The 230,686-nt window shown below is 51.4% G+C and carries 191 protein-coding genes, 1 tRNA gene and 57 pseudogenes (2 of these 249 running past the window's edge); 88 read left to right on the top strand and 161 right to left on the bottom strand.

The annotated features are described in order from the left end of the window. The 8 genes and pseudogenes from infB to cptA all read left to right on the top strand — a co-directional run. On the top strand, window positions 1-74 hold the final stretch of the coding sequence (gene infB / locus JZM30_RS02315; RefSeq protein WP_252317431.1) for a translation initiation factor IF-2. Its footprint begins 2,572 nt before the window's first position; only the last 74 of its 2,646 coding nucleotides appear in the window; its start codon lies off the left edge, out of view; its stop codon occupies window positions 72-74. A 93-nt stretch (window positions 75-167) separates the two neighbouring features. Then, entirely contained in the window at window positions 168-569 is a 402-nt protein-coding gene (gene rbfA, locus JZM30_RS02310) for a 30S ribosome-binding factor RbfA (protein WP_252317430.1), read from the top strand. Continuing rightward, window positions 569-1,513 (top strand): tRNA pseudouridine(55) synthase TruB, encoded by a 945-nt coding sequence (gene truB, locus JZM30_RS02305; RefSeq protein WP_252317429.1) that lies wholly within the window; start codon window positions 569-571, stop codon window positions 1,511-1,513. The genes rbfA and truB overlap by 1 nt, the downstream gene beginning before the upstream one ends. A gap of 135 nt (window positions 1,514-1,648) precedes the next feature. After that, a complete protein-coding gene (gene rpsO / locus JZM30_RS02300) occupies window positions 1,649-1,918 on the top strand; it encodes a 30S ribosomal protein S15 (protein WP_252317428.1) in 270 nt (89 codons plus the stop codon). Window positions 1,919-2,218: 300 nt separating this feature from the next. Then, window positions 2,219-4,342 (top strand): polyribonucleotide nucleotidyltransferase, encoded by a 2,124-nt coding sequence (gene pnp, locus JZM30_RS02295; protein ID WP_252317427.1) that lies wholly within the window; start codon window positions 2,219-2,221, stop codon window positions 4,340-4,342. Between the two features lie 131 nt (window positions 4,343-4,473). Beyond that, window positions 4,474-5,358, top strand: coding sequence for a lipoprotein NlpI (gene nlpI / locus JZM30_RS02290; protein ID WP_252317426.1), 885 nt, complete (start codon window positions 4,474-4,476; stop codon window positions 5,356-5,358). A 176-nt stretch (window positions 5,359-5,534) separates the two neighbouring features. Beyond that, a pseudogene (locus JZM30_RS02285) lies at window positions 5,535-7,382 on the top strand (DEAD/DEAH family ATP-dependent RNA helicase). 274 nt (window positions 7,383-7,656) lie between these two features. Then, window positions 7,657-9,374 (top strand): annotated as a pseudogene (cptA, locus tag JZM30_RS02280) (phosphoethanolamine transferase CptA). A 117-nt stretch (window positions 9,375-9,491) separates the two neighbouring features. Here cptA and JZM30_RS02275 read toward each other — a convergent pair. From JZM30_RS02275 to ubiU, 3 pseudogenes are all read right to left on the bottom strand, one after another. Then, window positions 9,492-10,523 (bottom strand): annotated as a pseudogene (locus JZM30_RS02275) (luciferase-like monooxygenase). A gap of 97 nt (window positions 10,524-10,620) precedes the next feature. Next, window positions 10,621-11,494, bottom strand: a pseudogene (locus JZM30_RS02270) (U32 family peptidase). A 25-nt stretch (window positions 11,495-11,519) separates the two neighbouring features. Beyond that, a pseudogene (gene ubiU, locus JZM30_RS02265) lies at window positions 11,520-12,515 on the bottom strand (ubiquinone anaerobic biosynthesis protein UbiU). A 369-nt stretch (window positions 12,516-12,884) separates the two neighbouring features. On the opposite strand from ubiU, the gene ubiT reads away from it, so the two are divergent. Together ubiT and JZM30_RS02255 are read left to right on the top strand one after the other, a co-directional pair. Then, window positions 12,885-13,409, top strand: a complete 525-nt coding sequence (gene ubiT / locus JZM30_RS02260) for a ubiquinone anaerobic biosynthesis accessory factor UbiT (protein ID WP_252317424.1) — start codon at window positions 12,885-12,887, stop codon at window positions 13,407-13,409. After that, window positions 13,403-13,912, top strand: a complete 510-nt coding sequence (locus tag JZM30_RS02255; RefSeq protein ID WP_252317423.1) for a GNAT family N-acetyltransferase — start codon at window positions 13,403-13,405, stop codon at window positions 13,910-13,912. The genes ubiT and JZM30_RS02255 overlap by 7 nt, the downstream gene beginning before the upstream one ends. 5 nt (window positions 13,913-13,917) lie before the next feature. Here JZM30_RS02255 and JZM30_RS02250 read toward each other — a convergent pair whose 3' ends face one another. Beyond that, window positions 13,918-14,220 (bottom strand): GIY-YIG nuclease family protein, encoded by a 303-nt coding sequence (locus tag JZM30_RS02250; protein ID WP_252317970.1) that lies wholly within the window; start codon window positions 14,218-14,220, stop codon window positions 13,918-13,920. A 288-nt stretch (window positions 14,221-14,508) separates the two neighbouring features. Between JZM30_RS02250 and JZM30_RS02245 the strand changes: the two genes are divergently transcribed. Further along, complete coding sequence (locus JZM30_RS02245) at window positions 14,509-14,775, top strand: MCP four helix bundle domain-containing protein (protein WP_252317422.1); 267 nt, start codon at window positions 14,509-14,511, stop codon at window positions 14,773-14,775. 41 nt (window positions 14,776-14,816) lie between these two features. Continuing rightward, window positions 14,817-16,037, top strand: coding sequence for an ISL3 family transposase (locus JZM30_RS02240; protein WP_252317421.1), 1,221 nt, complete (start codon window positions 14,817-14,819; stop codon window positions 16,035-16,037). On the opposite strand, the gene JZM30_RS02235 is transcribed toward JZM30_RS02240, so the two are convergent. Next, entirely contained in the window at window positions 16,010-16,627 is a 618-nt protein-coding gene (locus JZM30_RS02235; protein ID WP_252317420.1) for a hypothetical protein, read from the bottom strand. The two genes, JZM30_RS02240 and JZM30_RS02235, sit on opposite strands and share 28 nt — an antisense overlap. Window positions 16,628-17,236: 609 nt before the next feature. On the opposite strand from JZM30_RS02235, the gene cspE reads away from it, so the two are divergent. The 3 genes and pseudogenes from cspE (at window position 17,237) to JZM30_RS23770 (ending at window position 18,567) form a co-directional block, all read left to right on the top strand. Continuing rightward, complete coding sequence (gene cspE / locus JZM30_RS02230; RefSeq protein ID WP_252317419.1) at window positions 17,237-17,449, top strand: transcription antiterminator/RNA stability regulator CspE; 213 nt, start codon at window positions 17,237-17,239, stop codon at window positions 17,447-17,449. Between the two features lie 25 nt (window positions 17,450-17,474). Beyond that, window positions 17,475-17,540: pseudogene (gene ymcF / locus JZM30_RS02225) on the top strand (cold shock small protein YmcF); the annotation flags it as partial. A gap of 877 nt (window positions 17,541-18,417) precedes the next feature. Further along, window positions 18,418-18,567: an ash family protein gene (locus tag JZM30_RS23770; protein ID WP_308167134.1), complete on the top strand. Its 150-nt coding sequence runs from the start codon at window positions 18,418-18,420 to the stop codon at window positions 18,565-18,567. Window positions 18,568-18,608: 41 nt separating this feature from the next. On the opposite strand, the gene JZM30_RS24550 is transcribed toward JZM30_RS23770, so the two are convergent. Together JZM30_RS24550 and JZM30_RS02210 are read right to left on the bottom strand one after the other, a co-directional pair. Continuing rightward, window positions 18,609-18,818, bottom strand: coding sequence for an excalibur calcium-binding domain-containing protein (locus JZM30_RS24550; protein ID WP_438801460.1), 210 nt, complete (start codon window positions 18,816-18,818; stop codon window positions 18,609-18,611). 1,022 nt (window positions 18,819-19,840) lie between these two features. Then, a tRNA-Arg gene (locus JZM30_RS02210) sits at window positions 19,841-19,915 on the bottom strand. A gap of 358 nt (window positions 19,916-20,273) precedes the next feature. Between JZM30_RS02210 and mlaA the strand changes: the two are divergent. Together mlaA and JZM30_RS02200 are read left to right on the top strand one after the other, a co-directional pair. Further along, window positions 20,274-21,058: pseudogene (mlaA, locus tag JZM30_RS02205) on the top strand (phospholipid-binding lipoprotein MlaA). Window positions 21,059-21,185: 127 nt separating this feature from the next. Beyond that, window positions 21,186-21,863, top strand: a pseudogene (locus JZM30_RS02200) (LysR substrate-binding domain-containing protein); the annotation flags it as partial. Window positions 21,864-21,871: 8 nt separating this feature from the next. Here the strand turns inward: JZM30_RS02200 and JZM30_RS02195 are convergent. Continuing rightward, window positions 21,872-24,232: pseudogene (locus tag JZM30_RS02195) on the bottom strand (Tn3 family transposase); the annotation flags it as partial. Window positions 24,233-24,317: 85 nt separating this feature from the next. Here JZM30_RS02195 and JZM30_RS02190 point away from each other — a divergent pair. Further along, window positions 24,318-24,886, top strand: a pseudogene (locus JZM30_RS02190) (recombinase family protein). Between the two features lie 9 nt (window positions 24,887-24,895). On the opposite strand, the gene JZM30_RS02185 reads toward JZM30_RS02190, so the two are convergent. From JZM30_RS02185 to JZM30_RS24245, 6 genes and pseudogenes are all read right to left on the bottom strand, one after another. Next, window positions 24,896-25,537: a site-specific integrase gene (locus JZM30_RS02185; RefSeq protein WP_252317418.1), complete on the bottom strand. Its 642-nt coding sequence runs from the start codon at window positions 25,535-25,537 to the stop codon at window positions 24,896-24,898. A gap of 533 nt (window positions 25,538-26,070) precedes the next feature. Next, window positions 26,071-27,054: a hypothetical protein gene (locus JZM30_RS02180; protein WP_252317417.1), complete on the bottom strand. Its 984-nt coding sequence runs from the start codon at window positions 27,052-27,054 to the stop codon at window positions 26,071-26,073. A gap of 285 nt (window positions 27,055-27,339) precedes the next feature. Further along, complete coding sequence (locus JZM30_RS02175; RefSeq protein ID WP_252317416.1) at window positions 27,340-27,708, bottom strand: hypothetical protein; 369 nt, start codon at window positions 27,706-27,708, stop codon at window positions 27,340-27,342. Between the two features lie 520 nt (window positions 27,709-28,228). Next, window positions 28,229-29,429 (bottom strand): annotated as a pseudogene (locus JZM30_RS02170) (IS3 family transposase). 75 nt (window positions 29,430-29,504) lie between these two features. Next, on the bottom strand, window positions 29,505-29,675 hold the full coding sequence (locus tag JZM30_RS24250) for a response regulator transcription factor (protein WP_368858834.1): 171 nt from the start codon (window positions 29,673-29,675) through the stop codon (window positions 29,505-29,507). Between the two features lie 216 nt (window positions 29,676-29,891). After that, window positions 29,892-30,122: an autoinducer binding domain-containing protein gene (locus tag JZM30_RS24245; protein WP_368858833.1), complete on the bottom strand. Its 231-nt coding sequence runs from the start codon at window positions 30,120-30,122 to the stop codon at window positions 29,892-29,894. A 425-nt stretch (window positions 30,123-30,547) separates the two neighbouring features. On the opposite strand from JZM30_RS24245, the pseudogene JZM30_RS02165 reads away from it, so the two are divergent. Continuing rightward, a pseudogene (locus tag JZM30_RS02165) lies at window positions 30,548-31,183 on the top strand (Tn3 family transposase); the annotation flags it as partial. Between the two features lie 414 nt (window positions 31,184-31,597). On the opposite strand, the gene JZM30_RS02160 reads toward JZM30_RS02165, so the two are convergent. The 5 genes and pseudogenes from JZM30_RS02160 to JZM30_RS02140 all read right to left on the bottom strand — a co-directional run. Next, window positions 31,598-32,254: a glutamine amidotransferase gene (locus JZM30_RS02160; RefSeq protein ID WP_252317415.1), complete on the bottom strand. Its 657-nt coding sequence runs from the start codon at window positions 32,252-32,254 to the stop codon at window positions 31,598-31,600. A gap of 96 nt (window positions 32,255-32,350) precedes the next feature. Next, the gene (locus tag JZM30_RS02155) at window positions 32,351-32,833 is read right to left on the bottom strand and encodes a YlaC family protein (protein WP_252317414.1); all 483 of its coding nucleotides are present in this window, start codon (window positions 32,831-32,833) and stop codon (window positions 32,351-32,353) included. A 246-nt stretch (window positions 32,834-33,079) separates the two neighbouring features. Beyond that, a pseudogene (locus JZM30_RS02150) lies at window positions 33,080-33,704 on the bottom strand (NAD(P)H-binding protein). Then, window positions 33,701-34,195 (bottom strand): heme utilization cystosolic carrier protein HutX, encoded by a 495-nt coding sequence (hutX, locus tag JZM30_RS02145; RefSeq protein WP_252317413.1) that lies wholly within the window; start codon window positions 34,193-34,195, stop codon window positions 33,701-33,703. Before hutX ends, JZM30_RS02150 begins: the two are co-directional and overlap by 4 nt. Window positions 34,196-34,207: 12 nt before the next feature. Then, a pseudogene (locus tag JZM30_RS02140) lies at window positions 34,208-35,436 on the bottom strand (heme anaerobic degradation radical SAM methyltransferase ChuW/HutW); the annotation flags it as partial. Window positions 35,437-35,862: 426 nt separating this feature from the next. Between JZM30_RS02140 and JZM30_RS02135 the strand changes: the two are divergent. From JZM30_RS02135 to JZM30_RS02125, 3 genes and pseudogenes are all read left to right on the top strand, one after another. Further along, window positions 35,863-36,363: pseudogene (locus JZM30_RS02135) on the top strand (TonB-dependent receptor plug domain-containing protein). Continuing rightward, window positions 36,360-36,899 carry a TonB-dependent receptor gene (locus JZM30_RS02130; RefSeq protein ID WP_252317412.1) on the top strand — a complete coding sequence of 180 codons (540 nt, stop codon included), beginning with the start codon at window positions 36,360-36,362 and terminating at the stop codon, window positions 36,897-36,899. The pseudogene JZM30_RS02135 and the gene JZM30_RS02130 overlap by 4 nt, the downstream one beginning before the upstream one ends. Next, on the top strand, window positions 36,841-38,019 hold the full coding sequence (locus JZM30_RS02125; protein WP_252317411.1) for a TonB-dependent receptor: 1,179 nt from the start codon (window positions 36,841-36,843) through the stop codon (window positions 38,017-38,019). Before JZM30_RS02130 ends, JZM30_RS02125 begins: the two co-directional genes overlap by 59 nt. Window positions 38,020-38,095: 76 nt before the next feature. Here the strand turns inward: JZM30_RS02125 and JZM30_RS02120 are convergent, their stop codons facing one another. The 17 genes and pseudogenes from JZM30_RS02120 to JZM30_RS02040 all read right to left on the bottom strand — a co-directional run bounded on the left by JZM30_RS02120 (window position 38,096) and on the right by JZM30_RS02040 (window position 54,851). Continuing rightward, window positions 38,096-38,236, bottom strand: a complete 141-nt coding sequence (locus JZM30_RS02120) for a hypothetical protein (RefSeq protein ID WP_252317410.1) — start codon at window positions 38,234-38,236, stop codon at window positions 38,096-38,098. After that, on the bottom strand, window positions 38,229-38,648 hold the full coding sequence (locus JZM30_RS02115) for an Ig-like domain-containing protein (RefSeq protein ID WP_252317409.1): 420 nt from the start codon (window positions 38,646-38,648) through the stop codon (window positions 38,229-38,231). Before JZM30_RS02115 ends, JZM30_RS02120 begins: the two co-directional genes overlap by 8 nt. Next, the gene (gene yrIlm / locus JZM30_RS02110) at window positions 38,641-40,662 is read right to left on the bottom strand and encodes a YrIlm family inverse autotransporter adhesin (protein ID WP_286673471.1); all 2,022 of its coding nucleotides are present in this window, start codon (window positions 40,660-40,662) and stop codon (window positions 38,641-38,643) included. Before yrIlm ends, JZM30_RS02115 begins: the two co-directional genes overlap by 8 nt. Window positions 40,663-41,027: 365 nt before the next feature. Then, window positions 41,028-43,066: pseudogene (locus JZM30_RS02105) on the bottom strand (carbamoyltransferase HypF). Window positions 43,067-43,218: 152 nt separating this feature from the next. Beyond that, window positions 43,219-44,247: a hydrogenase expression/formation protein HypE gene (gene hypE, locus JZM30_RS02100; RefSeq protein WP_291829900.1), complete on the bottom strand. Its 1,029-nt coding sequence runs from the start codon at window positions 44,245-44,247 to the stop codon at window positions 43,219-43,221. Next, a pseudogene (hypD, locus tag JZM30_RS02095) lies at window positions 44,248-45,370 on the bottom strand (hydrogenase formation protein HypD). Further along, entirely contained in the window at window positions 45,357-45,644 is a 288-nt protein-coding gene (gene hybG / locus JZM30_RS02090) for a hydrogenase maturation factor HybG (protein ID WP_252317407.1), read from the bottom strand. The pseudogene hypD and the gene hybG overlap by 14 nt, the downstream one beginning before the upstream one ends. Beyond that, entirely contained in the window at window positions 45,635-46,492 is an 858-nt protein-coding gene (hypB, locus tag JZM30_RS02085) for a hydrogenase nickel incorporation protein HypB (RefSeq protein WP_252317406.1), read from the bottom strand. Before hypB ends, hybG begins: the two co-directional genes overlap by 10 nt. Window positions 46,493-46,523: 31 nt before the next feature. Next, a complete protein-coding gene (gene hypA, locus JZM30_RS02080; protein ID WP_252317405.1) occupies window positions 46,524-46,865 on the bottom strand; it encodes a hydrogenase maturation nickel metallochaperone HypA in 342 nt (113 codons plus the stop codon). A gap of 1 nt (window position 46,866) precedes the next feature. Continuing rightward, on the bottom strand, window positions 46,867-47,343 hold the full coding sequence (hybE, locus tag JZM30_RS02075; protein ID WP_252317404.1) for a hydrogenase-2 assembly chaperone: 477 nt from the start codon (window positions 47,341-47,343) through the stop codon (window positions 46,867-46,869). A gap of 56 nt (window positions 47,344-47,399) precedes the next feature. Then, window positions 47,400-47,933, bottom strand: a pseudogene (locus tag JZM30_RS02070) (HyaD/HybD family hydrogenase maturation endopeptidase). 77 nt (window positions 47,934-48,010) lie between these two features. After that, on the bottom strand, window positions 48,011-49,717 hold the full coding sequence (hybC, locus tag JZM30_RS02065) for a hydrogenase 2 large subunit (RefSeq protein ID WP_252317403.1): 1,707 nt from the start codon (window positions 49,715-49,717) through the stop codon (window positions 48,011-48,013). Further along, window positions 49,695-50,771 (bottom strand): annotated as a pseudogene (locus JZM30_RS02060) (Ni/Fe-hydrogenase cytochrome b subunit). The gene hybC and the pseudogene JZM30_RS02060 overlap by 23 nt, the downstream one beginning before the upstream one ends. Then, window positions 50,758-50,904, bottom strand: a pseudogene (locus JZM30_RS02055) (hydrogenase 2 operon protein HybA); the annotation flags it as partial. The pseudogenes JZM30_RS02060 and JZM30_RS02055, both read right to left, overlap by 14 nt. Further along, window positions 50,876-51,364 (bottom strand): annotated as a pseudogene (locus JZM30_RS02050) (hydrogenase small subunit); the annotation flags it as partial. The pseudogenes JZM30_RS02050 and JZM30_RS02055, both read right to left, overlap by 29 nt. An 856-nt stretch (window positions 51,365-52,220) precedes the next feature. Then, the gene (locus tag JZM30_RS02045) at window positions 52,221-53,813 is read right to left on the bottom strand and encodes an ABC-F family ATPase (RefSeq protein WP_252317402.1); all 1,593 of its coding nucleotides are present in this window, start codon (window positions 53,811-53,813) and stop codon (window positions 52,221-52,223) included. Between the two features lie 120 nt (window positions 53,814-53,933). Further along, window positions 53,934-54,851: a ParB/Srx family N-terminal domain-containing protein gene (locus tag JZM30_RS02040; protein WP_252317401.1), complete on the bottom strand. Its 918-nt coding sequence runs from the start codon at window positions 54,849-54,851 to the stop codon at window positions 53,934-53,936. A 140-nt stretch (window positions 54,852-54,991) separates the two neighbouring features. On the opposite strand from JZM30_RS02040, the gene JZM30_RS02035 reads away from it, so the two are divergent. The 4 genes and pseudogenes from JZM30_RS02035 to JZM30_RS02020 all read left to right on the top strand — a co-directional run bounded on the left by JZM30_RS02035 (window position 54,992) and on the right by JZM30_RS02020 (window position 60,673). Next, window positions 54,992-55,483, top strand: coding sequence for a GNAT family N-acetyltransferase (locus JZM30_RS02035; protein WP_252317400.1), 492 nt, complete (start codon window positions 54,992-54,994; stop codon window positions 55,481-55,483). Window positions 55,484-55,955: 472 nt separating this feature from the next. Next, window positions 55,956-57,378 (top strand): annotated as a pseudogene (gene treB, locus JZM30_RS02030) (PTS trehalose transporter subunit IIBC). A gap of 157 nt (window positions 57,379-57,535) precedes the next feature. Further along, window positions 57,536-58,954 (top strand): annotated as a pseudogene (gene treB / locus JZM30_RS02025) (PTS trehalose transporter subunit IIBC). Between the two features lie 47 nt (window positions 58,955-59,001). Then, window positions 59,002-60,673: pseudogene (locus tag JZM30_RS02020) on the top strand (alpha,alpha-phosphotrehalase). 16 nt (window positions 60,674-60,689) lie between these two features. Here the strand turns inward: JZM30_RS02020 and tssK (JZM30_RS02015) are convergent. The 18 genes and pseudogenes from tssK (JZM30_RS02015) to JZM30_RS01935 form a co-directional block, all read right to left on the bottom strand. Continuing rightward, the gene (tssK, locus tag JZM30_RS02015; protein ID WP_286673422.1) at window positions 60,690-61,163 is read right to left on the bottom strand and encodes a type VI secretion system baseplate subunit TssK; all 474 of its coding nucleotides are present in this window, start codon (window positions 61,161-61,163) and stop codon (window positions 60,690-60,692) included. Then, window positions 61,054-61,281: a type VI secretion system baseplate subunit TssK gene (gene tssK / locus JZM30_RS24235; RefSeq protein WP_367115809.1), complete on the bottom strand. Its 228-nt coding sequence runs from the start codon at window positions 61,279-61,281 to the stop codon at window positions 61,054-61,056. The genes tssK (JZM30_RS02015) and tssK (JZM30_RS24235) overlap by 110 nt, the downstream gene beginning before the upstream one ends. Beyond that, window positions 61,223-61,909 (bottom strand): annotated as a pseudogene (gene tssK, locus JZM30_RS02010) (type VI secretion system baseplate subunit TssK). Before tssK (JZM30_RS02010) ends, tssK (JZM30_RS24235) begins: the two are co-directional and overlap by 59 nt. A 530-nt stretch (window positions 61,910-62,439) precedes the next feature. After that, window positions 62,440-62,748: a stress response protein ElaB gene (gene elaB, locus JZM30_RS02005; RefSeq protein ID WP_252317398.1), complete on the bottom strand. Its 309-nt coding sequence runs from the start codon at window positions 62,746-62,748 to the stop codon at window positions 62,440-62,442. A 202-nt stretch (window positions 62,749-62,950) separates the two neighbouring features. Continuing rightward, window positions 62,951-64,408 (bottom strand): NADH-quinone oxidoreductase subunit NuoN, encoded by a 1,458-nt coding sequence (nuoN, locus tag JZM30_RS02000; protein ID WP_252317397.1) that lies wholly within the window; start codon window positions 64,406-64,408, stop codon window positions 62,951-62,953. A 6-nt stretch (window positions 64,409-64,414) separates the two neighbouring features. Further along, entirely contained in the window at window positions 64,415-65,950 is a 1,536-nt protein-coding gene (gene nuoM / locus JZM30_RS01995) for an NADH-quinone oxidoreductase subunit M (RefSeq protein ID WP_252317396.1), read from the bottom strand. 144 nt (window positions 65,951-66,094) lie between these two features. Continuing rightward, window positions 66,095-67,945 (bottom strand): NADH-quinone oxidoreductase subunit L, encoded by a 1,851-nt coding sequence (gene nuoL / locus JZM30_RS01990; RefSeq protein WP_252317395.1) that lies wholly within the window; start codon window positions 67,943-67,945, stop codon window positions 66,095-66,097. After that, window positions 67,942-68,244 (bottom strand): NADH-quinone oxidoreductase subunit NuoK, encoded by a 303-nt coding sequence (nuoK, locus tag JZM30_RS01985; protein WP_252317394.1) that lies wholly within the window; start codon window positions 68,242-68,244, stop codon window positions 67,942-67,944. Before nuoK ends, nuoL begins: the two co-directional genes overlap by 4 nt. Beyond that, entirely contained in the window at window positions 68,241-68,789 is a 549-nt protein-coding gene (gene nuoJ / locus JZM30_RS01980) for an NADH-quinone oxidoreductase subunit J (protein WP_252317393.1), read from the bottom strand. The genes nuoK and nuoJ overlap by 4 nt, the downstream gene beginning before the upstream one ends. A 10-nt stretch (window positions 68,790-68,799) precedes the next feature. Further along, complete coding sequence (gene nuoI / locus JZM30_RS01975) at window positions 68,800-69,342, bottom strand: NADH-quinone oxidoreductase subunit NuoI (protein ID WP_252317392.1); 543 nt, start codon at window positions 69,340-69,342, stop codon at window positions 68,800-68,802. A gap of 13 nt (window positions 69,343-69,355) precedes the next feature. Next, window positions 69,356-70,333 carry an NADH-quinone oxidoreductase subunit NuoH gene (gene nuoH / locus JZM30_RS01970; protein WP_252317391.1) on the bottom strand — a complete coding sequence of 326 codons (978 nt, stop codon included), beginning with the start codon at window positions 70,331-70,333 and terminating at the stop codon, window positions 69,356-69,358. Next, window positions 70,330-73,065 (bottom strand): NADH-quinone oxidoreductase subunit NuoG, encoded by a 2,736-nt coding sequence (gene nuoG / locus JZM30_RS01965; protein WP_252317390.1) that lies wholly within the window; start codon window positions 73,063-73,065, stop codon window positions 70,330-70,332. The genes nuoH and nuoG overlap by 4 nt, the downstream gene beginning before the upstream one ends. Before the next feature lie 108 nt (window positions 73,066-73,173). Next, window positions 73,174-74,523, bottom strand: coding sequence for an NADH-quinone oxidoreductase subunit NuoF (gene nuoF / locus JZM30_RS01960; RefSeq protein ID WP_252317389.1), 1,350 nt, complete (start codon window positions 74,521-74,523; stop codon window positions 73,174-73,176). Next, a complete protein-coding gene (nuoE, locus tag JZM30_RS01955) occupies window positions 74,520-75,053 on the bottom strand; it encodes an NADH-quinone oxidoreductase subunit NuoE (protein ID WP_252317388.1) in 534 nt (177 codons plus the stop codon). The genes nuoF and nuoE overlap by 4 nt, the downstream gene beginning before the upstream one ends. A gap of 2 nt (window positions 75,054-75,055) precedes the next feature. Then, the gene (nuoC, locus tag JZM30_RS01950; protein WP_252317387.1) at window positions 75,056-76,855 is read right to left on the bottom strand and encodes an NADH-quinone oxidoreductase subunit C/D; all 1,800 of its coding nucleotides are present in this window, start codon (window positions 76,853-76,855) and stop codon (window positions 75,056-75,058) included. 112 nt (window positions 76,856-76,967) lie between these two features. Next, the gene (locus JZM30_RS01945) at window positions 76,968-77,642 is read right to left on the bottom strand and encodes a NuoB/complex I 20 kDa subunit family protein (RefSeq protein WP_222157560.1); all 675 of its coding nucleotides are present in this window, start codon (window positions 77,640-77,642) and stop codon (window positions 76,968-76,970) included. Between the two features lie 17 nt (window positions 77,643-77,659). Then, complete coding sequence (locus tag JZM30_RS01940; RefSeq protein ID WP_252317386.1) at window positions 77,660-78,106, bottom strand: NADH-quinone oxidoreductase subunit A; 447 nt, start codon at window positions 78,104-78,106, stop codon at window positions 77,660-77,662. A 683-nt stretch (window positions 78,107-78,789) separates the two neighbouring features. Then, window positions 78,790-79,484 (bottom strand): annotated as a pseudogene (locus JZM30_RS01935) (LysR family transcriptional regulator); the annotation flags it as partial. Between the two features lie 490 nt (window positions 79,485-79,974). Between JZM30_RS01935 and JZM30_RS01930 the strand changes: the two are divergent. Both JZM30_RS01930 and yfbR read left to right on the top strand, forming a co-directional pair. Continuing rightward, window positions 79,975-80,714, top strand: a pseudogene (locus JZM30_RS01930) (aminotransferase class I/II-fold pyridoxal phosphate-dependent enzyme); the annotation flags it as partial. A 155-nt stretch (window positions 80,715-80,869) separates the two neighbouring features. Then, on the top strand, window positions 80,870-81,469 hold the full coding sequence (yfbR, locus tag JZM30_RS01925) for a 5'-deoxynucleotidase (protein ID WP_252317966.1): 600 nt from the start codon (window positions 80,870-80,872) through the stop codon (window positions 81,467-81,469). A gap of 225 nt (window positions 81,470-81,694) precedes the next feature. Here the strand turns inward: yfbR and JZM30_RS01920 are convergent. From JZM30_RS01920 to queA, 6 genes and pseudogenes are all read right to left on the bottom strand, one after another. Next, window positions 81,695-83,204, bottom strand: a pseudogene (locus JZM30_RS01920) (SLC13 family permease). A 209-nt stretch (window positions 83,205-83,413) separates the two neighbouring features. Then, entirely contained in the window at window positions 83,414-84,337 is a 924-nt protein-coding gene (gene secF / locus JZM30_RS01915) for a protein translocase subunit SecF (protein ID WP_252317385.1), read from the bottom strand. Between the two features lie 10 nt (window positions 84,338-84,347). Then, entirely contained in the window at window positions 84,348-86,198 is a 1,851-nt protein-coding gene (secD, locus tag JZM30_RS01910) for a protein translocase subunit SecD (protein WP_252317384.1), read from the bottom strand. A gap of 27 nt (window positions 86,199-86,225) precedes the next feature. Next, window positions 86,226-86,555: a preprotein translocase subunit YajC gene (yajC, locus tag JZM30_RS01905; RefSeq protein WP_252317383.1), complete on the bottom strand. Its 330-nt coding sequence runs from the start codon at window positions 86,553-86,555 to the stop codon at window positions 86,226-86,228. Between the two features lie 114 nt (window positions 86,556-86,669). Continuing rightward, window positions 86,670-87,815, bottom strand: coding sequence for a tRNA guanosine(34) transglycosylase Tgt (tgt, locus tag JZM30_RS01900; RefSeq protein ID WP_252317382.1), 1,146 nt, complete (start codon window positions 87,813-87,815; stop codon window positions 86,670-86,672). A gap of 107 nt (window positions 87,816-87,922) precedes the next feature. After that, window positions 87,923-89,015: pseudogene (gene queA, locus JZM30_RS01895) on the bottom strand (tRNA preQ1(34) S-adenosylmethionine ribosyltransferase-isomerase QueA). Window positions 89,016-89,154: 139 nt separating this feature from the next. Here queA and JZM30_RS01890 point away from each other — a divergent pair. Together JZM30_RS01890 and JZM30_RS01885 are read left to right on the top strand one after the other, a co-directional pair. Continuing rightward, a pseudogene (locus tag JZM30_RS01890) lies at window positions 89,155-89,735 on the top strand (acyl carrier protein phosphodiesterase). Window positions 89,736-89,889: 154 nt separating this feature from the next. Further along, window positions 89,890-90,492 (top strand): peroxiredoxin C, encoded by a 603-nt coding sequence (locus JZM30_RS01885; protein WP_252317381.1) that lies wholly within the window; start codon window positions 89,890-89,892, stop codon window positions 90,490-90,492. 119 nt (window positions 90,493-90,611) lie between these two features. Here JZM30_RS01885 and proY read toward each other — a convergent pair whose 3' ends face one another. From proY to phoB, 6 genes and pseudogenes are all read right to left on the bottom strand, one after another. Further along, window positions 90,612-91,988 carry a proline-specific permease ProY gene (gene proY, locus JZM30_RS01880; protein WP_252317380.1) on the bottom strand — a complete coding sequence of 459 codons (1,377 nt, stop codon included), beginning with the start codon at window positions 91,986-91,988 and terminating at the stop codon, window positions 90,612-90,614. A gap of 74 nt (window positions 91,989-92,062) precedes the next feature. Beyond that, complete coding sequence (gene brnQ / locus JZM30_RS01875) at window positions 92,063-93,382, bottom strand: branched-chain amino acid transport system II carrier protein (protein WP_252317379.1); 1,320 nt, start codon at window positions 93,380-93,382, stop codon at window positions 92,063-92,065. 458 nt (window positions 93,383-93,840) lie between these two features. Then, window positions 93,841-94,951: pseudogene (locus tag JZM30_RS01870) on the bottom strand (cobalamin-independent methionine synthase II family protein). 31 nt (window positions 94,952-94,982) lie between these two features. Further along, window positions 94,983-95,900, bottom strand: coding sequence for a PstS family phosphate ABC transporter substrate-binding protein (locus tag JZM30_RS01865; RefSeq protein ID WP_252317378.1), 918 nt, complete (start codon window positions 95,898-95,900; stop codon window positions 94,983-94,985). Window positions 95,901-95,914: 14 nt separating this feature from the next. Continuing rightward, a pseudogene (gene phoR, locus JZM30_RS01860) lies at window positions 95,915-97,233 on the bottom strand (phosphate regulon sensor histidine kinase PhoR). A gap of 66 nt (window positions 97,234-97,299) precedes the next feature. Continuing rightward, a complete protein-coding gene (gene phoB, locus JZM30_RS01855; protein WP_252317377.1) occupies window positions 97,300-97,989 on the bottom strand; it encodes a phosphate response regulator transcription factor PhoB in 690 nt (229 codons plus the stop codon). Between the two features lie 270 nt (window positions 97,990-98,259). Here phoB and sbcD point away from each other — a divergent pair, with 270 nt between their 5' ends. Together sbcD and JZM30_RS01845 are read left to right on the top strand one after the other, a co-directional pair. Next, complete coding sequence (sbcD, locus tag JZM30_RS01850) at window positions 98,260-99,483, top strand: exonuclease subunit SbcD (protein ID WP_252317376.1); 1,224 nt, start codon at window positions 98,260-98,262, stop codon at window positions 99,481-99,483. Beyond that, window positions 99,480-103,169 carry an AAA family ATPase gene (locus tag JZM30_RS01845; RefSeq protein WP_252317375.1) on the top strand — a complete coding sequence of 1,230 codons (3,690 nt, stop codon included), beginning with the start codon at window positions 99,480-99,482 and terminating at the stop codon, window positions 103,167-103,169. The genes sbcD and JZM30_RS01845 overlap by 4 nt, the downstream gene beginning before the upstream one ends. A 27-nt stretch (window positions 103,170-103,196) precedes the next feature. Here JZM30_RS01845 and mak read toward each other — a convergent pair. Beyond that, window positions 103,197-104,087 (bottom strand): annotated as a pseudogene (gene mak / locus JZM30_RS01840) (fructokinase). Between the two features lie 189 nt (window positions 104,088-104,276). Between mak and rdgC the strand changes: the two are divergent. The 4 genes from rdgC (at window position 104,277) to mdtI (ending at window position 106,856) form a co-directional block, all read left to right on the top strand. After that, entirely contained in the window at window positions 104,277-105,188 is a 912-nt protein-coding gene (rdgC, locus tag JZM30_RS01835) for a recombination-associated protein RdgC (RefSeq protein WP_252317374.1), read from the top strand. Window positions 105,189-105,212: 24 nt separating this feature from the next. After that, window positions 105,213-105,686: an NUDIX hydrolase gene (locus JZM30_RS01830; protein WP_252317373.1), complete on the top strand. Its 474-nt coding sequence runs from the start codon at window positions 105,213-105,215 to the stop codon at window positions 105,684-105,686. A gap of 485 nt (window positions 105,687-106,171) precedes the next feature. Then, entirely contained in the window at window positions 106,172-106,540 is a 369-nt protein-coding gene (gene mdtJ, locus JZM30_RS01825) for a multidrug/spermidine efflux SMR transporter subunit MdtJ (protein WP_252317372.1), read from the top strand. Then, window positions 106,527-106,856 carry a multidrug/spermidine efflux SMR transporter subunit MdtI gene (gene mdtI / locus JZM30_RS01820; RefSeq protein ID WP_252317371.1) on the top strand — a complete coding sequence of 110 codons (330 nt, stop codon included), beginning with the start codon at window positions 106,527-106,529 and terminating at the stop codon, window positions 106,854-106,856. The genes mdtJ and mdtI overlap by 14 nt, the downstream gene beginning before the upstream one ends. 202 nt (window positions 106,857-107,058) lie before the next feature. Here the strand turns inward: mdtI and JZM30_RS01815 are convergent. The 6 genes and pseudogenes from JZM30_RS01815 to JZM30_RS01790 form a co-directional block, all read right to left on the bottom strand. Next, a pseudogene (locus tag JZM30_RS01815) lies at window positions 107,059-108,849 on the bottom strand (methyl-accepting chemotaxis protein). 460 nt (window positions 108,850-109,309) lie between these two features. Beyond that, a pseudogene (gene ppnP / locus JZM30_RS01810) lies at window positions 109,310-109,594 on the bottom strand (pyrimidine/purine nucleoside phosphorylase). 55 nt (window positions 109,595-109,649) lie between these two features. Next, window positions 109,650-110,174 (bottom strand): shikimate kinase AroL, encoded by a 525-nt coding sequence (gene aroL / locus JZM30_RS01805; protein ID WP_252317370.1) that lies wholly within the window; start codon window positions 110,172-110,174, stop codon window positions 109,650-109,652. 297 nt (window positions 110,175-110,471) lie between these two features. Further along, window positions 110,472-111,486: pseudogene (locus tag JZM30_RS01800) on the bottom strand (type II asparaginase). Window positions 111,487-111,838: 352 nt separating this feature from the next. Further along, entirely contained in the window at window positions 111,839-112,249 is a 411-nt protein-coding gene (locus tag JZM30_RS01795; protein ID WP_252317369.1) for a uroporphyrinogen decarboxylase/cobalamine-independent methonine synthase family protein, read from the bottom strand. Window positions 112,250-112,399: 150 nt separating this feature from the next. Beyond that, window positions 112,400-112,597, bottom strand: coding sequence for a hypothetical protein (locus JZM30_RS01790; RefSeq protein ID WP_252317368.1), 198 nt, complete (start codon window positions 112,595-112,597; stop codon window positions 112,400-112,402). Between the two features lie 110 nt (window positions 112,598-112,707). Here JZM30_RS01790 and JZM30_RS01785 point away from each other — a divergent pair, with 110 nt between their 5' ends. From JZM30_RS01785 to JZM30_RS01710, 15 genes and pseudogenes are all read left to right on the top strand, one after another. Continuing rightward, on the top strand, window positions 112,708-112,959 hold the full coding sequence (locus JZM30_RS01785; RefSeq protein WP_252317367.1) for a hypothetical protein: 252 nt from the start codon (window positions 112,708-112,710) through the stop codon (window positions 112,957-112,959). An 847-nt stretch (window positions 112,960-113,806) separates the two neighbouring features. Then, window positions 113,807-116,206 (top strand): Ig-like domain-containing protein, encoded by a 2,400-nt coding sequence (locus tag JZM30_RS01780; RefSeq protein ID WP_291829917.1) that lies wholly within the window; start codon window positions 113,807-113,809, stop codon window positions 116,204-116,206. Between the two features lie 39 nt (window positions 116,207-116,245). Continuing rightward, window positions 116,246-116,934, top strand: a pseudogene (locus JZM30_RS01775) (Ig-like domain-containing protein); the annotation flags it as partial. After that, the gene (locus JZM30_RS01770; RefSeq protein ID WP_252317364.1) at window positions 116,935-117,366 is read left to right on the top strand and encodes an Ig-like domain-containing protein; all 432 of its coding nucleotides are present in this window, start codon (window positions 116,935-116,937) and stop codon (window positions 117,364-117,366) included. A gap of 93 nt (window positions 117,367-117,459) precedes the next feature. Next, the gene (locus tag JZM30_RS01765; protein WP_252317363.1) at window positions 117,460-118,620 is read left to right on the top strand and encodes an Ig-like domain-containing protein; all 1,161 of its coding nucleotides are present in this window, start codon (window positions 117,460-117,462) and stop codon (window positions 118,618-118,620) included. A 282-nt stretch (window positions 118,621-118,902) separates the two neighbouring features. Beyond that, on the top strand, window positions 118,903-119,943 hold the full coding sequence (locus JZM30_RS01755) for an Ig-like domain-containing protein (protein ID WP_252317361.1): 1,041 nt from the start codon (window positions 118,903-118,905) through the stop codon (window positions 119,941-119,943). After that, a complete protein-coding gene (locus tag JZM30_RS01750) occupies window positions 119,915-121,855 on the top strand; it encodes an Ig-like domain-containing protein (protein ID WP_252317360.1) in 1,941 nt (646 codons plus the stop codon). Before JZM30_RS01755 ends, JZM30_RS01750 begins: the two co-directional genes overlap by 29 nt. Further along, entirely contained in the window at window positions 121,845-123,269 is a 1,425-nt protein-coding gene (locus tag JZM30_RS01745) for an Ig-like domain-containing protein (protein WP_252317359.1), read from the top strand. Before JZM30_RS01750 ends, JZM30_RS01745 begins: the two co-directional genes overlap by 11 nt. Window positions 123,270-123,314: 45 nt before the next feature. Then, complete coding sequence (locus JZM30_RS01740; protein ID WP_252317358.1) at window positions 123,315-123,494, top strand: hypothetical protein; 180 nt, start codon at window positions 123,315-123,317, stop codon at window positions 123,492-123,494. A gap of 147 nt (window positions 123,495-123,641) precedes the next feature. Next, window positions 123,642-124,091: a hypothetical protein gene (locus JZM30_RS23765; RefSeq protein ID WP_252317357.1), complete on the top strand. Its 450-nt coding sequence runs from the start codon at window positions 123,642-123,644 to the stop codon at window positions 124,089-124,091. Window positions 124,092-124,130: 39 nt separating this feature from the next. Then, complete coding sequence (locus JZM30_RS01730; RefSeq protein WP_252317356.1) at window positions 124,131-125,132, top strand: hypothetical protein; 1,002 nt, start codon at window positions 124,131-124,133, stop codon at window positions 125,130-125,132. A gap of 13 nt (window positions 125,133-125,145) precedes the next feature. Continuing rightward, a complete protein-coding gene (locus tag JZM30_RS01725) occupies window positions 125,146-125,334 on the top strand; it encodes a hypothetical protein (protein ID WP_252317355.1) in 189 nt (62 codons plus the stop codon). 70 nt (window positions 125,335-125,404) lie between these two features. Continuing rightward, window positions 125,405-126,786, top strand: a pseudogene (locus tag JZM30_RS01720) (TolC family outer membrane protein). Between the two features lie 63 nt (window positions 126,787-126,849). Then, window positions 126,850-128,990: pseudogene (locus JZM30_RS01715) on the top strand (type I secretion system permease/ATPase). Window positions 128,991-129,001: 11 nt separating this feature from the next. Continuing rightward, a complete protein-coding gene (locus JZM30_RS01710) occupies window positions 129,002-129,937 on the top strand; it encodes a beta-barrel domain-containing protein (RefSeq protein ID WP_252317354.1) in 936 nt (311 codons plus the stop codon). Between the two features lie 37 nt (window positions 129,938-129,974). Here JZM30_RS01710 and uxuA read toward each other — a convergent pair whose 3' ends face one another. Beyond that, window positions 129,975-131,168, bottom strand: a complete 1,194-nt coding sequence (uxuA, locus tag JZM30_RS01705) for a mannonate dehydratase (protein ID WP_252317353.1) — start codon at window positions 131,166-131,168, stop codon at window positions 129,975-129,977. A 402-nt stretch (window positions 131,169-131,570) separates the two neighbouring features. Here uxuA and JZM30_RS01700 point away from each other — a divergent pair. Next, a pseudogene (locus JZM30_RS01700) lies at window positions 131,571-133,036 on the top strand (mannitol dehydrogenase family protein). Between the two features lie 106 nt (window positions 133,037-133,142). Here JZM30_RS01700 and JZM30_RS01695 read toward each other — a convergent pair. Beyond that, window positions 133,143-133,853, bottom strand: coding sequence for a GntR family transcriptional regulator (locus JZM30_RS01695; RefSeq protein WP_252317352.1), 711 nt, complete (start codon window positions 133,851-133,853; stop codon window positions 133,143-133,145). Window positions 133,854-134,169: 316 nt separating this feature from the next. Here JZM30_RS01695 and JZM30_RS01690 point away from each other — a divergent pair, with 316 nt between their 5' ends. The 8 genes and pseudogenes from JZM30_RS01690 (at window position 134,170) to JZM30_RS01655 (ending at window position 140,375) form a co-directional block, all read left to right on the top strand. Next, complete coding sequence (locus tag JZM30_RS01690) at window positions 134,170-135,375, top strand: alpha/beta hydrolase (RefSeq protein ID WP_438801459.1); 1,206 nt, start codon at window positions 134,170-134,172, stop codon at window positions 135,373-135,375. Between the two features lie 96 nt (window positions 135,376-135,471). Next, window positions 135,472-136,689 (top strand): annotated as a pseudogene (locus JZM30_RS01685) (SpoIIE family protein phosphatase). 22 nt (window positions 136,690-136,711) lie between these two features. Then, window positions 136,712-137,011, top strand: a complete 300-nt coding sequence (locus JZM30_RS24545; RefSeq protein ID WP_252317351.1) for a hypothetical protein — start codon at window positions 136,712-136,714, stop codon at window positions 137,009-137,011. Between the two features lie 21 nt (window positions 137,012-137,032). Beyond that, a pseudogene (locus tag JZM30_RS24540) lies at window positions 137,033-137,320 on the top strand (SiaB family protein kinase); the annotation flags it as partial. Window position 137,321: 1 nt separating this feature from the next. Continuing rightward, window positions 137,322-137,741, top strand: coding sequence for a DUF1987 domain-containing protein (locus tag JZM30_RS01670; RefSeq protein WP_252317350.1), 420 nt, complete (start codon window positions 137,322-137,324; stop codon window positions 137,739-137,741). 2 nt (window positions 137,742-137,743) lie between these two features. Further along, window positions 137,744-138,451 carry a GGDEF domain-containing protein gene (locus JZM30_RS01665; RefSeq protein WP_252317349.1) on the top strand — a complete coding sequence of 236 codons (708 nt, stop codon included), beginning with the start codon at window positions 137,744-137,746 and terminating at the stop codon, window positions 138,449-138,451. Window positions 138,452-138,589: 138 nt separating this feature from the next. Next, window positions 138,590-139,475: pseudogene (gene yghX, locus JZM30_RS01660) on the top strand (YghX family hydrolase). 18 nt (window positions 139,476-139,493) lie between these two features. Beyond that, window positions 139,494-140,375 carry a LysR family transcriptional regulator gene (locus JZM30_RS01655; RefSeq protein WP_252317348.1) on the top strand — a complete coding sequence of 294 codons (882 nt, stop codon included), beginning with the start codon at window positions 139,494-139,496 and terminating at the stop codon, window positions 140,373-140,375. 3 nt (window positions 140,376-140,378) lie between these two features. Here the strand turns inward: JZM30_RS01655 and JZM30_RS01650 are convergent. Together JZM30_RS01650 and JZM30_RS01645 are read right to left on the bottom strand one after the other, a co-directional pair. Continuing rightward, window positions 140,379-141,104: pseudogene (locus JZM30_RS01650) on the bottom strand (sulfite exporter TauE/SafE family protein). Window positions 141,105-141,258: 154 nt separating this feature from the next. After that, the gene (locus JZM30_RS01645; RefSeq protein WP_252317347.1) at window positions 141,259-141,597 is read right to left on the bottom strand and encodes a zinc ribbon domain-containing protein YjdM; all 339 of its coding nucleotides are present in this window, start codon (window positions 141,595-141,597) and stop codon (window positions 141,259-141,261) included. A gap of 350 nt (window positions 141,598-141,947) precedes the next feature. On the opposite strand from JZM30_RS01645, the pseudogene JZM30_RS01640 reads away from it, so the two are divergent. The 4 genes and pseudogenes from JZM30_RS01640 to JZM30_RS01625 all read left to right on the top strand — a co-directional run bounded on the left by JZM30_RS01640 (window position 141,948) and on the right by JZM30_RS01625 (window position 145,751). Further along, window positions 141,948-143,387: pseudogene (locus JZM30_RS01640) on the top strand (circularly permuted type 2 ATP-grasp protein). Next, window positions 143,381-144,311, top strand: a pseudogene (locus JZM30_RS01635) (alpha-E domain-containing protein). Before JZM30_RS01640 ends, JZM30_RS01635 begins: the two co-directional pseudogenes overlap by 7 nt. After that, window positions 144,308-145,099 carry a transglutaminase family protein gene (locus JZM30_RS01630; protein WP_252317346.1) on the top strand — a complete coding sequence of 264 codons (792 nt, stop codon included), beginning with the start codon at window positions 144,308-144,310 and terminating at the stop codon, window positions 145,097-145,099. The pseudogene JZM30_RS01635 and the gene JZM30_RS01630 overlap by 4 nt, the downstream one beginning before the upstream one ends. A 36-nt stretch (window positions 145,100-145,135) precedes the next feature. Further along, window positions 145,136-145,751 (top strand): annotated as a pseudogene (locus JZM30_RS01625) (proteasome-type protease). On the opposite strand, the gene JZM30_RS01620 reads toward JZM30_RS01625, so the two are convergent. From JZM30_RS01620 to JZM30_RS01600, 7 genes are all read right to left on the bottom strand, one after another. After that, window positions 145,748-145,954 (bottom strand): hypothetical protein, encoded by a 207-nt coding sequence (locus tag JZM30_RS01620; RefSeq protein ID WP_252317345.1) that lies wholly within the window; start codon window positions 145,952-145,954, stop codon window positions 145,748-145,750. The pseudogene JZM30_RS01625 and the gene JZM30_RS01620 overlap by 4 nt on opposite strands. Before the next feature lie 15 nt (window positions 145,955-145,969). Further along, window positions 145,970-146,440, bottom strand: coding sequence for an HAD-IC family P-type ATPase (locus tag JZM30_RS24230; RefSeq protein WP_367115807.1), 471 nt, complete (start codon window positions 146,438-146,440; stop codon window positions 145,970-145,972). Window positions 146,441-146,488: 48 nt separating this feature from the next. Continuing rightward, window positions 146,489-147,037, bottom strand: a complete 549-nt coding sequence (locus JZM30_RS24225) for a hypothetical protein (protein WP_498037990.1) — start codon at window positions 147,035-147,037, stop codon at window positions 146,489-146,491. Beyond that, a complete protein-coding gene (locus JZM30_RS24960) occupies window positions 146,947-147,210 on the bottom strand; it encodes a P-type ATPase actuator domain-containing protein (RefSeq protein WP_498037989.1) in 264 nt (87 codons plus the stop codon). The genes JZM30_RS24225 and JZM30_RS24960 overlap by 91 nt, the downstream gene beginning before the upstream one ends. 124 nt (window positions 147,211-147,334) lie before the next feature. After that, a complete protein-coding gene (locus JZM30_RS01610) occupies window positions 147,335-147,544 on the bottom strand; it encodes a hypothetical protein (protein WP_252317344.1) in 210 nt (69 codons plus the stop codon). 34 nt (window positions 147,545-147,578) lie between these two features. After that, window positions 147,579-148,076 (bottom strand): hypothetical protein, encoded by a 498-nt coding sequence (locus JZM30_RS01605; protein ID WP_252318016.1) that lies wholly within the window; start codon window positions 148,074-148,076, stop codon window positions 147,579-147,581. A gap of 159 nt (window positions 148,077-148,235) precedes the next feature. Beyond that, complete coding sequence (locus JZM30_RS01600) at window positions 148,236-148,421, bottom strand: hypothetical protein (RefSeq protein ID WP_252317343.1); 186 nt, start codon at window positions 148,419-148,421, stop codon at window positions 148,236-148,238. A 419-nt stretch (window positions 148,422-148,840) separates the two neighbouring features. Here JZM30_RS01600 and JZM30_RS01595 point away from each other — a divergent pair, with 419 nt between their 5' ends. Further along, on the top strand, window positions 148,841-149,092 hold the full coding sequence (locus JZM30_RS01595; RefSeq protein ID WP_252317342.1) for a hypothetical protein: 252 nt from the start codon (window positions 148,841-148,843) through the stop codon (window positions 149,090-149,092). Between the two features lie 101 nt (window positions 149,093-149,193). Continuing rightward, window positions 149,194-149,820: a LysE family translocator gene (locus tag JZM30_RS01590; protein ID WP_252317341.1), complete on the top strand. Its 627-nt coding sequence runs from the start codon at window positions 149,194-149,196 to the stop codon at window positions 149,818-149,820. Between the two features lie 66 nt (window positions 149,821-149,886). Here the strand turns inward: JZM30_RS01590 and JZM30_RS01585 are convergent, their stop codons facing one another. The 5 genes and pseudogenes from JZM30_RS01585 to JZM30_RS24220 form a co-directional block, all read right to left on the bottom strand. Next, complete coding sequence (locus JZM30_RS01585) at window positions 149,887-150,996, bottom strand: HPr family phosphocarrier protein (protein WP_252317340.1); 1,110 nt, start codon at window positions 150,994-150,996, stop codon at window positions 149,887-149,889. Window positions 150,997-151,028: 32 nt separating this feature from the next. Next, entirely contained in the window at window positions 151,029-151,454 is a 426-nt protein-coding gene (gene dhaL, locus JZM30_RS01580) for a dihydroxyacetone kinase subunit DhaL (protein WP_252317339.1), read from the bottom strand. A gap of 94 nt (window positions 151,455-151,548) precedes the next feature. Then, window positions 151,549-152,613: pseudogene (gene dhaK, locus JZM30_RS01575) on the bottom strand (dihydroxyacetone kinase subunit DhaK). 72 nt (window positions 152,614-152,685) lie between these two features. After that, window positions 152,686-153,165 (bottom strand): MIP/aquaporin family protein, encoded by a 480-nt coding sequence (locus JZM30_RS01570; protein ID WP_252317338.1) that lies wholly within the window; start codon window positions 153,163-153,165, stop codon window positions 152,686-152,688. After that, window positions 153,075-153,374: an aquaporin gene (locus JZM30_RS24220; protein ID WP_252317963.1), complete on the bottom strand. Its 300-nt coding sequence runs from the start codon at window positions 153,372-153,374 to the stop codon at window positions 153,075-153,077. The genes JZM30_RS01570 and JZM30_RS24220 overlap by 91 nt, the downstream gene beginning before the upstream one ends. A 425-nt stretch (window positions 153,375-153,799) precedes the next feature. Here JZM30_RS24220 and dhaR point away from each other — a divergent pair, with 425 nt between their 5' ends. Beyond that, window positions 153,800-155,782, top strand: a complete 1,983-nt coding sequence (gene dhaR, locus JZM30_RS01560; protein ID WP_252317337.1) for a dihydroxyacetone kinase operon transcriptional regulator DhaR — start codon at window positions 153,800-153,802, stop codon at window positions 155,780-155,782. Here the strand turns inward: dhaR and JZM30_RS01555 are convergent. The 4 genes and pseudogenes from JZM30_RS01555 to JZM30_RS01540 form a co-directional block, all read right to left on the bottom strand. Beyond that, window positions 155,767-156,033, bottom strand: coding sequence for an acyl carrier protein (locus tag JZM30_RS01555; protein WP_252317336.1), 267 nt, complete (start codon window positions 156,031-156,033; stop codon window positions 155,767-155,769). The two genes, dhaR and JZM30_RS01555, sit on opposite strands and share 16 nt — an antisense overlap. A gap of 4 nt (window positions 156,034-156,037) precedes the next feature. Continuing rightward, window positions 156,038-156,337: a hypothetical protein gene (locus JZM30_RS01550; protein ID WP_252317335.1), complete on the bottom strand. Its 300-nt coding sequence runs from the start codon at window positions 156,335-156,337 to the stop codon at window positions 156,038-156,040. Window positions 156,338-156,759: 422 nt separating this feature from the next. After that, complete coding sequence (locus JZM30_RS01545) at window positions 156,760-156,936, bottom strand: hypothetical protein (protein ID WP_252317334.1); 177 nt, start codon at window positions 156,934-156,936, stop codon at window positions 156,760-156,762. 171 nt (window positions 156,937-157,107) lie between these two features. Continuing rightward, window positions 157,108-157,676: pseudogene (locus JZM30_RS01540) on the bottom strand (recombinase family protein). 85 nt (window positions 157,677-157,761) lie between these two features. Here JZM30_RS01540 and JZM30_RS01535 point away from each other — a divergent pair. Further along, a pseudogene (locus tag JZM30_RS01535) lies at window positions 157,762-160,071 on the top strand (Tn3 family transposase); the annotation flags it as partial. On the opposite strand, the gene JZM30_RS01530 reads toward JZM30_RS01535, so the two are convergent. From JZM30_RS01530 to JZM30_RS01395, 30 genes and pseudogenes are all read right to left on the bottom strand, one after another. Further along, entirely contained in the window at window positions 160,042-160,467 is a 426-nt protein-coding gene (locus tag JZM30_RS01530; protein ID WP_252317333.1) for a hypothetical protein, read from the bottom strand. The pseudogene JZM30_RS01535 and the gene JZM30_RS01530 sit on opposite strands and share 30 nt — an antisense overlap. A gap of 55 nt (window positions 160,468-160,522) precedes the next feature. Beyond that, window positions 160,523-160,981 carry a hypothetical protein gene (locus tag JZM30_RS01525; protein WP_252317332.1) on the bottom strand — a complete coding sequence of 153 codons (459 nt, stop codon included), beginning with the start codon at window positions 160,979-160,981 and terminating at the stop codon, window positions 160,523-160,525. Between the two features lie 457 nt (window positions 160,982-161,438). Next, window positions 161,439-161,666 carry an IpaD/SipD/SspD family type III secretion system needle tip protein gene (locus tag JZM30_RS24215; protein ID WP_367115803.1) on the bottom strand — a complete coding sequence of 76 codons (228 nt, stop codon included), beginning with the start codon at window positions 161,664-161,666 and terminating at the stop codon, window positions 161,439-161,441. Beyond that, on the bottom strand, window positions 161,585-162,631 hold the full coding sequence (locus JZM30_RS01520) for an IpaD/SipD/SspD family type III secretion system needle tip protein (protein WP_252317331.1): 1,047 nt from the start codon (window positions 162,629-162,631) through the stop codon (window positions 161,585-161,587). Before JZM30_RS01520 ends, JZM30_RS24215 begins: the two co-directional genes overlap by 82 nt. 70 nt (window positions 162,632-162,701) lie before the next feature. Continuing rightward, window positions 162,702-163,244 carry a hypothetical protein gene (locus JZM30_RS01515; protein ID WP_252317330.1) on the bottom strand — a complete coding sequence of 181 codons (543 nt, stop codon included), beginning with the start codon at window positions 163,242-163,244 and terminating at the stop codon, window positions 162,702-162,704. A gap of 17 nt (window positions 163,245-163,261) precedes the next feature. Further along, a complete protein-coding gene (locus JZM30_RS01510; RefSeq protein ID WP_252317329.1) occupies window positions 163,262-163,939 on the bottom strand; it encodes a hypothetical protein in 678 nt (225 codons plus the stop codon). Window positions 163,940-164,003: 64 nt separating this feature from the next. Continuing rightward, window positions 164,004-164,237, bottom strand: a complete 234-nt coding sequence (locus tag JZM30_RS01505) for a hypothetical protein (RefSeq protein ID WP_252317328.1) — start codon at window positions 164,235-164,237, stop codon at window positions 164,004-164,006. A 39-nt stretch (window positions 164,238-164,276) separates the two neighbouring features. Continuing rightward, window positions 164,277-164,741 carry a type III secretion system translocon subunit SseC family protein gene (sctE, locus tag JZM30_RS01500; protein ID WP_252317327.1) on the bottom strand — a complete coding sequence of 155 codons (465 nt, stop codon included), beginning with the start codon at window positions 164,739-164,741 and terminating at the stop codon, window positions 164,277-164,279. Next, window positions 164,701-164,835: a type III secretion system translocon subunit SseC family protein gene (locus JZM30_RS01495; protein ID WP_252317326.1), complete on the bottom strand. Its 135-nt coding sequence runs from the start codon at window positions 164,833-164,835 to the stop codon at window positions 164,701-164,703. The genes sctE and JZM30_RS01495 overlap by 41 nt, the downstream gene beginning before the upstream one ends. Continuing rightward, on the bottom strand, window positions 164,811-165,179 hold the full coding sequence (locus JZM30_RS01490; RefSeq protein WP_252317325.1) for a hypothetical protein: 369 nt from the start codon (window positions 165,177-165,179) through the stop codon (window positions 164,811-164,813). The genes JZM30_RS01495 and JZM30_RS01490 overlap by 25 nt, the downstream gene beginning before the upstream one ends. A gap of 16 nt (window positions 165,180-165,195) precedes the next feature. After that, on the bottom strand, window positions 165,196-165,942 hold the full coding sequence (locus JZM30_RS01485) for a hypothetical protein (protein ID WP_252317324.1): 747 nt from the start codon (window positions 165,940-165,942) through the stop codon (window positions 165,196-165,198). Then, window positions 165,942-166,496: a type III secretion system translocator chaperone SicA gene (gene sicA / locus JZM30_RS01480; RefSeq protein ID WP_438801458.1), complete on the bottom strand. Its 555-nt coding sequence runs from the start codon at window positions 166,494-166,496 to the stop codon at window positions 165,942-165,944. The genes JZM30_RS01485 and sicA overlap by 1 nt, the downstream gene beginning before the upstream one ends. A gap of 131 nt (window positions 166,497-166,627) precedes the next feature. Continuing rightward, on the bottom strand, window positions 166,628-167,725 hold the full coding sequence (locus JZM30_RS01475) for an EscU/YscU/HrcU family type III secretion system export apparatus switch protein (RefSeq protein ID WP_252317323.1): 1,098 nt from the start codon (window positions 167,723-167,725) through the stop codon (window positions 166,628-166,630). A 58-nt stretch (window positions 167,726-167,783) separates the two neighbouring features. Beyond that, complete coding sequence (sctT, locus tag JZM30_RS01470; RefSeq protein WP_438801457.1) at window positions 167,784-168,299, bottom strand: type III secretion system export apparatus subunit SctT; 516 nt, start codon at window positions 168,297-168,299, stop codon at window positions 167,784-167,786. A 262-nt stretch (window positions 168,300-168,561) separates the two neighbouring features. Beyond that, entirely contained in the window at window positions 168,562-168,816 is a 255-nt protein-coding gene (gene sctS, locus JZM30_RS01465; RefSeq protein ID WP_252317322.1) for a type III secretion system export apparatus subunit SctS, read from the bottom strand. Continuing rightward, window positions 168,813-169,478, bottom strand: a complete 666-nt coding sequence (locus JZM30_RS01460; RefSeq protein ID WP_252317321.1) for an EscR/YscR/HrcR family type III secretion system export apparatus protein — start codon at window positions 169,476-169,478, stop codon at window positions 168,813-168,815. Before JZM30_RS01460 ends, sctS begins: the two co-directional genes overlap by 4 nt. A gap of 119 nt (window positions 169,479-169,597) precedes the next feature. Further along, window positions 169,598-169,717: a FliM/FliN family flagellar motor switch protein gene (locus JZM30_RS24210; protein WP_367115802.1), complete on the bottom strand. Its 120-nt coding sequence runs from the start codon at window positions 169,715-169,717 to the stop codon at window positions 169,598-169,600. Window positions 169,718-169,741: 24 nt separating this feature from the next. Next, the gene (locus JZM30_RS01455; RefSeq protein ID WP_252317320.1) at window positions 169,742-170,395 is read right to left on the bottom strand and encodes a hypothetical protein; all 654 of its coding nucleotides are present in this window, start codon (window positions 170,393-170,395) and stop codon (window positions 169,742-169,744) included. Then, window positions 170,395-170,718 carry a SpaN/EivJ family type III secretion system needle length determinant gene (locus JZM30_RS01450; RefSeq protein ID WP_252317319.1) on the bottom strand — a complete coding sequence of 108 codons (324 nt, stop codon included), beginning with the start codon at window positions 170,716-170,718 and terminating at the stop codon, window positions 170,395-170,397. Before JZM30_RS01450 ends, JZM30_RS01455 begins: the two co-directional genes overlap by 1 nt. A gap of 15 nt (window positions 170,719-170,733) precedes the next feature. After that, window positions 170,734-170,913, bottom strand: coding sequence for a hypothetical protein (locus JZM30_RS01445; protein WP_252317318.1), 180 nt, complete (start codon window positions 170,911-170,913; stop codon window positions 170,734-170,736). 118 nt (window positions 170,914-171,031) lie between these two features. Further along, window positions 171,032-171,310 (bottom strand): hypothetical protein, encoded by a 279-nt coding sequence (locus tag JZM30_RS01440; protein ID WP_252317317.1) that lies wholly within the window; start codon window positions 171,308-171,310, stop codon window positions 171,032-171,034. Then, the gene (locus JZM30_RS01435; protein ID WP_438801456.1) at window positions 171,291-171,659 is read right to left on the bottom strand and encodes a SpaM family type III secretion system protein; all 369 of its coding nucleotides are present in this window, start codon (window positions 171,657-171,659) and stop codon (window positions 171,291-171,293) included. The genes JZM30_RS01440 and JZM30_RS01435 overlap by 20 nt, the downstream gene beginning before the upstream one ends. A gap of 74 nt (window positions 171,660-171,733) precedes the next feature. Further along, a pseudogene (sctN, locus tag JZM30_RS01430) lies at window positions 171,734-173,030 on the bottom strand (type III secretion system ATPase SctN). A 178-nt stretch (window positions 173,031-173,208) separates the two neighbouring features. Further along, the gene (locus tag JZM30_RS01425; RefSeq protein ID WP_252317315.1) at window positions 173,209-173,454 is read right to left on the bottom strand and encodes an InvB/SpaK family type III secretion system chaperone; all 246 of its coding nucleotides are present in this window, start codon (window positions 173,452-173,454) and stop codon (window positions 173,209-173,211) included. A gap of 10 nt (window positions 173,455-173,464) precedes the next feature. Then, entirely contained in the window at window positions 173,465-175,516 is a 2,052-nt protein-coding gene (locus JZM30_RS01420) for an EscV/YscV/HrcV family type III secretion system export apparatus protein (protein ID WP_252317961.1), read from the bottom strand. A 298-nt stretch (window positions 175,517-175,814) separates the two neighbouring features. Then, a complete protein-coding gene (locus tag JZM30_RS01415; RefSeq protein ID WP_252317314.1) occupies window positions 175,815-176,387 on the bottom strand; it encodes an HrpJ domain-containing protein in 573 nt (190 codons plus the stop codon). A gap of 27 nt (window positions 176,388-176,414) precedes the next feature. Further along, window positions 176,415-176,657 (bottom strand): hypothetical protein, encoded by a 243-nt coding sequence (locus JZM30_RS01410; protein ID WP_252317313.1) that lies wholly within the window; start codon window positions 176,655-176,657, stop codon window positions 176,415-176,417. After that, a pseudogene (gene sctC, locus JZM30_RS01405) lies at window positions 176,658-178,440 on the bottom strand (type III secretion system outer membrane ring subunit SctC). Then, window positions 178,433-178,930 (bottom strand): helix-turn-helix domain-containing protein, encoded by a 498-nt coding sequence (locus JZM30_RS23755; protein WP_252317312.1) that lies wholly within the window; start codon window positions 178,928-178,930, stop codon window positions 178,433-178,435. The pseudogene sctC and the gene JZM30_RS23755 overlap by 8 nt, the downstream one beginning before the upstream one ends. Beyond that, window positions 178,914-179,360: a hypothetical protein gene (locus tag JZM30_RS01395; RefSeq protein ID WP_252317311.1), complete on the bottom strand. Its 447-nt coding sequence runs from the start codon at window positions 179,358-179,360 to the stop codon at window positions 178,914-178,916. Before JZM30_RS01395 ends, JZM30_RS23755 begins: the two co-directional genes overlap by 17 nt. Window positions 179,361-179,991: 631 nt before the next feature. On the opposite strand from JZM30_RS01395, the gene JZM30_RS01390 reads away from it, so the two are divergent. The 10 genes from JZM30_RS01390 (at window position 179,992) to JZM30_RS01360 (ending at window position 184,468) form a co-directional block, all read left to right on the top strand. Continuing rightward, window positions 179,992-180,807, top strand: coding sequence for a PrgH/EprH family type III secretion apparatus protein (locus JZM30_RS01390; protein ID WP_252317310.1), 816 nt, complete (start codon window positions 179,992-179,994; stop codon window positions 180,805-180,807). 171 nt (window positions 180,808-180,978) lie between these two features. Continuing rightward, window positions 180,979-181,242 (top strand): PrgH/EprH family type III secretion apparatus protein, encoded by a 264-nt coding sequence (locus JZM30_RS24205; protein ID WP_367115805.1) that lies wholly within the window; start codon window positions 180,979-180,981, stop codon window positions 181,240-181,242. Beyond that, the gene (sctF, locus tag JZM30_RS01385) at window positions 181,235-181,492 is read left to right on the top strand and encodes a type III secretion system needle filament subunit SctF (RefSeq protein WP_252317309.1); all 258 of its coding nucleotides are present in this window, start codon (window positions 181,235-181,237) and stop codon (window positions 181,490-181,492) included. Before JZM30_RS24205 ends, sctF begins: the two co-directional genes overlap by 8 nt. A 177-nt stretch (window positions 181,493-181,669) precedes the next feature. Further along, on the top strand, window positions 181,670-181,861 hold the full coding sequence (sctI, locus tag JZM30_RS01380) for a type III secretion system inner rod subunit SctI (RefSeq protein WP_286673420.1): 192 nt from the start codon (window positions 181,670-181,672) through the stop codon (window positions 181,859-181,861). Next, complete coding sequence (locus JZM30_RS24535) at window positions 181,858-182,244, top strand: hypothetical protein (RefSeq protein WP_438801455.1); 387 nt, start codon at window positions 181,858-181,860, stop codon at window positions 182,242-182,244. The genes sctI and JZM30_RS24535 overlap by 4 nt, the downstream gene beginning before the upstream one ends. Further along, the gene (locus tag JZM30_RS24955; protein WP_498037988.1) at window positions 182,133-182,615 is read left to right on the top strand and encodes a hypothetical protein; all 483 of its coding nucleotides are present in this window, start codon (window positions 182,133-182,135) and stop codon (window positions 182,613-182,615) included. Before JZM30_RS24535 ends, JZM30_RS24955 begins: the two co-directional genes overlap by 112 nt. A 19-nt stretch (window positions 182,616-182,634) precedes the next feature. Further along, entirely contained in the window at window positions 182,635-182,826 is a 192-nt protein-coding gene (locus JZM30_RS24200) for an OrgA/MxiK family T3SS sorting platform protein (protein WP_367115804.1), read from the top strand. Then, window positions 182,739-183,197 carry an OrgA/MxiK family T3SS sorting platform protein gene (locus JZM30_RS01370; protein WP_308167133.1) on the top strand — a complete coding sequence of 153 codons (459 nt, stop codon included), beginning with the start codon at window positions 182,739-182,741 and terminating at the stop codon, window positions 183,195-183,197. The genes JZM30_RS24200 and JZM30_RS01370 overlap by 88 nt, the downstream gene beginning before the upstream one ends. A 23-nt stretch (window positions 183,198-183,220) precedes the next feature. Beyond that, window positions 183,221-183,799 (top strand): hypothetical protein, encoded by a 579-nt coding sequence (locus tag JZM30_RS01365; protein ID WP_252317307.1) that lies wholly within the window; start codon window positions 183,221-183,223, stop codon window positions 183,797-183,799. 294 nt (window positions 183,800-184,093) lie between these two features. Continuing rightward, window positions 184,094-184,468 (top strand): hypothetical protein, encoded by a 375-nt coding sequence (locus JZM30_RS01360; RefSeq protein ID WP_252317306.1) that lies wholly within the window; start codon window positions 184,094-184,096, stop codon window positions 184,466-184,468. Window positions 184,469-184,544: 76 nt separating this feature from the next. Here the strand turns inward: JZM30_RS01360 and JZM30_RS01355 are convergent, their stop codons facing one another. The 10 genes and pseudogenes from JZM30_RS01355 to JZM30_RS01310 all read right to left on the bottom strand — a co-directional run bounded on the left by JZM30_RS01355 (window position 184,545) and on the right by JZM30_RS01310 (window position 192,512). Then, window positions 184,545-184,868, bottom strand: coding sequence for a hypothetical protein (locus JZM30_RS01355; protein WP_252317305.1), 324 nt, complete (start codon window positions 184,866-184,868; stop codon window positions 184,545-184,547). A 16-nt stretch (window positions 184,869-184,884) separates the two neighbouring features. Then, window positions 184,885-185,091: a winged helix-turn-helix domain-containing protein gene (locus JZM30_RS01350; protein ID WP_252317304.1), complete on the bottom strand. Its 207-nt coding sequence runs from the start codon at window positions 185,089-185,091 to the stop codon at window positions 184,885-184,887. Window positions 185,092-186,274: 1,183 nt separating this feature from the next. Then, the gene (locus tag JZM30_RS01345; RefSeq protein ID WP_252317303.1) at window positions 186,275-186,988 is read right to left on the bottom strand and encodes a hypothetical protein; all 714 of its coding nucleotides are present in this window, start codon (window positions 186,986-186,988) and stop codon (window positions 186,275-186,277) included. Then, window positions 186,946-189,102 (bottom strand): Ig-like domain-containing protein, encoded by a 2,157-nt coding sequence (locus JZM30_RS01340; RefSeq protein ID WP_252317302.1) that lies wholly within the window; start codon window positions 189,100-189,102, stop codon window positions 186,946-186,948. The genes JZM30_RS01345 and JZM30_RS01340 overlap by 43 nt, the downstream gene beginning before the upstream one ends. Further along, on the bottom strand, window positions 189,095-189,427 hold the full coding sequence (locus tag JZM30_RS01335) for an Ig-like domain-containing protein (protein WP_252317301.1): 333 nt from the start codon (window positions 189,425-189,427) through the stop codon (window positions 189,095-189,097). Before JZM30_RS01335 ends, JZM30_RS01340 begins: the two co-directional genes overlap by 8 nt. Window positions 189,428-189,499: 72 nt before the next feature. Next, window positions 189,500-190,090 (bottom strand): inverse autotransporter beta domain-containing protein, encoded by a 591-nt coding sequence (locus JZM30_RS01330; protein ID WP_252317960.1) that lies wholly within the window; start codon window positions 190,088-190,090, stop codon window positions 189,500-189,502. Then, window positions 190,087-190,386: a hypothetical protein gene (locus tag JZM30_RS01325; protein WP_438801454.1), complete on the bottom strand. Its 300-nt coding sequence runs from the start codon at window positions 190,384-190,386 to the stop codon at window positions 190,087-190,089. The genes JZM30_RS01330 and JZM30_RS01325 overlap by 4 nt, the downstream gene beginning before the upstream one ends. A 26-nt stretch (window positions 190,387-190,412) precedes the next feature. Further along, window positions 190,413-190,951 (bottom strand): annotated as a pseudogene (locus JZM30_RS01320) (EcpB family pilus assembly chaperone). Between the two features lie 63 nt (window positions 190,952-191,014). Beyond that, on the bottom strand, window positions 191,015-191,602 hold the full coding sequence (ecpA, locus tag JZM30_RS01315; protein ID WP_252317300.1) for a common pilus major fimbrillin subunit EcpA: 588 nt from the start codon (window positions 191,600-191,602) through the stop codon (window positions 191,015-191,017). Between the two features lie 409 nt (window positions 191,603-192,011). Then, window positions 192,012-192,512 carry a helix-turn-helix domain-containing protein gene (locus JZM30_RS01310; RefSeq protein ID WP_252317299.1) on the bottom strand — a complete coding sequence of 167 codons (501 nt, stop codon included), beginning with the start codon at window positions 192,510-192,512 and terminating at the stop codon, window positions 192,012-192,014. 717 nt (window positions 192,513-193,229) lie between these two features. Between JZM30_RS01310 and mutS the strand changes: the two genes are divergently transcribed. Next, the gene (gene mutS / locus JZM30_RS01305; RefSeq protein WP_252317298.1) at window positions 193,230-195,803 is read left to right on the top strand and encodes a DNA mismatch repair protein MutS; all 2,574 of its coding nucleotides are present in this window, start codon (window positions 193,230-193,232) and stop codon (window positions 195,801-195,803) included. 68 nt (window positions 195,804-195,871) lie between these two features. Here mutS and JZM30_RS01300 read toward each other — a convergent pair whose 3' ends face one another. The 3 genes and pseudogenes from JZM30_RS01300 to JZM30_RS01290 all read right to left on the bottom strand — a co-directional run bounded on the left by JZM30_RS01300 (window position 195,872) and on the right by JZM30_RS01290 (window position 197,029). Then, a complete protein-coding gene (locus JZM30_RS01300) occupies window positions 195,872-196,147 on the bottom strand; it encodes a hypothetical protein (RefSeq protein ID WP_252317297.1) in 276 nt (91 codons plus the stop codon). Window positions 196,148-196,164: 17 nt separating this feature from the next. Beyond that, window positions 196,165-196,341: a copper resistance protein NlpE N-terminal domain-containing protein gene (locus JZM30_RS01295; protein WP_252317296.1), complete on the bottom strand. Its 177-nt coding sequence runs from the start codon at window positions 196,339-196,341 to the stop codon at window positions 196,165-196,167. Window positions 196,342-196,550: 209 nt separating this feature from the next. Then, window positions 196,551-197,029: pseudogene (locus JZM30_RS01290) on the bottom strand (YaeQ family protein). Between the two features lie 311 nt (window positions 197,030-197,340). On the opposite strand from JZM30_RS01290, the gene JZM30_RS01285 reads away from it, so the two are divergent. The 3 genes from JZM30_RS01285 to JZM30_RS01275 all read left to right on the top strand — a co-directional run bounded on the left by JZM30_RS01285 (window position 197,341) and on the right by JZM30_RS01275 (window position 198,898). Further along, entirely contained in the window at window positions 197,341-197,541 is a 201-nt protein-coding gene (locus JZM30_RS01285; RefSeq protein ID WP_222158376.1) for a YaeP family protein, read from the top strand. Then, a complete protein-coding gene (rof, locus tag JZM30_RS01280) occupies window positions 197,528-197,788 on the top strand; it encodes a Rho-binding antiterminator (protein ID WP_222158377.1) in 261 nt (86 codons plus the stop codon). Before JZM30_RS01285 ends, rof begins: the two co-directional genes overlap by 14 nt. Window positions 197,789-198,001: 213 nt before the next feature. Then, window positions 198,002-198,898: a hypothetical protein gene (locus JZM30_RS01275; protein ID WP_252317295.1), complete on the top strand. Its 897-nt coding sequence runs from the start codon at window positions 198,002-198,004 to the stop codon at window positions 198,896-198,898. A gap of 132 nt (window positions 198,899-199,030) precedes the next feature. On the opposite strand, the gene tilS is transcribed toward JZM30_RS01275, so the two are convergent. The 19 genes from tilS to rpsB all read right to left on the bottom strand — a co-directional run bounded on the left by tilS (window position 199,031) and on the right by rpsB (window position 220,682). Beyond that, window positions 199,031-200,422, bottom strand: coding sequence for a tRNA lysidine(34) synthetase TilS (gene tilS, locus JZM30_RS01270; protein ID WP_308167109.1), 1,392 nt, complete (start codon window positions 200,420-200,422; stop codon window positions 199,031-199,033). Next, window positions 200,349-200,738 carry a VOC family protein gene (locus tag JZM30_RS01265; RefSeq protein ID WP_252317294.1) on the bottom strand — a complete coding sequence of 130 codons (390 nt, stop codon included), beginning with the start codon at window positions 200,736-200,738 and terminating at the stop codon, window positions 200,349-200,351. Before JZM30_RS01265 ends, tilS begins: the two co-directional genes overlap by 74 nt. 105 nt (window positions 200,739-200,843) lie before the next feature. Then, window positions 200,844-201,803, bottom strand: a complete 960-nt coding sequence (accA, locus tag JZM30_RS01260; RefSeq protein ID WP_252317293.1) for an acetyl-CoA carboxylase carboxyl transferase subunit alpha — start codon at window positions 201,801-201,803, stop codon at window positions 200,844-200,846. 12 nt (window positions 201,804-201,815) lie between these two features. Next, a complete protein-coding gene (gene dnaE / locus JZM30_RS01255) occupies window positions 201,816-205,298 on the bottom strand; it encodes a DNA polymerase III subunit alpha (protein ID WP_252317292.1) in 3,483 nt (1,160 codons plus the stop codon). Between the two features lie 82 nt (window positions 205,299-205,380). Further along, window positions 205,381-205,977 (bottom strand): ribonuclease HII, encoded by a 597-nt coding sequence (gene rnhB, locus JZM30_RS01250; RefSeq protein WP_252317291.1) that lies wholly within the window; start codon window positions 205,975-205,977, stop codon window positions 205,381-205,383. After that, complete coding sequence (gene lpxB / locus JZM30_RS01245) at window positions 205,970-207,133, bottom strand: lipid-A-disaccharide synthase (RefSeq protein ID WP_252317290.1); 1,164 nt, start codon at window positions 207,131-207,133, stop codon at window positions 205,970-205,972. The genes rnhB and lpxB overlap by 8 nt, the downstream gene beginning before the upstream one ends. A gap of 3 nt (window positions 207,134-207,136) precedes the next feature. Beyond that, window positions 207,137-207,925 (bottom strand): acyl-ACP--UDP-N-acetylglucosamine O-acyltransferase, encoded by a 789-nt coding sequence (lpxA, locus tag JZM30_RS01240; protein ID WP_252317289.1) that lies wholly within the window; start codon window positions 207,923-207,925, stop codon window positions 207,137-207,139. 4 nt (window positions 207,926-207,929) lie between these two features. Further along, window positions 207,930-208,385, bottom strand: a complete 456-nt coding sequence (gene fabZ, locus JZM30_RS01235; RefSeq protein ID WP_252317288.1) for a 3-hydroxyacyl-ACP dehydratase FabZ — start codon at window positions 208,383-208,385, stop codon at window positions 207,930-207,932. Between the two features lie 189 nt (window positions 208,386-208,574). After that, window positions 208,575-209,597 (bottom strand): UDP-3-O-(3-hydroxymyristoyl)glucosamine N-acyltransferase, encoded by a 1,023-nt coding sequence (lpxD, locus tag JZM30_RS01230; RefSeq protein WP_252317287.1) that lies wholly within the window; start codon window positions 209,595-209,597, stop codon window positions 208,575-208,577. A 3-nt stretch (window positions 209,598-209,600) separates the two neighbouring features. Further along, entirely contained in the window at window positions 209,601-210,098 is a 498-nt protein-coding gene (skp, locus tag JZM30_RS01225) for a molecular chaperone Skp (protein WP_252317286.1), read from the bottom strand. A 153-nt stretch (window positions 210,099-210,251) separates the two neighbouring features. Beyond that, window positions 210,252-212,678, bottom strand: coding sequence for an outer membrane protein assembly factor BamA (gene bamA / locus JZM30_RS01220; protein WP_252317285.1), 2,427 nt, complete (start codon window positions 212,676-212,678; stop codon window positions 210,252-210,254). 35 nt (window positions 212,679-212,713) lie between these two features. After that, window positions 212,714-214,066 (bottom strand): sigma E protease regulator RseP, encoded by a 1,353-nt coding sequence (gene rseP / locus JZM30_RS01215; protein WP_252317284.1) that lies wholly within the window; start codon window positions 214,064-214,066, stop codon window positions 212,714-212,716. Between the two features lie 13 nt (window positions 214,067-214,079). Beyond that, window positions 214,080-214,937: a phosphatidate cytidylyltransferase gene (gene cdsA / locus JZM30_RS01210; protein ID WP_252317283.1), complete on the bottom strand. Its 858-nt coding sequence runs from the start codon at window positions 214,935-214,937 to the stop codon at window positions 214,080-214,082. A gap of 9 nt (window positions 214,938-214,946) precedes the next feature. Next, complete coding sequence (ispU, locus tag JZM30_RS01205) at window positions 214,947-215,708, bottom strand: (2E,6E)-farnesyl-diphosphate-specific ditrans,polycis-undecaprenyl-diphosphate synthase (RefSeq protein ID WP_252317282.1); 762 nt, start codon at window positions 215,706-215,708, stop codon at window positions 214,947-214,949. Window positions 215,709-215,912: 204 nt separating this feature from the next. Beyond that, complete coding sequence (ispC, locus tag JZM30_RS01200; RefSeq protein ID WP_252317281.1) at window positions 215,913-217,106, bottom strand: 1-deoxy-D-xylulose-5-phosphate reductoisomerase; 1,194 nt, start codon at window positions 217,104-217,106, stop codon at window positions 215,913-215,915. Window positions 217,107-217,173: 67 nt separating this feature from the next. Further along, complete coding sequence (frr, locus tag JZM30_RS01195) at window positions 217,174-217,731, bottom strand: ribosome recycling factor (RefSeq protein ID WP_252317280.1); 558 nt, start codon at window positions 217,729-217,731, stop codon at window positions 217,174-217,176. A 223-nt stretch (window positions 217,732-217,954) separates the two neighbouring features. Beyond that, window positions 217,955-218,680 carry a UMP kinase gene (pyrH, locus tag JZM30_RS01190; protein WP_252317279.1) on the bottom strand — a complete coding sequence of 242 codons (726 nt, stop codon included), beginning with the start codon at window positions 218,678-218,680 and terminating at the stop codon, window positions 217,955-217,957. 309 nt (window positions 218,681-218,989) lie between these two features. Beyond that, a complete protein-coding gene (tsf, locus tag JZM30_RS01185; protein ID WP_252317278.1) occupies window positions 218,990-219,847 on the bottom strand; it encodes a translation elongation factor Ts in 858 nt (285 codons plus the stop codon). Between the two features lie 109 nt (window positions 219,848-219,956). Beyond that, window positions 219,957-220,682 (bottom strand): 30S ribosomal protein S2, encoded by a 726-nt coding sequence (gene rpsB, locus JZM30_RS01180; RefSeq protein ID WP_252317277.1) that lies wholly within the window; start codon window positions 220,680-220,682, stop codon window positions 219,957-219,959. 373 nt (window positions 220,683-221,055) lie between these two features. Here rpsB and map point away from each other — a divergent pair, with 373 nt between their 5' ends. The 4 genes and pseudogenes from map to JZM30_RS01160 all read left to right on the top strand — a co-directional run bounded on the left by map (window position 221,056) and on the right by JZM30_RS01160 (window position 225,943). Next, entirely contained in the window at window positions 221,056-221,850 is a 795-nt protein-coding gene (map, locus tag JZM30_RS01175; RefSeq protein WP_252317276.1) for a type I methionyl aminopeptidase, read from the top strand. A gap of 198 nt (window positions 221,851-222,048) precedes the next feature. Beyond that, window positions 222,049-224,641 (top strand): annotated as a pseudogene (gene glnD / locus JZM30_RS01170) (bifunctional uridylyltransferase/uridylyl-removing protein GlnD). Between the two features lie 32 nt (window positions 224,642-224,673). Then, window positions 224,674-225,498, top strand: a complete 825-nt coding sequence (gene dapD, locus JZM30_RS01165; protein WP_252317275.1) for a 2,3,4,5-tetrahydropyridine-2,6-dicarboxylate N-succinyltransferase — start codon at window positions 224,674-224,676, stop codon at window positions 225,496-225,498. 55 nt (window positions 225,499-225,553) lie between these two features. Further along, on the top strand, window positions 225,554-225,943 hold the full coding sequence (locus JZM30_RS01160; protein WP_252317274.1) for a DUF3461 family protein: 390 nt from the start codon (window positions 225,554-225,556) through the stop codon (window positions 225,941-225,943). 119 nt (window positions 225,944-226,062) lie between these two features. Here the strand turns inward: JZM30_RS01160 and JZM30_RS01155 are convergent. From JZM30_RS01155 to syd, 6 genes and pseudogenes are all read right to left on the bottom strand, one after another. Then, window positions 226,063-226,315, bottom strand: a pseudogene (locus JZM30_RS01155) (type II toxin-antitoxin system VapC family toxin); the annotation flags it as partial. Further along, window positions 226,312-226,542 carry a type II toxin-antitoxin system VapB family antitoxin gene (vapB, locus tag JZM30_RS01150; RefSeq protein WP_252317273.1) on the bottom strand — a complete coding sequence of 77 codons (231 nt, stop codon included), beginning with the start codon at window positions 226,540-226,542 and terminating at the stop codon, window positions 226,312-226,314. The pseudogene JZM30_RS01155 and the gene vapB, both read right to left, overlap by 4 nt. 95 nt (window positions 226,543-226,637) lie before the next feature. Continuing rightward, window positions 226,638-227,093 (bottom strand): flavodoxin, encoded by a 456-nt coding sequence (locus JZM30_RS01145; protein WP_252317272.1) that lies wholly within the window; start codon window positions 227,091-227,093, stop codon window positions 226,638-226,640. A gap of 55 nt (window positions 227,094-227,148) precedes the next feature. Next, window positions 227,149-227,935 (bottom strand): annotated as a pseudogene (truC, locus tag JZM30_RS01140) (tRNA pseudouridine(65) synthase TruC). 100 nt (window positions 227,936-228,035) lie between these two features. Further along, a complete protein-coding gene (locus JZM30_RS01135) occupies window positions 228,036-228,275 on the bottom strand; it encodes a YqcC family protein (protein ID WP_252317271.1) in 240 nt (79 codons plus the stop codon). Between the two features lie 659 nt (window positions 228,276-228,934). Next, window positions 228,935-229,480 carry a SecY-interacting protein gene (syd, locus tag JZM30_RS01130; RefSeq protein WP_252317270.1) on the bottom strand — a complete coding sequence of 182 codons (546 nt, stop codon included), beginning with the start codon at window positions 229,478-229,480 and terminating at the stop codon, window positions 228,935-228,937. A gap of 69 nt (window positions 229,481-229,549) precedes the next feature. Here syd and queF point away from each other — a divergent pair, with 69 nt between their 5' ends. Beyond that, on the top strand, window positions 229,550-230,401 hold the full coding sequence (queF, locus tag JZM30_RS01125; RefSeq protein ID WP_252317269.1) for an NADPH-dependent 7-cyano-7-deazaguanine reductase QueF: 852 nt from the start codon (window positions 229,550-229,552) through the stop codon (window positions 230,399-230,401). A gap of 174 nt (window positions 230,402-230,575) precedes the next feature. Continuing rightward, window positions 230,576-230,686, top strand: partial view of a nucleotide 5'-monophosphate nucleosidase PpnN gene (gene ppnN / locus JZM30_RS01120; protein ID WP_252317268.1) — the 5' end (the start) only. It continues 1,254 nt past the right edge of the window; 111 of the gene's 1,365 nt are visible here — the first part of the coding sequence; the start codon lies at window positions 230,576-230,578; its stop codon lies off the right edge, out of view.

Here is a 230,686-nt window from a genome sequence, read left to right as displayed (position 1 = left end):
ACTACAACGACGTGCGTGTTGGCGATAACATCGAAGTGTTCGAAGTTATCGAGATTAAACGTACTATCGCCTAACCTGTCAGGGTAGGACGAGACGCGCAACGTTTGCACGTCGTATTGACTTATAGGGGGCCTAGTGCCCCCTGATTTTTCCTTGAGGACTCGATTATGGCTAGAGAATTCAGTCGCACTCAGCGCGTGTCGCAAGAGATGCAGAAAGAAATCGCCATTATTCTTCAGAGTGAAGTGAAGGATCCGCGCATTGGCATGGCGACAGTTTCTGGTGTCGCTCTGTCACGCGATTTGGCGTATGCCAAGGTATTTGTGACGTTTCTGAACGATAACAAACCCGAGCAAGTAAAAGCAGGCATCAAGGCATTGCAGGATGCCTCCGGTTTTATTCGTGTACTGCTCGGTAAGGCAATGCGTTTGCGCGTGGTGCCGGAACTGACTTTCGCCTACGACAACTCGTTGGTGGAAGGGATGCGGATGTCCAACCTGGTGACCAACGTCTTGCGCAATGATGCCGAGAAGCGTTCTGCCAACGGTGACGACGATCGGGAGGATTGATGAGTCGTCCTCGTCGTCGCGGCCGTGATATCCACGGCGTATTATTGCTGGATAAACCGCAAGGCGCGTCATCCAATGATGTGCTGCAAAAGGTAAAACGCATTTTTAATGCCAACCGTGCCGGACACACCGGTGCGCTGGATCCGCTGGCTACCGGGATGCTGCCGATCTGCCTGGGAGAAGCCACCAAGTTCTCTCAGTATTTGCTGGATTCGGATAAGCGTTACCGGGTGATTGCCCGTTTGGGGCAGCGTACCGACACCTCTGATGCCGATGGCAATGTGGTGGAAACGCGCGCGGTGACGTTTACCGCGCAGGCGTTGGCAGAGGCACTGGAACGTTTTCGTGGCACCACGCAGCAGGTGCCATCGATGTATTCCGCGTTGAAGCATCAGGGTCGCCCGCTGTATGAGTATGCGCGTCAGGGGATCACTGTCCCGCGTGAAGCGCGCGATATTACCGTGTATGAACTGCTGTTTATTCGTCACGATGTGGATGATCTGGAGCTGGAAATTCACTGTTCCAAAGGCACCTACATTCGTACCATCATTGACGATCTCGGTGAAATGCTCGGCTGTGGTGCCCATGTGACTTATCTGCGTCGCGTGCAGGTTGCCACTTATCCGGCAGAGCGCATGGTCACATTGGATCAACTGCAAGCCCTGTTGGCGCAAGCGCAAGCGGAAGAGCAATCCCTTGAAGCGGTGCTGGATCCGCTGCTGATGCCGATGGACAGCCCGGTCAGCAATTATCCTGAGGTGAATCTGCCGCCAGTTGTGGCGGGTTATCTTAAACTCGGGCAGACTGTTGCGGCGGCTAACGCCCCCGCTGAAGGGATGGTGCGCATCACCGAAGGTGATGCCCATGCGTTCATTGGTATGGGGATTATCGATGATGCTGGACGCGTGGCACCCAAGCGTCTGGTGGTCGAATTCTCGGAATAAGGCTTACCGTGTCTGCCTTGCGATCGGCCATGGCTGAGAGTAAAATGGTGCGGCCTATTTTTAATAGGTTACATAGGTCGCTGAATTAGAGATCGGAACCTGTTTTTTTTATCTATACTGTTTTGGAGTATTGCAATGTCTCTAAGCGTTGAAGCTAAAGCAAAAATCGTCGCAGAATTCGGTCGTGGCACTAACGACAGTGGTTCTACCGAAGTGCAGGTTGCTCTGTTGACCGCGCAGATTAACCATCTGCAAGGCCACTTTTCCGAGCACAAAAAGGATCACCACAGCCGTCGTGGTCTGCTGCGTATGGTTTCTCAGCGCCGTAAGCTGCTGGACTACCTGAAGCGTAAAGATTTAGCGCGTTATGCTACCCTGATCGAGCGTCTGGGTCTGCGTCGCTAATCTGGCGAGTTTCAGTGGAAAGGGGCCTCATAGGGCCACTTTCTTCTAGGAAGTGCTTGCAAAACAGAGTAATGTATTACCTACTTTGTCGTCGCCGTTCGCTACAGAGGTTCGCGCGGCTAATGAGAAACTTTATGTTTCTTTCTGGACTGGTTCCAGCCTGACGTGAAGGTTGTCATTAGTCGCGGGGATGTAGTGAGATGGTTTGTAATCAACGGGGAGACGCTGTGCCGAACACAACGACATCGGCTGGCATCTGGTAAACCCGAGAATGATAAACCCTGAGTAAAGGATATTATTTTGCTAAATCCTATCGTACGTAAGTTTCAATACGGTCAGAATACCGTTACGCTCGAAACGGGCATGATGGCACGTCAGGCCACTGCTGCCGTTATGGTCAGCATGGATGACACCGCAGTTTTCGTGACCGTTGTCGGGGCGAAAAATGCCAAACCAGGTCAGGACTTTTTCCCGCTGACCGTTAACTATCAAGAGCGTACCTATGCTGCTGGTCGCTTCCCTGGTGGGTTCTTCCGTCGTGAAGGCCGTCCGAGCGAAGGCGAAACCCTGATTTCTCGTCTGATCGACCGCCCAATACGTCCGCTGTTCGCTGATGGCTTTGTCAATGAAGTGCAGGTTATCGCAACGGTGGTTTCTGTAAATCCGCAGATCAACCCAGATATCGTAGCAATTATTGGTGCGTCTGCGGCGCTGAGCCTGTCTGGTCTGCCTTTTAATGGACCGATTGGTGCTGCCCGTGTTGGTTACATCAATGACCAGTTTGTGCTGAACCCGACCATTGACGAACTGAAACAGAGCCGTCTGGATCTGGTTGTTGCCGGTACGCAGGGTGCGGTTCTGATGGTGGAATCCGAAGCGGATCTGCTGAGTGAAGATCAAATGTTGGGTGCCGTGGTGTTTGGTCATGAGCAGCAACAGGTGGTTATCGACAACATCAATGAACTGGTGAAAGAAGCCGGTAAACCGCGTTGGGATTGGCAGGCACCTGCCGTTAACGTTGCGCTGCTGGATCGCGTGAAGGCGCTGTCTGAGACGCGTCTGGGCGATGCGTATCGTATCACCGAGAAGCAAGATCGTTACGCGCAGATCGACGTTATCAAATCTGAGGTTAGCGCTGAATTGCTGGCTGCTGATGATTCTCTGGACGCCAATGAAATTCAGGACATCCTGGGCAGCATCGAGAAAAATGTAGTGCGCAGCCGCGTACTGCGTGGCGAACCGCGTATCGATGGCCGCGAAAAAGACATGGTCCGTGCGCTGGATGTGCGTACTGGCGTGCTGCCGAGAACCCACGGTTCTGTGCTGTTCACCCGCGGTGAAACTCAGGCGCTGGTAACGGCAACGCTGGGTACTGAGCGTGATGCACAGAACATTGATGGATTGACCGGTGAAACCACCGATCGCTTCCTGCTGCACTACAACTTCCCTCCGTACTCTGTGGGTGAAACCGGTATGGTTGGCTCGCCGAAGCGTCGTGAAATTGGTCACGGTCGTCTGGCGAAACGTGGTGTGCTGGCTGTGATGCCTACTGCCGCTCAGTTCCCGTACACGGTGCGTGTGGTTTCTGAAATCACAGAATCCAACGGTTCTTCTTCCATGGCTTCCGTCTGTGGTGCTTCTCTGGCTCTGATGGATGCAGGCGTGCCGATCAAAGCCGCCGTTGCGGGTGTCGCGATGGGTCTGGTGAAAGAAGGCAATAACTTTGTAGTGCTGTCCGATATCCTGGGTGACGAAGATCATTTGGGCGATATGGACTTCAAAGTGGCCGGTAGCCGCGAAGGCGTTACTGCACTGCAAATGGATATCAAAATTGAAGGTATTACCCGCGAAATCATGCAGGTTGCACTGAATCAGGCCAAAGGTGCGCGTCTGCACATTCTGGGCGTGATGGAACAGGCCATCGGCGCGCCGCGTGGCGATATTTCTCAGTTTGCACCGCGTATCCACGCCATCAAGATCAACGTCGACAAGATCAAGGACGTGATCGGTAAAGGTGGTTCGGTGATCCGTGCGTTGACTGAAGAGACGGGCACCACCATTGAGATCGAAGATGACGGTACGGTGAAAATTACCGCAACCGACGGCGAGAAAGCGCGTCATGCCATGCGTCGTATCGAAGAGATTACCGCAGAAATCGAAGTAGGTCGTGTCTACCAAGGTAAGGTAACGCGCATCGTTGATTTCGGCGCGTTCGTTGCTATTGGCGGCGGCAAAGAAGGTCTGGTACACATCTCTCAAATCGCTGACAAGCGTGTTGAGAAAGTCACTGACTACCTGCAAATGGGTCAGGAAGTTCCGGTTAAAGTACTGGAAGTTGACCGTCAGGGCCGTGTACGTTTGAGTGTCAAGGAAGCAACTGCTCAGTCTCAGGATGCTGCTACAGCGCCTTCTGAGGAAGAATAACAGCCGTTTTGCTGTTGTTTTGCAACTCCCCGCCTGAGCGGGGAGTTGGGCATTTTGTGAGGCACAGATAGCCTTACATTGAGCGTGCGGGGACAGGATGTTCATCCAATGTTTGTCTTCGGGAGTGGGAAATGAAGCCTTTCTTACGCTGGTGTTATGTTGCGACAGCACTTATGCTGGCAGGATGCAGCAACACGGATTGGCGTAAAAACGCGGTATTGGCAATTCCAGTGCAGCCTGCTTTACAGCAGGAAGTCATTTTGGCGCGCATGGAACAAATTCTTGCCAGTCGGGCGTTAACCGATGACGAACGCGCACAGCTATTATATGAGCGCGGAGTGCTGTATGATAGTCTCGGACTGAGAGCGTTAGCGCGTAATGATTTTTCACAGGCGCTATCAATCCGTCCGGATATGCCGGAAGTGTTTAACTATCTAGGCATTTATTTAACGCAGGCAGGCAATTTTGATGCTGCCTATGGAGCGTTTGATTCTGTACTAGAGCTTGATCCAACTTACAATTATGCGCGTTTGAACCGTGGCATCGCCTTGTATTATGGCGGTCGTTACCTGTTAGCGCAGGATGATCTGCTGGCGTTTTATAGAGACGATCCGAACGATCCTTTCCGTACATTATGGCTGTATTTGGCTGAACGGGAGATAGATCCCAATGCTGCCAAAGCCGCGCTGAAGAAGCGTTATGACAGTGCAGAAAGAGGTCCTTGGGGATGGAATATTGTCGAATTCTACCTGGGAAACATCAGTGAAGCTGTGCTGATGGAGCGCCTGAAGGCAGAAGCAACGGATAACACTTCGCTCGCTGAGCATCTCAGTGAAACTGACTTCTATTTAGGTAAGCACTACCTAAGTCTGGGGGACAAGAACAACGCCATGGCGCTGTTCAAGCTGACGGTTGCCAACAACGTACATAACTTTGTTGAGCACCGCTATGCATTGTTGGAATTGGCATTGTTAGGCCAAGAGCAAGACGACCTAATCAGGATGGACCAGCAATAGCTGACGAACGTAATCAGGCGGGAACCATCGTTTCCATCGCCTTAACGGGCGAGGGCTTTCTTGTTCGTTTTTTAATCTAATTTGAGCCGGTTCACACTTTTCAATGAAAATGACTGAGTATTTTCTCGACAAGTTACGTGTAAACTGGCCGCCATTTCACTATGAGGCACGTTCACATGGCAGAGTTTGAAACCTCTTTTGCTGACCTGGGGCTGTCCGCTCCTATTTTGAATGCACTGTCGGATCTGGGGTATGAGAAACCCTCTCCCATCCAGGCAGAATGTATTCCTCATTTGCTTAATGGCCGCGACGTGCTGGGTATGGCCCAGACCGGTAGCGGCAAGACAGCAGCGTTTTCATTACCGCTGCTGCATAATATCAAGCCTGAACTGAAAGCGCCGCAAATGCTGGTGCTGGCACCGACCCGTGAGTTGGCGGTGCAGGTGGCTGAAGCTTGTAATGATTTCTCTAAACACATGCACGGTGTGAGTGTGGTAGCGCTCTACGGCGGCCAGCGCTACGATGTTCAATTGCGTGCGCTGCGCCAGGGTGCGCAAATTGTGGTCGGTACGCCGGGACGTCTGCTGGATCACCTGAAACGCGGTACGCTGGATCTCTCCAACCTGAGCGGTCTGGTACTGGATGAAGCTGACGAAATGTTGCGTATGGGCTTCATTGACGATGTCGAAAGCATCATGGCCCAGATCCCGGCTCAGCACCAAACGGCACTGTTCTCGGCAACCATGCCGAAAGCGATTCGCCGTATTACGCGCCGCTTTATGAAAGATCCGCAGGAAGTGCGCATTCAATCAAGCGTGACGACGCGCCCGGATATCAGCCAGAGCTACTGGACTGTGCACGGTATGCGTAAGAACGAAGCGCTGGTGCGTTTCCTGGAAGCGGAAGACTTTGACGCCGCTATTATTTTCGTGCGTACCAAGAACGCTACGCTGGAAGTAGCTGAAGCCCTGGAGCGTAGCGGGTACAACAGCGCGGCGCTGAACGGTGACATGAATCAGGCTCTGCGTGAGCAGACGCTGGAGCGCTTGAAAGATGGTCGTCTGGATATTCTGATCGCCACCGACGTTGCGGCACGCGGTCTGGATGTGGAACGTATCAGTCTGGTGGTGAACTACGATATTCCGATGGATGCCGAATCCTACGTGCACCGTATTGGCCGTACTGGCCGCGCCGGTCGTGCAGGTCGTGCATTACTGTTCGTGGAAAACCGTGAACGTCGCCTGCTGCGCAACGTTGAACGTACCATGAAGCTGACGATCCCTGAAGTCTATTTGCCGAACGTTGAACTGTTAGGCGAACGACGTCTGGCGAAGTTTGCCGCTAAAGTGCAGTCACAACTGGAAAGCAGCGATCTGGATATGTACCGTGCGTTGCTGGCTAAGCTGCAACCGGCTGAAGAGCTGGATATTGAAACGCTGGCGGCTGCATTGTTGAAAATGGCGCAAGGTGAGCGTCCGCTGATCCTGCCGCCAGAACCGGTGATTGAGCGTCGTCCGCGCCGCGAATTCCGCGATCGTTATAATCGTAATGACCGCGGCGATCGTCCGCAGCGTCGTGATGTGGGTGAGATGCAACTGTATCGCATCGAAGTAGGCCATGATGATGGTGTTGAAGTTCGCCACATCGTTGGTGCCATTGCCAACGAAGGGGATATCAGCAGTCGTTACATCGGCAACATCAAGCTGTTCGCATCGCATTCTACCATCGAATTGCCGAAGGGAATGCCGGGCGATCTGCTGACGCATTTTACCCGCACGCGCATCTTGAACAAGCCGATGAACATGCAACTGATCGGTGATGCACAGCCGTTCGAACGCCGTGAGTGTAGTGACAGCCGTGGCGCACCGCGTTCTGGCGCTGGCGATCGTCGTGACGGTGGCCGTCGTTCATTCGGTGGGTAGGGTGATGCTCGTCGTGAAGGTCAGGGTGAACGTCGTGACCGTAATTTCAACAGTGATGGTCAACGCGCTCCGCGCCGCCGTCCTGCTGATATTGGTCAATAAAAATCACATTAGGTAATCGGTGTATTGGCTTATCTTTGAGGCGAAGTTCAACACTTCGCTTCTAAGAATAAAATAGTCCTTTACATAACTTTTACCATTGTATTTTTTTGACTCACCGGCTGAACTTAATTTTGTTTTAAGGTTTTAAAGGGATAGTCCAACTCTTCAGCGTGGTTATTGCGGTGCCGGAAGAGAGGTACTAAAAAAATAGACCTCATTAAAGTAGTGCTATTTGGCGCTGCATAAAAAATAACAACGTTGTGTTGAATTAAATATGTCTGAACTCTTTGTTAAGGAACGCTTTAGTTGGCGTTCGCTCGGATGGCTTTTGCTCTATTTTTGGTTTTTCTCCTGTGCACTCCAGCTTGTCATTGTTCTCACCGGTCATAGCAGTACCACGGGATTACGCGATTCGTTACTTTACAGCTTGCTATGGCTGATCACTGTTTTTGTTTTCCCTGCCAGAACCAAAATCATTAGCAGCGTGCTGGGTATCCTGTTATGGGCTACCTCTTTGATCGCCCTGGGTTATTACTCGATATATAAACAAGAGTTTTCACGAAGCGTTATGTTTGTGATGTTCGAGTCTAATAGCAAAGAAGCTGGTGAATATGTAAGTCAATATTTCAGTCTGAAAGTTTTGGCTATATTAATTTTTTATACGGTGATAGTTGGGTTTCTGTGGCGTAAAGTGCGACCAGTTTACCTGCCGTTTAAATATAAAGTGACGGTATGCACCTTAATTGCCGTAGTGCTGTTTGGTGTTCCCCTTTATAAAAAAATGCATAACGAGGGTGAGACACTGGAAGAGGCCAGCGGTTATCTGGCGAGCCGTATGTCCACTACCGCACCGTGCAGTATATTGCAGGTTATGTTGAGTACCGCCAGCAGTTGGCAAGCATGACAGAAATGCTCAAACAGAAGGCGGCGTTGCCCCCGCTGGCAAACCTGAAAGACGCGAATGGTAATACGCCGCGCACGCTGGTGCTGGTGATCGGTGAGTCAACCACCAGTAGCCGCATGAGCCTATATGGCTATGGTCGTGAGACCACGCCACGGCTAGACGCGTTGCGTAAAAGCGATACCAATCTGGTGGTGTTCAACGATGTCGTGACCTCACGTCCGTACACCATTGAAATCTTGCAGCAGGCGCTGACGTTTGCCGATGAGTTGCATCCGGATCTCTATCTGACCAAACCATCGCTGATGAACATGATGAAACAGGCCGGATACAAAACGTTCTGGATCACCAATCAGCAGACCATGACCAAACGAAATACGTTGCTGACAGTGTTCTCTCAGCAGACAGACGAACAGTTCTATATGAACAATCAGCGCACTCAAAGCGCGCGTCAGTATGATGACGTGGTGTTCGCGCCGTTTGAAAAGGTATTGGCCGATCCCGCTGAGAAGAAGTTCATTGTGGTGCACCTGTTAGGTACTCACATGAAATACAAATTTCGTTATCCGGAAGAGACAACGAAATTTGTCGGGCGAGAAGGCATTCCTGACGGCGTGAGTGACAGCGATGTTGAAGTCTACAATGATTACGACAATGCTGAGCTGTACAACGATTATGTGGTCTAAACGCTGATCCGCACCTTTGAAAAAACGCAGCCGAATGGTTTCCTGCTCTACTTCTCGGATCACGGTGAAGATGTTTACGAGACGCCGCAGCACAACGTGCTCGGACGCGATGAATCTGCGCCGACGCGTACCATGTACACGGTGCCATTCATTCTCTGGAATTCGCCACAGTGGCAGAAAGATCACCCGATCGACTATGCCCCTTACGTAAACCGGAAATACAGCAATGCGCATCTGCTGCATACCTGGTCAACGTTGGCAGGACTCAGCTACGATCTTCAGGAACCGGAAAAAAGCCTGGTCAGCCCTGCGTTTCGAGAATCAAAACGTTTGATCGGCGATCCCTACGGTAAGAAGGCACTGCGCGCCTTTGACAGCTTGCCGATGACGGATGATAGCAGGTGATGGCACTTGCATTCCCGCGTAGGCGGGAATCTCTGATAGGCTAAACGCTTTCCTTCTGTTAGAGATCCCCGGCCTACGCCGGGGATGACACGCTCGTTGTCGCTTGCTCTTCCGTGACTAGTCAAAAAGTGACTGACGTATCTGCATGATCCGCTCGAAAGAGTCTTTTCGTGCTTGATGATCAAAGATCTGCCCATTGATCATGATTTAGTCTGCTTTCGTCTCTCGCAGCAAGCTACGCAAGCCATGCTGCACTTTACTGTTGTCACCCACGATCGCTAAACGCAGTGCTTGATCCACACCAAACTGTTCGGCTGGAGACCAGAGTGAACCCATATCTTGCACTTGCTCAGGCAGCGGTCCAGGTTGCCCACGACGCAAATTCAGAAACTGCTGTTGTACCGAGGTGAACAAGAAACGCGCATCGCGCTCACTTTCAGCTGCAATCACGTTCACGCACACCATGGCATAGGGCTTGTTCAGCGTGCTGGAGGGTTTGAATTTCTCCCGGTATAGCGCCATTGCCTGAAGCAACATATCCAGAGCGAAATGCGCGGCGAAGGCAAACGGTAATCCCAATGCTGCCGCTAACTGCGCGCTGTAGAGGCTGGAACCCAACAGCCAGAGGGGCACCTGTAAGCCTTGACCCGGTACGGCACGCACCGCTTGATCTGGTTGAGCATCAGCAAAATAGCGTTGTAATTCCTGTACATCGCGGGGGAAATCGTCGATTTCCGCATTCTGGTGGCGACGCAGGGCCATCATGGTACGCTGATCGGTGCCCTGCGCGCGTCACAAGCCTAAATCGATACGCCCGGGATAGAGTGATTCCAGCGTACCGAACTGCTCGGCAATCACCAGCGGGGAGTGGTTTGGCAGCATGACGCCACCGGAGCCTAGCCGGATGCGTTCGGTGCCGGAAGCAATATAGCCGATCAGCACCGAGGTTGCGGCGCTGGCGATACCGGTCATGTTGTGGTGCTCGGCTAACCAATAACGGTGGTAACCCCATTTTTCCGCGTGCTGCGCCAGATCGAGCGAATGATGAAAGGCATCTCTGGGCGTCGCCCCCTGTGGGATCGGCGCTAAATCCAGAAGGGAAAACGGGATATCGTGAGAAAATAGTGTTGTTTGGGTATCGGTTGACATTGCGGCAGGCTCACTGTGTTTTTTTCACAGTATTGCGCACGCCCGCACTTTTTTATATTCAAAACGGGCGATCGGGCGGATCACCGCCCGACGCCAGTCAGGACACCAATTCCAGACCGGCGACACGTCGCCAGTAGCCGTTACAATCGGCATCTTGCGTCAGGGGCAGTGGTGCCTGGCCTTGCTAGTTAGCGCGGAAGCTATCGACCAGGGTCAGCGTATCCAACGACTGTGGCGACAAGCGAACGATATCCACCAGACCTTGCATGGACGCCAGTTCGTTGCCGAGGTTATATCAATAGCCGCTCTGCGTCTGGATACCGTTGAGCACAAACACCTGCTGGTTTTCCTGCGACAGCAGGGCGCGCCCCTGCGGGTACTTGATGCAGCAGGTTTCACACTCATCCTTGGCGCGGTTTTCTGAGCGAGCGGTGAAACAGCGCGCTTAATAAGCCAGCGGCAAGTGCCCGTAACTCAGCACTTCCACCTCGAACTGATGGCGAAAACCGAGCTCATCGCATTGGTCAAGCAGCTCGCTCAGCCAGTCGCGGGAAAGTTCTACCGTCATGCACCAGCGCATCATCCCTTGCTTATGCAATAGACGCAGCGTGTAGGCGTTGTAGCAGTTGAGCGCATGGCCCGCGACAAACGGTAAATGCCGGTCTGCAGCCATGTTCACCGCGCCGAAATCGTTGGCTTCCAGCAGGAATTCCCCGTTCTCCACATAGCGTTTCAATTCGCTGAGTTCTCAGGGCGCTTGAATTAACGCCAACGTAGACAATACAATTTGCTTGCCGCTGGCGGCGAGTTGTTTCGCCAGATCGAGCCAGTCGCCCACTTTGATGGCGCGCCGCTTACTGCACACCGTTTCACCCAAATAGATAATATCGGCGCTGCTCTGGCTGCCTGATAAAAGGCTTCCACATCCGTTTTTTGCCAATAGTAGAGGATGGAACTAACGCATATTTCATACTGTTTTCTTCTCTCACCTGCTGCTTATTGCCATTTTCGATGGTACGCACCCAGCGTGGTTTGCGTGCCTTCCGCCACTGCCCCGAGTGCTTACATCCACTCCGCACTCGGGGTGAAGGTGCCGGGAGACGCGATGCAACGGTCAATGGCTTGTCGCCAGACGCGGGTGATTTGGCTGACATAGGCCGGGCTGCGCTGGCGTCCTTCAATTTTTACTGAGGCAATGTTGGCTGCCATCAGTTCCGGCAGTAACTCCAGCGTGTTCAGGCTGGTTGGTTCTTCCAGTGCGTGGTAACGCTCGCCGCCCACCAGATAGCGACCTTTGCACAGCGTGGGATAACCGGCATTTTCATCGTCCTGATATCTGTCGATCAGAACATTATTCAAGCGCGATTCCATCCCTTTTTCGGTTTGCTGCCAGCGCACAAAACGAGCGGGCGAGCAGGCACCGACGGTATTGGGGGATTCCCACGTCAGGTAGGAGGAGAGGTAACAGCGGCCTTCAGCCATGATGCACAGGCTGCCGAACGCGAACACTTCCAGAGGCACCGGGCTGGTACGCGCCAATTGCTTAACCTGATGGATCGACAATACGCGAGGCAGTAAGATGCGGTGAACTGCAAAATGGCGCTGATAAAAACGAATTGCCTCTTCGTTAGTGGCAGATGCTTGTACAGAGACGTGCCGTTCAATATGCGGATAGCGCTCTGCGGCATACTCAAGCATGGCAAGATCAGCCAGGATCAGCGCATCGGCCCCCATATTGGCCGCCATATAGACAGCGCGCTCCCAGCGTTGATAGCCGTTTGGGTGGGCAAACGTATTGATGGCGATATGCAATTTGCGCTGATGGCGATGCACATAGTCGCTCGCCTACTGCAACTTCTTGTCCGTGAAGTTCAATCCAGCGAAGTGGCGTGCGTTGGTATCGTCTTTTAGCCTGATGTAAACAGCGTCGGCATCGTTATCAATTGCCGCTTTCAGTGTGGGCAGGTTCCCTGCGGGGCACAGTAATTCCATACGGGTTTCCTCATTCATCAGGCAGCCTGATGTCATGTCAGGGCTGATGCAGGGCGGGGACATGCGGAAAATGGGAATATCAACGCACGACCCTTCTTTAACGTTAGGGAATCTTAATTAACCCGCTGGTGCAGGACTTTGATTTAGGCCAGCTTATCGTGTAATGAATAGGGATTGCTTGCATGCATTACCGAGATTTCCGTGCATAATAATGAAATTATTGACTCGGCATCGCGTCTGCTTTACTGGGCTGTGGCAAAATAGTGTGATGAGAAAAGCAGCACATGCGGTGCGCATGGCCTGAGCGGACCCTGCGTTCAGCGGGTGAGTGGATTGGATTGAACGGTTTGCTTTATAAGGGGTACATCAGTGTTGGAAAAACTACGGGCACAGATTGTGCGTCAAGGTCCGGGCTTGTTAGGTAAGCCTCTGAAGTTCACCCCATTTGCCTTACAGCGGCAGGTGTTGGAGCGGGTACTGAGCTGGCAGTTTCAGCAGGCGCTGGATGAAGGCGAGCTGTCATTTCTGACAGAACGCTGGCTGAAAGTGGAAGTCCGTGATGTCGGGCTGACCTGGTTTGTGACATTGCGAGACGATCGCCTGGTGGTGAGCCAGCATGAAGTGGAAGACGTCAGATTCAGTGCTGAAGCCAACGATCTGTTACTGATCGCCGCACGCCGTGAAGATCCCGATACGCTGTTTTTCCAGCGTCGTTTGCGCATTGGAGGCGATACTGAACTGGGGCTGTATGTTAAAAACCTGATGGATTCTATCGATCTGGATTCCATGCCAGCGCCGTTGCGCATTGGCCTGCTGCGTCTGGCCGATTTCGTTGAGGCGGGATTACATGAGGGCGCGATGCACGCTGACGATCGCGCGGCCACCACATGTTAGTACGGGTGGAAATTCCGGTAGATGCAGCGGGTATTGATGCGCTGCTGCGTCGTGCGTTTCCCACCTCGGCAGAGGCTGAACTGGTTCATCAACTGCGGGGAGACGGGCTGTTAACGCTTGGCGTAGTCGCTACGGATGACGAAGGTATGGTGATGGGATACGTCGCTTTTAGCCCGGTGACCATTGCAGAGGAAGATCGTCAGTGGGTCGCTTTGGGGCCGCTAGCGGTAGATGAAACGCTGCGCCGTCAAGGATGGGGTGAAAAGCTGGTTTACGAAGGGCTGGATGCGCTAAACGAGTTTGGTTACACCGCCGTGGTGGTGCTCGGTTCTCCCGCTTATTATGCTCGCTTTGGTTTTGTGCCTGCCCGGGAGCAGCAGTTACGCTGCCGCTGGCCTGATAGTGATGATGCTTTCCAGATGTACCCGCTTTCCGATAACCATTTTGAAGGCGTGAGTGGCATCGTGGATTATGCTGTACCCTTCCAACGTTTTCTCCCCTGAGCGCTTTAGGGAACATCAGCACGTATATAGTCAGAGAGCGTCGTAGGCTGGTCGCGCACCAGCCTCTCTTTTTGCTGCTTGCTCAGTTGCTTCAGGCGGTATTCCAGCCGTAACGCCGTGGTGTGATCCCCTACTTCACAGTGATAGACCAGTGTCAGTTCGCCTTTCCCTCGCAGTGCCTTTGCGCCTTTTCCATCCTGGTGCTGTGCCACTCTGCGCGCCACATCGCGCGTGATGCCAGTATAGAGCGCGCCGTTAGCGGTGCGCAGCATATGGAGTTGCCATTGGGGGCGTGAGGCATCTGTCATGGTTAATGGGGCGTCTTTATCAGTCACGATAATGGCAGTGTAGCTTGAAGCGCTGAATTCAAAAAACCTTATTTTTTATATGGCCTTGATGTAACGATAACTTTACTTGCATTGATAATATAACGCTATGCACTTCCTTTTTAGTATGAATAGCCCCTTTTTAAATGGCATAAGAAGTAAATATATCTCATAGGGTTGTTCATTGTTTTTTAAATTTTTTTGAGACGCTATGAATACTTTAATACTGGGATCGATATGCTGGTGAATCTTCTATCCAGGGATTTTTCTATGAGCATTAAATTAAAATTGATTTCAGTCATGACGTTGATGGCATTACTATTGGGTGTCGTCACGGTAATAGGACTTTCGGGTATTAATAACGTTAATCAGTCGATGAAAACCCTGTATAACGACAGGTTGGTTGCATTGGGGTATCTGGCTAACGTCACTCGCCAGACGGACAGCGTGATGTTTGAAATCGCCAGCGTTGATCTGGCTCAGCCAGATAACGTTACCAATGCACTCAACCGGGTCTTCCCTTGTTGTGGTGGCTGAAGGCATGATAATGGCGTATTAAATCGCCAGAGGTCACCACCATGGACGAAAAGTCTCTCTACGCTCATATCCTCAACCTGTCTATTCCGTGGCAGGTAAAGTCTCTTTCTCTCGATGAAAATGCCGGTTCTGTTACCGTTACAGTTGAGATTGCGAAAAACACTCAGTTAACCTGTCCAACCTGCGGGAAATCTTGTCCTATTCACGATCACCGACATCGTAAATGGCGCCATCTCGATACCTGTCAGTTCGCGACAATAGTCGAAGCTGATGTACCCCGTATTATGTGCCCGGAGCATGGCTACCAGACGCTGTCTGTTCCATGGGCCGGCCCCGGTAGCCGGTATACGCTGTTGTTCGAGTCGTTCGTTATCTCATGGCTGAAAATCAGCACCGTGGATGCCGTCAGGAAACAGCTGAGGCTGAGCTGGAATGCTGTCGATAATATTATGCAACGGGCGGTTAAGCGTGGACTGGCCCGTCGAAAAACACCTCAGGCCGCACGTCATCTCTGTGTTGATGAGGTCGCTTTCAAAAAGGGGCATCAGTACGTCACCGTTATCTCTGATACCCAAGGACAGGCATTGGAACTCAAAGATGATCGCGGAGTTGAAAGTCTTGCTGGCTATCTCCGGAGTCTGGGTGACCGCCAGATTGAATCCATTAAAACCCTGTCGATGGACATGAATCTATCCTATATAAGCGCAGCGCGGCTCCATCTGCCTAACGCGGTGGAGAAGATCGCGTTCGACCACTTCCATGTAGCGAAAATGCTCTGTGCCGTCGTAGATAAAACACGACAGTTGGAGATGAAAACCATCCCGTTACCGGCACGAAAAAGTGCACATCGTTCCCGTTATCTGTGGTTGTACGGTCGCCATAAACGTCATGGTCGAATAGCAGAAAGACTGGAAGCAGCGCAGATGGTTCTGCCTGATACCAGCCGTTGCTGGGCAATGAAGGCGCTGGCCCGGGAACTCTGGAACCGCCGGTATGACGAACACAGCAGGCGTCTGTGGCTGGAATGGATAGGGATGGCAAAAGACGTTGGTGTCCCGCTACTAAGCAGCGCCGCCCGGACGTTACGTAAACGACTGTACGGGATCCTGAATGCCATGAAACACAGGGTATCAAACGGTAATGCAGAGTCACTAAACAGCAAGATAAGGCTGCTGCGGATCAAGTCCAGAGGATACCGGAACAAAGAACGCTTTAAGGTGGCAGTGATGTTCCATTACGGCAGGTTAAACATGGGGTTATGAGTCTCCCACCATGATAGGGGAAGACCCGCTTCACCGTAGGCTGATTTGGCCTCCGGTCGGTTTTCTTCCGGCAATGACTGAAGTAATTTGCCAATAAATTCGATCAACTCGCTGCGTTTTTCGATGTCATAGCTCAGCACCAGATAGTCAAATGCGGAATTATCAATGATGCCTTTTTTGTTGGGCGCTTTATTGACGTCGTAGGCTTCGCGGCTGTTAAGATAGGATCTGGCATGATCGGCACGGTCGTTCCTGGTATCACAGATATCCATCAACCCGGATAACTTCACCACCAGCGCATCGGTATCATCTCTGAGAGGATAGCGAATATTGGCGGCTATCCCGTTAGAAAATTGCGGGATGCCATCCTTAAAGCCATAGTTGGTTACAATATTCAGCAACAGCCTAAGGATCACCCACGCTAATGATGCACCCATTACCCACGGGAAATAGGTATGTATACTGTCCAGACGCGTGCCCAGCATATTTTCAAGGTAGGGGAGAGAATAGTGCACGACCAGGAAAAAGACGGCGATTTTGCTAAGGCCGATAACCAGTTTTTTTATTATAGGTTTGTAAATCTCAAACATAAAATTTCCTTATAAATGTGTATTGCACAACGCCATGGTATTGAACGTGTCAACAGGTCTTTTTCCATCATGACCTGAATGAGTAAAACGGGAGGGTGACGCACAAATATCCGGCGATCGCGTGATGCCAGATGACCTTATTGGTGAAATGTTTGGCGTGAATCTAACAATTCCATAGGGATAATTCAATGCCAACCTAAAAGCTTCTTCTTTTCCAATTTATTGAGTAGCGTAATTATTTTACCTGTTTCTATATTATTGTCTTAATATTCTATTTGTGATAGATATTCATGCTGAGTTGTCTAGGCGTATCTGGTTGAACAAACATTTTCTATGCAACCTTCGCGCTCGCGTTGCATGTGCCATCGCCAGAGCGCAAAACAGGATTTCTTGATACCACTTGCAATGCCAGGCATTTTGTGTGTTAATAAACGCGGCGGTTTGATAAACAGACATGATCAACGCAGTTTACTAAAGCAGTTCTCACATCTAAGTGCTATCTAAGAGTTATCCTCGATATTCCTTCTTTTTGAGTTTCATCTTTACGCTCTGGTTCCATCCTGTTCTCAAGCCCTATTTGCCGAAAGGCTCATTAAGAAGGTAATAGATATGTCTAACAAAATGACTGGCTTAGTAAAATGGTTCAACGCAGAGAAGGGTTTTGGCTTCATTTCCCCGACTGACGGTAGCAAAGATGTTTTTGTTCATTTTTCTGCAATTCAGAGCAACGCATTCCGCACTCTGGATGAAGGTCAGAAAGTTGAATTCTCGATCGAAAATGACCCCAAAGGTCCAGCAGCCGCGAACGTGGTTGCGCTGTAAGTAAGGATAGGTTCGTTATTTCTACATTATTTTAAAATGTCCGTGTTGTCACGGTTCCCAATACAAAACGTCGCATTTTGACGTTTCACCGTAGAACCCACATGGCGCGAAATGCATTTTCAAATCCGTCATGCAAGTGGAAAGCAACAGCGTCATGCACACAGGACAGCTAATAAAAACGCCAACATCATTGGCACATTATTCCTGATAATTTCAGAATAAAAACCTCTGTATAAATGAAACCACACCTAGTGCGTCAATATTAATTGGCTAGGGTGTGATTTTTTGCATCAAGAGGAAATTGTTGTAGTTTTCCTGATACCCTTCAGTATAGAAATCACGGGAAGTGTAAAAATCAAAAACAATATCGCGTTAAGAGAAAAAATAATAGTAGTGGTTTCAATAACGGTAAAATGTTCGATTATCAATCGAGTTTTGTATAGTACTTGAAGGAAAAACACGCCGGTGATGGATGCGAGCCAAAAGTGTGCATAAGACAAAAAGATACAACAGAACAAAAAAGTGTAGTGATAATTTTTTTCCTTTTGTAAGGATTTCAGATCAAAGTTTTTTGTAATACTCATTCAATATCGCAACGATCTCTTTTTGTTTTGTGCCGAATAAAATAAAAATGAAAAAAGGCACATAAGAATAGTAAAAATATTTTGTATTTTATTCAACGTGGGCAGGTCGTTGAAGACAGTATACAAACTGTATAAAAAATTGCATGTTGCCGCAAGAGACAGTAGAAGCAACCATTTCCTTATCATAAGCCCTCAATCCTGAACGTGATTTCACCTTTAAACGATACGACAGTATACATAATCACCCAATGAGCCGCAGAATTTCGGATAAAAAAATTTGCTGGTACAATAGCTAATAGCTCACCTGTATAGTCTGCCGGTTGCCGCAAAATTGGCAACCGGGATTAGCAGCCTGTGTGTACTATCGGCGATACCAGACGCACCATGCGTCTTTATTGTACCGTAGACTTGGCACATCCATACTTTACGAATCTTATTCGTAACACAATGGTGGCTCAGGCGTGGCAGCCTTCGGGCTGGCCTGTTTCCGATAGAGCCGGTACTGCTAGCCCTATCGGACTACCTCCAATTTAGATATTAGCAGCTCTGGTAGTGGCCTTTTTCTGCATAGGTGTTTAATCTCGTCTTACTCCTTCAGGATAGCGGTATTTTTCGCAAGGTTCTCCGTCGTTATCACCGTCCATTTTTGTATTAGGACAGTTTTGAAGAAAAAAGTAAGCCTCTTTTTTGGATCTCATTTGTGAGCAGTGTTGCCGACCATCGCAAGTGAATTCTTCGGTCGTACGTTTACCGTTATTGTTTTTTATTGCTGTTCCAATCTTCAATATTGTTTCTTTGCTTATTGTAACCCGAATATTCGGCCTGAGCTGTCAATGAAAAAGCAGTGAGTAGCAATAAAACTAATGGCCTTCGTAACATTGTTTACCCATTTTATAAAAACATTTTGAATGTTATTTACGCAATAATAACTAGGGAAATGCATTCCTCATAAGAAACATAAAGCGCGAAATTGGCTGAGGATATATTAAAAAACAATCAAATAATAATGAATATCATTACCAAAAACAACAAGGATAAGCTAAAAACTGCACCATCTAGAAAGGAGGGCTAAGTCAAAATCATGCTGTGTGAAGCAGATTTACCCTCGGGATATCAGTAGACTGGCAAAGTACTCTGGTTTCAGAACGGTCAGCGTTTCAGCCACGGTTGGTCGGTATTGGGAAGACAGGGACAAAAAATGAGTACGTGAGGAACAAGTGCAAAGTACAAAAAGGGCTAGACTCATTTATATTAGTTAATGGTGATAATCATGATCAGGATAATTATTGCATTTTGTTTTATTGCTCTCACTACAAGTGCCTTTGCAAAAGGAGGCGGATATCATTCAGCCTATAAGGGAACCTATAAAGCGCCGAAGAGCTATAGCTATAGTACTGGCAGTAGTTCAAGCCATGAAAGAGTCAATGGGTACGTTAAAAACAATGGAAAATATGTCTCTCCGTATAAGAGGACAACAAAAGATTCCACACAATATAATAATTTCAGTACTAAAGGAAATTACAACCCATACACGCATAAATATGGAACTAAAAAAGCAACCCCACTAAAAATGGCTTACTGATAAGATGATATCTAAAGAGTATCTCTTATGTGGTACCAACGAGTATCACATAAGAAAAACAAACGCATACCAAGCCTGCCGGTTTTATCGGTTGTCCTATTGGATACCTTGAAGATCATCCTGTTACATCAGGAGCATCTTGATTATGTAGCACTGTGTCAGGGCAACTGTATCGTCTTGGTTATACCAACAAAGTTGGAGGGCTGGTCTTGCAGAAAATGTGACTGGTGTCCCCAGCAGGAATCGAACCTGCAATTAGCCCTTAGGAGAGGCTCGTTATATCCATTTAACTATGGAGACTTCAGTGAGGACATTATACGCATTTTAGCCGTAAGCATAAGCACATGAATGTGCGATTGATTAATATCCCGTCAATCGGTGGCAAAAAAGTGTGAAGAATGTGCGTGTGCAAGGCATTAGATCTGAGTCTTTGCACCATAAAAACCCGTTTTTTGGCTTGCTAATTCAGTAACACACGCATTAATAGGCACTATTACGTTAGCTTTCCTCGATGAAGCGCAATAAAATGTTACACTACCAACGACCATTTCTTGTCAGAATGCGTTCTTCGCAGTCAATGTGTTGAAACGGGTCGGGGGGGGGGGATGCTATACGGTTGTAACGTGGGCGAAACGCAATTTTATCAGGGAGAATCACTATGAATAACCGTTTGAGTGAGGTGGTGCTGGCCAGTGTCATGCTGGTTGGGTGCGCCAGCTCTTCAGATAAAACAACCCAAGGGCGTTCCGACCCACTTGAGGGATTCAACCGCACCATGTTCAACTTTAACTACAATGTGCTGGACCCGTATGTCGTCCGGCCGGTAGCTGTTGCCTGGCGTGACTATGTGCCGAAACCAGCGCGCAATGGGTTGAGCAATTTCCTCAGTAACCTGGAAGAACACGCCGCGATGGCAAACTATTTTGTGTCGGGCGATCCTTATAAGGCCATGATCCACTTTAACCGCTTCTTCCTGAACACCCTTTGGGGATGGGGGGATTATTCGATCTTGCCTCTGTGGCGAATCCGAAGCTGGCAAAAGAAGAACCGCGCAGATTCGGTACTACCTTGGGAAGCTACGGCGTGGGCTATGGTCCGTATGTGGTATTGCCGGGTTATGGCAGCGCGACGCTGCGTGAAGACGGTGGCGGCATGGTTGATACGCTCTATCCGGTTCTGAGTTACCTGACGTTCTGGGCTTCCGCTGGTAAATGGGTCGTGGAGGGGGTAGAGACGCGAGCACAACTGCTAGATTCAGATGGTCTGCTGAGAAACTCGTCCGATCCATATCTGATGGTGCGCGAGGCCTATTTCCAACGGCATGATTTCCTGGCGCGCGGTGGCCGTCTGGCCCCACAAGAGAATCCGAACGCCGCTGCCATCGAAGATTCTCTTCAGGAGATCGATGCGCCTGATCCGGTTCCCGCTGCACCTGCCAAATAGCCCTTTCTCTGGCATCACACGTAAAAATGCACCCGGTGGTGCCTTTGATGACTTTTCATCATTATACATGCTGAATTCATAACGATAAATCGATACTATTTCATTAATTAATGATATTAAGTCACTGATTGAACGGCTTGAAAGGGACACCCAGTACATCATGGGAATGCCTGAGGGCAGCAAAAGCCTGGATATTGCCGTCTTGCCGACGTTTTCCAGCCGGTGGCTGATTCCCCGCTTGAGCGGCCTTAGCGCAATGTACCCAGACATAACCGTAAATCTTGCGGCCAGAACCGATCCTTTTATTCTCACGGGAAGTGGTTTTGACGCGGTAGTTCATTTTGAACATCCCGCATGGGCCGGTATGCGAGTGCAATTTCTCTTTCAGGAAAAACTGCTGCCTGTGTGCCATCCCGCGCTGTTAACGGATAAGCATGTCAACGATCAGTTAAACGAGCTATCGCGTATTCATCGGCGACAGAATCCTGAAGCATGGCAGAACTATGCCCAGGGAAGCGGGATCGCCCTTGATAATTCAGCGCAGAGTGTCCGCTATGATCTTCATGAAATGGCAATAGCTGCTGCATTGGCGGGACAGGGTGTGGCAATAGTGCCACGCATGTATGTTGAAAAAGAACTGAATAGCGGAGCGCTTGTTGCACCCTGGCCAGCGTCAGGCTCGCTAAGCAAAAATTTCTGTTTATTAAAACCTAGTGAAACTGGAATAAATGAACCTGCACTGCATGATTTTGAACGCTGGCTATTGGCTGAAATCATTGACGGTGGCAAAACAGCGTTGGAATGAGAAAGCGGTCAAGTAGATTTAGGGGTCCGCTTGGAAAACGGAAAATATCCTACGCTAAGCCTATTTTTGTACAGACCACTATCTACTGAGCGTAACGAACGGTATTTACCCTGTCCCAGCTTAAGGTTTGTCCGCCAAACGTAATCCCCACTCAGATTGATGTGCTCCCATCCCAGCGGGGACAAATGAGAAATAAGTTGTTCATTAATAGGGAGCCCTTTTCGTCTCAGGGAATCTATGGCTCTTTCTATATATACCGTATTCCACAGGGAGATCACCGCAGTCAGCAACGTCAAACCACTAGCCCAGTAGTTCTGATTCTCCGGCCCCAGATCTCTGACCTCCCCCAACCGGTGCATAAAGACCGCTCGTGCAAGCGCATTCCGGGCCTCACCTTTATTCAGCCCCGCCTGTACGCGTCGGCGCAGTGATGGATCTCGGAACTAGTCCAGCATAAACAGTGTCCGCTCGATGCGTCCGATTTCCCTCAATGCCTTTACAAGGCCATTCTGTTTAGGATAACTTGCAAGTTTTTTCATCATCAGCGATGCGGTAACTGTCCCCTGTTTTATCGAGCTTGCGAGGCGAAGTACCTCATTCCAGTGCGTCTCAATATCTTTAAGATTCAGTTGGGTTGTGGATATCACAGATTGAAGTCCCGGATATCGCTCAGCCTTTCCATGAATAAAAATCCGCTTGTCATGAAGATCCCGGATCCTTGGCGCAAAAGCGAATCCAAGCAGATGCATCAGCGCGAAAACATGCTCCGTAAAACCAGCGGTATCAGTGTAATGCTCTGTAATTTCCAGATCACTTTCGTGATACAGCAGACCATCAAGTACATGCGTGGGGTCACGCACACGGCTGATCACTTTGGTGTAAAACGGGCTGTATTGATCCGATATATGCGTGTAAATCTGCACGCCTGGCTCCTGCCCGTATTTCAGATTGACCTGACCCGCATAACGCCCGTGACTACCCACCAGAAAGTTCTGTCCGTCAGACGACGACGTTGTACCATCGCCCCAGAATGCCGACAGATGCCGCTTTTTCTGAGCATTAACCAGCTCAGCCAGCGCGGCTGAATAGGTTTCATCCCTGATGTACCAGGCCTGAATGCCCTCCAGTGACAACTTTGTTGTTCCCGGACAGGATTCGGCCATTTTTGTCAGCCCCAGATTGATGCCATCGGCCAGGATGGTGGTCAGTAACAACTTTCTGTCTTTTGGTCTGACGTGATTATTTTTAAGATGCGTGAAATGGCGGGTAAAACCGGTCCAGCCGTCCACTTCATCCAGCATTTCAGTAATTTTAGGGTGAGGCAACATGCCATAAACCAGATCGGCAAAAGGGGATGCTGCTGAAGGGACACTATTATCCAGCGGGGTAATTTTCACGCCTTTATCCGATATATCAACATCAGGCAAATCACCGGCCAGCGCCATCGTATTCACTTCTTCCAGGCGCGATGCCAGAAGCGTCATACGGTTGTACTCATGGCAATCGGTCAGAATGGCAAGGGATAGCTGATTATCCCGGAGTGATTTTTCAAAATCGTCAGACGGGATCAGATAGTCATCGAAATTCCTGTAGCGGCGCGATCCCTTTACCCAGATATCGCCAGAACGTAATGCCCCCTTCAACTCATTAAGTACGCAAAATTCGTAATATTTGCGGTCAATACCGGAGGGAGTGATCACTACCTTTCGCCAGCTTTCTGGGATGAACCCGATTGGCGCGGATGACGGGACTTTTCGGAGTTGTTTCCGATACATCTCTCTGACGGTATCCAGCGCGTCACTAAGCTGTATCGCGGCTGGCGCAGCCCTGAACTGCAACGCGGAAAGCATCCGGGGGGCATACTTACGCAGCGTGCTGTATTTTTCAGTGATCAGATGAAGCGGGTCAAAGTTGTCCTTACGTGACAGAAACCGCGTTTCCTCCACGCTGTTGATGAATTCCTGCCAGGGAATGACGTCTTCTATTGCGGCCCAGGGATCTTCGCCGGATTCTCTGGCGTTAAGTAACGCCTGCCCGACGGTAATGAACTGCTTCAGCTTGCTCTGAATAAGCTTTCCCGTTTGCTGGAGCCGTTCGGCCTGCGTGCGTTTTGCCCTGTTGAACAGGCTACCCAGAATACGCTCGTGCAGATCAATAACTTCGTCAGTCAGGGTGGCCCTGGCCTCTGATATTATACAAACCAGCGAGGCATAACGGCGGATATCCGTGAATTTAGCCAGATCCCGGCTACTCATTTTCCCGCCTTCGCGTGCCAGTTTCAGTAAACGGTTCTGGTGAACGGAAAGCGCAATGCCGTCAGGCAATACCAGCGACTCAATGGCATTTAACCGGTCGGTTTCGTACACTACCTGACAAATATGTACGAAAGTCAGTGAAATTAATTTCGGATACGCATTATAATATTTACACCCATTTCGTACAGAAAATTTCATTATGTCACGAATTTTTGCCTATTGTCGGGTCTCTACTCTGGAACAGACTACCGAAAATCAACGTCGGGAAATCGAAACCGCTGGTTTTAGCGTCAAACCCCAGCGAATAATCGAAGAACAAATCAGTGGTTCGGTAGCGGCCGGTGAACGTCCTGGTTTTAACCGGTTGCTTGACCGACTGGAAAATGGCGATGTATTGATTGTCACAAAATTGGATCGTCTTGGTCGTAATGCGATGGATATCAGGAAAACAGTGGAGCAACTGGCCGGATCAGGTATTCGGGTGCATTGGGTGGCGTTGATTTGACCAGTCCGACGATGCAGGTGATTTCAGCGGTTGCTGAATTTGAACGAGACCTTTTACTCGAGCGCACCTATTCGGGGATAGCAAGAGCACGGGATGCAGGAAAACGCTTTGGGCGCCCACCGGTGTTAAATGAAGAACAAAAACAAAGGGTACTCGAACGAATTCAGTCTGGTGTAAGTATAAGTGCTATTGCCCGGGAATTCAGAACCACACGGCAAACGATTCTGAGAGTTAAAGTAAAACAGCAAATACCTACTGTTTAAAAAATAGTCTTAGCGTAGGATATTTTCCGTTTTCCAAGCGGACCCCTGATTTAACAGCATGTGCATAGCGAACGAGTGCCTGAATGTTTTTGGCGTCACCGCAATACTAAATGTCACACCGTCACGTTCGGCGCGTGCGATAGCTCGTTGTAACCAGCGTGAAATGGTGTCGTCGGATTCAGGCCATAACGGTTTACCTTTCGTTACCGCAAAACTTGTCAGGAACTGGCGCAGTCGCACCACAAAATTTCTATCCATTAAGGGCAGCGATCGATTTACGGTATCTCCATTTTTGGGACGTCCACGTCCACGTTGTCGCTGTTTTAGAGTACGCAACACAATAAAAGGGCGTTCTAATGGTTTGCCGTGTTCGTCATCGAGGTGAACATGCTCCGGACAGAGCGCCAACGCCTCATTGGGCCTTGCGCCCGTATTCCACAGTAATTCGAAGAAGGTTAACTGGCGCAGATCCAGCAGGTGAGCTAGTAGCACCGATACTTCCGGGGCAAGCAGATAGGCTGGGTAAACGCCAAGTAGTTGTGCTTGCCTGCGCATGGCAACAGCTACCTTAAAATTTACCGGGATCGTAGGGTAGTGGCCGCCAGTGACAAGCGCCGGTAATGGCAAACTGGTTTTCGGCAATTCTGACACACACCCCCTGTTTTTTCTCAGATTTCACGTAGCGCAAGATTCTTGCGATTTTTTAATTGGTGGTCACACAGTTATTACAACGTGCACACACGTAATATTCTACCCGCCGCGCACCGGGCGATCACCGCAATAAATAAATGACCGATCACCATAGGTGCGGAAGTTTCAACAGTATAGCGACTTTATCCGCAGCGGGTAATGTGGCTACCGTGCTGTAAAGTAAGGGTCTGAGAGCATGAAACACAACATATAGTAGTTCGGTCAGGTGCAATCGACACAAGATATAGGGTTAGGTGGCAGGGCGGGGATGCGGGGTTTTCACGGTTTTTCCGCAAAACGTATAAAGCGAGAAAACCAAGCGCCGGGAAGCGGTGCGTCAGTCGTCGTTACCCGCCGTTTACCACAATCGCTTACCCACTGTCTTACTGGCCCCCTCTTGGTGGGGGAGCCAGCACAGCCAGTGTCGCTCATGCTGGAAAACGGGGATAACGATTAACAAGCGTTAAAGTATATTAGCGGTAGAATAAAACTGCTTAAATACTCTTTTTAATAAAGCGACCATTAAATTTACTTTCATATTTTTCTTTTATGGATAACAGTCTTTTATCTATATAAGTACGATGCTCCGCCTTAAATCCTGTTATTTTCATCAAAGCCTGTGTGGTTAGATACTGCTCCGCTGTACTGTCACACGTATAAATAAGTAATTCTAAGTTTTCGACTTTCTCAAAATTAATAATGTCGTATTGGTAAATATCAAGAAGCTGTCTAAATTCTTCTTTTCGGTCAATGCGTTTTATGTATGATTTTAATTTTGGCGTTTTTATTTCTACAATGTCAGAAGGTGATAATGAAATAAAACCATTGGGGAATTTTTTAAGAAGAATAATATTTTGTAATAGTTTTTCCATATCCATCTGAAATGGCAGTGATTTTAGCTTACCAAGAGGGGATTTGATCCACTGTTCTGTATCATCTTCTTCTGAATCAGAATTACTATTTTTGATGTATTGAACGTCAACATAGATTTCCCAATTGTTGGTTCTTTGAGATATATTCAAAAAAGATAAAACATCATTGGGCATGGTCTTGTAAATACGGTCTATGGATTCTTTAATTCTTTTGGCATTCTCTTCTAAGTCTATAAACTCTTTGGCTGTTTCTATTTTGTTGGAAAGAAACCCTGACATTTTTTCAATAGCGTGGCGTCGGGCTAATTCTTCGATAACTCTGTTACGCTCAGATATAAATGTGCTGCTGGCATTGAAATAGTTCGCGGCGCAATCGCACCCTATTAAAGCTTCTACGCCATCATTGTTCACGCCTAACCAGCCGTTATTGTGTTTTTGATGGCATAAACCCTTATCGGTTCTGATCTGACAAATATATTTCTCTGGAAATGAATATCTGCCAACTAATCGTTTGAAATTTTTGGGGCTGATTTCACAATCGGGGTTGAAAGTAGGGCGGGTACGGATATCTCCATAACGAAAAAAATGTTCCGACTTTTCAGTCATATCAGTTCCTTTACAAGATGAGTTGCTGTTTTTATAACCAGCACTGAGAGAATATACACCTTGTTTAAGAGTTGTTCAAGCAAGGGTGGTGGTTTCTTCATCGCAAAACACAATATGTAGGGTGTTTGGTTTCATCATAGCTATATGTTGTAGCTTGAGGATGTTGAAGGTGGGGCTGTACTGTCTGTGTTCTGCCACTATCTTAAAGTGCGGGACTTTGACAGTTTTACCGCACAACCGTAAAGAGTGAGAAAACAATGCACCGGAAAGCGGTGCCGTAGCATCTTAATGGATGTTGGGATTACGCCAGATGGGGTAGAGAGCAGGAAAGCCTTCAATGTGTAAAGGAGAGCCTTTATCAATATAACCCCAGCGTCTGATTAACGTTCGCGTGCTAAATTTCGTACATTCTGCATAGCAAGGTGTATTGTTTTTGTCCAGTATCGCATTCATTGTAGTGAATAACTGACTCACTTCATGACCTCCACGGTGCGAGCGTATTACCGCAAGAAGAGAAATATAATAGTGAGGTGGGCTTTTGGGATGGTAGTAGTCGAGTCCGTCTATCAGTTTCATCGCCATTTCATAGCGGTTGCCACATGCAACCCGCAATTGTGTATTGATTGCACTATGTTTCTGACTGGTCATTTCCATCGCGTCGGGCCGGAAATAAAGCAGAGCACCTGTGCCATTTTCTGTAAGAAGCGTACCTCCATAATCGAAAGCAAGATCAACGTAAATACGAAAAACTCATGTAGCTTTTCAATACGACTTTCTGTATCGGGAAAGATAATTTGGTGTACAGGTTCTGTTGAGAATTCTGTAGCTAGCAGGTTACAAACCCTGTCCAAGTCGCTTTTCTTTGCATGTCTACATGTCATACAGGTCAATTCTTTTAAATAAAGTTAAAATGTAAAATGGATAATATTAAAATTTTATTGAAATGACAATCTAATGGCAGCTATGCATTCATGATGTTAGTTGGTTATGTGTTTATATGTACTTGTGATGGGCATATAATGCACAATCAATCGAAAGTATGTTTCGGAGATAAAGACACTAAATTAAGCTCAGAAGATAAACTAATATCCTGTTTTGCGTTCTTGACGCCCATTTTTTTACCACGTTCCCTATGTGTGGATTTGCCCCTATATTTCCAGACGCAAGATCACTCTTAAGTTAGCGATTCTCGCTGGCGACGATACTCTCGTGGTGAGCGATACCCCAGCGCGTTGTGTGGATGCTTCTCGTTATAGTGCTCGAACGCGATAGCCAGGTTTTTCAATGCCACTTGCTGATTCGGTTTGGGCATTATACTGATATAGTCGCGCTTCATCGTCTTCACGAAGCTCTCAGCCATTCCATTGCTTTGTGGACTCCTCACTGCCGTTGTCCTCGTTTCAAGATTCAATAGATGACCGAACGCCCTCGTTTCCTTCGCTGTGTAACAGGGGCCGTTATCGCTCAGGAACTCGATGGGGACCTCTGGAAGCCCATTTCCGAACCGCTTACTGACGCTGTTTACCATCACATCCATCACGATTTCACTGGTGTACCCGCCATTTGTCGCTATACAGTCCAGCGCCTCACGGTCACAACAGTCAAGCGCGAACGTGACACGCAGCTTATCGCCATTATCGCAGTTGAACTCGAAGCCATCCGAGCACCACCTGAGGTTACTTTCAGCAACCGCAACCCTGCCGTTGTGACTTCGCTGCTCTTTAGTAACGCCCTTTCTATCCAGTAACAGATGATTGTCGCGCATTACTCTGTAGACCCTTTTGGCATTAACTATCGCAAGCCTATCCTGCTGGCTTTCATCACGCAGTAATGCCCAGACTCGTCTGTAGCCATAGGTCGGCAATTCAGCAGTATGATGCCGTATTCTGCTGATAAGCTCAGCATCGTTGTGGTTAGGCTTCTGTCGGCGATCCTGCCACTCGGCAGAGCTTAGAAGATAAACCGATAACTGCGCACGCGACACATTAAGAGCGCGGCTGACCTGTGTCAGTCCGAATCCCCGGGCAGCAAGGGCGCGTGCGCTATCCATTTTTTTGCCCGGCCGTACTCCACGGCTTCTTTGAGGAGCTCAACCTCCATCGTTTTTTCCCCAGCAGCCGTTGCAGCTCTTTAATCTGCTTCATGGCAGCAGTGAGTGCAGAGGCCGGAACCACTTCTTCTGAGGCACTGACAGCAGTGAAGCTGCCATTCTGATACTGCCGGCGCCAAGTAACTACCTGATTAGGATTGATGCCGTGCAGGCGAGCCACGTGAGATACTGTCATCTTGGGCTCCATAGTCTGCTGAACAATAGCGATTTTTTCCTGAGCGGTACGCCGATGGCGGCGTTCAGGCCCTGACAGAACTGAGATCATTTTTTCGTTGTGACCGGTATTAAACATAGTTTTTAGACTACCTCTTATTTTAAGAGTGTCTATCTGTCTGGGGATCTAAGGGGCCAATCTAATGTGATATTTAACTGTACTGACCGATATATGGAGGTGGTGAGATATTTCAGGGTAGCTTTTCCCTCGAGTGCATAAGTAAAGTATTTCAGACTCTCGTATAGAAAGCGGTTTAATGCTATTTGTGTCTTTGTCACAATATGCTTTGAGCAACATATCATGGGTGTTAATCAATAACGATTGAAGTTCGCATTGATTTTTTTAATTATTATCCCTGTGTTTTCCATTAAACATTTATCTATGTGCAGTGATAACACAGCAAGATTATTTTTATGATCATGAAGTACAAAAGCATAGTCACTAACTATGTTATAAGGTTTAACCGGATCAAAGACACTTTTAATAGTCCATTGTGAATTTATTTTTATGTTTTCATCCCATGAAAATAGATGTTATACGGTTTAGTGCGTTGATAATGATTGGATCAATGTTTTGCGTGTTTTTATTGAGATAACTGGCAATAAGTTTTCCAGGTAAGTTGCTGATTAATGTAATTTTATTGTTTTTTACTTTATTCATTATTGCATAAACGTATTTGATAATTCCATATTTTGCGATTTTTTGATCTAAATAATCCTTTATGTATCTGTTTTTTAGTATCACTGTAAAAATTAGCACTCATGAAATAATCTCTTTCCGTGACATTTAAATCGAGGGAATATGAAAAATAGGCTACTATTTTGTTAAGTGTCAGAGTCTAGTGTTTATCACGGCATCGTTTTAAGCGATATGTAAAACTACCGATTGTTTAACAAGTGTTTAGTAGGTTTTATGTTGGCGGCGTTATGGCATATGTGTTATTGGAACAAGTTGGGTCACTGTGCTTGGTGTCTTGTACTGCATAGGTGTGTATGTGCAGGACTTTACCTGTTTCTCCGCAAAAACAGATAGACATAAAATCAGAAGTACAGTAGAGTACATAAAAATACATATTAATCATGATGGACAAATGAGTAATACCGGATTCGCTACAAGGCTCGTTAACACTCATACCAAGATTGGTATGAGTCAGGCGTCATTAGCACAAGCGGATTTTTATTCATGGAAAGGCTGAGCGATATCCGGGACTTCAATCTGTGATATCCACAACCCAACTGAATCTTAAAGATATTGAGACGTACTGGAATGAGGTACTTCGCCTCGCAAGCTCGATAAAACAGGGGACAGTTACCGCATCGCTGATGATGAAAAAACTTGCAAGTTATCCTAAACAGAATGGCCTTGTAAAGGCATTGAGGGAAATCGGACGCATCGAGCGGACACTGTTTATGCTGGACTAGTTCCGAGATCCATCACTGCGCCGACGCGTACAGGCGGGGCTGAATAAAGGTGAAGCCCGGAATGCGCTTGCACGAGCGGTCTTTATGCACCGGTTGGGGGAGGTCAGAGATCTGGGGCCGGAGAATCAGAACTACTGGGCTAGTGGTTTGACGTTGCTGACTGCGGTGATCTCCCTGTGGAATACGGTATATATAGAAAGAGCCATAGATTCCCTGAGACGAAAAGGGCTCCCTATTAATGAACAACTTATTTCTCATTTGTCCCCGCTGGGATGGGAGCACATCAATCTGAGTGGGGATTACGTTTGGCGGACAAACCTTAAGCTGGGACAGGGTAAATACCGTTCGTTACGCTCAGTAGATAGTGGTCTGTACAAAAAATAGGCTTAGCGTAGGATATTTTCCGTTTTCCAAGCGGACCCCAAATAGTGCGTCGTATCACAATTAATGATAATAATTATCAATAGCATCAAGGGCGCGCCCTCTTTTCGTTATATAATTTTTTACATATCGTTTTTTGCGAAAAAATAGCGAAATTCAAAATCAAACAAATCAAAAAGTAATAACGAATTCTCGGATTTTATTAATGCCGTATTGATGTTGAAGGGAGGAGAACGCAATTATGCTGCACAAGGAAGGGGATTTATTAAATAAACGGATTGGATTATTGCAACCCGTTATTATCTTTCAATACGGCTGGTTGTTGCCTGTTAAGCCGCAGGTATGAAGCTCGCATCGCGATCATCAATTTGTGCCACAAAATCGAGCAATAGTCGACGCGGCCAGAGTGGTTCCCGCTCAAGCTGGAGCAACCATCAACATCATGCCCAGCGGCCCGTAATGCATTGGCACTGTTACGCACACATTGCACATGATCGCGGCGGTAAATTCCGGGTGGAACTGCACCGAAAGCGCATGGGGGCCATAGCGTAAAATCTGGCAACCATCCTGTTCTGAATAGGCCAACACCTGAGCTCCCGGAGGTGGGATCAGTACCGATTGCTGATGTGTCAAATAAGCGTCAAAGTGTGCGGGGTGATCGCGCAGCAACGGGTCGTTCACTCCCTGCGCTGTCAGCGTCACCGTTTGCAGCCCAATTTCTTTTCCCTTGGGATTATCAGCAACCGTTCTACCAAGCACATCCGCCAACAGTTGGTGTCCATAGCATACGCCCAACAAGGGCAGTTGAGCCTGATACGCCTCACGTAGCCAGGCCGCCGTTGGCTCGCTCCAGTCTAACCGGTCAGTAACCATCGACCAGGAACCACTGATCACCGCTCCGGCAACCGCGTCAGGCTGAGGTAAGCGTTCCCCACACTCAGGGCGAACTACCAGCAGCTCACGCGGCTCTGCGGCCAGTGCAGCACTAAACCAGAGGCCTTGTTCACCAACCGCTTGGACAATCGGCTGCGGCGGCACGCCCATTTGAATAATCAATAACGGCTTTTTATCCATGTTATGCTTACCTGCTTTTCAATACGTTGATCGTTACCGCTATTCCTTTTGAACCCTACCATGCCGCCGAAACACTGTCACGAGACGAGCATCTGGTCACACCGCCGAACCCTGTGACTTCAGATACACCAGCGCATACACATCAAAAAAAGTCACTTTCCCCTTGGCCTGCTGAATCTGCGCCACGTCCTGCTTCACCTCGGGGGTAACCTCTGCGCTAGATTGAATTTGTGCGTACGCTTGTTGCGAAATACTGTGCTTATTAAACCACTCGCCGTTATAGCAGACGCGCAAATCCATCTGGTCAATATCGTCAAAGTGGTAGCGAGGACTCACATGACAGGAAAGCCACAGTGACACGCCCAGCACAAACAGCGTGAACCCCACCACATACCCGCTACCGAAATAGTCGGCAAACCCCAAAATCAGCATCACCGGGAGGTAGCACAGCAACATGCCGCCAAAAAGATAAGGGTGTTTACGGATAAAACCGGGATTAAAGCGGATCTTGTTATCGCGCTTCTCTTTACGATTGAGCCGTTCTATATCATCACTCAGAATACGTTTAATCTCATCCATCGGGATACTTCCTCTCCTCGCCGCCGGATTCGTCATATCGACGCGCACCATGCTACGCCGTTATCTATCAGTATAGTCGCACCGGCGTTAACGAAAAAATAACATTTCGGCCAAACCAGAGAACACGACGACAAGACGAAAGGGAAATCGCTGGTTTGTCAAAGAGAACGTTGTTTACCAAAGAGATGTCATTGCGTGTACCGTCACAGCGGCGCACGCAATAAAAACGACGGTAGGGCTGCGAAACTAGCGTACCGCAGGCATTTCAAGATCGGGATCGATCAGGTTGTAGATTTGATTGCCAAATACCGGTTGCAGCAGCAGTTTCTCCAACGCGAATGCCACATCCTGACGTGAGATAAGCCCCCAATGTTGCAGGTCCTTGCGTCAGTTGGCCGTTATGTGTCGCAACCACATCCAGCAGCCCACCAGGACGAACAATGGCGTAATCGAGCAAACTGCTTTGCAACCGGCATTCCGCCAGCGATTTCTCTCTCACCGCCAGACCAAAGGCGACTTTCGCCCGCGCGGAGAGCAACGGCCAACCCTCACCACAGCCCAGTGAAGTCACCAGCAGCATACGCTTCAGGCCAGCCTGTTCTGCGCCATCGATGAGCGTTCGGTGTCCCAGATAGTTCACCGAGCCGCCGCCCAGCGTGGAGACAATTACCGCATCCGACCCTGCCATCCGGCAGGCTTCTGCAACCACCGCGGGCTCACAGGCATCGCCCTCTACCACGGTTACGCCCTGCTCACGCCAGTGTCTGGCCTGTTCACTGTCGCGCAAAACCAGAATAACCGACGCCAGTGCACGCTGCAGCAGGCACGCGCCAACGCCGCTGCCCGCACCGAACAGCAACCAGGGCGTCACGCTGCCACCGCCCGCAGTTCATCGGCCAGCAAACGGAATGCGATAACCTGATGCGCCAGCAGTTGACGGTGATCGTCGCGGCCCAGGAAAATTTTGAACATGGCATCACCCGACGCATTGAAAAACACAACGGAAGCGGTATCCATCCCCATAAACTTACGCTCAATAAGTGCGATGTGCTCGCAGCGAGTGGCACGTATATGGCCACTTAGTCCATTTTTACCACGCAGGTTAAAATAACCGTGGCGATGCGTTCCGGTCGGCAACACGCTCTTGAATTCCAGAATGGCATCAGCCGTGTGACTGATAAGCGTCACTTCCCCCCACTGGGTAATAGTATCCCACACGCGATCGAACTGTTCCCCCGCAACCAGTGTACGCTGTACTTCCGGCAATGCTTCGGTAACCGCAAACAGACTGGCCTGGTATTGTTCCGCGATCGCCTCTAAGGCGCCATCCGGATTTGTCGCCAACAATTCTTGTAGAGTCATTATCTTCTTCCCTTAATGAGGCAATGATTCCCCAGCATTGAGCTGAGGGATAAGCTGTTGTAGCGTCTGCATCAGATTATTTGCCCAGAAACGTCCATCGTTGGTTAACCGTAGGAAGGTTGACGCATCGCGGGTTAACCCGGCTTCATGCCATTGGCGCAGTAGCGGTGTCAGCACATCTGCCTGCGGTGTAAGCAGCGGCAGGGCAACACGGCCAATTTCAATACCGGCTTGCAAGCGGTGCTGCCAGGCTCCGGCTTTACTGGCTGGCGTCATCATCGCGATCGGTTTCTCACCATTATCCAGCTTCGCGTAGTAGCGTTCCAAATCGCGCTCCATCATATACGCCTGGCCGTTGACGTTGCCGCCAGCGCCGCTGCCCATTGCTAGACAGTCAGCACCTTGTTTAATAAGCAGGTTATAGAGATTGCGTTCCCGGGTGGTTTTTGCCCAGTGGCTGTTGCTCAACTGATGCCAGCCTGCATTAGCCAGGAAGTCGGCCCCGGTGTGATAAAAATCGCGCCGTTCCATTACTTCCGGCAGCGTCACACGCTGGTTCTCTGCCGCTTTTGCCAGCGGAGTGGTCGGTAACAGGTTCAAAGCATAAAGATCGACACCGTCCAGCGGCAGATCGCTGACAATCGCTAAATCTTCGCGCCAGCTTTCTGCGGTTTGTCCCGGTAAACCGAACATCAAATCACACACCACGGCAGCCTTGTCACGGCTACACAGGTTTTCCAAAAAGTGGATGAGTTGCTGGCGGTCAAACAGGCGTCGATTCGCTCGTCATCAAACCCGGCGCTGCGGCCCTCAATGGTTATTTCGCAGTCGGGCGCCAGCGGCAAAGAGGTCCGGATGGCACGAATAATCTGCGACAGTTCGTCAGCGGACAGCTCCGTCGGCGTGCCACCGCCAAAATAGACCGCATGAATGGGCGCGGACTGATGCAGCGTACTTTCCGCTTCCAGCGCCAGCTCCTGTAGCAGATAGCGGGTATAGGCAGCGGTGCTGTCATCGCGCAACTTGTTCTGATATAAGCCGCAAAAAGTGCAGTGCGTGGCACAGAAAGGAATGTGTAAATAGAGCAGACGCTTGCGCGCCGGCACCGTTTGCTGACGCAAGGTTTGCCAGATTGCGGCAATCTGCTCTGGAGAAAGCGGTACATGATTACGCCAAGGCATCGCCATACGCCGTGCGGAGAACGGTTGCTCGCCGGGCTGGGCGTAATACGGCGTTAAATCAAATGTTCATCTCTTCTTTCATCCTTTCCACTTCTACAACGGTAAAAAGATTAGATGATAACTATTTGTATTTAGCAACACGCCCCGACGTGAATTGCGGACCAAACAGAAACCCGGCTCAAAACTTACGGTTGCATTAACGCATTTTTCGCTTTTTTGTAAAAAACAGAATCCAGCCAAAACGTTAAAAAACAATTAAAATCAATATATTAAAAATAAAAGTTAATAATGTTGTTACATCAATGATAAATATTGTCACTTCATTAAGTTTATTTAATTTAAGTAAATACACAAAAATCAAGTGATTATTAAAAATAATTCATGACATTCATCACATAAATATAAAAATATTCTGATCAAAAGTTTCATTTGAAATACAATAATTCGCAATGCAAATGAGAATTGTTTTCTTTTCAGGGATAACAAATGAAAAAAATAATGACGCACACAGCGGTATGTTTACTGTCGCTAATTTATAGCCATACCTCACTGGCTGCCGGACAGGAAGACGAAATCACGGTTATCAGCGCCGGGCGCACTGAACAAAATCTGTGGGAAAGCCCAGTCAGTATGCAGGTTATCGACCGTGAAAAACTGAGCCGATTTACCGGCGATCAGATGGCGGAAGCGCTGCGGGATATTCCCGGGGTGGATATTGTCGACAGTTCGTTGGCCGGGCGTAAGCAGATTCGTATTCGTGGCTAAGAAGCCTCGCGCGTGTTGGTGCTTATTGATGGGCAGGAAGTGACCTATCAGCGCGCCGGACCAAATTACAGTCTGGGCCTGCTGATCGATCCGTCTTATGTCGAGCGCGTGGAAGTGGTGAAAGGGCCACACTCAGTGCTTTACGGCTCCCAGACCATTGGCGGGATTATCAATTTACCCGCAAAGGCGGAGACTCGCCCATCGGTAGCAAAATTAAGGTGATGTATGACAGCGCGACCGCAGGCTGGCAACAATTAGCGATTGCTTACGGTTCACTTGGGGATTTCGAATATCGCCTGAGCGGCAGCTACAGCGATCAGGGTAATCGCAGCACGCCGGATGGCCGCCTGCCCGGTACCGATTTTCGTAACAACAGCCAATCCGCCTGGCTGGGCTATCGCCTCGGAGACCATAAGTTCTGGCTGTCGTTGGACCGATATAAAGTCAGCACTCAGACCTACAACAGCTCCACCGAATATGACAGCTTCAGCGTGCGTATTCCCAATTTGGAACGCGATAAAATCGGTCTGTTCTACGACTGGAACGTGGGCAACAGCCTGCTGAAAAAAGTGCATCTGGATGCCTACCGACAGAACATCAAGCGGGAATTCCGCAAAGATTTGGTACAGAGCGGCGTTGACTACAGCTACCAAGGTTGGGCAATGACAGATTCTGTGATGGCATTGAAAACCGGCACCAATGATAAACAAGTTAGCGACGGTATCACGGTGCAAACCGATCTCACCCCCCTGGGATAATCACCTGCTGATTGTCAGCGGGCAGTGGTCACGCGATGATGTTAAGCAAATCGCATCAACCAACGTCAATATTGGAAAGACGATCAGCTTCTTAGGCAGCCCGTACAACATCAATATCAATCCAAATATCAACTCTTATGCCCACTGGCAGCAAACGCACTGGTCATTATTTGCTCAAGATGAATGGAAAGTCACCCCGGATTGGACCTGGACCTTGGGCGCTCGCCAATACTGGGTAGAATCACTCTCTTATGGTAGCACCAGTAATGGCATTATTACTCGCTACGGCTTCCCTGCCATGATTGGCGTAAACGGTTCTGTTAACACCAACAGCGCTAAAGCTGGCCAGCGCGAACACGACAGCACTACCGTGACCACGCTGCGCTATTCGGGCTTTACCAATACACAATTACGCGCTTCTTATGCGCAGGGTTACGTTTACCCAACCTTAACCCATAAGTTCTACGATACCAGCGCAGGTGGTAGCACCACGTACGGTAACCCGAATCTGAAAGCGGAGCGTTCGGACAACTATGAACTCGGCGCTCGCTATAAAAATGCAGACTGGTTGCTGGACGGTGCCGTGTATCACTCACGCGCTAAAGATTATATCACCACGCTCAACTGTGCAGGCAACGCTGCCTGCGCCGGCAGCACCGATGCCAGCAGTCGCTATTATGCGAACGCCAATCGAGCGAAAACCTACGGACTGGAACTGCATGCGGAATATCTGGGCTGGGCAGTATCCCCTTATGTCACTGGGAATGTGATTCGCCGCGAACTGGAATTGGAAAACCGCAGCACCTTTGACACTGGCGAACCTACACTGACCGGGCACTTTGGTGTGAAGCATGTCGCCCTGTTCAACCAGTTCTCACTGGGGTCAGATGCCTTCCTGCGTGCAGCAACGCGTGCCACAGACAGCACCGCCGATCAGGAAACCCAGCATGTTGGTTGGGCAACGGCCAATCTGGCGTTTATCGCCACCTTCGGCAAGGATGACCAATATCAGGTGAACTGGGCGCTGAACAACCTGCTGTACAAACGCTACACCACCGCGCATGAAAGCATTCCGGCCTCAGGGTTAAGCACGGTGATTGGCGCTTCCATGGCATTCTGAGGGAAATAACATGTTAAGGGTGATATCTGCGCTGTTTATCAGTTGCCTGGCATGTAGCCTATCCGCACAGGAAACATCAACTCCAGCACGCATCGTAGTCGCTGGCGGTGCTTTGGCGGAAATCGTCTATGCCGTAGGGAGCGGCAGCACAGTTGTAGGGGTGGATCAAACCACCACCTACCTGCCCGAAACACAAACGCTCGCCAAGGTCAGCCACTGGCAGCAGCTAAACGTGGACGGCATGCTGTCTTTGCAGCCCTCGCTGCCGAGCTATTATCGGCGATAAAGACAGGATTTAAATAGTTGTAAGGGCCATAAGTACCATTGATATACGTTCTTAAACTCATTGAGTTAGCGCCCGCAACCTTGCTTTTGAAGCGATGGGTAGAGATGCCGTCAGCATCAGTCCGCGTTGAACCTAAATGTTGGGCAGCGCCGCCCCAGCTTGCTGATACCGTAACGCCTTCAACCGCATTGCCATTTGCATCGATAACGCGAGAACGCAGCTCAACATAGTCGTCATCATCAGCAATAGCGTTGTCTTTTTCTACCCAGGCGCGTTCAATCACAGCAGTGTTAATATCACCGTTAAACCTTGAGTTTTTCTCTTGTGTGCTGGAGCTATTCACCGAGGTTATCACCTGGCACCAGACTTGTCAGTGTGGTCTGCGCCACGCCGCTCTCATCCGTCTGGACCGCAGGAATCGTTAACGTCGCGCTACCACTCGTTACCGCAAAGGTCACGGTGATATCCGAAACCAAATTGCCGTTTCCGTCTTTCACCACTGCTTTCAGTGCATTGCTCTGCTCGGTGTTTGCTGCCGCACCGCTACCCACTGTAAAGTCCGCATCGGCTATCGTTGCCGTGCTGTGATCGGCGATGAACAGCGTGTTTACCGTTTGATCCTTGCCGTTTACCGTCGCCGTCACCACGCTGGTACCTGCCCTGGTACTGGTTAGTGTCGCCGTGGCGATACCGTCCGCGCCGGTGGTGCCAATCACCGTGGTCACGCTCGCGCCATTGTCGACCGCAAAGGCCACCGTCTGATCCGCCACCGCGTTACCGCTCGCATCCGTCACCCGCGCCTGCACCGCGTTGCTCGCCGTGCCGTTCGCCAGCGCGTTATTTGTCGTTATTGTCAAATTGGCTTCAGTAATGCCAGCTGTACTTGGCTCTACGGAAATTTGCAGCGTTGAGCGAGAGGAAGCATTTCCCCGACTGTCATAGGCTACCGCCGTTACCGTATAGACATTACTTTTGCTATTGCGTGCTGATTGATATGGGGGCAATGTCATTACCACAGACTGCGGTGAAACCTGCGTAAACTCACCGCCAGCCGCAACGAGTGCGCTACTGTCCCACTCGATACGATCAAGGCCATGCTGGCTGTCAACCTGCGCATTCACTGTTACCATTGCCCCTGCTTCACCGTTAATCTGAGCAGGAAGGGCCTGGCGAATAACATCCTGTTTCTGGTATTCCAGCACGATATTATTATTACGCTCGACCAGATCGTGACGGCTGCCCGCCAAGGTACGAATCGATGCTACCGCAGAAGGATCGATATGCGACTGCCAGGACGACCCAAGGCGATAATTGAACTGTAGGTTAAGGCTACTGTCAGATTGTCCGCCTTTACCAGCGCGATGTTCAGCCCCCACGGTAAATAACGGGATCGGAGTATAATTAAGTCCTGTCGTCATGGCATACGGATCTTTCTGGCGATTATTTTTACCGAACAACGCGACATCATTGCCACGATAGTGCTCATACATGAGTTTACCCCCCAACTGCGGGTAGGCCGGTAAATAGGCTTCTGCACGCACATCATAACCGTTTGCGGGACGCTCATAATAATCAACAAAGTCACGCGACTGATGCCAATCGGTTAGGCCAAAATAGCTGTTTGCGGACAATTTTACGTAGTCAGCCCAAGCTTCTGCGCCTACACCAACCCGGCGATTTTTTCCGGTAATATCATTATCAAAAAAGGTATTAACACCGTACATCCAATTATCTTGAAAAGTACGGTAGCCAATACCCGCATTTAAGGTATTACGGCTATCTTTATTGCGCGCGCCTAACTGAGTAAACAACATGTTTTTATTGTTATCTTTTAAAGGCACCAGAACGTCTACCGCACTGCCATCGAATTTGAAATCATCATTGACGTTTAGCTGTACACGGGCAGTGCCGTACTGACTCAGCCACTGCTGGGCAGAATTGTTGATTTCGCTATTGGCTGCGGAGAGCGCCATCTGCTCTGCTGATTTGGCGGTATTTTTACTGGATAGCATCGTAGCCCCTGCCACCGCCTGGCTTTCGAGCCGATTTTCTGTCTCAACAGGCTGTTGGTTGTCTATAGAGAAAGGGGAGCGCTTACGCGGAATTTCAACTTCATCGCCCGCTGTCAGGGCTGAAAAGGGTTTAGAAAACGTTCTGTACTGGTTGATTTTTTGTAGTTCTTCAACAGAAACTCCATATCTTTTTGCAATGGCATCAACTGTTTCCCCCGGACCTAACACATACGATTCAGTATCTGAAAAAGTATGCGTGGAAGCGGCAATAGCCGCAGCCATCGCCGGAGAAAAAGAAATACTCAGTGGAAATAGCAATTGGAAAAAGATATTTACCCACACCATCACGGTGACTTTGCGAGGAACGCTTTGCTTAAACTTTCTTTTCTTGTAAATAAAATAGTTGTATGACATATGTTAACACTCAGACTAAATAAAAAAACCAAACAAATAAGAAGCGGTAAAGGTTAGCCTTTGAGTTTTAACAAAACAAGAAATAAGTTCAATCGAATAATATTTTTAGGAATTTGACTTCATTGCGGCTGAAATATATTTATAATTAATCTCAATTCATTAAAAAACTTACTTTAAGCGTTATTTAAAAGCAATTTAAATACATACAAACTGATTTATTTAAAATTAAATCTATCAGCACGAATTTCAAAATAACATATATATCATGTAACAATATATTGACATTAATTTCACGCTTATCCACGCGCCGCAGCAATCAATGCCTGTCCCAGCGAAAGACCACCATCGCCTGCGGGCAAACGCCTAGGTTGCAATACTGTAAAATCAGACAGTTCACGATGCAGCAATGTGCTGAGCAATAGGTTATGTAGAACACCGCCAGAAAGCACGATGGTATGGGTATTTTCCTCACGCGCAACCTGTCGGGCTAACTCAGCCAAACCTTGCGCCAGCGCCACGTGAAAGGCGTGAGCGCGCCGCGCAGGCGCTGCCTGATAGGCCAGCCATTCGTGCCAGAATGTCTCCAGATCTAACCGGTTGCCGACAAGCGGCATTGATACCGGATGGAACTGAACATCGCTTTGCCATGCCAGCGCTTCCAACTGGCAAGCGGCTTCACCTTCCCAACTCTGTTCACGTACGCCAAATTCCGTTGCCGCCGCTACCGCATCGAACAGCCGCCCGGCCGACGAGCTGTGCGGCGATTGCGCACCGCGCTCAATCGCTTTGATCAACACAGGCAGCACATGTTCATGTTGAGGAAAATGCGCCGCCTGCGGCTGAGCTCGCCAGTCAGGCACAAAACGTAGCCACTGCGCCAGCAAGTTACGCCACGGCTGGCGGGCCGCCAGATCCGCACCTGGCAACGCGACCGCAGGCAGCCCGCCCCGATAAAAGCAGGAATGGTAATCGGCCAGCAAGCACTCACCTCCCCACCATTGGCCATTTTCACCGTAACCGATACCATCCAGCGTCAAGCCAACAACGGATCCGGCATTGCGCGGCCAGCCGTGCTCCGCCAGACAGGCGGCAATATGGGCATGGTGTGTAACACTTCATGGCAGGCAATACCGGTATTTTCGGCGCGCTGATGCCCAAGGCGGTGGCTGATATAGCCAGGATGGGCATCCACGGCAATCGTTGTGGGCGTGAAACGATAGATGTCCTCAAAGAGTGCTATCGCGCAGCAGGCAAAAGGTGTTCTTGAGATCGGCGCCCATCGCCAACAGTGCGGGCTGGTGTTCAAAACCGGGCGGTAGCGAAAACGCATCAGGCACATAGCCGCGAGCACGGCGCAGCATTTCCGCTGCGCCATCATTACAGCGCACCAGCGAATCGTCGGCACGTAGCACGATATCACGGTTATTCAGTAACCAGAGATCGGCCAAACTAGTAAGATCGTCTAACGCTTGTGTATTGGTCAACGCTGGCGGTTTGCCGCTGGCATTACCGGAGGTCATCACCAGAGGGCGATCCGCCAATGCCAGCAGTAGATGCTGGAGCGGGTTGGCAGGCAGCATCACCGCCAGCGGTTTACCTGGGCGACGTTTACGCTGGCGCAATTGCTCTACTGCCTGTTGTTGCGTGGCATCGCACGCCAGATGAAAACCACCCAGCCCTTTGACTGCAACGATCTGCCCCACTTGCAGTGCCCTCGCAGCCTGTTCTAACGCCGCATCGCCTTGAGCCAGTTCATTACCGCTGGCATCGCACAACCACAGGTGTGGCCCACAATCTGGGCATGCCGTCGGTTGGGCATGAAAGCGTCGGTCGGCAGGGTTTTGGTATTCACTGGCACACGGCGAACACAGAGGAAACGTCGCCATCGCTGTATTAGGCCTGTCGTAAGGCATATGGCGAATAATGGTAAAACGCGGCCGCAGTGAGTGCAGTTGATAAGGGGATAGTGATAGCGCCGATTGCCGGGCGTCATCAGCTCTTGCAGACAGGCAGGACAGGTTGCCGCATCTGGCACCACCTGCGTATCCATCGCCCCCGCACCGCTGTGGGCAATTCTAAAATCGGTGGATTCCTGCTCCCATTCATAAGGGTGTGATTCGATGCTGTCGATATGGGCCAACGGTGGGCATTTGCGGGCAAGGTCGTCAAGGAACAAGGCAACAAGTGGAGACATCACCAGATGAATCAACACCCCTGCACTGTCATTGCTGACATTGCCGCACAATTGATATCGATGCGCCAGCTGCCACACGTAAGGGCGAAACCCCACCCCCTGCACTTTGCCTTTAACGCGGATGCGAATACCGTTGCTCATAGTAAGAGCTAGACTCCAAAGGAATGTTGTATTGTTTTTCATTTGCGTAAAAAATCCCGCTGAGGTGGGTGAGGCCGCCGGGTAAGCGGCCCCGTACACTTCAGCGGGATTCTTTGCGCTAAGCAAAACCCAAAAGGGTCTGTGTTGTTGCGTTAGCAGATACGCGGCATAGGTTCGTTATGCGGCAAATCCAGCAGTCGTGACGTGCCGAATATTCCGCGCAAGCGCACCTGAGTCGATGCCGTCGCTTCGCCAATAGTAGCCACCTCTTTGCCCAACGGATGTGCATGCAGCGCGTCAAGCACCGCCTGTTCCGCCTGCGGGGCCACCGCTAGCACCAACTTACCTTCATTGGCAAAGTTCAGCGCTTCCAACCCCAGAATTTCGCAGATACCACGCACCGCCGATTTCAGAGGCAGTGCCGCCTCGTCAATCACCATACCGCAGCCGCTGGCTTGCGCGTATTCGTGCAGGATGGCCGTCACACCACCGCGCGTAGCATCACGCAGCGCACGCACCCCTTCAATCGCGCGCAAAGGTGCAATCATCGGCGTCAGAGCAGCACAGTCGCTGCTGAGTTCGGCTTCCAAGCCCAATTTTTCGCGCAAATTAAGGATGGTCGCACCGTGATCGCCTAAAGTCCCGGTGACGATGATTTTATCACCGGCACGGATCTGCGATGCCCCCCAGTTGATCTCAGTAGGAATAACACCGATCCCCGCCGTGTTAATAAACAGTTTGTCGGCGGCACCGCGCGGCACCACCTTGGTATCCCCGGTCACAATCTGTACGCCCGCCTGCTGCGCGGTGTGCGCCATAGACGTCACAATACGCACCAGATCCTCGCCGGAAAACCCTTCTTCAATGATAAAGCCGCAAGAAAGATAAAGCGGTTGTGCACCGCTGACCGCCAGATCGTTGACCGTGCCGCACACGGCCAGCTTGCCGATATCGCCTCCGGGGAAAAAAATCGGATCGATGACATAGCTATCGGTAGTAAACGCCAGACGATCGCCCTGCTGCGTTAGCGAGGCCAACGGCATACGCGCTTGATCTTCCCGTTGTCCGAGCAGCTGGTTATCAAATGCGGTTAAAAACAATGAGGCAATCAGTTGTTGCATAGCCTGACCGCCGCTGCCGTGCGCCAGCGTTATCTCTTTGGGCGGTTTGCAAATATTCACTTAAACGTCACTCCCGACGGGACTTTCTTCCCGGCGATATTGATAATAGGCAGCACAGGCCCCTTCTGACGATACCATCAGTGCACCAATGGCGTTCTCTGGTGAGCAATGCGAGGCAAACAGCGGACAATCCGCCGGTTTGCAGCGACCGGTCAGCACGTCACCATAGCGTGACAGCGGTTCATCGGCCACCCGTTGCTGACGAGGCTGAAAGCGACGTTCGGCATCATAGTCATGATAGGCAACGCGCAATTGCATGCCAGAATCGGCAATCTCACCCAGTCCACGCCATTCACTGCTGGCCTTGATTTCAAACACCTCATCCATCGCTTTTTGCGCCAGTCCGTTACCACTATCCGGCACAATACGGCGATACTGATTCTCTACCTGGTAGCGCGCTTCACGCAGTTGCGTCACCAGCATCAGCAACGCTTGCAGTATATCCAACTGCTCAAACCCGGTGATGACAAACGGCTTATGAAACTCATCGCACAACGGTTGATACGGCGAGGCGCCGATCATCATGCTGACGTGGCCCGGTGCCAGAAAGCCGTCGATACGGATATCCGGCTGCTCCAGCAAGGTGGGGATAATGGTAATGTGTTGACAGAAAAGCGAGAAATTGTGAATGCCGCGCCGTTTGGCCTGCTGTAGTGTCAGCGCCGTGCTGGGCATGGTGGTTTCAAACTCCAGCCCGAAAAACACCACCTGGCGCTCTGGGTGTTTCTCCGCCAGCGCCAGCGCATCCAGCGGCGAGTAAACAATACGCACATCCGCGCCGTGACGGCGAGCATCCAGCAAGGAGCCATTGCGTCCCGGCACGCGCATCGCATCACCGAAGGTGCAGAAGATCACTTCCGAGTGCGAGGCGATTTCGATACAGGCATCAATGCGTCCCATCGGCAACACACACCGGGCAACTGGGGCCATGCACAAATTCGATCTCCGGCGGCAAAAGCCGATCCAACCCAAACTTGAAGATGGCGTGAGTGTGCCCGCCGCACACTTCCATCAGTTGCAGAGGATGTTCACGCCAGTGCGGCATCGCCACCACCTGCTTTTCAATTTCCCTCAGCAGCGTTTTGGCTAATTCAGGATCTCGAAATTCATCAACGTACTGCATAACCATCCCCGTGCTGGCGCATTTCGTCCAGCTCCAGTCCAACCGCTTGCATGGATTGCAATGCGTCCAGCGTATCCTGAGCCTCCTGCTCATCCAGCAGGCTCATGGCAAACCCGACGTGCACCAATACCCACTGGCCGATCAATTCTGCCGGTTCACCTTCGCACACCAGCGCGATATTCACCGCACGCTGCACACCGCACACATCCACCAGCGCCGGTTGGTGAATATCTTCACCGACCGATACCACTTTACCCGGAATGCCTAAGCACATTGTTGTGCCTCCAGCCAGGCGAACCATTCATCCATCCCCTCGCCACTGCGGGCGGAGAGGGCAATCACTTGAATATCCGGGTTCACACGGCGTGCATACGCGATGCAAGCGTCCAGATCGAAATCCAGATACGGCAGCAGATCGATCTTGTTGACGATCATTAAAGCGGCAGCAGAAAACATATGCGGATATTTCATCGGCTTATCTTCACCTTCCGTCACCGAGAGCACCGCCACTTTATGGCGTTCGCCGAGATCGAACCCGGCTGGGCACACCAGATTGCCGACATTTTCGATAAACAGAATGCTGTTATCCGCCAGTTGCAGACGATGCGCGGCATCATGCACCATTTGCGCATCCAGATGGCAGCCTTTCCCAGTATTCATCTGAATAGCACTCACCCCTGTTGCACGAATACGTTCAGCATCGTTAGTCGTCTGTTGGTCACCTTCAATGACCGCACAAGGCACATGGCTGCTGATACGATCAAGCGTGTGCGTCAACAGGGTGGTTTTGCCGGAACCGGGGCTGGAAACCAAATTGAGCGCCAGGATGTTTTGTGCAGAAAAATGTTCGCGGTTATGTTTAGCCAGCGCATTGTTTTTGCTCAGCACATCCATTTCAATCTGCAACAGCCGCTGTTGTGCCATGCCCGGTGCATGCGTTCCCGCTTCCCCCTGCCCATAGTGCAGAGCTGAACCGTTCACTTGTGGCTGAAAAGCGACCTGTTGATGCGAATAATGGTGATGATCGTGATGGTGAGCATGGGCATGTTGATGAGCATGATGGTCGTGCTCATCACCTTCAATTCTGCGTTCCCCTTCGCCGCAGCCACATGTGGTACACATAGGAACTGACTCCTTACGGTGTTGAACCGCGTTACTCTACTGCTAACTGTTTCAATTGCAGGCTATCGCCTTCATCAATTCGCAGATTATAGCTGCCATACTGCGGGCAACCCGCACCGTGGCGCGAAATATCAACCACCGCGCTGCACTCCCAGCACCAGGCCCGGGCCGCGCGCACGGCAACGTGTAACTCGCATCCTTCCGCCAGCGTTTGTCGGCAAACGGATTCAAAGCAAAAGCGTAATGCGCTCTCCTCAATACAGGACAGCGCCCCAATTTCCAGCCATACGCCAGTGACTTTATGCGCACCATGTTGACGCGCCTGCTGCTCAATCAACTCTAGCGTGCTGTAGCATAGGGATATTTCGTGCATGCTACGCGTTCCCTCTCAGGAACAGCGCACGACGGCTGAGATTACGCGGCGCATTGGCATCTACCACCGGGAGCGACAGCGCCATGCGCGCGCTTTGTTCCGCCAGCGTTAACGCCTGCTGCGCCGACATATGGGGATCGATGGGCGACATCAGTGAACAGGAAAGATACTGGTGGTTTTGGCCGCTCGCATCGGCAATTTCGCTCACCATAAACGTGACATTGCCACACGGTAATTGCAGCGCCAGACGCTCGCCGGCCGTGCGCCGTGACCACACCTGTTCCGGCCCCGGCAACACCAACAGACTCAGCGTCCAGGGTGTTAACAAGCAACCAACCCACTGCTGTTCAAACAGTGTGAAACCGCATGTTTTTACCGGAATGGCGGCACGATAAAACGGTAAAGTTTGCATATCACTGTGAGCGACGCGGGTAAACGCCGCTTCCAGCCAGACGGCGGGAGAATCCGCGAAACCCAACGTCTCTTAACTCACACCGCTATCGGTCACCATTGAGGGATCGTCGACACGCGCACTCATACGCAGTGCTCCACCGACAGGCAGGTGGTCGGAGACGCCGCCTGTTCTTGTTGCGTTTTCCTGCGGACCGTGATACCGCTGGCGCTCAACGCCGCCAGGATCTGCGCCAGAGCAGGCTCGATAGCACGCTGCACGCAGTCGCTAAGCCCAATCGTCGATTACAACGACTGAGGCTCCACACCAACCAGCATTAACCGGCGAGGAAACTCGTCCGTCAGTTGTAGCGCCATCAGCACATCCGCCAACCCTAACTGGTGTGGGGAAATTTTACGGGTAAACAGCGCAGGCACTCCGTTGTCGCGCAGCACGGTCACGGTGCCCGGTGCGCAATCGGTCAACACTGCATCGGCTACGATCATATGCTCGCGCTTGGCCATGGTTTCAAGCAACTCCATGCCCGCCGTGCCGCCATCGACGATATCAATCTCCGGCGAGAATGCGTATTGCCGTTCAAGCGTTTCGATAATGCGCACGCCAACTGCTTCATCGCTCAGCAGCAGGTTGCCAATCCCTAACACCAATGTTTTCATGATGAACCCTTTTACGATTTACGACATCCTTCTCGTCATTCCCGCCAATGCGGGAATGACGAACAACAGCGTGACCGTTACAGCACTTTCACACGAGTGACTTCATTACCGTTAACCGCGTCAACCACGTGCACGGCACAAGACATGCAGGGGTCAAAGGAGTGAATGGTACGCACCACTTCCAGCGGTTTGTGCGGATCGGCCACCGGCGTACCCACCAACGATTGCTCGTAGGGCCCAGGAACCCCTTCAAAGTTACGCGGCCCGGAGGTCCAGGTTGAAGGCACCACCGCCTGATAGTTGGTGATCTTGCCGTTCTTGAACACAATCCAGTGCGACAACATACCGCGCGGCATTTCGCCAAACCCGACGCCGCGGTACTCTTTGTCCGGGGTAAAATCCGGCTTGATAAAGGTCTGATGGCCACCCTTACCAATATTGGTCACCAATGCCTGCCACTGCTGCGCCAAGGTATCTTTCAATACACAGCAATGCACGGTACGACCAATCAAACGGCCTAACGTAGAGTGCAGGTGCTTCTCTTCCAGCGTTTTACCGGTCAGCGCTTTATACAGGCCAGCAACCTGCGCGAAATGGGTTTCAGTATCTTTATGTTTGGCCGCCAAACCGCACAGCAACCAAGCCAGCGGTCCGACTTCGACGGTTTTACCGTAGAACATTGGCGCTTTCACCCAGGTGTATTTGCCATCATCCTGCCAGTCAGTGTGGTTGGGGCGCGTCAGCCCTTCCCACGGTGCCAGTGGTTCATCATCTTTATACCAAGCATGCTTACCACTTTCTTTGATGCCGTCGATCAAAAACGCATCGTTGTGGCTGGTGATCGGACGATACTTGCTGAAATCACCGTTTTCCAGATAACCGCCGGCCAGCAGGAAACTGCCGCCTTTGTTATCGGTGGGTAATTCAGGCACGCTCAGGTAGTGATCAGCCCCTTTGCCCAGCGTCAGCCACTCAGGGTAGTGCGCTGCGATAACCGCGCAATCAACTTTGTAAACCTGCTCGATAAAATCACCCAGACGATCGATGAACGATTTCACGTACATCAGGCGTTCCATGGTCAGCACCGCTAGGGCATCCAGGTTGATCGCGTTTGCCACACCGCCGACCGCCAGGTTCTGGATATGTGGCGTTTTGCCGCCCAGAATGGCAACGATGCGGTTCGCATCACGCTGGCATTCCTGCGCTTGCAGGTAGTGAGCAACGACAATCAGGTTCACTTCCGGCGGCAGCGCCATGGCCGGGTGTCCCCAATAACCGTTGGCAAAGATCCCCAGTTGACCGCTGGCCACCAGATCTTTGATCTTCTGTTGCACTTTGGTGAACTCTGCCGCGCTGTTCAACGACCAGGTAGATGCACCTTTCAGCAGAGCTTCCGCCTTGTTCGGATCCGCATTCAACGCCGCCGTCACATCGACCCAATCAAGCGCCGACAGTTGGTAGAAGTGGACAATATGGTCATGAATGCTGTGTGCAGCCAGAATCAGGTTGCGGATGTACTGTGCATTGACCGGCACGTTCAACGCGAGCGCGTTTTCCACCGCGCGCACTGAAGCGATAGTGTGCACGGTCGTGCACACTCCACAGATTCGCTGCACAATCATCCACGCATCGCGCGGATCCTGACCTTTAACGATTTCTTCCATTCCCCGCCACATGGTCCCGGAAGACCAAGCTTTAGTGACTTTCCCTTGCTCAATTTCGCAATCAATGCGCAGGTGCCCTTCGATACGGGTAATAGGATCAATGGTGATGCGTTGGCTCATGCTTTACCTCGGCCTGATAATTCTTATGAACGCTTCCCAGTGCGGGAAGAACCGGCAACAACCGGATTAACAAGATGTATGCGCACACTTCAATGGCGACAAATCCCATGGAGATCAGCACTTCTTGTGCCGCAGGGAAGTAGTGGTAGCCACCGCCAGGATTGAACGCCAGCAGTGAATAGCTCAAACGCCACAGTGCCGCCCCGAACAGCATGCTGAGACCGCCGACGAACAGCCAGCGCTAATCTTCACGCGCCCCCGGCAACCGGAACAGCACCAGCAATACCTGTGTGATAGCGCTCAACTTGGTAAACAGCGGGCGTTCATTGGGTCCGCGACCTTTTAGCCCGTCCTGCACCAGCGATCCTTCAAACGTGACGATGGAGAACCCCATAATGAAGGCCGTCAGCAATGACAGCAGCGGCAGCAACTCATAGCTTTGCCACAGCGGATGCACCTTGTACCCAGCCGAAATCATCAGCGATCCCATGGAGGATTGGTGCATGGTGGGCAGCAATGCCCCGAGCGAGATGATAAAGAACATCACCTTGTTGAGGTGCTTCAGCGCTTTCTTCCATCCGAACCGTTCGAACACCACGGGCGCAAACTCCAACGCCATTACCCCGATGTAGATGGTCATACAGACGGCGGTTTCAAACAGCACCGAGTTGGTGTTGAAGAAACCGGGAATGTAGAAGTACGGCAGGTTCCAGTAACGACCTACGTCGATGGTGATGGACAGCCCACCCAGCGAGTAGCCGAACAGGCTCGCCAACAGCGCCGGACGCACCAGGGGGTGATATTCCCCACGGTTAAACACATAAACCGCCCAGGCCAGCGCCCAGCCGCCACAGGCAAACCCGGTACCGACCAGCAGGTCAAACGCAATCCACAACCCCCACGGATAGCCCCCGTTCAGGGCCGCCACCGCACCGATACCAAAGATAAGCCGCCGCAGAATCAATACGCCGCAAATCACCGCAAGCGGTGCCAGCAGCATTACCGGCCAACTGACCAGACGCCCGCCCAGCGGGCTGGCTTTATGCGCCGTCATGATCGTTCTCCTGATCTTTCTTTGGATGATGCGGATCGGCGTGATCTTCATCATCCGCCTTGCGTTCATCCCGAGTGTTACGGTGCACCAACACGGAAAGCCCGGCTAGCACCGCCAGCGGCAACACCACCCCAGGCAGAACAGGAACCTATGGCAATAATCGCCGCCGCATGTTCTGCTGCTTCACGGATATGATCGACGATGGGCTTACCAGCCACCATGCAGTAGATGCCACCATCCTTAATCGGAATAGAACCATCCACCACCAGCACATACTTACCTTTGTACTGCTCAATAGCGCGGTGTTTGTTCTCTTCTGCCTGCTCACCAAAAGCGGCCGAAAGTACCTCGTGGTACTCCAGCGAAATGGTATTCAAGAGCAAGTTTTCAATCGTCGGGTGAGTCGCACGCAGCAGGGATTCGGTACAAACTGCACACTCCTGAGCGCCAATCCATAGCACCGGCGGACGTTGCACGGAGCCAAGGGATTGCGCAATCTCTGCGGCAGCGAAATCCGCTAACCCCATCGATGCGGCAAGTGCTGCACATAACTTCATAAAATCACGGCGATTAACGCCATGATGGGAAAGCATTACATTTTCCTCAGTAATTTTTTATTATTCTCCTGTAACCAGAACGGAGCTTACCCAATGGATTTCGAAAGCAGGTACACGACTGCCTCGCGTACTCCCGAAAACTGATGTGGATAAGTCTGGCGGAGTAAGCAAGATAGCCGACGCACCTGCAACTTCAACGGTGTGGGGTATAACACACAACATGTGTACGGGTATGGTAATGAGGAAATTCATTTAACAGACTTGATCTTCATCAAGCAGCGGAACATTAGCCTGCTTATTTCTGTTATAAGTGTGATTGTTTACGCATCATCCTTTTATTTTATTTATTCACACCGAATTTAAATGAGAAATAATCTCAATAACTAATTATCGCTATTTTTTGCACGCTACAAAACCGATACTTAATCGATTAACCTTTAAAAGACAAAACACAATTCATTGATTTTAAATAACAAAATATATTAATCATATCTTTTTCTAATTTATCTTATTTCTCTGATTTAAGCCGGTCAACATAAAATCTTTCAATATTCTCTTTAAATAATTTAGTTAAATAAAAATCTTTAGCGCAAATTTTTTGAATTACATCACAACGCGGAATATATCGCTCATGTAAAGGAAAAGACAAAATGGCACCAATAGCCAACGGCTGGCTGGCGAAAATAATAAATAGCCGAAACTATAACTCTAAGGGAGTAGCAGAGTAACGGTGCTCTTCTCAGCAAATCGTGGTGGATGCAGCGATTGCAAGATCCTATGTATTAGGTAGCCGTGTATTCTGGGGCTATCAACGGGAAGTGAGCGAGGACGTGCTACGGAACGCCCGCTGCGCGCCAGTCGTTGCACACAGCGGGGTAACAGAGGCTATGGATTACTCAATACCCTGGCTGCGCAGGTACTCTTCATAACTGCCGGTAAAATCGACCACTTTGTTGGGCATAATTTCCAGTACGCGCGTGGCCAATGAGCTGACGAACTCGCGGTCATGGGAAACGAACAGCAAAGTGCCCTGATAGAGTTCCAACGCCATGTTAAGCGCTTCGATCGATTCCATATCCAGGTGGTTGGTGGGTTCGTCCATCACCAGAATATTGGGACGCTGCATCATCAGCTTGCCAAACAGCATACGGCCTTTTTCGCCCCCAGAGAGCACTTTCACTTTCTTCTTTATATCGTCCTGACCAAACAGCAAGCGACCCAGTACGCTGCGTACTGCCTGCTCATCATCCTTTTCCTGCTTCCACTGGCTCATCCAGTCAAACACGGTCAGATCGCCATCAAACTCGTATTCATGATCCTGCGCGTAGTAGGCGATGTTGACATTTTCAGACCATTTTACGGTGCCTTTATCCGCCGCCAACTCGCCCACCAGGGTTTTCAGCAGCGTGGTTTTACCAATACCGTTGGTACCCAGGATGGCAACCTTCTCACCCACTTCGATCAGTAGGTTCAGACCAGAGAACAGCGGGCCGTTATCAAAGCCTTTCGCCAGTGCCTCTACTTCCAGCGCGTTGCGGAACAATTTCTTGTCCTGATCGAAGCGAATAAAGGGGTTCTGGCGGCTGGAGGCTTTCACTTCATCAAGCTGAATTTTTTCGATTTGACGTGCACGAGACGTTGCCTGACGTGATTTCGAGGCGTTGGCGCTAAAGCGACTAACAAAAGATTGCAGTTCAGCAATTTGCGCTTTTTTCTTGGCATTGTCTGACAACAGACGTTCGCGCGCCTGCGTGGCTGCCGTCATGTATTCGTCGTAATTTCCGGGATAAACGCGCAGTTCACCGTAATCAAGATCCGCCATGTGGGTACACACCATATTCAGGAAGTGGCGATCGTGGGAAATGATGATCATGGTGCTATTGCGTTCATTCAGCACATTTTCCAGCCAACGGATTGTGTCGATATCCAGGTTGTTGGTCGGTTCATCGAGCAGCAAAATATCAGGATTGGAAAACAACGCCTGCGCCAACAGTACGCGCAGTTTCCAGCCGGGAGCGACTTCACTCATCAGACCGTAATGCTGTTCCAGCGGGATACCCACGCCTAACAACAGTTCTCCTGCGCGGGATTCTGCACTATAACCGTCCATTTCGCCGTATTTGACTTCCAGATCGGCGACTTTATAGCCATCTTCCTCGCTCATTTCCGGCAACGCGTAAATGCGGTCACGCTCTTCTTTTACTGTCCAGAGTTCAGCATGCCCCATTATAACGGTATCCAGCACGCTGAAATTTTCAAACGCAAACTGATCCTGACGCAGCTTACCCATACGCTCGTTGGGATCGAGGGCAACGTTGCCGCCACTCGGCACCAGATCGCCACCAAGAATCTTCATAAACGTGGATTTACCGCAACCGTTAGCACCAATCAACCCGTAGCGGTTGCCGTTGCCAAACTTGACGGAGATATTTTCAAAAAGCGGCTTGCTGCCAAACTGCATCGTAATGTTATTGGTACTTAACACGGCGTTGACTCAAATAAAAAGTGTGATTTAACACTCATTATGCCACAGTTAGCGCCTCTGGTCGCCTGCCGTTTGCAAGCAGAAGAGCCCCACCCTCACCGCACCGCGCTATACGTAGTTTCAGGAGCGAAATAGCAGCGCCAGCTTACCGTCGGGGTTATTCAGCTTGTCCAATTTTTTATGATTAACCTCGCTCAGTTGCCCCAGTTGACTCAAGGTCGGCGAAGCAGAATCGGGTAAGGTATGGGTTTGCGGTGATGCCTGTATCAGAAGCTGCGCCGCCTTTTGCAACAGAGCAAAATATGCCTGCTGTGTTGCCGTATCCGCAGGCGTAATGACCATCTGATTTTTCAGCCATGCACCCAGATAAAACTCTAAAAACGGGGGAGACGGTTCCGGCCGTTCATAGGCAATATCGCGCAAAAAATAAAGCACTGAGCGATAAGGATCGTCCTGCATGGCGTCGATACCTACCTGAGAGGGCAATTCCTGCGGTGCAATCTTGCCCGCAGGTCCCCCCAGCCACACCAGATGATGCTGTTGCATGTAATCCCAGAACACCGCCATTGAGGGTAAATGGCACAAATCATCGGTAATACGCAATGACAGCGTGATATCGCTGTCCGGCGTGCTGGCGCGCAGCGCACTCACCGAGTGATGCCCGTCCGTCAGGTAAACCTGTCCATCCGGGGCAATCACCGCCGATTTTACCGCATCAGGATGTGTTCCAGCCGGTTTCGCGCAGCGAAAACTCGTGGCTGTGGCAAGAGTCGACGAGTCCGAGAAATCAGTCACTTTCCCAGCCCCTTCTCCCTTACAGAAATCATCAAACAGCGCACGAGATTTTTGCCGATAATGGGCGAGATCGTAGGCAACTTCCGCCTTGCCTATCGCGGGTTGGGTGGGGTGAATGGCTGACGCTTTCACGGTAATCAGCGTCGCGTTGGCAAATGCTGCTCCGCTCCAAGTTGCCATCAACATCACAATACCGGTGACGATCCAAGTAGCACGCCCCTGCGCTGGGCGCGTGCATTGCAAATGCCTTTGCTTCATAAAACCTCGAGATGGAAGACGTTGACCCAACAGATCAGCACAGTATAATCATATACTATCGGATGGCAAGACTTCCACAGCATCCTCCCGATGCACAACACATAAAACAACAGCAGGGAGCTTTCATGTTACACACGCTACATTGCCCGCCGCATCTCACGTTGGCATTGCAAGAAGAGCACGATGCCCCCGCGTTATTTTCTCTGATACAACAGGAAAAAGCGCGTCTGCGTCACACCCTGGCCTGGCCAGACAGCGTGCGACACATCGAGGATACCCTGACAACCATCAGAGAGAATCGCGCGGATTTTTTTGCCGGACGCTCAGCGGTCTATCTCATCCGCTGGCAGGGAGAAATGGCCGGTGTGGCATCCTTTAACAGCCTGAAAGCCACCCAGGGAGAGATTGGTTATTGGATGGCTGAACGCTTTCAAGGGCAAGGCATCGCTTCACAGGCGATTCAGTTATTAATCGATTCATTCACCTATGCCGCCATACTGGACACCTTCATCATCATCAAGGCTGCTACCGTGAAATCAGCGCAGCAATGCGCTGGCTCAACGCTTGGGTTTTGTGTTTGTCGAGCGCCTACTCGCCGCAGAAAAAATTGGGGATAACGTTTACTATCAAAACCGTTATTGCTTACAGCGCACGGTGGCGAATGTCGTTTTGATTAAAAAAAGTGACACTCATCACAAAAATGTTGAAACATCATTCTCTTTATGTTACTATTTAAAATGGGATGAACATCACATTTATTAACGAACCCAAGGAGACTTATTATGAAAATGTTCCGCGATATCAGTAAGTTCTTCAAAAAAATGGGGGATATCTATGTCAGCTACTGCGAACGTATCGGCTCAATCATCAGCCCGTTCTGATAACAGCCACTTTCTTCGCTAAGGTCACTTTTTTTCATCAAGCGGCCTTCGTTTTTTCTCTGCTCGCACCTCACCCTCTTCTAAGAACCGATTATAACAGCTGCGATTATTTGATTGCGATCTCACTGCAGTTATCTTGTTTCCCCTGCCGCACGTTCATTACCTATCCTTAACCTGTTCACTCTGGGTATTCACACAAGGACGCACAATGAGCAAGGTACAACAAAAAGATATTGAGCGATTAATCAAGCTGCTGGGCGGAGCTGATAACTTCGTCACACTCACTCACTGTATTACCCGCCTGCGTTTCGTGTTGCAAGACCCTGCCCTAGCCGATGCCAAAGGTATTGAAACGCTACCGATGGTCAAAGGCTGTTTCATCACCGCAGGGCAGTTTCAGGTGGTGATCGGCACTGAGTGGATTTGCCCCCTATATTTTCAGGCAATTAGCGCGCACGGGCAAAATCAAAGCCGACAAAGAGAGTGTGCGTCAGTCAGCACGCAATAACATGACGGTTCTGGAGCGCGGGATTTCTCACTTTGCTGAGATTTTCTTCCCGCTACTGCCTGCACTCATCAGCGGCGGGCTGATTCTGGGTTTGCGTAACGTGATTGGCGATATTCCGTTCTCTGACGGGCAAACCCTGATCCAACGCCACCCAACCTGGCAATCACTGTATGATTTTCTCTGGCTGTTGGGTGAAGCAATCTTCTTCTACCTTCCGGTCGCTGTGTGCTGGTCGGCCGTGAGGAAAATGGGCGGGACGCCAGTATTGGGTATCATCCTTTGCATTACCCTCGTGTCACCACAACTGATGAACGCCTATCAGATAGGCCAGCAAATCCCAGACGTCTGGGACTTTGGTTGGTTTGCCATCGAAAAGGTTGGCTATCAAGAACAAGTTATTCCGTCGCTGCTGGCTGGCATTGCTATGGCGCTGATCGAGACGCGGTTAAAGCAATGGGTGCCTGACTCACTCTATCTGGTCGTCGTTCCTGTCACCATCCTGCTGGCCTCCGTTGCACTGGCGCATGCGGTGATTGGTCCGTTTGGCCGTTTGATTTGTGACGGCGTCGCCTGGGTGGTGAAAGGACTGATGACCGGCAGTTTCGCACCGATAGGGGCCGCACTGTTTGGGTTTCTCTATGCGCCTCTTGTGATTACCGGGGTACACCAAACAACACTCGCTATTGATATGCAAATGATTCATAGCATGGGAGGGACTCCGGTATGGCCACTGATTGCATTATCGAATATTGCCCAGGGTTCCGCGGTGATTGGCATCATTCTAATTAGCCGCCGACACAACGAACGCGAAGTTTCCGTGCCAGCGGTACTGTCTGCCATGTTGGGCGTGACTGAACCGGCCATGTATGGCATCAATCTGAAATATGGATTCCCGATGCTGTGCGCCATGACGGGTTCAGCTCTGGCCGGATTGCTATGCGGGCTTTTCGGCGTCACCGCCAACGGCATTGGCGTTGGCGGTTTACCGGGTATTTTATCCATCAAGCCCACTTTTTGGGGCATCTATTTGGCGGCAATGGTGATTGCCATCGTGATACCGGCGCTGTTAACCATGGTGGTCTATCGCCGTAAGCTGCGCAACGCGACCTTACCTTTCCAGTAAATGAGGCGTTCAACACGCCGCAGGCATCAGGCTTATCACTTGGTGCCTGACAAATCTAATAATTCGCTCGTAATCCCCGTTCACTGGCGATTACCGACGCATCGTTGCCTATCCTTGATCCACCACTTCGCCACATCCAAAGAAAAGGGTTAAAGAAATGAGCAAGGTACAGCCACAAACGATCGAAGACTTGATTAAGCAACTCGGGGGGAGGCAGAACATTGCCACGCTGACGCACTGTATCACTCGGTTACGCCTGGTATTAAAACACCCCGGACAGGCCAACATCGACCACATCAAAACGCTTTCCATGGTCAAAGGGTGTTTTACCCATGGCGACCAATGCCAAATCGTCATCGGTACTGACGTTGAAGCCTATTACCAGGCATTACAGGCCGCCATCGGTAAAGCCCCTGAAAATCAGGAAACTGCCCTGCACACCATGCGTCATAAGATGTCACTGTGGGACCGGGCTATTTCACATTTCGCAGAGATCTTCTACCCGCTTTTGCCGGCCTTGATTAGCGGTGGTCTGATCCTCGGCGTCCGCAACGTTATCGGAGACATTCCACTGGTTGATGGTCAGTCGCTGATCGAACGCAGCCCAATGTGCCGCGCGATCTATGATTTTCTCTGGCTGCTGGGTGAGGCCATCTTCTACTACCTGCCCGTTGCAATTTGCTGGTCAGTGGTGAAAAAATGGGTGGCGCACCGGTGCTGGGCATCATTCTCGGCATCACGCTCGTTTCCCCCCAGTTTATGAATGCCTATTCTATCGGTCAGCAAATACCTGCGGTGTGGGACTTTGGAATATTCACGATACAGTGTATCGGCTATCAGGCACAGGTTATCCCTTCTCTACTGGCCGGTATTGCGCTGGCGATGATTGAGCTACGTCTTAAAAAATGGATACCGGATTCACTGCATCTGGTGAGCGTCCCAGTGCTGTCGCTTCTACTGGCGGTATTTCTTGCGCACACGGTTATCGGCCCGGTTGGACGCATGATTGGGGGATGGCATTGCCTGGGCTATCGCGAGCGTGATGACGGGCAGTTTTGCCCCAGTCGGTGCCGCACTGTTTGGTTTTTTCTATTCGCTACTGGTGATTACCGGCGTACACCAGACCACATTGGCTATCGATTTGCAAATGATCCAAAGTATGGGACACACCCCGGTTTGGCCACTGATTGCACTGTCCAACATCGCTCAAGGCTCGGCGGTGATTGGTATTATGCTGATCAGTCGCAAGGTGAATGAACGTGAGACCTCTGTGCCAGCGGCGATTTCCGCAATGTTGGGCGTGGCAGAGCCCGCTATGTACGGTATCGGCCTCAAATACGGTTTTCCCATGCTGTGTGGCATGATTGGCTCCGCGCTGGCGGCACTCTTGTGCGGCATCGGCGGCGTGATGGCCAACGGCATTGGCGTCGGTGGCTTACCTGGCATTCTGTCCATCAAACCCTCATTTTGGAGCGTCTATCTGGTCGCCATGGCGAGCGCCGTCGTGATACCAGTGATACTGACCACCACGGTGTACCGGCGGAAACAACGACTGGGCGCATTGCCCAATGGGTAATTGCGTCCTATAATTAGCTTACAGGTAAAGCGTAAACAGGTAATGGTATGGTAGCACCGCTTCCCTGGTGGCGTACTGGCGTCATTTATCAAATCTATCCTAAGAGTTTTCAGGACAGCACCGGTTCTGGTACCGGAGACCTGCAAGGCATTATTTCGCGCCTAGAGTATCTGCAACAGTTAGGTGTCGATGCGCTGTGGCTTACGCCAGTGTATCCCTCACCGCAGGTGGATAATGGTTACGACGTTGCGGACTACCGCGACATCGATCCTGCCTATGGCACAATGCACGATATGGAAACGCTGATCGCGCAAGCACACGCGCGCGCGGCATGCGTATCATTATGGATATGGTGTTTAACATACGTCTACGCAGCATCCCTGGTTTGTGTAGGCCCAAAAGCCTGGCAGCGACTACCGCACCTTTTTACTGCTGGCGCGCGGGAACAGAAACCACACCGCCTAACAACTGGCGTTCAAAATTCGGCGGTAGCGCCTGGCAGTGGCATGCCACTGCCAGCAACATTACCTGCATCTGTTCGCGCCACAACAAGCCGATTTGAACTGGGAGCACGCACCGGTGCGCGGGTCGTTGCAAGCGGTCTGTCACTTTTGGGCAGACAAAGGGGTGGATGGCCTGCGTTTGGATGTGATCAATCTGGTGTCGAAACAACAGGATTTCCCTTCGGATAACGCAGGAGACAGTCGACGCTATTACACCGATGGGCCGCGCATGGTGGGGTTTCTTCACGAATTCAACCGCACCGTATTTTCACCGCGCGGAATCATGACCGTCGGTGAAATGTCTTCGACCACGTTAGAGAACTGCCAGCATTATGCCCCACTGACGGGTAATGCATTGTCAATGACGTTTAACTTCCATCATCTGAAAGTGGATTATCCTGGCGGAGAGAAGTGGACGCTGGCAGCCCCGGATTTCGTTGCGTTTAAAGCGTTGTTCAATACCTGGCAACGCGGTATGCGTAATAAAGCCTGGAGTGCGCTGTTCTGGTGTAATCACGATCAGCCACGCATCGTTTCTCGCTTTGGCGATGAGGGCGACTACCGCACACCGTCAGCCAAAATGTTGGCAATGGTGCTGCACGGCATGCAGGGCACCCACTATATTTATCAAGGGGAAGGGATCGGAATGACCAACCCCGGCTATGACACCCTTGAGCACTATCGCGATATAGAAAGCCTGAATGTCTACGCGGAACATCTCGCCAAAGGTGAAACACCAGCGCAGGTGTTGCGTATTCTTGCCCACAAATCACGCGATAATGGTCGCAGCCCGATGCAGTGGTCAGCTGCGCCGTCGGCGGGCTTTACGTCAGGTGCGCCCTGGGTATCCCCCGGAACAGGTTACGCGGAGATCAACGTTTCGCAGGCACTTGCCGATCCGCACTCGGTATTTTACACCTACCAACGATTGATCGCCCTGCGTAAAGCGCTTCCACTGCTGACCTATGGCGACTATCACGACCTGGGCCCTGAGCATCCAACCCTCTGGTTCTATCGCCGCCTCTGGCAGGGACAGCAGTTGCTGGTGCTCGCCAACCTGAGCCGGGAAATACAGTATTACGCGCTGCCTAACCAGCAGTTCCCCCAGCGCTGGCGTCCGCTGCTGAGCAACTATGATGATCCTCCCGTGCACCCGGTGTCACTAACGCTGCGCCCTTATGAGGCGATTTATTGGCTGTCTGATACTGAACTCTGAGGGGGAAGGTCGCAATTTACTCCTTCAGCACGGCGAAAAGCCTCAGCGATAAATCACCACAGTGGTCGGGCACAGAGATAGCACAGTGCCCGGAAGACAGCGCATCCTGCACGCAGGAATGCTCAAGGTCGACGCTAAAGCAGAGGTTTTCCCAATTCAGAGGAATGACAGCAGGAATGTGGTTAACCGGTTGTAACGGTTTGTCCTGACTCTCTGCAGCTTGGCGCACACGGACGGTATGCCGTGTGCCAACCTCACACCGCGTCATGATATGCTCACGCAGCCGATGTGAAGGCCAGGGGGAGCGTGCCAGAAGATAAATTTCAGAGACGGAGTCCAGATTATGCGGCTGCAACTGCCCGACCCACAGATGATCTTTTTCACGACTCAGCTCGATCCCCCACAGCTCTGTCAGGCATACAGGTTTCAAGCAACGCATTGAGCAGTGAAAAAAGAGGCGGAAACACCTCTCCGGGACGAGAATGATCATAGCGAGGAATGTCAGCCGTGCTCCACGCCTGCGTATAGGGCAACAACGGCCCGGCTAATTTAACCAGCTCGCGATAAGACCAATTCCGGATGCAACGCAGTTGCCAGGCTGACTTCACTCAGCACGGACTCGTAGCGATTTAACACATTCAACAACCAAAACAGCGGGATATCAGGCTGCCCATGCTTTCTGGGATGTTCATGACGCAGCGCCAGCATGCGGCTACGTTTGATGCGAGAACGCAACAACAGTTGCTTCTACTGCACCATCAGCATCGGCGACGAGGAAAACGTTAGCAACGATGGAATGAACGAGGGATCGATTTCCCACTGTCCTTGCCCATTCCGATTAAGTCGCGCAATAGGATACGTTTGATAACCACGGTTTTCATCAACGCTAAAGCGTACACATATTGCAGAGCTCACGGCCACACCGTTTTCTCGGAATCCGCTATCCGGCGTTTTCACGCTATAGGCTACTGCAGGCGATTCCTGCACACGAGAATGGTGAGGTAACGATTCGCACTGGCGCTCGTTGGAAGGGAGCGCCAACAGCACATCTACCTGTTGCAGCTGTTGTGCCAAACGTTGATCCAACGGTACTGTACAAGAAAGCGCAGGAAAGCCGGCAGAGTCAATCCACGTGCCGTCAGGCAAACACAGACGCAGTTGCTTTAGCGTTAAAGACTGATGCTGTATCGCCTCTTCATCAAGTTGTAACGCTTCGACACCCCATGTATTTGACAATGACTGGGATAAAGCGTGTTTGCGGCTCAGTCTGTTCTGCTCCGAAGTAAGCAGAGATGGCCGGTAAGAAAGCAAGGCGCCTCTGTTCCATCGAGGCCTTGGCGTCTTCATGCTTGATGGTTCTCCTCAATATCTTCATGCATTCTGGCAATGCCGGTTTATACAGCGGAGTATCTCAACCGACGTGTATGATGATAATACCTGCACCAGCCCCGAACCCAGGGCATTAATGCACTTATCCGTTAGTGATATTATTTACAGGTAAGAGTAACGTTAATGACGGCAACACATTAGCAGATATGGTAGCCAGGAAGAAACAAAATCACCCGTAGAAAAAACAAATGAGAATCTTCGCTTATCAAAAAGATATTTAGCTTCGATAAAAAAGTGACGAATTTATTCCGTTGCACACGTGTAATATAATAACAACAAGATAATATTTTCCTGAATATAGTCAGTGTATCAAGAAAGGTCAAAAAAACAGCACGGCAATAATCACATTATCACCGTACCCATTAAAAATAACGTTATCAGCGCGCCAACAGCAGACCAATCACTAACCCTAACGATGCACCAACGCCAACACCGTGCCACGGTTTTTTATGCACATAGCCGTCCGCACGATTCGCCACTTGTTTTGCTTTTGCATAATAACTGTCGGAAATACCCAATCTCGCTTTAACTTCCAATAGGGCATTCTCCGCATTTTTCTTTAACGTTATATAGGCTTCATCTGCGTTGTCACCAGAATAACGTAATATATCGTCCAACGTATCTACTAATAATTTAGCGTCGTCTTCAATCCGAATATCTTCAGCGGGTTGTTTTTTCTCAGCCATTATCTACTCCATGTTATTTCACACAACGGTAGATTAACTATAGTCAAGTTCTCCGCACCTTAGGGGCCTTGATGACCCACAGACCATTTCGAAAATACAAATAAGGGTAAAAATCAGACCAACATGGTACCCTGACGCGCAAAAAAAAAAGCCGCCGCAACCAGTAATGGCTGCGGCGGCTTTTTAGCGCAACGCTAGTGCATTACATCAGCGGCTGCGCCATCTGCACCAGTGAAATCAGCGGCTGTGGATACAGGCCCAGCAGCAGTACCGCGATGGCGGAAATCAGCACCACGCCGGCGGCGGCGGTCAGCGCCCAGTTATTGGGCGTATCACGCTGACGTTCTTGCGGTGCGGTCAGATACAGGCTAACCATGACACGCAGATAGTAGTAGAGACCTATAGCACTCCCCACCACCACCGCACCCGTCAGCCACCACAGCTTGGCATCAACGCCCACGGCCAGCACATAGAATTTGCCGAAGAAGCCCAGCGTCATCGGGATACCGGCCAGAGAGAGCATCATCACCGTCATGACCGCAGACAGAATCGGTTTATGCCAGAACAGCCCGCGATAAGAGAACAGGGAATCCGCGTCCGGTCCACGGTACGGGCTGGACATCAGACTGACAACCCCGAAGGCGCCCAGGCTGCTGAACAGATAACCCGCCAGATAGACGCCGACCGTTTCCAATGCCAACTGGTGAGTTTGCACGGCAATCAGCGCCACCAGCAGGTAACCGAGGTGAGCGATGGAAGAGTAACCGAGCAGACGTTTAATATTGCTTTGCGCAACCGCCATCAGGTTACCAAACAGGATGGAGGCAAACGCGATCACACCCAGTGCGGTTCTCACCGAGTCACTGTCAACCATCGGTGCATAAAGGAAAAGACGCATGACTGCACCAAAAATGGCGATCTTGCTGGCGGTCGCCAGGAAGATCGACACTGGCGCCGGGGCACCTTGATACACGTCCGGCGTCCAGAGGTGGAACGGCACCAACGAGAGCTTGAACCCCAAACCGACAATCATCATACCGAGGCCGGCCAGCAGCAGCGGCTCATGCAGCGTGCGATCCGCCATACGCGCACCCAGGCTGGCAAAGCTCAGGCTACCCGAATCGGCATACACCAGCGCCATCCCAAACAGCAGGAAGGACGAGGCGGCAGCAGAAAGCAGCATGTATTTGATGCCCGCTTCCAGCGAGCGACGCTGACGAAACGCATAGCTCACCAGACCGAATAGCGGCAGTGAAATAAGTTCAATGCCGATGAACAGCGACGCCAAATGGTTAGCACTTGCCAGCAGAACCCCGCCCAATGCAGCAATCGCCACCAGCAGATAAAACTCGTCGCGGTTATCTGGATAGCCTTCTAGCCACGGGTAAGCGAACGTGCAGGTTGCCAGGCTGGCAAGCAGTACTAACGCGGTGTAAAACATCGAGAAACCGTCTACCCGCAACAGCGGCGTCACGTCCATCGGACCGGCGTTACCCACCAGAATCAGCGAGAACAACGCGATGTTAAGACCGATCACAGTGACAGTGGCATTGAAGAAATGGTTGCGTCGCCACGCAATGCACAGCATCACAACCACGGCGGTCAAACCGACGATTAACAGCGGCATAAGCGCGACCAGGTGTTGAAGAGTTATTGTCATGGCAAATTACGGCCTTGTCGTTGAAAGTGTTGAATCAGTCACTGATGACATAAACCAATGCTGGATATTAGCCATTGCCGCATCAGACGTATTCAGGATGGTCTGCGGGAACAACCCGAGCAGCACCAGCAATACCACCAGCAACATCACCATCGACAATTCACGGGTGGACAGCCACGGCAGTTTTTCCTCGGATTTTGGCGTGCCGTAGTATGCGCGTTGCATCATCACCAGCAAGTAGACGGGGGCGAACACCAAACCAAATGTCGAAATCACGGTGATCACCGGCACCACAGGGTAGCTACCGAACAGAATCATAAACTCGCCGACGAAGTTGCCGGTGCCAGGCATACCCAAGGTCGCCACCGCAAAAAACAGCGACAACGCGGGCAAGAAACGAATGCGCGCCCACAGGCCGCCCATCTGGCGCAGATCGCGCGTATGCAGGCGTTCGTAAAGCTGGCCGCAAAGAATAAACAGACCGGCCGCAGAAAGCCCGTGCGCAATCATTTGAATGACCGCCCCCTGATACGCCAGGTGGCTACCGGAGTAGATGGCGATCATTACAAAGCCCATATGTGAGACCGAAGTGTAGGCAATCAGGCGCTTGATATCGGTCTGCATAAACGCCATCCAGGCGCCGTAGAAGATACCGATAACGCCCAGCCACATCGCTATGGGAGCAAATTCATGGGATGCATTGGGGAACAGCGGCAGGCTGAAACGCAGAAGGCCGTAGGCCGCGGTTTTCAGCAAGATACCCGCCAGGTCAACAGAACCCGCCGTAGGAGCCTGACTGTGCGCATCCGGCAACCAGCCGTGCAGCGGCACCACAGGCATTTTCACGGCAAAGGCGATAAAGAAGCCCAGCATCAGCATGTATTCCACGCCGCGCGACATCGGGGTTTTCAACAAATCGGTGTAGTTAAAGGTCCACACCCCGGTGGCATCGTGATGCACAAACACCAGCGCTAGAGTGGCAATCAGCATAATCAGACCGCTGGCCTGGGTGTAGATGAAGAACTTGGTGGCCGCGGTAATACGCGTTTTCCCGTCGGAACCTTTGTGTCCCCACAGTGCGATGAGGAAATACATCGGCACCAGCATCATCTCCCAGAAGAAGAAGAACAGGAACATATCAATTGCCAGAAACACGCCAATCACACCGCCCAGGATCCACAGCAGGTTCAGGTGGAAGAACCCCTGATAACGCTGAATTTCATTCCACGAACAGAGGATTGCCAACACCCCCAGCAGGCCGGTCAGCACCACCATCAGCAGCGACAACCCATCCAGCGCCAGGTGGATACCGATACCGAAGCGCGGGATCCACGACACGTTGTATTCAGACTGCCAGAGCGGCACATCAGCCTGCGCCGTTAAAGAGTACCCGCCCTGCGACCAAAGCAGCAGCGACAGCACCAGCGTTAACCCCATCGATATCAGTGCGATCCAGCGCGGCACGCGGGTGCCAAAGAGCTCAAGCTGCCAGCACAGCAGGCCGCCGATAAAGGGGAGAAGTATTAGCCAAGGTAATAGCATGGCGTTTTGCGTCCCTAATTTTAAGAAATCTGAAAACTTGCTGTGGCGGAAGCCATTACTCTTGGCCTCCCGCCCCTGCGCATCATTACTGCGTGTCTTTCATCGCGTTTATCTCACGACACTGTTTCATCAGATAACAGGCCATCAGATAAACTGTAACAATGCCAGCACCACAACCGCCCCTACGCCCATTGACGCAACATACCAGCGCAGTTGACCATTCTGACTGACGGCCAACCATTTGTTGCCCCAACGCACCACCACGGCAGGCAAGCCCATCATCGCGTTCAACGGATCGCGCTGTAGCAGTTTGGCAATCGCCAGATACGGTTGTACGAAGACTTTGCCATACAGCCAGTCAAATCCCCAGGCGTGGAACCACCAAGTGGAGAAGAAGCGACCCGGTGCACTCTGCGCTACGCTGGTCACGAACTGACGTTTACCCAGCCACAGCACGGCAGCCAGCAGAATACCGGCAATCGCTACCACGCCAGACGCGATTTCCAGCGTCAAAGTACGGTCATTGTCGAGTTCCGTGGTCTGCGGCAGCACGCCGTGCAACGGCGGCACAATCAGTGCACCAACGAAAGTGGAGAGCACCATCAGCACCAGCAAAGGAATGTGGTGAGACAGTCCTTTGCCTGCGTGCGCTTTGGTCTTCGCTTCACTATGGAACACGATGAAAATCATGCGGAAGGTATAAAGCGACGTCATAAACGCCCCGGCCAGCCCCGCCATCATCAGATCCATATGACCGTTAGCCCAGGCGCCCGCCAGAATTTCATCTTTACTGAAGAAGCCTGCGGTAACCAACGGCAGCGCTGCCAACGCCGAGCCGCCAATCAGGAAGCTGACATACGCCAGCGGAATCGTTTTACGCAGCCCGCCCATCTTGAAGATGTTCTGTTCGTGATGGCAGGCAAGAATCACCGAGCCAGAGGCCAGGAACAGCAATGCTTTAAAGAAGGCATGCGTCATCAGGTGGAAAATCGCCGCGTCCCACGCCTGCACGCCCAACGCCAGGAACATGTAACCGATCTGGCTCATGGTGGAGTAGGCCAACACGCGTTTGATGTCGCTCTGTACCAGTGCGGCAAACCCCGCCAGCACCAGTGTTACGGCACCGACAACGCCCACCAGATGCAGTACATCTGGCGCCATCAGGAACAAGCCGTGCGTACGGGCAATCAGGTAAACCCCTGCCGTCACCATGGTCGCAGCGTGAATCAACGCAGAGACGGGAGTCGGGCCTGCCATCGCATCCGCCAGCCAAGTTTGCAGCGGCAACTGGGCAGATTTACCCACAGCGCCGCCCAGCAACATCAGCGTTGCCCAGGTAATCGCCGGAGACCATTCTGCCAGTTTCTGCGGTGCCAACACCATCAGTTCGCGGAAATTGAGCGTGCCCAGCTCTTTGAACAGGATGAACAGCGCGAACGCCAGGAACACGTCACCGACGCGCGTCACGACGAAGGCTTTCATCGCCGCTGCACCGTTCTTCGGATTGGTGTAGTAGAAACCGATCAGCAGATAACTGCACAGCCCTACCCCTTCCAAGCCGAGATACATCAGCAGCAGGTTGTCCGCCAACACCAGAATCACCATGCTGGCAATAAACAGGTTGGTGTAGGCGAAGAAGCGAGAGTACCCCTCTTCACCGCGCATATACCAGGAGGCGAACAGATGGATAAAGAAGCCTACCCCCGTCACCACCGACAGCATGGTAAGAGACAGGCCATCCAGCGCCAGACGGAAGGCAATATCAAAGTTGCCTACAGCCATCCAGGTCCACAGATGTTGATTGAAAAAGGTTACGCCGCCTTCATGGTGCTGCGCAAAGAAATCAATCGCGACCCAGCAGGTGGTCAATGCGGCCAACCCGATAGAACCCACGCCCACGGTAGCGGCGGTGTTTTCCGACCAACGACCGCGTGAAAATGCCAACAGCAAAAAGCCGAGCAGCGGGAATAATATTGTTAAGTAGAGTAAGTTCATCCGCGCATCTCACTGACAGTATCGATATTCAGGGTATGACGACGGCGATACATCTGGAACAAGAGCGCCAGACCGATACTGGCTTCCGCTGCCGCCAGCGTGATCGCCAGAACATACATAACCTGTCCATCCGCGTGCCCCCAATAGCTGCCGGCAACCACAAACGCCAGCGCGGCGGCATTGATCATCACTTCCAGACTGATCAGTATAAACAATAGGTTACGCCGAATAATCAGACCAGTCAGCCCGAGCAGAAATAAAATGGCAGCCAGGGCCAGCCCATGTTGTAACGGGATCATGCGCGCTCCTCCGCCAGTTTTTTCTCTGCATCTTCTTTCGGCTGCTTATCGAGCATTTTGTCTTCACGGCCTACGTGGAACGCAACCACCAGCCCGGCCAGCAGCAGCATGGAGGTCAGTTCAACCGCCAGCACACACGGCCCAAACAGCGTGATCCCCACGGCTTTGGCGTCGATTACCGCACCGGAAATTTCCGCGCCGCTCAGGCTGAAAATCGCCCTGACCACCACAATCAGCAGCAGCAGCGAAAGCAGACCAGGACCAATCCACACGCCCGGCTTCAGCCAGGCGCTTTCCTGCTCGGTTACGCTGTTGCCAAGGTTGAGCATCATCACCACAAACACGAACAGTACCATGATGGCACCGGCATAAACGATGATTTCCACCGCACCGGCGAAATAGGCCCCCAGCGAGAAAAATACGCCGGAGATAGACAGCAGCGAGACGATTAAATACAACAATGCATGTACGGGGTTAGTGTGGGTAATCACACGTATGGTCGCCAGAATGGCGATTAACCCCGATGCATAAAACGCGAATTCCATGCTCGGCTCCTTAGGGCAAAATGCCTTTTACATCAATGGGTTTTGCTTCGTTTTCGGCGTCGCCCTTCTCTTTCCCATCGATAGCCATACCCGCCATCCGGTAGAAGTTGTATTCCGGGTATTTACCGGGCCCAGAGATCAACAGATCTTGTTTTTCGTACACCAGATCCTGGCGCTTGTACTCGCCCATTTCAAAATCCGGCGTCAGCTGAATCGCGGTGGTCGGGCACGCTTCTTCGCAAAACCCGCAAAAAATGCAACGCGAGAAGTTGATGCGGAAAAATTCGGGATACCAACGGCCATCCTTCATTTCCGCTTTCTGCAACGAGATACAGCCGACCGGACAGGCCACGGCGCACAGGTTACAAGCAACACAGCGCTCCTCACCATCCGGATCGCGCGTCAGCACAATACGGCCACGGTAGCGTGGGGGTGGGTTAACCGGCTCTTCCGGATACATTTTGGTTTCACGCTTTTTGAAGGCGTTGGACCCGACAATACAGATACTGCGTACCTGGGTACCGAAACCAACCACAATGTCTTTTATCTTCATGGTTCAGTTCCCTTTAGTGTGCGTTGTACAAAATCACGGCCGCCGTCGCCAGCAGATTGAGCAGCGTTAACGGCAAACAGACGGTCCACCCGAAGGTCATCACCTGGTCATAGCACGGACGCGGCAACGAGGCACGGATCAGGATGAACATCATCATGAAGAAGCCGGTTTTCAGCGCAAACCAAACGAAAGGCGGTAAGAATGGCCCATGCCAGCCACCGAAGAACAGCGTTACCATCAGAGCCGATACGGTCACGATGCCAATGTATTCCCCCACGAAGAACAGACCGAATTTCATACCGGAATATTCAATGTGGTAACCATCCGCCAGTTCCTGCTCCGCTTCCGGTTGGTCGAAAGGATGGCGGTGACACACCGCCACACTGGCGATAGCAAACGTCACAAAACCGAAGAACTGCGGAATCACGTTCCATAAGTGCGCTTGGGATTCGACGATATCGCGCATGTTGAACGAGCCCGCCTGTGCGACCACACCCATCAGCGATAGGCCGAGAAACACTTCGTAGCTCAGCGTTTGTGCTGATGCACGCACCGCCCCCAACAGAGAGTATTTGTTACCGCTCGCCCAACCGGCGAACAGCACGGCATACACCGCCAGCCCCGCCATCATCAGGAAGAACAGCAGGCCGATGTTTAAATCGGCAACGCCCCAGGTCGGAGTGACCGGCACAATGGCAAACGAAAGCAATAGCGAAGTAAAGGCAATCACCGGTGCCAGCGTGAAAATCACGCGGTCGGTAAAGCGCGGCACCCAGTCCTCTTTGAAGAACATCTTGATTATGTCAGCGACCAGCTGCAACGACCCGCCCCAGCCTACACGGTTTGGCCCGTAACGCCCCTGGAACAGCCCGAGAAGACGACGTTCGCCCATACTCATGAATGCGCCGCAGGTGACTACCACCAGCAGGATCACCACGGCTTTGCCGACGGCGATCAAGGTATCCATAACCTCCGGTGTTAACCAGCTCATTGTGCAGCCTCCCGCAGACTTTCAATGGTTGCCCCTGCCAACGACGGCACAATACCCGGGAACCCTAACGGCAATCCAACCTGTCCCTGACGCAAAGCGTCGCTCAGGCGCAGCGGCAGACGCAGGGTCTGCCCCTGACAGCGCAGCTCAAGCAGCGCGCCTGCGTTAACGCCCAGCAGCGCCGCATCGGCGAGACTGACCATCACGTAAGCCTCATCCATACGTTGTTGGATAACTGTAGAGCGCTGTGTCATCTCTTCACTGCCGAACAGATGGTAGTAAGGTGCTACACGCCACTGTCCAGGCTGTGCGTTAAACGCTGCCGGAATGGCGTCGAAGTAACCCAGTTGGCCTTCGCCCGCTTCGATCAAGCGCACACCCGGATCGCCGTGGCGAAGGTGACCGCCCACTTCGTCCTGGAATTTGTTCCATGCCTGAGGTGAGTTCCAACCGGGAGACCAGGCAAACGGAATCTGCTGGCGCGCGGCTGTCGGGCTGTTGTTTCCTTCCATCGAGAAGGCGAACATCGTGTCTTTGTCTTGTGGCTGACGCAGTTCATGCACGCTGATATTGGCGCGCATTGAGGTACGGCCACTGGAGCGATTGGGTGAACGCGCCAGTTTCTGCCCGTTGATACGGAAATTGGCGTCTGGCGCAGCGTCTTTGATACCTGCTAACTGCGGCAACGCCGTCACACAGGCATCAATCACGTGATCCAGTTGTGTCCAATCGACCTTACGACTCTGATAGGTGGTCGCCAGCGAATGCAACCAACGCCAGCTTTCCAGCATTACCACGCTGTTGTCATAGTAGGCCGGATCGTACACCTGGAAGAAACGCTGAGCGCGGCCTTCCTGATTGATCAGCGTACCGTCGCTTTCAGCAAAGCTGGCGGCAGAGAGGATCAACGACGCTTTATCCATGATCGCGGTGCGCTGATGATCCATCACGATCAGATTGGTGGCTTTAGCCAGCCCCGCATCCACACGCGCCTGCGGGGCATGACGATAGAGATCGTTTTCCAGCACCACCACGCTATCGGCAGCACCGCTCTCCAACTGTGCCAGCGCATCGTCCAGCGAACCGCCGCCAATCATTGACAGGCCAATACTGTTTGCAGCGGAGGCAACAAAGGTCACTCCGACATCAGAACCGCGTTGTTTAAGCGCTTTCGCCACGTTGGCAGCCGCTTCGATAATCGCTTCGCTACCAGAATGGGTACCAGAGATAATCAGCGGTTTTTTCGCACCAGCCAGTGCCTGCACGATAACGTCAACTTTCGGTGCCAGAGAAGCATCCAAATCGGTGACTGCCGGGGCATTTTCATCCAACGCATGAGCGATGGCGAAGCCAAGGCGCGCCTGATCCTCTACCGGTGCACGGTAGTTCCAGGCAGCGATATCATCCAGACGCGTTTTATCTACCGATGTCATAAACAGCGGATGCTTGGCGTGTTGGCCAATGTTGAGAATTGCCGCAATCTGCCAGTCTGCTACTTTTTGCGCAGCCGCCATTTCACGCGCTTTCCCCTTCACCGCCTGACGTACCGCCAGCGCGATACGCGCGCCGGTTTGGGTCAAATCTTCCCCCAGCACCAGTACGGCGTCATAGCTTTCGATATCACGCAGCATCGGGGTGCGTACACCGCTGTCGCGCAACACGTTGAGGATCAGTTGTAGACGCGCCAGCTCAGCGTGGGCAATACCGGTGTAGAAGCTTTCCGCTCCCACCAGTTCACGCAGCGCAAAGTTGCTTTCTACGCTGGCACGCGGAGAGCCAATGCCGATGACACGTTTTGACTGGCGCAGCACATCAGCCGCCCCTTGCAGCGCTTGATCGGCGTTCATGGCAATCCAGTCATCGCCACGACGCTGCAATGGCTGACACGGACGATCTTTCGCGTTGACGTAGCCATAACCAAAACGGCCACGGTCACACAGGAAATAGTGGTTCACGCTACCGTTGTAGCGGTTTTCGATACGACGCAGCTCACCGTAACGTTCGCCCGGGCTGGTGTTACACCCGACGCTGCACTGCTGGCAGACGCTGGGCGCAAACTGCATATCCCATTTGCGGTTATAGCGCGCAGAGTGGGTTTTATCGGTGAACACCCCGGTAGGACACATTTCGACCAGGTTGCCGGAAAATTCGCTTTCCAGTACGCCATCTTCAGGCCGGCCAAAGTAGACGTTGTCATGGGCACCATACACGCCCAGATCGGTGCCACCGGCGTAATCCTTGTAGTAACGCACACAGCGATAGCAGGCGATGCAGCGGTTCATCTCATGAGAGATAAACGGCCCCAGATCCTGATTGCGGTGAGTACGTTTGGTAAAGCGATAACGGCGGAAGTTGTGTCCCGTCATCACCGTCATATCCTGCAAATGACAGTTGCCACCCTCTTCGCAGACCGGGCAGTCGTGCGGGTGGTTGGTCATCAGGAATTCGACGATGGTTTTACGGAACAGTTTGGCTTCCTCATCGTCGATGGCGATAAACGCGCCATCGGTTGCGGGGGTCATGCAGGACATGACCAGACGGCCACGCGTGTCCTCCGCATTCTGGTACTGCTTCACCGCGCAGAGGCGGCAGGAACCGACGCTACCCAGCGCGGGATGCCAGCAAAAGTAAGGAATATCAAGCCCCAGCGTCAGACAAGCCTCTAGCAGGTTGTCCGAGCCGTTCACCTCATACTCTTTGCCGTCTACATGAATCGTAGCCATAGTCAGCATGCTTCCATAATGGCCCGTGTTGCCACAGGCGCTAATCAAAAATTCTGTAATAAGAGCAGGCTATCCGCCAGCGGAGACGTGCTTCGTCTCCTGTTATTGTCGGCTTGATTACCAACGCTCTTTCAGCAGGTTCGGCTGAATACCGCCAATCGCTTTGGTATTTCCCAGATATTGCGGCGCAATACCCGCTTCAAATTCGTCACGGAAATACTTGATAGCACTTTGCAGCGGCTCAACGGCACCTGGCGCATGGGCGCAGAAGGTGTTGCCCGGCCCGAGGAAGCGGCACAGTTGCTCCAGCGTTTCAATATCGCCGGGTTGCCCTTCGCCTCGCTCCAGCGCACGCAGGATCTTCACACTCCACGGTAAACCATCGCGGCACGGCGTACACCAGCCACAGGATTCACGGGCAAAAAACTCTTCCAGATTGCGAGTCAGCCCCACCATGTTGATCTCGTGATCGACCGCCATGGCCAACGCGGTGCCGAGACGGCTGCCTGCCTTGGCGATATGTTCGAAATCCATCGGCAGGTCAAGGTGCGCTTCGGTGAGGAAGTCGGTACCCGCGCCGCCCGGCTGCCAGGCTTTGAATTTAAGCCCGTCGCGCATGCCGCCCGCGTAGTCTTCCAAAATCTCACGCGCTGAGGTGCCAAACGGCAGTTCCCACAAACCGGGGTTTTTCACACGGCCAGAGAATCCCATCAGCTTGGTGCCTGCATCCTTACTCTTGCCAGCAGACAGCCCCTGATACCATTCGGCACCGTGCGCGATAATCGCAGGCACGTTACACAGGGTTTCCACGTTGTTTACACAGGTCGGCTTGCCCCATGCACCGGCAGAGGCAGGGAACGGTGGCTTGGAGCGCGGATTCGCGCGGCGGCCTTCCAATGAGTTGATCAGCGCGGTTTCTTCACCACATATATAGCGCCCGGCACCGGTGTGCACGAACAGCTCGAAATCGAATCCGCTGCCGAGAATATTTTTACCAAGCAGGCCCGCCTGTTTAGCTTCTTCGATGGCGCGACGCAGGTTAACGGCAGCCTCTACGTATTCGCCACGCAGAAAGATATAGCCGCGATAGGCTTTGAGGGCGAATGCGCTGATCAACATGCCTTCCACCAGCAGGTGCGGCAGTTGTTCCATCAGCAAACGGTCTTTGTAAGTGCCCGGCTCCATCTCATCCGCGTTACACAGCAGATAGCGAATGTTCATGCTTTCGTCTTTCGGCATCAGGCTCCATTTCAGACCGGTGGAGAAGCCTGCACCGCCGCGCCCTTTCAGGCCCGCGTCTTTTACCAGGCTAACCACTTCATCCTGTGCCATGCCGCTGAGCGCTTTCTGCGCCGTCGCATACCCATTCTTTGCGCGGTATTCGTCAATCCATACCGGCTGCTTGTCATCACGCAGACGCCAGGTCAGCGGATGCTGTTCGGGCGTCAAAATCCTATTCATACTCATTGATACGGCTCCAATAGCGAATCGATATCGTCAGGCTTGACATGGCTGTGCGTATCCTCGTCGATCATCATCGACGGGCCTTTGTCACAGTTGCCCAGGCAGCAGGTCGGCAACAGGGTAAAACGACCGTCAAAGGTGGTTTGACCGGGCTTGATCTTCAGTTTTCGTTCCAGCGCCGCTTGCACGCCCTGAAAACCGTTGATGTAGCACACCACGCTGTCGCAATAGCGAATCACGTGACGCCCAACCGGTTGACGGAAAATCTGGCTGTAAAACGTCGCCACGCCTTCTACATCGCTGGCCGGAATCCACAGAATGTCGGCAATGGCATGGATAGCGCCATCCGGCACCCAGCCACGATGTTTCTGAACAATTTTCAGCGCTTCGATGGACGCCGCGCGCGCATCTTCGTAGTGATGTTTTTCATGCTCGATGGCATCGCGCTCAGCGTCGCTCAATACAAAAACAGACTCGTTCGGCGCGGCATCGGCTGCGGCGTTAATAGGTTGTTGAGTGTCTTGATCATGCATAATTAGCGATCCACATCTGACATAACGAAATCAATACTCCCGAGGTACACGATCAGGTCAGATACCAGACAACCGCGAATCACGGAAGGGATCTGCTGCAAATGCGCGTAGCTTGGGGTGCGAATACGGGTGCGGTAGCTCATGGTGCCGCCGTCGCTGGTCAGGTAATAACTGTTGATGCCTTTTGTCGCTTCGATCATCTGGAACGATTCGTTTTCCGGCATCACCGGCCCCCAGGACACCTGGAGGAAGTGGTTGATCAGCGTTTCAATGTGCTGCAACGTGCGCTCTTTCGGCGGCGGCGTAGTCAGCGGGTGATCGGCTTTGAACGGGCCTTCCGGCATATTGTTCAGGCACTGTTCCAGAATCCGCAGACTCTGGCGTAGCTCTTCCACTTTCAGCATCACGCGGGCATAGCAGTCACTGATGCCGTCGCCGACCGGTACTTCAAAGTCAAAGTTTTCATAGCCGGAATACGGACGCCATTTACGCACGTCAAACGCGATACCGGTAGCACGCAACCCCGCCCCAGTGACGCCCCACTCCAGCGCTTCTTTAGCGTTGTACGCCGCCACGCCTTGAGTACGTCCTTTGAGGATGGTGTTTTTCAGCGCAGCCGTAACGTAGGTATCCAGACGCTTGGGCATCCAGTCCAAAAACTCACGCAGCAGACGTTCCCAGCCGCGCGGCAGATCGTGTGCCACTCCACCGATGCGGAACCAGGCCGGGTGCATACGGAAACCGGTGATGGCTTCCACCAAATCATAAATTTTCTGGCGATCGGTAAAGGCAAAAAAGACCGGCGTCATGGCACCGACGTCTTGAATAAAGGTACTGATGTAGAGCAGGTGGCTGTTTATTCTGAACAGCTCTGAGAGCATGACGCGGATAACGTTCACACGTTCCGGCACCACGATCCCTGCCAGTTTCTCTACGGCTAACACATAGGGCATTTCATTGACGCAGCCGCCCAGGTACTCGATACGGTCGGTATACGGGATATAGCTGTGCCATGACTGGCGCTCGCCCATTTTCTCCGCACCACGGTGGTGATAGCCCACATCAGGAATACAATCGACAACCTCTTCACCATCCAGTTGCAGTATGATGCGGAACGCCCCGTGTGATGAGGGGTGGTTCGGACCGAGGTTAAGGAACATGAAATCTTCGTTTTCCGTCCCGCGCTTCATGCCCCAGTCTTCAGGCTTGAAAGTCAGAGATTCCATTTCCAGATTTTCTTTCTGCTTGGTCAGCACAAAGGGATCGAATTCGGTGGCACGCGCCGGGTAGTCTTTACGCAGCGGGTGACCTTCCCACGTCTGCGGCATCATGATGCGCGTCAGGTGCGGGTGTCCGTCAAACGTAATACCGAACATGTCCCATACTTCACGCTCATACCAGTTGGCGTTAGGGAACAGTTTCACCATGGTCGGCAGGCGCAGGTCATTTTCAGACAATGGCACCTTGATCATGATGTCGCGATTACGTTCAATGGAGATGAAGTGATAGAAGACAGAGTAGTCTGCGGCAGGCAAGCCTTCACGGTGTGTGCGCAGGCGCTCGTCCACCCCATGCAGATCGAACAGCATCACATAGGGTTTTGGGAGTTTTTTCAGGAACGTGACAACGTCCAGTAATTGCTCACGCTTTACCCATACAACCGGCATCCCGGTACGGGTTGCCTGCACGGTAAAGGCTTCGGGTCCAAAACGGTTACACAGCTCGCCAACGACGGGATCATCCCGGTGATCGCGGGTAGCCCAGGCCGGCTGCGCGAGGTCGTGCGTCGTTAAATCTGTCATAAATATATCACCACGGTAATTTTGCCATTCTGTTAATGGTGCGACTGCCGTTTATTATCTTGCTACCCTGTGAGAGTAATATTACGCAGCCAATCTGCTTGCCATTAACAGATTAAATCTCGTCGGGCGAACGCAGGTTCGTCACCGCAATACGTTCTTCACGTTTGCGTTCGCGCTCGGATTGCATGTTGGCGCGATACACGCCCTGCTCTCCCACCACCCATGACAGAGGGCGGCGCTCTTGACCAATAGACTCTTTGAGCAGCAACAGCGCTTGCATATACGCTTCAGGACGCGGCGGGCAACCCGGGATATAGACGTCCACCGGCAGGAACTTATCGACGCCCTGCACCACAGAGTAGATGTCGTACATACCGCCGGAGTTAGCGCACGCGCCCATGGAAATGACCCATTTCGGCTCCAGCATCTGTTCGTACAGGCGTTGGATCACCGGAGCCATTTTAGTGAAACAGGTTCCAGCCACCACCATGAAGTCAGCCTGACGCGGTGAAGCACGTAATACTTCAGAGCCAAAGCGCGCCACGTCATGCACGGCAGTGAACGAGGTCACCATTTCCACATAGCAGCAGGAAAGACCGAAGTTATAAGGCCACAGTGAATTCTTGCGGCCCCAGTTGACCGTGTCGTGTAAGGCATGCTCCAGGTTTCCCATGAAGACACTGCGGTGAACATGCTGTTCCAGAGGATCGGTAACGATCTCCTGGCGTTGCAGGGGATAACGGTCATTCTCACCGTCCGGCTCTATGCGGGTGAGCGTATAGTCCATCTTAAAGTGCCTCGCTGTTACTGCGGATGAGTGTTGGTAGTGTTATTAACCGGAAAGTCAGACTTGATAACCTGCCGTTTTGAACGCGTCGGCGTCCAGTCGAGCGCGCCTATACGGACCAGGTAGACCAACCCCGCCAACAACACCAAAATGAAAATGGCAGCTTCAATGAAGCCCAGCCAGCCGCTTTCCCGAATGGAAACGGCCCAGGCATAGAGATACAGGGCTTCAACGTCGAAAATAACGAAAAACATGGCAACCAGATAGAACTTGGCGGACAGGCGCATGCGCGCAGAGCCAACCGAGTCAATCCCGGATTCATAGGGAACGTTCTTTGCCCTTGCCCTGGCTCTCCCACCTAGCAGGAACCCGCCCAGCAGCATGAAGCCGCACAAGCCGACGGCGATGATAACGAATAACGCAAATGCCCAGTGATGGACGAGGATTTCAGTCGTTGTTGACATACTCTTGCTTACTCATCAAAAGTGACGTTGAAGACCTGCTCTATTGGCAGTTAAGGCGTCACATCGATTAAAAGGAAGGATAATCACCCTGCAAACAGTGCGGAAAACATCTACGTTAAGCGCTTTTTGCAGCGGTTGCGTCCTTTATTTTGTAACCTTTCTTCAACCTTACTAAAAATAACAGCACATAACTTAACATGCACGCTGTTTTGTTAATATCTCACTTCTCACACTTCAGCTAAATCGAGTCAGTCTGGCTCTGGCGGGTGTAATTGTTAACAACCTGCTAGCTAAAAGGATAGGTGATAATGCACAAGCACTATACCATTTTCGTGCGGAAAACCTGGTCCCCCTTAGCGTTAATAGGGTTATTTTTTGATCTAACACACATTTTTGTCAATTTAGTTAATAAAAAAACCCAATTGTCAGCGCCAATGTTAACAGCTGAAAGTTTGCAGTATTCATTTGAAAAATAAGAAACAGCTTTTCATAAAATACAAAACCTTAGAAGGCGCGAGGAATAACGATAAAAGGAACACAAGCGAATGGGAATAATCACGAAGTAGGATAATCAGAAGGGAGTAAAAAAACGGGCATAGCCGTGACGGCGTCCTGCTACTACGCCATACCCGTATGAACGTGTGCAACGTTCTGAATAACATAAACAGGGCATTTTTCAGCGCCGCATCCCCCTCGCTAGTGCTGTTATCGTCGCTGGCTGAGGCACCTGAAAGCAACGCACCACGATAGTAGTGACCAGACGCTACCACATTGAAAATGGCATCGGCCAGAGTGTTGCCTTCTTGCAGGCGTTTGCACAAAAAATATTGCGTATCGGGAAGCACCGGTAAACCGTCTGCCGTTCCCAAGACCATCAGTTCCTGGTTCATCATCTCAACGGTGCGCACCGTTACGCCCAAGCCAGCCTTCACCGCAGCACGCACGGCTGGGAGCGTAGACGCGACATAGGCAATACGCTAGGAATCCCTGCTTCATTGAGCAAGGTGATCGCCAATGCACGAAAATTGCTGGGCTCATCCAGCAGCACCAGCGATACGGGTTCGTCCTGACGAAAGCGATAATCCGCCGCGCAATACCACATGGTCGGCGAGGTGCAGGCTTCATCGTTAAATTGCAGGATCTTGCGGGCATAACTCAGAAACTGCACGCCGTGTTCTGTTAGCAATTTGTTACGACCGTGGTGGGCAAACAGCTCTTTCCCCACCAGTTGCTCCAGTCGTTGCATTTGTTGGCTCACCGCAGATTGCGTGCGGCAAACCGCCACGGCGGCGGCGAAAGTGTTCAAATCCGCTACCACTACAAACGTTCTGAGTAGATCGAGATCAAGATTGAGTACCGATCGATTTGCATTGGCCATACGATTTTCACTTATCTATTTTAGTATTTAACAAACATTCCTGGTGTTTTATTACATGTATCGTTAATTACAATACATGTTGAAACAGTATCGCAGTCGTTCGATTAGGGCAAAAAATACTCACGTTTCGTTACCATTATCGCCTTTTCACCCAGCCGCTAACGCCCACCACCAAATAGTGTCGGGATCGTTATCCGCTCGGTAAAAAAACAACCGCTCCGCCTTTATACTGGAAATTATATTTTCACGCTCCGAATAAATAGCCTGACTAAAAGAAATACGCACAGGATGCTTTATCTCCCTTTTTTAAAAAGGGATTAGTGAATATTCTGCGGGGATATCAATGCACAATAACAGAGCAGCCGCCCGCAGCATTGCACTAAAATCGACGATCATTCTTCAAAAGGGGTAAACACAGGAGTACATTAGGCAGGTTATGCTATTTCATCGCGAAATACGCTTTTCCTGAAAAAGGTTCGCTCTATCTATGATGTCTCCCATTGAGAAGTCTAAAAAGCTGGATAATGTTTGCTATGACATTCGCGGCCCGGTGCTAAAAGAAGCCAAGCGCCTGGAAGAGGAAGGAAATAAAGTACTCAAACTGAACATCGGCGACCCTGTGCCGTTTGGTTTCGATGCACCGGATGAAATTCTGGTCGATGTCATCCGCAATTTACCTACCGCGCAGGGTTACTGCGATTCCAAAGGACTTTATTCCGCGCGTAAGGCCATTGTGCAGCATTATCAAGCGCGCGGAATGCGTGAAATGACGCTGGAAGATGTGTATATCGGCAACGGCGTCTCCGAACTGATCGTGCAATCCATGCATTGCTTAACACAGGCGACGAGATGCTGGTTCCTGCACCGGATTATCCGCTGTGGACCGCCGCCGTCTCGTTATCCAGCGGGCATGCGGTACACTATCTGTGTGATGAAGAAGCCGGATGGTTCCCCGACCTGGACGACACTCGCAGCAAGATCACGCCACGCACGCGCGGCATCGTGATCATCAACCCCAACAACCCTACTGGTGCCGTCTACAGCAAAGAGCTGTTGATGGAAATCGTGGAAATTGCACGCCAGCATAACCTGATTATTTTTGCTGACGAGATCTACGACAAAATTCTGTACGATGAGGCGTAACACCACTCCATCGCCGCGCTGGCACCGGATCTGCTGACGGTGATCTTTAACGGTTTATCTAAAACCTACCGGGTAGCCGGTTTCCGCCATCCACAAACTGGGCCGTTTCCTGTCGCATTACCATAAGTAAGTCTCTGTTTGCATCATGCCAGCGCGTCATTTTTCACGACGCGCTGGCGTTTACATCCTTCCCGAGAGCGGCCACAATATCTGATTATGGTGCTGCCGTCTGAGAGAACATGATGAATCAGAGTCACTTTTTCGCCCATTTATCCCGTTTAAAACTGATTAGCCGCTGGCCGCTGATGCGCAACGTGCGCACCGAAAACGTATCTGAGCATAGCCTTCAGGTGGCCTTTGTTGCTCACGCACTGGCGTTGATCAAAAACCGCAAATTCAATGGCAACCTGAACGCAGAACGCATCGGGATGCTGGCGATGTACCACGATGCCAGCGAGGTGCTGACCGGGGATATGCCAACCCCTATAAAATATTTCAATGCGCAGATCGCCCATGAGTACAAAAAGATAGAAAAGCTGGCGCAGCGCAGCCTGATTGCCATGTTGCCGCCCGAATTACAGCAGGATTATCGCCAACTGATTGATGACAGTTGCTGTAGTGAAGAAGAGCACGCCATCGTCAAACAGGCGGATGCTCTGTGCGCTTACCTGAAATGCCTTGAAGAGCTTTCAGCCGGTAACAGCGAATTCGCCCTTGCCAAAACTCGGCTGGAAAAGACGCTGCAACAACGCCAAAGCCCGGAGATGGACTACTTCATGGAGGTATTTATTCCGAGTTTTAGCCTGTCACTGGATGAGATTAGTCAGGGTTCCACCCTGTAACCCGGAATAGGGTAGTTTTGTTTTTTATCTGCGTAAAAATCACGCTTAGGGTACCGTGCAGCGGCGTGATTCCCCGCGAAAAGCCAGTAGCCATGGGGCGACGGTGACGTAGCCGCCCCATGGCTGGCGCGGCTACGCGAGTAGTAGAAAGTCGCTTAGCCCGTTGTGCACGAAACCCTCACTGCACGCGCAGAAAAGTGGTTTTATAAGGCGCATAACGCACAGTTAAAAACCATACAGCCACGGCACCATGATGACATTTACAATCATCACCAGCACAGTGAACGGCACACCCACTTTCACGAAATCACCAAAGCGGTAGCCACCCGGGCCGAGCACCAGCGTATTCACCGGTGAAGAAACCGGTGTCATGAATGCCGCGGAGGCAGCGATAGCTACGATCATGGCGAAGGGATACGGCGAAACCCCCATCTGTTTTGCCGCAGCAATGGCTATTGGCGCCATCAACACGGTGGTGGCGGTGTTGGAAATAAAGAGTCCGATCGTCGCACACAGCACAAACAGGCACACCAGCATCACATGCTTTTGCGATTGCAGTTGGCGGATCATACGCCAGTCGCCAATCACCAGCAGGATATCGCCCAGTTGCAGCGGTTCGTCGGTCAGCAATCCGTCCATCGCCTCACCATTGCGGCGGATACCCACCACAGAAAGCCCGTAGCGGCTGCGGAAGCCTACGTCATAAAGCGTCTTACCAATGAGCTCAGAATCGGGGATCAGCGACACTTCCGCCATCCCCACATCGCGAGCCTGTTCAGAAAAGTATTCACCGCGCAGCACCATCGGTTCCAAGCGCTGAGAGGTGCAAAACTCACGCAAATCGACTTCAGAGGCTGACATATCAATCAGCAACACATCGTTTAACCGCAGTTCGGTGTTACCCGCCACGCTGACCATCACGCGACGGAACTTACGCCAGCGCTCAATCCCCACCACGTTGGCACCGTAGCGCTGGCGCAGACGCAAATCGTCCAGGCGGTGGCCGATAAAAGGTGAACCCGGCAGTATCGCCAAACGACGTGCCCTGCCCGTCAGCTTGTAATCGCGAATCAGGTCACGGAAGGTCTTGCGCTTCCAGCCCTCTTTATTCGCCATTCGCCGCTAGCGGATCGACACCGCTCAGCCAGAATCGAGCCACCAGCATGTAAGCAATGCCAAGCAGCAACACTACGACACCAATCGGGGTGACGCTGAAAAAGACGAAACCGTGGTTGCCGTCACGCATCAACTCACTGCTTACCACCATGTTGGGCGGCGTCGCCACCAGCGTCATCATCCCGCTGATCAGGCCAACAAAACTGAGCGGCATCATCAGCCGCCCCGGTGAGGTTTTCATTTTGGCCTAAACGCTCAGCACCACAGGGATAAAGATCGCCACCACACCGGTGGAACTCATAAATGCGCCCAGCGCCGCCACGGTCAGCATCAGCAGCATCTTGATCTCACTGTTGCCCGCAACGCGAATCAGCCACTCCCCGACCTGATACGCCACGCCGGTTCTGACCAGCCCTTCGCCAATAACAAACAGCGCGGCAATAAGGATCACGTTGGAGTCGCTGAAGCCGACTAGCGCATCCGACAGCGTTAAGGTACCACTCAACACAAAGGCTATGATAACCAGCAGCGCCGCCACATCCATGCGTAGCTTATTGGTGCTAAACAATAAGATAGCAATCAACAGCAGGGATAACACCCAGAGCAGTTCGCGGTTCAAATGATCCTCCCCAAAAAACGCGTAAGCCAGCGGCAACACGGTCACTTATAACCGTCCAGACGGTAACAGCCTAAAAAATCACGCTTAACCCAAGTCTGTTCTGGTAGTTTGCCATAAAAAAACCCCGCCGAGGCAGGGATTTCTCTCAACGTTATCAAACGGCCTTAAGGCAAGATGGAGGGTTGATCCGCCCCTTCCTTCTCGACTTTCTACACCAGCAGGTGTTCGCGCTTCATCCCAATCTTCAGCGCCAGCGCTGAGGCCACGTAGATGGAGGAGATGGTACCGATAGACACCCCGATCAGCATTGCCAGCGAGAAACCTTCCAGCATCGCGCCGCCAAAAATGTAGAGCATCAATACCACACCCAGCGTGGTGCCGGAGGTCATCAAAGTACGGCTCAACGTCTGTGTCAGCGACACGTTCATGATTTCGTAAGGCGTACCGCGGCGAATCTTGCGGAAGTTTTCACGAATACGGTCAGATACCACGATGCTGTCGTTCAACGAGTAACCGATAACCGACATCAGCGATGCCACGATGGTCAAATCGATTTCGATTTGAAACAGCGAGAACACCCCCATGGTGATGATCACGTCGTGCGCCAATGCCAGCACCGCCCCCAACGCCAGACGCCATTCAAAACGGAATTCTACGTAGATCAAGATGCAGATCAACGCCGCCAACAATGCCATAGCACCGTCTTGCGCCAAATCGTTACCCACACTCGGCCCAACAAACTCGATGCGCTTCACCGCTGCACTATGTTCCGTGCCCTGATTAATCACGCTAACCACTTTGTTACCCAGTTCCTGACCTGACGTGCCCACGCTTGGCGGCATGCGCACCATCACATCACGGCTGCTACCGAAGTTCTGAATCAACGGATCGGCAAAACCGGCTTTTTCCAGAGAGTCACGAATGAGATCCAGATCGGCCGGTTTTTCCAGGTTGATTTCAATCACCGTACCACCGGTGAAATCCAACCCCCAGTTAAACCCGCGCACACCCATAACAATCAGTGACAGGATTAACAAAGTGCCCGAAATGACGAACGCGACGTTATCCCAACGCATAAAGTCATAGACTTTACGACCATAGTTGAGCTGTTCAACAGTATATTCCTGTGCCATGACGCACTCCTCAAATAGACAGCTTGTTAACGCGTTTGCCGCCGTAAACCAGGTTCACAATCGCACGGGTGCCGACAATAGCGGTAAACATCGAGGTCGCAACCCCAATCGCCGTCGTAATGGCGAAGCCTTTGATTGAACCGGTCCCCACAGCGTACAGAATCACTGCCGTGATCATCGTTGTCAGGTTGGCATCGACGATACTGGAGAACGCACCTTTGTACCCTTCATGAATGGCTTGCTGAACTGTGCGCCCGTTCCTGAATTCTTCTTTGATACGTTCGTTAATCAGTACGTTGGCATCTACCGCCACCGCCAGCGTCAACACGATACCGGCAATCCCCGGCATGGTGAGCGTCGCCCCAGGCAACAGTGACATCCCCCCGACGATCAGCACCAGGTTAGCCATCAACTCAGTGGTCGCAATGACACCAAACCATTTGTAGAACACCACCATAAACAGGATGGATGCCACCAGCCCCCACAAGCAGGCCTCAAGCCCTTGGGTGATGTTTTGCATCCCCAGCGTTGGCCCGATGGTGCGCTCTTCAACAATCTGGATCGGGGCAATCAACGCACCGGCACGCAGCAACAGAGAGAGCTGACGCGCTTCGTTCGGGTTATCGATACCGGTAATACGGAAGCTGTTACCCAGACGCGACTGAATGGTCGCGACGTTGATCACTTCTTCGTGTTTTTCCAGAATGGAACGACTTGACGTGGCATCTTTCTTACCGCTGTCCTTGTACTCCACAAACAAGGTTGCCATCGGTTTACCGATGCTGTCCTTGGTGAAATTGGACATGGCGTTACCGCCCGCGCTATCCAGCGAGATGTTCACCTGCGGACGACCGTATTCGTCGGCACCCGAGGTGGAATCGGTAATGTGGTCACCGGTGAGGATCACACGCTTGTACAGCACCACCGGGGTGCCATCACGCATGTTTTTCACTTCTGAATCAACCGGGACACGGCCATTGGCTGCTGCCGTCACGTCCGCAGAACTGTTTACCAGACGGAATTCCAGCGTTGCCGTCGCACCCAGAATTTCTTTGGCTCGCGCGGTGTCTTGAATACCGGGCAACTCAACCACGATGCGATCCGCACCCTGGCGCTGTACCAGCGGTTCGGCCACACCCAGTTGGTTAACACGGTTACGCAGGATATTGATGTTTTGCTGGACGGCGTATTCGCGCGCTTCACGCAGGCGCTCGGCGCTCATCATCGCACGCATCAGGTTATCGCCGCTGGCGTTAAACACCAGATCGCGATGACGGGTGGTGAGATAGGAAATCGCGTCGTTACGCGTTGCCGCATCGCGGAAACGGATCTCTACGGTATTGTCATCGGCTTTACGCACCGTGGCATAAGGGATGCCCTTTTCACGCAGATCGCTGCGCAGGGAATCCATGGTCTGCTCTTGCAGTTTACCTAACGCCGTTTCCATATCCACTTCCATCAGGAAGTGTACGCCGCCGCGCAGGTCCAGACCCAGTTTCATGGGTTCCGCACGCAGCATGCGCAGCCAGTTTGGCGTAGCGGGGGCCAGGTTCAAGGCCACGACATACTTCTCACCCAATGCATTCACCAGCGCTTCACGAGCGCGCAGTTGAATATCTGGAGTGGAGAAACGGGCAAGGATCGCACCACTTTCTAACGCGAGCGATTTGCTGGTGATCTGCTGTTCTTGTAATACATTCTGGACTTGGATCAGCGTTGATTCACTGGCGGCGATGCCTCGCGCGCCAGTGATTTGTACCGCCGGATCCTCACCATACAGGTTAGGAAGTGCATAAAGCAGGCCGAGGACTAATGCCACGACCAGCATCAGGTACTTCCACAAAGGATAACGGTTTAACACGGTAGTTTCCTTCGGGAAAATCAAAAATTACAGGGCTTTGATGGTGCCCTTTGGCAATACGGCAGCCACAAAATCACGTTTGATAACCACTTCATTGGTGTCGTTCAGCGCGATAGAGATGTACCCGGTCTCAGAGACTTTCGTCACGCGACCCACCAGACCGCCCGTCGTCAGCACTTCATCCCCTTTGGAAATAGAGTCCATCAGTTTCTTGTGATCTTTAGCGCGCTTTTGCTGAGGACGCAGAATCATGAAGTAAAAAATCAGGCCAAAAACAGCCAGCATAATCACCAGAGAGTACGGACTTTGTGCCGGAGCGCCAGTTGCAGCTACAGCATCAGAAATGAAAAAACTCATTTAACTATCCTCTTTGTTATCAAACCAAACGTGTGCAAAAGTATATGAAATCCAAATGTGCCTAAAACACTTCAACCGTACACATCACGCGCAGCAGGTACGAAAATCGCGTCGTCAGTCGTGTTGACCTGCCGCCGTTTCAGCAAGGGATGGCGCCGGCTTTCCAATCCGTTGGTAAAAATCTGCCACAAAGTTCTCTAATTTACCCTCTTCGATGGCCTGACGTAAACCCGCCATCAACCGTTGATAATACCGCAAGTTGTGGATGGTATTGAGGCGCGCGCCGAGTATTTCGTTGCAACGGTCAAGATGATGCAAGTAATCGCGACTATAATTGCGACACGTGTAGCAATCACAGTGCTCATCCAACGGGCGAGTATCATCCTTGTGTACCGCATTGCGGATTTTTACCACACCGTCGGTGACAAACAGGTAGCCGTTGCGCGCATTGCGCGTTGGCATCACACAGTCAAACATGTCAATGCCGCGTCGCACGCCTTCCACCAGATCCTCAGGCTTGCCGACTCCCATCAGATAACGGGGTTTATCCGCCGGGATCTGCGGGCAAACATGCTCCAGAATGCGGTGCATATCTGCCTTCGGCTCCCCTACTGCCAGGGCGCCCACAGCGTACCCATCAAAGCCAATCTCTACCAGCCCTTTTACTGAGACATCGCGTAAATCTTCGTAAACACTTCCCTGAATGATACCAAATAACGCGTTGTTGTTATTGAGTTCATCAAAACGATCGCGGCTGCGCTTCGCCCAACACAACGACATTTCCATCGAGCGTTTGGCATAATCCCAATCGGCATGATAAGGCGTACACTCATCGAAAATCATCACGATATCAGAGCCGAGATCGTACTGGATTTCCATCGATTTTTCTGGGCTGAGGAAAATCGGGTCGCCGTTGATCGGATTACGGAAGTGCACACCCTCTTCGGTGATTTTGCGGATGTCACCCAGGCTGAATACTTGAAATCCGCCGGAATCGGTCAGGATCGGGCCATGCCACTGCATGAAATCATGCAAATCGCCATGCAGCTTCATGATCTCCTGGCCTGGACGCAGCCACAGGTGGGAGGTGTTACCCAGCAGGATTTGCGCGCCGGTTTCTTTCACTTCCTCGGGCGTCATGCCCTTTACCGTGCCGTAAGTGCCAACCGGCATAAACGCCGGGGTTTCCACCACGCCACGCTCAAAAATAAGACGGCCACGGCGTGCGCGACCATCGGTTTGCAACAATTCGTATTTCACTTTACCTCCAGCACCGGAAAAACAGTCCTATGTTGTTATTGGTAAGTCAGTCAACACGCCAACAGATTGCACTCTGCGGCGCTATTATGCGTTTGTTTTCAAAAAATTTAAGCGTCATTGTCCGCCGCACTGGCGATGTGCTCCGCTTCAGCCGCGGGATTATGCGTAATAAACATGGCGTCGCCGTAACTGAAAAAGCGATACTGCTCGTTCACTGCCGCACGGTAAGCCGCCATGGTGTGCTGATAGCCCGCAAACGCTGACACCAGCATGATCAGCGTTGATTCCGGCAGATGGAAGTTAGTCACCAGCGCGTCGATCACGCGATAATGATAGCCGGGATAGATAAAAATTCGGGTATCATCGAAGAAAGGGGCAATCAGCGCATCTTGTGCTGCCTGCGCCGCACTTTACAATGAACGCACCGACGTGGTGCCAACAGCGATCACGCAATTACCGCGCGCTTTACACGCCAGCACAACATCTACCACGTTCTGCGGCACTTCAGCATACTCCGCATGCATGATGTGATCTTCGATGGTATCAACCCGCACGGGCTGGAAAGTGCCTGCGCCGACGTGTAGGGTGACAAACGCCATTTCAACCCCCCCCTTTCTCGCGCAATGCAGCCAGCAGCGGCTCATCAAAGTGCAGGCCCGCCGTAGGTGCGGCAACCGCACCGGGGCGCTGGCTATACACCGTTTGATACAGTTCACGATCGGCGTCTTCATCCGGTCGGTCAATGTAAGGCGGCAGCGGCATATGGCCGATGTCGTTTAATATCGTCAGCACATCGCGCGTATCATCAAAGTGCAGCTCAAACAGCGTATCGTGGCGCTGGGCCATCACCGCTTTGACGATGCCGTCCTCTCCCAGCAACAGTTCCGTTCCCGGTTTGGGCGACTTGGACGCTTTAACATGCGCCAGCACACGCTGCGTATCCAGCACGCGCTCAACCAGCACTTCAATCTTCCCACCGCTGGCCTTTTGACCAAACAAACGAGCAGGAATGACGCGCGTATTGTTAAACACCAGCAGATCGCCCGGTGCCAGCTTATCCAGCAAATCGGTGAAAACACCATGGGTCAGGGCTCCCGTCGGTCCGTCCAGCGACAGCAATCGGCAGCCGCTACGCTGCGCCTGCGGATAGTGCGCAATCAGCGCTTCGGGAAGTTCAAACGAAAAATCAGAGACTAGCATGGCTATTCATTTGGTTGTGCTATTTATAAAAGAGTGTTCGACAGGAACAGGTAAAAAAACGGCGGTCTAGTCTAGAGCCGTAAGCGCGCGGCTGCAACAAATAAGCAAACGGTGCATGAAATTGATGTAAACTGGCAGAATGAATTTTCTTGCTCATCTTCACTTGGCCACGCTAGCCGATAGTTCGCTTCTCGGCAACCTGATGGCAGACTTTGTGCGCGGTAACCAGCAACAAGGCTTTAGCAATGACGTGGTGTCAGGTATCCGCCCGCACCGCCGCATTGATGTGCTAACGGACAGTCAGGCCGAAGTAAAAGCCGCCGCCGCCCATTTCAGCGCCGATTACCGCCGCGTGGCGCCCATCACGCTTGACGTACTATGGGACCATTTTCTTGCCCGTCACTGGACGCGCGTGTGTCCGCAGCAATCGCTGGAAGCGTTTGTCGCTACCGCTCGCACCCAGATAGAGCCACACTGGCTGACACGCCGGAACGCTTTCAAAACCTGAATCACTATCTGTGGCGTGAACGTTGGCTGGAGCGCTACGCCGAATTGCCCTTTATTGCTGATGTGCTGCAACGCATGGCGATACGCCGCCCCCGGTTGGCAGCATTAGCAGGCTCATTTGAGGATATCGAGCGCCACTACACCGCCTTTGAAGACTATTTTTGGTGTTTCTATCCACGTATGATGGAACAGGCTCGTTTGCAACAACTGTAACACTGTCGATTTATGCTGGGTATGACCAATCAATTTAATAGACAAAACCTATCTCATCAATCGGTCTGTTAACTTGTATTCATGAGGAAAGAAACCTTATACTGCCTGTTGTTTTTTCATCCTAGTCCTTTTAATCACTTTTACAGGAGTTATTATGGTCCTGGTAACGCGTCAAGCCCCTGACTTCACCGCTGCTGCCGTATTAGGCAATGGCGAAATCATTGAAAACTTCAATCTGAAAAAGCACATCAGCGGTAAAGCGGCAGTGATTTTCTTCTGGCCGATGGACTTTACCTTCGTCTGCCCGTCAGAACTGATCGCCTTTGACCACCGCTATAAAGAGTTTCAAGATCGCGGTGTAGAAGTGGTTGGCGTCTCTTTTGACTCCGAATTCGTTCACAACGCCTGGCGCAACACGCCGGTGAAAAGCGGCGGTATCGGCCCGGTGCAGTACGCCATGGTCGCCGACGTGAAGCGTGAAATCCAGAAAGCCTACGGCATTGAGCACCCGGATGCGGGCGTGGCACTGCGCGGTTCTTTCCTTGTCGACAAAGAAGGCGTGGTACGCCATCAGGTTGTCAACGATCTGCCGCTGGGCCGTAACGTTGGTGAAATGCTGCGCATGGTTGATGCCCTGCAATTCCATGAAGAGCACGGCGAAGTGTGCCCGGCACAGTGGGAAAAAGGCAAATCCGGTATGGGCGCATCGCCAGATGGCGTTGCAAAATACCTGACGGAAAATGCCGACAAGCTGTAATCTCGTCCTTATTCCGCGACAACAAGCTGACGCTATGCCGTCGGCTTTTTTATTAGTAATGTTCAGAGAATAAAAAACGGGGCTTTACGCCCCGTTTTTTCATTGCCGCTCAACCACGCTTACGCGTTGCCATTCGCCAGCTTCTGCCGTTTCTGTTTAAAGGCATAACCCAACAGCAGCAGCGCAATCCACAGCACGCCCACGTAGAGGGAAACGCGCGTTTCTTCAAAGTAGCCAATCAGCCCGATAATAAACACCAGGAACACGATACCCACTACCGAAGATGCCACCCCACCCGGCAGCGGGAACGCCAGTGCCTTCACCTCGTTCTCACTCAAACGACGGCGGAACGCAATTTGCGAGCACAGGATCATGATCCACACCCATACGGTGGCAAAGGTTGCCAGCGATGCAATCACCAAAAACACTTTGCCCGGCATAATGTAGTTAAGGTAAACCGCCACCAGCAGCGCCGCCATCATTACAACGACCGTGACCCACGGAATACCGCGCTGCGACACTTTGGCAAAGACCTTGGGCGCGTTGCCCTGCTCAGCCATGCCGTGCATCATGCGGCCCACGCCAAACACGTCGCTGTTAATCGCCGACAGAGACGCCGTGATGACCACAAAATTCAGAATGCCCGCCGCTGCCGTAATGCCGAGATGCTGGAAGGTCAACACAAACGGACTGCCGTTGGTACCCACCTGATTCCAGGGATAAATCGACATGATGACAAACAGCGTACCCACGTAGAACACCAGGATGCGCCACGGTACCGAGTTGATCGCGCGCGGAATGGATTTATGCGGATCTTTGGCTTCACCGGCGGTGATACCAATGATTTCGATACCGCCGTAGGCAAACATCACCAGTTGCAACGACAGAACCATGCCCATCACACCGTTACTGAAGAAACCGCCGTGGCTCCACAGGTTACTGATTCCGGTTGGCTGGCCGCCGTTACCAATACCCCACACGATAATCCCAATGCCCGCCACGATCATGATGATAATGGTAGCGACCTTGAAGAACGAGAGCCAAAACTCCAACTCACCGAACACCTTCACGCTCATCAGGTTGATGGCCCCAATAATCAGCACCACGCTCAGAACCCAGATCCAATGCGGCACATCAGGGAACCAAACTCTCATGTAGATACCAAACGCGGTCACATCCGCGATGGCGACGATGAGGATCTCAAAGCAGTAGGTCCATCCGGTGATGTAGCCCGCCATCGGCCCCAGGTAATCCTGTGCGTATCGGGAAAAGGAGCTGGCCTGCGGGTTATTGACCGACATTTCTCCCTGCGCCCGCATGATGATATAGGCGATAACGCCGCCGATGATATAAGCCAACAGCACGCTTGGTCCTGCCATCTGAATGGCACTGGCCGAGCCATAAAACAGCCCGGTACCAATCGCCGATCCGAGTGCAATGAAGCGGATATGCCGCGTGCTTAACCCACGCTTTAGCTTAGCGGATTGTTGTTCCATAAATTAAGCAGCCCTATCTTACAAAAGAAAAACCACAGGCGACAGCCTGTGGTGAAAAATGCAGCATGAGTGCGTTATTGGTGCGCAGTCACTTCCTGACGCCCGCTCAGCCGGTCATAAATAACCGCAGCCAGCAGCACCACCAGCGACGGTGGCAACCAGGCCAATCCTTGTTCACCCAAAGGCAAGCTCAGGCTCCAGGCTGGCAGCAATGACGCAAAGGTCGATGATTTTACCCCATCAATCAGGCAGAATAACAGGCTGATTAACATGACCGGGGCCACAATACGCGAAGCCTGATTCCACCAGCGCAAAGTAAAACTCAGCAAAACCAGAATGATACAGGGCGGATAGATCGCTGTCAGCACCGGAATGGAAAGCTGAATCAGATGACTTAATCCCAGATTGGCAACTAACGCAGAGAAGCCACCCAGCACGAACACCAGCGTGCGATAGGAAAACGGCAAATATTGGGAGAAAAATTCGGCACAGGCGCAGGTCAGGCCAACCGCCGTCACCATGCAAGCGATAAAAATTAACAACGCCAGGAAGCCGCTACCCATGCTACCAAAGGTGTGCTGCACGTAAGCATGCAGGATTTCAGCACCGTTTTGCGCGTTAGGAATCAGTTCACCGCTCACAGAGCCCAGTTTAAACAGGCTCAGATAAACCAACGTCAACCCGACGCCGGCAATCAAACCGGCCCAGATGGTATAGCGGGTCAGCAGCGTAGCATCGGTCACGCCGCGTGAACGGGCCGCATTGACGATAACGATTCCGAATACCATGGCACCCAGAGTATCCATGGTCAGGTAACCGTTCACAAAACCGTTAGAAAACGGTACGGTTTGATAGGCTTCGGTCGCCGGGATCGGCGAACCCGCAGGCCACATCACCGCCGCTAATCCCAGCACGGCCAGTGCCAGAATTTTCAACGGTGCCAGCACATGGCCAACCGTATCCAGCAGACGACCCGGATAGAGAGAAATGCCGATCACCGACGCGAAATAGGCCACGCTATAGATCAACAGCGGCGTGGCAGCATCGCCAAACAGCGTAGCCAACCCCACTTCGAAGGATACCGTAGCGGTGCGCGGCGTAGCGAACAGCGGTCCGACGGCCAGATAACACACGGTCGCCAGCAGAACGCCTGCCTTCTGGCCAATGGGGGAGCTCAGCGCATAGACGCCACCGCCCACGCGCGCCAGCGCGACCACGGTCAACACCGGTAGGCCAACCGCAGTGAGCAAAAAGCCAAGCGCGGCGGTCCAGACGTGTTCACCGGCCTGTAAACCCACAATTGGCGGGAAAATGATGTTCCCCGCCCCGACAAACAGCGCAAAGGTCATAAACCCCAGCGCCACGATATCTTTGGATGTTAAACGATGACTCATAGTTACGTTGTGTTGCCTGTATATAAATGCGACAAAATGAGAAGACGAACTGCGGCGTGGTATAAATTATTCTTATCGCGCAGACGTTATAGGGCGCTAAGCAAAACGTTTATAGCAATAAAAGACAAGTAGCGATCCAAAATGCGAAGTATTGCGCCAATCTAACAACAATAGTTAGCAGATAATATCACCACTCACACAACCTTCCGCACATGATTTGTGCATTTACCGTCTTTGCTTTGCAATAAAACCAGTATAAAAACGCGTAATACGCGCAAAATGGACATAAAAGAGGCAGTGCTTCAGCATAAGAAGCGCTTTTTGCTGCAAAAGGGGACAAGTGGCAGGGGATTACGCGGTAAACGGAGTGAACGGATTTGCAGATTGGGACACCCCATGGCAAAACGTCGAGGATACGCCGGGGATAGCGTGCGTCCCCGGTGTTATGCGCGGGTGTGTTACTTGCCCCACACGGCGGCAGCGGTATCCACAACCAGACGCAACTTGGCCCACTGTTGTGCTTCCGTCAGGCTATTGCCCTCTTCCGTGGAAGCAAAACCACACTGCGGGCTGAGGCAAAGTTGTTTGATATAGACATATTTCGCTGCTTCCGCGATGCGCGCTTTCAGTAAAGCCGGCTCTTTCAACTCGCCGTTTTTGGTAGACCAGGCCCAGCACGACTTGTTGGTGTCCCGGTTTGATGAAACGCAGCGGCTCGAACCAACCTGAGCGATCGTTATCATACTCAAGGAAAAACTCATCCACATTGACTTCACCAAACAGGATAGATGCCACCGGCTCGTACCCGCCTTCAGAAATCCAGGTAGAGCGGAAGTTGCCGCGACATATGTGTAAACCGATCGTCATGTCAGCAGGTTTACCGGCCAATGCTTTATTCAGCACATCAGCATAGATACGGGCCAGTTGTTCCGGATCTTCACCGCGTTCGCGAATTTGGCGTTTTTGATCGTCTGAGCACAGGTAAGCCCGGACGGTATCATCCAGTTGCAAATAGCGGCAGCCTGCGGCGTAGAAAGCATGAATCGCATCGTGCCAGGTCTGCGCCAGATCGTCGAAATAAGCATCCAGCGTTGGATAAACCTGACTGTCGATAGCCTTGCGTCCGCCACGGAAATGGAACACGCTCGGGCTAGGAATTGTCATCTTGGCGGTCACATCACCCGCGATGCTGTTCAGGTAGCGAAAATGCGCCAGCATCGGGTGCTGAGTGTTAAAGCTGACTTTGCCCGTCACCTTGATGGCGCGGGACTTGGTTTGGATACAATTAAACTGGATACCGTGGTCCGCTTCGAAAGCCTCCACCCCGTTCAAACCTTCGAAAAAGTCGAAGTGCCACCAGGCGCGACGGAATTCACCGTCGGTGACAACCTGAAGCCCGGCTTCGCGTTGCAGCTCAACGGCACGCAGAATTTCTGCATCTTCCACGGCGCGCAGTTGCTCCGCATTAATGGTACCAGGCTGGAATTGCAGGTGTGCTTCTTTGATTGCAACGGGACGCAACAGGCTGCCGACCACGTCAGCGCGAAAAGGGGGAAGTACTTTAGCCATGATAAACCCCTGATCTTTCGCAACAACGCCTTCACGTCACGGCGTGAGGCAAGGGAATATAGCCATCCTGACTCACCAGACTTTGCCCAGCGGTAGACAGTACCCGATCCATAAAGGCGGCCGTCAGGCTATCCAGCACCTGCTCTGGCGCTTTGTTGACATAAATATAGAGGTAGCGCGCATAGGGATAACGTCCGCTGCGAATATTGTCCACCGTCGGCGCAACGTAGTCGTTTCCCTGCGCCGCCAGCGGCAGCATTTTCACTCCGCTGGCGCGAAAACCGATGCTGGCATAACCAATCGCCTGTGTGGAGGTAGCTACGGCCTGCACCACCGACGCAGAACCCGGTAGCTCGTTTACCAGCGGCAAGAAATCACCGCCGCACAGCGCTTGCTGCTTAAAAAAACCATAGGTGCCTGACGCTGAGTTGCGCCCGTAGCGCAACACACGGCGCGATGCCCATTCCCCCGTCAGCCCAAGATCGCGCCAGTGGGTAACAGTTTGCGTCGCCCCGCAGCGATGTGTAATAGAGAACAGCGCATCGAGCTGTTGCACGTTCAAACCAGGCAGCGGATTATCCTGATTCACTAACACCACCAGCGCATCCATCGCCACCGGCACAGCCAGTGGTGGATACCCATAGCGTTGCACAAAGGCCTCAATCTCACTGGCCTTCATGGCACGGCTCATCGGACCGAGTTGTGCCGCGCCGGAGGCAAGTGCCGTGGGGGCCGATGACGATCCCGCCGCCTGCATCTGTACGTTAACGCTGGGATAATGCTGGTTGAAATCGGCGGCCCAAAACGCCATCAGCGTCGCCAGGGTATCAGAGCCAGCACTGGAGAGATTACCCGCCAGCATTTGCTCACTGCGCGCAGTGTGGCTCCAGCCACTGAGTAACAGCGCAGCACAGAGCAATAAACCCGAAAAAAGCGGGGCTGGCATCATAGGGCAACTATCCATCAGGCCGAAGGGGTGGTGCTATTCTCCGACAGAGAGGCATGGACAATCAACCGGTTAGGAAGCGTAAACATAAAACGCGCTCCGGCACCCGGTTCACTGAGGATCTCCAGCCGCGAATCATGATGGCTGAGCGCATGCTTAACGATGGCAAGCCCCAATCCGCTGCCGCCCGTTTGGCGTGAGCGGGCTTTATCCACACGATAAAAACGCTCCGTCAGGCGAGGGATGTGCTCGGCGGCGATACCAGGACCATTATCGCTGACCTGAAACTGCGCACCCTGCGTGATTTTTTGCCAGCACACTTCAATGCGCGTGCCTTCCGGCGTGTGATTAACCGCGTTGTACACCAGGTTGGAGAAGGCGCTGTGCAACTGCTCTTCATTGCTGTAAACGCTCAGCCCATCGTTGATGCGGAACACAATTTCGTGACGATCCTGACTCAGCGTCTGTGCTTCGCGTTGTAGTATGCGCAACATACGTAGCACATCGACCTTTTCCGCCAGATTGATCGGTGCAGCCGCTTCGATTTTCGATAACGTGAGCAACTGTTTCACCAACCCATCCATGCGCCGCGTCTGCTCCTGCATGGTTGAAAGCGCTTTGCTGCGTAAGGCACCGTCCAGCGAATCGTCCTGCATCATCTCCAGGTAACATTGCAGCACGCTGATCGGAGTGCGTAATTCATGACTGACGTTGGCGAAGAAATTACGCCGAGCCCCTTCCAGTTGGTGCATCTGGGTAATGTCGCGCACGACCATCAATAACTGCCCTTCCGAGTACGGCATAACACGGAATTCGACATGGTGTGAATTGATCAGTTGCAGGGTCAAGGCCCGGGGGAAATCCTGCTGACGCATGTATTGGGTGAACTCGAGATAGCGCAGCAAATTGAGGATATTCTGGCCGTTATCTTCCGGCCAACGCAGGCTGAGCAAGTGCTGTGACAGACCGTTGTACCAGATAATGGTGCCCTCTTCGGCGGTGATCACCACACCATCGGGCAGCGACTCGGCACCGCTGCGAAAACGCTTGATCAGCAAAGCCAGCTCGCGCCGCCGCCGATTGCGCAGTTGCATTTGATACAGTCCGTAAAACAGCGGCTCCCAACTCCAGCGCCCGGGTGGCGGTGTCATGCTGCGATCGACCCACAACCAGTAGGGGAGTTTAAGCTGGTTGTAATAATTCCAGCCAAGCGCCACCAGCACCGCCACCAGCATAAACCAGGGCAGGTAGCCGAAAATCAGGCCAAGCAGCAGGGCTGGCAAGCAAAAAAAGCCAGCTCCAATGCCAGCTTTTTCCACGAAAGACGTTCTAACACGTTAAAAATTCTCCGCTTTGGCGGTATTCAGCCACGATGTCGCGCTCGCTATGGCTCACGCGCACATCAATAACGCGTAGAAAAACGGTACCCCGTTCCCCGGACCGTTTGCACCATTTTATCGTGTCCGCTGGTTTCCAGCGCCTTGCGCAAGCGACGAATATGCACGTCCACAGTACGATCCTCAACATAAACGTTAGTTCCCCAAACGTTATTGAGCAACTGCTCGCGGCTGTATACACGCTCAGCGTGCGTCATAAAGAAATGCAGCAGTTTGAATTCGGTCGGCCCCATCTCCAGCGCGTGTTGTTCTGTGGTAACGCGATGCGAAGTTGGGTCCAGACTCAACCCCCGCATTTCGATCACCTCTTCCACCACCATGGGTGAAATACGGCGCATCACCGCCTTGATGCGTGCTACCAGTTCTTTGGGCGAAAACGGCTTGGTGATATAATCATCTGCGCCAACCTCAAGCCCGCGTACGCGATCTCCCTCTTCACCGCGCGCCGTCAACATCATAACCGGAATATCCCGCGTCAGCGCTTCGCGCTTCATGTGCTTGATAAACTGCAATCCCGAGCCACCTGGCAGCATCCAGTCCAGCAGTACCAGATCCGGATAGGGTTCGGACAAACGCGTCACAGCGCTGTCATAATCTTCCGCTTCAACGGACTGATAGCCGTTTTGCTCTAACACGAAGCACACCATTTCACGGATCGGCGCTTCATCTTCTACGACCAGTATGCGTCTTGCCATTGTCCATCCTGCCGTTAGTCAGCGTATGAAACGGTCAACAATAACGAAATCTCACCATTGCCCGCTTTACCTATAAAGGTGCCTGAGCAGCTTATCTTCTGCGGGCGAAAGCAGTATGCGTCAGTTTTATGACAGATTTATGAAAACCCAAACTGAAGGTAACACCCGATTTAGCCACTGTTTCCAAAATTTTCGCGGCGATAACGACAGCCGTCGCCCTCACTGCTTATAATCGCCCTACAGTAGATAGCACGTCTAACAGGAAACGCCATGCGTATCATTCACACCGCAGACTGGCATCTGGGCCAATATTTTTATACTAAAAGTCGTGCACCGGAGCATCAAGCGTTTCTCGACTGGCTCATCGAGCAGATAACCGAACATCAGGTCGATGCGCTGATTGTGGTGGGTGATATCTTTGATAACGGTTCGCCGCCGAGCTACGCACGCGAGATGCTCAACCGGTTTGTGGTGGCATTGCGCACCACGGGATGCCAATTGGTGTTGCTGGCCGGAAACCACGATGCGGTGGCAACTTTAAATGAATCGCGCGATCTGCTAGCGTGCCTCAATACCCGTGTTATCGCCAAAGCCGCCGAGGATGTGACGCTGCAGGTCTTCACACTTAATACCCATCAAGGCGCGCCAGGTGCAATTCTGTGCGCGATTCCTTTTCTGCGTCCGCGCGACATCCTGCGCAGCCTGGCGGGTCAATCCGGCGTGGAAAAACAGATAGCCTTGCAAGACGCCATCAGCGAACACTACGCGCAATGCTATCAGCACGCCTGCGATTTGCGCGACACGCTGGCAATGCCCCTGCCGATTATCGCCACCGGACACCTGACCACCGTGGGGGTTACCGCCTCGGAAGCGGTACGCGAGATCTACATCGGCTCGCTTGATGCTTACCCGGTACAGGCCTTTCCGCCTGCCGATTATATCGCCCTTGGGCATATCCACCGCCCGCAGCGCGTGGGGCACAGCGAGCACATCCGCTACAGCGGCTCCCCGATTGCCCTGAGTTTTGATGAGCTTGGTAGTGAAAAATCGGTCACGTTGATCGACTGCTCGCCTAGCGCGCCCCCAGAAATAACGCTGCTGCCCGTACCTGTGACGCAACCGATGCGCCTCATCAAAGGCAATCTGGCGGACATTGAGCAACAGTTGCACAGCTTACCCATACCAGAAGCGAGTCAGCGCATCTGGCTGGACATCGAGATCGCCACCGACACCTACCTCAGCGATATGCAGCAGCGTATCCAGCAGTTAACGCACACATTGCCCGTCGACGTGTTGCTGTTACGACGCAACCGTGAGCAGCGTTTGCAGGCGATTGCGCGCGAAAAGAAAGAAACCTTGGACGAATTATCCCCGCAGGACGTTTTCGAACGCAAACTGGCGCTGACCGACATGGCGCAGGAACAGCAAGCACGGCTGCGCCCACTGTTCGATGAAATGGTCCGAGACGTTACCGAAGGAGCACCGCAAGCATGAAAATCCTGAGCTTACGGTTAAAAAACCTCAACTCGCTCAAAGGCGAATGGAAGATTGATTTCACACAGGAGCCGTTTGCCAGCAACGGGCTGTTTGCCATCACCGGCCCGACCGGCGCGGGCAAAACCACGCTGCTGGATGCCATCTGTCTGGCGCTGTATCACCAGACGCCGCGGCTGAATGCGCTCTCCGCCACGCAAAACGAACTGATGGCACATAATACGGCCGACTGTCTGGCAGAAGTGGAATTTGAGGTCAATGGCATCGGCTATCGCGCGTTTTGGAGTCAGCGCCGCGCCAAAGATGCGGCAGACGGCAACCTGCAAACCCCGAAAGCCGAACTGGCGCTGATCGAAGACGGTAAGATCCTCACGCAAAAGTTGTCCGAAAAACTGGCTCACACCGTCCGTATTACCGGGCTGGATTTTGAGCGCTTTACCCGCTCAATGATGCTCTCGCAGGGGCAATTTGCCGCCTTTCTTAATGCCGCTACTAAAGATCGCGCAGAACTGCTGGAAGAGCTGACCGGAACGGTGATCTATGGCGAGATCTCCAGTCGGATCTATGAACGGCATAAGGCAGTAAAGCTGGCATTGGACACGCTACAAGCACGCGCCTCAGCCATCGCACCGTTGGATGACAGTGAGCGACAAAGCGTACTGGCGGCACTGACGCAGCTACAGCAGGAAGAACAACGGTTACGGGAAAAACGTAAGCAAGCACTGACACACCAGCAATGGCTGGCTCAAGGACGGCTTATTCAGCAGGACTTACGCCAAAAGCAGCAACAGGCCGAGGCCGTCGAGCAGGCACAACGTGACGCCGAGTCCGATCGATTGCGGCTGGAACGTGACGAGCCCGCAGAAAAATTGCGCCCCTTACAGCGCGAGCGCGAACGTACTCAATTAGCACGGGTTGCTGCACAAACGCGTGAAAGCGAGTTAACCCAGCAGCACACCGCCGGCCAGACTGCACATCAGCAGCAACAGCAGTTGTTGCTGCAAGCGCAACAGGCACAGCAACAACAGAATGCCGCACGCCAGCAGGAAGAAACGCTGATCGAGCAGCAGGTGATACCGCTCGATCAGCACATCGCTAGCCAAAGGGAACGCTGTGCCCAGCACCGCCTGGCGTTGAGCCAAACACAAACGCAGCGTGATAACGAGCAGCGGCAACTGGCAGACCTGCTTCGCCAGCAAGATACCCTGCAAACCCAGCGTGAAACCCGACTCAATTACCAGCAGCAGCATCCCCATCACCGTCACTGGGGTGAACAACTTGGCGCGTGGCGCGCGGCATTCCAGGAACAACAGCGCCTGTCAGAGGAACTGACCGCTGTGGATACGCAGAAGCAGCGCCTGAACAACGATGAACAAGCGATGACGCGCAAGCAGGTGGGGCTAAGCGAACAGCGTAGAGCACAGCGGCAACGCTATGACAGCTTGCAGCGCCAATGCGAACAGCAGCAACAGGTGTGGCAACAGTCAGAAACGGCGAATCCGATTGCCGGTTTGCGTGAGCGTTACGCGGCGCACCAGCGTGCACGGCAAGCACGGAGGCAGTTTGGAGAATTAACACAAGCACTCAGCAACATACGTCAACAGCAGCAAAATAGCGCTAGCAAATGGCTCACGCTGGACCAGCGTTTTCAGGCCGACACGCAGAGTAATAACGCGCAACGCACGGACTGTCAGCGTCTGGAGCAGCAACTGAACGATGTCGAGCGCTGCGTCAAGCTTGAACAGCGCATCGTCAAGCTGGAGGCTGAACGCACACAGTTACAACCGGGAGAGGCCTGTCCGCTGTGTGGCTCCACGCACCATCCGGCGATCGCGGAGTATCAAACGCTGGCGCAAACCGCGTCCGAGACACAAGTGCGTATGGCACAACTGCGCACGCAATGCCAGCAGGCGCGCAGTGAATTGGCACAGTGCGAAGGTGCGCTCGCCGCATTGGCAAAACAGCGTGACGAACTTCAAGCCGAGCGGGCCGAACAGGAAAAGCTATACCAAACGCGCTATACCGCTTGGCAACAGGTGAGTGAGCATTTACACGTAACCTTCACGCCCGAGCAGGAACAAGAGATTGCCGAGTGGCTGACCGCCTGCGATCGCGAAGCAGATACCCTGTTTAGCCAGATAGAAGCGCAAGAAAAACGGCAACGCAGTTGGCAAGAAAGTAAGGATTCACTGACTACGGCGCAGCAGCAACGTCAGGAAACAGAACAGCAGCTTGCCCTGCTGCAACAGCGTATTCAGGCGCACCGGGAAGGGCTTGCCGAGGCCGCACACAAACAGCAACAGCTCACCGCAGCACTGACAATACAGCAAGAAACACTCGCCGCTGCGCTCGCGCCCTACACGTTGGTCCCGCCTGCCCTTGCCGAACAACAGCACTGGCTGGCGGAACGTGCCGCCGAAGCGGAGCGTTGGAAAACGACCGAACAGCAGTTGCAGCAGGATGACAACACGCTGGCTTCACTGTATGCAACCGTGCAGGAGCGGGAAAAAGCATTACAGGCACTCGATGCCAGCGCCACACTACAGCAGACACAATGGAAGGACGGGGAAAAACAGCTAGCAGCCTCGCAGCAACAACGCCACGCCCTGTTTGGCGATCGTGACACACAGCAGGTGCGTCAGGAATGGCGGCAGCATAGCGAACAACATCAGCAGCGCGTTGATAAGTTAGCTGTCACGCTGCAAGACGCAGCGGCACAGCTCGCCCAATTAGCGGGAGAATTGGCCGGGCAACGCGCACACCGCGAACACTGTGTAGACGCGGAACTGCAAGCCTCAGTCCAGTTTGCGACGGCCTTGGCGCACAGCCCCTTTATTGATGAAACCGCGTTCCAGCAGGCACTGTTGGATGACGACACGCGTCAGGCGCTGCGTACCAAACTCGACGCAGTACGTCAGGCCGTCACGGAAACCAAAGCACTGCTACAACAGGCCACCGTCGCGTTGAACACGCATCTGGCCCAGCGCCCGGAAACCGTGCCGGAGGACGACGCGGCCGCAACGCCTGAACAACGGCTGGAACAGCTTGATAGCGCACTGAAAACCAATCTCTATCAACAAGGTGAATGCCAGCAACAGCTACGCAACGATGAGATACAACGGGATAAACAGCAAGCGCTACTACAGGAGATCGAGCAACAGAGCCAACAGTATGCCGACTGGAGCTGCCTCAACGATCTTATTGGCTCGCAAAGCGGTGATAAATTTCGTAAGTTCGCTCAGGGATTAACGCTCGATCATCTGGTGTATCTGGCCAACCTGCGCCTTGCCCGCCTACACGGTCGTTATCAGCTACAGCGTAAAACCGATGATGAGCTTGGTCTGCATGTGCTCGATACCTGGCAGGCCGATGCAGTGCGCGATACCCGCACCCTGTCGGGCGGTGAGAGCTTTTTGGTCAGTCTGGCGCTAGCGTTGGCACTCTCCGATCTGGTGAGCAACAAAACCCGTATCGATTCGCTGTTTCTGGATGAAGGGTTCGGCACGTTGGATGCGGATACGCTGGACAGCGCACTGGATGCGCTGGATAACCTCAATGCCACCGGCAAAACCATTGGCGTTATCAGCCACGTAGAGGCGATAAAAGCGCGTATCTCCACGCAAATCAAGGTCAAAAAGGTGAATGGATTGGGCGTGAGTCAGCTTGATGAGCGCTACGCCCTGTAGCGCTCTGCTTACACATGCGTAGGCGCGTTATGCTGCGGCTGCACCGCGTACACCGCTGGAATCACCGTGGGTGGCCTGACGAATCGGTGTGGTGCACTCCTGACCAAAGATCCAAGGGGTAATCAGCGCGGGCAGAGTCTGATAAAAACGCGGGACATTGCTCATCCCGCCCCCCCAACACCACGACGTCCGGATCCACTAAATTGATCACGTGTGCAATGGATTTGGCCAGACGTTGCTCATAGCGTTGCAGTGCTTGTTCTGCGGCGCTATCTCCCTGACGCGCCAATGAAACAATGGTTTCCCCGTTACAGGCATGGCTCGTGACATGGCGATAGTCGGCAGCGAAACCGGTGCCGGAAATAAGGTTTCAATGCATCCGCTTTGACCACAATAGCAAGGCACAGTCTGCGCAAACTGGCGTTCTTGCTCATTCTGCCAAGGCAATGGGTTATGCCCCCATTCGCCAGCGATTCCGTTGCGTCCTGCATGAGCTCGTCCGTTGAGCGCAATGCCCGCGCCACAGCCGGTACCGATAATAATGGCAAACACTACATCAAGTCCGGCACCGCCCACCGCTTCAGACACCGCCAGACAGTTGGCGTCATTGGCGAGGCGCACCGGACGCTGCAACAGTGCGGAGAGATCGTTATCCAACGGCTGATCGTTCAACCACACCGAATTGGCGTTTTTTACGTGGTGGGACAGCGGTGACAGGGTGCCTGGAATCCCCACGCCGACGCTCCCGGTCATGCCAGTTGCCTTTTCGGCTTCGTTAACCAGCGTAGCAATGGTGTTCAATGTTCCCTGATAGTCATCGCGGGGCGTCGGCAGACGATGGCGGTACAGCGTTTCGCCGCGATCCCCCAGTGCGATGACCTCCGTTTTGGTTCCACCCAAATCAATTCCAATACGCACAGCGCCCCCTCAGAAAATTCCCATAATTCATGAGTGAATATCACAGTTTTCAATAACATGGCACAAGGTAACTTTATTCCAGTGTATACGTAACCACCATTACGCGCTGCACTTGCACGCCAAATCCGCTATGATGCGTCCCTCCCCTTTTCATCCGCGTGCCGCGCACGCACCGCCAGGGATAACACCATGTTGTGGTTTAAAAATGTTATTATTTATCGCCTGAACCGCGATATCACCCTTTCTACTGATGCGTTAGAAAAACAGTTAAGTGAGTTCGCCTTTACCCCCTGCGGGAGCCAGGATCTCTCTCGCACCGGTTGGGTATCCCCGATGGGCGCACACAGCGATGCACTGACCCACAGCGTTAACGGCCAACTGCTGCTCTGCGCACGCAAAGAAGAAAAGATGTTGCCGTCTCCGGTGATTAAGCAGGCGCTCCAGGCCAAAATCGACAAACTAGAAGCCGAACAACACCGCAAACTGAAAAAAACCGAAAAAGACACCCTGAAGGATGAAGTGCTGCATACGCTGCTGCCGCGCGCCTTCAGCCGTTTCAGCCAGGTGTGGCTATGGATTGATACCGTTAATCAGTTGATTATGGTTGATGCTGCCAGCGCTAAGAAAGCCGAAGATACGCTGGCGCTGTTGCGCAAAACCTTTGGCTCACTGCTCGTGGTGCCCTTGGCGCTGGAAAACCCTATTGAACTTACCCTGACCGAATGGGTGCGCTCTGGCGATGTGCCAGCCGGTTTCACCCTGCAAGACGAAGCCGAATTGAAAGCGATTTTGGAAGACGGCGGTGTGATCCGCTGTAAGAAGCAAGATCTGGTAAGTGATGAAATAGCCGTGCATATCGAAAAAGGTAAAGTAGTAACCAAACTTGCCCTCGACTGGCAGGAACGCATCCAACTGATACTGGCAGAAGATGGAACGCTGAAACGGCTGAAGTTTGCCGATACGCTGCGTGAGCAGAACGACGATATCGACAGGGACGATGTGGCTCAACGCTTTGATGCCGATTTTATTCTGATGACCAGCGAGCTTTCCGCGCTAACGATCAATCTGGTTGAGGCGTTGGGCGGCGAAGCGCAGCGCTAAACAAAACAGGGAAGAGAGTGCGTTATGCGACATGAGATTCCGGTCCGCTGCTTTTCCATAGCGCTTTATGTACTGCGCCCGGCGCAGGCTGGATATCAAGTCCTGCTGCTGCGCCGCAACGGCCACACCCAGCCAGGGCAGTGGTGCCAAATAGCTGGTGGTATTGAAGCCGGTGAGAGCGCGTGGCAAACGGCGCGACGTGAAGCGAAAGAAGAGACGGGATTGCAGTTAGCCGATCTCTACTCAGCGGATCGCTGCGAGCAGTTTTACGAAGCTGATAACAATGGCCTGACGCTGGTACCGGTGTTCGTGGCTTATGTCGCTGCCGACGCTGACATTGTGCTTAATGCCGAGCACATCGAATTCCATTGGGCTACCTTTGAGGAAGCGGCCCAGATGTTGCCCTTCCCCGGCCAGCGCGACATCCTGAATCACATTCATCGTTACTTTGCTGAACAGCAGCCACATCCCTTGTTACGGATGCCGTTGGACGCTTAGCCCTTATTCCAGTAAGCCTCAGTGGCACAGCCTGTTTGGCCACCAACTACGGTGCAGAGTCTGTCTGCACCAACACCTAATGGCACACACTCAAGCCGAGTGTAGGTTTGCTTTCCCCTATAAGGCATGCTACAAATACACCAGCATAATATTCTTTTAATTTCGAGGAATGTGGACAAATCGCATTATTTGCGGCGGGTAATACAGAATCATCATGAAGAAAATACAAAACAAAACCATCATTACTTCCATCTACATGCTATTCCTTTCAGCCATTCTTGCCAGTGAGCACCACTGGTGTAGCGAACTTTAGGTTTCTCTCTGAATTCAGCGATGGCAACGCACTCTTGCGCGTTTGTCTGCTGAGCCTCCTCTTTATCGCATCTGGGAGTCGATCTCTGCGGTATCGCTGTGCCCTGTTTTCACGGGGGACATCGCCGGGCATTACCCAGATGCTACGAGTCACCCTCTCAGGGAGAAACATAATGATTTACTGGATCTTTTTAGCCTGCGCGATTGCGGCAGAAATTATCGGCACGCTGAGTATGAAATACGCCAGCCTCAGCGGTAACCCGCTGAGACATATGGTGATGTATGGCATGATTGCACTCTCCTACCTTTTGCTATCGATCGCCATAAAGCGCGTTGCAATGGGCGTGGCTTATGCATTGTGGGAAGGTATCGGTATTATCTTTATCACGTTGTTTAGCGTCATGCTGTTTGATGAATCCCTTTCAGTGTTAAAAGTCATCGGGCTGGCAATATTGTTGGTGGGTATCCTGCTGGTGAAATCGGGCGTACGTAAAGCCCCTGCGGCCAATACAACGCGAGGAAACCATCATGTTACCGTTTGAATGGCAGCATGCGGCGTTCCTGGGCCTGGCAATTGTATTGGAGATTGCCGCCAACATTTTCCTTAAACTGTCGGACGGCTTTCGCAACGTGTGGCTTGGGATGTTATCACTGATAAGCGTATTGGCCACATTTAGTGCTCTGGGGCAAGATGTAAAGGGTATCGATCTCACTGTCGCTTACGCGCTGTGGGGAGGATTTGATATTGCAGCTACCATGGCAGCCGGGTGGATATTGTTCGGCCAGCGACTCAACAAAAGCGGCTGGATTGGATTGGGGCTGCTGATACTGGGAATGGTGCTGATTAAACTAGCGTAAAAATAGAGCGTCTGACACATCGACCTCAAACAGTCATTCCCACCCACCTCCGTCATTCCCGCGAAGGCCGGAATCTCTGGTCAGTAAACGCGTTTCGTCTCACAGAGATCCCCGTCTTTCGCCGAGGATGACGAGGGGGTAAACTGGGTTGGTCATCAGTCAGAGCGCCTTGCGGCGCTCTTCATGTTCTTATCTCCAGGCATTACACCTTGAAGTGCCAGACCGTGGAGTGCAGCTCTTCCGTTTGCGCCAACAGGGCTTCGGTAGCCGCTGTCGATTCCTGCACCAGCGCCGCGTTTTGCTGCACCATGGAATCCAACTGCGCCATCGCCTTGTTGATCTCCTGAATGCCACGCATCTGCTCATTCGCCGCGTGGGTAATTTCCGACATTACGGTGGTTACGGTAGAAACGCCGCCGACAATCTCCTGCATGGTGTTGCTGGCCTGACGCACCTGCGTAGAGCCAGAGGTCACGCCAACCACGGTCGCTTCAATCATGGTTTTGATCTCTTTGGCTGCCTGCGCACTGCGTTGCGCCAGCGCGCGCACTTCAGAAGCAACCACGGCAAAACCACGTCCCTGCTCACCCGCTCTTGCCGCTTCTACCGACGCATTCAACGCCAGAATATTGGTTTGGAAAGCAATGCCATCAATCACACCGATAATATCGCCGATCTTGCCGGACGCGGCGACGATATCTTCCATGGTCACAATCACGTCCGAGACCACTTTACCGCCAATTCTGGCATCTTCAGACAGGATGCGCGCCTGACCGTTCACATGCTGTGCTGAACTGGCTGACTCAGTGACCGCCGCCGAGATTTGTTCCAGCGAAGCGGCAGTTTGTTGAATACTCGCCGCCGCTGACTCCGTGCGCGCAGAAAGATCGTTGTTGCCTAACGAAATTTCATCCACGGCCACTTTCACCGAGGTACTGATATCACGAATCTGAATCATCACCATGCTGAGTTTGTCGATAAAGACGTTGAATGAGCGGGCAATCTGCGCCACTTCATCATGGCCTTCATCGGGCAAACGCTGGCTTAAATCGTTGTTACCGTTGCTGATATCATCCATCGCATCGCGCACTTGCAGCAGGCGTTTAAGGGTTTTGGTAATGATGACGCCAACAACCAGCGAGCCGAGTAATGAAATAATCACCATCGTGATCACCGACGTAGTCAGCAGTTAACGCATGCCCGCCTTGGCTTCTGCCAGGTCGAGCGCCACCAGAATGTACCAGTCGGTGCCCGCAATCGGGGCCGCCCGCACCATACGCTCCGCGCCGCCCATCTCCACGTTCACCGGATGCTGGGCGGTCAGTAAGTCGCTGAGTACAACGCCCAGTGCAATATCCGTGATATTTTTCAGCGTCAGACTTTCATCCCGGTGCGCAATGATCACACCGGTTTTGTCTATCAGCACGCCAAAACTGGCCGGTGTCGGGTCGATGGATCGCACGTTGGCAATCACATTTTCCATCGTTACGTCACTGCCCAATACGCCTTTGACGCTGGAACCCGTAACCACCGGAGAGACAAAAGACACCATCTGCTTGTTGGCCACCATATCAATATACGGGGTGGTGGCAACCGGTTTACCTACCTGCACGGCCTGCTTGTACCATGGGCGTACTGTCGGGTTGTAATCCGCCGGAATACCGCCCGGATCGGCAAATTTTGCCGTGCCATAAGCGTACCCCATATATACGTTCAAGAATTTCCCCGCCGACACCATCTGTTTAAACAGCGGAATCGGATCCTCATGGGTCAATACCCAGTCGTTCATGGAGTAGATCATCTGAATTTTTGACGCCACCCAGTCACTAATGGCCAGACTGTGACTACTGGTTACCGAATCCAGCGTATCTTCGATGGAAGACTCATTCGCATTATTAGCAATGGTGTAATTCAGGTAGGTATTTACGGCGAGGGAAAAAACCACAATAGACGCACACACCGCCAATATGCGCGCTCGCGTTGTTTTCAGCATAAATCACTCTTAGTGGAAGATAGCCATATATTCTATAACAGCAGAATAAAATCAAACTTGAGCGCGTATCGTGGCGCTAAAGAAGATGTATAACAGGAAAATAGAACTTAGTATGATATTTTTCACTCATTAAGACATGCACTTCATGGTTCATTACCAGATTGGCATAAAAAATCATTTTATTTCATCAAATAAAATGATATCACCGGGATAGTGTGCTTATTAATAGATATAAGAAAAAGATATGAATATTGAGCGAGTTATTCGCTGTTTACCCAGCCAATGAGTGGCCTGGCGCACAGGGTGATAATTTCAATAGGTCACCACAAGCGTTTCTTCGACGCCGAGGGTGCACGACACTGCGACCGAATAAAAACCTGACTATGGACGTTTTTTCAAGATGAAGGTGCTTTGATACCGTTGGCTAGGTGAGGTTGCCCCTGCATACAGGGGCAATAAATCAGAGGTATTTGCACAGATAAGAGGTCGGTTCAGCCACTTGCAGGTAGAACTCACTGTTGCCCGGCACAGAAAATACGGCACCGGGTCCAAACACTTGTCATTCATCGCTGCCCGGCAGTTTTACCGTCAACGCACCGCTCACCACGGTCATCTCTTCCGGCTGCCCAGTACCAAAGGTGTACTCTCCCGCTCCCATTACGCCCACGCTGGCACGGCCGATGGAGTCACTATCAAAACCGATAGATTTCACTTTTCCAGAAAAATATTCATTAACATTCAACATAAGTACAGCACCTGTGGTCAGAAACGAGAAGAAAGAAATAACAGACGAAAACCGCTTATGAGGCGGCAGAAACACGTAACATTTGCAGAATATCAGTCACGATAACATCCGGTATTGCAGAGGCAGCGACCACATGGTGTGCCACATCGCAGTACAGCGTCTCACGCGCCGCCAGCACGTCAGCCATCTCGTCAACAATTGGACGTCCCGTTAAGGTGGGGCGTTGATGCGCTTCAGGGCAGGCTTCCAGACAATCGCCCAATAGCGTCGCAGAGGCAAACAGATAGATGACGATCCCCTGCGAGCGCATAAACTGACGGTTTTGCGGTGAAAGCACCATACCTCCGCCAGTGGCAATGACACAGCGCGACTGTGTCACTTGTTGCAGGGCGACGCTTTCTCGCTGGCGAAAACCGTGCCACCCTTCATTGGCAACCACCTCTGCCACACTCATTTTGCTGGTTTGCTGCATAAACAGATCGGTATCGGCAAACTGGTAACCTAACGCACGCGCCAACGCATTGCCGACCGTGGTTTTACCGCATCCTCTGGCCCCAACCATAAAAATGGGCTGTGACATGTAATGACCTACCCTTCTCACTTTCCCGGCAGTTTCCGGGACGCATTAATCGATATCAGGTGGCATCATACCGATAAAGCATGACAACAAGAAAGCCTCTGAAGACTAATCCGCATATCTATCCTGATTTACCGTGCATCACCGCCACGTTGTCTGTTATTTCGGGGTAAATGCACGATTTAATGAAATAGATAACGAAGGGAAGAGCAGGAAAGGCTGCCCCCCCCAATGGTGGCAGCCCGCTGTGCGCCCATCAGGAACGATAGCGCGGTATGTTTCCCACATGCGACTCAGGCATCAGTAGGTATGGAAATATTCCTGAATCACATCGGCATTATGCGTTTTGCTCAAGGCCAACATCAGCAGAATGCGCGATTTTGCCGGGTTGAGCGAATCCGAAACCAGACCAGGCTGGCTGGCATCGGGCGGGACAACACCACTGCCGATACGCGTAGAGCGTACCACTACGATCCCCTTATTGAGCGCCTTACGGATGCCAGCGTCGCTGCGTTTGGAAACGCTGCCAGCGCCCATTCCGGCGTAGACGATACCTTGCACGCCGTGAGTGATGGCCGCATCATACATATACTCGGGGTCGTCTTGATAACCATAGATAATATCAACGCTAGGCAGCGTTTTAACATCGGCGATGTCAAACACAGAGCGCGTGGTGTGGATTTTGTCCAAACGATTATTGAAGTAGACGCGATCGCCGACGATCGTGCCTAAATACCCCTCTTCGGGCGCCTTGAAGGTATCCAGCGGACGCATTGGTTTTACTGATAAAACGCGCTGAGCCGATGAGATCGTCCAACACCACCATCACCCCACGACTGCGCGCATTTTTATCCGCCGCCACTTTAACGGCACCGTACAGGTTCATCGGACCATCTGCGCTGATGGCGATGGCAGGACGCATCGCTGCTACGAACACCACCGGCTTGTCACTTTTCACCGTCAGTTACAGAAAATACGGTGATTCATCCAGGGTATCCGTACCGTGCGTAATGACTACGCCATTGACATCGTCGCGCGCCAACAACGCATTGACGCGATGGCTCAGCGTCAGCAACACGTCACTGGTCATGTTCTCGCTGCCAATGTTCGCCACCTGCTCACCGCTGATGGTTGCCAAGGTTTTTAACTCAGGAACGGCGTTAATCAGGGTATCAACCCCCAATGCGCCGGCCTTGTATCCGGTCGTTTGCGTGTTTGCCGCAGCGGAACCGGCAATGGTACCGCCGGTTGCCAGGATCACGATGTGGGGTAATTTTTCCGCCGCACCCGCTAACGCGGAAAAACATACCACCATCACCACTAACAGCGATCTCACTATCCTTTTCATCACAGTTATCCACTCTTCAGTGCATGAACAATAAAATGCCACTACTGCCTACCACAGCAGCATTTCCCTACAAATTAAACGGATTTATCGCGTATAAACGTTTCCTATGTTGCTATTTACCTCTCAATGATTCCGAAGCAGCTCATCTTGCCCGAGTGTAAGCAGCGGTATCGTTTGCGGGATCGCAAATTGGCAATAACCCAATGAAAAAATGCAAAAAGAAGTAAAAATGCAAGGCGCACGTTATAGGTTGCGCCTCAGGGAAAGAGAGGGGGAATCTGCCGTGATACACCCGCAGATAGCGGTGGGAGTAAACGCGCTACTCCGACATCACCCAGATCTCATGGGCAAGATCGACCACGTGGCGCAGTTTGTTCCATTGCTGCTCCTCCGTCAGCCATGCGGCGCTCTCGGCTGAGGCAAACCCGCACATCGTACTCAATGCAAATTGGTTTAGCGATAAGTAGAGCGAGGCGTCATTAATTCGACGCTTGATGCTGCGCGCATCCTCCAGTTCTCCGGTTTCAGACGTGATAACACCGAGCACCACGGTTTGTGCGCCGATAGCGCGCAACGTTTCCAATCCACTGAAATGCGCATCCGCATACTCCAGAAAAAGGCTATTCACGTTCAAGCGGCCCAGCGCTTTGGCAATAACATCGGCAAAGGGATTACGATGCAGAATTTTGGTATCCAGATCGCCACTGCACACATGCAGGCTGATATACATATCCTTTGGCTTATCCTGCATGATACGGTTAAGCAAAGAAACGCAGTGCTCAATGAGCTGATAAGGATCGGTGCCATCATCCAGTTCGGTGCGGATCGTTGCGACATCGCCAAACAGGCGCCAGAACGTATCATCCAGTTGCAGGTAGCGTCAGCCCTGGGCGTAAAAAGCGTGCAGCGCTTGAACATATACCTGCGCTAAATCATCGCAGTAGGCATCCAACTCCTGATAGACACCATTTCGACGAAAAGAGCGATACATCAACATGCAGGTGCTTGACAGCGTCTGCTTGGCGACAGCCTGAGGATCGTCACCCACCGCCTGATGCAGAAAACGATAATGCGCCAAAAAGGGGGCTTGGGGTTAAAAGAGACCGGCCTCACAACCTGAAGGCGACAAGCCGCCATCTCTTGCCGCGTCATACAATAATCCTGCTCCCCCACCGGACCGACAATACCATGCAGATGGGCAAAAAAATCGTAATGCCCGCCGGTTCGGCGCAGCACACCATCGGTAATCACATGAATACCACAGGCCTTTTGCTGCTCCACAACGCGTCTGACTTCATCGTCTTCCAGTTGTGTCAGTTGCGGGCGCGTCAGCTTGCCCGCCACGAACGCCGAGCGCGCGCTTCAGGCAGGCAGGGCGAAGCAGGCTCCCGACATGATCAGCATGAAACGGCGGGTATTTTTGTATTGTACGACGCATGATAACGGATCCTGTTATTTGAATAACGTTTCTTCCAAACGTCTGTTGCAGCGACCTTGGCGTGTGCAAAGTTGGCGGCACAAAAACGGCATCATTCCTACCATGCTCCACACAGAGCAGCAAATGCAAACTTCACTTTTCATGCAAAAAAATGCATATTGCATCAAATTCCAGCAATCAAGGGGGGTGGTTCAGAATCCAAGACGAAACAGGAAGGCAAATGCAGATAGTTACAATGTTAGGCAGCTTTCTTGAAGAACACAAAATGAAAACAAAAAACCAACAATAAATAAACATTAACATTCATTATATATACATCACCACAGCATCACCCCAGCAGAGAGCCGATATCGATAATGTATAAATAACAACATGAATTAATTAAAAAATATATAACAGATGGAAACAGGTTACCAACGACACTCCGCATTATCTTAAGAAAAAACTTACACTTTCATGTCGAAACATGTCCAATCGTGTGGATCTTTACAAAAAGCACTCCTATACTTATTACTCAGACAAACAAAAAACATCAGCAATACATAACAAAAAAACACTCAAAAAAATAAGCGATGAGCGCATTTTCTCGCACGTAATCGTCTGACGCGTGCACGCTGTTGGCGTGCTTTTGTTTCATCTTTTCTCCACCAGGTAATGCTTTAGCGCTCCCCTTTTCCTGGAGCCCCGCATTGAACGGGCCATATATCCCCCTATACCCGTTCAGACCTCAGTGACGAGCGAGAAGAAGGTGAATCATGGCAGAAAGCAACGTTGTCCAAGGGTATATCGGTATCACGGATCACCGCGGCAGTGGAAATGTCGTTCAGCACGTTTCACCCGACGTAACGGATATCGTATTGCAGCGCAGCAGCACGGTTAGAATCCCAGGTTCACCAGACCGCGCGCTACGAACGCCAAGGCGACGATCTCATCTTGCACATGCAAGATGGCACGGTTGTGCGCTATCAACGCTTCTTCTTGATTGATGCCGAGGGCTATAATAGCGAACTGGTGTTTGATGATGGCACTCGTCTAACGCATATCCATTTCTCCAGCGCCCCCGGCGATGCGGCAGCGCTCAGCGCGGGAGAAACCGTCACCCTTGTTCCGCAATATGATATTCTCACCGATATATCCTCACTGCTGTTACACAGCGCTAGCACCAGTGGGCTCTCGGCCGCAGCCATCGGTGGCATTCTCGGCGCCGTGGCGCTGGGTGGCGGCGTAATTGCCGCAGTTGCCTCCAACAGCGACGATGACGACAGACCGTCTACGCCGCCGCCTTCTTCTCTCACCGTTAATCCGCTGAGCAATGACAATATCCTCAACCGCGAGGAGTTCAGCCAATCGCAGGTGCTGAGCGGCAGCGCCAGAGATGTCACCCCTGGAACGGTGGTAACGATTGTTTTTAACGGTCTGACTTATACCACGCTGGTCGCACAGGATGGCACCTGGACCATCACCTTACCAGCCAGCGTATTTGCCGGACTGGAAGATGGCACCTACCCGATTCAGGTCAGCGTAACAGATGCTCAGGGCAGCACACATCAACAAACCGTAGCGCTGGGAATAGATACATTACCGCCGTTCCTGACAGAAAATATGCTCACAGGGGACAACTACCTCAACGCGGCGGAACAAGCACAGGGCCAAACGCTGAGCGGACGTGGCGAAGCGGGGCTAACGGTTACGGTGACGCTTAACGGTAAAACCTATACCACCACGGTCGATAACGAAGGGAAATGGCAGTTACCGCTTTCCAGCGCGGATTTGCAAGCGCTGAGCGAGGGCGCAAACACGGTGACCATCGTGACGGTGGACAAAGCGGGTAACAGCACCAGCATCACCCGCGACCTGATTGTCGATACCACACCGCCGACCCTCACGGTACAAAAGCTCACCGGCGATGATTTCCTGACCGCCGATGAATTAAAGAGCACGCAAACCCTGTCGGGTATCACCTCGCCCAACGAAGCTGGACAGAGTGTCACCGTCACCTTGAACGGCAAAACCTACAACGGCACCGTCAATAGCGACGGATCCTGGAGCATTCCGCTGTCCGCCACGGATTTACAAGCGCTCACTGACGGCACCTATCCCTTGGTGGCTTCTATCACGGACAAAGCGGGCAATACCACTACGCTGCCCGCTCAGACCATCACCGTGAATAGAGCAGTGGAAGCCATTAACATCAACACCATCTCCGGGGACGATCGGTTGAACGCCGTTGAAGCGGCGCAACCGTTGTTAATCTCCGGTACCACAGCGAATGTGGCGGAAGGCCAAACCGTCACTATTACCTTCAATTGGCATGTTTACACCACGCTCACCACCAGCAACGGCAGTTGGAGTTTCAGCGTCCCCAGTAGCGATTTGGTATTTAGCACCGATAGCAGCTATGACGCCAGTGCCAGCGTGGCAGGCCTAAGCGGTAACACGATTACCACAACCCATCCCATCACCGTTGTGGTCAACACGCTGCCAGTCGCGACGCTGGAACTACCGTTTAACGATGGCGTGCTTAACGGTACGGAAGCCGTTCAGGATCAAACGCTGAAAGGCACCACCGGCGTGACCGGGCCGGGCCAGAGCGTTACCGTCAGCATCGGTGGCCAGGCCTATACGGGCACCGTGGATAACAGCGGCAACTGGCAGGTGCAGATCCCCAGCAGCGGCTTGCAAAATTTACCCTCCGGCAGCAACACCACCGTGACGGTAGAGGTGAGCGACGCCGCAGGCAATAAAAATGTACTGAGCAAACCCGTGCCAGTGGATACCACCCCGCCCACGTTGACACTATCCCCGGTGGGGCAGGATGACATCCTCAACAACAGCGAGTTGAGCGTAAATCAAGTCATTAACGGTACGGCCTCTGTCAGTGAAACCGGGCGTACCGTCACCGTAACGCTGAACGGCAAAAATTACACCGCCCTTGTCGATTCCAGCGGTAACTGGCAAATCACCCTGCCCACTGGCGACCTGAGTATTCTGGCCAATGGCACCCACACGCTGACGGCCACCCTGAGCGACAAGGCTGGAAACACCAGCACCCTGACCCATACCTTTGCCGTCGATAACGGCGCTGCCTCCCTGCCGACGATAACCATTAATCCCTTCGCCGGTGATGACGTTGTCAATGGCGCAGAAAGCAAGGTCAGCCACCAGATCAGCGGCGCTACGACTCACGTTGAAGCAGGCCGCACCGTTACACTGACGTTGCACGGCAAAACCTATTTTGCGGTGGTGTAAAGTGGCGGCACCTGGCACGTTACTGTTCCGAGTGCAGACATGGCGCTATTGCCAAGCGGCCCGTTGAACATTACGGCGAGCGTCAGCAATCAATCCGGTTACAGCGCCAGCGCCAACAAAGCCATTGAGGTGGATGCTGCGGGTAATGCCATTGCCATTAACATCATTGCCAGCGACGACCTGATCAATAAGGCTGAAGCCGCGCAGCCACTGGCCATCAGCGGCAACACGGCTAATGTGCCCGCGGGGCAAACCGTTAATATCACACTGAACGGCAAGAGTTACACCACGCAGGTTCAGGTCGGTGGCGCGTGGACACTTCAAATTCCCAGTGCGGATCTTCAGGCACTCAGTGATGGCAATGCCACGGTAACCGCGACAGTCAGCGATTCTCTGGGCCAAATTGCTAGCGATCAGCATAATGTGGGCGTGCATATCCATGCAGTGCCCGCCCCAACCATCAACACCCCTTTTGGTAACGGTTCGCTAAATCTCAATGAAACGCACAGCGATCAAACCGTGAGCGGTAAAACAGGTATCAGCGGTAACGGACAAACTGTGGTAGTAACGCTGGGGGAAAAGCCTACAACGCCACGGTGGATACCAACGGCAACTGGCATGTCACCCTCCCCGCCGCCGATCTGCAACAGCTACCTGAAGGCAATACGCCCCTTCAGGTTACCGCGACGGATATCGCTGGCAATCACGGAACGGGCAGCTTTAGCAGCTTGGTTGATATCACGCCCCCGACGCTGACCTTAGGCACCATTGCCACCGACGACATCATCAATATCCAGGAAGCGCAAAGCACACAAACGCTTAACGGCACCGCCTCCGTCAGCGAAGCAGGAAGAACCGTCACCGTTGCTTTGGGGGGACAGTTCTACACCGGCAAGGTGGGCAATGACGGCAACTGGAGCGTTGACTTGCCCTCCCATGCGCTGGCATCACTGCCCAACGGAGTTTACTCTCTGGTTGCCAGCCTGACCGATGCTACCGGTAACGTCACCCAGGTGACGAAAACCATCACGCTTGATGCCAACAGCGCCATGCGGCCGACCGTCACCGTGAATGCCTTTGTGTCGGAAGACAACACCATCAGCGCAGCGGACACGAAGGTCAGCCAGATTTTGAGCGGCTCCACCACAAATGTGGAATAGGGGCAAACGGTCACTATCCAGTTACACACCAAGATCTATTACGCCACCGTCAACGGTGAGGGCAAATGGTGGGTCAGCGTACCCGCCGACCATATGGCAGCGCAACCGCTAACCGTCAGTGGCGCAACCGTGAACGTGACCATTGGTCAAACGGTTACCGTAACGTTGAACGGAAAAACCTACACGGCCACCACATCGGCGGATGGCAGTTGGAGCCTTTCTATTCCAAGTGCCGATCTGTTGCAACTTCAGGATGGCACCGCAGTGATCCACGCCAGCGTCGCCAACCAGAATGACGATCCGGTCACGGCTCAGCGTAATCTGGATTTACATATCAACAACCTGCCCCAACCTTCTATAGAGGCACCCTTTGGCGATAACGTGCTCAACTCCGCCGAAGCCGCAACCAGCCAGACAGTGATCGGCAAAACCGGCGTGAGCGGTAGCGGGCAGGGCGTGGTGATCACCCTGAATGGCAAAACTTATCAGGCTACCGTCGATGCACAAGGTAACTGGCGCGCAGACCTTCCCGCCGCCGACCTTCAAGTGCTCTCTGCCGGGCCCCAGCCGCTGCGCGTGACGGCAACCGATGTCGCAGGCAACAGCAGCGAAGTCTCCAGCACCGTCACCGTGGATCTGGTGCCCCCCACCCTGACGCTAAAACCGATCACCCTCGACGGGATCATCAATCATGCAGAAAACCAGAGCGACCAGGTGATCTCCGGCAATGCCTCACTGACAGAAGCCGGGCGTAGCGTACTGGTGACATTCAACGGCAAGCAATATTCTGCTACCGTTCAGGCCGATGGAAGCTGGAACGTGACGGTACAAAGCGCCGATCTGCGAGCGATGGGTGATGGTACCTATACCTACAGCGCCACCGTCTCCGACACGGCGGGCAACAGCACCACCGCCAGCGGACAGGTCACGTTGGACGCTAACATCGCCAACCTCCCCGTGCTTACCGTTAATGCGGTTACCGGAAATAACATCATCGACGGCTCTGAAATCAAGGCAGCGCAAATCCTGAGTGGTTCCAGCCTCAATCTAGAAGCAGGGCAAACGGTCACCGTCATCCTGAATGGCAAAACCTACCTCACCACGGTAGACAACCAGGGGCACTGGCAGGTCAACGTGCCTGCGACAGATCTGGCACAGTTGGCACAAGGGCAGCACACGCTGGAGGTTAGCACACAGGACAAGAGCGGCAACCCCTCCGAGACAACGCACACCTTCGACGTGAATACCGCGTAGCGGCATCGCCATCGATCCGGTCACCGACGATGACAAGCTCAACCTGAGCGAAGTCGCACAAAATATCACCGTCACTGGCTCCAGCCAGAATGTGGCAACGGGCACGTCTGTCATCCTCACCTACACGGCAAAACCTATACGGGCACCACCACGGCAGACGGGAAATGGAGCGTCCAACTTCCTGCCGCCGACCTGCAACAGCTGGCTGACGGCACGACCACCATTACCTTCAGCACCGTGGACAGTGCTGGCAATACGCTCAGCGGCAGCCACGCGATCGGCGTGTTTATCCACACGCTGCCCAACGCCACGCTTGACCCGGTATTTGGTGACGGTGTGCTGAATGCGGCAGAGGCAGGCAGTGCACAAACCCTCAGCGGTGCTACCGGGCTTACCACGCCAGGGCAAACGGTGACCGTAACGCTTGGCGGAACAGAACATGCCGCAACAGTAACGCCAACGGGAAGCTGGGGAGTGACGCTCCCCCCTTCAGCGTTGCAGACGCTGCCCGACGGCAGCGCCCCCGTATCGATTGTCGTTAAAAATGCCGCAGGCAACCAAAGTACCCTGACGCAGACCGTGACGGTCGATCGCACCCCGCCAACGTTAACACTGGGCCATCTCGCCACAGATAATATCCTCAACCAAAGCGAGGTACTGACGGCACAAACCCTCACCGGCAGTGCATCCACAGCGGAAGCGAGCCGTACGGTCACCGTGGCGTTTAACGGTAAACCCTACAGCGCCACGGTACAGGCAAACGGCAGTTGGAGTGTTCAAGTCCCCGCGTTGGACGTTAGCGAACTGCCGGATGGCAAGCTCACCGTCAGCGACAAGGGCGGTAACCCTGCCACCAATAGCCATACGCTGAATGTGATCGCACAACCGGCGGATCTGCCCACTATCGCTATCTCAACCGTTTCCGGTGACGATGTGGTTAACGCGCAGGACGCAGGCGGTCCAATGACCATCAGCGGTTCAACCACCCATGTCACACCGGGGCGCAGCGTTAGCGTATCGCTAAACGGCAAAACCTATCTGGCCACGGTCGGCAGCGACGGCACCTGGAGCACCACAGTACCCGCCAACGATGTTCAGGCTCTGCCGCAGGGCCAGCAATCCATTACCGCCAACGTGACTGATATTGCACAAAACCCGGCCAGCAATAGCCACAGCATCACCGTTGACACCACGCCGCCGCTGCTGGAAATTGATGCCCTGGTCACGCCCGGCGATATCGGTCTGGCTACCGCATTGGCGGGGGTACCCATCAGCGGCAATAATGGAGGCGGGGTTGCACGTTACCCTTACCGTGGGCAATAGCGTCTACACTGCCGTCACTAACAGCAACGGGGTGTGGCAGACCACGCTTTCTGCCAGCAATCTTCTGGCGTTGGGGGACGGCACCGCCACGCTGACCGTGAACCCCCTGTTTACCGACAACCAGCTCAATCTGACCGAACTGCAAGCCGGTGGAACCCTCAGCGGCAGCTACACTAACCTGCCTGCGGGCACGCAGCTCACCATCACCATTGGCAGCTACACCGCCACCGGCACCACCTCGGCGGGCGGGCTGTGGAGCGCAACCATTCCGCCTAATGCCCTGTCTGGATTAAATGATGGCAGCGTACAGGTCAGCATCAGCGCCGCAGACAGCGCCGGAAACCCGGCCAGCGCCAGCGGTACACTGGATGTCGTCACGCACACCACGTTCAACGTGACATTGAATACCCCGTTTATTGACGGCAAACTCAATGCCACAGAGGCTGGCGTGGATCAGGTGCTGAGCGGCAGCACCGTTCTGTCAACATTGTCGGATGGCACGGTTAACGTGATTGTCACGGTAACGGATAGCGTGGGTAACAGCACCACCACGGGTAGCGCAGAGGCACTATTCCATGCCTTGCCAAGCGCCACGGCAGTGCTGCCTTTCGGCGATGGCTACCTCAATCTGGATGAGTCAACGAAACCGCAGACGCTGAGCGGTAAACCCGGGATCAGCGGCAGTGGACAAACCGTGACGGTAACGCTGGATGCAGGAACCGCAAACCAACAGGTATTTGCTGGCGTGCAAGTAGACGGTTTGGGCGGCTGGTCGCTGCCACTAACGGCTACACAATTGGCGGCATTTACCGAAGGTGGGCATACGTTGCTGGTGACCGTCACCGACAAGGCAGGCAACCCCAGCAGCGCCACCGTTAATGTTACGGCAGCATTGACGCTGCCCACCCCCAAGATCACCGAGCCGTTATTTGGCGACGATAACATCCTCAACATCGCAGAAGCCCGCGATACCATTACCATAACTGGTACCACCAATAGCACCGGCAGTGCGCAAAACATCAGTGTCGAAATTGACCTTAACGGCGTGATTTATCAGGCCGTGGTCACGGGCAACACCTGGAGCGTCCCCTTGCCAGCCAATGCGTTGAGTTCGTTAGCCGAAGGTGATAACCACAAGTTGATAGTGACGGCTACCGACGCAGCGGGCAACACCGCCAGCGATACGGTGACCTTTGAAAACGACTTTCATGCGCCCGCGGTTACGCTGGACACCCCGTTTGGTGACGGTTACCTGAATGCAACAGAAATTGCTGCACTGAGCGGTAATGCAGGTGATGCCACGATCGTCATGGTAACCATTGGAAGTAATCCACCGATTAAAGCCACGATAACTAACGGCCAATGGTCGCTTGACGCGACTCAGTTGAGCGGGTTAAGCGATGGCACGCAACCCCTGACGGTCACCGCCATCGATGCCGCAGGCAACAGCGCCAGCGTCGATAGTCAGGTGCATATAGCAAGAACGCTCCCGACGATTGCTTTCGATGCTTTTGTTGGTGGTGATGGGCTGAACTATGTCGAAAGTCGCACTGCACAGACCTTGAGCGGTACCTCAACCAAACTGGAAGTCGGGCAAAAGGTGACCGTCACTGTGAATGGTCACGACTACTACACCAATATTGGTGTCGGAGGGAGTTGGTCGGTGTTAATTCCGGCCTCGGAATTGCAGCAGTTTACCAATCCAACAGAAATCGCCATCCAAGCGCAAGATAAAGCAGGTAACGTCGTTAATGAAACGCTAGATGTCCCGGTAAATATTGTCCTGCCACCAGATCCAACGCTGGTGATCAATGCCACTGCCGATGACAACATCATCAACGTCGCTGAATCACAAGCGCCCATCACCGTTTCCGGTGTCGTGCATCACGGCGTCAACCCAGGTGAACAGTGACACTATTGACACCAGCACCACCGTTCAGATGGATGTCACTCCGCCGTCTGTCACCATCGACACCTTCGCCGGCGATAACAAGCTCAACAACAGCGAGTTGGCAGCGGCGCAAACCATCAACGGTACCGCCTCTTTTGCAGAGGTCGGGCGCTTTGTCTCTGTGACGCTAAACGGAAAAACCTATCAGGCGCAGGTACTAGACAATGGCAGCGGCACGGGTGGTATCTGGTCGGTTAGCGTTCCCACCGCCGATCTTAATATGCTCAGCCAAGGACAACATCCTATCACCGCCACGCTGAAAGACGCGGCGGGAAACACCACCGACGCAACACCGCTCGTTATCACGGTCGATACGGAAATCCTGCTGCTGACCATTGATGCCTTTGCGGGCAACAATATCCTCACGATGGCCGAAGCGCTGCTGGGACAGGTTCTGAGTGGCAAAGTGGAGAAAGGGGCTACGGTAACGCTGACGGGCAACGTAGTGGTTGATAACAATGGCAACTGGCAAATCCCTTTCACGAACCTGGATCTCACCAGCCTGACCGACGGCCCGCAAGTTATCGGCCTGACCATTACTGACGCCGCCGGTAACAGCAGAAGTACCGCCGTGACCTTGAACGTGGCGCTCAACCAGACGATGGGCGCAGGCGTTGACGATATTTTCGGCAACAACGGCATCCTCAACTATGCCGAATCGCTGCTAACGCAGGTCATCAGCGGCCACGCTACCGGCAGTTCTCTCGGCGCTAAAGTCAGTGTCACCATCGCAGGTACCACGCTGGAGGCCACCGTCGGCGCTGGCGGAGCCTGGAGTGTGTCATTCCCTTCCTCTCTGCTCTCCGGCCTTTCTGACGGATTGTTGCAGGTGAACGTTGACATTGTGGACATCAATGGCAACAGCAAGAATCAACTGATCGACATCGATGTATTACGTTCTGTGCCAACCATCGATTCGGTTCTTGCCTTTGGTAATAATGGTCTGAACGCGCTTGAAGCTGCCACCAACCAAATCATCAGCGGCGTAGTAGGCAATATCGATCTCACCAAAGGTGCCTTTAATGTCGCCGTTACACTGGACACCAAAACCTATACCACTACCGTGGGTGCTGGCGGCGCATGGAGCCTCTCTATCCCTACGCTGGATTTGAAAGCCTTGCAGGACGGTACGCTGGCGCTCGGCGTCAGTGTTACCGATTACGGCGGCAACGTGGTCAGCAAAACCGCCAACGTACCGGCCATCATCAATAACCCGCCCAGCCTGACGCTCGATCCGATATTCGGTGACGGACTGCTCAATCTCGGCGATCTGGTAAACGCTCAGACGATCAGCGGCACCGCGCTGAATCTGGTGTCCTGCACGCAGCTGACGATTGATTTGGCTGGCGTAAGAACGTTGACCGCAACGGTCTGAGCTGACGGTAAGTGGAGTGCCAGCGTCGGCACCGATGCATTAGCATTGCTGCAAAATCTGGGCAACGGCAATGTGACCGTAAGCGCCAGCGACAGCGTTGGCAACAGCGTTTCACTCGGTGGTGGCTTAACGCTGGGCTTCTCCCTGCCCGTGGTTACGCTTAACCCCTTTTTGGTGGCGATGGCTTCCTCAATGCGGCAGAAGCCTTGGTCGCACAAACGTTGAGTGGGGTGGTCACCAACGCCGCGGTCGGATCGCAGGTTTCCGTGACGCTGGGCAGTAAAACCCCAAACCACGGTCGATGCCGCCGGTGCCTTCAGTCTGACCTTACAACCCTCCGATCTCGCTGCGCTGGTCGATGGCAGCATCTCGGTGAAGGTAGAGGTAACTAACGCGAGCGGTAACACCGGTTCAATCAGCCAAACCATTACGTCCATCACCAAAAACTTACCGACCATCAGCCTTAATTCACTGTTTGGTGGTGATGGCTATCTCAACGTGGCGGAAGCGGCACTGGGCCAAACCCTGAGCGGCACCACAACCAATGCGGTGGGTTCAACGCTGCGCGTCACGCTGGGAAGCAGAACCCTGACAACCGTGGTACAAAGCGATGGCACCTGGTCGGTTGGTTTGTCCGCCACCGATCTCACTGCGCTTACCGACGGTACTCTGGCGCTGGGCGTTGCACTCACCAACCCGGCGGGCAAAAATGTCAGCATCAGTACTAGCGTAGGCATCGGTATCCATAACCTGCCGACGCTGTCGCTGGGTTCCCTGTTCGGTGATGGCTATCTCAACCTGACGGAAGCACAGTCCAACTAAACCATCAGTGGGACCGTCAGTAATGCCGTGGGCGGCAGCATGCGCGTCAACATCGGCGGACTGGTGCTAACCACCCCGGTTACCGCCAATGGCAGTTGGAGCGTTACGGTGCCGACCGCCAATCTGATCAACATTGTTGACGGCAACCTGAACGTGGGCGTCACCGTGACCGATCGCTATGGCAACAGCACAAGTGCCAGCGGCGCGGCGATTGTCAAAACCCATGCGCTGCCGCAATTGGGGATCGATCCGACCACGTTGTTAAGTGCGCTGAGTATTATCACCAACGGCCTGGCAATCCACGGTGAAAGTCGCAATGTGCAGGCGGGTGCGCAGGTCTCCGTTTCACTGCTCAAAACCAACTCCGTGCTTAACGGCATTAACCTGACCGGCACGGTGCAAGCCGATGGCAGTTGGACCGCCATATTGGAAAGCTCACTGCTCACGTCACAGGGGTTAACCGTGCTCAACATCCTCGCAGTGTTAACCGGCACGCTAGTGTCCGCGAGTGTCACCGATGTGGCGGGCAATAGCGTCGGCGTTTCTGCCGGGCTGACTACCGGCATCTCACTGCCCCTGACGTTAGCAAGCCTTGAGAGCCAAAGCCTGACCCTTGAGGAGAGTGGCGTCTCGCTGGAAACCAGCCACACCGCCGCAACCAGTCACGAAACGAGCACGACGCATGATGACAGTACCTTGACGCTCGCCAGTCTGAACGAGGTGCAAAGTACCGGTGCCAGCGCCACGGTGAACACGCCGAGCGATATCAGCTACAGCATCGGCGGCGTTGCTATCGTGCCCACTGACAGCAACACGCTAACCGGCAGTGACGGCGATGACTTGCTTCAGGTTTCTGTACTTGACGCGCTTCATATCGACGGCGGCGCAGGCACCGATACGCTGGCGCTAAGTGGCGAACATCTGGCACTGGATCTTACCGCTCTTGGACTCAGCATCGACAACATCGAAATCTTCGATCTCGGGGCTTCAGGCACCAACAGCATCACGCTCGATTTGGCGCGCGCTGTCTGTCACCGATAAACCCGAAGACGATTTGCGCATCCTGGGCGCGACCGGTAACGAGGTCAATTTGATCCCCGACCCCAGCGGCACTTGGTCCTTGGCCGGGCAACGGGCGCTGGATGGCATGATGTTCGATGTGTATCACAACTCGGCGTTAGAGAGCGGCAACACGCTGGGAGATGTGCTGGTGCAGCAAGGACTGCACGTCAACATCGTCTAATAACAAAACGGAAGCAACCACCACAGGCACACTGTTGCCTGTGGTGCACACGACGATCATGGTGTTGATAATGTTGAAAATTAAGCACACTTTTTTTGCCAGAAATGACGTTTGCCAGCCACACTTAGGAACAGCCTTACGCTGTCTGAGCCTGCTTTTTCTTTTCACCGCTGCGTTAGGAGCCACGCCACTCTTGGCTCAACAACTGGGTGTGACCTGGCAGGCAGCCCCCAGTGAACAGCAGGTCGACAGTCTGAGTCTGGAACAGGCCATTCTGCGTGCCTTTGCCCGAAACCCACAAATCGCCCAAGCGGCAGCGCAAATCCGTATCGGTGCAAGCGAATTGAAACTGGCGGAAAGCGCCCGGATGCCGCAGATTGCGCTAAACGGCGGCGTTGGTCGACAAAACCAGAGTGATACCCCCGGCACGCGCGGCCGCACCACCTCGGCTGGTGTCTCGTTAACTCAGCTTATCTACGATTTTGGTAAAACCAGCGGCAGCATCGACGAACAGCATCATCTCTCGGATGCTTACCGCTACCAGCTAGCTCTACAGCATCATGACCGGTGTCGGTCAACAAACGCTGCTCGCCTATTTACAGGTCAAGCGCTATCAAACGTTGTCTGCCTCGGCTGAGCGACATATCACCTCACTTGAAGCCGTGAAAGCCATCGCGCAAATGCGCGCGCAAGCCGGACTGAACTCTCAATCGGATGTGTTGCAAGCGGAGACGCGTATCGCGGGCACGGTTGCGACACTGGAGCAATATCTTGCACAGCAGCGTTCCGCGCTGGCGCAATTGACCGTGTTAACCGGTGTGGTACCTACGCGCCTACCGGATTTGCCGCAAACGCTGCTACAGCAAGAGGTCACCTTACAGGCGTTGCCCTACGAACAAAGCGCGCAGGTACGCAGTGCACAGTCACGTCAGGAAGCGGCCCGACAGCGTATCAGGCAGGCAGAAGCCAAACATTGGCCCAGTTTGTCTGTGCAGGCGGCGCGCGCAATGATACCCGCAATCGCGCCTACTGGTGGAAGCGCCTATCTATCAGGGCGGTGCCGTCAGCGCACAGATTGATGCCGCTCAGAATGCACGCGAGGCCGCACAGGATGAGGTGGAAGCGGCTAAGCTGGATATTAACCAGCGCGCAGCCACGTCCTATGCCGACATGATTGGCGCGCAGCAACGTCAGGCTGCCAGCGAACGCCAGCTCACCAGCGCAAACTATACTCGCGATGTCTATCGCGACGAATATCGCCTGAGCAAACGCAGCCTTAACGATCTACTCAGCGTGGAGCAGGACGTGCTTCAGGCTGAAAACGCCCGAGCAATGGCACAGTTTGACGGCTGGGATGCAACAGTCAACTACGCGGCTGCCGTCGATAATCTGCTGGATATGCTCGGTATAGAGCGAGACAAAGCCAATGGCGATCGGCTGCCATCACTGTAATGGCATCGACGGTAATAGTGTGAAAAGTGGCTGATAACCACGTGTTTACTCACAGGAGATTGCATGACTGCATCTGCCACCACAGAAATATGGAGCGCCGCACTGGCAAGAACAGCCGCGCATTATGGGCATGTTATTGATGTGCGCACCGTCGCACAACAGATGCGCTGGCATGAACAACTGCCGCTAGCGCGCAAGCTGGAACAGATAGCTCGCCTGATGGGACTGCACACCAGCCTGTGCCGCTGGGATCGTTTGCGCTGGAGCCAGGGTATTCTTCCGGTACTGGCCGCCGCCCATGACGGCAGCGTACTGGTGATCGAAGCCATCGATGAGGACCAGAATTTGCTGTACTGGCGCAGCGACGGTGGCGATTTACAGCGCAAAATCGACAAAGAGACGTTGCAATCGCAGATTCAGGACACGCTGGTGCTTACCGGCATTGCCGAACGTGGTCGCGATGCCCGCATCGATGATTTCGTCAAGCCCTACCGTAAACACTGGTTCTGGCAGCACTTTGCCCATGCCAAACGACAGATCGGCGAAGTGGCGCTGGCCTCTATCATCGGCAATGTGTTGGCACTGGCAGGCATTCTGTTTTCGATGCAGGTCTACGATCGCGTTATCCCCTCACAGTCTATGCCCACGCTGTGGGTGTTGTTTGGTGGTGTGCTGCTGGCTGCCGCTATTGAATACGCGATTCGTTTATCCCGCACGGTGATCTCCGATTTGATGGGCAAGCAGATCGATCTGCGGGTTTCCGGCATACTGTTCGACCGCGTGCTGGCTATCAAGAATGAAGCACGTCCCAAATCCACCGGCTCCTTTATCTCTCAACTGCGAGAAATCGATCAGGTCCGTGAATTACTGACCTCTACCGCCGTCGGCGCGGCGGCAGACATGCCTTTTGTGCTGCTGTTTCTGGCGCTGATGTCCTTTATTGGCGGCCCGCTGGTGTTTATTCCCATGTTGGCGATCCCGCTGATTGTCATTCCCGGCATCTTGCTGCAATGGCCGATGGCAAAACTGGCTAAAGACGGCATGCGCGAGAGCGCGCTGCGCAACGCGGTGCTGGTGGAATCGATTGAGGGCGTCGAAGACATCAAGGCACTTCAGGCAGAACCCCATTTCCAGCGGCAGTGGGAGCAAACTCACGAGGTGAGCGCCGCCGTCGGCATGAAGCAGCGCCTCTGGGGCGCACGTCTGACCGGATGGGCCTCGACAGTACAGCAGCTCACCTATGCTGGCATGTTGGTGTTCGGCAGTTATCTGGTGTTGGCTGGCGACATCACCACCGGTACGCTGGTGGCGTGTAGCCTATTGTCATCCCGCACATCATCGCTCCGCTGATGCAATTGACCATGGTGTTCTCACGCTGGCAGCACGCCAAAAATGCCCTGACCGGACTCGATGAACTGCTGCAAAAACCGCTCGACAGACCTGAGGCACGAGAAATCGCCCACTGCCCGGTGCTGCAAGGCCACTACCAAGTGACGCAGGCTCTGTACAGCTACGATCCGTAAAAGGGAAATAACGCGGTGTTTATTAACACGCTGGATATCAAACCCGCCGAACGCGTGGCAATACTGGGCAAGGTCGGCACCGTAAAATCCACCCTACTCAAGCTGCTCGCCGGGCAGGCAACCGCCACGCGCGGCAAAGTAACGCTGGACGGCGTAGACATGGCACACATGGACCCGGCAGACATGCGACGTCAGGTTGGCTTTATTTCACAGGATTCTCGGCTGTTTTTTGGCAGTCTCAGGCAAAACCTGATGCTGGGCAACCCCCACGCCAGTGAGCAGGAATTACTGGCAGCATTGCGTATCAGCGGAGCACTCAGCATGGTGCAGCAAGATGCCTCCAGTCTTGAGCGCATCATCCAGGAAGGCGGGAGCGGCCTGTCTGGCGGGCAGCGCCAAATGGTGCCGCTAAGCCGTCTTATCCTGCGCAATCCGCAGATCGTGCTGATGGATGAACCCACGGCCTCAATGGATGAACAACTGGAAGAACACGTTATTCGCCAGATGAAAAGCTGGCTGGAAGGGCGCACGCTGGTGTTGGTGACACATCGCCCGGCACTGCTCAAACTGGTCGACAGGCTGATTGTCATCGACAACGGGCGCGTTATTGCCGATGGACCCAAAGACCAGATACTCAAGGCAGTCAGCAAACCGCTGGATAATGCGCAGCAGGTCGCCTAAGGGAGAAAATCATGAACAAGACGCTGTTCAGCACAAAAGGGAAAGCTCCCTCCAGAGTGATTTGGCTGACGCTGCTGGGGTTGGTGGTGTTTTTCGCCTGGGCGAAAATCGCCATTCTCGATGAAGTCACCGTCGGTAGTGGCAAAGTCACCCCATCCACGCGAGCCCAGGTGATTGAAAGTCTTGATGGTGGCGTCATTGATAACCTGTATGTCCAGCAAGGGAATATCGTGGAAAAAGGCCAGACGCTGGCACAGCTGGACATCAATCGCGCCCAGTCCGTCTACGGTGAGGCCTTTTTGCGCGTAACCACCCTGCGCGCCTCGGCGGAACGGTTGCGCGCGGAGCTAAGCGGAGAGCCGCTGCGCTTTAGCGAAGAGACATTGAAAGATCCCAATCTGGCGGCGCGCGAACGTCAGCTGTATGAATCCCGCCTGCGTAACCGAGATGAAACCGCGCTTAACCTGCAACAGTCCATGCGACTGGTAGAGCAGGAATTGAAAATGACCGAACCGCTGGTGGCACGCGGCGCGGCCAGTGCAGTTGAAGTGATCCGTCTGCGGCGACAAATCAGTGAAATCCGCGGCAAGATCGATGAAGCACGCAATCTGTATGCCGTCAACCCGCGCGATATCGCGTATATCCGCCCTGGATTGCCTGTCATTGTTAAAATTACCGCCCATGACTCATCGATTTATGGCGATCTCAACGGCGAAGTAGAAAGCGTTTCACCAGATACGTTGCAAGATGAAGTACGGCGCGATCAGTATTATTACCGGGTTTATGTGCGCACGCTGGAGAATGGGTTGACCAATAAAAACGGCGACCGGTTTGCCATTGTTCCCGGCATGATGGCCAATGTGGAGATTAAAACCGGGCAAAAAAGCGTGCTCGATTACTTAATCAAGCCACTGAATAAAGTGAATGAGGCGCTGCGTGAACGCTAGCGCCTCTTGAGCGTATTGCTACGGTGAAGCTGCCGTATTACAGCAGTTCAGGGAAGAATACTTGCTTGAGCGCCAGTTCTACGCCGCGCACTTCCGCCAGCCCTTTCAGACGGCCAATAGCCGAATAACCGGGATTGGTTTTCTTCTTCAGAAGATCGTCGAGCATCTGGTGACCGTGGTCAGGGCGCATCGGAATCGTACGCAGATCGCCCGCCGCTTTACGGCGTGATTCTTCCGTCAGGATCGCTTTCACCACTGCCACCATATTCACGTCGCCGCCCAGATGCGCCGCTTCGTGGAAGGTTTTCGGGTTCTGCTCGCGACAGGTCGCACGCAGGTGGGTGAAGTGGATGCGATCGCCAAAGGTTTCGATCATCTTGACCAGATCGTTATCCGCACGCACACCGTAAGAGCCGGTGCACATGGTGAAACCGTTGTGGATATTATCCATGGTATCCTTCATCCATTGCATATCTTCAATGGTGGACACCACGCGTGGCAACCCCAGAATCGGACGCGGCGGATCGTCCGGGTGGATCGCCATGCGGATACCTGCTTCTTCGGCAACCGGCACGATTTGCTTAAGGAAGTAGCCCAGGTGTTCACGCAGCTTGCTATGGTCAATGCCGTCATATTCCGCCAGACGCGCACGGAACTGCTCCAGAGTATAACCTTCTTCCGCCCCCGGCAGACCGGCGATGATATTGCCGGTCAAACGCGCGATATCCGCTTCGGTCATGGCTTCAAAGTAAGCGGCGGCCTGCACCTGCTCTTCTTCGGTGTAATCGTTCTTTGCACCCTCACGTTTGAGAATATGCAATTCAAACGCCGCAAAAGCGATTTGATCAAAGCGCTGCGCTTTGGAACCGTCCGGCAGTTGGTATTCCAGATCGGTACGCGTCCAGTCCAGAATCGGCATAAAGTTGTAGCACACGGTGTCGATGCCGCACTGCGCCAGATTGCGCAGTGACTGCTGGTAGTTAGCAATATAGTGCTGATAGCGACCGGTTTGCGTTTTGATATCTTCATGGATCGGTACACTCTCGACCACCGACCACACCAGACCTTTGGCTTTCAATTCTGCTTTACGCTTTTCGATCTCTTCAACTGTCCAGACTTCGCCATTCGCAATGTGGTGCAACGCGGTCACCACACCCGTCGCTCCAGCCTGACGGACATCGTCCAGAGAGACAGGATCGTTCGGGCCATACCAACGCCAGGTTTGTTCCATCTTTATTATCCTTAATCAATAACTTGTAAAATCATCGCTTGCGCTGTTCCCGGCCCACGGCAATCGCTACGGGACGATAGGTCATCAATCTCATCAACCAAAGCGATAAATAGGCCTACCAATTTTGTTTATCATTCCAATGACATCCTACACCAGCCAGTAAAAAGCACCAACAAGAAAACAAAATAGGTTGACCAATATCACCAAAATAATGCTTTTTGGACAAACAAATTGGCTTTTTACGTGGAAATAAGTACAGTTTTGCCGTGAAACTTTATACCAAAGCGTCTTTTTACATTATTTGGTCAGGCCAATTTTCACCTTGTTCTCCTACAATCTCCACCGTCAAGGGCTAGTGAACGCGCTAGCGCATGATGGCCTACCGTACTCGGGGATATTGTTATGACAACGTCGACCACCGCAACGCATTACGCCACCCTTGCCAACACACCGCTACCAGAGACCGTACGCCACCCCCAGTACGATCGTAATGCACTCACAAGCGCATGGTGCACATCGGCTTTGGGGCGTTTCATCGCGCGCATCAGGCACTGCTTACCGACCGCGTTCTGAGTCAACAAGGCGGGGACTGGGATACTGTGAAGTGATATTGTTTGGCGGTGAAAGCCTGATTAGCCAACTGCGTGAGCAGGACCACCGCTATACCTTGCTGGAAAAAGGGGCAGAAGGCAGTCAGGCCATCGTTATCGGTTCGGTCCACGAATCGCTGTATGCACGTCTGGAAGGTATCTACGCCGTGGTGGAAAAACTGGCAGAGCCACAAGTTAACATTGTTTCCCTGACGGTTACCGAGAAAGGCTACTGCATCGATCGTACCAGCGGCAGCGTAGACATCAATAACCCGCTGATCAAGCAAGATTTGGAATTGCCGACCGGGTCTGCTGGTAGAAGCACTGCGCGTGTGTCGTGAACGTGGTCTGAAACCGTTTACCGTGCTTTCTTGCGATAACATGCCGGAAAACGGCAACGTGGTGAAACGCGCGGTGCTGGAGCTGGCACAGCTGCGCAGCGCAGAGCTGGCGGAATGGATCGCGGCCAATGTCACTTTCCCCAACACCATGGTGGACCGCATCGTACCTGCCGCCACGCCGGAAACGCTGGCTGAAGTGGAGCAGGCCATTGGCATCGCCGATCCTGTAGGCATCGCTTGCGAACCCTTCATTCAATGGGTGGTGGGAGACAACTTTGTTGTGGGGCGCCCACAATGGGAAGTGGCCGGCGCACAGTTGGTGGATGACGTTCTGCCGTTCGAAGAGATGAAGCTGCGCATGCTCAACGGTGGCCACTCCTTCCTGGCTTATCTTGGGTATCTGGCCGGTTACGAACATATTAATGACTGTATGGCGGATGCCCATTACCGTCGTGCGACTCAACGCTTGATGCTGGAAGAACAGGCACCGACGCTGCACGTTAACGAAGATTTACCAGGCTATGCCGCACAGTTGATTACCCGTTTCACCAACCCGGCGCTAAAACACCGCACCTGGCAAATCGCCATGGACGACACGCAGAAGCTGCCGCAGCGTATGGTGGAATCCGTGCGCCGGCACCTGCAAAACGGCAGCGATTACAGTTGCCTGACGCTGGGCATCGCCGGTTGGATGCGTTATGTGGGCGGCGTGGATGACGCCGGTCAAACCATCGACGTACGCGATCCGATGGCAACACAACTGCGCGCTGTCGTCGATGCGACACAAGACGGTGCAGCACGCGTGCAGGCCCTGTTAGAATTAACGGCTATTTTCGGCGACGATCTGGCGAAGAATGAAGAGTTTGTACGCCGCGTGACTAAAGCGTACCTGCTGCTGAGTGAGAAAGGTGCAAAAGCGGCGGTATCAACGCTGTAACATCCCCTCGTTGTCCCCGGCACAGGCCGGGACAACGAACAGAAGAAACGCGTGTAACCTGCAAGAGCATGGGAATCTCTTGCAAGAGACGCTGGAGCTCTTGTTATTACGTTTCCTGCGGCGCAGGCACCGATTCAAACAGATAACCGTCGAACGCCGGATCGTCAACATCCGAAATTTCCAGCAGTTTATGCTTTACATTCTCCAGATGCTGCCACATCTCCTGGCGCGCCTGTTTGGCATCGCGGCGGGTCACCGCGCGTAGAATACGCTGGTGATCATCCAGCCACTGACGTTGGTAGCTGAAATCTACCGTATGCGAGTGCAAACCGCGCCACATGGAGCTGCGTTTACGCGCCTGCCACACTTCATAAACCATATTGGCCAGCACGCTGTTTTGCGTTGATTGCGCCAGCAAACAGTGGAACAGCTCGTCTACGCTGCCGTTATCCAGCGCCTGACGCTCCTGATTGATAGCCTGCTTTATCTTGAGAATATCGGTCTTGGTCGCCTGCATCGCTGCCACTTCGCTCTCCAGCAGTTGACGCGCCTGCATCAGTTCAAACGGACTGTAACCGCTGTCTGCATTGCGGTTCTTATCTTCGATTGGAATCTGAATCACATACACGCCGGAGCCTTTACGCACCTCAATCAGTTTCTCTAGCTCCAGCATGATCAAGGCTCCGCGCACCACACTGCGGCTAACGGAAAAACTTTCTGCGATATCACGCTCGGGAGGAAGACGATCACCCACCTGATATTTACCATCCAGAATATCTGTCCGAATCTTGTTACCGATGTCTTGATATAATCGCATCTTATTGTTTTTCCTTCACAAACAACGACGGCGCAAAATTGGCATGGCCAAAGAATAAAAAATACGCAAATCTGACGCAAGTATAACATGAAGCTGTCACATAAATTGCCACCAGGTGCGCATTTTAACAAACCACATCCACCGGAGCACAGAGCTCGCCAAGTTAGCTGACCGCTTACTACAGCGGTTGACCACCGTTGAAAGCAACGGCAAATCCGTTGCCGAAAAATCCGTCATTCTCTATTTATCCATTCGGAACTGCTTTGCGCTTATTTCACCGGACAACAATTCTCATCGGACAACCATGGATTCATCGATGGCATTGATGCGCTCTGCCCCTTTATCTCACACGCGCTACTGGCGCGGCCTGTGTATGTTGATACTGATGGCGTTTTTGAGCGCCTGTAGTCGCACGCCGCCGCCTATCACACCATTAGGGCAGCCGACGTTTGCCCGCTATCAGCAGGAAACCACGCGCTGGGTTGAGGAGCATCGGCGTTTTCAAACATTGGATAAGGCGTTGGAATTAACCTGGAATACCCCGTCGGAAACCCGACCGACAGGCACTGCACGCAAAGGCATATTGCTGGTGTACGGTCTGGGGGATTCCCCAGGTTCGTTTACCGATATCATTCCAGCGCTGACGCAGCGGGGCTTTCTGGTGCGCACTGTGCTGCTCCCCGGCCATGGCACACAACCAGCTGATTTGATGCCATTTTCCGTGGAAGACTGGCGGCGCGTGGTGGCTGAGCAAACCGCTTTACTGCACAAAGAAGTGGGCGAGGTCTATCTGGGCGGCTTCTCGACGGGGGGCAATCTGGTGTTGGAATACGCCTTACAGCATCCGGAAATTCAGGGGCTGGTACTGTTTTCTCCCGCTATACGCTCTGACGAACCGCTCGATTTTCTGGCTCCGCTGATGGCCTCCGTGACCGACTGGCTGCGCCCGCCGCGACCGGGGCAGCCGCAGCAGATTGCTACGCGCTATCTGCGCGTTCCCACCAACGGTTTTGCACAATTTTATTACTCTAGCGCCAACGTACGCCACCTGCTGGCAAAAAATCCCTACGACAAGCCGGTGCTGATGGTGCTGGCGCAGCACGATTCGGTGCTAAATACCGCCGCCATGCTGGCACAGTTTGACAAGGCTTTCCCTAACCCAGCCAGTTGCGTCATTTGGTACGGAAATCCCCCGGCACAGCCGGTATCCGAGCGCGTGCTGGTGCGTGCCGATCGTCTGCCGGAATGGCGCATCAGCCAGTTTTCCCACATGTCAGTCCTGTTTTCCCCCGATAACCCACTCTATGGGCGAACGGGATCATTACGTTTATGTTCTAACGGCCCCGCCACACCCGCCGCCGATGACTGCAAGAAAAGAGAGGACGTTTGGTATTCCGACTGGGGCTACCAAGAGCCAGGAAAAACGCATATCCGTTTAACCTTTAACCCCTATTTCGACTGGCAAAATCAGGTCATGGCCAGTGTATTGAACAGCGAAGGCACCGTTGCCGCAGCACCGTGATCGTCACAAGAAAAATAGGCGTCACAATAGCGTCATTAATGCCGGGTAAAGTGTGAGGGGAGTACGGTTTCCCCCACACTGGACTGGTAGTGGCCAATGGACGCCACCCCCGAGTTATCGCTGAACAGACCCTACCGAGGCGCTCCCACGGCCGCCGACTTATGCATTGTGACGCCCGAGGCCAGCCCCGAAACGGATAACGCCACGGTCTTGCAGCTTTTCAATAAATACAAAGAATTGGTTAGCTTGCCAGTGGTAGAGAACGGCAGGCCATTTGGGCTTATCAACCGTCATATTTTTTTGTCACAAATGTCGCGACCGTTTTATCGCGAGCTGTATGACAAAAAGCTGCATCGCTTTTATGGACAAAAATCCTCTGATTGTCGATGCCAATTCCTCATTGAATACCGTTGCTGATCAAACGGTTATTTCAGGAGATAAATCGCTCACCGATGGTTTTATCATCACCCGCGAGGGCACCTATCTGGGCATTGGATTAGGCATCGACCTGATTAAAGCGGTATCGGACCTGCATCTGCAACAACACCAGCAGGTGATGCAAAGTATCGAGTACGCCAGCATCATCCAGCAGGCGATGATGTCCACCTCTTCGCAAACCATGTCTGCCACGCTGAGCGACTGGTGTCTGGCATGGCAGCCGCGCGATTGCGTGGGCGGCGATTGTTACGCGTTTAAAATCACGGCTGATGGCTGGCATTGGTAATCGATTGTACCGGTCACGGCGTCCCCGGCGCATTTATGACCCTGATCTTTGCCTCGGCGCTGGAACATGCGCTGGTTACCTGCCCCCCTGACGATCCAGCGCAATTGCTGCAAATCATCAATCGCTACATCAAAAATACGCTGGGACAACAGCAGAACGGTGACAGCAGCTCAAATGATGGTTGTAACATCATTACCGTACATATGAACACTGCCACGCGCAGCCTGGCCTGGGCTAGCGCGCGCATGGCGGCATTTATGCTGGCACAGGATGATGACGAGGTGCGCCCACTGGCTACCGATCGCATGGGCGTCGGCTATACCGATACTCCTTACGACTATGCCTGGACTAACCATCGGTTAACGCTGACAGATCGAGACCTGTTTTTCACCACCACGGATGGATTAACCGATCAGGTTGGCGGTGAGCGGCGCATCATGTTTGGCAAACGTCGGCTTCAGGCAGCATTACTGCGCTACCGTGCGTTACCGATGCCTGAGCTGGCCCGACAATTACAACAAGAGCATCAACGCTACCATGGTCAGCCGCCCCGACGGGACGACCTGACCTTTTGGGGCTTTAGACAGTGATTACAACCAGGCGACCTTGACCATGGCTATTCAACACCACGGCACCTCACCTTCCACCTTTCCCGGCAATGTGCCAGGAGAGTACGCCGCCCCGCAGGGCGCGCTGTTCCACACCGGCGTGGCGCGCGATATCTCGCTCTACTATATCGGCTACTTTTCACAGAGCATAATCAGCTCACTGGCAGAAACGCTACGCCTCCAGCTTGAGAAAACCGAGGTGCCCTCCCCGGTGCGACGCAAATTGTTCTCCAGCTTTATCGAAATAGGCCAAAACATCACCCGTTACTCCGCCTTACCGTTAACCACGCCCGACCAGCAGTAGGAAGCGTGACAGGGCTCCGTCTGCCTTGGGTGGGAAGACGGAAAGTATTTCCTGTGGTGTGCCAACCCGGTACATCCAGAGGATATGGAGAAACTGCGGGTGCGGCTGGAACCGCTGCGGGCCATGACGGCAGACGAAATCAAAGTGGCCTACAAAGCGTCGCTGCGTCAGGAAGCCCCTGCATGGAGCAAAGGTGCGGATATCGGGCTGTTAACCGTGGCGCGAGACGCCAGCGAACCGTTGCAATTCACCTTTCAATCAGATGAATCAACTGGGTTATCCACGTTTTATCTGAAGGCGATCATCTGAAATGATAAATATAACTCGCATCGATAATGTTCATCTCTCCGGGGCAGCCTCCACACCCAGCGTTGATTTTTGTTTTGACACACATCGGTTATCCCTTTCCGGCGAATCCTACCCAGAGAACGCCGCTGCATTTTACCGGCCGCTGATCGAGAAGGTGGGAGCCTATCTTGCCGAGCTATCGCACCGAGATGACGCGCCCGCAACCGAAATCGAGGCGCATATTTCGCTGAGCTATTTCAACAGTTCCAGCACCAAGATGCTGTTCAGCCTGCTCAATGTGCTGCACCTGGCGGCGCAGGGCTCGCTCGCTATCGCCCTGCACTGGTATCACGATTGTGATGATGATATCGCTCAGGAGTTTGGCGAAGAGCTGCATATCGACTTCCCAGCGTTGGATTTTCACGGCCATATCATGGAGTAATCATGAGTACCTTTGAGCTGTTCACCCCGGAATATGACATCCTGCTCGCCGCGCGCAACGTGGCTGCTCAGCCTGACAGACCCGCGGAAGTTTACCGGGATAGCCTGCTGGCACTGACCGAGCACTATCAGCGTCTGGTGCGTGAATCCCACCGGCTAATCTCACGCAGCGATCGGGTGGAGCGCGAATTGACGCGCTTAAACCATCAGCTCCATCAACTGGCCGATGAACTGGCCTACAAAGCGACACACGACCCTCTCACGGACGTTTACAACCGTGGTGCCATTATCGACATCATCGGTACGGTGCTCACGCAACGCCAAGCCTCGCTGATTGTGTTGGATATTGACCACTTCAAGCGGGTGAACGACAACTTTGGCCACCCGACAGGCGATGCAGTGATCTGCGATCTGATCACCCGCGTGCGTCACGCACTGGGCGGTGTCGGCAACATTGGGCGTGTGGGCGGAGAAGAGTTCACGATTTTGCTGGATAACGTTGCCCTGCAACAAGCCGTCCTGTATGCGCAGCGCATCCATGCCGAGCTGAACCGTTCAAACCTGGCTGCGCTGCCAGCTTATCCGGTGACAGCCAGCTTTGGCGTCAGTTGGGCCCCAGCGACTACCGGATTTGATAGCCTGTACAACGCCGCTGATGCCGCGCTGTATGAAGCCAAACAGCAAAAACGTAACCGAGTGATGTTTCGCTAAGCCGATGCTGCGTTCTCCAACGTAAAAAAAGGTAAAAATGGCGAGGAACGCCAGAACACATTAGCGCGGCGTTGAGTCACTTTTGCTACAGTGATGAGAGCCCGTGTTGGATGGGTTACCAAAGGAGAGCGTATCGTCATGTCACGTCTTACTGCACAAGATTTCCAACCTGAACTGCTCGAACTGTATGACTACTACGCGCATGGGAAACTCACCAAGCGAGAGTTTCTGGAACGCGCGGGTAAATATGCGGTGGGTGGCCTGACCGCCATGACCCAGCTGTCGCTGCTCAGCCCCAACTACGCCCTGGCACAGCAGGTCGAGTTCACTGACCCGGATATCTCCCTGAGTACATCACCTATCCGTCACCTAATGGGCACAGCAGCGTGCGCGGTTATCTGGTGAAACCCGCCAACCTGACCGGCCCAGTGCCGGCGGTGGTGGTGCACGAAAATCGCGGCCTCAATCCCTATATCGAAGACGTTGCGCGACGGCTGGCAAAAGCCGGTTTTATCGCGCTGGCCCCTGATGGGCTGAGCAGCGTCGGCTGTTATCCCGGCAATGACGAAAAAGGGCGGGAACTACAACAAAAGGTCGATCCCACTAAACTGATGAACGACTTTTTTTGCCGCTATCTGAATTTATGCTCAAGCATCCGGACAGTACCGGTAAAGTGGGCATCACCGGTTTCTGCTACGGCGGCGGCGTCGCCAATGCGGCGGCTGTTGCCTACCCGGAACTGGCCGCCGCGGTGCCTTTCTATGGTCGCCAGCCTAAACCGGAAGACGTTGAGCGCATCAAGGCTCCGCTGCTGATCCACTACGCCGAACGCGATGAGCGTATTAACGAGGGCTGGCCCGCCTACGAAAACGCGCTGATTGCGGGAAAAAAGGTGTATCAGGCGCACATTTATCCCAACACTAACCACAGCTTTCACAATGACTCTACCCCACGCTATGACAAGGCTGCCGCCGATCTGGCGTGGGAACGCACCCTGGCCTGGTTCCGGCGCTATCTGGCCTAACGATGCACAGGATAAACCATGCGCTTTGATTTCACCGATTTGCGTCTGTTTCTTCACGTGCAGCAAGCGGGCAGTATCACCGCGGGAGCCGCCCACTCACACCTGACGCTTCAGGCGGCCAGCGAGCGCATTAGCGGCATGGAAGAGACGCTTGGCGTAGCGCTGCTAACCCGCGTCAGTAACGGCGTGACGCTTACCGAAGCGGGCTTTGCACTGGCTCGCCATGCCAATATGCTATTGCAGCAGCGCGATCATATGCAAAGCGAGTTACAGCAGTTTGGCAACGGATTACGGGGGCATATCGCCCTGCTATGCAACGCGTCTGCGCTAAGCCTGCACCTCCCGTCGCGTTTGAGTGACTATCTGCTCACCCACCCACGCATTTCCCTTAGCATTACCGAAAGGCCCAGCCACGACATTGTGGATGCGATTAACAATCAGCGCGCGGAAGTGGGTATCGTTGCCGATTCAGTTCCGTTGCAGGGCCTGGAAACGCGTGAATTTTGTCCGGACCCGCTGGTGGTGGCTGCTGCGGCCACTTCACCGTGGGCGAGCTCGACGGTGCTGGCGTTTGAAGCCCTGCTGGACGAGGAGTTTGTCGGTTTGAACATGGGCAGCGCGTTGCAGGAACATATCGACCACCATGCGCGCCAGCGCGGCAAGCGCCTTAACTACCGCGTACGCTTGAATGATTTCCCGGCGTTACTCGGGTTAATCCAGCAAGGTATCGGCATCGGGATTGTGCCCGAAAAAGCCCTGGCCAACGCGGATACGCAGCAGGTGCGCGCCATTCCGCTCACTGACGCGTGGGCGCAGCGCCGCTTGTTACTGTGCGCGCGCCAGTTCAGCGCGCTGCCAGGTTACCTTCAGGAATTTGCCGAACAGATAAGCGGCAGATAGGCATCAGCCCCCGATACCGAGCATCATGGTTCCCCCCAGCGCGATCAATCCGAGAAAGAAGCAGCGGCGAAATAGCGTTTCACCAATGTATTTTCGCACGCGTTGACCAAGTGCCATACCGAGCAGGGCCGGGATCAGTGCCAGCAGCGACAACGATAGGTTCAATGCGGGCAAACCGCTGCCCTGCGCCAACGACAGTGCCAGTCCAAGCGTTGAAACCGTGAACGCCAGCCCGAGCGCCTGCACCAGGTCATCTTTCTTCAATGCCAGACACTGCAAATAGGGCACCGCCGGTATCACAAACACGCCTGTCGCCGCCGTAATCATTCCAGTGAGGTAGCCTATGACGGGAGAAAGCCAGATTTCATGGCGACCGGGGGCATGCAGGCGGCTGGCAATCAGCCCCCATACGCCATAAACCACCAGCATTCCCCCACCAGGAAGACCGGGGCCCATGGCGATGCGTACACCAAGGTAGGCACACCGCTCCACAGCGTCCCTATCAGTATCGCGACCAGAAAGCCGCCAAGGCGCCGCGCCAGAAATAAAAGTTGGGCCAGCAAGCAGTTGCCACAGATTGGTGACGAAAGAAGGGATTAGCAGCAGCGCGGCAGCGCTTGTCGGCGGCATAGTTAACGCCAGAAGTCCCATAGCGACCGTCGGCAAACCGAGCCCGACAATGCCTTTAATCATACCAGCTAACAAAAACACGAAGAGTATCGTTACCATCCCTTATCCTTATTTGCCACTGATTCCGAGGGGTAATATGAAAATACGCATAGCCCGACAAAAGCGCGATAGGGGATTTATTGAGGGAGACTCAGGTAAAACTTGTAGGGGAAGCGCTACGCGCCGCAGCAAACGCGGCGCGTAGCGAAAAAACTCAGCTTTTCTTCACAAACTCGGATTTCAGCTTCATCGGGCCAAAACCATCAATTTTGCAATCGATGTTATGGTCGCCTTCGACCAGACGGATACCTTTCACTTTGGTACCGATCTTCAACGTGGAAGAGCTGCCCTTCACTTTCAGGTCCTTGATAACCTTTACGCTGTCGCCATCGTCCAGCAGGTTGCCATTGGCATCACGCACGACCAACCCGTCGTCATCAGCGGTTTCCGCATTCATGGACCACTCGTGACCACACTCAGGACAATTGAGCTGTTCATCGGCCTGCCAGGTAAAGGCAGGGTCGCATTTTGGACAATTTGGTAAGGTTGACACGGCATGACTCCTAAAAATTCAATAAAAATATAAAATAAATAACAAAATCATAAACAAATGTGATTCATAGTCACTATTTTACGCTATTTATCTTACAGCGTACAGCCAAACGCCCTGCAACCCCATGGCGCAGCCCTGCACAGCGATAAAGCAATGCGCACTACATTGACACAAAACCACCGCGGTTTAACGCACTACCGTCTGGCGCAAACGCGCTCTGGCTGTGCATTCCTGACTCAATAGCGTGCAAAGCGCCACGGCTGCACTATCGAAAAACACGATTACGTTATTTGGCATTTTTTATACATGGCAACCATTATCTTCTTATTGCGTAATGCCCGTAGATGCCAATGATAAAAATAACGCTTCCTAGAGGACCTTATTACGGTGAAATGCTCACGGCAGAGGGACGGCAGCGGCAGCATTACGATCCATGGTGGCGCTGGCTGCAACGCACCGATCAGCAATCGGTGCGGCAGAAGAAGGGGCAGGCAGAACTGCTGTTTCATCGGGTGGGGATCACCTTCAACGTCTACGGCGACGATGATGGTACTGAACGGTTAATCCCGTTTGACAGTGTGCCGCGCATTATTCCGGCGGCAGAGTGGCGCAAACTGGATAGCGGCATTCGTCAACGCGTCAAAGCGCTGAATGCCTTTCTGCATGATATCTATCACGATCAGCACATCCTTAAAGCGGGCATTATCCCCGCCGAACAGGTGCTGGCAAACGAGCAATTCCAACTCTGCATGCAGGGCATCACCCTGCCCAATCAGATTTATGCCCATATCACCGGCATCGATATGGTGCGCAACAGTGACGGTGAGTATTACGTTCTGGAGGATAATCTGCGCACACCGTCCGGCGTCTCTTACATGCTGGAAAACCGCAAGATGATGATGCGCCTTTATCCGGATATGTTCGCCCAGAAACACATCGCCCCGGTAGAACGCTATCCCAGTTACCTGCTGCAAACCCTGCGCGAAAGCTCACCGGTAGACGATCCCTGTGTGGTGGTAATGACGCCGTGACGTTTCAACAGCGCTTACTTTGAACACAGCTTTTTGGCCCAGCAAATGGGGGTAGAGCTGGTTGAAAGCGCCGACCTGTTTATCAAGGAAGGGGCGGTTTACATGCGCACCACCGAAGGGCCGCGCAAGGTGGATGTTATCTATCGCCGCATTGATGATGCCTTTCTCGATCCGCTGGCGTTCCGCGCTGATTCCATGCTCGGCGTGCCGGGTCTGCTGTCGGTATATCGTGCGGGCGGCGTAGTGCTCGCCAACGCTATCGGCACCGGCGTAGCCGATGATAAATCCATCTACCCTTACGTACCGGACATGATCCGTTTCTATCTGAGTGAAGAGCCGCTATTGAACAACATCCCTACCTGGCAGTGTCGTAAACCAGAGGATTTGCGCTTCGTGTTGGATAATCTGGATCAGATGGTGGTGAAGGAAGTCCACGGTGCAGGCGGCTACGGCATGCTGGTATGGCCGCGCGCCAGTCGCGCTGAAATAGAGGAATTTCGCCAGCGTTTGTTGGCCAACCCGGCAAACTACATTGGGTAGGAGACGCTGGCGCTCTCCACCTGCCCGACCTTTGTGGAGCAAGGACTGGCCCCGCGCCATATCGATCTGCGTCCCTTTGTGCTCTACGGGCAGGAGATCCGCCTGGTTCCCGGTGGGTTGACACGTGTGGCACTCACCGAAGGCTCACTGGTGGTGAACTCTTCGCAAGGGGGTGGCACCAAGGACACCTGGGTAATGGAGGATGACGAATCATGCTAAGCCGCACAGCCAGTGAACTATTTTGGATGGCGCGTTATCTGGAGCGAGCGGAAAGCTTCGCCCGCGTGCTCGATGTCACCTACAAGCTGTCAATGGTGCTGTGCCACAGTCAGCAGCAGCGCGATCTGGCGCTGCCGCTCAATCTTTCGTTGACCCATGATCTGTTTCAAGCACGTTATCCGCAGTTTTCGATGGCGAATCTGATCAACTTTTTTTGCCCTCGACAGCGATAACCCTAGCAGTATCTACAGTTGCGTCGAAATGGCCTGGAACAACGCCCATGCGGTGCGGGGCAGCCTCTCCGCCGAAGTGTGGGAGTGCATCAACACCACACGCATTCAGTTGCGCACGCTGCGGCAAAAAGGGGGGGAAGAAGTCGGGATCGATGCCTTCTTTGACTGGGTAAAAGATCGCGCCCATCTGTTTCGCGGCGCCATGTTCGGTACCTTACTGCGCAACGATGCGCTGTGTTTTATCCGTATCGGCACGCTGATCGAGCGGGCCTTCGCCACCACGCAACTGCTGTTGCTCAAAGATCAGCAGTTGAATAACGACACCGATCCGGTGCGTGAATATTATCGGCTGGACACGCTGCTGCGCGCGGTCAGCGCACGCGAGGCTTATAACATCATCTATCGCCAGCCGGTCACGCGCGATACGGTAGCTGAACTACTGATCCTGCGTAACGACGTGCCGCGTTCTCTGCGCCCCTGCATCGAAGACGTTGTCGGTTAATTGGAACAGATCGCTAACACCCGTTCTCACCTGCCGCTACGGCTGGCGCATCAGTTGAATGTCGATCTGCGCTTCAGTACGCGGGAAGATTTGGCGCAATCCGATATGCAGGTGTATCTCACCGGGCTGCTGGCCCGAATCAACGCGCTGGCTGACAGCGTGCGACAAACCTATCTGGAGACGGTATGAAACTGACCATTAATCATCTCACGCACTATCGCTATGATGAGCAAGTGAAATTCAGCACCCAGTATCTGCGTTTGACGCCGCGTGACTCCGCTCGCCAACGCGTGGCTTCATGGTCACTGACGTTGTCTGATGGCTCTGCGGTTGCCACCACCGACACCTGGGGCAACGTGTTGCATGTGCTGACGTTGGATCACCCGCATCAGGAAATTGTCATTCACGCTCAGGGTGTGGTAGACATTGCCGATAACGATGATAGTGAGCCAGAGGATGAGTTGCTGTCACTGTTGGTGTTCCTGCGCAGCACGCCGCTGACGCGGGCAGATGCGCCTATTCGCGCATTCGCGCTGCGCTACTACCGGCCGGATGCGGCGGAAGAGAGCCTGAACGCGCTGATGGCGGTACTGTTGGTCAGCATGCCTTACACGCCCGGTGTAACGCAGGTGCAAGATAGCGCTGCGCAGGCCTTTACACGCGGGCAGGGAGTCTGTCAGGATCACACCCATGTGTTTCTGGCCTGCTGTCGCAGCCTACACCTGCCGGCGCGCTATGTTAGCGGCTACGTTCACAGCCCAGATTCGCGCCATGTGGCGATGCATGCCTGGGCTGAAGTGTGGCTGAATGGACGCTGGCTGAGTTTTGATACCACTAACAACTCGCGCAGCCTGACGCAGCATTTGCGTCTGGCAACCGGGTTGGACTATCTGGATGCGTGCCCGATACGCGGCAGCCGTCTGGGTGGCGGCAGCGAAATGCTGTTTTCTGAAGCTGAAGTGCGGCGCTTTTCATAACAGGCGCAGCAGCAATAACCATGAGATGATCGGATTATGACTTACTGTGTGGCCATGTGCCTGTCGGACGGACTGGTGTTCGCCTCGGATTCCCGCACCAATGCCGGAGTGGATCATATTGCAACGTTTAAAAAACTGCATGTGATTCACCGCACCAACGATCGGGTATTGGTGCTTCAATCCGCCGGGAACCTGGCCACCACACGTCATCGATCGCGATAGCCGTATGCAACAACATGCAAGCACCACCAATTTTGGCTGCAACCTGCTGTTAGGTGGGCAAATCGCTGGAGAAGCCCCCCGCCTGTTTCATATCTATCCTGAAGGCAATTTTATCGAGGCGACGCGCGATACGTCTTACTTCCAGATTGGCGAAAGTAAATACGGCAAACCGATCATTGACCGGGTATTAACCCGAGAAACCACGCTCGAGCAAGCAATGTGCTGCGCGCTGATCTCGATTGATTCCACGCTGCGCAGCAACCTGTCCGTCGGGCTGCCACTGGATGTGATGATCTACCGGGCTGACAGCTTTGATGACAGCGGGCAGCGCCGTATTACCGAGGATGACCCCTACTTTGCCACCATTCGCAAAGCCTGGTCAGAAGGATTACAGAACACGTCCCGTCAATTGCCACCGTTCTCGCTCTAACGCGTCACATTCGTCCGCCGAGCTGCCAGCGCACACAGCAATACCGCAAGGGTGGTACCATTGTGCAGCAGTGCGCTGCCGCCCGGAGATAACTCACCCAACGCCGCCGTCAGCATGATACCGCTGTTGACCCATTCGGTCAGGGCGATGTTGCTGTGCACCAGTTTCATCGCTTCCAGCGCCAGTTCACGCGCCAGCACCACGCCGTGCAGATTATCCTACATCAACACCGCATCCGCCGCCTGCTGTGCCAGCTCGGTGCTCTGGTTCATGGCCAGCCCGACATCTGCCTGCGCCAACACCGGGGCGTCATTTACCACATCGCCGATAAACAGTACGTTGCGGCCCTGCTGTTGCAGCGCCTGAACCACATCCACCTTACTCTCTGGCGTGCATTCAGCCACGCATTCATCCATCGATAACGCGTTAGCCAGTTGCTGCGCCTTTTCAACGCGATCGCCGGTCAGCAATACGATGCGATCGATCCCCGACTGGCGAAGCTGTGCGATCACTTCGAGTGCTTCCGCCCGCACGTTATCCTGCAAGCCAATCATGCCAACCAACCGCTCATCGAGGCTGATGAAAAGCAAATGGCACCCCTGCTGAGCCAGCGCGGTAATCTCGGCCTCATACGGTGAGAACACAACCTGATAGTGCGCTTCCAGAAAATGTCGGCTACCTATCGCCATGCGATGACCATCCAGTTACAGCAGACCGTGCGCAATCACATACTCCACTTAACCGTGATTTATGTGGGGCAACACATGATGGTGCGCCGACGCCAACGCCGCTTTCGCCAGTGGATGATTGCTGTGTTCTTCGACAGAAGCGGCGATCGCCAGCAGGCGCTCCGCCCAGGCCCGCTCCGGATCGAAACTGACCACTTCCGTCACCTGCATATCACCGTGCGTCAAGGTGCCGGTTTTGTTGAACACCACCGTATCAACCGCAGCGAGTTGTTCAATCGCCCGCCCGCCTTTCAGCAACAAGTCGCTTTGCGCCGCGCGGTACATGATAGATTTAAACGCGATCGGCGTGCTTAGCTTCAGCGCACAGGCATAATCCACCAAAAACACTGATGCCAAACGCCGCCAGTCATGGGTCAGAGCAAACACCGCCCCACCTACGCCGAGTGTGATCGCCACGCGCCGGTCGGCCATCGCCTGTGTCACTTTCTGCGTTTCGCTTTGCTGGCTTAACGATTCACTGATAAAACGGCGGATGTTGGCAATCGAGGAATCTTCCCCCACCCGCTCCGCCTGTACCGTAATATTGCCTTCCTGCACCTGTGTGCCCGCATACAGCCAGGCCCCTTCTCCCGCCGCACCGGCACACTTTCTCCGGTCATGGAGGCTTGATTAATCAGGCCAACACCGCGCAGCACCTTGCCGTCCGCCGGGATGGTATCTCCAGGTCCAAGCAGCATCACGTCACCAACCGTCAGCGCAGACGACAGCATTTGATGACGTTCTCCTGCGCGCTCGACCCACACGCGGTGTTCCTGCGGTCGTAACAGGCATAGGCGACCTGTCCGTTCGGCAACCGATAGGCGTAAACATAAGGCATGTTGGGAGGGTTCATTCCTACACTCCTTCTTGGGTTTGGTCTTGTAACGATTCACGCCGCTGCATGGCATCCAGCACATAAAGGCTGGCAATACCGGCGCTCGCCAATGTCAACCAGGTCAGCAAAGCCGCCCCGCGCTGGCGCTCTACCGAGGCCTGAAATTCCGCCTTATCTGCCTTCACCGTGTCGCGAAAAATGGTGCTGCCCGCAGCCACACTCTCTTTCACACTTTCGGCACCGCTGGCGACAGAGGATTTGACTTTATCGCCTCCGGTTTTTTAACAGATCGCCTGCGCTTGCCAGAGTCTGTGTCAGCGTCTGGCGCACGCTGTCATTGGTTAGCAGCAGTGTGACAGCCGCGCCGATCATCGCACCTTTCCAAAACTCCTTATCATCCGCGCCGATGGTGCTGATCAGGCTTTTCAACAGCCCGGTCTGTTCTCCCATCACATTCTCAACCACACCTTGCGCATGCGCGCTCCAGTCCATGCCCGGTGCTGCATGATGACCGTGATGGTGTGCAGCTTGCGGCGCCGCATTTCCGGGGAACGGATACCCTGGTAGCGGATAGCCGGGCGGTAAGTACCCTGGGGGCGCTGCGCCCGGAGCCATCTGCGGATACCATGCTGGCTGCGGCGGCCATCCTGGTGGTGGTGGAAAAGCCCCTTGCGCGGCAGGATCGCCTTGTGGCACATAATAGGGATAGCCATAAGGTGGGAAATAGGGGGCCTGATTCACAGGATTATTATCATTACTCATAACGACTCTCTCTTGAACTAGGTTTACTGGGAGAACACAGCCTGAATTTGCGTCAGCGCCTGTTGCGCCGCCTGATCATCATGACCAAACAGATGCGTCAGCAGCGTTGGGGAAATTGTGCTGGCACAATATTCCAGTACCACGCTACCGGTTGCGGCATTAATGCTGCACGATTTCAGACACCCCCTCGGGGTGACACAGTGATTGCAGCGCAGCCAACCGGCTTTGGCTGAGTGCGGAGACCAAGCGATTGGTAAAACTGAGGCGAATGCGCCCCGGAATATGGTGCGCTACCGTGAAAAAACGGCGTAGCGCCATCAAACTCTGCAAATCATCTGCCGCCATAACGGTGACTACAGCCTCCCTTTGCCCACCAACATCAATGCCGCTTCAATCTTATGCGACATCAACCCATGCCGCGCGCACAACACAAGGCGACAAGGTTGCCCCTGTCACAACGTTAGAAATGTAAATATTTTGCGCGAAGACAACGTCACAATAACGTAACGTCAGGAGAACCACTTAAGATTTATGCGGTTAATTGCAGGTTGTTTGTTTTTTATCAATTCGCGCTATAAACAGAGGTGATAGACACTATCACTACGATAATGTAAATTGTTATCATTCTAATCCCTACGAGTCGCGGCGACATCTCTCACTATTTGCATCAAACACAGAATCGCATTCGAATTCGCTCCGAATATATTCAGCGCAACCCGGAGCGCGTAACCGAGACGATTGCGCAACTGCGCTAAATCGCGGGCGTGCAGGAGATTACACATCGGCATTATGCGGGTTCTGTCGCGATTTGTTTTGACGGTAAGACCCTATCCGGCGATACGCTGTTGGCACACATTGAACCGGCAGGATGGCTTTCCGTTGCCAGAAACCAAACCTACATCTACAGATCGCTTCATCGCTATACGCATTCACTGGCGAAAGGGCTGGCGCTGATGACGCTGGATATGGCGATCAAAGGTCCACTGGTTAAACGACTGGTGACGCTGGTACGTTAACTGCCACCGACATAAATTCTTTTTGGGCACCGCGCGCTATATGTGAGAATATAGCGCGGTGCTGCATTTGTGCCCGTTACATACATTGGGTTGGAGAAAACATGGAGTTACACCTTTGGCTAGCCTTTGTCGGCGTGATTACCGTTTTAATTGCCATTTCCGGTCCGTCAGCGTTGATCAGCATGACGCACGGTTTGCGCTATGGCCGTGGACGTGCTGCCGCCACCGTACTGGGCGGCGTGACCGCAGCGCTGGTGCTGATGTCACTCTCGGCGCTGGGATTGGGAGCCGTATTAGCCGCTTCAACAACCGAGTTTATGATCCTTAAGATCGTCGGCGCGCTCTATCTGATTTGGCTCGGTATTGCCTCATGGCGTTCAGCCGCCGCCGCTCACACGCCTGAACACGTGCACATAGATGCATCTCCCACGCGTGTTGCGCTGTTTCGTAAAGGTTTTTTAGTCGGTATCAGCAACCCGAAGGATTTGCTGTTTTTTGCCGCGCTGTTTCCCAACTTTATCAGCACCACAGAACCCTATGCGCTTCAGTTTGCTATTCTGGCACTGACCTGGGTACTGTTTGATTTCAGCATCATGTTTTTCTATGCCAGCACCGGACGCCATCTGTCCGGCGTATTCAGCAATCCGCGCCGCATGGCGTTGCTTAATCGCGCCACGGGTGGCGTGTTTGTGTTGGCGGGATCGGCGTTGGCGATCTCCAGCCGATAATAAAACCGCCTGTTTCGCCGTTGCTATCCCGCGTCCAATGGGATAGCAACGCCACACCATCCTGCTTCACGCGTTATGAATCTCCCCGCTATCATCATTGAACGTGATCGTTTCTCCGTGACGTAACGCCCGCGTATGGCCCGGCTTGTCGATAAACACCGGAATGCCCAGCGCCGTCGCCAGAATCACCGCGTGAGCGTTTCTGCCGCAGTCGGTGAAATAAACGCCTTTGATCCAGGCAGGATCCAACTGCACCGCTTCGGAAGGCAACAATATATTGGCGACGATCGCCATCGGTGTGTGACAAGGCGTGACCACGCTATCTGGCTGATGGCTCAAATGCCGCAACACCCGCAGACCGACGTCATAGATATCGATGTAGCGTTCACGCAAGTAGGTATCTTCAATCGCCTGATACTCTTGTGCCAACGAGCCAATCACCGTCAGCCACAGCGCATCAACCTGCACCGCTGCTTGCCCCATTCGCTCGGCGACCGCATCGTACAGTTCGTCATCCTCCAGCATCATACGCTGCGCCATAAAAATACCGACTTCTTTATCAGAAAGACGCTGCGCGGTAAACGCATAGAGCTCATCCAGGTCTTGCAAGGCAGCCTCAATCGCTTGTGCCAGCTCAGCCTGCGCGCTTTGGCTGACGCGCGGCGTCACAGTAGGCAACGCCCGTTCTACCCGACACACGGTGGCCGTTACCAATTCCCCCACGGGATGTCTCTGGGGGCGAGCCAACGCGGCGTCCTTCGCTTCTAAACGATCGCCAAAATTATCGTGCGCCAGCAAGGCAAAGGCATCAATCGCCTGTTGCGCCTGCGCTCCACTCGCGCGCAGCGTGACCTCATCGCCGCGCTTAACCGCCAATAGCGCGATATTGTTGACACTTTTCCCGTTCACCGTCTGTGCACCTTTCACCAGTTGCACATCGGCATTGTAGCGGTTGAGACAGGTAGCAATGGCCGACGCCGGGCGCGCGTGAATGCCGGCAGGGTTAGCCACACGCCAGGAAAAAGTGAGTGCTGACGGTGGTGTCTCCTCCGTCAAAGCAACGGGGGAGATGGCCGCCGTAAGCCTATCATCCTGACCCAACTGGTGATATTTCGCCGCACGCAGTGGGATAGTGCTTTTCATTCCCTGCTCCGCCGCCTTCAGCGTTTCCGCCATCGCTGAGGAAATCGGATCTTCTTGTCGGGCTTTCAGTGATGCGACAATGCGCTCAGCGTATCCACCATGGTTTTATCGCCGGGATGCGCCATGCCGCGTGCGATGATGCGCTCTGTCCCTTCCTGATACATATGGTAGAGATCCGTTACCGTCAACTCTTCTTTCGCCATGACGGTCTCTGCCGCTTTGATAAAGAAAGTGCCATACAGCGGTCCGCTGGCCCCACCGATGGTGGAAAGCAGCACCATGCCGGTATTCTTCATGATGGTGCCGATATCTTTATCCGCCAGCGTAGGCAGCTTTTCTTTTACCTTGCGAAAGCCACGGTTCATGTTCAGCCCGTGATCCGCATCGCCAATTTCACGATCCAAATCGGTGAGAAATTCTTGTTGTTGTTCAAATACATCGGCCGCCGCACCCAGCCAGGAGATCACTTTGCTTTTCGTTACCACCATCATCGCACCTCAGTTTTCATCGCATCAACGCCGGATGCAGGCTCTCCCTGCATCTGCGCGCGATCTGCCGCCGTTGGCGGCAGATCGCCTGACTTGACTACATTTTCCATCTCAGCGCCGGTGTGCTAACCGGGAAATCCCACAGAGAGAGCATTTCGTCATCCACTTTCAGCACCGTTATGGAGACACCCTGCATATCAATCGCACTGCAATAGGTGCCGACCAGATTACGTGCAATGTTGGTGTGCTTCGCCGCCAGGATTTCCGCCACTTTGCGATAAACGCCGTACAGCTCAGAGGCAGGTGTTGCGCCCAGTCCGTTAACCAGCACAATCACATTGTCGCCTGCGTTGAGCGGCGTCGTGGTGCGGGTATAGTCAAACCATTCCCCCTTTTCCCGATCCCATTGGCGCAGCGTTCTCACGTAAGGGGTGTTATCAAGGATTTCATCGAGCATGGCGCTGACAATGGTGTCACCATCGGTGTACTTTTCCCGACGGATGCCCGGTTCACCGTGAATACCAATGCCAAATTCAATTCCATATTCCGGCAACGAAAAGCTGGGCTTACCAGCAGCGGGGACCGTGCATGGGGAGAGCGCAACGCCAATAGAACTGCCCTGATCGGCAATACGCGTCGCCAGCGCTGAACATTGCTACAGGATATATCCCTCTTCTGCCGCTGCCCCCAACAGTTTCTCTGCCAACACGGTGGTGGCAACGCCACGACGGCCCGCCGTGTACAAGCTGTCCTTCACTGCGACATCATCGTCAATGACGGCCACTTGTACGGCAATGCCTTCACCGTGCAGCAGTTCTGCGGCGGTCTCAAAATTAAGGATATCCCCGGTATAGTTTTTGATTAGCAGCAATACGCCATTTTCGTTACTGACGTTCTGCGCACACTCATACATTTGATCGTGCGTAGGCGAAGTAAAAATATGGCCGGGACATGCACCGTCCAGCATGCCAAAACCGACAAAACCAGCATGCATCGGCTCATGTCCGGAGCCCCCGCCGGAGATCAGCGCCACTTTAGGCTTATCCGAACGGCGACAAACATAGAAAGGCTCGGTATTCACCGTCAATTCCAGGTGGGCTAGTGCGAAACCTTCAAGTTGTTCTCTGATAACATCATCGACTTTGTTGATGAGCTTTTTCATGACCCTTCCTCTTGATGACCGCCCTTTCGCTGGGGAAAGGACGATTTCCATGGGTGAGCGGCGTACCGCCCGTTAGGCAAAAACCGGTAAAAATTTGTAGCACAGCGCACCGATACCACCACCGATCAACGGACCGACAATTGGCACCCAGGCGTATTCCCAATCGGAATGACCTTTATTTTTGATGGGCAACAAAGCATGAGCGATTCTTGGCCCTAAATCACGCGCCTGGTTGATGGCATAGCCCGTGGGGCCACCCAACGACAAACCGATGCTATACACCAGAATCCCCACCGCGAACGGACCAAAACCGGACGCAATCCCGTTATGCGAATTAAATATCCCCAGTACGCCAAAGACTAAAACAGCCGTACCAATAATTTCTGTGACCAGGTTCCACTTAAAGTCGCGCACCGCAGGCCCGGTAGAAAACGTCGCCAGTATCAGTCCTGCATCTTCAGTCACGTCGTAGTGTCGTTTGTAAGTAAGATAGACCAGAATCGAACCGAGAAAAGCACCGATACATTGAGCGACGACGTAGGCCAGAGCCATTGCGCCCGAGATACTGTGCCATACAACCACATGCCAAAAGTAACGGCCGGATTCAGATGTGCCCCGCTCACCCAGCCCGTGATATATACGGTGATTGCGACTGCAAATCCCCACCCCGCGGTAATAACGACCCAGCCGCTATTGCCCACTTTGGTCCGCGCTAGCACCACGTTGGCTACTACACCGTTGCCAAGCAGTATCAGCACCATGGTGCCAATCAATTCTGCAAGAAAAATGTTCATTACTGTCTCCTTCGTTTTCGGTTGAGGGGTTACCCACATGACGGAACGAACACGATGAGAGTAGGAAGCCGAATCCATGCTGTAAAAAATAATTTTTTGTTCAATTCAGGAACATCGTTACGCCGTAAAAAGCACCAAAATGAAACATCAATAACGCCGTTCGCTCTGTTATTTGATACCCGTCAAACTGTGACGAAAGTTGTGCCGCAACTCACACTTCGTTGAATGGAATAATAAATACATTTAAATTCAATAAATTAAACCAAATCATTAGATTTACTACATCGCTACACGCGGTTGGCGATGCGCATCACAGATTCGACATAAGATTTCCAAAATGGAACATAAATGCGTTACCTATTTCCTAAAGTGGTGCGATAAAGGAGCAACTGGTGAAACAGACTGAATTGAAAACCCTCTGGCACGATTTCATCACGCCGGACTCAATACAGTATACCGATGCTGCCAGCATGGAACATCTCGCGCTAAAGCCCTATGTCACTGAATCATGGCTGCGTTGCCGGCGACAACAGCGTCACGACCATTGGTCAACGCCGCTCTACGCCAAAGGTATTACGTTCAAGTCCCTGTGCCGCAACCGTGCCGATATGATCAATATCGCTGCGCCAATACTGGAGGATATCTTTGCCTGTCTCACCACCGCGGAATGCGCCTTGTTACTGACCGATGAAACCGGATGTACGTTGAGTTTTCACGCCTCTCCGGCCATGAGCCAACGGCTGATGGCTCTGGGTATTGGTGAAGGCATTTACTGGCGCGAAAGTATGATGGGCAATAATGCCGTCACAACGGTACTGCTGTTACACGAGCCGGTCAGCCTGCAAGGCTATGAGCATTTCAATCAGCATTTGCATCCATTTTCCTGCTTCGCCACGCCGGTTTTCGACAGCTACAGCGCCGTGATGGAGGCGGTTGGGCTGATTCTGCTGAACAACAGCGATACGGTTTCCGCCCTGGCGCTAGTGCATTCCACTGCACAGCAAATCAGCGCAAAATTGCACACGGATATGATTTTGGCTGAATCCAACCAGCATTTGAGTGAAGTACACGCTCTGCTGGATGGCGTTGAAGAAGGCGTTCTCGCTTGGGATCATAAAGGCACCATCCTCTATCTGAACAAAAATGGCAGCGACTTCCTCAATGTTAAGGGGGAGAAGCTATTAGGAAAAAATATTCATGAGACGCTGACCTTACCGCAGCGGATCGTTCATGCCATTGCGGAAAACCAGGATGTCTACCTGTTAGAAACCGCGGTCGAGTTCCAAGGCGTGTTTATCGCACTGGCAATGTCGCTCAAAATAGTGAAATGCATCGCCAATACGCCCGACCGTTACATTGCGCTGTTGCACCCTATCGATCATATTCGTGAACTGGTGCATCGTCACGGCGGGGCGTATGCCCGCCTGACATTTGACGACCTCGATTACGTTGGAACCTCCAGCGCTATCCGCCGTGTGGTCCGCCTTGCACAGCAGGCGGCGAAGGGGCGCGGTTCAGTCCTGCTGCATGGTGAAGAGGGGCTTGGTAAAGCCTATCTGGCACAGGCCATTCATAACGCCAGCGAGCGTCGGGATAAGCCATTTATCACCATCAATTGCCAGCCAATACCGCGCGAGGCTATGGCAAGCGAATTCCTTGGCAACAACGCGCATACAGATAAACCGGTCATTTCCAAATTCGAGTTGGCGAAAGGTGGCACACTGCTGTTAGAGAATGTCGAATACCTGACACAAGAAGTGCAAACCGCGCCGTTACAACTGCTGAAAACCGGATTGCTCAACAAAGCCAACCAGACGTTGGTACCGTTGGATGTTAGGTTGATCACTACTACGGATGTGGACATCAATCAGTTTGTTGAGGAAAACCGCTTTCGCCGTCACCTGCTGTACGAGTTGCAATCGTTCTACATTCACGAGCCAGCCCTGCGGGAGCGTAGCGAAGATATCCCAGCATTGATCAAACACTACCTTAAGATCATGAGCCGCGAGATGGGGGCTAATGTAACGCTTTCTGAAGATGTGCAGCAGTTACTTATGCGCTATGCCTGGCCGGGAAATAACCTCGAACTGCGCAATGTGTTCGAACGTGCCTATAGCTATAGCACCGGTAACCGAATAAAAGTCAAAGGCATTCCTGCACCATTGAGTGAAAACATTCTCGAGGCATCCTCCAGAGAAGCGAGCCTTCATCCTCATTCATTACAAGAGATGGAGCGGGATGCGCTCATTCAGGCAGCGATCCACTGCCGGGGCAAAGCCTCACAAATGGCTTCATCATTAAAAATTGGCCGCACGTCCCTGTGGCGTAAACTCAAGCAATTTAACATCCACCTTGCCGATTACAAGGTGGGTTGATTTCTTTCGGAACAAAAGCCATCGACGAAGCGTTCAACAATATTGTGTACCGTCAGCGTAGCGTCTATCTGCGCTGACGGGATCGTCACCCCGAATGTCTCAAGCTGCATCAGTAAATCGATCATCTCGACCGAATCCAGACCCAACGTGGCGATTACGCTATCATGCAACCCAATGCAGTCAATCGGTATACCGCTCACCTGGTGAATTAATGCTTTCACCTGGTGCGCATTATCACTCCCGCTTATCACGCCATCATCCTCGTGATATCTGTGAGGACAGGGTACGCCTAACGCCAGGCGTGGTGGTCAAGACCCGAAAATTGCGTTTTTCACTGTATTTCTCTACCAACGCTTGAGCACTACGGCTCAGTTGGAAAAAATCTTCGTGCAATTGCATTTTACGAAATGACTCGTTGATGTAGGCCTTCTGTACATCACTGTGCTCTTCAGTGCCTGCCTCAGCGAGAAATGCTCTTTCCAGGAAGTGATCCAGCGTTTGGGTATACAATCCATCCCCACGCAAGATCAGTTTATTAATGCTCTCCTTTTTCATTCTCTTGGACTTCATCCCCAAGCCAGCGCTTCAGCAATGCCAGATCCTCGCTGTTGATAGCGGATGAAGAACTTCCTACTGAAGAGGCGGCCCCCGAACGGCTCGCTTCTTCGATCGCAGAAGAATCGTCATTTGCCGCAGGCCCCTTTTAAGTCACAACGGCGGATAGATCGGTCCCGACGGTACGGTACGCCTCTAGTGAGGCCAAGGGGTTAACGTTCTGCCTAGGCGACAGCGCGCTAATCTGGAAATTATCCAGAGGCGATCGCGCTGGTGACATGGACGATACATCAGAGCTAACGGAACTAGTGGCGGAAGCGCGCCGCCTTAGCTGAACGCGGGGTTCCTGTTGCGGCTCAGCCACTGGCGTGGAAGGCTGCGCGCTATCCGTCTCGATAAAGACTATTTCCATTCTGCCGCGTCTAATGGGAGGATAAATCTTGCATACTGATGCCGTTCAGTCGGCTAAGCAGTGGGTAGTGGTTGAAAAAATTTGCTGGCGTCTCGCGCCTTTCTCCCATCGAGGCAATCAAATCCTTCAATAATATAAGGTATTGATCTTGATTGAGTTTATCCGAAGCCAAGAGCTTTTCCGTCATAGAACTCCAGGGGGCAGATGGCATCGCTGGAGTATTCCCACCGTACGACGTCGCCGTCGCATTGCTGCCATAAACGGTGATATTACCGGGAGAAGAGGATGCTTTCGGTGAGTGATGTCCATTTAGGGGTCCGCTTGGAAAACGGAAAATATCCTACGCTAAGACTATTTTTTAAACAGTAGGTATTTGCTGTTTTACTTTAACTCTCAGAATCGTTTGCCGTGTGGTTCTGAATTCCCGGGCAATAGCACTTATACTTACACCAGACTGAATTCGTTCGAGTACCCTTTGTTTTTGTTCTTCATTTAACACCGGTGGGCGCCCAAAGCGCTTTCCTGCATCCCGTGCTCTTGCTATCCCCGAATAGGTGCGCTCGAGTAAAAGGTCTCGTTCAAATTCAGCAACCGCTGAAATCACCTGCATCGTCGGACTGGTCAAATCAACGCCACCCAATGCACCCGAATACCTGATCCGGCCAGTTGCTCCACTGTTTTCCTGATATCCATCGCATTACGACCAAGACGATCCAATTTTATGACAATCAATACATCGCCATTTTCCAGTCGGTCAAGCAACCGGTTAAAACCAGGACGTTCACCGGCCGCTACCGAACCACTGATTTGTTCTTCGATTATTCGCTGGGGTTTGACGCTAAAACCAGCGGTTTCGATTTCCCGACCTTGATTTTCGGTAGTCTGTTCCAGAGTAGAGACCCGACAATAGGCAAAAATTCGTGACATAATGAAATTTTCTGTACGAAATGGGTGTAAATATTATAATGCGTATCCGAAATTAATTTCACTGACTTTCGTACATATTTGTCAGGTAGTGTACGAAACCGACCGGTTAAATGCCATTGAGTCGCTGGCATTGCCTGACGGCATTGCGCTTTCCGTTCACCAGAACCGTTTACTGAAACTGGCACGCGAAGGCAGGAAAATGAGTAGCCGGGATCTGGCTAAATTCACGGATATCCGCCGTTATGCCTCGCTGGTTTGTATAATATCAGAGGCCAGGGCCACCCTGACTGACGAAGTTATTGATCTGCACGAGCGTATTCTGGGTAGCCTGTTCAACAGGGCAAAACGCACGCAGGCCGAACGGCTCCAGCAAACGGGAAAGCTTATTCAGAGCAAGCTGAAGCAGTTCATTACCGTCGGGCAGGCGTTACTTAACGCCAGAGAATCCGGCGAAGATCCCTGGGCCGCAATAGAAGACGTCATTCCCTGGCAGGAATTCATCAACAGCGTGGAGGAAACGCGGTTTCTGTCACGTAAGGACAACTTTGACCCGCTTCATCTGATCACTGAAAAATACAGCACGCTGCGTAAGTATGCCCCCCGGATGCTTTCCGCGTTGCAGTTCAGGGCTGCGCCAGCCGCGATACAGCTTAGTGACGCGCTGGATACCGTCAGAGAGATGTATCGGAAACAACTCCGAAAAGTCCCGTCATCCGCGCCAATCGGGTTCATCCCAGAAAGCTGGCGAAAGGTAGTGATCACTCCCTCCGGTATTGACCGCAAATATTACGAATTTTGCGTACTTAATGAGTTGAAGGGGGCATTACGTTCTGGCGATATCTGGGTAAAGGGATCGCGCCGCTACAGGAATTTCGATGACTATCTGATCCCGTCTGACGATTTTGAAAAATCACTCCGGGATAATCAGCTATCCCTTGCCATTCTGACCGATTGCCATGAGTACAACCGTATGACGCTTCTGGCATCGCGCCTGGAAGAAGTGAATACGATGGCGCTGGCCGGTGATTTGCCTGATGTTGATATATCGGATAAAGGCGTGAAAATTACCCCGCTGGATAATAGTGTCCCTTCAGCAGCATCCCCTTTTGCCGATCTGGTTTATGGCATGTTGCCTCACCCTAAAATTACTGAAATGCTGGATGAAGTGGACGGCTGGACCGGTTTTACCCGCCATTTCACGCATCTTAAAAATAATCACGTCAGACCAAAAGACAGAAAGTTGTTACTGACCACCATCCTGGCCGATGGCATCAATCTGGGGCTGACAAAAATGGCCGAATCCTGTCCGGGAACAACAAAGTTGTCACTGGAGGGCATTCAGGCCTGGTACATCAGGGATGAAACCTATTCAGCCGCGCTGGCTGAGCTGGTTAATGCTCAGAAAAAGCGGCATCTGTCGGCATTCTGGGGCGATGGTACAACGTCGTCGTCTGACGGACAGAACTTTCTGGTGGGTAGTCACGGGCGTTATGCGGGTCAGGTCAATCTGAAATACGGGCAGGAGCCAGGCGTGCAGATTTACACGCATATATCGGATCAATACAGCCCGTTTTACACCAAAGTGATCAGTCGTGTGCGTGACTCCACGCATGTACTTGATGGTCTGCTGTATCACGAAAGTGATCTGGAAATTACAGAGCATTACACTGATACCGCTGGTTTTACGGAGCATGTTTTCGCGCTGATGCATCTGCTTGGATTCGCTTTTGCGCCAAGGATCCGGGATCTTCATGACAAGCGGATTTTTATTCATGGAAAGGCTGAGCGATATCCGGGACTTCAATCTGTGATATCCACAACCCAACTGAATCTTAAAGATATTGAGACGCACTGGAATGAGGTACTTCGCCTCGCAAGCTCGATAAAACAGGGGACAGTTACCGCATCGCTGATGATGAAAAAACTTGCAAGTTATCCTAAACAGAATGGCCTTGTAAAGGCATTGAGGGAAATCGGACGCATCGAGCGGACACTGTTTATGCTGGACTAGTTCCGAGATCCATCACTGCGCCGACGCGTACAGGCGGGGCTGAATAAAGGTGAAGCCCGGAATGCGCTTGCACGAGCGGTCTTTATGCACCGGTTGGGGGAGGTCAGAGATCTGGGGCCGGAGAATCAGAACTACTGGGCTAGTGGTTTGACGTTGCTGACTGCGGTGATCTCCCTGTGGAATACGGTATATATAGAAAGAGCCATAGATTCCCTGAGACGAAAAGGGCTCCCTATTAATGAACAACTTATTTCTCATTTGTCCCCGCTGGGATGGGAGCACATCAATCTGAGTGGGGATTACGTTTGGCGGACAAACCTTAAGCTGGGACAGGGTAAATACCGTTCGTTACGCTCAGTAGATAGTGGTCTGTACAAAAAATAGGCTTAGCGTAGGATATTTTCCGTTTTCCAAGCGGACCACATTTACGTTGTCTGTAAGATCTGACGTTCCCACCGCCTTTTCTGTAGTGCGTGGCTTTGCCACGCCAGCGGGCGTCTGACGTCGAAGCGATAATGGAATCGATGCGACGGCATCAAACATTTTCATATAGCCAAAGCGGATAATAGCCCCGCGAATATGCGAGCGATCCTGGATAGCGGATTTTGCCTCTTTAGTGACCTCCATAATCTCATCATCAAGCACGTTGAAGTACATGCGAATAGTGCTATCGAAAATCTGTTCGATATTCGAGCGCGCCCAGTCTCGATCGTTAATGTTATGGTATTCACACCACGCATTGATCGACTGATTGAGCATATGTGCAGTGAGGTCTTCCACTATATCCTTACTGTAGGTTTCAAGCAGCGGCGCAGCTTCTACCCAAAATTGTTTATTATCGTTGGTAATGTTTTTTACATTTTTTTAAATGTTTTTTCAGGCTAATGTCAGTGTTGAACTCCTGATCCTCTTTTTTTATTTCAGAACAAAAACGATCGCAAAGTTTTTGATAACGTGCTTTCTCGGATGAGGTGAAATTATTCTCCTTAGTGGAAAGCATGCCTAGCACACTTTTGAATAGCTCACGGTCTTCAATCGTGGTATTGGCATTACGCAACGTTTCGAGTAGCGCTGATTGCGACTGCGTGTGAATGAGTCCGTATACACACCCGACTTTGTCCGGTGCCTGGATGAAATTTTTTACGGCTAGCGAAAGTCCTTCGTTGGTGCAGCCAACCATATTATCAGTAATTGTCTCTGTCTTGGGTAGATCACGGTTCATTCGATTATAAATATCGGCCTGAATATACCGGCCAAAACCTGGACTGACATTTCCAGATGCTCCAATTGTCATAAGGCCTCCACAATAATCAGTAATTAACTAATTTTCTAAAACTGACGACGATATTGTTTCTTACTCGCTCTACATGTTTAGCAACCGCACGCCAACACCGTGCAGGTAATTTCCGCTCTGGGATCAGGTATTCTGGGACGCATCGCGTCCATATGGGCATTGATTCCCGGATTATCAGAATAAACCGGCGCCTCATTATATATCGGAATTCTTCTAAAGTAGCGGATACGGTTTTCTCGTTGATAAATCTCTCTCTGCCTGTCTGTCATTGGAATATTTTTTATTCTCTCAACATTTTTCGGCGTGTTATAAAAATTTTCATAAACATAGTCTTTTACGCCCCATAAATTTGATGTTATCGTCACCGGACTTCGCATCAAATTATAATACGGTGTAGGAAGTTCATTACTGGGTTTTAGTCTGAATTTCATAGATATTAAAAAAGGCTAATTGAATATTAATACGGTGCTTTTAGAACATCTCTGGCACTATCACCTAGCGTACTGATGACACTACTCAGTACTCTGTTTAAATTATCAAACGTGCTGTTCGCCTGACTGTATCGTTGGGCAAAAGATTGCATGTTACTCTGAAAAGCGCTGCCTACAGAATTGAAACTGGCCAGCCAGGCTTGATAGCGTGTGGTCGAAACTTCAGCATATTTGCCATCTTCCGCGCCTGACAAACGCTATTATAGGCATCCATATTAAAGCTGATTTTGCCATTAGAATCATCAACATTGAAAGCCGGTTTGAGCGTCGCCTTCATCTCTTCTTTCTGCTCCTTACTCATCTTACTCCAGTCAGGAACACTGCCAAGTTTATTGTCTTCAATCCACTTATTAAAAACTTTATACCCATATTCTCTGAGATTAGGCTCATCAAATTTTACTGAATTTGCCTCTTTCCCTGAATGGGTTGAGTCGGCGGCAACCTTCTGCACTGTTTTATTATACTTATCGTACATTTCAGTATATTTCTGCAATAAATTGCCATAGAAATCCACGTAGTTGGTTTTAACGTTTGCGATAACTTTAGTAATTTCCGCCCAGAGATCCGCGTAACTGGTACTCGTTGTAAACGGTTTACTTGGACTTTCGACGCTTCTTCGGGCACGATACAGCGTGGGCTCAGGTTCCTCATCAGGGACAGCGGCCTGTGCCTGATAAGCCAAGTTTTCCGATTTCGCCACTGCTGCTTTATTCTTTAATTTATCGTCACGAATCTGCTGTTGAATCTTGTTAAGCTGCGTCTGAATTGCGCACTGTAACGCCGTCAACTGCGCTCTTATGTCATCGGGACTTTCTCCCGATAATTCCGTATTTTGTTGCGAACGACGGATTTCGTCAACGTACCGTAATAATTTATCGCCCGATACCAGATGGGAATTCATATTGAAACGGGTAAGCAACTGCTCAATACTGAGCATTTTCTCATGCATTTCACAAAATGATATTGGCCATTGAATTGGCCTATCCCCCTCCTTATTGTCAGTAATCAGAAATAGCAAAATAGTTTTCACATATTGCAGCGAATAAGCATCAGAGACATCAGGTGTGCCCTGCCAATGCGCTGCTGTGGTATAAGCGTGTGTATCCACGCGTGGAAATGTTGCCGTACAAGCCGTTAAAATCACATTAGAAATAGCCATTTTTTCGCCTGAAATAAAAGAGATAACGACTCAATATAAATAGGATAAAGCAAGGGAATACGCGAATACATTATGCCATTTTGCTGGCAACCGCCGAGACCGCATCATTGTTATTATTAAGAATAGCCAGTAACGCTTGTCGTAAAGCAGATTCACCCTCACTGGATTTTTTGGCCGTTTGCTGATGAACATTATCGACTTCACCACTCACCGTTTGATTTGCTCGCATTATTTCAGCATCTTTGTTTTGCTCGGCAGCAGTAACGCCGAACGATCCCTGTATAATATCATGAACCGCGCGACTGGCTTGCATCATAGCATCAGATTGAATGCGGGTTTTCATCGTTGTATTCGATATTTGTTGATGAGTATCGCGAAGAGTAATACTTTCTGAGTTCAGTTTTGAATGCGCTTGCTTCAAACGCGCGGTAACATCATCCTCGACAGTGATACCTTCACTCACCAATTTATCCATATGGTGCTGTGGGCGGTTTCTCGTCTGTTCTGCTTTTTCGCTAAGCTGGTTGGATCTTTTCAGATTGTTTTCTATTGAAGCCGATTCTGCTTTTAACGATTTTCCCGCTGAGAATGACGATACACTCTGTATTCCCATACTTAACGCTCCGGAAATTATGGCACCGGTCTGGTTTCCTGTGCTGAGCGAACCAGGTGCTGCCCAGTCGCATTCGCCGAAGCCATTGCAACATGAGACCACTGTGCGGCCGATGCATTAAAATGCGCCTCCTGACGATTTAATGACTGCAAAATACTGGTAAACGCATCTAAAATACCCATATTGCCCATCACGTTACTATAACGATAACCGTCAGGACTTGTCGGTGTAATATCTGTCCCCCCATCAACAACGGCATGTGAACGTCCCCGCTCAGCGGTGTGTTCCACCGTATTTGCCATTGAGGTCTTGCCTGCCTTTTCATTTTCACCGCGCTTTGCCGGATTATCTACTCCAGACAGAAGCTGTGCGCTGCACAAGGTAGCAGCCCCCGCAACGACCTGTTCTATTTTATCGATATCTCTTCCTTGCTGGGAATCCATCAGTCTTTGCGCCAATTCGGCTTTAGTATCTGAAGGTATTACTTTATTGGTTGATGCAGGTAGCATCAATTCAACAGGCAGTGCATTGGCATAGGTGCTATTTGAGTCTCCAATACTTCTGGAAGCAGAGGTCAGATCCGCCAAAGAAAGCACCTCTGGCGAACGCAGGGTAAAAGGCTGCGCGGAGGGAGCAGTATTATCCGTATTTACATTCAGCCCGTTTTGAGTTGCGACCGGTGATAATGTCGTCATCGTATTTTTTCAACTCCGTATAAGTAAATATCTCTGTTTTGAAAGTCCCTAATGATAAACAGGACTACCCCGCAACATGTTGCATTTTTCGGGTTATATATTTGCCAGCTTGCATCTGGTTTTCCGCCACGACAGCCATATTTTCAATAATGGCATTTGCTACCTCAATGCGTTGAGTAAAGCTCTCTACCATTCGGTCCATTAGCGCATTTAATATACTCTGCAATGCCAGATCTTCTAACATTTTGGCCCGTAACTTTTCTGCCTCCACTTTATTTACGGCAACAACGATGTCCATGCCGGTTTGCATTGCAACATTAGCGGTCATTGTGACATTTTAGGATTGCTGTACGATATTAATTAATCTGACTCTCTTGATACTCTGAACAGAGACCGAACGCGCAGCTGTTGATCCCAATGACGTAATGAATCGTCCAACAGCGTTGTCCATCATTTTTTGCAACATCCTTTTTACTGCCTCCTTGGTAGATTGCATAATCGCAGTGGAAGACAACTTATCTGCCAATTTACCAATAAGGCTTCCAGCCACCATTGCTGCTGCAATTAATAGAACAACGGCAGTAATTGCCCCCATTATTTCACCTATCATTGCAGCTGTTTCTTTATCAACCCCGAGTGTTTCCAAAATAAATGAATAATATTTAGCCAGCAACTCCATTAGTGGCTTAACGATGTTTTCCATAATAGGTTGCATAGCCTGTTGTATAAAAGACTCGCCCGTTATCGCTTGGTAAACGGCATCACCAGCCGTCAATGCCAACCCGACGGCAGCCAGTGCCAATGATGTCCCCCACAGTGAAAATAGCCGCTGCGAAACCGACAATAGCGATAGCCCAGCCGAGAATTTTACCTACACAGCCCATGGTTTTTTGCATCTCTTCTGCTTTACGCCGCTCAATCTCATATTCGCGCGCTTTTTTTCAGCGTCTTTGGCTGCCGCCTCTGCCAGTTTTTGCTTCAATGCAGAACCTGCCTGTAAATCCTCACTGGCGCTTTTATTAATGAGTTCAGCAACGATAGCCAGTAAATAACAGAGACTTTTTGCATCTTCATTTTGCTGTTTCCGCTTGTATTCAATAACGGAAATTTGCTGTGCAGGTACTGCCCCCAGCAGGGTTTGCGCTTGTTGCTTGGTGTTTTCCAGAATCGATCTACTGGCAATTTCTGCCAGGCGAGTAGACTCCAGTCGGTTTTTTAGCGCATCCTCATACTGGGCCACAGACCGCTCTTTGATGTTATGTGCCTCGGTAACAGCGCGCTTTGCTTCCTCTATTTTCTTGCTTAACTCTGAGGATAGCGCACCGTTCTCTTGTAATTCCTGATCTGCCTGATTGATTTTGCAAAAACTGCAGTTGCTTCTGTGCATCGGTATAGGTGCCCTTCGCAGCGGCAACCTGCTGTTTTAACCCATCAACCAGTTTCTGCACCTGCATCAACACATCACTGTCATCGGCCCATTGTTGAGCATGCTTCTCTAATTCATCGGCGAGCGCACGGTATGTCTGAGAATGTCCCTCTAATTGCGCATTGTAAATTTTCAGTTGATCAACCATTTTCTGTAGTGTCACATCGCCTGTCAGCTGATTTATTTTGCCTAACAAGCTCGTCATACGAGCAGATGCGGTCAGCGAAGCCTCAGGATTGTCTACGCCCGATGCGATTTGGGACAATGGAGATAATGGAGATAAAGCAAAAGGCTCGGATGCCAATTGCGGTTTATTGGCATCTTGTGGTGTCCGGATCTGAGCAGCGTTTCCCTGCAATGCGTTAGTGGTATTTTGCAAAATGGCATCCAGTTGCTCTGGCCGTAACAGTTTCATCGCCACTGCAACAGAATCTCGTTGCGGATGCTCACTCAGCCCCGCCTCACCAAAACGCTTGATAGCTGTGCTCTGTTTTATTAATTCAGTGCGATGAGTTTCAAGGTCACCGCCGCCAGAGAATGCAAATGCCGCAGAAAAACCATCAATAGCTATGTTCATTATTCCTCCCTATTAGCATCCTCTTTTTGAGATCCATTTTCTTCGTTAGCATCCATGTCTTTTAAGGCGGCCAAATAAGCCCGTGCCTTCTCTGTCAAACTTACGTTGCTGCATTTTTCAGTGACAATATCAAAACACTTACTCGCCTGAACCGAGCGACAAAGCATCAGGTTGCACTGCCCAGCGTAGAGCATAGGTCGATAGTCATTTTCTGACGGCGAATATAATAACGCATAAAAATCAATGATTTTCGAATAATTCTTTTTGAGTTGATAAACCGCAGCCAACCCCATTGCATATTCTGGGTTATAAAAATCGTAGATACATAAAAAGCGAAAAAGGGATTCAGCGTCATCTAACTTTCCCATATGGTAAAAGTCATAAGCAAGCTTATAAACATCACTCATTGTTTCATTAGATACGCCATGAACATCTTTTAACGTTGCACCATTATGAACGGCATCCATGAGTTGCTCTGAATAATTTTTGAGCAAGGTTTCCTCAACCTCATCACACAATTCATTTTTAGCATCCATTACCTTTTTAAAGCTCATTTTGGACCTTCCATATTATTTATAAAATGGAAAAATGTTAATACAACGACAATTCACCGAGAATGCAGATAGTAATGAATACAAGTACTATCATACTGTTCCCTAATGAAGCACGGGTACAAAAAAACGTACTATTGTTTCTTATCACATAATTCCCCTCCAGAATCTTCCAATGGCGATTCTTGAGAAACCTCGCCATCAAACTCATCACTATCATTATTCCCCTCAAATGCATCCAATTCTTCAAGCTCAACACGGCGCAGCCATATCAATATATCCATAACAGCCATAAGCGCATCATCATTTATTGAAATAAAGCTATATGCAGTGTAGCTACTATAAAGTTTCCTTGCCAACTTCACGTCACGAACAACCGGTATCCCTTCTTTTTCTGCATAGGCAATTGCCGCCTGTGCCTTCATGTTTGAGCATCGCAAAGATATAAACGGCAAATAAGCCACATCCATATTAAAATAAATAGCGACTGCAATATGCGTTGGATTCGCCATGACTACTTCTGAGTTTCGGATTGCAGTTTGCTCTTCACCTGAGAGAATTTCATGGTGTGCGCGACGTCGAGCTTGCTTAATTTCAGGATTACCATCCAACTCTTTTCGCTCTTGTTTTACCTCATGCTTATCCATCTTCATCTCTCTGATATAGAGAAAGTACTCAACAATGAATTCCGCCAACAAAACCAGCAACGACCAAAGGATAAAAAACAATATACTTTTTATTGTGACGTATACCCAATAGGGAATTAATTGCATAAGGGTGCCATGATAAACTGAAAGTATGTTTTTCAATTCGTTAACGATAATGGTATAACAAGTTCCAAACAATACGCCCAGGTACAAAAACGATTTCACAAAATCTTTAGCGGTCCTAAGGCTAAATATCCGTTTAAACCCTTCAATTGGGTTGAGTGCTTTGAGATTTAAACGTAAAGCTTCAGAAGCTATTGTAAATTTAGTTTGCAATAATGTTGTAGCAAACCCAACAACACACAGAATGATAAAAGGCAAGCACATCTGCAATAAAATCAGAACCAATTGAGTACTATACGAGATAACCGTCATCTTATTATTATATAACAAGGCAATACTGTAGAGTTCGATCAGCGGGCCAAAATCCATACTGCTTCCCAAGAAAAAAACACCTGGAATTAATACCACCGTTGCAACAAGATCCCGGCTGCGAAAGGTCTGTCTTTTTTTTTGCTGAATCACGCCTTTTCTTTTCTGTCGGTTTTTCTGTTTTCTCAGTCATACCGCTTTCTCCCTGACGTCAAATAAAAAAGCGTTGAAACGCCTGTAAAGAAAAAAGAGGTAATGGTTTTTCAGTAAATGAATTGAAGCCATAGAGCAAGAAGACAGAAAAAGCGATGACGCTTTTGATGGTCAGTGAGAGTGAAAACGGATTAAGCTGCGGGCAATAACGTGAAAAAACACCTAACAATACTTCTGACAACATCATGACAATGAGTACCGGTGCCGCCAGCATGATGCTACCTTGCATTAACATCAACAATAGCTGGCCGGTTTCGTTAATGTTCATCTCACTCAACTCACTTCCTTTGGGCAATACCCGGTAACTTGCTGCCAATACGTCAACCAGCGAACGCATACCGCCTTGAGCAAAAAACATCGCACCAAAGGCAAAATTGAAAAAGCCAGAGAGAATGGAACCTTGAACACCGTGCACTGGATCGATGCTATCACTTATCGTCGCGCCGCGTTGGTTATCGATAAGCTCCCCTAGCGCCATCACAATCCAAAAAGGCAAGCAAAGCGTTACTGCCAAAACCAGGCCAACAACAAGTTCTTTTACCAGTACTATTCCTCCCCCCAGATCAGAGTAACGGGACTCGCCTCAACGCATGGCCATAAGCCGATAATCACAAGAAATATCGCTGTGTTCTTTACGATAAGATTCGCCAATATCCGCTCCCCTAAAATGGGCAACATATAAAAAACAATAGCCATGCGGGCATAGGCAAGCATTAAAATCATGACATTATGTTGAAAATACAGATAAAGATTAGTGAACAACATAATTTTATTTCTCACTGAAAAGCCATTGAAAACACTTGGTATGAGAAATAGAGCATCTCTGCCGAGAACCAATCAATCAGCATGAATAAACTGGCAAATACGGCCAATAACTTCACCCCGAAAGGTAACGTTTGCTCCTGTATTTGCATTACTGTTTGAAATAAACCAACAACAATCCCGACTACTGTTGCAAAAGCAATAGGCACAGCCGTTAACTTAAGTACCAACAATAATGCATTATTACCAATAAAGAGGATGTTATTCATGATGTCATGAGTTCTGTATATTTGGTAATTAACCCCTTGGTTAACAGGCTCCAGCCATTCATCGCGACGAATAGAATCAACTTGATCGGGATAGAGATCGTGATGGGGCTCATCATCATCCCGAGTGCTAACAGAATACTGGAAACCACCATATCAATAACAACAAATGGCACGTAGAGATAAAATGCAATTTTGAAAGCGTTTTGAATTTCGCTCAATGCATAGGCTGGCATCAGCGTCATCAACGGCAATGACTGCACTTCATGTTCTTCCAATTGAAGGGCATTATCTTTGTTACCCAACTGGATATTGTAGAAAAAATAAATAAGATCGCGGTCAGAGTAATGCACCAGATAGTTTCCGTAGCTACCTAATCCTTTATCCATAAACAAACTAACTGACTGCATATCATTGAAATTGATATTATTTTGCTCAACGAATTTAAGCATGTTCTGGGTTACTGGCATCATAACAAAGGCGGTCATGATCAATGCTATGCCATTCAGTGTTAACGTTGATGGCACTTGCTGAATCCCCAACGCGTTACGAACCATGATAAGTACGATAGAGAATTTTATAAAACAGGTTCCACCGGCAATAATAAAAGGTAACAATGTAAAGAATGAAAGCAGTATAATTAATGAAACGTCATTACTCAGCATATATTGCGTCCGCTTGCCCTGTTACCGCGCCATTCATACTATTTACCTCTATAGCTAATGAGCCGTCATCCAGTACAACTAACTCACCGCGCGCAAATAGCTTGCGATTCAGATAAATTCTAATTTTTTTCCGCATTGCTATTTAACGGTAACTGCGCACCTGGCTGTAAATCATCCAATTCGCCGACCGTGAGCGACACACTATCTAATACAAACTCAATATTGATGGGCAAATTCATCCATTCAAATGTTATTTCATCTTCTTATCGTAGTGCATCGTCTGAATCTGCAATGTAAAACTCCTCCATAAAAACCTCCAAGTCCTGAGTTAAACAAAAATGTGCAATTGGACAATGTTCAATAAGCAGCATGGGATCGTAGTGTTCAATACGCATCACATCGCCTTTGACCATCGTCACCAGTTGTGCCAGTGGCAAGCGAGTACTGCCCAACACATAGCGCAGAGTAAAGGGAAGATGCTCAAGCCAGGGACGGGAAATCAATAGCGTCTGGTCTTGATTCTCCGGCCAGTCACAGCACAGCAATGAACATGGGCTGGCAGGTACACGCGCCAGAGAATCTGGCAACGATTTTGCTGGAATAGCGACCTGTTGAATTACCCACCGTTTATTTGCCACCCACCAATCAGGCTGGTGATGGCACAGCCAGCGGGAAAGATAGCCAAGCGGCACCTGTTCCCACGCAATACCAGGCAGTTCACACCCGCTTGCCGCAGCCCACTCATCGGCATCAACCCATGCCTGAGCACAATTCTGTTCCTCATCCTCCAGATCGAGGCTGAGGTAACGACGCAAAGGACTGGGTAGCGCGATTTCACTGCCCGGAATAGGCAGGGCTGTTTCCCTGGTGACATTGACTAGCCGGGTACTTCGACGCAACCGTTCCCGCACATTCATTATTGTTCCTCTTCCTGTTCTCTCTGCTGCTGCCCTTGCTGCTGTTCATCTCCCGCGTTATCGGGAAGTAGTATGTGCGGAGCCTGCTTTGGCCAGTGATCAAGTTGCCGGGCTAACGCTTCGGAGGCGCGCACATCGGACGGTTGCAGAACTATTGCGCTTTCAAACAGGCTGTCACGCTGTAGCGACACCTTGACAGAGTGTTCGCCAAACCAACGCTGGAATTGGTAACTGATCTGCACCGTTTTATCGTCTCTAGCGTCGCCAAGGCGCAGTGCATTCAACCTTTCTCGCTGTGTAATCGTGCTAAAGGGTGTGCTCATGGGCTCATTCCGCTGCTAATGGTGTACATTAGCTTGGGTATTGACTTGGGTATTGGCTTTGGCATTGACTGGCGAACGGAACGCGCTGTATTGCCCTCTGGTGTCATGCGCAGGGCCAACAACAAGCACAGATTCCACTAGGGGTTGCACATCGACAGCAGAGGGTGTGTCAAATACCGTGACAGACTCAGTCATATCAGGCACCTTGCTGCCCCGTTGCTCAAAGTAGGGAATGACGCCGAATTGCCCCGTGGCTTGTAATGTTGTGTTATTGACTGCGACGGGCCCACATCATGTGCTGTAGCGTGATACGCTATAGAGGGTGAAACGGCAAATCACGCCGATGCATTTCCTGATCGTGTAACACATTTTTTTTGCCTTTTTCTTGCACTGGCGCGCCGCTCTGCTTCAAGCTCAACGGCTTGCCATACAGAATTTCAGTGTAATAATGAAAATACATAATCGTCTCTGAATGTTGTGTTTCCTTGTTTTTCTTTTTCTCTGCTATTTTCTCAAGGGATATTTCACTTTCAGAGTCGGTTTCTGATGAAGTCTGGGTTTTGATTGATGCTTCACCCGTTTTTATCTCCATAACTCACTCTCTCCTCAATATCATTTTCAGTATTGGTATCTGCACGTTGAAGTTGATTACGTTGCACACATTGAAGATAGCGTGCAATATTGCGGTGTCTTTTTTCACACCCCATTATCACGCTCTGACATTGTTCAATTTTTTGTTTCTCGATATCAGCATCACTCTGCAAATCAATAATGCGCTGAGCAATATCTTGCTGATTACTCATCAATACCCCCTGCTGCCGGATGCGTTGATACATTTCACTGCGACTAAGCACCCCTGGCGACATCAACTGAGCAATCTTCATACTTATTGCTTCATGCTCCCTATGGCATTCGGCAATGGCGGAACAAAGCTTATCCAATAACGCTTCACTCTTTTTTTATCATGTCCGGCGCGATGTTTTTATGTTCCAGTAAAGCTAAGAAAGCATTTCATTTACGCCAGGCATGCGTAAAGTTTATCCAAACATGTTGTTATCTCGATTTTCTGCATCATGTCCTGTTTGAGAAAAACCTCCATCAACTCCTTTTTATTCAAAGCTATATCGTTTTCAGCATTCTCTCCAGGCTGGTATTCCCCCAAGTCCAGATACAGTTGCATATCTCGCTGCCGAAAAAGCAATTCTCGAAAACGTGCTGTGGCACGCTGTTGCTCTGATTGCGTAATATGAAAAAATACGCGACTGATACTTTGTAATATATCAATCGCCGAATAATGCGCTTGAGCAGCCAACCTTTTACTCAGATAAATATGGCCATCGAGAATAGAGCGAACTTCATCGCCAATAACATCCGGTTCCTCTTCGTTCTCAATCAATACCGTATAGAAGGTCGTTATTGAACCGTGCTGAAAACGTCCTGGCCGCTCCAACAACTTGGGTAATGCTTCAAATACTGAGGCGGGATAACCGCGTCGGGCTGGCATTTCACCCATGCTGAGTGCTGTATCACGCAATGCACGCGCGTAGCGGGTTATTGAATCAATAAATAGCAGAACATGCTTTCCTTTAGCGCTAAAATATTCAGCCACCCGTGTCGCTATCTGCGCGGCATTATAACGTTCAATACAGGATCGGTCTGATGTGGCGTAAACTAACACCACTTGCGATCTGCGCGGAGATTGCTTCAGCATTTCGATAAACTCGGTAACTTCACGCCCACGTTCTCCAATCAGACCAATAACATAAATATCCGCCTCGGAATGTTCAATCAACATGCTCATCAGCGATGTTTTTCCACATCCAGCAGAGGCGAAAATACCCATGCGCTGACCCAAACCACAAGTGAGCAACCCGTCAATAGCACGAACGCCCGTCACCAGTGGCGTATCAATAGGCCTGCGCTGGGTAAAATACTTGGGTTCTCCCTGCACCTCCAGCACGTACTTCACGCCGGAATCGCGCAACGCGTTGTTATCAAGTCGAGCGCGAACATTTCCCATCGCATCAAGAACAGCGCCAGCAATATCCGTCATTTAACGCAATCTTGAATGGTTTACCCGTCGGATAGAGCACATTGCGACGAGAAAATCCCTGGTTATCATTTAGCAGGCTTAATAGCGTACATTCGTGATTAAAACCAATAACTTGAGCGATCCATACTCGTGTTGAATCCTGAAGGGAGCACCGCACCTCACACACCTCGCCAATATAAGTGCCAGGTAAATAGGCCTCTATGACATTTCCCTGTATTCTTACAGGGTGAGCAAGATGGACAAAGTTTTGCGCGACCATGGGTGCACTCCCGTCATTAATTTAATGCTGTGCGATACTGCTGCAACACCGTTAAAAAGGTATCCAGCATCTCCATAAATGCGGACGCTGAATCACAATGTTTTTCTTTTACCTGAGCGCGAAGATCTAAACTATTATCAATCTGATATAAACAGGGTTGCCCCGCATGAAAGACTTCTTAATTGTGAGCCAATAACAATGGGAATAGATTGGCGCTGCAATAACTCAGGGTAGAAAGATTGACTTCACCTAACTGTGCCCAAACCCAAATTTCCTCATCATTACTCTTGATATGGATAGTGGGAATATCATCTTTCATATGCAACGATATCGTAGAGTGATTATTCAGATCTTTATTAAGAACCTCTGACATCCCCACTTTCGCTAAAATCTCGGTTAGCAACGCAACAACATCATATTGCATAATTCACCCGTTAATTTTGTAGTAAACCAATAACGTCAATGTCCACGCTTTGTGAAATCTCACCGAAGGAGAGCACATCCATTTCAGGATAATGTTCTTCAACCAACTTTTTCACAAAACACCGAATATCAAGAGACACCATTAAAATAATATCCCTGGCATTGACTCCGTTGCCATGAATACTTTTTTCTAAGCAATTCATAATTCGCTCAGTTTCTGGTGGTGGCAAATTGATAAAGGTTCCCCTAGACGTTTGCCTGATACCATTACGTACCACCGCTTCCAACTCATGCGACATAACAAATGCACGTATTTTCCCTTCCGTAGAAAAACGGTTTGATATATAGCGAGATAACACACCACGCACATGCCCCACTAACATAATGGGATCCTTTTCTTTCGGGGCCCACTGTACCAACGCCTCAAGAATTAACCTCATGTTCCTGATAGAAATACGCTCTTGTAACAAACGTTGAAAAACTTCAGTAATACGCTGAACGGTATTATTTCTGTAACACTCTTTGAGTGGTTCTGGATACTTTTTATCAAGATCGTCAAGGAGTATTTTCGCCTCTTGGATACCGAAAAACTCGGTAATATTTCTCGCCAGCAGGGTCGATGCACAGACGTAAAATTCATCCTGTGCACTGCGCGTATAAAATTCAAGACTGTGAGCTTTCTTGCATTGATCTTCCGGGAGCCAATAGGTCTTTACTTGATTAATTTCATTGACCTGAACATTGCTGTCCAAAACCTGGCACTCATCGCCACGTAGCAAGATCTTATGCATACCGGGAAAAAGTGGAAAACTGGCAGCTTCAATCTCATTAATTAAAATGACTATAGTATTTTGTGGTGTGTCTTTTTTATAATTCATCACCACATCAGGTAAACGAACACCGTATTCAATAAAAAAGTGACGTTTTAAATATGATGAAAATGCATATTGGTCTACTATTTTTTCATGTCCAGAAAATACGGTAACGATTAAAGGAATGGTTTCTGGGATAAACTCACCGTCGATCACAACAGGTTTCCCTTTCTCTTCAACGTCGTTCTCTTTCTGATCTGAACGTGATGCCACCGCTTCTTGTTGTTTCTCTTCTCGTCGGTGTTTGATATAGAGCCCAAACAGCAGTGCGGCCAACAACAGAAATACTGATAATGGAAAACCGGGCAACAAACCAAGTGCAATGGCAAGAACGCCGGTAACCACCAGTATAAATTTATTGGAAAACATGTCCCGGATGATTTTAGATCCCAGATTATTATCTTCGCTATTATTTACACGCGTAACAATCAAACCACCGCTAATAGAAATGAGGAGTGCGGGTATCTGTGCTACCAACGCATCACCTACCGTCAACAGCGTATAGACTGAAAGTGCTGTCGACATACTCATTCCATGTTGCATCATCCCAACTGAAATGCTGCCCAGCAGGTTAACAAAGATGATGACGATCCCTGCGATTGCATCACCTTTGATAAATTTCATCGCACCATCCAGTGCGCCGTAAAGTTGACTTTCAGCCTCCAATACCGCTCGCCGCTGCCTTATTTCATTTTCGTCAATCACTCCGGCTTTGAGATCGGCATCGACGCTCATTTGTTTTCCAGGCATGGCATCAAGAGAAAAACGTGCCGCCACCTCAGCGATACGTTCAGAACCTTTAGTAATAACAATAAATTGGACGATAGTGACGATAAAGAAAATCACAAAACCGACAATGAGGTTGTCGGCAATCACAAATTCCCCGAAACTGGCAATAATGTCCCCAGCATCGGCATCCATCAACACTAAACGACTCGTACTGATGGATATCGCCAATCGAAAAATGGTACTGATTAATAAAATGGCAGGAAACGATGCGAAATCGAGAATCCTATTAATGTAAAACGATCCTAAAAATATCATCAATGCCATTGTTAAATTAAAACCAATAAGAAAATCGACCACATACGTAGGCAAAGGGATAATTAGCATCACGACGACAAGAATCATTATCACCAAGATAATGAGTTCAGGGCGGTTTCTAATTTGTAGAATAAAGTTCTGTAGCATCATATTTCAATGTCATGTCTATATCAAAGTAGTTATGCTTTACATCAGGTGTAGTAATCAGACCACGGACCTTTTCGACGCTCTTTATCATGAAAAGAGGTAAGCAGCGAAGAAATAAAATTCAATAGGTATTGCCGACACTCCGGGTCAATGTACATTCTTTCTGGCTAGCTGAATCACTGCTGCACGTTGCGTTAACAGTAAACGCCGCATAAAATCATGGTTAAAATTATAAAGCAAATTTTCAAATTGATGACTTGCGACAATGCCATTAAGGTAAAGTATGACTATATCACTTTCATCCATTTTTTATTTCATTTTTTAAACTCTCACGAAACGGCAGCGTAGAAAATCGTTCATTCAACAGTAAATCCAAAGTATGAATAGTTCTGGCATCAGATAACCGATCGCTTAACGGACCAAACTCATCAAAATGGATACCTGGCTCACTTGATTTCATATCGGCAATAAGCGCATTCATGGTAAAAGCTAATAAACGCTGCCGGTTATGACATCCGTATTGTTCTATCCAGTCCTGATAGATAAAGCTGCCTGGCAGGTCTAATTCTAAAAAACTCAAGTAACAGTCGCGTAAGTCCCCAGCAGATAAGCTCTCTTGACCTTCCATGCTGCTAAAACGCTTTACAAGGCGGCCAATATTTATGCCGGAACGCATTTTCGGGCAATCCGAGAACTTTTCGAGCTCGGCCATCGCCTCTTTTATTCTCTTCTTTTGTAACGCAGAAAGTTGACGATTAAGCATAAGCTCACGTAATGCCAGCATTAGGTCACTGTCATTAGGGAAGAGGCTTCTGCCATATTTTAACAGCCCATCTCTGTTCAAGGACAATCTGGACACTTGCTTAATCAAGGCATCGTGCTTTTCGTCAGCCTTCTCTTACAACATGGAAGAAAGAAAGTCATTCTCAATATTGTCGTTCCTGCGGCCCATTCGTCTAAAACGACCAAATGTACTCAGCACATCAGCAAATTCTTCGGCTGCATTACTGATCTGCTCTTGCAGATTCTTTACTGGCTGGTGCTCACTCTCCTCACTGGTGACAGACACCTTTGACTTGTTGTCTTCCTCCCGAAAATCCATTCGCAGGAGGCTTGCTCGTCCAAGCGGAGGTATCGCCATCTACATGCCTTGCCGTTTGTTCATAAATTGCCGCAACATGGTGACCGTTGACTGCAATGTTGCTGTATCCTTACCGGAAAGATTTCGACCCAGTACCGGGTTATTCTCCCAGCGCCCTTGCCAGGTTTCGCCATAAGCTAACAAGCGTGGGATGAATAAGAAACAGCCGTACCATGTTTCTATGGCTGGTATAGGTGTAATCAAACAGCTATCCCACTAGTGGGATATCTTTTAGCAATGGAATACCAGCACTTCGCAACTCATCCTGCTCGCGACTATAAACACCAATTAACAGACTGTAGCCCATCGGAACACGGGCTGTGGTGCTGATTTGCGTATTGTTCACAACAGGCAACGTGTCAATACTCTCCATGACACCATTAGCCAGCGGTATTTTTCCATCTTGGATATTGAGTATCATCTCAATTTCCTGACTTTGTTTTCCTAAACGAGGAATAACACTGATCATCGTGCCAAATGTCACTTTCTCTAATAATGAATAACGTTCTCCCAATAACCGGGTGTAGAAACTACTATTATTATCAAACAACGCAGGGACATTTTCCTGAGTAAGAAGCTCTGGCCGGGAAACGACTTGTGCATTTCCCTTCTCAACCAGCGCAGTGACTTTTGTAAGAAAATTCATACTGCTTGCTGGATTCAATGCACTTGTAGCACCATTAAAGTTAATACCAACATTTCCTATACTTGCCTGACCTTGCCAAACAACCCCTAAGGTTTCTACATCATTTTTCGAGATGTCGATAATCCATAAAGAGAGTTGGATTTGCTGTTTGGCAATATCTATAGCACGAATAAGATCGTCCACAAAAGCGACCTGTTTTTCACTCCCCTGGATCAGTAAGCTATTAGTATCGGTATACGCCACAATATTTATTGCATTACCTTCTACGTCGCTGTAGACCTCATACTGGCGGGCTCGCTGGCCATAATTACCCCCTGATAACGGGAGTAGATTTCTCATTTGGCGAACATACCCCCCTTGGGTATAGCGCATATCATTTTCAACGGCATCGGGTTCACCGGATAGAATTATATTCGCACTATTATAATTCCTTCTGTTGTTAAGCAATTTATTGAGTACTGTAGCCACACTAGGAATAGTTATTGGTGTATCTCGCAGTGAAAATTCCCGATCGTTAACAAAGGTATTTTTCAACTTGATTACCTTGATAACATTCTCTCCTGCACCTGGCTGAGAGTAAGTACTATCAATATACTTTGCTGCTGCGGCTACGAGATCAACATAAACTGGCGGCCCCGACAAATAAAACTAACCAGGACCACTGTGAGATCGGGGTGGAAAACGGTCGTCATATAATCCCGTCGATTGTAAATAGGCCTCAAGACGATTGAATGAAGCATAGGCCAATTTAATGACACGACTCTGCATCTCATTGACATCGTAAACATAAATCGAACTGCCATCGTCATACCAGATTAAGGCTATCCGGCTTGATAACACATTTAATAATTGACGTGGGTTGGTCAAATCAAAATTACCTGAAATGCGTTTTTTAGCAGCTTCTGCGCTGACAATAACAGGTTTTTTTAATACGCCACCAAGCACATAAAAAAGTTGCTGCACACTATTATTAGCAACATAAGTCGTAGTATTATCAGCTGAAAAAGCGTCCCTGCTGTTTATTGTATCATGTGGTGTCATGCTCTCTATCGGTAACGCACCCGATACAGGAAAAACCATGCTGATTCCTATAACAACCCCTAGTAGATAAAAATCCATTTTACCTATTCTATTCATTCAGAAAGCCTTCCAAATTCTTGAATTCCCGAGGAGTTATACCAAAAAGCGTTTTGATTTCTGTGGGGAAATGGGACGACGATGCATAGCCGTTATTCCAGGCCACGGTCGCAATCGACTCATCATTCTCAATCAGTTGCAACGCATTGTATGCAGCTCGCCACATTCTGAGCTGTTTTTTCGGTCCACAGGTAAAAGCGTTATAACAAAGCTTTCTGAAATAAGATTCTGAGACACCATATTCTTTATAGGAATTATACAGCTTATGTGACTTCATGCTTTTACTGTTATCAAGAACTTGATCCAGCAAAAACTGAGCAACCCAGTAGCTCTCAATACCGCGAATGAAATGGCACAGTTTATTGATAACATCTGTGTCGCTGATAAAGTCACGACAAAAAACCAAATCCATAAAACTCATTTGTGCGTTATCAATGACTGCGCAGAAGATTTTTTCTGTTTCGAAGAGGACTTTATGTTGTAAAGGCACGGCATTCGCCCCCCCCCCCACATAGTCGAGAGGACTCTTTAAACCTATATTCAGTGAAGGCTAAAAAGGTCGCCAACTGGGTAATCAACGATCGTCCTACCAGCCATTTGCCATGAAGTGATAACTCAATAGCACTGTTTGACACCAATACCGCAGACTGATCTCCCGTGAAGGTGACGCGTTCCCGACTATTCATTATTGAAAAGGTGAATGTCGACTCTGGGGTTAATGGCCTGATAAAGAATAATGAGTCATTAACCTTAAAGGTCTCATCCGTGATAACTGAATCTTCAATCATTGCATTATAACCAGGAGTGTATTTACAATTTTGGAAGCTTGTATTAGTGGCAATACTCTTATTCTGAAGCTCTCTAGACATAGTGACCTCTGTATAATTAGCATGACATTTATAGAAAATTGCGTCAGCCATACTGAACTGCGCAGCTCATACGCCCTAGAATAATAGCGAGCCCACGATAGATATCTGTGCGATGTGTAGGGCCAGAATATTCACTTAAAAACTAGAGGTCAAGACAAATCAACAAATGTAAAAATAAATTAATCAAGATATTATATATCAAGTAAATATCATAATTACATTTAACTGAGCTACCAAAGAATACACGTTAACTTTAAAATCACGAGATGTTATTTTTTATAAAATATATTAAATCACACAGCAACTGTTTGATATTAAATAAAAAATAAATCACCCACCCCCTCTTTACTTCAAAAGCATAAAATAACCAAATCAACAATGCAAAACATAACAACAAATAAAAAAATCAAAAAAACTCAACGCCACATCATTGCCATATTCAATTAGGCCGCTATCATGTTTCTATGCCTCTATGTTTTTTCACCCGGATCTTTACAGAACGTTATAATTATACTTTGCTAAATGATATATCTAACCGTATCAGTAAATGTGAGAGTGGGTGTCATGGCTCACCTAAAAACATCATTGTAATCATACATAACTTCATTATTAATTATTAAGAGTAGGGCGACGCCAAGAATTGCCACTCATTTTAAAGGAACAAACTATTTAGGGTGGCCATATGGATGATAGATACATTTACATTGATGATAATGCAGGAAATAGAGAAACCTTCACCCTAAAAATCCTTTTTGGCCCTATGTTTGGTTGTGAGTTAAACCTGCCTGCGGATAACTACTTCTTCAACATTCACCCTCAAATAAAGCAGAGCAACACGGGTGATGATATACATGAAGGCGTTACAAACATGGCTTCTTTTGCTTGTAAAACCTTATACATACCTTGCGAGGTCAACTCAGACAATCTTCGAATCTCTTTGGCAGAGAAATTAGAAATTGATGGGAAACATGGATATCTGGTTGATATACTGGGACCAGACAACGCACAAACAGCGCTCATCGAAGAGAATGTTTTCTTTCAACACGGAAACATTCGACTTGCCCTTAAAAAACATTATGATGAACGGTCCGATGAAATTTCCAATTACAATTGGATCAAGGGGAACAAAACACCCTCTTGTCCTGAGACATCATTAGAAATAAACCATAATAAAAAAATCAAAAAGTATTCGCGTTTTTTGGTTGTGCTGACACTATTTTTTATTTATATCGCTTGGTATAATTATTGGCAGCAATCCAGTCAGGTAGCTTCACTTAATACAATCCTCGTTGGGTCACCCGCACCACTGAAGATAATTAAATCCAACAGTGGAATTTATGTTTTTGGCGAGGGATATCAAGAAATCACTTGGTTACATGATGTTCTTTACAAACTTAATGAAACCAATAAAGTCATCCCTATATGGACAGCAAGAACACGAAAGGAAGTGATAAAAAATTGCATAATAAGGGCTTTCCTGTTTTACAGTTGGATTTGACACTGCCTGAATTTCCTCAACTGTATACCTACAGAAAACTTGATAATGAACAGGAAGCCTCATTAAAAATACAGGCACATCAGTCACTCCCATATGCAAAACGTATTGATGTTTTTTTAAAGATAAAGAATCCCTTGTAAAGCAAGCCCAGCATGGGCTTGAGCGTATCAGATCCTCTATCGCTGTGTTACTACAGACAGTAGCTTTGCGCTGATCATCAGAGATGACCTTAGTGATAGCACAATAAACTCACTGAATACATTTATTACTGATTTTTACAATCAATGGGGAGATCAGATCGTTAGTTTCTCGATAAATATGAACGGAAACATATTGAAAGATAAGTCTTACCTTAATGCAAAAGAGGGATATCTTTTTATATCCCCTAAGCATTGGTATTTTCCACTAAACAAAAAGGACATAAATTATGGCTGATTACACCCCACAACATATCGACAGTATTTTTCTCGACAAAATGTCTGGCGAATTTGAAGCGGGAGCAAAAACCTTAATGGAAAAACTGAACACAGCCAAAGATGCTCTCACAGCAGATCCATCAAACCCCTCTATTCTGGCTGACTATCAGTCTAAATTACAGGCTTACACGCTATTTAGAAATGCACAAACAAGCACGATAAAGGCCTATAAAGATATCGGCGCGGCCATCATTCAAAACTTCCGCTAATACTGTTCTGAATGTTTTTTATATTACTCATGCTTGAGGAATGTCAATGGAACTAATAAATAAAAACTTGGTTGAGTTAACGCAACTGACACCGGAAAAAATGATTGGGAAGAGACAGACTCAACGCGAGTCCACGACCAAGCATTTTCCAGGCTGGTATCCACTAATTTTAAACAAATGGGTGAAACAGATGAGCAATTTAAACAAGCCATTAATGCCCTAAGCAACTCACCAGCGTTTTCCAGCAACCCTGAGGCACAATTACAACTGCAAAGCTACCTTGGAGAATACAGTAATTACGTCTCATTAATCAGCACGCTGGCTCGTAAAGGCGTTAGCACGATAGAAACGCTGGAAAAAGCACAATGATGTTTTGGAAATGCGCCAAATTTCTGCTGGCCACATTACACGCCATGTTACTCATGGCGTGTAATGAGAACCACCTGCTTGAAAATTTGACACAGCAACAAGCAAATCAGGTATTGGCTGTTTTACAGCAATACGATATAGCTGCCCAAAAGCAAGGTGGTGGAAAAGGTGGCTACACGATCACCATTAACCGGGCTGAGACTACTGCAGCATTGTCGATTATCAATCTCTACCAGTTGCCATGGACAAGTGATGTACGAATTGGGCAGGCATTCCCGGAGAGCACACTGGTAGCGTATCCCATCCCAATGCAGAACAGGCCAGGGTCATATCACTACAAGAACAACGCCTCGAACAGTCATTACGTATTATTAGCCAAGTAGTAAATGCGGAAGTCCACATCAGTTATCCCCTATTCAGTAATGATGCCGCAACTCGTTTCACGTCCGATCATGTAGGCGTGATAATTACTCATAAGGGAAATATCGATGAAAGCGTATTTATTTCTCAGGTAAAATCACTCATTAAAAACAGTCTCAGTAATATTCGCTACGAAAACATTTCTGTAGTGCTTTTTGCTGTCCCCGCCATTCAATACGTTCCTCCCACCAAAGTGCGTTCTGTCGAGTTCACGGTTTGGCAAGGCGCGCTGATACTCGTTCTACTCGGCATGCTAATGACAGGAATCTATTTCATCGCAAAGACGATGCGCCGTTCATCCCCCACATGGTGCGGTAACAGCAATGACGCGTGATAAGGAGCCACGGGAATGAATATCTGCCATTAGCAGCTTTCGTATACTGTACCACCCGGTCGCTTACGCCCACCCTTCTCATTTACCTGAGGCTTGGCGCACAAAGGAGCGCGCCAGTGAGCCATTACTGAATTACTGGCTTTATCGGCGCTACCAGCTTACCGCCCCCCTGAAACCTGGGATGCAGCACATACGCCGGCGGCAGTCATGATAAAGCAGTGGGATCACATGCCGGATATTGCGCATTTATTAGGTGGTTATCTTCTCAAATCATCTATGTCAGATCTCAACCGGGCGCTATTTTCCGATCCACAATTACTGAGTTTTATTGCATTACCACTGATCCACCATGTCGATCCTAGCCTCCTAAAGCAAGGAGGGTATACGACACAGGCTTGCGGGGCGAGGTTCATATTAAATCACTGTCATCCGATTCCACAGGCTCTACAACAACGATTTATGCTGTTGTTCCCCACCGACATTGAACTCCCCAAAATGGACGCGCCACGTACACCCGATCATATCAACTTATTCAATATGGTCACGCATTATGCGAACAATTTCCCTGGCAGAACTGCCTGAAGAGTGCCGCGATTCAGTACTCATTGCGGCAAAAAAACCGTAAACAACAATGCCGTTCCCAAAATGCCATTGAGCATACGTTACGCCGCTGCCATGAGATTCATGATGAACAAAAGCGTGCAGCCGACGAGATAAAAAAGCAGAAAGAGAAGGAAGGATTTTCCACAGGTTTCAAGCTGTTCTTCACCACAGTCCTTGCCATGTTGAACGACTATGAAACGCTACAGCATAAACGCTGGACAGAGCAACGCCACCACTTGCAGAAGGCGCTGACTCAAACACTGCACGATCCGATCGTCGTTGAATACGTAGTTACACAGTTAAACGCGCATTGCCGTCATAGCGACGCGATGACGCTTATCTTACCCGATGGTGTGGCTATACCTGACGTATCGCCGCATTTGACGTGTTTAACCACGCATGAAAATCACATTACGCTGCAATGTGGCTCGCACGCATTACGCTTTCCTGCTGAAACACTTTGCCAGCAATGGATGACACAGGCTGACAACGAAACGCAGACATTCACGCAGCAACTGAATGCATTAACACCGGCAACATTGCAAGAGATTATTGAAATACTGCAACAGGCAATACCCTAAATAATTCGAGTTGCAGGACAAAGCGTTTACGTTTTGAACAGCACTTGCGCTGGTCCGTAGAGCGAGACTCATTTATGCGTTTCGCAAGGCGGCAAGTGAACGAATCCCGATGAGTTTACTCTGGTAAGTGATTCGAGTGACAAATCTGCCCGGAGTCGATTTAACGCTGCTTGCAGCGGCCTCGTTAGCGCTGAGGCCCAGGGATGGGCCGAATAACGAACGCAGCCAACGTATCTGCAACTTGAAGTATGACGGGTATATATCAACCACCACATACACGACTAAGGATGAAGATTGATGATATCTCCCACGCATCTTGAAGGAAGGAATACCGTATCAAAGAATGTCTCCCGTACAGGCAATGATGACTTTGACGCAATGGTTTTGCGCTACCTTACCGTTAATCATCCAGAGGGCAATCTGCAAAGCATACTTGAAAAGCTGAAAGCCCTTGCAACAAATTCGCCATTAACGTTAGACGCGCTGAGTAAAGCAATGAATGTCGCTAATGAAAAGATGCGCAAAGACCCCACGCATGCGGAATACGCAAATACGGTCCTCAGCAAAAAGGCCATGCAACTTGCGGGGACGAATATTTTATACACCACGATGATATATGAAATATTTTTCCCTACGGATGAGGAGAATACAGCTATAGAAAAATTCTAATATAATCATTGTGTTGCTTTAGACATGATCGGTGAATGACCAACGCCACCTTTACAAGGTGGCAAGGAGCGCCTGTTTAGCTTTGATTCGTCCATTCCGACGACTGAACTCCACCATCATGCCCAATGACAACCGAATGCACCGAGGCCATCGAATTTTTCGTTAAATACCATAACAGATAAGCCGTAATGATAAATACGACAACCAGCACGACATTCCTGAGACGCATATTTTTTTCTTTGGCCTGACACAAGGAGAAATCGCCAATGAATTGACAGGAATGGACGTCAGATTGATCAAGCGAGGTTCTGTCATAAACAAACTGCCCGCACGACGTGTCGTACTGTGCCGTATAGAGTGTTTCGACTTCAGGGTGGGCGCTAAAAGCATCTTCCTCCACACCTGTCTGAGGCTCATCAAAAGAAGGGGGTCACCCCAAAACGGTATCCCAACTTAGGGATAGTCACGATGATTTGCTTATCTTTATCCTGCAAATTACGCCGCAGTGCGTGAATCACCTGCGCAATGCTTTGCGATGTTACATATCCCCCTTCCCACACACATGACAGAAAATCATCTTGTGATACGGGATGAGGATATCTTTCGCAAAGCAGAGCCAACACATCGGACTACTTTTTCCTCAATTGATATAAGGTGTCACCACAGCTTAATGTCCTGAGCTTGGGGCTAAAAATGAAGCCAAGAAAGTAGATATTGCCATCATTCATTAAGCTAATGTTCATTTGCATATCCGCCTGATATTTTATCTAACAAAGGAATCCACCATCAGGGAATTCTCACTACAAACCATGGTGGCAGTAATTACCTCTCCTCCTTAAATTTCTGCCACCAAGATACTCATTATCCATCCTTATGATAATCCACCATAAAAATGTACCTTGATTGTTTCATGCAGCAGCGAAAATATTTTATAAAAACGTGAAGTGGAAATAATAAAAACGATGTTTTGATTTCTAATGCATTGTTTTTTCTTAATGCAATTCATACATGATCATTGTAAATTCGAGGAATTAAAAACTGTTTAAAACTATTAATAACATTGCATCCAATCGATAAGACAAATCATATCAACAGAAAAAAGGCATTTAATAACCAAGTGTAACTATTATTTTCAATTAGGCTACAAAAAGAAAAAACGAGCCAAAATCAGATATAAAAGCGTCATTTCACTGGTGATTCCCTGCGCAAGAAAAACCATATAACAGCATGATTTTCAATGCATTTATCAGAGATAACGATATGCCAGCAAAAGACAATCAACACCATAACACCTTCACAAATTCCATGCGCAATCATTAAATAAAATGGCTCCAATATCAATACGGGCTAATCTACTTTCCGATACTCGACTACTACTGCAGATCTTTTAGAGATAAGTCATCAGACAAAATACGTAGATATATACAATAATAATTTACAAGTTCGGTTATCACGCCTGGCCGTCAGCATATGTCATTTGGCTTTGAGCATAACACTGACTGCATTGAAAATATTTTACGAAGCCAATAAAAATAACAAAACATAATTTTAATATGAAAGCTGTCTTGTTGTGTTGGTTAGACATTGATATCTCCCCCCTTTTTTTCAAGATATGATTCATTTATGATATAGCACTATAATCTTCCGGATAGGGTTGCTCTTGCAAAAAACGATTCTTACAAAACTTCCTTACCCCTCTCTCTGTAGATAATAAGGGTGCGCCCAGATATCTCTCTCCGGGCGCAAGCGGAGCTTATCCATGCCACCGGAAAGGTTGGTTGGTGACTTCCGATACCCCGGTAAAGGTCATGCGCGTTTGCAAAATGCCAGAGCCGGAATGGCTGACCCAGCACTCTTCCTTAATCGCAAAGCGATGTGATTTCTCTTGATAGCCCACACTAGCACTCGAGGATAAGCGGGATAATTAACATTACGCGTATCACCTTGCCCCTCGACAATCTTGTGAACAATGGTCAACGGAGCCATCAGTCTCCTTTGTCCTGCCAAGTCAAAACGCGTGTTGGGTTGCACAAGCGCATGGTGCATTCTGCCAAAATAGCTCCCTTGGCAACCACTATCGTATTCTCCTGTGCTGGTGATAATTCTGCGCGAATTATAAGTGATCGCCCAGTGGCTACCGTATATTTCCGTGGGTTTGGTCGGGTTGACACTTACCTCAGAAGTGGATGCTGTCTCTTGCAATGTGTCGTGGCCGTATGCAACCACCTCCACGTGTACACGTTTACCGATATAGTGTTCCTGCGGGCTAAAAGCGGTTTCGACGCTACCAGTCGATGAATCGATACGTTGATGATCAAGTTTGCTCCACGACTCATCGCGTAAAGTCACCTCAACATAACGCGGCGCATCATAAGTCGTGCTGCTGTTAACCGACCAGGTAACGCGCAGTTTATCCTCGGTGAAAACCGGAGCCCATATACTGCCTGACTCCGCCAGAAGGCCATTATTGCCATATTTTACCCCCGATATGCGGGGTTTAGGCGTAGTGAATACCTGCACATAGTAGGCACCGGTGCTCGTGGTATAAAACGCATTTTCCTTAATCGTAAGTCGAAGTCGGGTTTTGCCTTTTTTAATGGCTCAGAAATCTGCCCTTCAGGCGTGACAGCAATGACCTCTTGATCGCTCGAGTTCCACTCAACGACGGCATCTACGGGGAGATTCGCCGGTTTCTGTAGTTTGAATACGCTGAGATCCGTCGCCGCTACTGTATCTGATGCAAAACGAACGGGCACACTTCCCTTACTTAACATGAATGAAACGTTCACCGACTCAGAGAGAAACTGCTCGGTTTCCGACGTGCGAAGGGAGATCATGGCATTGCCTTGCGCGATTGGACGTAGCTCACCGCTATCCGTTACCCGAACCACGTTTTCGCGATCGCTTTGATAGGTTAAAGGTAACGATGCACCAACATCCGGGTTCGTGAAATGGCCTTCAACTGAATACGTCTTCCCCTCCCCCCAAACAGCCGTAATCTGTTGAGTGTTGACACTTAATCCAGGCGAAGCCTTCGCAATCTGAAGTTGATAGCTTGCACTGGCAGGATGATATTGCGCATTCCCCGCAGTCTGCACCGTGATGGTCACGCTTCCCGCTTTACGCAGCGTTATTTGCCCTGTTCCCCTGGCAACCGATGTAATGTCAGGATCGGAACTTGACCGCATTTGTTGCAGCTTCGCAGGTGCTCCTTTTACCGCTTGAGAGTGGTGAAATTGGTGCGTATACGTCACTTTCTGAAGGACATTGTCGAACCGCAAATCCGGCATCGCTGCCCCTACCGAGATAGCTACAGCGCTGCCGATAGTTTTTCCTTCAACGCTCGCAGTCAGAGACACGCGCCCCTTTTCCATGGATGTCGCTCTGGCCTGATAGGAGCCATCGTTGTTATCGTGCACTGGCGTAATAGCGAACCCAGAAAGCGACGCGGCACCATTAAACACCACCGTTTTACCCGAAATCGCATTACCATAAGTATCCCGCAACATGACGTTCAGCAATGCAGCGTCCTTACCGTCTGAACCAATCTCCATTTTATCCGCGTGGAATCGAGAAGCCTGTTGGTCAACGGCTGCGGGATCAATCGTGACATCGGGTACCCTTTTTTGGTTTTTATCGTTCAGATACGCCGTCATGCGCAGAATACCCGCCGTCTGACTTTTTAGGGTGATATGAGCAACCCCGTTGGCGTCTGTACTCGTTATCCGCTCTCCCGCGCTGACATTGCCCTCCGACTGCCAAAAAACCATCATGCCCGGTAGCGGATTACCATTGCCATCGACAATGCTTGCGCTGTAAGTAATGCCAAAGGGATCGCCAGCGGTCATCCGCGTCCTGCTGACACTCACTGCGTCGATACTCCCTTGGCTGCCATCGCCGGTCACTACCAAGGGCTGCGTAAGAGTGAGTGGAACATTATTGACGCGCACGGAAAGTAACACCTCTTGTGCGTGTGTCGAACTTACCTCGATGCGATAGCGTCCTTCCGCAAGCTCTTTCGTTTCACCAAACAGTACGTTGGATTTGTCGCTAACAGCAACGACGTTCTGCCCGGTGAGCGGATTACCCTTCTTATCACGCAATACCAACAGCAGCGCCGCCTTTTCTTTTCCGGCTACCACCGTAGTGGGGTAAACCCGTAACAAGGAATTCGCTTCCGATAAGGCCCCATTGATGAAGGTTATCGTCTCTACCGTGCGCGTTGAATGCGGGCTCGACGCGGTAACAGTAACACCGAACGACTGGCTACTGGTTATCGAAGTCACGGCAATACCTTCGTTATTGGAAAGGCTTTGCACGTCGCTAAACCTGACCACGCGAGCATCACGATCGGAAGACCAGTTCACCCTGACACCCGGTACCGGGTTACCCTGAGCATCTTTGATTAGTTCGCGATAGTGCACCGGTGATTGCCCATCCGCAAGGTAAGGTGCCGCGGAGGGTAAGAGTTCGATCACGTTAGCCGTTTGGTACTCAGGCTGGAATATCAGCGTAACCTGATGCACAGATGAACCCTTGATATTCGCGGTCACCGTGGTGTTACCTGCGCGGACACTGGTCAGTGATACCTTAGCTTCGCCTTGTGTATCAGTGAGCGCGGTCGCACTAATCACCGCTATCAGCCTGTAACTGTATCTGCACATCGGGAACCCGGTGTCCACTGGCATCTGTGACGGTAATGGTAATCTCATTGGTCGTTTTACCGTTGGCCACGGCATTGTTCGTTTCCACGACTAAACCGCTAATGGCGGCACTTGAGGCATCCGCTGTCAACGTGACATGTGTTGTCGCCAGCGTGATGTCACGCGCGGAAGGAGCAATGGTAAACACGGAGGGCAGCATGCCAGCCGTTAACGTTGCGGCATATTCTCCCGCAGACTGGCGCTCCAATGCAGAAACAACCGAAGCATCCGCACTGCGTTTCGTCCGTTTTGACATTATGCGAATCTCATTGGGATCCAGATCGACAGGATTTCCGTGCAGATCTCTCACCTTAAGCGTTAAGCGCTGCTACGCTTTACCATTGGCAGGGAGCGAGATATTTTCTGGCTCAATGCTGCTGTTTAATGCGCTGACTTCCGCTTCTAATACCGTCACCTGCGTCGTCGCACTGCGCGATATATTGCCTTGCGTATCCACCGCAACCGCACTCATGCTGTAGGTGTTATCCCCTTGCGTTCGATAAGGCGGCAGTTGGACACTGAAACGGTCGCTGCTCTCCCTGATAATTTTTCCCCCTTGAGCCAGTAATGCAGATGCAGACCAGTCAATGCGCGCCAAGGCATATTTGCTGTTGACCGAAATGGGGAAAGTTTTCTGTTCACCGCCATATCCCATCAGTAAAGAAGGGGTAAACAGATGAAGCAGGTGGGTTTTACGATACTCCAGGACAATCTGATTATTACGATCGACGAAATCAAACCGGCTACCAGCGATACGACGCAGAGCGGTCACCTGACCAGGATTAATCTGCTGATGCCATGGTTCATGAAAACGATAATTGAGTTCCATGCCCCATCGCATCTCGCGTTCTCCTGATTTTCCCTGACGCTGTTCGGCGTTCAGGGTCAAGAGCGGGAATGGCGTATAGCTTGTCCCTATCGTGATAGCATAAGGGTTGCGTTGACGGTCATGACTTTCACATTCTCACCGTCTAACCAGATAACCGCATTACCGATACGTTGATCGTTTTGCGATTCGGCACTGCTATCCAGATGAATAAATAACGGTATACTCATTCCATCTTGCAATGCATTGCGGAAAGCTTGGGGTATCATGACACCGCCAATCTGTTGAGCAGTTTTCTGCGCCGCTGCTACGTCAAACGCAACAGGAAATAACACCATCATAGATATTACAATTTTTTTGATTTCGATATTTATTTGCAATTTGTACATAGCATTAATTCTGTCAGGTTTGTTGCTCATTTAACGGAAACGAATTTTTCAGCCTGCCACATGGCAACTCGACCTTTTTTATCCTCAGTATTGACGCGAGAAAAAACACGTGATTTTCCCGACATAAGATAATAGTTTTCTTTGCACTCCTTGCCATCAACCGGTTTTAAGCAAGGACCGTAGGCAATCACGCGTAACGTCGCATTTCCGGTATTGGTTATTTTTCCATTGGCGTACTGGTAGCCAAAGATCACTTTCCTTGGCGCCACCACCAGGATCGTACCAATTCGGGCTGAGGCAGTCGCAACAGCAGTTTTACTTGACGATCCACTCTGCGCATCTCTCATCTTTTTTCCATTGGAATAATGGTGCCATCTTCAAGCGGGGAAGATAATCTTTCCACTTTGACATTCACCAGCCGACCATCATTGGTCGTATTTTTAATTTCTTTGCTAAGCGTGGTACTGTCGCTGTGAATAAAGGCAGTAATATCCCCCACATCTAACGCTAACGCGGGCGCAATATTCACTAAGAATAAACTCATTATGAAAATAACAGGTTTCATGATTCTTCCGTATTACACATTAAAAAAAGGCGGGTTACCCCGCCTTTTTCTCGCAAAGAGAACTTATCTGGTCCAAGTCGCATCGAACTGAACGCTAACATCACCGCTCCAGATCCCTTCCGGCAACTGACTGTAATCAGCCACAGGCGTGGTGCCATCGCTGGTGCCGCTAATAATGGCAAAGGTAAATGCATCTTGTGCCGTAGTGCGACCAGTCTGGTTATACCCGTTGGACAATGCGCTCAGGTTTCCACCGAGAACACCGTTAGCGGTATCAATCAGTACGGTATCAGCCATTTTTTCAATGGCCGTGCCGTTATAATCGACACCAACATTCAGCGTGGAACCGGATGAATCTAATTGCGTCAACGTATTGCTGACCAGGCGGGACGTCAGTTTGAAAGAGGTTGCGCTGGTATCGCCTTCAACCGCCACATCAAACAGACCTTTTTGAGAGTTAAAGCCGTTCACACCCTCGGCATATTGAAATGCGAGACTGCCAAGCGGCGTGACAACCAGCTTGCTGGTGGTGTCTTTTTTAGCCGTCGCTGACCATGTCGCCATCGCCTGAGCGGTTACATAAGCAGCCTGCACAGCACCAATATTGACAACTGCCGCAGCCAAGGCGAGCACCATAATACTTTTTTTCATTCTTACATTCTTACTGCTTATGTTTAATAGATAGAAAAATAAAACTTACTGCATTTTATAAAAGGTAAAACCTCATCAACTAAAAAAACATCTTAATATCACCAATCCCTTAATGATAAAGCATATAAAAAAGCTTCATCTCAAAGGGGGGGGTAAAAATAAGATATTGTTTTTTCATGGCACAATAAACCGCACCAGATCATCATAATTACTGGCAATATCAATTTAAAGCACCTAACTAGATTTCATAATAACTCAACGAAAGCATATACAACATCATCACTGGAAAGTAATGCTTCCCAGGGTTAAATTAATGTTTTTTACACGTGCAGAAAACTTTCTCCGCGATATTTCCTTCATAAACATGATTTTGATTATGAAATAAAACACCTAACAGAAAAATTATATTTTAAAATTGAAAAGCATGAAATAACCTAACACCCAACTTTCTTTCAATTGAGTATTTTATGTTATATAGCCTTTTACTGCCTATTTGCAGTTCTCCAGCGATTTCTTTTAAAGAACACCCGTCAAGCACCAGGAATAAGACAGACACTTCCTTTTCTGTCATTCGCCCCCGTACTCTCGTCGCATTCATCTTTCTTAAATAGATTTTATCTATAGACTTCAAGATATTTTCATAACCATCACTGGTGTACAACACTGAAAAAATTCTGTCATCCCGCACCTTCCAGTAGGCAGCCAGAGGCTCCATTAATTTGTCAGAAACAAGGATCAAGCGCAACCCGGAACGCGTAGGGTAATCCAGCCAACGAGCATTGGTGAAAATTTTTATGTTCGCCAATGAGAAGTCAACAAAGACAAACCCGCCGCCCATGTAGTTGTATTTACTATTCGCAACAACATCAACCAATCCGATGCTGAGGTAATAGTTACTTTCATCGTTCATTTTCCGAATTATCCTACTTGCTACCTCTCTATAATTTCGCCAACGCATAACAATTAGTAGGCATTTTATGCAAACAGAAAAATATATCAATAGTTTTTTATCTTTTACATCAACCGACAAAAGATTAATTTTCCTAAGAACAAAACACACGCACAAAATAGATATATATAAAAAGTTACAAATCAACGATCTAAAACAAACCAAATTTCAAGGAATGATTTAAAATAAGAAAACTCCACCATTAACTAAGAATTTTCCATATTAATTTACAGAGTTGCACCAAAATAGACACTACAAAAATGTTATAAACACATTTAATAACGGAACAAATTGACAATACTTTAGCAGTAGCAAATCCAACAATTTTTACCTGACACAAAGGAAAAAATGGCATCGTAGTCATCATGGGTATTCGTCGCATTATCATCATACCGATCGGTATCCATGCCTATCGTTTGCAAATCATCCACCTAAATTTACGATACGCTTCGCGCATTAAGAGGCTGGTATCAGAATAAGATACATTTTCCACTACTGCTTTGATAACGTTCCGGATAGCGAACCTCTGTGGGTGAATCCCTGCGGGGGAAAGTGGTAAGATATACCGTACCATGGTGTAGAAATGTTGCTGGCAGGCTATTTTGGTTTAAGCAAATGCTTGCAGCATAAGTGACTTGTCCATTGAATCCCCAATAGCTAAAAATGAGTAAGACAGAGATGAATGAACCTATCGAGAAGGATTTCACCGACCATACGCCCATGATGCAGCAGTATTTCAGGCTAAAGGCGCAGCATCCCGACATCCTGCTGTTTTACCGCATGGGCGACTTTTATGAGTTGTTTTACGATGATGCCAAACGTGCGTCACAGCTATTGGATATTTCACTTACCAAACGCGGTGCTTCGGCCGGTGAACCCATCCCCATGTCAGGCGTTCCGCACCACGCAGTTGAAAACTACCTGGCAAAACTGGTGCAGCAAGGCGAATCCGTCGCCATCTGCGAACAAATTGGCGATCCAGCGACCAGCAAAGGCCCCGTAGAACGCAAAGTGGTACGTATCGTCACCCCAGGGACGATCAGCGACGAAGCACTGTTGCAGGAAAAACAGGACAATCTTTTAGCAGCCATTTGGCAGGACGGGCGTGGCTTTGGCTATGCTACATTGGATATCAGCTCCGGGCGTTTTCGCGTTATGGAGCCGGCCGATGAAGAGACCATGGCGGCAGAGCTGCAACGCACCAATCCTGCTGAGTTGCTTTATCCGGAATCGTTTGGTGCCGCTCATTTGATCGAACATCGCCATGGGTTGCGCCGCCGTCCGCTGTGGGAATTTGAGTTGGAAACCGCGCGGCAGCAGCTCAATATGCAGTTTGGCACACGCGACCTGATAGGGTTCGGGGTTGAACAGGCGAAACTGGCGCTGCGTGCCTCCGGCTGCCTGCTACAGTATGCCAAAGATACCCAGCGAACCTCACTGCCACATATCCGCAGCATCACCATGGAACGCCAGCAAGACGGCATCATTATGGATGCCGCCACGCGTCGTAATCTGGAGCTGACACAGAATCTGGCAGGCGGCATCGAAAATACGCTTGCAGCCATTCTGGACTGCACCGTCACTCCGATGGGCAGCCGTATGCTTAAGCGCTGGTTGCATATGCCCACGCGTGACAGACAAGCGCTAACGCAACGCCAGAGCACCATTCGCGCGTTGCAACCACTGGCGGAAGCACTCCAGCCGCCATTGCGACAGATTGGCGACCTGGAGCGTATTTTGGCTCGTCTGGCGCTGCGTACCGCCAGACCGCGCGATCTGGCGAGGATGCGCCATGCATTTCACCAGTATCCGGCCATCCATGCGCTGCTGGCAGAAAGCACCGAAGACTATGTCCAACAGCTTTCTCAGCATGTTCATCAGTTTGACGAGCTGTGCGCACTGTTGGAACGCGCCGTGGTGGAAGCGCCACCGGTGCTGGTGCGCGATGGTGGTGTGATCGCCAGCGGCTATAACGCTGAACTGGATGAATGGCGTGCGCTGGCTGACGGTGCCAGCGATTACCTCGATCGTTTGGAGATACGTGAGCGCGAAAAACTGAGACTTGATACCCTCAAAGTCGGGTTTAACGGCGTGCACGGTTACTACATCCAGGTGAGCCGCGGACAGAGCCATTTGGTGCCGATTCACTATGTACGCCGCCAAACGCTGAAGAATGCCGAACGCTACATTATTCCTGAATTGAAAGAGTACGAAGATAAAGTGCTCACGTCCAAAGGCAAGGCGCTGGCGCTGGAAAAAGCCCTATACGACGACTTATTTGACCAACTGTTGCCGCACCTTGAAGCATTGCAACAAAGTGCCGCCGCGTTGGCAGAACTTGATGTTCTCACCAACCTGGCAGAACGAGCAGATACGCTGAATTATTTATGCCCGACGCTGAGTGAACTGCCAGGGTTAAAAATTGAAGGGGGACGCCATCCGGTGGTGGAGCAGGTGTTGAGCGAGCCGTTTATTGCCAACCCGCTGTCGCTCACACCGCAGCGTCGTATGCTGATCGTTACCGGCCCGAACATGGGCGGTAAGAGTACCTATATGCGTCAGGCCGCGCTGATCGTGCTGATGGCCCATATTGGCAGCTTTGTACCTGCTGATAAGGCCACTATTGGGCCAGTTGATCGCATATTCACACGTATTGGTGCCGCAGACGATCTCGCCTCTGGGCGTTCTACGTTCATGGTGGAGATGACGGAGACGGCCAACATTCTTCACAATGCCACCGCCAACAGCCTGATATTGATGGATGAAATTGGGCGAGGCACATCGACCTATGATGGTTTATCCCTGGCCTGGGCCTGTGCTGAAAATCTGACGCAGCGCATCAAGGCCATGACATTGTTTGCAACCCATTACTTTGAATTAACCCATTTGCCAGAAAAAATGGAAGGCGTTGCGAATGTGCATCTTGATGCTCTGGAGCACGGTGACACCATTGCGTTTATGCGCAGCGTTCAGGAGGGCGCCGCCAGTAAGAGCTACGGCCTCGCCGTTGCAGCGCTGGCGGGTGTGCCCAAAGAGGTGATTAAACGTGCGCGGCAAAAGCTTAAAGAGCTGGAATCACTTTCCAATCACGCCTCTGCCAGCCATGTGGATGGTGCGCAACTGGCGTTGTTAACCAGCGAAGAGACCGCTCCGGCGGTCGAAGCACTGGAAGCGCTGGAAGCGCTGGATCCCGATACGTTAACGCCGCGTCAGGCGCTGGAATGGCTGTATAAACTGAAAGCGATGGTGTAACTTTTCATGGCAAGCGGCCTTTCTCAGGAAGGCCGCTTTTTGTCCGGTCGCTTTGGTATTGTTACTCGTTACAATGGTCTTGCGCTTTCATATGAAATGGCGCACTGCTCGGGACCAGGCTTTTTACCTCCCTCCCCCCTTCTCATCGAAGGCACAACGGCAAAATGCGCGCTGAAGGTAAGCAGCACCGCGTCTCCCGATGATTTACGCACCTGTAAATAGCGTTTTTCCATCACGATATTATTTACCACCGGGTAGGTGACACCGGTAAAACAATCAGCAAACACCACCGCATCGGCCATATAGCGGTACAAACCACGCATTGCCATCGGGGTAGTAGGCAACGGCGCTTTGGTCGCCGTCAGACGATAGGTGTTGGATGATACAATCTGCCATAGGTGGCAAACACGCGATTGCCGGGGCGATCGGTTTGATAATGATGTTGCAGTATAAACGTGCCATTTTCAGCCAGGAATAATGACGTATCGATACCGGCACAATCTGCACAAGGCAATACACCACGATAACTCTGCGCCATGGGCTGCAATGCTTCTTCACGCACTGGTTTGGGCGTATGACATCCATCAACCCTGCTGCCACAAAAACCAGTAGTAAGCCAAGCGCCATTTTTTTCACGCTATTCTCCTCCCCACCTTCTCCTGTCACCAAGGATCATGACTATTATTGGGCCGGTTGCCACTCGGCAAAGGTAATTTCCAGATTATTCTTATCATCAGACAACCACACCTAACGATCCTGAAGGGTTGCCTGTAACGTCATCGTGCGCTGTGCCATTGCAGCCAAAGCCTGCAATTGGCGATCGTCTAAAAAACGGACGGCAAGATTGCGATACGGCCGCAACTTTTGCTCTATCGATTGCCACCAGACATGGGCCGCTCGCTCACCATAGACATAGAGCACAACGTTAGGAGACTGGTTGCAGGCTTTTTTAAGCCGACGCTCATCTGGCAACCCCAATTCAATCCACAGCTTCAGCGCCAGTGTATCATCACGCAACCAAATTTCCGGTTCGTCATCAGCACATAACCCCTTGGTGAAGCGTAAATTTTCATCCGCATGACAGATCCACGCCAGCAGTCGCAGCATCATACGCTGTTCAGTTTCTGAGGGGTGCTGCGCCAAGGTCAAATTGGCATCGTAAAAAAAGAGCGGTCCAAATCCGCAATGTTCACTGCTGCTTTATAAATCGTTGCTTTTAATGCCATTCGATACCTCTTCTCCGTCTGCAACCAGTGTACCTTGTGAACCGGTGAGACGCACAGCATACCGATAACAATTCAGAAAACAGACCGGTCACAGCTTCAAGTATATTGTGTAAAAAGGTTAAAATTGTGCGCTAACTGAAGCATTGCTTAACACCGGAATGCTGATATCCTGCTGATGCCTATGCTATAGTCATTTTGATAACGAATACTTATTTTCGTGGGATTATCTCCCCTTATCAGCAAAAAACGAGGCCATCGCGGCGACAACAGGCACAAAAGCCTACGGCGGTGGGCTTCCAAGGGAGGATATTGTGCAGCAACATTCTGAATTGGTTCGTCGTTTATACGCGGAGATCGCCAGCGGCAATCTGGGCTACATACCCGATGCATTAGGTTGTGTTTTGCAAACTCTGGATGGGATCGCAGCCAATGGCGACTTGCCGTCCACCGTCAGGGAACAGGCGGCCTTCGCCGCAGCTAACTTATTGGTGAGCGATTATGTCAATGAGTAACGAATATCAACCCATCAATTGTGATGATTACGATAGCCTTGAGGCTACGTGCCAGCAACATCTGACTCTGACGCTAGAGTTGCGCAGCGGTGAAACCCTTACAGGCAAGGCCAAGGATATTGTCTCGCGCAAGCAAGTGGAATATCTGGTGGTGGAAGAAAATGGCGCACTGCGAGAGTTGCGTCTGGATCATATCGTGAGCTTCAGTAATCCAGGTATCGGCAAAGTGGTGGTGAGTGAATCCTGATTGGTCACGCAACCAACACGTGATAAACACTTAGTCAACGGACAACCCAGGTTGTCCGTTTTGCATTAGGACAAAAAATTCGATACTTGCCGTAGTTGATAAGATAGAAACCCAATCCCCGATAAAAACCCGAGTGACAATAAACACATACTAGACGAAGCTTTATAAGCAAACATTAGTAACCGTTTTTTTGGGCGTTCGGGTATGTGTAACGTGGAAACAAACTATGTAGTGAGTCAGAATGACTACTCATGTGGCAATGCGATTACGACTATCGGAAACTGGTCTACAGCCTCCCAGATAAATCCCAATCCGAAAAAGTGGGCTGAAATAGTACAACACATCAGTAACACTCATAAAGAATTTACTAACGACAAATGGGATATTTTCTTTTCACATCTACAAACGGTTGCCAATACCGACTGCTCATCTTTTTTTGCACATGACAAAAAATTGTCTAATGATATTAAAATCCTACAGGAAAACCTAAAAACAATCATCGCAATTTTAGATAAAGCCTCCGTATTGCATGAAAAAGAGACCTCATTAAAAGCACTCCAACTTGAATTAGATGTTGAAATAACCAAAGTAAAGGGCATTGTTAATAAGTTATATGAACCACATGGCGGAAACAAGTTAATCTATAATAAAAGATCAAAGGAGAGTAATGATTCAATGTTATTTAACACAACAGTGATCCTTTCTGTCGCATCCATATTGCTATCTGTAGCGTTATTTGCACTCCCTCTGGTCTTCCCGGTAATGCTCGTCACAGGCGCTACAGTGTTAACGGTTTTATGTAGAATTAGTGCTTTGGTTTCTTGTGTTAGTGGTTCTTTAGCTATTTACGAAAGGATAAAAAAAGGAGAATACAAATTAACAAAACTTCAAGAGCGAGAATTTACAGAGGCGTTATCTGCATTACATAATTACTTGAATAAACTTAATTTCCCTCATGCAACAGATGAGGCAGTAAATAGACCAGTTCTGCTGAGAGATAATAACACCTCTTTACAGGACAAAGAGGCTAAAGATAGATTATTCCCGCCAGACATACAGCAGTTATTAAAAATACCAGAAATACAGAAATTGTTAACAATAATACAATAACGGCATAATGGGCTATATCCAGATATATTAGAAAACGCTTACGGCGCATAAAGTTGTTTAGATAACCATTTTAGCTGCCATATTACATTCTTGGCGTTACTCGATTAGCGCTGATATATTCTATTATCAGCGCTACGCCATACTCCACGCCACCTGCCACGCCGCAGTATCATCATGAGCCTCTCCTTCCCGCATCACAAAAACGCCAACGGCTGCGATAGGGTATTCGTTGTAATACATAATAGGAATTTGTTCACGCATCCAGGGAGGAATCGCATATTCCTGCCACAGTTTTTTCGCAGATCGTCCGCCACTGCGCCCAACAATATGCAGTTTCCCTTTCAGGCCAAAGCCAACGCTCACTTGCTCATCAGGACGCGGGCGTCGGATACGCATACCTTGTTCGTCCAAGGACAGATAACCCAACCGGTGCGGAAGCATTAGTTTGCCCTGCTCAAGTTGCCAGGGTAACACCAGGTCGACGACGTTTACACACTCGGCAACACAGTATAAACGCTGACGAAAGCGTCGAATCTGTACGGTTCCCAATTGTAACAACGGTTCTGCATCCTGGCGGCTCAGAGCCACATCCTGCCACAGATGCAGCAATTGTTCGCGTGAAGGCATCGCCACCTCGTGCACTCTCAGCCAACGCCGCAACAGCGCAAAACGGTGCGGTTCGCTCTGGGGGAGCAAAGCATCAATCGCCAACGCACCTTTCGCGTCACAGGCCGACTGAAGCAATGGCGCCAGCAATTCATCCAACAGTTGTTCCTGCTCGGCACACAGTCGCGCGCTGCGCGCCACTGCTTCTGAAAATGACGGCCAGCGCTGTTTTAGTTGCGGTAATATCTGCAAACGGAGAAAGTTGCGATCGTAACGCGCGTCGCAATTGCTCTCGTCTTCCACCCACGTGAGTCGATAATGATGGGCATAATCTTCAAGTTGCGCTCGCGCTACGCCCAGCAATGGACGTAGCAAGCGATTAGCACCCAACTGCCCCGTAGCCCCCATCGCTGAAAGCCCGGCTGGCCCGCTGCCACGCTTTAGCGCTAACAGGAACGTTTCACTCTGATCGTCGAGATGCTGTGCGGTAAGCAGCACCTCTTCAGGTAACAGATGTTGGCGTAATGCCTGGTAACGCGCTTCGCGTGCTGCCGCTTCAACACCACGCTCACGCGCATCCACCGTGACAGGCAGCACCGAACAGGGAATATCCCATTGCTGGCAGGTATGCATGCAGTGCTGCGCCCAACGCTCAGCGTGAGTACTTAACCCATGGTGCACATAGGCGGCACGCACAACAATATCCGAGCGCTGCTGCATCAATTGATACAGCATATGCAGCAACACGCTGGAATCCAGCCCGCCGCTATAAGCCACCAGCACACGCTGACAGCCAGAGAGTTGCACCGCTACGTTTTCCAGTAGCGTAGCCACGTCGGTTCGCTCACTGCTCATAAAGCTCCAACGGTAATCCATCTGGATCGCGTAAGAAAGTGAAGCGACGCTGGGTAAATTCATCCACTCGCACCGGTTCACAGGCAACACCTGCACGTTGCAGTGCGTCGCACGCCTTGTCAATGTCAGCTACCGCAAAAGCAAGATGGCGCAGGCCACAGGATTCAGGCTGAGTAGGTCGTGGCTGTGGCGAGGGAAACGAGAACAATTCGATAACGTACCGCCCCTTTAACGCCAGATCGCCTTTCCATGAGTCGCGCTCTGCCCGATAGGTTTCCGCCAACAGCTCAAACCCAAGGACATCGCAATAAAATGCCTTACTGCGCCGGTAGTCAGAGGCAATAATAGCAATATGGTGAATCGCCGTTAACGCCAGCATGCGTACTCCTTGTTGTGGCAAGGTGATAATGGAAATAGCCGCATAATAGCAAAAAGTCCGCCTCCTTGCGGAAAGCGGACTTTATTCAGCGCGATAGGTCTGAGATCAGCAGTAACCGTAGTTCATCAAACGGTGGTAACGGCGATCAAGCAGCGCGTCTTTATCCAATTCATCCAGCTCACGCAAGTCTGACAGCAGTTGTGCTTTCAGCGACGCCGCCATGGTTTCCACATCACGGTGCGCAGAACCGAGCGGTTCAGGAATGATGGCATCAATCAGATTCAGCTCTTTTAGACGCGGGGCGATGATCCCCATCGCTTCCGCCGCCAGCGGCGCTTTATCGGCGCTTTTCCACAGGATAGAGGCACAGCCTTCTGGTGAAATCACAGAATAGGTGCTGTATTGCAGCATGTTGACCTTGTCACCCACACCAATCGCCAATGCACCACCGGAACCACCCTCTCCAATCACCGTACAGATAATCGGTACGCTCAGGCCGGACATCTCACGCAGGTTGCGCGCAATGGCTTCCGACTGGCCGCGCTCTTCGGCACCAACGCCCGGGTACGCGCCCGGCGTGTCGATAAAGGTGATGATCGGCAGGTTAAAACGCTCTGCCATCTCCATCAGGCGCAGCGCTTTACGGTAGCCTTCAGGCGCAGGCATACCGAAATTGCGGCGAATTTTCTCTTTGGTTTCGCGCCCTTTCTGGTGACCAATGATCATTACCGGACGCCCATCCAAACGCGCGATGCCGCCCACAATCGCTTTGTCATCAGCATAGGCGCGATCGCCCGCCAACTCATCAAAGTCGGTGAAAATATGGCTGACATAGTCCAGCGTGTAGGGACGCTGCGGGTGACGAGCCAATTGTGCAATCTGCCAGGCACCCAGATCGGCAAAAATCTTGCGCGTCAGTTCAACGCTTTTTTCCCGCAGTCGCTGGATCTCTTCGTCCAGATTAATATCCAATTTTTCATCTTGACGGCTGACTGAGGTCAGCGAGTCAATTTTCGCTTCCAACTCTGCAATCGGCTGCTCAAAATCAAGAAAATTCAGACTCATAGTATTCCTATTTTAGTCAAATTCCAGTTCCACCTGGGTGTTCCCCAGCAGTGTGCGCAGGTCATTAAGCAGCACATCGGTTGGCGTCACACGCCATGCCGCGCCAAAACGTAACCGGGCGCAGGCATCCTCTCTCTGGTAGTAAATGTGTACCGGGATCGTCCCCGATCGATGAGGTTCCAACGATTGACGGAGACGGTTTAATAGCTGGTCATCAATTTGCCTGTCAGTCAGCGAGATAGCAAGCCCGCGCGCATATTTTTCACGCGCTTCACTGATATCCATGACCTCTCGGGCCATCATTTTAAGGCCCCCGCTAAAGTCATCAAATCTGACCTGTCCACTGACGATCAGAATTCGTTCTTTTTCAAGCAGATGATGATACTTTTCCAACGCTTCAGTAAACAGCATCACTTCCAAACGGCCGGAACGATCGTCCAGTGTACACACGCCAATGCGATTACCTCGCTTAGTGACCATTACGCGGGCAGCCAGCACCAGGCCGACCGCCGTTGTTACTTTGCCCCGATCCGTCTGGTGCATGTCCTTCAAACGCAAGCCGGCAGCATAGCGTTCAATTTCCTTGAGATACTGCGTGATCGGATGGCCCGTCAGATAAAGCCCTAACGTTTCCCGCTCACCGTCCAACACCACCTGCTCCGGCCAGGGAGCTACCGTGCTGTAGGACTGCTCTACCTGCTCCGGCGCTTCCGCTAGAACACCAAACATATCTGCCTGACCGATAGCTTCGGCCTTGGCATGCTGATCGGCGGCCTTCAACGCATCGTTGAGCGAATTCATCAACGCCGCGCGATGCGGTCCCAGCCGATCAAACGCACCGGACATGATCAGCTTTTCCAGCACGCGGCGATTCAGTTTCTTGATATCAGTACGAGCACAGAGATCGAACAACTCGCGGAAATACCCGCCCTGATTTCGCGCGTCGATGATAGCTTCTATCGGCCCTTCACCGACGCCCTTGATCGCGCCGATACCATAAACAATTTCCCCGTCATTATTGACGTGAAAATGGTACAGCCCGCTGTTGATATCCGGCGGCAGGATTTTTAGCCCCATACGCCAGCACTCATCCACCAGCCCCACCACTTTATCAATGTTATCCATGTCCGCCGTCATCACAGCGGCCATGAATTCGGCAGGATAATGCGCCTTGAGCCACAGCGTTTGATACGATACCAGTGCGTAGGCGGCTGAGTGCGATTTGTTAAACCCATACCCGGCAAATTTTTCTACCAGGTCAAAGATCTTCATCGACAATTCGCCGTCGACGCCCATCTTCTTCGCGCCGTCCTCAAACACGGAGCGCTGCTTGGCCATTTCTTCGGGTTTTTTCTTACCCATGGCGCGGCGCAGCATGTCTGCACCGCCCAGCGTATAGCCGGAAAGCACCTGGGCTATCTGCATCACCTGTTCCTGATACAGGATGATACCATAGGTCGGCTCCAGCACCGGCTTCAGCGATTCATGCTGCCACTGTATATCAGGATAGGATATTTCCTCACGTCCGTGTTTACGGTCGATAAAGTTATCCACCATCCCTGACTGCAAAGGCCCCGGACGGAACAACGCCACCAGAGCGATCATGTCTTCAAAGCAGTCCGGCTTCAGACGTTTGATAAGGTCTTTCATTCCGCGCGATTCAAGCTGGAACACCGCCGTGGTTTCCGAACGTTGCAGCATGTCGAAACTTTTTTTATCGTTGAGCGGGATGGCCGCGATATCAATCGGCTCCAGCCCCTGCCTGGCACGACGGGCATTAATCATCTCCAGCGCCCAGTCGATAATAGTCAGCGTGCGCAGCCCCAGGAAGTCAAACTTCACCAACCCGGCATATTCCACGTCGTTCTTGTCAAACTGGGTAACCGGATGATTCCCTTCCGAATCGCAATAGAGCGGTGCGAAATCGGTGATTTTGGTCGGCGATATTACCACCCCACCGGCGTGTTTACCCGCGTTGCGCGTCACCCCTTCCAGTTTGCGCGCCATATCGATAAGCGCTTTGACTTCTTCGTCGGCGTCGTAAATTTCCTGTAGCTGCGGTTCAGCAGCAAAGGCTTTTTCCAGCGTCATGCCCGGATCCGGCGGCACCAGCTTGGAGATGCGGTCGACAAAACCGTAAGGGTGTCCGAGCACGCGACCTACATCGCGAATAACCGCTTTGGCTGCCATGGTACCAAAGGTAATGATCTGCGATACCGCATCGCGCCCGTACATCTCAGCAACGTGATCGATAACCCGGTCACGCTTTTCCATACAGAAGTCGACGTCGAAGTCGGGCATCGACACACGTTCCGGGTTGAGGAAACGTTCGAATAGCAGGTCAAATTCAAGCGGATCGAGATCGGTGATTTTCAGTGAGTAGGCCACCAGCGAGCCTGCACCCGAACCGCGCCCCGGACCTACCGGGACATCGTTGTCTTTTGACCACTGAATAAACTCCATCACGATCAGGAAGTAGCCAGGGAACCACATCTGGTTGATAACGTTGAGTTCGATTTCCAAACGATCGTCGTATTCCGGGCGACGCTGCTTACGCACCTCTTCGTCAGGGAACAGGAACGCGAGACGCTCTTCCAGTCCTTCACGGGCCTGTTTAACCAGAAAATCTTCGGTTGACATATCACCGGTCGGAAATTGGGGCAGGAAATACTCCCCCAGACGGATGGTGACATTACAACGTTTGGCTATCTCGACGCTGTTCACCAGTGCTTCCGGGATGTCGGCAAACAGCTCACACATCTCGTCTTCGCTGCGCATATATTGCTGCGCGCTGTAGTTACGCGGGCGCTTTGCGTCATCAAGCGTATAGCCATCGTGGATAGCAACGCGAATCTCATGGGCATCGAACTCATCGGCGTTGATGAATCGAACATCGTTGGTCGCTACCACCGGTAGATGGTGCTTCATGGCTAATTCAATCGCCGCGTGAAGATAGCTCTCTTCATACGGGCAACCAGTGCGAATCAGTTCCAGATAATAACGGCCTGGAAAGTGCTCTTGATAAAAGGCCAGGCTTTGCTCGACCAACGCCTGATTGCCACACAGGATAAATTTGCCGACGTCGCCCTGCCGGGCACCTGAAATCAGCAGTAAGCCTTTACCGTACTCGATCAACCAGTCGCGTTCGATGGTGGGGCCTTCGGCACCGTAGCCGCGCTGATAAGCATGGGAAATTAGCAGCGTGAGGTTTTGATAGCCCTCGTTGTCCATGGCGAGCAGGGTGAGCTGTGCAAGTTCATCGCCCAGCACATCGCTGCTTACCAGAACATCCGCGCCGACAATGGGTTTAACGCCAGCACCGTGTGCGCCGCCGTAAAATTTCACTAACCCGCACAGGTTGGTGAAATCCGTGATCGCCAGTGCTGGCATGCCCAGCGCGGCCGCCTTTTTTACCAGCGGCCCGACTTTTGCCAACCCATCGATCATGGAATAGTCACTGTGCACACGCAGATGGACAAAACGTGGTTCGGCCATATCCAGATCCTAGACGTTGTCGAAAACAGCCCCGCGTTACGAGCAGGGCACCGATATTACCTGATTGCGCGCGGTTGACGGGCTATGCCAACCCCAATACGCGTTTTACGGGGGCGAAACTGCGCCGGTGGTACTCAGTAGCACCTAACAGAGCGAGTTTTTCAAGGTGATAAGCCGTCGGGTAACCCTTGTGCTGCGCAAAGCCATATTCAGGGAAACGGGCATCCAACTCGACCATTTCCCGGTCTCGCGTCACTTTAGCGAGAATCGATGCGGCACTGATCTCGGCAACCCGGCTGTCGCCCTTCACCACCGCCAATGCAGGCATGGGCAACAGCGGGCAGCGATTGCCGTCTATCAGCACATAATCGGGTGCCAGGTGCAGCCCCGCAACGGCGCGCTGCATCGCCAGCATCGTGGCATGCAGGATATTCAATTGGTCAATCTCTTCGGGCTCGGCACGCCCCAAACTCCATGACAGAGCTTTGTCTTTGATCTCATCATAAAGCGCCAGGCGGCGTTTTTCACTGAGCTGTTTTGAATCAGCCAATCCAACGATTGGACGCTGCGGATCGAGAATCACCGCGGCGGTGACAACCGCCCCCACCAACGGGCCGCGCCCCACTTCATCTACACCAGCTATGCGCGTCGCATCTGGATAGACAAAAACATCATACATGGTTCACTTCACCTCGGGCCAATTCCATTACAGCCTGTGCCGCCTGCGTATCCGCATCACAACGAATCTGTTGGTGCAGCGCCAAAAAGGTCTCGTGCAACTGTTTCACGTCTTCCCCGCCTTCCAGCCAAGGAAGCAACGCCGCCGCCAGCTTGTCTGGCGTGCACTCTTCTTGCAGCAACTCTTTTACCAATTCGCGCCCTGCTAGCAAATTCGGTAACGACACCCATGGGGTTTTTACCAACCGCTTTGCCAGCCAGAACGTAAAGGGCTTCATGCGGTAGCCCACGACCATCGGGCATTTTGCCATCATGCACTCCAACGCTGCGGTGCCGGACGCCAGCAGCGCCGCATCGCTGGCGATCATCGCTTCACGCGCCTGACCATCCAACATATGCACATCCAGCTCGGAGGCCGTTTCTTGCTTAATGCGTTCAAATTGCTCACGCCGCTTGGCATTCACCAACGGCACCAACACGGCTAAATCAGGATAGCGTTGGCGTAATAGCTGTGCGCTGCGTAAAAAATCGGCGCTCAGCATCTCCACCTCAGCCCCGCGACTACCCGGCAGCAGCGCCAGGTAATGGCGCTCAGGCGCGATGCCTAAATGTGCGCGCGCCGCCAGTTTGTCCGGCTGTAACGGCATGGCATCGGCCATGGTGTGGCCGATAAAGCGGCAAGGCACGTTGAATTTGTCGTAAAACGCTTTTTCAAAGGGAAGAAACGCCAACACCAGATCGGTGGTACGCCCAATTTTGAAAACGCGTTTCTGGCGCCAGGCCCACACGGAGGGGCTGACGTAATGAATGGTGCGGATACCGCGCACTTTGAGGCGGCCTTCGAGCGTGATATTAAAATCGGGCGCATCAATGCCAACAAAAACGTCGGGCGCAAGCTCGGTGAAACGCTGCGTAAGATCACGGCGGATCGACAGCAGGCGCGGCAAACGCCCTAACACCTCGACGATCCCCATCACTGCGAGCTCTTCCATCTCATACCAGGTTTCACACCCGGCTTCCTGCATGCATGGCCCAGCTACGCCGACAAAGCGAGCGTCAGGCATCTGGCTTTTCAGCGCTCGGATCAGGCCCGCACCAAGAATGTCGCCGGAGGTTTCTCCGGCGACGATACCAATCACAAGGGGACGCGTTGACATGAATTACCGGATAATGCCGCGGGTAGAACGGGCAAAGAAATCGATAAATGCTTGAACCGCAGGATGATCTTTCGCCAGCGCTTCGATTTCCGGTTTCACCTCTTCCAACGTTCTCCCACTGCGATACAGCAGCTTGTAGGCGTTACGAATCGCCTGCTGGGTCTCTTTTTCAAACCCGCGGCGTTTCAGCCCCTCAATGTTGAGGCCAAACGGCGTCGCATGGTTACCTTGAGCAATGACGTACGGCGGCACATCTTGCGCCACGCCGGAACAGCCTCCGACCATAACGTGTGCACCGATGACACAGAACTGGTGCACCGCTGTCATGCCGCCGATGATAGCAAAATCATCGACTTCTACGTGTCCACCCAGTGTGGCATTGTTCGCCAGAATGCAGCGGTTACCAATGACGCAGTCATGGGCGATATGCGTGTTGATCATCAGCAGATTATCGCTGCCGACTTTAGTCAATCCACCACCTTGTTCCGTACCACGATGAATCGTGACACTTTCACGAATACGGTTACGATCGCCGATCTCTACGCGAGTAGGTTCACCCGCGTATTTCAGATCCTGATTTACCTCATCAATGGAGGAAAATTGGTAGATCTCATTATCACGGCCTATTTTAGTGATCCCATTTACCACAACATGGGATTTTAATACCGTGCCTTCGCCGATCTCAACGTGAGAACCGACATAGCAGAACGGGCCAATGTGTACACGCGCACCAATAATGGCACCGTCTTCAACAATAGCGCTGGGATGAATAAAGGCGGTTTGATCAATCACGTTATCAGGCCTCCCGACGACGAGCACACATCATGGACGCTTCACAAGCCACTTCGTCATCCACTTTGGCGACGCCTTTGAAACGTGCAACACCACGGCGCTCTTTAATGAATTCAACTTCAAGAATCATCTGATCCCCTGGCTGCACCGGACGTTTGAAACGCGCCTCGTCCACAGCCGCGAAGTAGTAAAGTTCACCCGGTTCCAGCTTACCCACGCTTTTAAATGCCAGAATGCCCGTAGCCTGGGCCATAGCTTCCAGAATCAGCACGCCGGGGAAAATGGGCTTACCGGGGAAGTGTCCCTGAAAGAAGGGTTCGTTGAAAGAGACGTTTTTCACCGCACGCAGGAATTTCCCTTCTTCGAAATCCAATACACGGTCCACCAGCAAAAAGGGGAAGCGGTGCGGTAGTAGTTCTAAAATCTCTTCAATATGCAGAGTATGAGTGTTAGTAGTCAAAATACTCTTCCTGTCCGTAAAACTGATGCCATCAACAACCCGGCCTGCGAGATCCCAAAAGGAGGATCATCTGGCAGGCCGCAAATAAGGATTTTACGCCAGCCTAAGCAGGCAATCCACAACAACCAACGCGTATAAACCCGTCTCCATCAAGCCGCCGCCACTGTTTTGGCGAGGCTGGCACAGAGATCAATCCTGGTTGACTTTACGCTCAACGGCTTTCAGCCGTTTGCTCATATCATCAATACTCATCACCAGCGCTGCGGTTTTACGCCACGTTTTGTTTGGCTGTAACGGAATTCCCGATGAGTATACGCCGGGTTCGGTGATAGGTCTCATGACCATCCCCATGCCGGTAACCGTGACCTTATCGCAAATTTCCATATGACCATTGATCACACTGGCACCGCCAATCATGCAGTAACGGCCAATTTTCAGGCTGCCAGCCATGATAACGCCACCAGCGACTGCTGTATTGTCGCCAATCACGACGTTGTGTGCAATCTGGCATTGGTTATCAATGATAACGCCGTCACCAATAATGGTGTCGTCCGGTGCACCGCGGTCAATGGTGGTGTTAGCACCAATCTCAACGCGATCGCCGATGCGTACCGTTCCTAACTGCGGGATCTTGACCCAATTGCCACGCTCGTTGGCATAGCCAAAACCATCGGAACCAATCACAGCACCAGATTGGATCAGGCATTGTGCCCCCAATTCAACCCGATGATAGACCGTCACATTGGCCCACAGACGAGAGCCCGCGCCAATCCTGGCGTGTTTCCCGACAAAACAACCGGCACCAATCACCACACCATCGCCTAACTCTGCGCCTGACTCGATAACCGCATTCGCACCGATGGCGACATTGCGCCCCAGCACGGCATCATCGGCAATCACCGCACTGGGTGCGATATCCTGCGCAGGTTGCGGCGTGGTATCCATCAATTGCGCCATACGCGCATAAGTCAGATACGGGTTTTTCACCACCAACGCAGCTGCCTTGCAGTAAGGCAGGTCAGCTTCTGTCACTACCACGGCGGATGCCTGTGTCGTGGTCAGTTGCTCACGATAGCGGCTGTCTGAAAGAAAGGTGATTTGTCCAGAGCGTGCCGAATGCATAGAAGCAACACCGGTGATGACGATATCGCCATCACCGTGTAATTGCGCATCCAACTGTGCTGCCAAGGCGTCCAGTCGAATTGAAACCATGAGTTATTTAACCTGTTTCAGCACATCAGCCGTGATGTCTTTCGCGTTACCGACATAGGCAACCGCGTTGGCATCAATCACGATATCGTAGCCATCTTTGCTGGCAACGCTTTTGATGGCATCCTGAATACGGCTCAGGATCTTGTTACGTTCTTCCATCTGGCGACGGCGATTGTCTTGTTCAAAAGCCTGAGCCTTGTTAGAGAACTGCTCACGCTGCGCCATCAGATCGTTTTCAGATTTGCTGCGGTCGCTGGCTTTCATGGTAGAACCATCACGCTGCAATTTTTGCATTTTGGTTTGCAGATCGCTTTCCATTTTCTGCAATTCAGATGCACGACCTTTAAACTCGTTTTCCAACTGCTTGGCAACGGTTTCACGCTGCGGCAACTGCTGGAAAATGCTGGCAACGTTGACAACGGCAATTTTGTCGGCCGCTTGAACGCTGGCAGACGCTGCCAGAGCTAAACCGAGACCTGCGGCAAACAACCACTTTTTCACGTTATTATTCCTCAACCTGATCTTTTTTATCACACATTAACGTGCACAAAGCTCTGGGTCAGCGCACGTAGCGCGTTACCAGAGCCCTATACTTCATATAGAGACAACGTGTTTGTCGTTACACTATATAGAGACAACGTGTTTGTCGTTACACTACCACGTTTTACCAATGCTAAACTGGAACTGCTCCGACTTGTCTCCGTCAATTTTCTTGACTGACTGGGCATAGGAGAACACCAATGGCCCAAGCGGTGACATCCACTGCACCGCAAGACCGGTGGACACACGAATATTGCCCGGTTCGCTGTAGTCTGGCACACCTGCCGACAGGGTTTTGTCCGTGCTCTTCCAGTTGGTATCCCATACCGTACCGGCATCCACAAACAACGAGGTGCGCAGCGAACAGGCATACTTATCGCTGGCAAACGGTGTCGGCAGAATCAGTTCCGCACTGGCCACCGCCATGGCGTTACCGCCCACAGCATCATCCGAATTGTCCACACGGCAAGCCGAGTAACTGTTTGGTAACGGCTTTTCACACCGATAGTAAGCCGCTTTAGGACCAATTGTATTCGACTGGAAGCCACGTACCGTACTGGAACCACCGGCATAGAAGTTGTCGTAAAACGGCACATCTTTGCTGCCAATACCGTCCGCGTAGCCCGCGCGCGCGCGGCCCATCAACACCCAGTGGTGGTTTTCACTCAACGGATAGTAAGTCGCTGAATCAAAGGTCAGCTTGTAGTATTCGTTGTCGGAACCCGGCACAGTGACCTTGGCGTTGAAGCTGGCACGGCTCCCTTCCGTCGGGAAGAAGCCACGGTCCAGACTATTGTAGACCCATCCGGCGTTGAGGAAGAAATCGTTGGCGTTAAAATCGGCGCTGGAGTGATTACCCGATTCTACAACCGGCGGATTAACACCTACCGAATTAAGATAACTCCACATCGCCACCTGCGGTGACATATCTGACACATCGTTATGTACGTAGTCCAGACCCAGACGCAATGAGTTGTTCTCGTTGATCGGGAAACCTAACGTTGTGCCTATGCCATAGCTGCGGTTGGTATAGTCAGAAAGTTCAGCATCGTAGGCTTTAAAGTCGTTATAGAAAATACGACCGCCGAGGCTGACGCCGTCTACCGTAAAGTAGGGGTTGGTCATCGACAGCTCGACATAGGTCTGGTAGCTGTTTTTAGCCCCACTGATGCCCACTGAATTACCAGTGCCCAGCCAGTTGTCTTGCTGAACCCCAGCTTGGAAGCTGACACCACTCTCCGTACCGAAGCCGACGCCGAAGTTCAACGTACCGGTGTTACGCTCTTTCACTTTGTAGGTGACGTCTACCTGATCGGCGGTGCCCGGCACGCGCTGAGTTTCTACGTCAACGCTTTCAAAGTAGCCAAGACGGTTGAGGCGCTCTTTACCCTGCTCCACCAGATCGTTACCCAACCACTCCCCTTCCATCTGGCGCATTTCGCGACGCAGCACGGAATCTTTGGAGGTATCATTGCCCTCGAAGCGTATACGGCGCACCGAGAAGCGATTACCGGCATCAACGTTGATGTTGAGCTTGACGGTTTTGTCCCCGTCGCTGATTTCAGGCTGTGTCACCACGCGCGGATAAGCGTAGCCGTAACGGCCCAGCAGCTTTTTGATATCCTCTTCCATGCGTGTCACTTTGGCGCCGTTATACAACTCGCCAGGATTCACTTTCGTCAGCCCTTCAATCTCGGCAGAGTGACCCGCCAGATTACCGCGCACCGTCACCACGGACAGCTTGTACTGATCGCCTTCCGTGATGTTGATGGTGATATAGATGCCCTTTTTGTCGGGCGTCAGGCTCACCTGAGTGGAGTCAATCGTGAAACGCGCGTAGCCGCGATCGAGATAGAAGCTGCGCAACGTCTCCAGGTCGCCAGAGAGTTTCTGTTTCTGGTATTTACGATCGCCCATGACGTTCCACCACGGCACGTCATCGCGCAGTTGGAATTGGGCTATCAATTCATCAGAGGTGAAGGCTTTGTTGCCAACGATGTTGATCTGCTGGATTTGCGCGGAAACCCCTTCGGTAAACACCAGTTTGAGGTCAACACGGTTGCGCGGCAACGGTGTCACCACCGCCTTCACAGAGGCGCTGTATTTACCGACGCTGTAGTAGAAATCCTCCAGGCCCTTCTCGATAGAAGAGAGTGTCGTGCGATCTAACGCTTCGCCGACGCGCACACCGGACGCTCCCATGTTTTCTTTCAGCATCTCATCCTTGACCGCTTTATTGCCGGAGAATGTGATGCTGGCGATGGTAGGCCGTTCTTTCACCTGCACAATCAAGGTTTCACCGTCACGCAGTACCCGGACATCCTCGAAGTTTCCGGTCGCGAACAGTGCACGGATGGTATTCCCGATATAGTCATCACTGACGGCATCACTCACACGGACAGGCATGCTGAGTAGTGCCGCACCGACAGCAACACGCTGCAAGCCCTCGAAATGAATATCCTTCACTACGAATCCGTCTGCACCGTATACGGTGGCGCTGCTGAACAGCAGCGACGATATGAGCAACTTTTTCATCGCCATCGTTGTTATGCGTTTTTCCTAACCTACTCCCCCGCCTAAAGGCGAGAGAAATCATTAAAAAGTGCGAGCCCCATTAACAGCATCAGCACCACCGTGCCGATACGATAACAAAAGTCTTGCACACGCTCAGAAACCGGCCTGCCTTTCAGTTTTTCAACCAGCAGAAAGAGCTGGTGTCCACCATCCAAAACCGGTAGCGGGAACAAATTGATAATGCCCAGATTTACACTGATCAATGCCAAAAACATCAGGTAGTAAATCAGCCCATAGTCGGCCGACATGCCGGCCCCCTGAGCGATAGAGATTGGCCCGCTCAGATTATTGAGCTTAACATCGCCTGTTATCAGTTTTCCCAGCATACTGACGGTTAACCGCATCAGTTGCCAGGTTTTATCCGCAGCTTGATAAATCGCACTGAACGGCCCGTATTGCCGCACCGTCCGGTACTCTTCGGGCAGCGGGATGACTTTTGGCACCACCCCGGCAAACCCTTCCACCCTGCCACCGGTCGTTTTGCTGTCCGGCGTCAAGATTAGAGAGTTGGTCTCACCGTTTCGTTCAATGTCCAGCGTAATATCTGCATCCGGCTTGTCACGCACCGTACTGGCAAACAGCGACCAGCGCGTCAGCGGTTGCCCATCGACTTTAGCGATCCTGTCCCCGACTTGCAAACCGGCTTTTTGCGCTGCCGATCCATCCTGTACCTGCGTCAGCACCGCATCGATTTGCGGCATACGCGGCACCATGCCCAATGAGGCGGCGGGATCCTGCCTTTCTGGGTTGAACTGCCAGTCATGCAAATCCAGCGTCTTACGCACCACGGACGAAGAACCAAGCGGCGCAACTTCAAGCGTTACCTCGTTATCGCCAATCTTGCCGATCAGCGTTAAACGCGCCGTGTCCCAGTCAGGCGTTTCGATACCATCTACCGCTTTTAGTTCCATCCCCGGCGACATTTGCGCCATAGCAGCAATGGAGTTGGGTACTATTTCGCCAACCACCGGTCGTACACCCGGCACGCCAATAATAAACACCAGCCAGTAGGCGGCAATCGCAAACAGGAAATTGGCAATCGGACCCGCATTCACGATAGCAGCTCGTTGCCATACGGTTTTACGGTTAAAAGAGAGATGATGCTGTTCCGGCGAGACGATATCCACACGCTCGTCGAGCATTTTGACATAGCCACCCAGTGGAATTAGGGCAATGACAAACTCAGTCCCCCGCCGATCGCGCCAACGCCATAGCGCCTTGCCAAATCCGACAGAAAAACGCTCAACCTTAACCCCACAGCGACGAGCAACCCAGAAGTGGCCAAATTCATGCACCGTAATCAATACGCCCAGTGCAACAACAAATGCAGCCAAACTCCAAAGGACATTCATCATCTGTCAGGTCATCCTAAACCGTTTTAAACACTAAAAACATCAGGCAGGCAAATACCGGAATCGCCGCCGTCAGGCTATCGATGCGGTCAAGCACGCCGCCATGACCGGGAATCAGGTGGCTGCTGTCTTTAATACCGGCTTCCCGTTTAAACATGCTTTCTGTCAAATCGCCCAGTACGGATGCCAGCGCCGCAATCACCGAACAGATGAGCAGTGTAAATGGCGCAACGCCCAAAGGCGCATAAACACTAAACAGCGGAGAGATAATCGCGTAGGTGGCTAACCCACCGACAAAGCCCTCCCAGGTTTTCCCCGGAGATACTTTGGGTGCGAGTTTATGCTTGCCAAACAGTTTACCAAACATGTATGCGCCACTGTCTGCGCCCCACACCAGCAACATCACGTAGAGCAACCACCAGGCACCGAAGAAGGGATCGCTATCATAATGGTGCTGGCGTAACGCCACCATACCCCAGAAGAAAGGCATGATGGTCAACACGCCAAACAGCAGGCGCAACGCTTTTGAACCGCGCCAAAATCCGGCAGAACTGGGGTACGACAGCACAAACAGCAGTGCGCCACACCACCACACCAGTGATACCCATAGCGAAACGCGAATAGGCAGCAGATGAACCGAATAGTGATAGTTTGGCAATGATAGTGTCATCAACGCCAGCAGTGCGCCACACATAAAGGCAAAAGACAAACGCTGGGCAGAAGAGCCTAATCCGGCGAATTGCCCCCACTCCCAGGCGGCCAGCATGCAAACGCCGAGCGTTACTAGTGCAAATCCCTTCGGTGGCAGCAGAAACAATGCCGCAATGACCAACGGGATTAAAATCAAGGCAGTTATCAATCGATACTTCAGCACACCTTCCCCCTATGATGCGTCAGCATCGGAAGGTGCAGTTCCACCGAAACGCCGTTCGCGTTGCGCAAATGCATTCATCGCACCTTCAAAATCGTGTTCATCGAAATCAGGCCAAAGGACATCGGTAAAGTAAAGCTCAGCATAAGCAATCTGCCACAGCAAAAAATTACTGATGCGGTGTTCTCCCCCCGTCCTGATGACCAAATCGACCGGCGTTTGATCGCTCAAACACAGGGCGTGGGATAAGGTATCTTCGTCGATCGTGTCCGGGCGGAGCGTGCCTTCCTGCACCTGCTCAGCCAATTGTCTGACGCCCTGAATAATATCCCAACGTCCGCCATAATTCGCGGCAATATTCAGTATTAACCCTGGATTATTTTTTGTCAGTGCTTCAGAGCGGCTGATGCGCTCTTGTAGACGCGGGCTGAAACGGCTTATATCACCGATAATACGCAACTGAACGCCGTGTTTATGCAGGCTTTTGACCTCACTGTCCAACGCCCGAACAAACAGTTCCATCAGCGCTTTCACTTCTTGCGCCGGACGGTTCCAGTTTTCGCTACTGAAGGCATATAAGGTCAAGGCATCGAGCCGATGGCTTACCGCAAAGCTCACCGCCCGCCGCACCGCCTTCACACCAGTCTGATGGCCAAAAACGCGCAGCTTGCCACGGTTTTTCGCCCAACGGCCATTACCATCCATGATGATTGCGACATGCCTTGGCCCGCTTTCGGGTGGCGTAATGGGTGTTTGTTGATTATCAGACGGCATAACGCGAACTTAATTTCCTCAAGTAAGAAAACAATCCATCCCTAACATCAGACCCGTTAGCACAAAAAAGCCGTGAACGAGCACGGCTGTACGTCCTTCGCCAGCGTTTTCGCACTGACCTCGACGCGAATGGCGCAGACTATATCACCTTGATCCCGCATGAACAAATTGTGCCGCGACGATCGCGTCCGCAAGCGCACGTTCTCAGTGGAAACCGCGTAACGCCTCCCGGCCTTTCTCGCGAGCCCAACGGTCAATAGCCAGGACATCGTCAACGGACTCTGGCTCAGCGCAGGAAAGCTGCTCCATCACGCGCTGATTCAACGACGCAATATCGGTAAAGCGAATCTCACCGTGCAAAAAGGCGTCGACGGCAACTTCGTTAGCCCCATTCAGCGCAGTCGTTGCCGCCTGGCCCTGATTGCACGCAGCAATCGCTAACTGCAAGCAGGGATAACGCGTCATGTCCGGCTCGCTGAACGTGAGTGGGCCAAGACGCATAAAATCCAGCGGTGCCACGTTCGATACCACGCGCTGCGGATAGGCCATTGCGTGCGCGATCGGCGTACGCATATCCGGTGTGCCAAGTTGTGCCAAAACGCTGCCATCACGATAGCGCACCATGGAGTGAATAACGGACTGCGGATGGATAATCACTTCCATCTGCGCCGCTGACGCATTAAACAACCAACGCGCCTCGATGTACTCCAGCCCCTTGTTCATCATGGTGGCGGAGTCCATGGAAATCTTGCGGCCCATGGACCAGTTGGGGTGAGCACATGCCTGATCGGGCGTCATCGCCGCCAATGCGGCCAACGGCGTTTCTCGAAATGGGCCACCCGAACCGGTCAGAACAATACGTTCCACCCCATGTTCAGTTAATGAAGCGTAACCCAATTGGCGTTGAATGTGCTCAGGTAAACTCTGAAAAATGGCGTTGTGTTCACTGTCTATCGGCAGCAATTGCGCACCGTATTGTGCAACATCGTTCATAAACAGTCGGCCACAGGTGACCAAAGATTCTTTATTCGCCAACAGCACTTGTTTACCAGCTTTGATGGCTGCGAGCGTTGGCAATAATCCTGCGGCCCCCACGATTGCCGACATTACTTGATCGACGCCATCGAGCGCAGCCAACTCACACGCTGCGTGCTCGCCCGCCAGCACTTCGGTACGGCAGCCTGTGTCCATCAGTCGTTCAAGTAACAATGTCGCAGCCTGGGGATCGGACATGGAGGCATAGGCAGGTTGGAATTGCAGGCATTGCGCCAGCATCACATCAACGTTCCGCCCAGCGGCCAGGGCAGTAACGGCGAATTTATCCGGATTGGCTTTCACTACAGCCAGCGTACTAACACCAATCGAACCGGTTGAACCGAGGATCGTCAGTTGCTTCATGAAATTGCTCTAAAAAAATAAAGCGCCGCCAGTGGGTGTACTGGCTGGCGCTTTTTTTGGAGGCCGATTAAAACTCCATCAGCTCATTTTCTTTTTCTGCCAGCGCGACATCAACTTTCTTGATATAGGCGTCAGTCAGTTTTTGCACCTCATCCTGCGCGCGGCGTTCTTCATCTTCACTGATCGCTTTATCTTTCAACAGCGCTTTCAGCTTGTCGTTCGCATCACGGCGCACGTTACGCACGGAAACACGCCCTTGTTCCGCTTCACCGCTCACTACTTTGGTCAAATCTTTGCGGCGCTCTTCAGTCAACGGAGGCAATGGGACACGGATTACCGCGCCCGCAGAGGACGGGTTTAACCCCAGATCGGAGGCCATGATCGCTTTTTCAACGGCCGGGCCCAAGGTGCGGTCAAACACCGTGATCGCCAGCGTGCGCGTGTCTTCAACCACAATGTTTGCCACTTGGCGCAGCGGCGTGACAGAACCGTAATATTCTACCTGGATGCCATCCAGTAGGCTCGGTGAAGCGCGGCCAGTACGAACTCTGCTAATTTGGTGCTTAAACGCTTCTACACACTTTTCCATGCGTGTATCAGCATATTTTCTGATGTCATTAATCACGTTGCGGACCCTTGAATACTGGTTGCCGGACAGGTTATTTCCCTGTGCTTTATCATGAAACCAACGCGCATGATACAAGCAGACAGGGATGCATACAGCAAACCAGGTAAATCATTGATGCTTGCGCCGGGATGCCGACGCAGCGCGTTATCTATTGGTATTACGAAAATAAAGCAGTACCACCAAAATCAGGATAGTACCTTATTTTTCAGTACACCCGTTATTACTTCGTGATCAAGGTGCCTTCTTTTTCACCCATGACTACGCGGCGCAATGCTCCGGGTTTGTTCATGTTGAAAACGCGGATCGGTAAATTATGATCGCGAGCCAGCGTAAAGGCCGCCAAATCCATCACTTTCAGTTCCCGTTCGAGAACATCCTGATAGGTTAGCGTTTCATGAAGCGTCGCAGTGGGATCTTTAACCGGATCCGCAGAAAAAACGCCATCCACTTTGGTGGCTTTCAGCACCACGTCAGCTTCAATCTCGATACCGCGCAGACAAGCGGCAGAATCGGTAGTGAAGAAGGGATTGCCGGTACCAGCGGAGAAAATCACCACGCGATTGTTACGCAGCAAGCTGATAGCCTCAGCCCAACTGTAATTATCACACACACCGTTGAGCGGAATGGCTGACATCAAGCGCGCGTTGACATAAGCACGGTGCAGCGCATCGCGCATTGCCAGGCCGTTCATTACGGTGGCCAACATCCCCATGTGATCGCCCACCACGCGATTCATACCAGCCTGTGCCAGGCCGGCACCGCGGAACAGGTTGCCACCACCGATAACGACGCCGACCTGAATGCCCAGCTCAACCAGTTCTTTAATTTCCTGAGCCATGCGATCCAGAATGCTCGCATCGATACCAAAACCTTCGTCCCCTTGTAATGCTTCGCCACTGAGCTTAAGCAGGATACGTTGATATACGGGTTTTGCGTTGGTTGCCATGGTGTTGTTGTCCTAACGGGCTATCATCATAATGGGAATGTGATTACTGTCACGCTTTAGTCCCTCATACCGCGAGCGTCATTGAACCGACGCATAAATGCGCAGTGGCAGTAAAACGTGTTGAAAATTTTGGCTGGATATACCCGGCTTCATGCGAATGGCTAGTGGGTATGCCACGAGAGTATTACCCATAAGTGTTGTGCGTCGGTTTACTCAGAAATGTGCCGGGTGAACCTCGCCAACGCCGCTGTACATGAAGTATGACGGGTATAAAAAGGAACCGCCAACTGGCGGCTCCTTTTTTGCATCTTAAGACTGCTTGCTCATCGCGGCGACTTCAGCAGCGAAGTCAACTTCCGCTTTCTCAATGCCTTCACCCACTTCGAAACGGATGAAGCTGATGACGTCAGCTTTGTGCTCTTTCAGCAGATCGCCAACGGTTTTGTTGGGATCCATCACGAAGTGTTGACCGGTCAGAGAGATTTCGCCGGTGAATTTATGCATACGGCCTTCGACCATTTTTTCTGCGATTTCACGCGGTTTGCCAGATTGCATGGCAATGTCCAACTGGATCTGGTGCTCACGCGCGACCACATCAGCCGGGACGTCTTCTGCTTTCACGTACTCAGGTTTGCTGGCAGCAATGTGCATAGCAACGTGCTTAACCAGTTCTTCGTCAGCGCCGGTAGCGGCAACCAGTACGCCAATGCGTGCGCCGTGCAGGTAAGCACCCAGCACGTCACCTTCCTGAATAGCGATACGACGAATATTTATGTTTTCACCAATTTTCGCGACCAGCGTAGTACGCTGCTCTTCGAATTTCGCTTTCAGAACGTCAACGTCGGTGATGCGTTCGTCCAGCGCAGCCGTTGCAACTTCTTCGCCAAAAGCTTTGAAGCCAGCATCTTTAGCAACGAAGTCAGTTTCGCAGTTCAGCTCAACGATAACGCCATATTTGCCGTCAGCCACGATCTTGGTCAGAATCACACCTTCAGCAGCAACACGGCCTGCTTTTTTCGCAGCTTTAGCCTGGCCAGACTTACGCATGTTATCGATAGCAAGTTCGATATCACCGTTAGCTTCGACCAGCGCTTTCTTGCATTCCATCATGCCAGCGCCAGTACGCTCGCGCAGTTCTTTTACCAGGGCAGCGGTAATTTCAGACATTATCTTTTCCTCGGTTATCTCGTGGGAGATAAGTAAAAGGGGGCCATTAAGGCCCCCTAACCAACATATTCAATACCTGGTTAATAAGGGCTCGACGGAGCCAGTCTTATTATTCAGTTTCTACCAAGCCTTCTTCCGCTTGAACAGCCAGATCTTGAGAACGGCCTTCACGAACAGCGGTAGCAACAGCGCTCAGGTACAGGGTTACTGCACGGATGGCGTCGTCGTTGCCAGGGATGATGAAGTCAGCGCCATCCGGATCGGAGTTGGTATCAACCACAGCAAATACCGGGATACCCAGGTTGTTTGCTTCTTTGATGGCGATGTGTTCATGGTCGGCGTCAACCACAAACAGAGCATCTGGCAGGCCGCCCATATCTTTGATACCGCCCAGGCTGTTTTCCAGCTTGTCCAGTTCACGAGTACGCATCAGAGCTTCTTTTTTGGTCAGCTTGTCGAAGGTACCGTCTTGAGATTGGGTTTCCAGATCTTTCAAACGCTTGATGGACTGACGAACGGTTTTCCAGTTAGTCAGCATACCGCCCAACCAGCGATGGTTCACGAAGAACTGGTCGCAGTTGTTTGCAGCGTCTTTTACCGCTTCGCTTGCAGCGCGTTTCGTACCAACGAACAGGATTTTGCCTTTGCGAGAAGAGATTTTGCTCAGCTCAGCCAATGCATCGTTGAACATCGGAACGGTTTTTTCAAGGTTGATGATGTGAACTTTGTTACGCGCACCAAAAATGAAAGGTTTCATTTTCGGGTTCCAGTAACGGGTCTGGTGACCGAAGTGTACGCCAGCCTTGAGCATATCGCGCATGGAAACAGTTGACATGATTACCTCTATAAATTGAGTATGTGGTTAAGCCTCCACATGCCCCATTACACCGACCCTTCAGCCACGTCATAAGACATTGACCTTCGAACACCCCGGTGAACGTGTCGACATGTGTGTGTTATTTACACATATGAGTTTAGTGAATTCCGCTGAACCTGTTAGCCAGACCCAGTCAGATCACCGGCGCGCTTTATACCATAAAGTCCCCACCGACACCAACTTTTGCTGCACCATTTACCCGATTTTCTCCTGACGTACCGCCATTGAATCCAAATGGGGATTTGGCACCATCCGTCAGGGCTGATAACATAATTGGTTAGTGAGTAACCTTAAATTCGTCGACTGCTTCGACACCCGCGGACAATTTTGCATGGCTATATCAATAAAAACCCCTGAAGACATCGAGAAAATGCGCGTCGCTGGCCGCCTCGCGGCGGAAGTGCTGGAAATCATCGAACCGTATGTGGTTCCCGGTGTCAGCACTGGCGAACTAGATCGCATCTGCCACGACCATATTACCAACAAGCAGCAGGCCATTTCTGCCAGCCTCGGTTATCACGGTTTTCCGAAATCGGTGTGTATCTCTATCAACGAAGTGGTATGCCACGGCATTCCCAGCGATGAGCGTCTGCTGAAAGACGGTGACATCATCAATATCGACGTCACGGTCATCAAAGACGGCTTCCACGGTGACACCTCCAAGATGTTCATCGCCGGTAAACCCACCATTCTGGGCGAACGTCTGTGCCGTATCACACAGGAAAGTCTCTATCTGGCGCTGAAAATGGTCAAGCCAGGCATCCGGCTGCGTGCCCTGGGTAAAGCCATACAGGTATTCGCGGAAAGCAATGATTTCTCCGTCGTACGTGAATATTGCGGCCACGGTATTGGTCGCGGTTTCCATGAAGAACCTCAGGTGCAGCATTACGATGCCGATGACGGCGGCGTAGTGCTGCAAGCGGGCATGGCATTCACAATTGAACCGATGCTTAACGCAGGCGATTTCCGTATCTGCACCATGAAAGACAGTTGGACGGTAAAAACCAAAGATCGCAGCTTGTCGGCGCAATACGAGCATACTATTGTGGTAACCGAAAACGGTTGCGAAATTATGACGCTGAGGAAAGACGACACCATCCCCAACATCATTTCGCACCCGGCATAATGGTGCGCCAGCCCGACGGTTATCTTTCGGCGGCGGCCAGGGATACCGTTAACAGGGCTGGCGTCTCTTTTATGGCGTTTGCCAGGCAACGCTTAAGGGCTGTGAATTTATTAATGACAACAACGCTTCTCACTCCGCCGACGTGTTCACCGCTGACATACAGCCCCCCACCCCCCATTAACCTACAGCGACAGCGAATTGGATTGCTCAGCGCTCAAACTGTCCATGGAGCGTTTTCAGACGTGGTTAGGCGCTAAATTTCGCACCGGGGTAGCCGCCGAAACGTTGATTACCACCAGAACCTTTTTTATCGACCATCTGCTGCAACGTCTGTGGACGTTTTACGGTTTCGAATCTGCCGCACAAACGGCGCTGGTGGCCGTTGGTGGATACGGGCGCGATGAGTTGCACCCACTGTCGGATATTGATGTGCTGGTACTCAGCGGGCAGTCGCTCAGCGCCCATCAATCTCAACAGGTGGGCGCGTTTATCACGCTGCTGTGGGACCTCAAGCTTGAAGTCGGTCATAGCGTGCGCACGCTGGATGAGTGCCTGCAAGAAGGCAGAGCGGATATTTCCGTGGCGACAAACCTTATCGAATCGCGCCTGATCTGCGGCGATGTGGCACTGTTTCTCCCCTTACAAAAACAGATTTTTAGCGAAGATTTTTGGCCCTCCTCCGCCTTTTTCCCGGCCAAAATCACCGAACAGCAAGAACGGCATCAGCGTTACCACAGCACCAGCTACAATCTTGAACCGGATATAAAAAGTAGCCCCGGTGGGCTGCGCGATATTCACACCTTGCTCTGGGTTGCCCGGCGCCATTTTGGTGCCACGTCGCTCAACAAAATGGTCGGATTTGGTTTTCTCACCGAAGCCGAGCGCAACGAGCTCAATGAATGTCAGAGCTTCCTATGGCGCATTCGCTTTGCCTTGCATCTGATTCTGTCGCGTTACGACAACCGTTTGCTGTTTGACCACCAGCTCAACGTGGCACAGTTGCTGAATTACCGTGGTGAGGGTAATGCGCCGGTTGAGCACATGATGAAAGATTTCTATCGCGCGACGCGCCGCGTCAGCGAGCTTAATCATATGCTGCTACAACTGTTCGATGAGGCCATCCTGGCGTTGGATGCCAGTGAAAAACCCCGCGCGATAGATGATGAATTCCAACTGCGTGGCAATCTGATCGACCTGCGTGATGAGACGCTGCTCATGCATAAGCCGGAAGCCATTATGCGCATGTTTAGCACCATGGTGCGCAACGATGAGATTACTGGCATCTATTCCACCACGCTGCGCCAATTGCGTCATGCACGTCGCCATCTGACCCAACCGCTATGCGCAATTCCTGAAGCGCGGCACCTTTTTATGGCTATTTTGCGCCATCCACACGCGGTAAACCGTGCCCTACTGCCAATGCATCGTCATAGTGTATTGGAAGCGTATACACCGTTATGGAGCAATATTGTCGGGCAGATGCAGTTCGATCTGTTTCATGCCTATACCGTGGATGAGCACACGCTGCGTGTGCTGCTCAAACTGGAAAGCTTTGCCGACGAAGAGACGCGCGCCCAGCATCCACTGTGCGTGGAACTGTATCCGCGCCTGCCGCAGCCGGAATTGCTACTACTTGCGGCGCTGTTTCATGACATTGCTAAAGGACGCGGCGGCGATCACTCGGAACTGGGGGCGCAAGATGTCGTTGAGTTTGCCGCGCTGCACCAGCTTAATTCACGCGAAACGCAACCTGGTTGCCTGGTTGGTGCGCTGCCACCTGCTGATGTCGGTTACCGCACAGCGTCGCGACATTCAGGATCCGGCGGTTATCCAGCAGTTCGCCGCTGAAGTGAAAAGCGAAACCCGCCTGCGCTACCTGGTCAGCCTCACGGTTGCCGATATCTGCGCGACCAACGAAAACTTGCGGAATAGTTGGAAACAGAGCCTGCTGCGCGAACTTTATTTCGCCACCGAGAAACAGCTGCGCCGCGGGATGCAAAATACGCCGGATGTGCGCGATCGCGTACGCCATCATCGCCTTCAGGCCTTGGCGCTGCTGCGCATGGACAATATCGATGAAGAAGCGCTGCACCCTATCTGGAGCCGCTGCCGCGCAGATTATTTTCTGCGCCATTCGCCGAATCAGCTTGCCTGGTACGCACGCCATCTGGTTGAGCATGATTTACATAAGCCATTGGTGCTTATCAGCCACCAGGCTAGCCGCGGCGGCACAGAAATTTTCATCTGGAGCCCGGATCGCCCTTATCTGTTCGCCGCTGTGGCAGGCGAACTCGACCGTCGCAACCTGAGCGTGCATGATGCGCAAATTTTCACCAGCCGCGATGGTATGGCAATGGACACCTTTATCGTACTGGAACCCGACGGCAGCCCGGTCGCACCGGATCGCCACGAGTTTATTCGCCAGGCGCTGGTTCAGGCGCTCACGCAGCGCGATTACCAACACCCGCGCCCGCGCCGCGCTTCCTCCAAATTACTCCATTTCAGTGTGCCCACGGAAATCAGCTTCCTACCGACACATACGGACAGACGCAGCTACATGGAGTTGAGCGCACTCGATCAACCGGGCCTGCTGGCGCGCCTGGGTAAAGTGTTCGCCGATCTCAACGTGTCGTTACACGGTGCGCGCATTTCCACTATTGGCGAGCGGGTAGAAGACATTTTTATCCTTGCAGACAAAGACAGACGCGCATTATCTCCGGAATTGCGCCTTATCTTGCAACAACGGTTGACAGAAGCCCTCGACCCAAACGATAAAGTAACCCTGAATTAACCATTGACTGACAGCACAGAAAGAGAAACAGGATGCATCAATTACAAAACGTTATCGAAACCGCCTTTGAACGCCGTGCCGACATTACGCCGACCTCCGTGGACAGCGTAACCCGTGAAGCCGTTAATCAGGTAATTGGCTTATTGGACAGCGGCGCACTGCGCGTGGCGGAAAAAATCAATGGCGAGTGGGTGACGCACCAATGGTTGAAAAAAGCGGTGCTGCTCTCTTTCCGTATCAATGACAACCAACTGATGGAAGGGACGGAAACCCGCTACTACGACAAAGTGCCGATGAAATTCGCCGGTTACGATGAAGCTCGCTTCCAACGCGAAGGTTTCCGCGTAGTACCCCATGCCAGCGTGCGTCAGGGCGCATTTATCGCCAGCAACACGGTACTGATGCCGTCTTATGTCAACATCGGTGCTTACGTTGACGAAGGCACCATGGTTGATACCTGGGCGACCGTCGGCTCTTGCGCACAGATCGGAAAAAACGTTCACCTGTCCGGCGGTGTCGGCATCGGTGGCGTACTGGAGCCGTTGCAGGCTAACCCGACCATCATTGAAGACAACTGCTTTATCGGTGCCCGCTCTGAAGTGGTAGAAGGTGTGATCGTGGAAGAAGGCTCCGTTATCTCCATGGGCGTGTTTATCGGCCAAAGCACTAAAATCTACGATCGCGAAACCGGTGAAGTGCATTACGGTCGCGTACCGGCAGGCTCGGTCGTCGTTTCCGGCAACCTGCCGTCGAAAGATGGCAGCTACAGCCTGTACTGCGCCGTGATCGTGAAAAAAGTGGATGCGAAAACCCGCGGTAAAGTGGGTATCAATGAGTTGCTCCGTACCATCGACTAAACTGAACAAGGCGGTTTACCCGCCTTTTCTTTATCACTCCCCAAAAGGTGGCGCCATGTATGACAATCTAAAAAGCCTGGGTATCTCCCATCCCGATGAAATTGATCGCTATAGCCTGCGCCAGGAGGCCAGCAACGACATCCTGAAAATCTATTTTCGTAAGGATAAAGGGGGGTTTTTCGCCAAAAGCGTAAAATTTAAATATCCGCGCCAGCGTAAAACCATCGTTGCGGATAACAGCGGCAAGGCTTTAAAAGAGATCAATGAGATCAGCCCCAATCTGCGCTATGTCATTGATGAGCTCGACCAGATTTGCCAACGCGATCAGGTGGAAGTCGATCTGAAACGCAAAATCCTTGATGATTTGCGTCATCTGGAAAGCGTGGTGGCAAACAAGATTAATGGGATCGAATCCGATCTGGAGAAACTGACCAAAGGGCGTTAATACGCTGCACGTCTAGTTCTTTTATTGCTGCTGACAAGCCCCATGCGTTGCCGTGGGGTTTTGTTTTTACTGTCACAGATCTTACGTCACTGACGTAGTATCAGTGTACCCAATCTTCCAGCATCAACGGCAGCCTTATCCCAAGGCAAGATGGCATCAAGGCAAAGACAAAACTCATCAACCAACGATGATATGACGTGGGGAGGCTTTCTTACCAATAGCGCCGAAACGCATTTCGGCATAAGTGATCGCCGACACCACAACACGGTGGCGGCGTAAAACAGCCTGTTCCAGAAGACGAATAACCGTCTCAGGATGCTCTCGCATGATGAAAGAGCAGATATTGGTGTCCAGCATGTACAGGTTACTCATAGCTGAAAGCGGCCCTCATCGCAGACAACGTTTTCGCGTTCTGTCAGGAAATCGGCATCCGCCTTTGCTTCTTGCAGAAAGGAGCCCCAACTGGGTTTGACCGGGCGCAGGATCAGCGTATCGCCCTCTCGCACGATCTTCAGTTCAGTGACGCCTTCAAAATCCATGTCGCGAGGCAGGCGGATAGCCCGGTTATTGCCATTTTTGAAGACAGAAACAATACGCATGGTTATACCTCACTGGCCGTTCGGCCTTTATGCTTGCAAATGCATATCCCAAGTATATGCAGATGCGTGGCATATGCATAGCCCATGCGCGGTTATCAGCCTGCTTCCACCAACCCCGCCCACTGCTCTACCCACGGGCAGGAAAGCACTTCTGGCTCCGGGCATTCTGTCGCGTCAATCTGAAGCACATCTCCCACACGCTGAGCCGCCATCTCTTGCAACAACGCATCAAACTGCTTGCCCGCGCCGCAAAAATGGGGGTAACTGCTGTCGCCCAGTGCAATGACGCCATAGCGCAGCGCTGGCTGATGACCACCTTTTTCACGCAGCGCAGCAAACAAGGGGGCGATGGAATCCGGCAGATCCCCTTGTCCGGTGGTGGACGTTACCACCAGCACATATTGCTCGCGATACGCCAGCCAGGATGACAGCTCGACATCTTCAAACACCTTGACCTGATGGCCGCGCTCACTCAGCAGATTCTCCGCCTCTTCTGCAACCAGCAATGCGTTTCCATAAACCGTGCCAACAAAAATACCAATTTGCGCCATGATGATGACTCCACGTGTAATGTATCGCTGCGTGCCCGATAACGCCGTATCTGCGCTATTCGGCAATACTGGAAAGGCCATTATCCTGCCCCGAGTCAGGCGGAAACTCAACCCTTTCAGCATCAGGGAGACTGCCCAGCCAGCCAAATTGCGTCATTACGCGCATCCATGCCATATCCAACCCAGCACGTAATACCAAGGGCTCCCCTGTTACAGGATGGCACAGCGTCAGTTGGCTGGCATGCAACATCAAGCGTCCACAACCAAAATGCGCGGCCATTGCGCGATTCTGACGCAAATCACCGTGCTTTGAATCACCCCAAATGGGATAAATGCACCATATGACGACGCAACTGATGTTTGCGTCCCGTCTGCGGCATCAGCTCAACCAGGCTGTATCGGGCGGTAGGATAGCGCCCTACTGCTATCGGTTGCTCCACCTGTGCCAGAGAACGGTAGTGAGTAATAGCCGTCTGAGGTTGTTTATCGCGCTGGGCAAGCTTGTCAGCCACTTTGTCCAGTTCTTCAATCAGCGCATAGTCGATGGTATCGCTGCCGGAAAGGTAACCACGCACGACCGCATTATAGGTTTTCTGAATCTGGTGCTGTTCGAACTGCTGCGAAAGCAGGCGCGCAATGTCGCTGGAAAGCCACAGCAGCAGCACGCCTGACGTTGGCCTGTCCAGACGATGGACCGTGAAAACATGTTGACCAATCTGATCACGTAGCGTCTGCATGATCACTACTTTTTCTTTGCTATCCAGCCAACTGCGGTGAACCAACCACCCAGCCGGTTTATTAATGGCGATCAGATGCTCATCCTGATACAGAATTTCAAGCATCCAGATCTCCCTGCGCATCGGCAGGCACAAACAGTGCATCCAACGCGCGCGGTTGTTCCAACAGCGGCGAGATGTCGTTGATATCCCCGGTCAGGGCCTCTTAAAAATAGTGGGTGATCGCGGGCGCCTGGGGTAAGGGAACGCCGCCATCCAGCATCGCATGCAGTCGCGGCAACAGTACCCATTGCAAACACTGTTCGGCGCTCATGGTGTCAATGCAGAAAGGTTCTGTGCTGGTAAACGCACTGGCCTGCGGCGGGGCGGATTGCCAAAACACGCTGTCGCGTAGCGTGCGTTCAATTTCCCATAAGGCGTGTCGAATGTGGTCTTGGTGCGTCATGCTTTTCTCTCACCGGCTGCGTGGACGGCAAAGCATATCATTGAAGCAGGGGGGGCCCAACAGGCGCAGGGCTGCGGTGGCAACGCAATAGCGGGCCGCGTCTGCAAAGCGTTAACGGATACTCTGCGACAAGAAAGTTGGGGGCACTGAATATCAGTGCCACGGTTCGTTTTATAGCTTTCCCGCTACACCACTGCGTCCCTGCTCATCCGTGAAAACTTTTCCTTTGCAGTTATCCTAACCTGCTCTTCGTGCAAGCGTCCAACTTTTGTCCTGACCGTTCTTCCTGCATCTTCCGTGAAGATATTCCCTTTAGGCTCCTGCCCCACCGCCACTCCGTAACGGCTCTCAATCTCCTTCCTGGAGGTGTCCTTGGTTTCATCCTGAAGTTGTTATCCTTCTTTGCCACATTTAGCGATAAAGTGATACATCCTGTAACTGGTTACTAAGATGTATTAAAAGGCGACGAACAGCAAGACCCTGATCAGATTTTTTCTTATATTTACGCTGAAACCCCTAATGCAAAGAAAAATATAATCCATTAATTAAAAAGAAAAAACAAAAAAAGTGCATGAAACGAGGAAAACACAGAGATATCTCACAATAAATGCAAGATATCTCTTACACGCATATCCGCCAGATAACGCAGGCAGCCATCATCATACTCTCGGTTGCAACTGTTGCAGGAACACAGACAAAAAGGGAGCCAACACCCGATGTTCACGTGTACCAAAGGTTTCAAGCCATACTTCACCGCTAACATTGGATAACGAGATAAGCGCCATTTCTGATTCCGTCGTGGCTAAAAACAGCGTCGGCGGCAACTTAAGTCGCTTTTGCGTCAGCAAATGCCCGATCAGATTTTCTTGCACACGCACAAAATCATCCTCGCTCCACGATTGCAGTAGCAGGCAATCAATATCGGCAAAGCGCGCTTCCATATCCCCGGCATACTGCGTGGTAAAAAAGGCTTCAGCATCAGGATTCAGCGCAATTGTCAGCGCACGCGACACGCCTTCAAGTGTCGCGCCCTCGGCCACAGGCTGAGGAGTCCAAAATACCCGCTCGCCGTCATTTTCCACTACGCAGGGTGAAGCAACGCCGTACAACGCCTCACTGGCGGGCAAATGGTCATAGGCTTGCTGCCAGGCCGCCATATAGCGCTGGGTAAACCCCTGGAGTGCGTGCTGCACATTGTCATCCATACTTTTTTCTCTTCACTGAGCGAGTCGGTTACACTACTGCATATCGTTTTTACTTTGCAAAGGCATGTTATGTCCACTTTTGACAAACAGGATGCGCTCAGTGCGTTACCGTTGGGAAAACCGACATCTTACCACGACAGCTACGATGCCGGCTTATTACAAGCGGTTCCACGCAGTTTAAACCGCGACCTTTTGGGCATTGATGCCGCGCATTTGCCGTTTCACGGTGAAGATATCTGGACATTATACGAACTCTCTTGGCTTGCACCCAACGGAGTGCCGCAGGTTGCCGTAGGCGAAATGCATTTGCAGGCCGATAGCCCAAACCTTATCGAATCCAAAAGCTTCAAACTCTACCTGAACAGCTTCAATCAGACGGTTTTTGAAAATTGGCAACGGGTACAAGAGACACTAACGCGCGATCTGGCCGCCTGTGCGCAGGGTGAGGTTAGCGTGGCGCTGTTTTCGCTGGATGCCTTTCAGGGACAGACGCTGGGCCAATTCCAAGGAGAATGTATTGACGGACTGGATATTCAGATCACGGATTATGCGTTCAATGCCGACCATCTCGCCAACGCCTGCCACGCACAGAGCCCCGTTGTTGAAGAAACATTGGTGAGCCATGTGCTCAAATCCAACTGCCTGATCACTCACCAGCCGGATTGGGGCCCGGTACAAATTCGCTACCGGGGCAAACGTATCGACAGAGAAGCCCTGCTGCGCTACATCGTCTCCTTTCGGCACCACAATGAGTTCCATGAGCAGTGCGTGGAGCGTATCTTCAACGACCTGATGCGTTTTTGCCAGCCAGAAGCATTGACCGTTTACGCGCGCTATACACGCCGCGGCGGGCTGGACATCAATACCTGGCGTAGCAACACCGACTTTATTGCAAACACCGGTCGCTTACCCCGGCAATAGTACGGGATACGATACAATATCGTCATTCAGAAACGGCATTATTGGAAAAACTGATACCATCAGGTTAAGGTGGAGCAATACATAAAATCAGTGTTATGCCTCTTGCCACCCCAGTGGCGACAAGGGATAACCTGGAGATTTTGTTGTTATACACTGCGTTCTCAAGGAGTAAAATTGATTACACATATCAGCCCGTTAGGGTCTATGGATTTGTTATCGCAGTTGAAAGTGGACATGTTGAAAAGCACGGCCAACAGCGATCTTTACCGTTTATTCCGCAACTGT

The organism is Candidatus Symbiopectobacterium endolongispinus, assembly GCF_018777385.1.
GTDB lineage: Bacteria > Pseudomonadota > Gammaproteobacteria > Enterobacterales > Enterobacteriaceae > Symbiopectobacterium > Symbiopectobacterium endolongispinus.
Note: the sequence above shows the minus strand (reverse complement) of the source record. Positions and strands in the feature narration are given on the sequence as shown.

What these genes read in the sequence shown, in the direction of transcription:
- rbfA (WP_252317430.1), top strand. Translation starts at nt 168, where the DNA reads ATGGCTAGAGAATTCAGTCGCACTCAGCGCGTGTCGCAAGAGATGCAG.
- truB (WP_252317429.1), top strand. Translation starts at nt 569, where the DNA reads ATGAGTCGTCCTCGTCGTCGCGGCCGTGATATCCACGGCGTATTATTG.
- rpsO (WP_252317428.1), top strand. Translation starts at nt 1,649, where the DNA reads ATGTCTCTAAGCGTTGAAGCTAAAGCAAAAATCGTCGCAGAATTCGGT.
- nlpI (WP_252317426.1), top strand. Translation starts at nt 4,474, where the DNA reads ATGAAGCCTTTCTTACGCTGGTGTTATGTTGCGACAGCACTTATGCTG.
- JZM30_RS02255 (WP_252317423.1), top strand. Translation starts at nt 13,403, where the DNA reads ATGTTAGTACGGGTGGAAATTCCGGTAGATGCAGCGGGTATTGATGCG.
- JZM30_RS02250 (WP_252317970.1), bottom strand. Translation starts at nt 14,220, where the DNA reads ATGACAGATGCCTCACGCCCCCAATGGCAACTCCATATGCTGCGCACC.
- JZM30_RS02245 (WP_252317422.1), top strand. Translation starts at nt 14,509, where the DNA reads ATGAGCATTAAATTAAAATTGATTTCAGTCATGACGTTGATGGCATTA.
- JZM30_RS02240 (WP_252317421.1), top strand. Translation starts at nt 14,817, where the DNA reads ATGGACGAAAAGTCTCTCTACGCTCATATCCTCAACCTGTCTATTCCG.
- JZM30_RS02235 (WP_252317420.1), bottom strand. Translation starts at nt 16,627, where the DNA reads ATGTTTGAGATTTACAAACCTATAATAAAAAAACTGGTTATCGGCCTT.
- cspE (WP_252317419.1), top strand. Translation starts at nt 17,237, where the DNA reads ATGTCTAACAAAATGACTGGCTTAGTAAAATGGTTCAACGCAGAGAAG.
- JZM30_RS23770 (WP_308167134.1), top strand. Translation starts at nt 18,418, where the DNA reads ATGCGTCTTTATTGTACCGTAGACTTGGCACATCCATACTTTACGAAT.
- JZM30_RS02180 (WP_252317417.1), bottom strand. Translation starts at nt 27,054, where the DNA reads ATGACTGAAAAGTCGGAACATTTTTTTCGTTATGGAGATATCCGTACC.
- JZM30_RS02175 (WP_252317416.1), bottom strand. Translation starts at nt 27,708, where the DNA reads ATGGAAATGACCAGTCAGAAACATAGTGCAATCAATACACAATTGCGG.
- JZM30_RS24250 (WP_368858834.1), bottom strand. Translation starts at nt 29,675, where the DNA reads ATGTTGCTCAAAGCATATTGTGACAAAGACACAAATAGCATTAAACCG.
- JZM30_RS02160 (WP_252317415.1), bottom strand. Translation starts at nt 32,254, where the DNA reads ATGGATAAAAAGCCGTTATTGATTATTCAAATGGGCGTGCCGCCGCAG.
- JZM30_RS02155 (WP_252317414.1), bottom strand. Translation starts at nt 32,833, where the DNA reads ATGGATGAGATTAAACGTATTCTGAGTGATGATATAGAACGGCTCAAT.
- hutX (WP_252317413.1), bottom strand. Translation starts at nt 34,195, where the DNA reads ATGACTCTACAAGAATTGTTGGCGACAAATCCGGATGGCGCCTTAGAG.
- JZM30_RS02125 (WP_252317411.1), top strand. Translation starts at nt 36,841, where the DNA reads ATGATAAACAAGTTAGCGACGGTATCACGGTGCAAACCGATCTCACCC.
- yrIlm (WP_286673471.1), bottom strand. Translation starts at nt 40,662, where the DNA reads ATGGTGTGGGTAAATATCTTTTTCCAATTGCTATTTCCACTGAGTATT.
- hybG (WP_252317407.1), bottom strand. Translation starts at nt 45,644, where the DNA reads ATGTGCTTAGGCATTCCGGGTAAAGTGGTATCGGTCGGTGAAGATATT.
- hypB (WP_252317406.1), bottom strand. Translation starts at nt 46,492, where the DNA reads ATGTGTACCACATGTGGCTGCGGCGAAGGGGAACGCAGAATTGAAGGT.
- hypA (WP_252317405.1), bottom strand. Translation starts at nt 46,865, where the DNA reads ATGCACGAAATATCCCTATGCTACAGCACGCTAGAGTTGATTGAGCAG.
- hybC (WP_252317403.1), bottom strand. Translation starts at nt 49,717, where the DNA reads ATGAGCCAACGCATCACCATTGATCCTATTACCCGTATCGAAGGGCAC.
- JZM30_RS02035 (WP_252317400.1), top strand. Translation starts at nt 54,992, where the DNA reads ATGTTACACACGCTACATTGCCCGCCGCATCTCACGTTGGCATTGCAA.
- tssK (WP_286673422.1), bottom strand. Translation starts at nt 61,163, where the DNA reads ATGATCATTCTCGTCCCGGAGAGGTGTTTCCGCCTCTTTTTTCACTGC.
- elaB (WP_252317398.1), bottom strand. Translation starts at nt 62,748, where the DNA reads ATGGCTGAGAAAAAACAACCCGCTGAAGATATTCGGATTGAAGACGAC.
- nuoN (WP_252317397.1), bottom strand. Translation starts at nt 64,408, where the DNA reads ATGACAATAACTCTTCAACACCTGGTCGCGCTTATGCCGCTGTTAATC.
- nuoM (WP_252317396.1), bottom strand. Translation starts at nt 65,950, where the DNA reads ATGCTATTACCTTGGCTAATACTTCTCCCCTTTATCGGCGGCCTGCTG.
- nuoL (WP_252317395.1), bottom strand. Translation starts at nt 67,945, where the DNA reads ATGAACTTACTCTACTTAACAATATTATTCCCGCTGCTCGGCTTTTTG.
- nuoK (WP_252317394.1), bottom strand. Translation starts at nt 68,244, where the DNA reads ATGATCCCGTTACAACATGGGCTGGCCCTGGCTGCCATTTTATTTCTG.
- nuoJ (WP_252317393.1), bottom strand. Translation starts at nt 68,789, where the DNA reads ATGGAATTCGCGTTTTATGCATCGGGGTTAATCGCCATTCTGGCGACC.
- nuoI (WP_252317392.1), bottom strand. Translation starts at nt 69,342, where the DNA reads ATGAAGATAAAAGACATTGTGGTTGGTTTCGGTACCCAGGTACGCAGT.
- nuoH (WP_252317391.1), bottom strand. Translation starts at nt 70,333, where the DNA reads ATGAGCTGGTTAACACCGGAGGTTATGGATACCTTGATCGCCGTCGGC.
- nuoG (WP_252317390.1), bottom strand. Translation starts at nt 73,065, where the DNA reads ATGCTGACTATGGCTACGATTCATGTAGACGGCAAAGAGTATGAGGTG.
- nuoF (WP_252317389.1), bottom strand. Translation starts at nt 74,523, where the DNA reads ATGAGTATGAATAGGATTTTGACGCCCGAACAGCATCCGCTGACCTGG.
- nuoE (WP_252317388.1), bottom strand. Translation starts at nt 75,053, where the DNA reads ATGCATGATCAAGACACTCAACAACCTATTAACGCCGCAGCCGATGCC.
- nuoC (WP_252317387.1), bottom strand. Translation starts at nt 76,855, where the DNA reads ATGACAGATTTAACGACGCACGACCTCGCGCAGCCGGCCTGGGCTACC.
- JZM30_RS01945 (WP_222157560.1), bottom strand. Translation starts at nt 77,642, where the DNA reads ATGGACTATACGCTCACCCGCATAGAGCCGGACGGTGAGAATGACCGT.
- JZM30_RS01940 (WP_252317386.1), bottom strand. Translation starts at nt 78,106, where the DNA reads ATGTCAACAACGACTGAAATCCTCGTCCATCACTGGGCATTTGCGTTA.
- yfbR (WP_252317966.1), top strand. Translation starts at nt 80,870, where the DNA reads ATGAATCAGAGTCACTTTTTCGCCCATTTATCCCGTTTAAAACTGATT.
- secF (WP_252317385.1), bottom strand. Translation starts at nt 84,337, where the DNA reads ATGGCACAGGAATATACTGTTGAACAGCTCAACTATGGTCGTAAAGTC.
- yajC (WP_252317383.1), bottom strand. Translation starts at nt 86,555, where the DNA reads ATGAGTTTTTTCATTTCTGATGCTGTAGCTGCAACTGGCGCTCCGGCA.
- JZM30_RS01885 (WP_252317381.1), top strand. Translation starts at nt 89,890, where the DNA reads ATGGTCCTGGTAACGCGTCAAGCCCCTGACTTCACCGCTGCTGCCGTA.
- proY (WP_252317380.1), bottom strand. Translation starts at nt 91,988, where the DNA reads ATGGAACAACAATCCGCTAAGCTAAAGCGTGGGTTAAGCACGCGGCAT.
- brnQ (WP_252317379.1), bottom strand. Translation starts at nt 93,382, where the DNA reads ATGAGTCATCGTTTAACATCCAAAGATATCGTGGCGCTGGGGTTTATG.
- JZM30_RS01865 (WP_252317378.1), bottom strand. Translation starts at nt 95,900, where the DNA reads ATGATGCCAGCCCCGCTTTTTTCGGGTTTATTGCTCTGTGCTGCGCTG.
- phoB (WP_252317377.1), bottom strand. Translation starts at nt 97,989, where the DNA reads ATGGCAAGACGCATACTGGTCGTAGAAGATGAAGCGCCGATCCGTGAA.
- sbcD (WP_252317376.1), top strand. Translation starts at nt 98,260, where the DNA reads ATGCGTATCATTCACACCGCAGACTGGCATCTGGGCCAATATTTTTAT.
- JZM30_RS01845 (WP_252317375.1), top strand. Translation starts at nt 99,480, where the DNA reads ATGAAAATCCTGAGCTTACGGTTAAAAAACCTCAACTCGCTCAAAGGC.
- rdgC (WP_252317374.1), top strand. Translation starts at nt 104,277, where the DNA reads ATGTTGTGGTTTAAAAATGTTATTATTTATCGCCTGAACCGCGATATC.
- JZM30_RS01830 (WP_252317373.1), top strand. Translation starts at nt 105,213, where the DNA reads ATGCGACATGAGATTCCGGTCCGCTGCTTTTCCATAGCGCTTTATGTA.
- mdtJ (WP_252317372.1), top strand. Translation starts at nt 106,172, where the DNA reads ATGATTTACTGGATCTTTTTAGCCTGCGCGATTGCGGCAGAAATTATC.
- mdtI (WP_252317371.1), top strand. Translation starts at nt 106,527, where the DNA reads ATGTTACCGTTTGAATGGCAGCATGCGGCGTTCCTGGGCCTGGCAATT.
- aroL (WP_252317370.1), bottom strand. Translation starts at nt 110,174, where the DNA reads ATGTCACAGCCCATTTTTATGGTTGGGGCCAGAGGATGCGGTAAAACC.
- JZM30_RS01795 (WP_252317369.1), bottom strand. Translation starts at nt 112,249, where the DNA reads ATGTATATCAGCCTGCATGTGTGCAGTGGCGATCTGGATACCAAAATT.
- JZM30_RS01785 (WP_252317367.1), top strand. Translation starts at nt 112,708, where the DNA reads ATGCAGATGGGCAAAAAAATCGTAATGCCCGCCGGTTCGGCGCAGCAC.
- JZM30_RS01765 (WP_252317363.1), top strand. Translation starts at nt 117,460, where the DNA reads ATGGCAGCGCAACCGCTAACCGTCAGTGGCGCAACCGTGAACGTGACC.
- JZM30_RS01730 (WP_252317356.1), top strand. Translation starts at nt 124,131, where the DNA reads ATGCGCGTCAACATCGGCGGACTGGTGCTAACCACCCCGGTTACCGCC.
- JZM30_RS01710 (WP_252317354.1), top strand. Translation starts at nt 129,002, where the DNA reads ATGAACAAGACGCTGTTCAGCACAAAAGGGAAAGCTCCCTCCAGAGTG.
- uxuA (WP_252317353.1), bottom strand. Translation starts at nt 131,168, where the DNA reads ATGGAACAAACCTGGCGTTGGTATGGCCCGAACGATCCTGTCTCTCTG.
- JZM30_RS01695 (WP_252317352.1), bottom strand. Translation starts at nt 133,853, where the DNA reads ATGCGATTATATCAAGACATCGGTAACAAGATTCGGACAGATATTCTG.
- JZM30_RS01690 (WP_438801459.1), top strand. Translation starts at nt 134,170, where the DNA reads ATGGCATTGATGCGCTCTGCCCCTTTATCTCACACGCGCTACTGGCGC.
- JZM30_RS24545 (WP_252317351.1), top strand. Translation starts at nt 136,712, where the DNA reads ATGGCTATTCAACACCACGGCACCTCACCTTCCACCTTTCCCGGCAAT.
- JZM30_RS01670 (WP_252317350.1), top strand. Translation starts at nt 137,322, where the DNA reads ATGATAAATATAACTCGCATCGATAATGTTCATCTCTCCGGGGCAGCC.
- JZM30_RS01665 (WP_252317349.1), top strand. Translation starts at nt 137,744, where the DNA reads ATGAGTACCTTTGAGCTGTTCACCCCGGAATATGACATCCTGCTCGCC.
- JZM30_RS01655 (WP_252317348.1), top strand. Translation starts at nt 139,494, where the DNA reads ATGCGCTTTGATTTCACCGATTTGCGTCTGTTTCTTCACGTGCAGCAA.
- JZM30_RS01630 (WP_252317346.1), top strand. Translation starts at nt 144,308, where the DNA reads ATGAAACTGACCATTAATCATCTCACGCACTATCGCTATGATGAGCAA.
- JZM30_RS24230 (WP_367115807.1), bottom strand. Translation starts at nt 146,440, where the DNA reads ATGGCGATAGGTAGCCGACATTTTCTGGAAGCGCACTATCAGGTTGTG.
- JZM30_RS24960 (WP_498037989.1), bottom strand. Translation starts at nt 147,210, where the DNA reads ATGCTGTCGTCTGCGCTGACGGTTGGTGACGTGATGCTGCTTGGACCT.
- JZM30_RS01605 (WP_252318016.1), bottom strand. Translation starts at nt 148,076, where the DNA reads ATGAGTAATGATAATAATCCTGTGAATCAGGCCCCCTATTTCCCACCT.
- JZM30_RS01600 (WP_252317343.1), bottom strand. Translation starts at nt 148,421, where the DNA reads ATGGCGGCAGATGATTTGCAGAGTTTGATGGCGCTACGCCGTTTTTTC.
- JZM30_RS01590 (WP_252317341.1), top strand. Translation starts at nt 149,194, where the DNA reads ATGGAGTTACACCTTTGGCTAGCCTTTGTCGGCGTGATTACCGTTTTA.
- JZM30_RS01585 (WP_252317340.1), bottom strand. Translation starts at nt 150,996, where the DNA reads ATGGCGGAAACGCTGAAGGCGGCGGAGCAGGGAATGAAAAGCACTATC.
- dhaL (WP_252317339.1), bottom strand. Translation starts at nt 151,454, where the DNA reads ATGATGGTGGTAACGAAAAGCAAAGTGATCTCCTGGCTGGGTGCGGCG.
- JZM30_RS01570 (WP_252317338.1), bottom strand. Translation starts at nt 153,165, where the DNA reads ATGGCTCTGGCCTACGTCGTCGCTCAATGTATCGGTGCTTTTCTCGGT.
- JZM30_RS24220 (WP_252317963.1), bottom strand. Translation starts at nt 153,374, where the DNA reads ATGGTGCTGATACTGCTTGGCAACGGTGTAGTAGCCAACGTGGTGCTA.
- JZM30_RS01550 (WP_252317335.1), bottom strand. Translation starts at nt 156,337, where the DNA reads ATGAAAAAGGAGAGCATTAATAAACTGATCTTGCGTGGGGATGGATTG.
- JZM30_RS01545 (WP_252317334.1), bottom strand. Translation starts at nt 156,936, where the DNA reads ATGACGGAAAAGCTCTTGGCTTCGGATAAACTCAATCAAGATCAATAC.
- JZM30_RS01525 (WP_252317332.1), bottom strand. Translation starts at nt 160,981, where the DNA reads ATGACAATTGGAGCATCTGGAAATGTCAGTCCAGGTTTTGGCCGGTAT.
- JZM30_RS01520 (WP_252317331.1), bottom strand. Translation starts at nt 162,631, where the DNA reads ATGGCTATTTCTAATGTGATTTTAACGGCTTGTACGGCAACATTTCCA.
- JZM30_RS01515 (WP_252317330.1), bottom strand. Translation starts at nt 163,244, where the DNA reads ATGGGAATACAGAGTGTATCGTCATTCTCAGCGGGAAAATCGTTAAAA.
- JZM30_RS01510 (WP_252317329.1), bottom strand. Translation starts at nt 163,939, where the DNA reads ATGACGACATTATCACCGGTCGCAACTCAAAACGGGCTGAATGTAAAT.
- JZM30_RS01505 (WP_252317328.1), bottom strand. Translation starts at nt 164,237, where the DNA reads ATGGACATCGTTGTTGCCGTAAATAAAGTGGAGGCAGAAAAGTTACGG.
- JZM30_RS01495 (WP_252317326.1), bottom strand. Translation starts at nt 164,835, where the DNA reads ATGCAAAAAACCATGGGCTGTGTAGGTAAAATTCTCGGCTGGGCTATC.
- JZM30_RS01485 (WP_252317324.1), bottom strand. Translation starts at nt 165,942, where the DNA reads ATGAACATAGCTATTGATGGTTTTTCTGCGGCATTTGCATTCTCTGGC.
- sicA (WP_438801458.1), bottom strand. Translation starts at nt 166,496, where the DNA reads ATGAGCTTTAAAAAGGTAATGGATGCTAAAAATGAATTGTGTGATGAG.
- sctS (WP_252317322.1), bottom strand. Translation starts at nt 168,816, where the DNA reads ATGAATAACATCCTCTTTATTGGTAATAATGCATTATTGTTGGTACTT.
- JZM30_RS01460 (WP_252317321.1), bottom strand. Translation starts at nt 169,478, where the DNA reads ATGCTGAGTAATGACGTTTCATTAATTATACTGCTTTCATTCTTTACA.
- JZM30_RS24210 (WP_367115802.1), bottom strand. Translation starts at nt 169,717, where the DNA reads ATGAATTTGCCCATCAATATTGAGTTTGTATTAGATAGTGTGTCGCTC.
- JZM30_RS01455 (WP_252317320.1), bottom strand. Translation starts at nt 170,395, where the DNA reads ATGAATGTGCGGGAACGGTTGCGTCGAAGTACCCGGCTAGTCAATGTC.
- JZM30_RS01450 (WP_252317319.1), bottom strand. Translation starts at nt 170,718, where the DNA reads ATGAGCACACCCTTTAGCACGATTACACAGCGAGAAAGGTTGAATGCA.
- JZM30_RS01445 (WP_252317318.1), bottom strand. Translation starts at nt 170,913, where the DNA reads ATGACTGAGTCTGTCACGGTATTTGACACACCCTCTGCTGTCGATGTG.
- JZM30_RS01440 (WP_252317317.1), bottom strand. Translation starts at nt 171,310, where the DNA reads ATGGAGATAAAAACGGGTGAAGCATCAATCAAAACCCAGACTTCATCA.
- JZM30_RS01425 (WP_252317315.1), bottom strand. Translation starts at nt 173,454, where the DNA reads ATGCAATATGATGTTGTTGCGTTGCTAACCGAGATTTTAGCGAAAGTG.
- JZM30_RS01420 (WP_252317961.1), bottom strand. Translation starts at nt 175,516, where the DNA reads ATGCTACAGAACTTTATTCTACAAATTAGAAACCGCCCTGAACTCATT.
- JZM30_RS01410 (WP_252317313.1), bottom strand. Translation starts at nt 176,657, where the DNA reads ATGGCGATACCTCCGCTTGGACGAGCAAGCCTCCTGCGAATGGATTTT.
- JZM30_RS01395 (WP_252317311.1), bottom strand. Translation starts at nt 179,360, where the DNA reads ATGGCTGACGCAATTTTCTATAAATGTCATGCTAATTATACAGAGGTC.
- JZM30_RS01390 (WP_252317310.1), top strand. Translation starts at nt 179,992, where the DNA reads ATGGATGATAGATACATTTACATTGATGATAATGCAGGAAATAGAGAA.
- sctF (WP_252317309.1), top strand. Translation starts at nt 181,235, where the DNA reads ATGGCTGATTACACCCCACAACATATCGACAGTATTTTTCTCGACAAA.
- sctI (WP_286673420.1), top strand. Translation starts at nt 181,670, where the DNA reads ATGGGTGAAACAGATGAGCAATTTAAACAAGCCATTAATGCCCTAAGC.
- JZM30_RS24535 (WP_438801455.1), top strand. Translation starts at nt 181,858, where the DNA reads ATGATGTTTTGGAAATGCGCCAAATTTCTGCTGGCCACATTACACGCC.
- JZM30_RS01335 (WP_252317301.1), bottom strand. Translation starts at nt 189,427, where the DNA reads ATGTCAAAACGGACGAAACGCAGTGCGGATGCTTCGGTTGTTTCTGCA.
- JZM30_RS01325 (WP_438801454.1), bottom strand. Translation starts at nt 190,386, where the DNA reads ATGTACAAATTGCAAATAAATATCGAAATCAAAAAAATTGTAATATCT.
- ecpA (WP_252317300.1), bottom strand. Translation starts at nt 191,602, where the DNA reads ATGAAAAAAAGTATTATGGTGCTCGCCTTGGCTGCGGCAGTTGTCAAT.
- JZM30_RS01310 (WP_252317299.1), bottom strand. Translation starts at nt 192,512, where the DNA reads ATGAACGATGAAAGTAACTATTACCTCAGCATCGGATTGGTTGATGTT.
- mutS (WP_252317298.1), top strand. Translation starts at nt 193,230, where the DNA reads ATGAATGAACCTATCGAGAAGGATTTCACCGACCATACGCCCATGATG.
- JZM30_RS01295 (WP_252317296.1), bottom strand. Translation starts at nt 196,341, where the DNA reads ATGGCGCAGAGTTATCGTGGTGTATTGCCTTGTGCAGATTGTGCCGGT.
- rof (WP_222158377.1), top strand. Translation starts at nt 197,528, where the DNA reads ATGTCAATGAGTAACGAATATCAACCCATCAATTGTGATGATTACGAT.
- tilS (WP_308167109.1), bottom strand. Translation starts at nt 200,422, where the DNA reads ATGAATTTACCCAGCGTCGCTTCACTTTCTTACGCGATCCAGATGGAT.
- JZM30_RS01265 (WP_252317294.1), bottom strand. Translation starts at nt 200,738, where the DNA reads ATGCTGGCGTTAACGGCGATTCACCATATTGCTATTATTGCCTCTGAC.
- accA (WP_252317293.1), bottom strand. Translation starts at nt 201,803, where the DNA reads ATGAGTCTGAATTTTCTTGATTTTGAGCAGCCGATTGCAGAGTTGGAA.
- dnaE (WP_252317292.1), bottom strand. Translation starts at nt 205,298, where the DNA reads ATGGCCGAACCACGTTTTGTCCATCTGCGTGTGCACAGTGACTATTCC.
- rnhB (WP_252317291.1), bottom strand. Translation starts at nt 205,977, where the DNA reads ATGTATGATGTTTTTGTCTATCCAGATGCGACGCGCATAGCTGGTGTA.
- lpxB (WP_252317290.1), bottom strand. Translation starts at nt 207,133, where the DNA reads ATGTCAACGCGTCCCCTTGTGATTGGTATCGTCGCCGGAGAAACCTCC.
- lpxD (WP_252317287.1), bottom strand. Translation starts at nt 209,597, where the DNA reads ATGGTTTCAATTCGACTGGACGCCTTGGCAGCACAGTTGGATGCGCAA.
- bamA (WP_252317285.1), bottom strand. Translation starts at nt 212,678, where the DNA reads ATGGCGATGAAAAAGTTGCTCATATCGTCGCTGCTGTTCAGCAGCGCC.
- rseP (WP_252317284.1), bottom strand. Translation starts at nt 214,066, where the DNA reads ATGATGAATGTCCTTTGGAGTTTGGCTGCATTTGTTGTTGCACTGGGC.
- ispU (WP_252317282.1), bottom strand. Translation starts at nt 215,708, where the DNA reads ATGCCGTCTGATAATCAACAAACACCCATTACGCCACCCGAAAGCGGG.
- ispC (WP_252317281.1), bottom strand. Translation starts at nt 217,106, where the DNA reads ATGAAGCAACTGACGATCCTCGGTTCAACCGGTTCGATTGGTGTTAGT.
- pyrH (WP_252317279.1), bottom strand. Translation starts at nt 218,680, where the DNA reads ATGGCAACCAACGCAAAACCCGTATATCAACGTATCCTGCTTAAGCTC.
- tsf (WP_252317278.1), bottom strand. Translation starts at nt 219,847, where the DNA reads ATGTCTGAAATTACCGCTGCCCTGGTAAAAGAACTGCGCGAGCGTACT.
- rpsB (WP_252317277.1), bottom strand. Translation starts at nt 220,682, where the DNA reads ATGTCAACTGTTTCCATGCGCGATATGCTCAAGGCTGGCGTACACTTC.
- map (WP_252317276.1), top strand. Translation starts at nt 221,056, where the DNA reads ATGGCTATATCAATAAAAACCCCTGAAGACATCGAGAAAATGCGCGTC.
- dapD (WP_252317275.1), top strand. Translation starts at nt 224,674, where the DNA reads ATGCATCAATTACAAAACGTTATCGAAACCGCCTTTGAACGCCGTGCC.
- JZM30_RS01160 (WP_252317274.1), top strand. Translation starts at nt 225,554, where the DNA reads ATGTATGACAATCTAAAAAGCCTGGGTATCTCCCATCCCGATGAAATT.
- vapB (WP_252317273.1), bottom strand. Translation starts at nt 226,542, where the DNA reads ATGCGTATTGTTTCTGTCTTCAAAAATGGCAATAACCGGGCTATCCGC.
- JZM30_RS01145 (WP_252317272.1), bottom strand. Translation starts at nt 227,093, where the DNA reads ATGGCGCAAATTGGTATTTTTGTTGGCACGGTTTATGGAAACGCATTG.
- JZM30_RS01135 (WP_252317271.1), bottom strand. Translation starts at nt 228,275, where the DNA reads ATGACGCACCAAGACCACATTCGACACGCCTTATGGGAAATTGAACGC.
- syd (WP_252317270.1), bottom strand. Translation starts at nt 229,480, where the DNA reads ATGGATGACAATGTGCAGCACGCACTCCAGGGGTTTACCCAGCGCTAT.
- queF (WP_252317269.1), top strand. Translation starts at nt 229,550, where the DNA reads ATGTCCACTTTTGACAAACAGGATGCGCTCAGTGCGTTACCGTTGGGA.